Here is a 168,913-nt window from a genome sequence, read left to right on the forward strand (position 1 = left end):
TATCATTCAAATCAGCGCGAAAGTCCCCACTCTGGCCCAAATCAAAAAAATCAAAGAATTGCACCAAAAATACCAAAAGAAATTGGTCAGCTCTTCAGAATACGCTAAAAAACTCAATGCGATTGACAAGATTAAAAAAACTGAAGAAAAGCAAAAAGTTTTAGATGAAGAATTAGAAGATGGCTATGACTTTTTGAAAGAAAAGGATTTTTTAGAGTGGAGCAGAAGCGATAGCCCGGTGCGCATGTATTTGCGAGAAATGGGGGATATAAAACTTTTAAGCAAAGATGAAGAGATTGAATTGAGCAAGCAGATCCGCTTGGGCGAAGACATTATTTTAGATGCGATTTGCTCGGTGCCGTATTTGATTGATTTTATCTATGCGTATAAAGACGCTTTAATCAATCGTGAAAGAAGGGTTAAAGAGCTTTTCAGGAGCTTTGATGATGACGATGAAAATAGCGTGAGCGATTCTAAAAAAGACGATAACAGCGAAGAAGACGAAGAAAACGAAGAAAGGAAAAAAGTCGTTTCCGAAAAAGACAAGAAGCGCGTAGAAAAGGTTCAAGAAAGCTTTAAAGCCCTAGACAAGGCTAAAAAAGAATGGCTTAAAGCCCTTGAAGCCCCCATAGATGAAAAAGAAGACGAATTGGTGCGTTTATTGACTCTGGCCTACAAACGCCAAACGCTCAAAGACAGACTCTATGATTTAGAGCCTACCAGCAAACTGATTAATGAATTAGTCAAAACGATGGAGACCACTTTAAAAAGCGGCGATGGGTTTGAAAAAGAGTTGAAACGCTTGGAATACAAATTGCCCTTATTCAATGACACTCTCATCGCTAACCATAAAAAGATCCTTGCCAATATCACTAACATGACTAAAGAAGATATTATCGCTCAAGTGCCAGAAGCGACTATGGTGAGCGTGTATATGGATCTCAAAAAACTCTTTTTGACTAAAGAAGCGAGCGAAGAAGGCTTTGATTTAGCCCCTAACAAGCTAAAAGAAATTTTAGAGCAAATCAAAAGAGGGAAATTGATTTCCGATCGCGCTAAAAACAAAATGGCTAAATCCAATTTAAGGTTGGTGGTGAGCATCGCTAAACGATTCACGAGCAGAGGCTTGCCATTCTTGGATTTGATTCAAGAGGGCAATATTGGCTTGATGAAAGCGGTAGATAAGTTTGAGCATGAAAAGGGCTTCAAGTTTTCTACCTATGCGACTTGGTGGATCAAACAAGCTATCAGCAGAGCCATAGCCGATCAAGCCCGCACTATCCGCATCCCCATTCACATGATTGACACGATTAATCGCATCAATAAAGTCATGCGCAAACACATTCAAGAAAACGGCAAAGAGCCTGATTTAGAAGTGGTGGCTGAAGAAGTGGGGCTTTCGTTAGATAGAGTGAAGAATGTGATTAAGGTTACTAAAGAGCCTATCAGTTTGGAAACCCCAGTCGGCAATGATGATGACGGCAAATTTGGGGATTTCGTGGAAGATAAGAATATCGTTAGCTCCATTGATCACATCATGCGCGAAGATTTAAAAGCGCAAATTGAAAGCGTTTTGGATCAGTTGAATGAGCGAGAAAAAGCGGTGATCCGCATGCGTTTTGGGCTTTTAGACGATGAAAGCGATCGAACTTTAGAAGAAATCGGCAAGGAATTGAATGTTACTAGAGAAAGGGTGCGCCAGATTGAAAGCTCTGCGATCAAAAAATTGAGAAGCCCGCAATACGGGCGCATTTTAAGAAACTATTTGCGTATTTGACATTAAGGTTCTCTAAAGCATGCGTTATTTTCTTGTAGTTTTCTTGTTTTTGTTTGTGGGTTGCATGAAAAAGGATTTCACGCTCAAAGATTTATCCTTGCCCCAAGAGGCTTCAAGCTATCTTGCAAGCTCTCAAAATGGCAGTCATAATAACCAAAGCATTGACCCCCAAGCGTTAAGAGAAAAATTAAAAGAGAGCTATCTCAAAGCGTGGTATTCCCCATGGCTAGACATGAAAGTCAAAAGCAATAAAAAAGAAGTGTTTTGGATCCTTAAGGAGATGAATAAATCCACCGGTTATGGCGAAGATCTAAAACCCAACGCAAAAGCTTTCAATGATGAGCTCATTAAAAGCATGGATATTGAGCATTATCCGAGCGCTAAGATTAAGGCTGTTGTAACGCGAGATAGCGATGTTAGGGCTGTGCCTACTAACAAACCTTTTTATCTTTCTCCAAAAGGCTATCCTTTTGACAGGTATCAAAATTCGCTGATTTTTCAAGGCACGCCGGTTTTAATCACGCATTTCAATACGGATAAAACTTACGCCCACATTCAAAGCAGTTTTGTTTATGGTTGGATCAAAGTCAGCGATTTAGCCTACATGCATGATAAAGACATAGAGCTTTTAACTCATCTTAAAGATTATGTCATGCCTATAAAAGATAAAATCCCCCTTTATACAGACTATGGGGATTTTTACACCAGTGCCAGGGTGGGCGAATTGTTCGCTCTCATCCCCCAAAGCCAAAAAACACCTCAAAAACCCCAAAAAAAGGAATTAAAAGCCTATGGTTTTTTGAGGGACGCTAAGGGCTATGCGATCTTACAAAGCGTGATCTTAGAAGAAAAGGATTTTTTTGTTTTCCCTAAGGCTTTTAACAGCGAGAACATGGCGTATTTTATAGACACCATGCTAGGGCAAAAATACGGCTGGGGCGGGCTATTGGGTAACAGGGATTGCTCGGCTTTCACTAGGGATAGTTTCGCTAATTTTGGTATTTTGCTCCCCAGAAATTCCTACACGCAAAGCCGTTACGCGAACAATTATGTGGATTTAAGCTCTATGAAAGCCAAAGAAAAAGAAGACTACATCCTTAAAAACGCCACGCCTTTTGGAACGCTCATCTATTTAAAAGGGCATATCATGCTCTATTTAGGCGCACACAACCATCAAGCGATAGTCGCTCACAGCATTTGGTCGGTGCAAACCCAAAAGCATTTTAAAACCTTGAGCCATAAAATAGGAGGCGTGGTGATCACTTCATTATGGTTAGCGGAAGAACATAACGGGGCGTTTTCTAAAAAGAAATTATTGATTGACAGGGTGCTTGGAATGAGCGATTTGAAAGATTTCGTCAATAAAACTTCAAGCCCTTTGAATGCGAATTGATTTTCTTATACTATGATTACGATTTATCAATTTAAAACATTTGGAGAAAGACAATGAGTATGGAATTTGATGCCGTTATTATTGGAGGTGGGGTTTCAGGGTGCGCGACCTTTTATACTTTGAGCGAATACAGCTCTTTAAAACGCGTGGCTATCGTGGAAAAATGCTCTAAATTAGCTCAAATCAGCTCCAGCGCTAAGGCTAATTCACAAACTATTCATGATGGCTCTATTGAAACGAATTACACTCCCGAAAAAGCTAAAAAAGTGCGCTTGAGCGCTTATAAAACCAGGCAATACGCTTTGAATAAAAGCTTGCAAAATGAAGTGATTTTTGAAACCCAGAAAATGGCTATAGGCGTGGGCGATGAAGAATGCGAGTTCATGAAAAAACGCTATGAATCCTTTAAAGAAATCTTTGTGGGGCTAGAGGAATTTGACAAGCAAAAGATTAAAGAATTAGAGCCTAATGTGATTTTAGGGGCTAATGGCATAGACAGGCATGAAAATATTGTCGGGCATGGGTATCAAAAAGATTGGAGCACCATGAATTTTGCGAAGTTGAGTGAAAACTTCGTTGAAGAAGCCCTAAAATTAAAGCCTAACAACCAGGTGTTTTTGAATTTCAAAGTGAAAAAGATTGAAAAACGCAACGACACTTACGCGCTCATTTCTGAAGACGCTGAAGAAGTGTATGCTAAATTCGTGCTGGTCAATGCCGGCTCTTACGCTTTGCCTTTGGCTCAGAGCATGGGTTATGGCTTGGATTTAGGGTGCTTGCCTGTGGCGGGCAGCTTTTATTTTGTGCCGGATTTATTAAGAGGTAAGGTTTATACCGTTCAAAACCCCAAGCTCCCTTTTGCAGCCGTGCATGGCGACCCTGATGCTGTCATTAAAGGAAAAACACGAATTGGGCCTACGGCTTTAACGATGCCTAAATTAGAGCGCAACAAATGTTGGCTCAAGGGCATTAGCTTGGAATTGTTGAAAATGGATTTGAATAAAGATGTGTTTAAAATTGCGTTTGATTTGATGAGCGATAAAGAAATCCGTAATTATGTGTTTAAAAACATGGTTTTTGAATTGCCCATTATCGGTAAAAGGAAGTTTTTAAAAGACGCTCAAAAAATCATCCCCTCTCTTAGCCTAGAAGATTTAGAATACGCTCATGGTTTTGGCGAAGTGCGCCCGCAAGTTCTAGACAGAACCAAGCAAAAGTTAGAATTAGGCGAAAAAAAGATTTGCACCCATAAAGGCATCACTTTTAACATGACCCCTTCTCCAGGTGCGACGAGTTGCTTGCAAAACGCCCTTGTGGATTCTCAAGAAATCGCTGCGTATTTGGGCGAGAGCTTTGAATTAGAACGCTTTTACAAAGATTTATCCCCAGAAGAATTGGAAAATTAAAAACGCATGCAAAAAGAACAAGAAGCCCGAGAAATCGCTAAAAAAGCCGTTAAAATCGTGTTTTTTTTAGGGATTGTGGTGGTGCTTTTGATGATGATAAACCTTTACATGCTCATCAATCAAATCAATGCGAGCACTAAAATGAGCCAACAAATCAAAAAGATAGAAGAAAGGCTTAATCAAGGGCAAAAATAAAGGCTTTTTCTCCATTTCAATATTTTTTTAAAACATTTGTTTTTTTAAAGCTCTGTTCTGCAGTAAAGCTCATTTTCTTAAAGGGATAAGGGGTGTTTTGAAATCACCCTCCCCTAAGATCACACCACAAAAAACTACCGCTTGATTAAGATCAAGTTCTCTATTATTTATCTTTAAACTTTCCTTAAATTCAGCAATATTTAAGCTTATTTCCTTATAATGGGTGCTTTAATTTTATCAAAGGATTCTCATGACAAAGACTGCTAAAGTCAATGACATCGTTCGTGATTGGGTCGTTTTAGACGCTAAAGACAAAGTTTTTGGCCGCTTAATCACTGAAATCGCTGTGCTTTTAAGAGGCAAACACCGCCCTTTTTACACCCCTAATGTGGATTGTGGGGATTTTGTGGTGGTTATCAACGCTAATAAGGTTAAATTTTCAGGCATGAAATTAGAGGATAAAGAGTATTTTACCCATTCAGGCTATTTTGGCAGTACTAAGAGCAAGACTCTCCAAGAGATGCTAGAAAAAACCCCCGAAAAGCTCTACCACTTAGCCGTTAGGGGCATGCTCCCTAAAACGAAATTAGGGAAAGCGATGATTAAAAAACTCAAAGTTTATCGTGATGATAAGCACCCTCACACCGCACAAACTAGCAAAAAGGACGCTAAATGAGAAAAATCTATGCTACCGGTAAAAGAAAAACCGCTATCGCTAAAGTGTGGCTCACTCCGGGTAAAGGCGAATTGAGTATCAACGAACAGAGCCTGAATCAATGGTTAGGTGGGCATGAAGCCATTAAAATGAAAGTCATGCAGCCCTTACTTTTAACCAAGCAAGAGCAATCTGTGGATATTAAAGCGGTGGTTTTTGGTGGAGGCTACTCAGCGCAAGCGGAAGCCTTAAGGCATGGCATTTCTAAAGCTTTGAACGCTTATGATATTGCTTTTAGGGCCATTTTAAAACCTAAAGGCTTGCTCACTAGGGATTCAAGAGTGGTTGAACGCAAAAAATATGGTAAAAGAAAGGCCAGAAGAAGCCCGCAATTCTCCAAAAGGTAATTTTTATTTCTTTTTGCCTCTCCTTTATTTCTTTTTGCCTCTTCTTTGGGGGAGCTTTATAGGGCTTTGGCTCTCTTTTATTTTCTGCTTTTTTTTCTCTCTTGTTTTATTAAAATTTTCAAAATAATAATGTATAATAATCGCTCTCTATCAATTCGTTTTAAAAGGGCAAAGGGAATGAAATCTACAAGAATTGGTTCTAAAATCGTCATGATGGTGTGTGCGGTCGTTATTGTCATTAGCGCTGTTATGGGCGTTATTATCAGCTACAAGGTTGAAAGCGTGTTGCAAAGCCAAGCCACAGAATTGCTGCAAAAAAAGGCTCAGTTAGTCAGTTTTAAAATTCAAGGCATCATTAAGCACATTTTTATTGGTGCCAATACCCTTGAAAAATTTTTAAGCGATGAAAATAGTGCTATCAACGACACCCTAAAAAGGCGCATGCTCTCTGAGTTTTTGCTCGCAAACCCTCATGTGTTATTGATTAGCGCGATTTATACGAATAATAACGAACGAGTTATCACTGCCATGAGCATGGATTCAAAAATCGCTTACCCTAATACCACGCTCAATGAAAACATGGCCAATCAAATCCGTTCGCTCAAAAGTATAACCCGTTCAGATCCCTATTATAAAGAGGTTAATGGCGCTAAAATCTATGGCATGGATATTACCCTCCCCCTAATGGGTAAGAATCAAAAGATTATAGGTGCGCTGAATCTCTTTTTAAACATTGACGCTTTTTATACGGATGTGGTAGGCGAGAAAAAGAGTAACACCTTTTTAATGGGGAAAGATGGCAGGCTTTTAATCAATCCTAATCATAAGATCCAAGATAAGATTTTAAGCGCTATCAATCCGGATAAAAGAGTCGCTAAAGCTGTGGAGTATTACAATCAAAACGAAGCGGGCACTTTGAGCTGCCATTCATTGAGCGGGAATACAGAAACTTTTTTAGCCATACAGCCCTTTGATTTTTTTGAAGGAAAAGGGAATAACGGCACTCATTGGCGTTGGGCAATCGGAAAATATGTCAATAAATCTTTAGTCTTTAAAGAAGCCACAAACACCAAATACATCATTATCACCACTTTGATTTTAGGCGTGCTGGTGTTAGCCCTTTTAGTCTTTATCATCATTTCTAATCTCATAACTAAACGCATCAGTAGGGTCAATAACACCCTAAATGATTTTTTCAACTTGCTCAATAACCCCAAAAATAACCATGCCATAAGCCTAACGCCCCCAAGCGCTTATGATGAAATCGGGCAGATGCAAGCTTCCATTAATGAAAATATCCTTAAAACCCAAGAAAACATTCAAGCCGATAACAAAGCCATTCAAAACAGCATTGAAGTAACAAATTATGTGGAAAATGGGGATTTCACGCAAGAAATCGCATGCGTGCCTAAAAATAAAGATTTGCAAGCTCTAAGAAACACGATTAACAGCATTATCCAGTATTTTCGTAACCAAATTGGCGCCAATATTGAAACCCTAAATAACGCTCTAGAGCATTATAAAAACCTGGATTTCACCCACCACATCCAAAATCCTAAAGCCAACATGGAAAAAACGCTCAACACTTTAGGGCAAGAAATTTCTAGCATGCTTAAAGCTTCTTTAGGGTTTGCGAACGCGCTCAATCATGAATCCAAAGATTTAAAAACTTGCGTGGATAATTTAACCAAGACCGCTCATAAACAAGAAAGAAGCTTAAAAAACACCACCCAATCCTTAGAAGAAATCACGAATATTATCACAACCATTGATTCTAAAAGCCAAGAGATGATCTCTCAAGGCGAAGACATTAAAAGTGTGGTGGATATGATTAGAGATATTGCTGATCAAACGAATTTATTAGCCCTAAACGCCGCTATTGAAGCCGCAAGGGCCGGCGAGCATGGCAGAGGCTTTGCGGTGGTGGCTGATGAAGTGAGGAAGCTCGCTGAAAGGACGCAAAAATCCCTCAGCGAGATTGAAGCCAATATTAATATTTTAGTTCAAAGCATCGCCGATAACGCTGAGTCTATTAAAATGCAAAATAAGGGCGTAGAAAACATCCACAACTCCATTAACGCCTTGCAACAAGATGTGCAGGATAATTTAACTATCGCTAATTATTCTTTACAAGTCAGCACCAAAATTGATGGGATCTCCCAAGATATTTTAGAAGATGTTAGCAAGAAGAAATTTTAATTTCTGCCTTTAATTTTGAGCGTCTAAAATGTGGAACCGCCCCCTTTTTCTAAAGCAAGGAGCTTCCTAACTAAAGCATTCCATTGAATGCTAACACGAAAGGCTTTGTTCTTTAAAGCCTGCATGGGCATTTCTTACCCTAAAAAGACTAGAGGTATTTTGTTAGCTTGAATATAGCCTAAGCGCTTACATCTTGCACCCTAAAGGACGGAGTTTTTTGCACTAGTTTGATGATAAAAAGCTTTGGTTGGATTTTTAAAAGCGTTCTTAAAGGGAGTTAGTTGGGGGTTAAAGGGGTATTCATCGCCAAAGTATCCCCCTTAAAAGAATTATAAATAAAAATATTAAGTTTTGGCTATCACTCTTTGATGTTGGGGTTTAATCTCAATTCCCCATATCGCCACCCATATCCCCCATGTCTCCCATATCGCCACCCATGTCGTCGTTCATGTCCCCCATATCGCCCATGTCATCGTTGCCATTACCCATGTCGTCGTTCATGTCGTTCGCATTGTTCATGTCATCACCCATGTCGTTGCCGTTGCTCATGTCGTCATTAGTGTTACCCATATCATCGTTGCCGTTGTTCATGTTGCTCATATCATCAGTGTTACCGGTATCAGTATTGCCGGTGTCCGTATTGCCGGTATCAGTATTATTCATATCGCCGGTATTGTTGCCGCTAGCATCTTTATCGTCAGTGGGGGTGTCGTTTGCGTTGCCGGTGTCAGTGGTGTTAGTGTCCATGTGATCATCATTGTGATCATCGTTAGTGGCGCTGTTAGGGTTTATGAGCACGTTACTCCCTTGATCCTTGCTGTCATTTGCATGGGTGTTGGCCATGTTGTTGGTAGGCGTTTGTTGCGTAGGTTGTTGCATGGGGTTATTCATCGCATCATTCAAATCATCTCTATCATCGCCATCAATTTTCAAACTCCCGTCTAAATAATTCCCCACTACATCGCTGCTATGGCTCAATTGTTGCACGCTGTCTAAGGCTTTATCCACTTGAGCTTGTTGCTCGCTTGAAAGCCCTTTTTGATCTTTTAAGTCATTGTCTAGTTGGTTCAAGTTATTGTCTAATTTGTCCCTCACTTCCATAGCCTTATTCACAACCGAATCAATCTTACTAGGGCTCGCCCCATCTTGCTTCATTTCTTTGATTTGCCCCACTAAATGGTTAAGCTCTTTGGCTTGAGAAGTTATCGCATCCACGCTTTTAGTGGGCATGGCTTTAGTGTGGAAAAGCGAATTGTCTTTGAGCATGCGGCTGTTGTCTAAATTGACTAAAGCGCTATTCAAGCGGTTGGTTTGAATGCCTTTGCTGAATTTGGGATCACGATAAAAGCTCATAAGATTTGCCTGCTGTAAGGATTTATCGTCCTTGTCGTCTCTGTCATCATCAGTAGGCGTATCAAGTTGGTTAATGGAAGCGTCATGGTCTAAAATCTCTTCTTGATCGAGTGCATACATGTAATTTTCTAACATCAAGTAATCTTGAACTTGCATCATGAAAAACATGTTAGGGTAGAAACCATACATGCCATCATAAAAGTCATAAAAATCATACATGCCCATTCCATACATGCCATACATACCATAATAAGGGCTATAGTAAGAGTTGTAATAGTTGTTGCTCCTGTAATAAGGGCTTTGAGCCTTTTCATTCTCTTGTTGTTTTTTAAGATACGCCCCTACCACACTCAAATCAGCGAGCATCTTTTGAGCCGTTTTTTGATCTTTTAAAGAAATACCTAAGGGGATATAAATACCGGTGCGGTAACTATAAAAAGAATCCCTAGCGATGATTTTAAGGCAATATTTCAAATTCTTTTGCAATTTTAGGGCTTGCCTCAAACGTGCATGCGCTCTAAAATTCCCCAAGATGCCGGAGTTAAAACGCATTTTTTCCACTAACGCACTGAATTTTTTCGCATCGCCATTAGCCGCATTGATATAGTTTAAAGCCGTAGCTCCCCACTCTTTGGTGCTGCTTTTATAACCCCCAAAATTCACTATTTTTGGCGTTAATTCCCCTTTTAATTGCGAATCTTTTAAATCAAACAACGCCCTATTCACGCTGATAGCGTTTAAACTGAGTGTCATTATAAAAAGTATTTTTATAGCTTTCATTCATAACCTTAAAAAATATCTCTTGCGAGCATTATAGACTATTTTTAGAAATCAAAATGACTTTTGAAAACAAGCCAAAGTAAAAAATAAAATCTAAAAAACAAAAGGTTCTGTTTTAAACGCTTCTTTAGTTTTAAAAAACTTTCTTAAACAAAAACCTAACCCCCAACAAAACAAACACCACAAAAAAAGAAAAAAGAAACCAACAGAGAGAAAACCCTCTATTGAAAAGAAGAGAAAGGCTTAGAAGTTGATCATGTAGTTGAAATAGATAGAGAAGTTCCTTTTATAGAACACATCTACCGATCTATCTACGCCCCTTTCCTTATAGAATTGGTTGGTGAATAAAGGCAATTTAAAGCCCACTTCAATCCCGCTGTGTTTAGAAAAATTGCTCCTAAAACCAAATTCAACAGGCATTTGAAAGTAGCTTGTGTTCATGCTCGCTGAACAGCCGGCGGTGTTGTTGCAAATTTGCATTTGAGATTTCAAGTAGCTCTCTCCTTGAACGATAAACGAATCCCCTCCCAATCCAAAGCCTAAGAACAACCCTGCTGTGTTATAGCCCTCTTTACTTTCATAGAAGTTATAGAGCGCATCAAAGCCCACGCCATAAGTGAAGTTATTCACTTGAGACGCTCCCTCCATGATTCCAAGCTGACTCCCCACAAAGCTTAAATTCGCATGGTTATAGCTGTAGTATCCATAAGACCTAAAGCCAAAGCGTTTGGTTTTACCAAAGAACCACTTATACCCTGCCATCGCATCTACCCCATACATTTGCCCGTAATTATTGGTGTTAACCACGCTTGGCGTGTAGGTTGCTTGGGCTTGAGCGACAGCGGTTTGGATGTTTTTATGCACATTCATGAAAGCGTCCTTTTGAGCCGTTAGATTGGTTTTTAGCGCGTTTAAGAAATTGATGGCATCTGTCGTTGTGCTGTTACCGGTAGCCGCAAGCGTAACGGCTTGCGTTTTTTGCGTATCAGTTGCATTAAGATCGGCTAGAGCCATATCCACTTGATTGATAGCTTTATCTAACGCGCCCACAACCGCATTAGATCCGTTTGTCAATTGCCCGATCGTCGTGCTAGAAGAATCTAAATAGCCTTTTAAAGTGTTTTGAGCGCTTTCTAATGCGCTAAACGTGCTGCTTAGCCCTTGAGCGTTGGGAATCACACTGCTTAAATCGGTGCTGCTATTCAAAAGGTTGCCAATCGTTGCGGTTTGCTGATACATGGTTTCTACCCCACTTAAAGTGGTGTTCATGCCGCTCACGCTCACGCTCTTAAGATTATTAACCGTAGTGGTGTCTTTAACCAGCTGACTTTCCACACCGCTACCGCTTGAACTTGGTGTGTTACTAACGGTGTGTTTTGGTTCCTCTTTAGTTGGTGGGGTTGATGGGGTTGGTGTGCTAGCGGTGTGTTGGTCTTTATCGCCACTGCCGCTTGTGTCATCTTTTTTAGTTGGTGGGGTTGATGGGGTTGGTGTGCCGCTTGAAGCGGTGGTTTGGGCTTGATCTTGTTGGGTTAATGTGCCACCGCTATTACCTTTGTCTTTGTCGCTATTTGTATCTTTACTATCCTTATCCTTTTTAGTTTCAGCATAATTACCAAAAACATGCGATGGTTTTTGCAATGCCGCGTAGGTTTCTAAATCGGTAGCGTTCATGCTCCCTAAAAGCACGCCACTAGCCGCTAAAGAGACAAAGCCTAATTTTTTGAATGACTTTTTCATAACTTCTTTCTTATTTTTTCATCCAGCTTGTGCTTGGATTGACTTTAGTGTCCGGTTTGGAAGCGCTTTGCGTTTCTTGGGCTGGAGCTGTTTGATTGCTGCCAAACATTGAAGTGTCTATCGGGGTGTTATTGTTAGCACCTGAGGTGCGGGTGGTGTTTTGGTTTTCTAAATTAGAATATTGAAACCCCCCTCCTAAAAACGCACCGCTTTTTTCTGCCATAGACACACTAAAGGCTAATGCCATACCTAAAAAAACTTTTTTCATTTAAAACTCCTTAATGTGAGAAATCCTAAGGATTTCTTTTTTTATTGCATTCATGCTATGGCGCAAAAATATAGGGGATCATCAAAATTTGAGAGTTGTCCTTGAATACATTTGCTTCTACAGAATACAATTCGCTCTTACAAATATTGAGCTTTGGATTTATATCACAAAAAAGTGAATTTTTCGTTAAGAATGTGTTAAATAAATCGTTTTATGTTTTAAAAGTGTATTTATATATAAAAATATATATATAGAATTTAAAATTATATTTAACTAGATTTTATGGAAGCTCTTACGCTGTTTTTGTGGGGCGAAAATTTGGAGCATGTTAGGGTTTTTGGTAGTGGTGGATGGCTATCTTAAAAAAGGCTGTTTTATCGTTTTTGTCGTATCGTGTGGAAATCTCATTCAAACTGGCTTTGAAAATGAGCGATTAGAGGGTTAATCACTTCATCTAAATTCCCTGAAAGCATGATTTCTTCCAAACTATACAGAGTTAAATTGATTCGGTGTTCGCTCAAGCGGTTTTGCGGGTAATTGTAAGTGCGGATCCTTTCGCTCCTGTCCCCACTACCCACCTGCTCCTTTCGGTCTTTGGCGTTAGCGAGTTGTTGCTCTTCAATTTGTTTTTCATAAAGGCGCGCTTTTAGGATTTTTAGGGCTTTATCCTTGTTTTTATGTTGGGATTTTTCATCTTGCATGCTCACGCTGATATTGGTGGGGAGGTGCGTGATGCGCACCGCAGAGTCTGTGGTATTGACGCATTGCCCCCCATGCCCGCCAGCGCGAAACACTTCAATCTTTAAATCGCTAGGGTTGATAGAAACTTCCACATCATCTACTTCAGGCATGATCGCTACTGTGATAGCGGAAGTGTGGATACGCCCTTGAGATTCTGTTTCAGGGACTCTTTGGACTCGATGCGTGCCTGCTTCAAATTTGAGCCTTGAATACACGCCCTTACCCTTAATCAAAGCGATGATTTCTTTATAGCCCCCTACGCTGTTTTCGCTAGAGCTTACTATCTCCACTTTCCATTTTTTCAAATCCGCATAACGGCAATACGCCTTAAACAAATCCCCTACAAAAATGCCCGCTTCATCGCCCCCCGTGCCGGCTCTTAACTCTAAATAAATGTTTTTATCATCGTTAGGATCTTTGGGGATAAGGAGTTGCTTAATGGCGGTTTCTAGATCGCTTTTTTGGATTTCTAAAATTTTCAACTCTTCTTTAGCCAGTTCACTCAATTCCTTGTCTTCTAAAAGCTCTTTATTTTCCTTGATACCCTCTAAAACGCTCAAATACTCTTTACTCGCTGTAGAGATTTCTTCAATGGAGCTTTGCTCTTTGCTCAATTCGGTGAGTTTTTTAATATCGCTAATGACTTCAGCGCTAGAAAGCAACGCTGTGAGTTCGTCGTATCGCTTGAGAATGGAAGAAAGCTTTTCAGCTAGAATAGACATGCAAGACTACCTATAAAAAGATGTGGATAAAAAGACGCAACAATCTACAAAACGCAAAACTTAAAAAGAAGCCCAATAATAAAAACCCATCACTGAGCTTAAAGAAGTCAAAAACGCCCTAAAACTAAGCGAGAGCGATTTTTTTCACTGAAGCGTTAAGTCTTGAGACTTTCCTAGAAGCGGTGTTTTTCTTTAAAATCCCCTTGCTGACAAATTTGTGCAACTCTTTATTAGCGATTTTCAAACGCTCTTGAGCTTTTGCTACATCATTAATAGCGACCGCTTCACGCACGGCCTTAATGATATTTTTAACTTTAGTTTTATAGAACCTGTTGCGTTCGGTTCTTTTAATGGTCTGTCTGATTCGCTTTTCTGCGGACTTATGATTTGCCATAGCCTTGTTTTAATCCCTTTGTAATGTAAAATTTGGCATAATTCTATCTAAAAATTGATTAAAAATAGTTTAAAAGGTATTTTATAACGATGAAAATTTTTGGGACTGATGGCGTGAGGGGTAAAGCAGGGGTGAAACTCACCCCCATGTTTGTGATGCGTTTGGGCATTGCCGCCGGATTGTATTTTAAAAAACATTCTAAAACGAATAAAATTTTAATTGGTAAAGACACCAGAAAAAGTGGCTATATGGTAGAAAACGCTTTAGTGAGCGCTTTAACTTCCATAGGCTATAATGTGATTCAAATAGGGCCTATGCCTACCCCTGCGATTGCGTTTTTAACCGAAGACATGCGCTGCGATGCGGGCATTATGATAAGCGCAAGCCACAACCCTTTTGAAGATAATGGCATTAAGTTTTTCAATTCTTATGGTTATAAGCTTAAAGAAGAAGAAGAAAGAGCGATTGAAGAAATCTTTCATGATGAAAGATTATTGCATTCCAGCTATAAAGTGGGTGAGAGCATCGGTAGCGCTAAAAGGATAGACGATGTCATAGGGCGCTATATTGCACATTTAAAACACTCTTTCCCCAAACATTTGAATTTACAGAGTTTAAGGATCGTGCTAGATACGGCTAATGGCGCGGCTTATAAGGTAGCTCCGGTCGTTTTTAGCGAGCTTGGGGCTGATGTTTTAGTGATTAATGATGAGCCTAATGGGTGTAATATTAATGAGCAATGCGGGGCTTTACACCCCAACCAATTGAGCCAGGAAGTGAAAAAATACCGCGCGGATCTGGGCTTTGCTTTTGATGGCGATGCTGACAGGCTAGTGGTGGTGGATAATTTAGGGAATATCGTGCATGGGGACAAGCTTTTAGGGGTGTTAGGGGTTTATCAAAAGTCTAAAAACGCCCTTTCTTCTCAAGCGGTTGTCGCCACGAGCATGAGCAATTTAGCCCTTAAAGAATACCTAAAATCCCAAGATTTAGAATTGAAGCATTGCGCGATTGGGGATAAGTTTGTGAGCGAATGCATGCGATTGAATAAAGCCAATTTTGGAGGCGAACAAAGCGGGCATATCATTTTTAGCGATTACGCTAAAACCGGCGATGGTTTGGTGTGTGCGTTGCAAGTGAGTGCACTTGTGTTAGAAAGCAAGCAGGTAAGCTCTGTTGCGTTAAACCCCTTTGAATTATACCCCCAAAACCTAGTGAATTTGAATGTCCAAAAAAAGCCTCCTTTAGAAAGCTTGAAAGGTTATAGCGCTCTTTTAAAAGAATTAGACAAGCTAGAAATCCGCTATTTGATCCGTTATAGCGGCACTGAAAACAAATTACGAATCCTTTTAGAAGCTAAAGATGAAAAACTTTTAGAATCCAAAATGCAAGAATTGAAAGAGTTTTTTGAAGGGCATTTGTGCTAAACACCACCCAACAAAGCCTGTTAGTTTTTATAGGGGTTTTTTCCCTTATTTTTGGCGTGGATCAAGCGATTAAATACGCTATTTTAGAGGGGTTTCGCTATGAAAGTTTGATGATAGATATTGTTTTAGTGTTCAATAAAGGCGTGGCGTTTTCCTTGCTCAGTTTTTTAGAGGGGGGTTTGAAATACTTGCAAATCCTTTTGATTTTAGGGCTTTTTATCTTTTTAATGCGCCAAAAGGAGCTTTTTAAAAGCCATGCGATAGAGTTTGGCATGGTGTTTGGCGCTGGGGTTTCTAATGTCTTAGACCGGTTTGTGCATGGGGGTGTGGTGGATTATGTGTATTACCATTACGGCTTTGATTTTGCAATTTTTAATTTCGCTGATGTCATGATAGATGTAGGCGTGGGCGTTTTATTGTTAAGACAATTCTTTTTTAAGCAAAAACAAAACAAAATTAAGGCATAATTGCCCCTTATAATAAAAGGTCGCGTAGCTCAGTTGGTAGAGCACTACCTTGACATGGTAGTGGCCGCTGGTTCAAGTCCAGTCGTGGCCACCATTATCACTCCAATTTTAATTCTCATTTTTTCGTGGGTTTTTGATTTTATGAAGTGATTCTAAAGGGTATTAAACGCGCTTCCAATAACGCTTTTATAGCGCTTCAAAAGTATAACACTAATTTATTTTAAATAATAATTAGTTAATGAACGCTTCTGTTAATCTTAGTAAATCAAAACATTGCTACAATTACTCCAACCTTGATTTCGTTATGTATTCAAGGAAAAACACTTTAAGAATAGGAGAATGAGATGAAACTCACCCCAAAAGAGTTAGACAAGTTGATGCTCCACTACGCTGGAGAATTGGCTAAAAAACGCAAAGAAAAAGGCATTAAGCTTAACTATGTGGAAGCGGTAGCTTTGATTAGTGCCCATATTATGGAAGAAGCGAGAGCTGGTAAAAAGACTGCGGCTGAATTGATGCAAGAAGGGCGCACTCTTTTAAAACCTGATGATGTGATGGATGGTGTGGCAAGCATGATCCATGAAGTGGGTATTGAAGCGATGTTTCCTGATGGAACTAAACTCGTAACCGTGCATACCCCTATTGAGGCCAATGGTAAATTAGTTCCTGGTGAGTTGTTCTTAAAAAATGAAGACATCACTATCAACGAAGGCAAAAAAGCCGTTAGCGTGAAAGTTAAAAATGTTGGCGACAGACCGGTTCAAATCGGCTCACACTTCCATTTCTTTGAAGTGAATAGATGCTTAGACTTTGACAGAGAAAAAACTTTCGGTAAACGCTTAGACATTGCGAGCGGGACAGCGGTAAGGTTTGAACCTGGCGAAGAAAAATCCGTAGAATTGATTGACATTGGCGGTAACAGAAGAATCTTTGGATTTAACGCATTGGTTGATAGGCAAGCAGACAACGAAAGCAAAAAAATTGCTTTACACAGAGCTAAAGAGCGTGGTTTTCATGGCGCTAAAAGCGATGACCACTATGTAAAAACAATTAAGGAGTAAGAAATGAAAAAGATTAGCAGAAAAGAATATGTTTCTATGTATGGCCCTACTACAGGCGATAAAGTGAGATTGGGCGATACAGACTTGATCGCTGAAGTAGAACATGACTACACTATTTATGGCGAAGAGCTTAAATTCGGTGGCGGTAAAACCCTAAGAGAAGGCATGAGCCAATCTAACAACCCTAGCAAAGAAGAACTGGATTTAATCATCACTAACGCTTTAATCGTGGATTATACCGGTATTTATAAAGCGGATATTGGTATTAAAGATGGCAAAATCGCTGGCATTGGCAAAGGCGGCAACAAAGACATGCAAGATGGCGTTAAAAACAATCTTAGCGTGGGTCCTGCTACTGAAGCGCTAGCCGGTGAAGGTTTGATCGTAACTGCTGGTGGTATTGACACACACATCCACTTCATCTCCCCCCAACAAATCCCTACAGCTTTTGCAAGCGGTGTAACAACTATGATTGGTGGCGGAACTGGCCCTGCTGATGGCACTAACGCAACCACTATCACTCCAGGCAGAAGAAACTTAAAATGGATGCTCAGAGCGGCTGAAGAATATTCTATGAACTTAGGTTTCTTGGCTAAAGGTAACACTTCTAACGATGCGAGCTTAGCCGATCAAATTGAAGCCGGTGCGATTGGTTTTAAAATCCACGAAGACTGGGGAACAACTCCTTCTGCAATCAATCATGCGTTAGATGTTGCGGACAAATACGATGTGCAAGTCGCTATCCACACAGACACTTTGAATGAAGCCGGTTGTGTAGAAGACACTATGGCAGCCATTGCCGGACGCACTATGCACACTTTCCACACTGAAGGCGCTGGTGGCGGACACGCTCCTGATATTATTAAAGTGGCCGGTGAACACAACATTCTGCCCGCTTCCACTAACCCCACTATCCCTTTCACCGTGAATACAGAAGCAGAACACATGGACATGCTTATGGTGTGCCACCACTTGGATAAAAGCATTAAAGAAGATGTTCAGTTCGCTGATTCAAGGATCCGCCCTCAAACCATTGCGGCTGAAGACACTTTGCATGACATGGGGATTTTCTCAATCACTAGTTCTGACTCTCAAGCTATGGGTCGTGTGGGTGAAGTTATCACTAGAACTTGGCAAACAGCTGACAAAAACAAAAAAGAATTTGGCCGCTTGAAAGAAGAAAAAGGTGATAACGACAACTTCAGGATCAAACGCTACTTGTCTAAATACACCATTAACCCAGCGATCGCTCATGGGATTAGCGAGTATGTAGGTTCTGTAGAAGTGGGCAAAGTGGCTGACTTGGTATTGTGGAGTCCAGCATTCTTTGGCGTGAAACCCAACATGATCATCAAAGGCGGGTTCATTGCGTTAAGCCAAATGGGTGATGCGAACGCTTCTATCCCTACCCCACAACCAGTTTATTACAGAGAAATGTTCGCTCATCATGGTAAAGCTAAATACGATGCAAACATCACTTTTGTGTCTCAAGCGGCTTATGACAAAGGCATTAAAGAAGAATTAGGGCTTGAAAGACAAGTGTTGCCGGTAAAAAATTGCAGAAATATCACTAAAAAAGACATGCAATTCAACGACACTACCGCTCACATTGAAGTCAATCCTGAAACTTACCATGTGTTCGTGGATGGCAAAGAAGTAACTTCTAAACCAGCCAATAAAGTGAGCTTGGCACAACTCTTTAGCATTTTCTAGGATTTTTTAGGAGCGATTCTCCTTAAATCCTTATTTTTTAGCTCTCTGATTTTTTGTTTATCAAAAAATTGGGGGCTTTTTTTGTTTTTATTTTTTGTCAATTTACTATTTTTCTTTATGATTAGCTCAAGCAACAAAAGTTATTCGTGAGGTGCGTTTGTTGTAAAAATTTTTGTTTGGAAGGAAAAGGCAATGCTAGGACTTGTATTGTTATATGTTGGGATTGTTTTAATCAGCAATGGGATTTGCGGATTAACCAAAGTCGATCCTAAAAGCACTGCGGTGATGAACTTTTTTGTGGGCGGACTCTCCATTATTTGTAATGTGGTCGTCATCACTTATTCCGCGCTCAACCCTACAGCCCCTGTAGAAGGCGCAGAAGATATTGCTCAAGTATCGCACCATTTGACTAATTTCTATGGGCCAGCAACTGGGTTATTGTTCGGTTTTACCTACTTGTATGCGGCTATCAACCACACTTTTGGTTTGGATTGGAGGCCCTACTCTTGGTATAGCTTATTCGTAGCAATCAACACTGTTCCTGCTGCGATTTTATCCCACTATAGCGATATGCTTGATGACCACAAAGTGTTAGGCATCACTGAAGGCGATTGGTGGGCGATCATTTGGTTGGCTTGGGGTGTTTTGTGGCTTACCGCTTTCATTGAAAACATCTTGAAAATCCCTTTAGGGAAATTCACTCCATGGCTTGCTATCATTGAGGGTATTTTAACCGCTTGGATCCCTGCTTGGTTGCTCTTTATCCAACACTGGGTGTGAGATGATCATAGAGCGTTTAATAGGCAATCTAAGGGATTTAAACCCCTTGGATTTCGGCGTGGATTATGTGGATTTGGAATGGTTTGAAACGAGGAAAAAAATCGCTCGCTTTAAAACCAGGCAAGGCAAAGACATAGCCATACGCCTTAAAGACGCTCCCAAGTTGGGTTTCTCTCAAGGAGACATTTTATTGAAAGAAGAGAAGGAAATTATCGCCGTTAATATCTTGGATTCTGAAGTCATTCACATCCAAGCTAAGAGCGTGACAGAAGTAGCGAAAATATGCTATGAAATAGGAAACCGCCATGCGGCTTTATACTATGGCGAGTCTCAATTTGAATTTAAAACACCATTTGAAAAGCCCACGCTAGCGTTACTAGAAAAGCTAGGGGTTCAAAATCGTGTTTTAAGTTCAAAATTGGATTCCAAAGATCGCTTAACCGTGAGCATGCCCCATAGTGAGCCTAATTTTAAGGTTTCACTGGCGAGTGATTTTAAAGTGGTCATGAAATAGAAAAATAAAAATAGAAAAGTAACAAATGGATAAAGGAAAGAGCGTGAAAAGCACTGAAAAAAGCGTGGGTATGCCCCCAAAAACTCCAAAGACAACCAACAATGCTCATGTGGATAATGAATTTCTGATCTTACAAGTCAATGATGCGGTGTTTCCTATTGGATCTTACACGCATTCTTTTGGGCTAGAAACTTACATCCAGCAAAAAAAAGTTACTCATAAAGAAAGCGCTTTAGAGTATTTAAAAGCCAATCTCTCTAGCCAGTTCCTTTACACGGAAATGCTGAGCTTGAAATTAACCTATGAAAGCGCCCTCCAACAAGATTTAAAAAAAATCTTAGGGGTTGAAGAAATCATTACGCTATCCACAAGCCCCATGGAATTACGATTAGCCAATCAAAAGCTAGGCAATCGCTTCATTAAAACCTTACAAGCCATGGATGAATTAAACATGGGCGCATTTTTTAACGCTTACGCTCAAAAAACCAAAGATCCCACCCATGCCACTAGCTATGGCGTTTTTGCGGCAAGTTTGAATATTGAATTGAAAAAGGCTTTAAGGCATTATCTTTATGCGCAAACTTCTAACATGGTGATCAACTGCGTTAAAAGCGTCCCACTATCTCAAAATGACGGGCAAAAAATCTTATTGAGCTTGCAAAGCCCTTTTAACCAGCTTATAGAAAAAACCCTAGAACTAGACGAAAGCCACTTGTGTGCAGCAAGCGTTCAAAACGACATTAAGGCGATGCAACATGAGAGTTTATACTCGCGCCTTTATATGTCTTGAATTTTAATCTCAAATTGAAAGGAATTTTATGGTAAAAATTGGAGTTTGTGGTCCTGTAGGAAGCGGTAAAACCGCCTTGATTGAAGCTTTAACGCGCCACATGTCAAAAGATTACGACATGGCGGTCATCACTAATGATATTTACACTAAAGAAGACGCAGAGTTTATGTGTAAAAATTCGGTGATGCCACGAGATAGGATTATTGGCGTAGAAACAGGAGGCTGTCCGCACACAGCTATTAGAGAAGACGCTTCTATGAATTTAGAAGCGGTAGAAGAAATGCATGGCCGTTTCCCTAATTTGGAATTGCTTTTGATTGAAAGCGGAGGCGATAACCTTTCGGCGACTTTTAATCCGGAGCTAGCGGACTTTACAATTTTTGTGATTGATGTGGCTGAGGGCGATAAAATCCCCAGGAAAGGCGGGCCAGGAATCACGCGCTCAGACTTGCTTGTCATCAATAAGATTGACTTAGCCCCCTATGTGGGAGCGGACTTGAAAGTCATGGAAAGGGATTCTAAAAAAATGCGCGGCGAAAAGCCCTTTATTTTTACGAATATCCGCGCTAAAGAAGGTTTAGATGATGTGATCGCTTGGATCAAACACAACGCTTTATTGGAAGATTGATGAACACTTACGCTCAAGAATCCAAGCTCAGGTTAAAAACCAAAATAGGGGCTGACGGGCGGTGCGTGATTGAAGACAATTTTTTCACGCCCCCCTTTAAGCTCATGGCGCCCTTTTACCCTAAAGACGATTTAGCTGAAATCATGCTTTTAGCGGTAAGCCCTGGCATGATGAGGGGCGATGTGCAAGATATGCAATTAAACATCGGTCCAAATTGCAAGCTAAGGATCACTTCGCAATCCTTTGAAAAAATCCATAACACTGAAGATGGGTTTGCTAGCAGAGATATGCATATTGTTGTGGGGGAAAACGCTTTTTTAGACTTTGCGCCTTTCCCGTTAATCCCCTTTGAAAACGCGCATTTTAAGGGCAACACCACGATTTCTTTGCGTTCTAGCTCTCAATTGCTCTATAGTGAAATCATTGTCGCAGGGCGAGTGGCACGCAATGAGTTGTTTAAATTCAACCGCTTGCACACCAAAATCTCTATTTTACAAGATGAGAAACCCATCTATTATGACAACACGATTTTAGATCCCAAAACCACCGACTTAAATAACATGTGCATGTTTGATGGCTATACGCATTATTTGAATCTGGTGCTTGTCAATTGCCCTATAGAGCTCTTTGGTGTGCGAGAATGGATTGAAGAAAGCCAAGGAGTGGATGGGGCAGTGAGTGAAATCGCTAGTTCTCATTTATGCGTGAAAGCTTTAGCGAAAGGATCAGAACCCTTATTGCATTTAAGAGAAAAGATCGCTCGTTCCATCACACAAACCATCACGCAAAAGATTTAAAAGCGCTTCAAAAAGATTAAATTCCTTTAGTCTTTTTAACCCTCCTCCTTTTTTTAACACCCCTTTTTTGACTCTATAAGCTGAAAGGCCTGAATTCAATATGGCTGTCTTTAGAGGTGTTTATCAGGCGCGCGTTGATTTCGTGCAGCTTTTGTTCGCTTTTGAGAACGCTCAAGTTTTCATTATTACATATAAAGGTCAGGCGTTGTTTGAAATGGTTGTTTAGCAGTTCTTTTAACTTGTCAAGATTGTAATTAGCATTAATTTGTTTGAAGTCATGCGCAAAGACAACGCAATACTGCTCGTTGTCTGTGGCTTTTTCTAAAAACGATCTTAATTTTTCCACCCCTATTTTATCGTGCAACTCTTTGGCTTCGTTTAAATTGTCTATCATCAGCACGCTGTTAGGGCTCATGGCGGTGTCTAAAACGCTCCCTAGAGAGCTTTGCATGGGTGTGATGTGGTGTTTTTTCAATTCATCAAGTTCCCTCACAAGGCGTTTTTCGGCGTTATAGAAGAGCAACTCTTTGTTGGCGGTCTTGAAATTTTGAGCGAAAAGCTTCATTAAGGCGATGCGAGCGCTTAAATCCTGGCTCACCACCAACAAATGCGATTCGTTACTTTCAAACCCAACTATCAAGTCCTTTTGCTCATAATCCGCTTCTTTGCCCAGATGCAAACGCATTTCATTGGCCTTAAGGATGCTAGGCATTTCTAAAGCCGTCTCGCCATTATAGATTTTATGCTCTATGGGCGCGAGATTTCTTTGGTTAAATTCTGCATGGATTTTTTTGATAAACGCTGTGAAATCATCAGGGGCTTTAGGGATACTCATCTTGGTGTGGTCTTTTTGATGCCCCCCGTTGTTGTTGAAAATGCCTTCTGGCCTGACAAGCTCACAAGCCGCATCGTCATTATTCAAAATACTATTGCTGTCTTCTGCGTCCATAGGCAAAGCGATGCGGTTGGCGATTTGAGCCATAAGGCTTTTATTGATGTCAGTGCCGCGCATGGTTTGAGTGGCTAAAATTAAATGCACCCCATAGCTACGCCCTTTTTTAAGCAGAGTGTTTAAAGACTGATCCACGCTCTCTTTCCCTTTAGCGGAGTTATCGCTAAAAAGCACCTGAAATTCATCAATCACCACAATCAGTCTGGGCATTTCGCCATGCTTTCGGTAATCATTTAAATCTTTCACATTAAACCGCTTGAACAACTCGGCTCTTTTTTGCATTTCTTTACAAAGCCAGCTTAAAAAACCCACGCCATAACCTACCGAACTCGCCACGCTCACCAGCCTCGCATGCTCTAAAATATTCGGTTCTGTGTGTGCGTTAAATTCCACCCCCTCTTTATAGTCTAGTAAAAAGAGTTGGACCTCATTAGGCGCATAGTAGAAAGCCAGGTTTTGAATCAACACATGCAAGAAATTGGATTTCCCGCTCCCGCTGTGCCCGCAAATGAGCGTGTGGTTTTGTGCTCCGCCGATCTCAAAACGCACCTCTTTGTGGTTAATATCCCACCACATTGGCACAGACACTTCAGACTGAGAGCTTTTAGTCCAAAATTTTTCGTCTTTTTGTAAGTCTTTCAACTCCCTCTTGACTGCTTTTTTTTGCTTGTAATACGCTTTAATTTTATCAGCGAAGTCTTGCATGTGTTGGGATTGGATCCCATGATCATTGATTATTTCTACATTAAGATATTTTAAGTGCTCAAAACTGGTCCTGTCTTTAAAAAACTCCGCATAGCGTTTCAAATATTCTGCGGGTTTATTGTTTTTTTCGCTCTCCAAATTGACAAAGCTCAAAACCCCATTTTTAGAGCCAAAACGCATGATTTTCTCCAAATAATAGAGCGCGTCTTTACTCAAGGCATCTACCCCGCTTAAAAAAAAGCGCTTTTAAAGGTGCAAGGGGTCTTTTTCTTTTTCGTTATAATCGGCGAAATCTTTATAACCGGCTAATTTTTCTTGCAAATTAACCTTTAAACACTCATACAAATGCTTTAGGGCTTCTTCTATTTCCTTGCTCTCGGTTAAAATCCTTTGCTGGTAAATAAAATCATTGTTTTTATCTAAAAGCCGCCACGCCAGATTGAAAATACCCCCCAAACTCAACGCATCAACTAAGATCACTTCTAATTGCACCAAAGGCACGCTGGAGAGTAAGCGCATGAGCATTTCTCTTAAAAACTACCCGTCTTTTTCATGCTCTATATACAAGCTTTTAGGGGGGAAAGGATAAACTTTAGGCAAGCAAAAATCCACATTAGTGCCATTCTTGCCTTTAATTTCCAATAAACCACAGCTTAAAAATTGTGGGTAAGCGCCCTCTTCATTGAATTGTGGCGCGTCTGTGAATTGCGCTTGAATCTGCTGACACTCTTTTGATATTCCTCTATTGGTGAGACGATCGGCTTAAGAAAACTCTCTGGCTCTTTTTTAGGGACAATTTTATCTAAGGCGTCGTCTAGTTTTTGCAACAATGCATTGATTTCAATCATTCTTTATCCTTAGATTTTAAATATTCATCATAGCGTTTATTAGCTTCTTTTTCATGCTCTTTGGCTTCACGCACAAGCTTTTCAATCTCGCTTGGTGAATGGAAATTCATATCAATTCGCTTCATCAAAGACTTGGCTTCTTCAATTTGCTCGTTGATTTTTCTTCTTTGGTATTGAGCGTCATCCTCTAAATTTTCTAAATCATGTGCGATTTTTAGCATGCCCTCTAGCACCTCACTCCTAAGTTTCTGCCCTAAATCATCTTGCATGGCATTTTCTGCAAAATCATCGTAAATCTTTTTTAATTCAAGGGTGCAACCCTCCAAATAAACTTTATGAGAAAACATTTTAACCCCTTGATTCCAGTTTTTTTAAAAACATTTTAAGGTGTAATAGCGCATGTTTTGAGCCATCATCAGTGTCTAAAAACAGCACCACATCGCTAGTCGTATTCAAAAGATAATACCCCCCATACCCGTCATTAGCGAAGATGATTTCTTCAGGCTCTAACCATTCTTTTAAGCTCTGCATAAAATCAATAAATAAGCCCTTGCCCTCTAAATTGAAATTCAAAACATGTTTGAATGTGTAAGACTTATTGCCCACCATAAAAGATCGCCACTGGCTAAAACCATAATTTGATCGTTTGATAAAGTCCTTAAACGCACCGCTCAACCCCATTTTTAGTTGATCTTCTAACCCACTCAACGCTTTGTCATTGAGCGGCTCTACAAATTCCCAATTCAATTCTGAGTTTGTAGGAATTGTTTCCATAGTGAATATCCTTTCGTGTGTTTCACGCTTAATAATAGCTCTTCTTTTACCAACGCCAAGTTCCCTAAAACATTCGCGTCAAAATGCCACAAATACCCCTTAGGAATGAATCCTTTTGCGATCTGTTCTAATTCTGTCGCATCAAAGCCCAAATCCCTATTTTTAAGCACGGCTTCTAAAGCCTTTAGGGCATGATGAGCGCATGCGGTTTTGTCTAAATCCTCTAAAGGCACAATGACGCTAAAAACGCTATCAAATTCCGCTAAACGCAACTCGTTAAAGCGGACTTCTTCCGGATAGGGGTTTTGCTCATCTACCATAAAGCCCTCTTTTTCTTTTTCTAAAAACTCGCCATAACCCAACGCTTGTTGCTTATAATTTTCATACCGCTCTAAGATAGGCGCTATTTTTTGGCTCAAATTTTCTGTAGCGCGCTATAACTCTGTTTCCAAGTTGTTAAAAGCTTCGTTTATAGCGTTCAAATCGTTGGGGAATTCTTTGATTTTTTCCGTAAAATCTTGTAAAGCTTTCTTGCAATTTTTAACGCAATGCTTTTTGGCTAATAAAAAGCTTTCGTCAAAAGAATACGCACTGCTCATCAAATCCAATTCATGCTCTTTAGAGGTTGTGGTGCGATCTGACTTAAAAGAAGCATTAACTCTGTCTTTCAAATCAGCGTATAAAGAAAAGCTAAAATCTTCCCTTAAATCTTTCAAGCGCTCATCAAAAACGCTTTTTTTAGGGTTATAAACAATCGTAGGGCTTTCAAAATCGCTCTCTTTTAAAATTTCTGGGGGCGCGATATTGTATTCGTTATCTATCGCTTCACTCGCTCTATTCAAGCGCTTGATAAATTCCTGGTGCTTATCGGTATAAAAGTTCAACGACTTTTTAACGCTCTCCCAAGCTCCCCTAACAAGTTCCACGCTCGCTTTGGCTTGAATGGAGTAGATTTCAAGCGCTTGAACTAACAACTCCACATTCCTTTTGCATTTTTCTGTGTCTTCTTCCATAATTTTTAAAGCCATTTCAGCGGCTGCAACGGCTAACGCAGTAACAGCTCTAGCAGGAGGCCAAATCAATGAGATACCAGAGGCAAGTTGCAAGCCTCTTAAAACAAGTCTAGCGCCCTTTTCATTGCTTTCGGCTTTTTTTAATCCTTCTATAGCGCCTTGTAATTGGAGTTCAATTTTTTTGCACTCTAACAGGATTTCTCGCGCGTATCCATCAAGGTTTTTGATGAATGGAGCGTATCTTTCTTCTTGCAAGGATCCCTTAAAATCCCTGCATTTTTTAACGATTTCTTTGACTTCTTCTGTGTCCGTTTTCCATTCAGCCATAAATCATCCTTAATAATATTCTTCTAAAACCCTAATCCTCTCTTTAAGCCATGCGATTTGCTCTTGCACGGCTTCATTAAACTCGTTGAAAGTGCTTCTCAAGTTGTCTAACACCTCGCTGAATTTGTCTCTTCTAGCGTCTTGCCATGAATCCAAACTATGGAAATGGCTGCTCAAGCCATTCACTTCATCATTCAGCAACTCTTTAAAGCGTTCTAAATGATCCACAAACTCCCTGACCTCTTCGGTATCCATTTGCACTCGGCTCATCTGTTGTCCTTTCTTTTAAAAATTTTCTTCATCAGAATCGGGCTTTTTATCGCCGCTGATTCTAATGCTTCCACCCCCATAGCTAGGGGGTGTTTCTACTTCTTTTGCTTGACCTCTTTCTCTTTTATACTTTTCTTGCTGGCTTTGGTGGTATGTTTTCATGCTGTCTATCACGATTATTTTATGACTACTCCCTAAATCAGCGTTGGTGAGCAATTTTTTGGCGCCATTACCCAAGCTGTTAGAACTCTTGTCTTCTATTTGGAGCGACAAATTCCAATCCTTAAACCCCTCTAAAGCCTCCACTAGCGCTACCACAAGCTTCCTGTCCCAGATGGAATTTTTCAGCTCCTTACACAAGGAAAAAACCTCGCTTGAACATTGATAATCATACAAAAACAAAAGGTCTAAATTTTCTAAAAATTCCAAATTGCAACGCTCTTTAAAATTTTTCAAAAAGCCCTCTTTTAAAGGCAAAGAGCCTTCAGTGATAGGGATTAGCCCCTTGTCTTTGGCGTGTTTGAACACCATAACGCTTTACTCAATCACGACAAACGCATACGCGTTCTTAGTCATCATAATTTTTCTGTCTCGCTTTCATAGATTAATTGGCCGTCTTTAAACAGCCCCACTTTAATGCTTTGTGAATCTATACAGCACACCTTCACTTCCACTTCTTCATGCTCTTCTAGTGGTATAAAAATCAGTTGCGTGTCATGAATGTCTAAAGTGTTGGTGTTGGCTAGAGTTTTATCGCTGTAGCGTATCTCTAACCCATCAAAGCCTACCCATTCCTCTTTAGTTTGGAAAATCTGGTATTCATCAGGCTTTAAAGAATCCCGACTGATTCTAGTGTGGAATTTCCCTTCTCTCTCAATACCTAAATCGTATTTAAACACAGGATTAGAATCTATAGAGGGCCTTTCAATCCCGCCTGCTTTGGGTCTGCTTTCTAAAAGCCCGAAAGCCACACCGGTTTTGCAAGTGGGCTTTAAATAAGGCGGGATCTTAGAAACGTCTTCTCCTGTCAGCTCTAAAATCTGTTTGTCTAATTCTTCTGTGCCTAGCGGATCATAAAGAATGAATGTGAAATCCTCTTTAGAAGTCTTTTGCTTGCAATCTTTGAGCTGCTTTTCTTTGGCGTTTTCAAACGCTTGTTTGACCAGCACCGATTTGCTCGCATTCCCGCCTAAGAAAATATGAAACGCCCGACACTCACCGTCAATATTTTCAGCCATCACTTTAGAAAACCCTGCAAAGAAGTTTTTAACGCCGTCATCTATCTTTTATTTTAAGATGTTTAAAAGCTCTTTGCAATCCACTTTGAATTCTTCGATGCTTACTTCTCCCCCATTCCTATCAAACAGGCTGATTTTAAAATCCTTTTCAAATTTGTCTATCTCAAACTCTTCATTTTCTTCTATCTTTTCTACAATGTCAGCGTTTAAATTTTCTAAAAAGGGGCGCAAACTAGAAGCAATCGTTTGCAAATTCAAGCGCGCTTCTCTAGAGTTTTGTATAAAAGATCCAAAGCGTTGCGTATCGATTCGGTCATAGTTGGGCTTAGCGATGGCAATGTCTTTTTCTTTTAGCGTTTGAAAATTTTGGCCATACGCTTCAAAAGCCAATAATTCCAATAAATTTTCACCGCCTAAATACTTATCCCCCCGCTGCTGAAATGCGTCATTTTGTAAAAGAATTTGGGGTTAGCGCTTTTTTCCCATTTGCCAAAGCCAAAATCCGTCGTCCCGCCCCCAAAATCAAACACCCCGTAATAAACGGGCTTGTCTAATTTGTCTGATTTAAAAAACCCGTAGCTTTTTAAAGCGCTAAGGGCATACGCGCAAGGCTCGCTCGCTCTTAATTCCACTTTGAACATCTTGGCCGTTTTTTCATCGTCAAAAACATGCCTGGGTAAGGATTTTTTCAAGCCTTTTTCAAAACTCTCTCTGATTTTTTCCGCTTGATGCTTTTCATACTTGATAGGATAGGATAAAAAGTATTTCAAAAACACGCCATTTTGCATGTTGTTGATGCAGCGGCCAATGTAGTAAGCATAGATTTCTATGGGGTTAAAATCCGTGCAGTGAGCGAAGCTTTCTAAAGAAAAATCCTCCTTGAAATCCCTAAAATTCTGTTTTTCATCCGCTCCAGCCCATTGCTTCAATTTGGAAAAAAACCGATACAAATCATTACCTTTAGCGCCTGAAAGATTCTTTTGGGCTTCATGCGCCACTCACATATCGTTCTTTTCTGTGAAAGGGCGGTGGCTTAAAGCGTTGTAATCTTTAAGAAACTTTTCTTTATTTCTGAACTCCACTATTGTGGGGTTTTCATACTTTTCCAAACTCTCTATATCTACATCCCCACCAATAGAGAGCAAGCGGTATTTTCCGTTGTTATCCATGTAGGCTGCAGTCGTGCTTTTAGTCCCAAAGTCAATAGCGACAACACCCTGCTTGTTTATAAGTCTTTCAAACTTGAACGGGCATAGAAATTCATTTCTTTGTCGTTATGATCTTTGCGTAAATTATCAAACCTAAAGGTTACGCTTTCTTTAGACAAGCTAGGTGTCTCTAAATCCCAAAGCCCCCCATCTAAATCAAACAATTGGCTTTGGCTATAACTCTTAAGGCCTACCGCTTCGCTATCCACCTTGAGCATCTTTTCTTTAAACGCTTCAAAATCCACAGCCACATCGCTATAAGAAACGATTTCTAAGGCTTTTTCTACGATCTCATGAGTGATCTTTTCAGCTTTTGCTAAATCCTCTATGAATTTTTGATTCTCATCAGAAAGATACCTTAAAGAAGCCTCATTATTAACAATCGCATGAAGCACCCTTAACGCTTGCTTGAACTTGATTTTCTCTTCTTCTGACACTTCTTTTTTGAAATTAATCGGGGCTTCTTCATTGAATGCGGCTTTATTTTTTAAAGACAGATCGCACAAAATCTTTACTAATGGGTGGCCAATAGGCAGTCTTAAACTTTGTAAGGGTGTTACCATGATATTTCTCCTTTATTTATGGTTTTGGTTGTTTTGAGGGTTGCTCTTTCAAGCCATCAACTCTCTCTTTGAGTGCTATGTTCTCTTCTTCTAATTTTCTGTTTTGGCGTTTTAAATCCTCTATCGCGCTTTTAAAACGCCAATTTTGCAAGTCCAGATCGCTTTTGTCTGTGTGCGATGCGATAAGCTCATCTCTTTCTGTGGATAGCGCTTTAATTTTTTCAATCAGTTCAGCGTTTGCTTTAGTTAGATTTTGTTTTTCTTTTGATAACTCGGCGTTTTCATTTTTTAAAACTTACTGATGTTCTAACTCTTTCACTTGCTTTTGTGATGTATTAAGCTGATTGTTTAGATTTTCTTTTTCTGTGGTTAGAGCTTTATTTTTGTCGGTCAGATCGGTGTTTGCTTTAGCTAGCTTATCTTTTTCTCTAGCCAGATCATTTCTTTTCCTATTCAGTTGGGTGTTTGCTTCTTGGACTTTTTTAAGCGTTTCTTTTCTGTCTTGAGCGTCTTTTGAGTTTTCTTGGGTGTCGTTAGAGGATTTTCTAAAAAAAGCGGCCTATGCAACGAGAGATTTTTACAAAGGGTTCAAAGTCTTCTAATTTGTCTTCTAATTTTTTAAGGCGATCTGCAAGATCTCTAATAGATTTTAAAAGCTCTTCATTATTGGGGGGGGTGGAAGCAGTCGTATTTGAAATATTTGTATTTTCTGTATTCGTATTTTCTACAATATGAGCACCACTCATAAGAATATCTCCCTTTATCTTATATCAATATTAAAAATGTGGTTATTGTAATTTGAGAAAACTTAAAATGAGCTTTATTATCCCCCCCTTTCGCCCCCTCTTTATAAACCCCTAGAATGTAGAATCCCAGTGGTTTAAATTAGAAGAATAAGGGTCAAAAAAGCCCTTAGGCGTGTATTGCACTTCTTTTTTTGTAGAAGCGTCTTTTGAAGAATGGTCTTTAGGAAGACAAGCGAAACGCTGAGTATCAAAGCTAGAGCAACCGCTCAATAACAACGCACCGAGCGTGCCAATCATAATACCATTTTTAATTGTTTTCATTTTATATCCTTTGTTTTGTAAAATTTGTTGTAAATCCGTTTAATTTAAAATCGTTTAATTGAATAAGCTAAACTTTAAATTACACGGCGAGAATGGTAAAATTCATTTTTAAACGAAAAGTAAATGAACTTTTAAAACGATAAAAAATTCCTCTAATTTTTGTCTTAAGCGGTAAATAATTACCACTTTTAAACAAATCAATTTTAATAATTAAATTCATTTATTATGAAAACAATCATAAATTAAAAATCATTATTAAAAATGACCGCCTAAAAACCCGCTTAAAACATGCTACAATCAAGCCAAATTCTTCAATAAAAGGTAAGCTCATGCAAAAAATCATTGACGATTCACTAGAATTAGCCAAAAAACTGCAAGATAGTATCAGTAACCATTTGAGCGAGCAAGAAAAAGCGTTCCACTCTAAAATGCAAAAGCTTTTAAATAACCCTGAAAACAAAGTCATGCTCATAGAGCTTATGGATCGGAGTTTTAGATGCCTGGACAATAAAGCCCGCTTTGAAATGATTGAGCATGTTTTAGACAAATACAAAAGCCGTGAGATTTTTTCTTCCTTTGAAAAATTGCTTTTAATGGGGTTTTTGAGCTTTGGGAAAATGCTCCCTGATATGAGCGTGCCTTTCTTTGTCAATAAAATCAGAAGCGACACGAAAGCAATGGTCTTGGATCAAGAAGAGAGCCAATTAAAAGAGCGGATTTTAAAAAGAAAGAATGAAAAAATCATTTTGAATGTGAATTTTATTGGCGAAGAGGTTTTAGGCGAAGAAGAAGCGGCTACGCGTTTTGAAAAATACTCTCAAGCTTTAAAATCCAACTACATCCAATACATTTCCATTAAAATCACAACGATTTTTTCCCAAATCAATATCCTTGATTTTGAATACTCTAAAAAAGAGATTGTCAAACGCCTAGACGCTCTTTATGCCCTGGCTTTAGAAGAAGAAAAAAAGCAAGGCATGCCGAAATTCATCAATTTGGATATGGAGGAGTTTAGAGATTTAGAGCTCACGGTGGAGTCTTTTATGGAGTCTATCGCTAAATTTGATTTGAACGCTGGTATTGTGCTGCAAGCCTATATCCCTGATTCTTATGAATATTTGAAAAAACTGCACGCTTTTTCTAAAGAAAGGGTTTTAAAAGGGTTAAAGCCCATTAAAATCCGCTTTGTTAAGGGAGCGAACATGGAGAGCGAAGAGACTATCGCTTCCGTGAAAGACTGGGCGTTACCCACATTCTCCAATAAGCAAGACACCGATTCTAATTACAATAAAATGTTGGATTTTGTTTTAGAGGGCGATAATTATAAATACATTCATATTGGCGCAGCGAGCCACAATATTTTTGAAATCGCTTATGTCTATACGCGCATCCATGCCATTAACGACCCTGTTGTGTTAGAGCATTTCAGCTTTGAAATGCTAGAGGGCATGAGCTTGCAAGCGAGCCAGGAATTAAAAGAGATGCACCAACTCATTCTTTATGCGCCGGTGTGCGATGAAGCGCATTTTAATAATGCGATCGCTTACTTGGTGAGGAGGCTAGATGAAAACACCTCAAGCGATAATTTCATGAAAGCTTTCTTCAACCTCAAAGTGGGCACGAGCGAATGGAAAGACCAAGAGCAACGCTTTTTAAACAGCCTTAAAGGAATCGCTGCTTTAGACAACGCCACCCACAGGACTCAAGACAGGAACGCCAAACAAAGCGGGCATACCACTTACCCAAACCACTCCTTTAAAAACGAAAGCGATACCGATTTTATTTTAAAAGCCAACCGAGAATGGGCTAAAAAAGTGCGCGAGAAAATGCATAACGCTCCTATTTTAGAGCTTTACCCAGAAATAGATGGGAGGTTTGAAGATCCTAATTTAACCCCTTTAGAAGTCTTTGATAAAATCCATCATAAAAAAATCGCTAGCGTGCATTTAGCGGATAAGGAAGCGATTTTAAAAGCCCTAGAAGTGGCTAAAAGCGATAAGAGTCATTTCAGTCAAAAAAGCTTCACAGAAATCCATGCTTTATTGAGTCAAACCGCCCAGCTTTTTAGAGAAAGGAGAGGCGATTTAATAGGGATTTCGGCTTTAGAAGTGGGTAAAACTTTCGCTGAAACGGACGCTGAAGTGAGCGAAGCCATTGACTTTTTAGAGTTTTACCCTTACAGCTTAAGGGTGTTACAAGAGCAGAACCCAAAAACCCAATTCACCCCTAAAGGCGTGGGCGTGGTCATTGCCCCATGGAATTTCCCTGTGGGCATTTCTGTAGGCACTATCGCTGCCCCCCTAGCCGCTGGCAATCGGGTGATTTACAAGCCCTCAAGTTTGTCTAGCGTAACGGGTTATAAGCTTTGTGAGTGCTTTTGGGATGCGGGCGTGCCTAGAGATGCGCTCATTTACTTGCCCTCTAAAGGGAGCGATATTAGCGAACATCTCTTAAAAGATAAAAACATCAAGTTTGCCATTTTAACAGGGGGCGAAGACACCGCTTATAAAATGCTAGAGGCTAACCCCACTTTAGCCTTGAGCGCTGAAACAGGCGGTAAAAACGCCACCATTGTGAGCAAAATGGCAGACAGAGACCAAGCGATTAAGAATGTTATCCATTCAGCTTTTAGCAATTCGGGGCAAAAATGCTCTGCCACTTCGCTTTTAGTGTTAGAAAAAGAAGTCTATGAAGATGAGAACTTTAAAAAGACTCTAATAGATGCGACTCTAAGCCTTAGCGTGGGCGATCCTTTTGATTTCAAAAACAAAATCGGCGCTCTAGCGGACAAGCCTAATGAAAAGGTCATCAAAGCCATAGAGGAATTGAAAAGCTATGAAAATTACACAATCCCGGTAAGCTTTGTTAATGACAACCCCTATTTGATGAAGCCAAGCATCAAATACGGCACTAAAAAAGGCGATTTCACGCACCAAACTGAGCTTTTTACGCCCATTTTATCCGTGATGAAAGCACAAGATTTAAACGAAGCGATAGAAATAGTCAATTCTACCGGTTACGGGCTGACTAGCGCATTAGAATCTTTGGACGAAAGGGAGTGGGAATATTATTTAGAACGCATTGAAGCCGGTAATATCTATATCAACAAACCCACCACAGGAGCGGTTGTTTTGCGCCAGCCTTTTGGAGGGGTTAAAAAATCCGCTGTGGGGTTTGGGAGGAAGGTGGGCATTTTTAACTATATCACGCAATTTGTGAATACCCACCAAGAAGAAGAAGATGAAAACGCCTTAAAAAACCCCTTAAGCGAAACTTTAGAGGGTTTGACTCAAAAAGGCTATGATGAGCATACGCATGAGTTGAAGCGCGCGATTTTTATGGCGAAGAGCTACGCTTATCATTATAAGCATGAATTCAGCCAAGCTAAAGACTATGTCAAAATCAGAGGCGAAGACAACCTTTTTTCCTACACTAAAGTTAAAAGCGTGGGCTATCGCATCACCGAAAAGGACACTTTAAGCGACATGTTAGGCGTTGCTTTAGCATGTTTAATTTCTCAAATCCCTTTAACGATCAGCATAGAAAACGAACGAGCGAACAAAGATTTAACCTTTTTTTTAGAATGCTTAAAAACGCTCCGAGCAAACGCCCCTATCGTTTATGAAAGCTTGCAAAAATTTAGCGAGAAATTGCATGCTTTCAATCGTGTCCGTTATCTAAAAAGCGATTTGGATTTATTGCACGAACAAGCGAGCGCTTTAGGGATGGTTTTAGCCACGGCTAAACCCTGCTTGAACGGGCGTTTTGAATTGCTGTATTACCACTTAGAGCGATCGGTTAGCATTTCTTATCATCGTTACGGGAATTTAGGCTCAAGGGTTTTAAGGCAACCAACTTGCCACAAATCATGCTGTGCTGAAAAATAAATATTGTATTAAATAAGGAGATCAAAATGGGACATGTTGTTTTAAGCACCCCTATTGTTACGATGTTTATCGCTTATTCGCTGTTAATGCTCTATATTGGTTTTTATTTTTACAAACAAAATGAAACGACTGAAGATTATTTCTTAGGCGATCGTTCTATGGGCCCTATAATTAGCGCTTTGAGTGCGGGGGCGAGCGATATGAGCGGGTGGCTTTTAATGGGATTACCTGGAGCTTTATATGTGGGGGGCTTAATCAACTCACACATCGCCATAGGCTTGAGTTTGGGCGCCTTGATTAACTGGGTTTTTGTGGCCAAACGCTTACGCATTTATACGAGCGTGATCGCTAATTCCATCACCATTTCAGATTATTTTGAAACGCGCTTTAGCGATGACAAACACATCTTGCGCTTGATTTCAGCTTTTGTGATTTTAATCTTTTTTATTTTTTACATTTCTTCAGGGCTAGTGAGTGGGGCTAAGCTCTTTGAAGCGACCTTTGGTATTCAATACAACTACGCTTTAAGCATTGGTACGCTGATCATTGTCTCTTACACCTTTTTAGGGGGGTATAAGGCGGTGTGTTGGACGGATTTGATTCAAGGGCTTTTGATGATGAGCGCTTTAATCGTGGTGCCAATCGTTATGATAATCCATCTTGGAGGGATTGGAGAGGGGATTAAAATCATTAGAGAAATCAAGCCTGAAAACCTTTCTTTCTTGCAAGGCTCTAGCGTAGTCGCTATTATTTCAAGCCTCGCTTGGGGGTTAGGCTATTTTGGGCAACCCCATATTTTAGTGCGTTTCATGTCTATCCGCTCCATTAGAGATGTGCCTAAAGCGACCACTATTGGGATTTCTTGGATGGCTATTTCTTTGATTGGGGCATGCGTTATGGGGCTTTTAGGCGTTGCGTATGCACATAAATTTGATTTGAGCTTAGAAGACCCTGAAAAGATTTTCATTGTGATGAGTCAATTACTCTTTAACCCTTGGATCACAGGCATTTTATTGAGCGCGATTTTAGCGGCGGTGATGAGCACGGCCAGTTCGCAACTGCTTGTAAGCTCTTCTACCATTGCTGAAGATTTCTATGCGACGATTTTCAATAAAGACGCCCCGCAAAAATTAGTGATGGTTATTTCTAGGCTTTCGGTTTTAGGGGTGGCTTGCATCGCTTTTTTCATTTCAACGGATAGAAACGCTAGCATCCTTAGCATCGTGAGTTACGCATGGGCTGGCTTTGGCGCGAGTTTTGGCTCTGTGATTTTGTTCTCGCTTTTTTGGTCAAGAATGACGCGCATCGGTGCAATTGCTGGCATGCTCTCTGGGGCTAGCACGGTGATTTTATACGATAAATTTGGCAAAAGCTTTTTGGATATTTATGAAATCGTTCCGGGCTTTATTGTAGCGAGCATCGCTATTGTGGTGTTTAGTTTGTTTTCTAGCGTGCGAGCAGGCACTAAAGAGGCTTTTGAAACCATGCTTAAAGAAATTGAGAGCTTGAAACGTTAATGCTTCAAATGAGTTAATTTAATCCTTAATCCCCCTATGCTCTTTAATCAAACCTTAACCCATATTTCTTTATTTTCTGGGGCAGGAGTGGGGTGCTATGGGCTTTTAGAAGAGGGGTTTGAATGCGTTGCTACCAATGAAATTTTAGAAAAACGCTTGAATATCCAATTAAACCCTATCCAATCAAGCTATCAAGCCTTGATGCGAAAAGATAGCCCTAAATTATACAACCATCAAGCCACCAACCACTCGCAAGCCGCTTTAGAGAAATTAAAACTCATTAACAAAGAGCAAGGCAAAGAATGCTTGCCTAAAAACTTGCATGGCAAACAGCAATTCAAAAGCACATGGGGGCGCCTGAATTGGAATAAAATCAGCCCCATCATAGACACACGATTTGACACTCCAAGCAATGGCACCAACTCCCACCCTGAATTGCACCGCTCTATCACGCCCAGAGAAGCCGCTAGGATACAAAGTTTTAGCGATAACTATATCTTTTATGGCAATAAAACGAGCGTTTGTAAGCAGATCGGCAACGCTGTGCCTCCTCTTCTGGCCCTAGCCTTAGGCAAAGCGATTTTAAAAAGCTTAAGAAAATGATACAAATCCATCACGCTGACGCTTTTGAAATCATCAAAGATTTTTACCAACAAAATTTAAAAGTGGATGCCATCATCACAGACCCTCCTTATAACATTTCGGTTAAAAACCATTTTTCCACCCTAAAGAGCGCTAAAAGGCAAGGCATAGATTTTGGGGAATGGGATAAAAATTTCAGGCTTTTAGAATGGATCAAGCGCTACGCCCCCTTAGTCAATCCAAACGGCTGCATGGTTATTTTTTGCTCTTACAGGTTTATAAGCTATATCGCTGATTTTTTAGAAGAAAACGGCTTTGTGGTCAAAGACTTTATCCAATGGGTTAAAAATAATCCCATGCCAAGAAACATTAGCCGGCGCTATGTCCAGGACACGGAATTTGCCCTGTGGGCGGTTAAAAAGAAAGCTAAATGGGTGTTTAACAAACCAAAAAATGAAAAATATTTACGGTCCTTGATTTTAAAAAGCCCTGTGGTGAGCGGGCTTGAAAAAGTTAAACACCCCACGCAAAAAAGCCTGGCTTTAATGGAAAAAATCATTTCCATCCACACAAACCCTAATGACATCGTGCTAGATCCTTTCATGGGGAGCGGCACCACCGGTTTAGCGTGCAAGCGTTTAGAACGAAATTTTATCGGTATAGAATCAGAAAAAGAATATTTTCAAATCGCTAAAAAGCGTTTGAATTTGTTTTAAAAACGCTATTTGAATGAGATTGTGTTATAGTTATTTAAAAGGATATTTTGAATGAAAAGAATGTTAGCGGAGTTTGAAAAAATCCAAGCGATTTTAATGGCGTTCCCCCATGAGTTTGGCGACTGGGCGTATTGCATCAAAGAGGCTAGGGAAAGTTTTTTAAACATCATTCAAACCATAGCCAAACACGCTCAGGTGTTAGTGTGCGTCCATACTAGCGATACTATCGGCTATGAGATGCTTAAAAACTTATCTGGTGTAGAGATCGCAAAGGTTGACACTAACGACACATGGGCTAGGGATTTTGGAGCGATCAGTATTGAAAATCAGGGCGTTTTAGAGTGCTTGGATTTTGGTTTTAACGGCTGGGGGTTAAAATACCCGTCCAATTTAGACAATCAAGTGAATTTCAAACTCAAAAGTTTAGGGTTTTTAAAACACCCTTTAAAAACGATGCCCTATGTTTTAGAGGGCGGGAGCATAGAAAGCGATGGGGCTGGGAGTGTTTTAACCAACACCCAATGCCTGCTAGAAAAAAATCGTAACCCCCATTTGAATCAAAATGGAATAGAAAACATGCTTAAAAAGGAATTAGGGGCTAAACAAGTGCTGTGGTATTCTTATGGCTATCTCAAAGGCGATGACACGGATAGCCATACCGACACGCTCGCTCGCTTTTTGGATAAAGACACCATTGTTTATAGCGCATGCGAAGATGAAAACGATGAGCATTATACAGCCTTAAAAAAAATGCAAGAAGAATTAAAAACCTTTAAAAAACCAGACAAAACGCCCTATAAACTCATCCCCCTAGAAATCCCCAAAGCCATTTTTGATGAAAACCAACAACGCTTGCCGGCGACTTATGTGAATTTTTTATTGTGCAATGACGCTCTCATCGTGCCTACTTACAACGACCCTAAAGACGCACTCATTTTAGAAACCTTAAAACAACACACGCCCCTAGAAGTGGTAGGGGTTGATTGCAACACCTTAATCAAACAGCATGGAAGCTTGCATTGTGTAACGATGCAACTTTATTGAATAAAATCACGCTTTTTGGCGTGGTTCAAGGCGTGGGCATGCGCCCTTTTATTTATACCCTAGCTCAAAAATTAGAGCTTGTAGGCTTTGCGCGTAACACCCAAGCGGCTTTAGAAATCGTCTTACCCGCTCACAAAACTGAGTCTTTTTTAAACGCTCTGAAAAAAGGATTGCCCCCTTTAGCGTTGGTTGAAAAAATCATTATTAGCCCTTATGATAAGGCGCTCAAATTCAATGATTTTAGGATTTTAGAAAGCAAGAACCACCCTTTAAATTTGCTCAGTCAAATCCCTAAAGATTTGGGCGTGTGTGAGGATTGCTTGCGCGAAATTAGAGATAAAAACTCCCCCTATTTTCATTACGCTTTCAATTCTTGCGCGAAATGCGGGGCGAGATACAGCCTTTTAAACGCCATGCCCTATGACAGAGAAAATTCCGCCCTAAAGCCTTTCAAGCTCTGCAAATTTTGCGCTTCTGTCTATCAAGACCCTACCAATAAGCGCTTCCACATTCAAGGCATCAGCTGCAAAAAGTGCGGTATCGCACTCAATTACAAGCGGTTCAAAAATGATGACGCTCTTTTAGAATGCGCTAAAGACATTCAAAAAGGTAAAATCATCGCTCTTAAAGGTTTGGGAGGCTTTGCTTTTTTGTGCGATGCGAGGAATTTTCAAACCATAGAAAGATTACGGCTTTTAAAAAACCGCCCCCTAAAGCCTTTTGCACTCATGTTTAAAGACTTAAAATCAGCCAAACAGCATGCGTTTTTGAACGCATTAGAATGCGAGAGCTTAATTTCTGCAAGCGCCCCCATTCTTTTAGCGCGTAAAAAACCTGACACCCAATTAGCCCCCAATATCGCTAAAAACTCCCCCTTTTATGGCGTGATTTTGCCCTATACCCCTTTGCATGCTTTATTACTGGATTTATTGGATTTCCCTATTGTGTTCACGAGCGCGAATTTCAACTCCCTCCCTTTAGCGAGCGATGAAAAAGAGATCAATTCGCTTCATTTTATTTTTGATTTTAAGCTCACGCACAATCGCGCCATTATTCATAGGATTGATGATAGTATCGTGCAGCGCGTGGATAATATTATTCGCCCCATGCGTTTGGCTAGAGGGTTTGCCCCCCTTTACCTCACTTTGCCTAAACGCTCTAATTATCCGCCACAAAAGATTTTAGCGCTTGGAGCGGAGCAAAAAGGGCATTTTAGCTTATTGGATGGCGAAACTTCCATTCTTTTGCTTTCGCCTTTTTGTGGGGATTTGAGCGTTTTAGAAAATGAAAAACACTTTAAAGAAACCCTGAATTTTTTCTTAAAAACCTATGATTTTAAACCCACGCTCTTAGTTTGCGATAAGCATAAAAACTACACCACCACTCAAATGGCTTTTGAATTTAATACGCCCTTATTGCAAGTCCAGCACCACCATGCCCACTTTTTAGCGAGCGTCTTAGACGCATTGTTACAAGACCCGCATTTAAATCACCCTTTTATAGGAATCATTTGGGATGGGAGTGGGGCTTATGAAAATAAGATTTATGGGGCGGAGTGTTTTGTGGGGGATTTTGAACGCATTGAAGAAACCGCCAGGTTTGAAGAATTTCTGCTTTTAGGGGGGCAAAAAGCGATCAAAGAGCCTAAACGCCTGGTTTTAGAAATTGCTTTAAAACACCAACTCAACAAGCTTTTAAAGCGCGTTCAAAAACATTTTAAAGAAGACGAATTAGAAATTTTCCAGCAAATGCATGACAGAGAAGTTCAAAGCATAGCCACCAATTCCATAGGACGTTTGTTTGATATAGTAGCGTTTAGTTTGGATTTAACAGGAACGATTAGCTTTGAAGCAGAGAGCGGGCAGGTTTTAGAAAATCTAGCCTTACAAAGCGATGAGATCGCCTTTTACCCTTTTAAAATCAAAAACAGCGTGGTGTGTTTAAAAGATTTTTATCAAGCGTTTGAAAAGGATTTGGGCGTTTTAGAGCCCAAACGCATCGCTAAGAAATTTTTTAACAGCCTAGTAGAAATCATTACCGCTTTAATCGCGCCTTTTAAAGAGCATGTGGTGGTGTGCAGTGGGGGCGTGTTTTGCAACCAATTATTATGCGAACAATTAGCCAAACGATTCAAAAACCTTCAAAGGAAGTATTTTTTCCACAAGCATTTCCCTCCTAACGACAGCAGTATCCCTGTCGGTCAAGCCTTAATGGCGTATTTCAACCCTACAATCATTAAAAAAGGATAAAAATGGATAGCGTAACTCTAGCATGCGGGAACGGAGGGAAAGAAACAAACGCTTTAATTGAGCGAGTTTTTATGCCCTATTTAAAAGAATTTATCGTTGCGTTTGGTGAAGACGCCCCTAAATTTAAAGCTAGTGGGGAATATTGCGTGAGCACGGATAGTTTTGTCATCACGCCCTTAATTTTTAATGGGGGCGATATAGGCAAGCTTTGCGTTTGCGGGAGCGCGAATGATGTGAGCGTGCAAGGGGGCGAACCTTTGTATTTGAATATGGGTTTTATTTTAGAAGAAGGCTTAGAAATCCCTCTTTTAAAACAAATCTTACAATCCATACAAAAAGAATTGTTTAAAGCCAACCTAAAACTCCTCTCCCTAGACACTAAAGTCGTGCCAAAGGGGAGCGTGGATAAGCTTTTTATCAACACAACCTGTATTGGTAAAACCATCAAGCCAGGGATTTCTTCGCGCCATTTAAAACAAGGCCAAGCCATTATCCTAAGCGACACTATCGCCAATCATGGGGCAAGCCTGTTTGCAATGCGTCATGAAATCAAGCTCAAAACCAATCTAGAAAGCGATTGCCAGCTGCTCTATCCCTTATTAAAACCCCTATTTTTAAGCGATCTCAAAATTCATGCTTTAAGAGATGCGACTAGGGGCGGGTTAGCGAGCGTGCTGAATGAATGGGCGAACAGCTCTAGAGTGAAAATCGTTATAGAAGAAGAAAAAATCCCCTTAAAAGAAGAAACGAAAGGGATTTGTGAGATTTTAGGGCTAGAACCCTACGCACTAGCCAATGAGGGGGTGTTTGTTTTAGCGCTCAATCAAAAAGACGCCCCTAAAGCCTTAGAAATTTTAAAAAATAACAAAAAAGCTAAAAACGCTTGCGTGATTGGCGGAGTGTTTGAAAACCCTTATCCTAGCGTGGTTTTAAAGAACGCATGGGGTTTTGAAAGGATTTTAGAGATGCCAGAAGGCGAATTGTTGCCTAGGATTTGCTAAAACTAAGACGCTTTTTAAAACCCCTCTACCCTCTAAAAATTTTTCACCTAAGCTAAGTCTACTACACTCAAGGGATTTGAGAAAACTTACAACAAAAGGGTTTTATGAGGGTTTTATGGTGGGTGTTACAAAAAAAGCGGTGAGAACGACAGCGTCCCCATTGAGATCAGACTCCATAAAAACCCAATCACCTCTAAAACAGACAGCATAAAAATCTAGGACATTCAGTTCAATAGAGGGAATTGCCCACTCATCTAAAAGATAGATCTCATGCCAATCAAAACTCTCTCTTGTAAAATACGAGTTTATTTTTAATGCAAAGAAGTTGGTAATTAGCCTAACAAAAAAGCCCCCTTACATTCCTTACCCCCTAGATCTTTATGAAAGATTAGAATAGTAACACACCTTGCTTTTTGAAAGCACTTGAGATTGAGAGCGAAGCGCACACCAAACCCCTTTTAATGGCTCAAAGTTTGTTTGAAGCTAAATAACCACAATATCGTAACTAGCACTTAATAGCGGAGCGTTTTTATTAACCCTATAAGGATTTTATTTCAAACCTCTAAAAGCTTCAAATAATACTCATAAGCTTCTTTAATGCCCTGCTCTAAAGGGATTTCTAATTCCCATTTTAAAGCCTTTTGTTTGGAAATATCCATAAGCTTTTGCTGCATGCCCACTGGTTTGGATAAATCCTTAACAAACACGCCCTTATAGTCTAAAACCTGAGCGACTTTTTCGTAATACTCTTCAATGCTGTAATCCACGCCAGAGCCGACATTCATCACGCTAGGGATTGAAGCGATATTCTCATAAGCTAGAGAAATGAACCTGGCTAAATCTTTAGCGTTTAGATATTCCCTCCTGGCCGTGCCATCGCCCCACATCGCAAACTCTTTTTCATTTTTTAATTTAGCGGTGTGCATCCTGGCGATAAGCCCTGGTATCATGTGCGCTATTTTTTCTTCAAACTTGTCAAACTCGCCATAAAGGTTGCAAGGCACTAGGGTTTTATAAAAAACGCCCTTTTCAGTGCTCACGTATTCGCAATATTTCATCACAGAGAGTTTGGCTAAAGCGTAGCCTTCATTCGTTGGCTCTAAAGAGCCGTTCAATAAATCGCTTTCTTTTAAAGGGTTAGGGGCGAATTTAGGATAAGCGCAAGAGCTCGCTAGATTAATGGCCTTTTTCACGCCCAAATCCAAAGCGCTAGAAAAGAGGTACAAGCCCATGAGTAAATTCTCAACCATGTAAGTTGAGAGATCGTTCATGTTAGCGACAATGCCCCCCACTCTCCCGGCGCAATGGATAATGCCTGTAGGCTTGTATTCTTTCAAATAAGCTTGAACATTGTCTTTATCCAACAAATACAATTCGCTTTTTTTAGGGGTGAGTAGAGTAACATCAGGCTTATTTTTTTTAAAATACAACGCCGTGTTCTGCCCCACCATGCCATAGGCGCCGGTGATTAAAATAATCTCATTCATAAAAATTCCTTAAAATATAACCCCCATCTTGCAAGTAAAGGTTTTTCTGGCATTCTTTTAAATCGTATTCTAACATGTCCTTAACCAACTCTTTTAAATCGTATTCCCTAACCCAGCCTAGCTCTTTTTCTGCCTTAGTGGGATCGCCTAAAAGCAAATCCACTTCAGTAGGCCTGAAATAGCGCTCGTCTATGCGCACCACGATTTGACCCGTTTTTAAATGGTTTAAGTTTAATTTTAAAACGCCCGCCCTTTTTTCATCAACGCTTTTAATCAAACCGATTTCTTTAATCCCTGTATTTTGAAATTCTAAACCAATACCGATAAATTCAAAGCTCATTTTCACAAAATCGCGCACGCTTGTGGTCTTTCCTGTAGCGATCACATAATCTTGTGGGATGGGTGCTTGGAGCATCAAATGCATCATTCTTACATAATCTTTGGCATGCCCCCAGTCTCTTTTAGCGTCTAAATTCCCTAAATACAAGCAATCCGTTAAGTTATACGCTATCGCGCTAGCGGCTCGTGTGATTTTACGAGTGACAAAAGTTTCGCCCCTTACCCTACTTTCATGATTAAAAAGAATGCCATTAACCGCAAACAAATTATAAGCCTCTCTGTAATTTTTGGTGATGTAAAAGGCATACATTTTAGCGACCGCATAGGGGCTTCGTGGGTTAAAGGGGGTGTTTTCATTTTGTGGGGTTTCTAAAACTTCGCCATACAATTCGCTCGTGCTGGCTTGATAGAAGCGTGTTTTCCTTTCTAATCCTAAAATCCGCATGGCTTCTAAAATCCTTAGCGTGCCAATACCATCAGCGTTAGCGGTGTATTCTGGGGTTTCAAAAGAGACTTTCACATGGCTTTGAGCGGCTAAATTATAAATCTCTGTAGGCTTAGTGGTAGCGATTAAATGGATAAGATTAGAGCTATCGGTCATATCCCCATAGTGCAGAAAAAAACGCCTTTTGTGTTCGCTGTGCAAATCTTCATACAGATGATCGATCCTAGAAGTGTTGATGCTAGAAGAGCGCCTTTTTAACCCATGCACTTCATAACCCAAATTCAGCAAGTATTCAGCCAGATAGCTCCCATCTTGCCCGGTAACCCCAGTGATTAAAGCGATTTTTTCTTTCATTATTTTTCCTTTATTGAATTTTATTTATTAGGCGTTTTGATTCTGCCTGTTAAAATCGTCATCAACCCTTACAATATCGTCTTCACCGACATACTCACCCACTTGAACTTCTATGATGATTAAAGGGATTTTGCCGTAATTAGCCAGGCGGTGTAAGGTGTTTTTAGGGATATAAGTGGATTCATTAGCTTGCAATTCAAACATTTTATGATCCAACTCCACGCTCGCCATCCCGCTAATCACCACCCAGTGTTCGCTCCTGTGGAAATGCTTTTGTAACGAAAGCCTTGCGTTAGGTTTGACTTCTAAAATCTTAACCTTGTAACACCCGCTCTCATGCAAGACTTCATAGCTCCCCCAAGGGCGATACACTTTAGTGTGCGTTTGCAACAATTCTTGGTTGTTTGTTTCCACCTCGCTCACTAAAGCTTTTAAATCTTTAGCCTTGTCTTTATGAGTGATTAAAAGAGCGTCTTTAGTGTCAATAATGGCTAAATTCTCAACGCCTAAAAGAGCGCTCACTTTATGGGAAAACACTAAATTATTCTCGCTCTCTTTGGCAAAAATGGGCGTTTGATTCAGGCTGACATTTTCTTTAGGCTCGTTAGCCACTTCTTCAAAAAGAGCGTTAAAATTCCCTAAATCGCTCCATTTGGCGTTTAATCCTACCATTTTGATGTTGTGGCTTTGTTGCATTAAAGCTATATCCACGCTCACATCTTCTAAATCTTGCATGCTCTTTTCACTCAAACGAGCGATCTTTTTTTCAAAAAAATACGCGTTTTCTAAAGATTCAAACGCTCTTTCGCACCCCTTTAAAATAGTGGGGGCATGCTTTTTTAGTTCGTCTAAAAAAACGCCCGCTTGGAAAACAAACATGCCGCTATTGAAATAAAAACCCCCGCTTTTTTGAAACTCTATCGCTTTTTCTAGGCTTGGCTTTTCAATGAACCGCTTCACATCTAAACCATTAGGGCTTTCAATATACCCAAATTCCGTGTTGGGCTTTTCAATACTCACCCCAAAAGTGACTAAAAAACCTTTTTGGGCTAAACCAACCGCTTTTTTGATTGCATTTTCATACGCTTGAAGGTCTTTAATCAGATGATCGCTTGGCGTAACGATGAGTAAATCTTCTTTATCGCTCATTAAAGCGCTCAAAGCAATGGCGTTAGCGGTGTTTTTACTCAAGCTCTCTAATAAAAAACCCACGCTTTTGTTTTTGATTTCGCTCTCTATTTCTTCTAGGGCTAAAAAATAATGCTTTTCGTTGCACACAATGAGCGTTTCATCTACTAAGGAAGCGTTTCTTTTAAAACTCAATTTAAACAAGCTTTCATTGCCAAAAAGCTTTAAAAATTGCTTAGGGTATAGGCTACGGCTTAAAGGCCATAGGCGTTTGCCACTCCCCCCACTCAGTAAGATATTTTTAATTTTCATGCGTTTTCTTGTCAAGCTCTCTTTTGTTTTTTAGGGTTATTATAGCGTTTTTAATCGGGTGTTTTTGAGTCACTTCAAAAACTCAGCGATGACTTCATTCTCTCTGGGTATAGGGAAGAAGATGTCAGTATTGGGCGAAATGAAGACCCTGCTCCCCTCTCTAACCACCACAATAGGAGCGATTTTGCTCTTGTCTCTTAAAATTTGATTGACCACTTGATTGATCCCCATGCCGCTTTGTCTCATCAATTGCAATAAAAGATAATCCCCAAAGAAATTGGTCACCTCTTCTTTATTGCCCCTGTTGTTTAAAGCCGAAGTGATCCCAATCAATAAGCCGTTGGTGAGCGTAGAAAGCAGTAACGGCACGCCATAACGCTGGAAATTCCTTTCAATCAATTCCCCCACCAAGCCGTTATAGCCTTTAATGTCCGCCCCTTTAGCGTTAGTGAGCATGATATTGATGCCATGGGGAGTGATGATGCGGCTCCACACAATATCCAAGCGGTATTCGCCCATTTTGTTGTTGTTGCTGTAATAGCCTATGACTTTAGAGCCTTTGGGGATTAAGACGGCCTTGCCCATGCTTGCAAAAATATCGCTCTCCACTTGTGCGATGACTTTACCAGCGATCTGGCTAGAAATAGGCGTGATGAGAAAGGCGGGTATCATTTTATCGGCTGTAATGGTGCGTAAAAGCTTGTTTTCATTAGTAGCGATGTCTTTTTCTTTAAGGTTAGTAAAACCATCAATGCCCTTAGGGTTATCCATGGGGAAAATCAGGTTTTCTTCGTAATTTTTAGGGCTTTGTTTGAAAGGGGTAATGCGAGAGGCTAGTAAATCTAATTGCTTTAGAGAAAAGTCTTTTTTAGGGGGGGTTGTGTTTGGATCTATGGGAGGGTTCTTAAAAGTTTCTTCTTTAGAAGAGTTCATTTCTTTGGAGTTTAGGGCTTTTAAAGCGGCTTTTAGCTGTTCTTGTAAGGCTTTGATGGTAGCGTCTTTGGAGCTTTCTGTGGGAGTTGGCTGTGTGTTTTGAGTGAAGGTGTAGTCTTGTAAGGGGTATTTCACCTCATCGTCATTCAAAAGGTTTTGTTGGTTATTTAAGGGGGCTTTTGGCTTTTGATGATAGACTAAAGAAATGGTTGTAATCGTTGCAAAACCCCCCACAAAAACAAGCGCCCCCTTAAGCCACTTATTCATCTTTACCCTTTTTGACAAAACGGATACACAAATAGTCCTTGCCCAGCCTTAAAGTCCATTTAGCCGAAACGTCTTCAGCGATAATGTAATCGCCCACAATCCTAGTATTCACCGGGTTATCATAGCCATCAACGACTTTATAAATCACCGGGAATTTAGAGAGCGCTAATTTTTTGTCAAATTTGAAATAAGTGAATTGCTTGTCGTTAAAAATTTCTTCAGGCATCAAAGAGAGTTTGGATTTTTTAGAACAAATCCCTAAACAATACCATTTCCTTTGAGAGCTTTTTAAAGCCCTATAACCTTTTTGAATGTCTTTTTTAACGATTTTCATGGCGTTAGTGTTATCGCCAATAGTTATAGTCTCTTCTTCTTTTTCTTTGGTTTCTTCTTTTTCTTCTTTTAAGGGCTTGTTGTTTGTGGGGGCATTTTCAAAGGTATTTTCTTTATTTTCTTTATTTTGCGGCTTCATAAAAGCGTTGGAGTAATAGTTTTTATCGTCTATGAAAACCTGTAAATTAGGGTGTTTGGAGCTAGTGAAAGTGGTAGAAAACACATAGAAAGAAAAAATCTTACCCTCATTGTCAATCACGCTGATATTAGAATCCACGCCAATTTGTAGGGGCTTGATGAGTAAAATGCGATCGTTACTTTCTAAGATTTTCGCGTCAAAGCCCACATTATCCCCTAAAACAAAATCGCTAATGGGTTTTGAAAAAAACAATAAGGTCGCCATCGCATAACGCAAGCGGATTTTATAGGTTTGCCCTTGAAAGTAATCAATGTTCAAAGTGTTGGACATTTTTGAGCGGTTTTTGTCAAAAAAGCTCCCTTGAGTGGCGTTTAAATCCTGCATAGGGTGGTTTAAATTCGCTGGGGCTGTTTCGTTAGCTTCTTCTAAAAAATCATCGGCTTTTAAAGCGCTAAAAGCCAACAAAAATCCCATGAGAGCGTATAAAACCTTACGCATCAATCGCCCCTATTAGTCGGCACGATTTCAGTGATGCTGTAGCGAGTGATTTTAAAGCCGGTAGGGTTTTTAGGCATGGAAGCGTAATCAAAATCCGGGGTGTCAAACAAATAACTCAGCACGATTTTATAACGCTTTTCATACACCAGCTTGTTTTCGTTCATGAGTTTAGCTACAATGGAGACGCTCGCAATGGGGTTATTGTCTTGCTGATAGATCGCAATATTGACAATATGGACTTCTCTTTCCAAATGGCTTTGCGCATAAATGCTGTTTTGGGTTTTAATCAAATCTTCAAAGCGTTGCCACACTTTAGAACTGCTTTGCAAGCGCACCAATTCATAGCGCGATTTATCGTCAATGCGGTTAATGCTCTCTCGGTTTAACACATACGCCCCAATGAGCGAACGAGCCAACGCTTCATTACCAGAAATGCTTTTATCCGCTCTTTGGATAATGGCGTAATGCTTGTCTTGGTTTAAAAAATCCACGAAATGGTGTTCGGTTTTTTGTAAGGGTAGAATGCTGATTAACACGATCGCTAAGATAAGAGCGATAAAACTCATCAAGCCTAAGAGCTTGTAAGCGATTTTCAAGCGGTTCCTTTCCAACCGAAACACGCTTTGCATGTCCAAATCATTCACCGAAAAACCAGAAAGCTTGTTTTCTAAATGCTTTTCTTGGTGGCTTAAAAGCTCTTCTAAAAAGACTAATTGCTCGCTATTGAAAGGCTTTTCTCTCATGCGAGATTTAACCTGTTTTCATACAAAGTACAAGGGCTTTTTTTCATCTCATGCACCTTGCTCGTGCAACCAAAAAACACAAGTCCCATAATAACAAAAAAAATTCTCATTAAATTCCTATTTATTTAAATTTCATTTTTTGTATTTATTGTATCCTTTTTAACCTTTTTTTGCTTGAAATTTGGGATTTTTACATCTAATTGAGTGGTTTCTACCTTAAATGTGGGGGAATGCGTTTCTTTTTCTTTAGAAACGCTACCGCTTGTAGAAGTAGAAACGCTAGAGGGAGCGGGCGAGGTCGTGATATATTGTAAGGAATTAAGGGCGTTTTGGCTGAGGTTAGCGCTCAAATTGGTGGCGAGTTTGTAAGTTTCTTTAAGGCTGTTTTGCACCCTAAACAAAGCGTTGATGAAAAAAGGCACGCCTATGATAAAAACGCAACACAAAAATAACGCTACCACCAATAAAAGGCTTAAGTCTTGTTTTTCTTGCATGTGAGCGTCTATTAAAGCCTTAGTAACCGAAACATTCAAAAACCCCACCAACAACAAAAAAGGCTTGTAAAACCCAAGAGCGAAGCATTTTTTTAAGCATGCCATCACAACGCTCCTCCAGGTTTTAAAAAACCCAAACGCTAAAAACAGCACCCCTAAAGAGCACCACACATGCACTTCTAAATACACTAAAATGATGATTGCAAACAGCACGCTCAAAAAAAGCCCTTGTAAAATGCTTAAAAAAAGCCACACAGACATTTCATTATGGCTCAAATCGCTGATAAAGCTAATGGCATAAAAACCATGGTTAAAGATAAAATCTAAAGAAAGCGCGTGGTTAGAAAAGTTACCCAAGCTTTGAGAGAGGCTTTGTGCGATCATGTTAGGCGCAATAAAAATAGTGTTTTGGAAAAATTCATAAAAATGCATGGGATTTTTTAAAGCGTAGTTAAAGAGCGCAAAAAACCCCACAAATAATAACGCCTCTAAAAGCACGCTAGCGCTGAAGAAATTCTGTTCTTTCAAACTCCTATAAGCAAAGAGCATGAACGCCAAAGCGACCACGCTATTAAACACCAATTGCGCATGCAAGGTGTAGAGGAAAAATTCAGCGAAACGCCCTAAAATCGCCGTGAGAGGCGTGATAAACCAAGAAAGAATGATTTTATAAGCGTCATTTTTCATCAGTGTTTCAACGGACTTTAATGTAAAATTCAAAGCCTTTACGCCAGACTAATAATTCAATTTTTGGCACGCTTAACGCTTCTCTTAAAGCCTTTGGGTTGAATGAAACGCTTTTATGATTCACCCATAAAATCCTATCCCCAAGCTTTAAAAAATCCAAGCCTTTGGGCAAATGATTGCCTATTTTAGTGATGATAAAACGCTCGTCTAAAGCGATGCCATAGCGCTCTAAAAAAGTGTCTTTGAGTAAAAACCCCCCATAACGCTTATTGACTTTGAGCGTTACTTCTTTGATTTGATGGTTTCGTTTGATTTTCACTTTGGCAAGGCTTTGGTATGAAAGATTGCTCACCACCCATTCAAACTCCGCTAACGAATGGATCTTGTAATCATTGATCGCTAGGATTTCATCGTTTTTTAAAAAAGGGTTTTTAGGGAAAAAGGGATCAAATTGCGCTACCACTAAACGCTTATGATGTTCTTCTAAACGCACCCCAATATCCCCATAATAAGGCTCTTGTTGGTTTAAAAAGCGCTTGATAAATTTCGTTTCTATAAAGCCGTTCCCCCCTACCCCTAGCCCTAACATTTGATAGCAAATATTGCTGATAACGCCATTTTTTTGAGTCTTTTGCGAAATTTGAGCGTAGCGATCATAGCCTTTTTGCCCCACCAATAATCGCACTTCTGTGGCTTCTTTATCCCCTATACTAGCCATTGGCCTTATAAGGGCGTCTTTGTCCAAATCCCTTAATGTATAAACATACTCGCTTGGCGCGCTTTGTAACAAATACAGCCCTACAAAAGGATCGGATTTGATGACTTTGGCGTGTTTAGGGTAGGTTTTGGAATAATATAAATACACGCCCTTAGGCAGTTCTTTTAAAGCCACGCCCCCTTTTTGAAGGCTCGCTTTTTTAAAAAAAGCCTGACAATACTTGAAATCATAAGCCCCTAAGCCATTCAAAAAACCCAACAGAGCGATAAAAACGATAAGGGCTTTATAAAGCATCACAATTTAGCGAAATTCCCCAACATGTTAAAGGCTAAATTTTTTCGGTTTTCTTCTACGGCTTTATACCCGTCATTCAAAGCGCTCATCAAATAGATTTGCATCGCTTCTTTATCTTCTAACAGGCTGTCATCAATTTGCAAATCCACTAATTCCCCCAACCCATTAAAACTCACGCTCACCATTCCCCCACCGCTTTTGGAAGTGTGGATCGTGTCTTTATTTTTTTCTTCTAGTTGGGAAAACTCTTTTTTCATGCCGTCTAACAACCCGCTTAACCCACCCAATTGACTAAAATCCATCTCTAACCCTTTTTTAAAATTTCGTTTTTTTCATCCACTAGCACGATGTTTGGCTTGTGCGCGTTGATTTCATCTTCGTTCATGCTCGCATAAGCTAAAATGATCACCACATCGCCTATGGCCACTTTTCTGGCTGCTGCACCATTGACGCAAATTTCGCCCCTTTTTTTCCCTAAAATCACATAGGTACTGAAGCGTTCGCCGTTATTGACATCCACGATTTCCACTTTCATGCCCTCTCTGAGCTTAGCGAACTTGGCTAAATCCTCATCTATGGTGATCGAGCCTACGTAATTGAGATTAGCGTCTGTGATAGTAGCCCTATGGATTTTACTATAAAGCATTTCAAAAGTCATTTTTTTTCACCTTTTGCAAGCACTTGATTTCTTTTAAAACCAATTGGTTTTTTTCTAGCAAGCAAGCGATCTTACAAGGTTTTTTAAGCGATTGCAAGAGCAGTATATCGCTTAATCTAGTTTTGATTTCATTATGAATGATTTTTTTAATTTCCCTCGCTCCTAAAGTCGTTTGGTAGCTTTTTTGTGCGATGAATTTCAAAACTTCTTTATGGAATTTTAAGGTTATGTCTTGCTCTAGCGCTAGGGCTTTTAATTTGTCTAATTCCACAGAAACAATGCGTTCAAAATCCTCCAAACTGAGCGCATTAAACGGCACGATCGCATCAATCCTGGAGCGTAATTCAGGGGTCAAAAGCTCTTTAACGGCTTTATCATACTTGGTATTTTTAGCGCTAAAAAACCCTAGCGTGTCCTTATCCTTACTCCCCACATTTGAAGTCATAATCAAAATCACATGCTTAAAACTCGCCTGATTGCCTAAATTATCGCTCAAAGTGGCGTTATCCATCACTTGCAACAACAAATCATACACATTAGAATGGGCTTTTTCTATTTCATCTAAAAGCAGCAAACAATGCGGGTGTTTTTTAATCGCATTCACCAATAACCCCCCTTGCTCAAACCCCACATAACCGCTAGGACTCCCGATGAGCTTTGCCACGCTATGGGCCTCTTTGTATTCGCTCATGTCAAAGCGTTCAAAATGCAAATTCAAATTCAAGGCCAGCTCTTTAGCCAATTCTGTTTTCCCCACCCCACTAGGCCCCACGAATAAAAAGCTCCCCACAGGCTTATTTTTTGCAGAAAGCCCGCAATACTGGATTTTAATCGCATTGCTGACGATACTAATCGCTTCTGCTTGGGCAAAAATCTTATTTTTAAGCGATTTTTCCAAGTTCCTTAAAAGGGCTTTTTTATCGTTGCTCAAACGCATTTTAGGGATTTTAAGCTTCAGAGCGAGTGCTTCTTTCACGTCATCAACGCCGATTTTTTTGCCCTTTTTAGGACTGATTTTTTTCCTCGATCCCACCTCATCTAGCAATTCAATCGCTTTATCCGGCAAGAATTTATCATGCATGTAATCGCTCGTTAAATCCACGCATGCCTTAAACACGCTCTCATCATAACGCACCTGGTGGTGTTCTTCATAAAGAGGAGCGATCTTTTTCAAAATCAAGTAACACGCTTCTTTAGAAGGCTCTTCAACTTTTATGACTGAAAAGCGCCTATTAAAAGCCTTGTCTTTTTCAAACACGCTGCGGTATTCTTCAAAAGTGGTCGCTCCTAAACATTTCAAGCTCCCATCTGTTAGAACCGGTTTTAATATATTCGCCGCATCCAAGCTCCCAGCGTTACTGCTCCCTGCGCCTAAAAGGGTGTGGATTTCGTCAATGAATAAAATAATACGGCCGTTTTGTTGGATTTCTTTGAGCGTTTTTTTCAAGCGTTTTTCAAAATCCCCTCTGTATTTCGCCCCAGCCACCATTAAAGCTAAATCCAAAGAATAGACTTCATATTCTTGCAAAAACTCCGGCACTTCTTTTTGAGCGATTTTTAAAGCCAAAGCTTCAGCGATGGAGGTTTTCCCTACGCCCGCTTCACCAATTAAAAGCGGGTTATTCTTTTTTCTGCGCCCTAAAATTTCTATCACTCTTAAAATCTCTTCTTCTCTGCCAATGACTGGATCTAAAGCGTTATCTTGGGCTAAAGCGCTCAAGTTTTTAGCGTATTTTTTTAGGGGAGTGTTTTTGGGCGCTTCTTCATTATCATTAATGTCATTAGGAATACCATGGTTATCCAAATCCAATAAAGCAGGATTAGAATACAAACGAGCGATGCCAAAACTATCCATGAGTTTTGAAGCGTAACAATCGGGGTGATCCAGCATTAAAATAAGCAGTTCTTCCACGCCCACGCTCTCAAAACAACTCGCATACATTCTTTTAAGCATTCTTAATAGCACAAAACTCCTAGCAGGCATTTTGGCTGGATCGCTCTTTAAAGGCACGTATTGCAACAAATAGTCTTTAAGGATTTGTTTTAATTTATCATAGTTATCTCTTTCTAAAGCGCCAATAATCTTTTCCCCGCTCTCATGTTCTAAGATGACTAACAGCACATGCTCTGTGGTGCAAAGGGCGTGGTTAAGATCTAGGGCTAAATTTAAAGCTCGGTTTAGGACTTCATTGAGATCTTGATTGAATTTAGCCATTATCTTATCTCTTCTACCAATAATTTTAAAGGGAGATCTAGCTCTCTGGCTTTGTCCCTAACCCATGCTGCCCTATGCCTGGCAATATCATAAGGATAGACGCCACAAACCCCCTCGCCATCACGATGGATGCTTGATGTGAGAGCTTGAGCCTCTTCTAAAGACTTGTCAAAAAAATCCCTCAAAGCAGAGATCACAAATTCCGCTGTCGTAATGGGGTCATCAACCATGATCACTTGCACCATGGTGGGGGTGGGTATGTTATACATTTTCATGCTTTCATGCCGCTTATTCATGCTATTTGGCGATCACAACAGGGATACTGGATTGTTCAACAAGGCTATTTTGGTGCGAAATGAACAAACGATACAACAAATTGGATTCGCTCGCTCCGATCAATAACAAATCATAATCCTTAGCCATTTCTAAAACCACATCAATCAAATCACCGCTTTTTAGAACGCTCTCGCACTCTATATTTTCTTTTTTGAAAGCGTCTTCAAATTGCTTTAACAAAGCCTTAGCTTTTTCTTCTTCCAAGGCTTCTGTCTGGCCATAATCCATCATCCCGCTTTCGCTATAAATAAACACCTCCATGCTCACATGCAATAAGGTGAAACGGACCTCTTTAAGCGAATGGGCTAATTTGACAGCGAATTTAATAGCGTTATAACATTCTTGCGTGTCGCTAATCCCAAATAAAATATTCATAAGAACCAACCTTAAATGAAGTTTTGGTATTATACCAAATAAACCCTAATGACCCGCTGAAAGCTCAAAGATAAAGCGCTACAATCTCGCTTAGAAAAAGGACACAAAATGCTATTGAATTACGACTTTTTAGAATTTGAAAATGGCAAGACAGAGAACAGAACAAGAGACTATTCTTTGACAAAGGCTATTGATAAAGAATTAGAAGCTAAAAGACTAGCTAAATCAACTAGACCTAGAGTAAAGGTAAAAGAGGGACTATCTTTAAGAGCGACATTAGATGCGTTTGGTGATGAACTCTCACGACTTAAAAGAGAACAAAACACAGAGACTATTAAAGGCTCTACTATTGAAGCCACTAGACTTGGACAAATACTTAAAAAAATCAAAAGCGGACTACCTTTTGGAACTATCTCTGCGACTAGGCATTTTAAAGACGCTTTTATTAAAGACTTTAATGCTGACCAAAGAGCTTTGTTGATGAGTGCTTACAAAAGTGGATTGACACCTAGTAAAAATGACAAGATAACAAAGCTTTATTTAGCTCAAGCGAAAGGAAACGCTACACACCCTATTAAAGTTAAAGACTTCTTTATGCCACAAGGTAAAGTTCTCCCTGAATATGCGACTTTAGTTGGAGAGATTTATGAAATTTTGGTTAGTGTGTTAGGCGAGGGCTATGTTGATAAATTTATAGACAGCAAAGCCACAATGAGGGACTTTATGTCTAGTGAGAAATTTGTCAAAAGATACCGCTACACTCAAAAAGACAATATTAAAAGAACACAAGAGCTAAAATCTTTATTAGACAAAAAGAGACACTTTTTAGGTTATCTACAAGTAACAGGGTATTGGAAAGAAAACACTGATGACGCTCTATTCCCAGACAAAGAAGTTAGTTTCTTTGTATTCTCACACCAACCTATGAGTTTATCGTTTGATTTGGCGAGCGAATTACTACTATTGGGGAGACATTTTAATCAAGAGGCGATTTGCTATTGTGAGAACGCTATTGTGCTTGAAAACGACAGGTATCAAGTGGAATTGGTAAGCACCCTACCAAATGATATTGGCAAGGTATGGGCTACATTTGATAACATCACATTCTCCGCCCCTAGTGATTTACCAAACGCTCTCACAAGATTACAAGACCAAGTTTATACTTTCTTTAAGAAACACCCTGAAAAAGACAAATATGGCGTATCCTTTGAGGAGTTGGTTGTTAAGACTAAAATAACCGCTATGAAACTCCCCATAGACTTTGATGAAAGACTAGAGGTCGCAGACTTGGTTAAAGCTAGTATTAGAGATAGACAGACTTGTTCTAGGGCTAATGGTTATCAAAAGTTATTCTTTGCTGATGAGATAGAAAGTTGGGAACGAGACGCTGTCTTTAGGAGAGAAAAACTAAAATGTATCACAAGCAAAAGTTATAGAGCAAGCTATAACCACAATATTAAAGTGCGTAAGGTTGTCAATGCTATGCTAAAAGGTAAAAAAGTGAGTAGGACATTGATTGCTAAAGTGCTTGCTAACACCATAGACACCGATGCGGGCTATTGCTTTATCTCACCGACAGATTTAGCGACACAGCTTAACAACATCAGCCCTAGACTATCTAAAAGCATCGTTACCGCCATAGAGCAAGCAGAGGGCGTTAGACTAACTTATGCGTTGATTGACAAGGTTACCTATAACTCTTTACACAATATCTTAAGTTTCATCTTTGATATTGATAACCCTTTAAGCGACCAAGCTTTAAACCAATTAGTGGTTGAAGTCCCAAGAGAAGCACTTAAAAATGTGAAGTTACCACAAATCAAAAATGTATTGACAGCTCAAATCTTTGAGGGGGCTTACCAGTTTAAAAGTTAAACCATGCTCTTTATCAGCGCGACTAACACCAATGCCGGAAAAACCACATGTGCTAGGCTATTAGCCCAATATTGCAACGCTTGTGGCGTTAGAACGATTCTATTAAAGCCCATTGAAACAGGCGTTAATGATGCGACCAACCACTTTAGCGACGCGCATCTATTCTTGCAAGATAACCGCCTTTTAGATCGCTCTTTAACCTTAAAAGACATTTCATTCTATCGTTACGCTAAAGCTTCAGCCCCCCTCATCGCCCAACAAGAAGAAAGCCAAAACGCCCCCATTGACACGGATCATTTAATCCAACGCCTCCAAAATTTCACCAAAACTTACGATTTAGTCATCGTTGAAGGGGCTGGGGGGCTATGCGTGCCTATCACTTTAGAAGAAAACATGCTGGACTTTGCCCTACAATTAAAAGCCAAAATGCTTTTGATTAGCCATGACAATTTGGGCTTGATTAATGATTGTTTGCTGAATGATTTTTTATTGAAATCCCACCAACTAGACTATAAAATCGCTATCAATTTGAGGGAAAACAACGCCGCTTTTCACAGCATCAGCTTGCCCTATATTGAGCTTTTTAACAAACGCTCCAATAACCCCATTATGATTTTCCAACAAAGCCTAAAAGAATTAATGAGCTTTGCTCTTAAATAAAGCGCAGACAGAGCGCGCGCTGATAAAAAAGCCCATTAACAGCAAAGCGTATAAAATCCAGCTAAAAATGGGCTTGGAAATGTCAGCGCTCTCTTTTAAGGGCTTTAAAAAAATCACATTAGGGAACATGTTAAACAAATTGATCCGCCAGCCATAGTATTGCACTTCCACTTGCTGATTGACTAAACTTTGAGCGAGGGCTGAAATATCAGCCGAATTAAACTTAAAATAAAAAGGGAAGCCAAAGCGCGTGTCTTCGTTACGATAAACGGTTACGCTTTTTTTATCCTTAGGGTCGTAAGTTTGCACAAAATAGACATCTCTAGCAAGGGTTTTTACTTCCTTATTATTGGGCGTGTTTTCATTTTCATTCATTCTTTTGACTTCCACCCCGCTAATGACAGCCACGCTATAATGGGGCATGCAATAGCTCACCAAAAGCATGAACGCTAAAAAGATCGCCGTTAAAATGAACAAAACCACATTACGCACAAATTTTATCAACTTCATTCCTTATGATAGTATTAGCCTTTTTTTTTCGCATTCAAACACCAGAGCTTAAAAACGCTCTTTCACATGTTTTCAATCATCACGCTAGCAAATTCAGAGCATTTCACTTCTTTAGCCCCATCCATCAAACGAGCGAAATCGTAAGTGACTTTCTTGCTTTTAATCGCTTTTTCCATAGCAGAGACGATCAAATCAGCCGCTTCCACCCAGCCCATATGCCTTAACATCATTTCCGCGCTCAAAATAATAGACCCCGGATTGACTTTATCTAGCCCGGCGTATTTAGGAGCGGTGCCATGGGTGGCTTCAAACATGCCCACTGTGTCGTTGAGATTAGCCCCAGGAGCGATACCAATGCCCCCCACCATCGCCGCTAACGCATCAGAGATATAATCCCCGTTCAAATTCATGGTCGCAATGACGCTGTATTCGCTAGGGCGTAATAAGATTTGTTGCAAGAACGCGTCAGCGATCATGTCTTTAATGATGATTTCTTTACCGGTTTTAGGGTTTTTCAAAGAACACCATGGGCCTTTATCAATGACTTGAGCGTTGAATTCTTTTTGAGCGAGCGCATAGCCCCATTTCATGAACGCCCCTTCGGTGTATTTCATGATGTTACCTTTATGCACAAAAGTTACGCTTGGCTTGTCGTTATCAATGGCGTATTCAATCGCTTTTCTCACCAACCTCTCTGTGCCTTCCTTACTAATGGGTTTTACCCCTATGCCACTGCTTTCAGGGAAGCGGATTTTTTTAACCTTTAGTTCATTTTGTAAAAAATGAATGAGTTTTTTCGCTTCCGTGCTGCCTTCTTGCCATTCAATGCCCGCATAAATGTCTTCAGAATTTTCTCTAAAAATCACCATATCCACTTTTTGTGGTTCTTTAACCGGACTCGGACTCCCATACCACCTAACCGGTCTCAAGCACACATACAGATCCATTTTTTGGCGTAACGCTACATTTAAAGATCTAAACCCCTCACCAATAGGCGTGGTCAAAGGCCCTTTAATGGAGACTTTATAATGGTTGATCGCTTCAATAGTATCCGGTAACAGCCATTGCTCTTCTGGGCTTAATTCTTTGTGATCTTTAAATTTTTGATAGCATTTTTCGCCCACAAACACCTCATACCATGCGATTTTTTTCTCGCCTTTATACGCTTTTTGAACCGCGCTATCCACGACTTTAATCATCGCCGGGGTAATATCTGATCCAATGCCATCGCCCTCAATGAAAGGGATAATGGGGTGGTTTGGCACATGCAATTTGTTGTCTTTAATCGTAATTTCTTCGCCCTCTTTAGGTTTTTGTAAAATTTTAGGGTTGTAAGCCATCTCTTTGTCCTTTTTATAAAATTTGAGTAACTATACTAGCGCAAAAATACTATATAACCTCTAAAAATCTTTTTTGAATGCGTGTTTAAAAGTAGCGATCGGGAATAACTTGAAAAAACGCAATGTTTTTAAAAAAATATTTAATTTTTTGGCTTATAATGGAGTGCTATCATTACTAAAAATTTAAGGAAGCCAAATGTCTGTCACTTTAATCAATAATGAAAATAATGAACGCTATGAATTTGAAACGATTGAATGCACTCGTGGGCCTAAAGCGGTGGATTTTTCCAAGCTTTTTGGAACGACTGGGTTTTTTTCTTACGATCCAGGGTATTCTTCCACCGCCGGGTGCAAATCCACGATAAGCTATGTCAATGGCAAAAAAGGCGAATTGTATTACAGAGGGCATAGAATAGAAGATTTAGTCGCCAAATACAAATATGTGGATGTGTGCAAATTGCTCCTCACAGGGGAATTACCCCAAAATCAAGAAGAAAGCTTGGAGTTTGAACTAGAATTGCGCCACAGAAGCTTTGTGCATGAGAGCTTGTTAAACATGTTTTCAGCTTTCCCTAGTAACGCCCACCCTATGGCGAAACTCTCTAGTGGCGTGTCTATTTTATCCACCCTTTATTCCGCACACCAAAACATGCACACTGAAGAAGATTACCAGACTATGGCTAGAAGGATTGTCGCTAAAATCCCCACGCTTGCAGCTATTTGCTATCGTAATGAAGTGGGAGCACCCATTATTTATCCGGATATCGCACGCTCTTATGTGGAAAATATCCTTTTCATGTTAAGAGGGTATCCTTATAGCCGATTGAAACACACCACTCAAGGCGAAGCGGAAATCACGCCCCTAGAAGTGGAAGCCTTTGATAAAATCCTAACCTTGCACGCTGATCACAGCCAAAACGCCTCTTCTACCACAGTAAGGAATGTCGCTAGCACCGGCGTGCATCCTTATGCAGCCATTAGTGCTGGCATTAGCGCTTTATGGGGGCATTTGCATGGCGGAGCGAATGAAAAAGTGCTTTTGCAATTAGAAGAAATTGGCGATGTGAAAAATGTGGATAAATATATTGCGCGCGTGAAAGACAAAAACGATAGTTTCAAACTCATGGGCTTTGGGCATAGGGTGTATAAAAGCTACGATCCGCGCGCAAAAATCTTAAAAGGCCTAAAAGACGAACTGCACCAAAAAGGCGTTAAAATGGACGAGAGATTGAGCGAAATCGCTGCGAAAGTGGAAGAAATCGCGCTAAAAGACGAGTATTTCATTGAAAGGAATCTCTACCCTAATGTGGATTTCTACTCCGGCACGATTTTAAGGGCTTTAAAAATCCCGGTGCGTTTTTTCACGCCGGTGTTTGTCATTGGTCGAACCGTAGGCTGGTGCGCTCAGCTTTTAGAGCATGTCAAAAACCCGCAAGCCAGGATCACACGCCCAAGACAAGTCTATGTGGGGGATTAGGCTTTGTCCTAATTTTGCCCTAACAGAGCGTTGATGATAGTTTTAAAAAACGCTCAAAGCCTTTTTAAAGAGTAAGCGTCTCCCACCAAGCGAGCGGTAATTTTTAAATAACCGCATGCAAACGCCCCAAAACTCAAGGATAACTCTACTTTTTAAAAAACCCTTGAGTTTTTAGGCTTAGGGAACGCTCTTATAAATTAGCGTTTTATTGAAACCACCGCTTTTTAAAAACCCTTGAGTTTTTGGAAAAAATGATTGCAAAACGCTCCTCTTAAGAAAATTTAAGGAAATCCTTTTTACAATTTAAGAAATCATTCTTGCAACAAACTAAAAACAACCAAAGTTAAAAACCCTTTTTTTATCACTACCTCCATTCAAACAACCTCATTTCTTTTAAAATGACCTTTATTGGTTTAATATTTGTTTAGAAACGCTACAAAAACCTTTTTTTGAAAGGACAAAAACGCCTAATTAATATCAAAATCCCATTAATTTATACTATATTAACGAAAGCTTGCGCTATGTTCTTACTTAAAGACACACTTCCGCAAGATTTACGGACAAGATCAATCTTATTTCAAGCAATAAAAGGAGAAAACATGAAGAAAAAATTTCTGTCATTAACCTTAGGTTCGCTTTTAGTTTCCGCTTTAAGCGCTGAAGACAACGGCTTTTTTGTGAGTGCGGGTTATCAAATCGGCGAATCCGCTCAAATGGTGAAAAACACCAAAGGCATTCAAGATCTCTCAGATAGTTATGAAAGATTGAACAATCTTTTAACGAATTATAGCGCCCTAAACACCCTCATCAGGCAGTCCGCCGACCCCAACGCTATCAATAACGCAAGGAGCAATTTGAACGCGAGCGCGAAGAATTTAATCGATGATAAAAAGAATTCCCCAGCGTATCAAGCGGTGCTTTTAGCCTTAAACACAGTGGTAGGGTTTTGGAATAGTATCGCTTGGAATGTGCAATGCGGAGGTTATACTGAAGCAAATGGAATAAAAAAACAGGCAGTGAAACCTTTAACAACCAACCGGGACACAGTTCAGATCACATTACTTGTGGTGGTAGTGGTCTAGATCCGTATAAAGCCGGAATCAGTGGTCCTCTATCCATTGAAAACTTTAAAAAACTCAATGAAGCTTATCAAATCATTCAAACGGCTTTTAAGGGCAATCCTAAAGAAGGGCTTCCCGTTTTGAGTAACACAAATACAACAATGGAAGTCAAAATAATCACAAAAAGTAATAGTCAAAATCAAAATACTAATGAGACTAAGAATGTTACTAATAATGCCCACAATCTTTTAACTCAAGCTCAAACGATAATGAATGTTCTCACGCAAAATTGCCCATGGGTCAATAACAGAGAGGGTGAATTAGGCGGTGCGTCGTGGAACATTAAAAAAGGTGGGAATGCGTGTGAAATCTTTGACACTGAAATCAGTGCGATTCAAGACGTGATCAAAAACGCTACAATAGTCGTAGAGCAATCCAAAATCGTTGCTGCAAACTCACAAAACCAGCACAACCTAGACACCGGGAAAGCATTCAACCCCTATAAAGACGCCAACTTCGCCCAAAGCATGTTCGCTAACGCCAAAGCACAAGCGGAGATTTTAAACCGCGCCCAACAAGTGGTGAAGGACCTTGAAACTATTTCTCAAACCTTTAGAGATGAATTTTTGGCATCATGCTATAAGCCCTATAATGGTGGCACATACGGCACACCGCTAGGCACAGTAACTAAAGACACCTTCGCTACAGGCTGCGCGTATGTGGGAGAGACCTTAACGAGTCTAAAAGACAGCATCGCTCATTTTGGTAATCAAGAGGAGCGAATCCATAACGCGCGAAACATCGCCTACACTTTAGCGAATTTCAGCGGCCAGTATAAAAAGCTAGGCGAACACTATGACAGCATCACAGCGGCCGTTTCAAGCTTGCCTGACGCTCAATCTTTACAAAATGTGGTGAGCAAAAAAACTAACCCTAACAGCCCGCAAGGTATACAGGATAACTACTACATTGACTCCAACATCCATTCTCAAGTGCAATCTAGGACTCAAGAATTAGGCAGTAACCCTTTCAGACGCGCCGGGCTCATCGCTGCTTCTACCACCAATAACGGCGCGATGAATGGGATCGGCTTTCAAGTGGGCTATAAGCAATTCTTTGGGAAAAACAAACGATGGGGCGCGAGATACTACGGCTTTGTGGATTACAACCACACCTATAACAAATCCCAATTTTTCAACGCCTCTTCTGATGTTTGGACTTATGGCGTGGGGAGCGATTTGTTAGTGAACTTCATCAACGATAAAGCCACTAAACACAATAAGATTTCTTTTGGCGCATTTGGTGGGATCGCCTTAGCTGGGACTTCATGGCTTAATTCTCAATTCGTGAATTTGGCGAATGTGAATAATTACTATAAGGCCAAAATCAACACCTCTAACTTCCAATTCTTATTCAATCTGGGCTTAAGGACCAATCTCGCTAGAAATAAGAGAAGAGGCGCTGATCATTCCGTGCAACATGGCATGGAATTAGGCGTGAAGATCCCCACAATCAACACGAATTACTATTCTTTGCTAGGCACTACCTTGCAATACAGAAGGCTTTATAGCGTGTATCTCAATTATGTGTTTGCTTACTAAAGCATTAAACCCCTTTTTAAACCCTCTTTTTAGGGGGGTTTAACCCACTTCTTTAACTGGCTTTTCTTTTAACTCTTTTTAATCTTTTCACAAATTAGCGTTTTATCAAAAACACTACCTTAAACCAAGAAAAAGAAATTTCAAGGCATAATCGTTTGAAAGAGCGTTTGCTATTTTTACGCTTCCCACTTTTAGCTTCATGGCATGCTTTCTTATTTGCCCCACACCCTAACTATGGGGCGTGGTGAAATCCTACAACAAACACGCTTTAAAACTCTTAAATGCAAGCCACCCTAAAAAATGCACTTTCCACCCTTAAAATAAACCATAAAATCCCCATACCTACGATATAATCCTAAGATTGATTGATTTTAAGGGGCGTGTTTGGCATCATTATTCCATCTGAAGTTTTTAAAACCCCTGAGTTGTCTGCAAGCCGGTTTGCTTTATAGCCTTATTTTTGGCGTTTTATACCATTTCCCTTTGTTCGCTTATGTTTATAAAGAAAGCAACCAAGTCAGTTTTATAGCCATGATGGTTGTGGTGCTTTTTTGCGTTAATGGCGCTCTTTTTTTGGGATTAGGTTTGATCTCTATTAATTTGATGCGCCTAAGCGCGATGGTTTTTAGTTGGCTCAATTCCATCGCTTTCTATTTCATTAGCGCTTATAAGGTGTTTTTAAATAAGAGCATGATGGATAATGTCTTAAACACCAATACGCATGAGATTTTAGGCTTTTTGAGCGTTAAGTTATTCATTTTTATCGTTGTTTTTGGGGTGTTGCCTGGCTATGTCATCTATAAAATCCCCCTTAAAAATTCTTCTAAAAAAGCGCCCTTTTTAGCGATCTTAGCGTTAGTGTTTATCTTTATCGCTAGCGCTTTAGCTAACGCTAAAAATTGGCTGTGGTTTGACAAGCATGCGAAATTCATAGGGGGCTTAATCTTGCCCTTCGCTTATAGCGTGAACGCTTTTAGAGTGAGCGCTCTTAAATTTTTCGCCCCCACTATCAAACCGCTCCCTCTTTTTTCGCCCAATCATTCTCATTCGTTTGTGGTGCTAGTCATTGGCGAAAGCGCCAGGAAACACAATTACGCCCTTTATGGCTATCAAAAACCCACCACCCCAAGACTAAGCAAACGCTTAGAAAATCATGAACTCACCCTTTTTAACGCCACTTCTTGCGCCACTTACACGACAGCGAGTTTGGAATGCATTTTAGATTCTTCTTTTAAAAACAACGCTTATGAAAATTTGCCCACTTACTTGACTAAAGCCGGTATCAAAGTCTTTTGGTATAGTGCGAACGATGGCGAAAAGAATGTTAAGGTTACAAGCTATCTTAAAAACTATGAATTGATTCAAAAATGCCCCAATTGTGAAGCGATCGCTCCTTATGATGAATCCTTACTCTATAATTTGCCTAACCTTTTAAAAGAACACTCTAATGAAAATGTCTTACTCATTTTACACCTTGCAGGCTCGCATGGCCCCAACTACGACAATAAAGTGCCTTTAAATTTTAGGGTGTTTAAGCCCTATTGCTCAAGCGCTGATTTATCTTCTTGCTCCAAAGAAAGCGTGATTAACGCCTATGACAACACCATTTTTTACAACGACTACCTGCTAGACAAAATCATTAGCATGCTCAAAAACGCCAAGCAGCCCGCCTTAATGATCTATTTGAGCGATCATGGCGAAAGTTTGGGCGAAGAAGCGTTCTATTTGCATGGCATTCCTAAAAGCATCGCTCCCAAAGAACAATACGAGATCCCCTTTATCGTTTATGCTAATGAGTCTTTCAAAGAGAAGCATTCCATCATTCAAACCCAAACCCCAATCAATCAAAATGTGATTTTCCATAGCGTTTTAGGGGTGTTTTTGGATTTTAAAAACCCAAGCGTTGTTTATCGCCCTTCTTTAGATCTGCTTAAACACAAAAAAGAGTAAAATAACACGCATGAAAAGATTCTTATTTAAACAAAAATTTTGTGAAAGCCTGCCCAAAAGCTTTTCTAAAACTTTATTAGTGCTCAGTTTGGGTTTGATTTTACTAGGCGTTTTTGCGCCTTTCCCAAAAGTCCCTAAACAGCATAGCGTGCCTTTGGTGTTTCATTTCACCGAGCATTACGCGCGCTTTATCCCCACGATTTTATCTGTGGCGATTCCCTTGATTCAAAGAGATGCGATAGGGCTTTTTCAAGTCGCTAACGCCTCTATCGCTACAACTATTCTCACGCACACCACCAAAAGAGCCTTAAACCATGTAACGATTAATGATCAGCGTTTGGGCGAACGCCCTTATGGGGGTAATTTCAACATGCCAAGCGGGCATTCGTCTATGGTGGGTTTGGCGGTGGCGTTTTTAATGCGCCGCTATTCTTTTAAAAAATACTGGTGGCTCTTGCCCCTAGTCCCTTTAACCATGCTCGCTCGCATTTATTTAGACATGCACACCATTGGCGCGGTGTTGGCCGGGCTTGGTATCGGGATGTTGTGCGTGAGCCTTTTTACAAGCCCCAAAAAGCCTTAATCAAAAGCCTTAATTCCTGTTTTTATAATCTTCATAAGAAAAGTTTTTAAGGATTTTAAAACCTTGTTGATCCAATCTAGCCAGGCTTGGGAGCGGCACGCCATTAAACGAATTGTTTTTGACAATCGTATAATGGAGCATGTCTTGAAACACGATTTTATCGCCCCTTTTTAAAGGCGCATCAAAGCTAAAACTCCCCATAAAATCCCCCGCTAAACAAGTAGGGCCGCCTAAAAAGTAAGAAAACGCCCCTTGATTTTCGCCCCTTTCAACTTCAACAAGCTCTTCATCATTTTCTACGGAAATTTTAAGGATACTAGGGCGATAAGGCATTTCTAAGCAATCGGGCATGTGAGCGCTAAAAGAAGCGTCTAAAAGCGCAATTTCCTGATCGTTTTTAACGATGTCTATCACGCTTGCGATTAAAAACCCGCATTGCCACCCTATGGCTTCCCCAGGCTCTAAGATCACTTCTATATTATGATAACGCTCTTTAAAATCCTTAATCGTTTGGATGAGCAAATTCACATCATAATCGCTCCTAGTGATATGATGCCCCCCACCAAAATTCACCCACGCCATATTTTCTAAATAGGGCCTGAAATGCTTTTCCACATGCTCTAAAGTCCGGCACAAAGCGTCAGCGTTTTGCTCGCAATGCGTATGGAAATGCAACCCGCTCACCCCCTCTAACCCATGCTCTTTGACTCCCTTTTCAAATCCGCTAGGCGTAATCCCTAACCGGCTCACTTTAGAGCATGGGTTATAGATCGCTGGGGTTACTTCGCTGTAGAGAGGGTTGATCCTCAAACCCATTTTAATGGGGCTTAAGCCCAAGTTTTCTAATTGCTTGTTTTTATCTAAAATCCTGTCTTTATAGGCAGCGTATTGGTAAAAAGAGTTAAAAATAATGCTTGTCGCTAGGGGTAAAATCGTGCTCATTTCAGCCTCTTTAAAAGCCGGGCTATAAACGCAAATTTCTTTCTGGCTCTCTCGCCCCCCAAATTCTTCAAAAGCGAGCTTAGCTTCATAAAGACCGCTCGCGCAACACCCGTTCAATTTTTGCCTCAAAATCCCAAACTCACGCCAAAACGCATACCCTTTTAAAGCGAGCAAAACCTTTGCCCCGCTTTGCTGGCACACGATTTCTAAAATCTTGGCGTTTTTTTCTAAGCGTTCGCTCTCTAGCACATAGCAAGGGGTGGGGATAGTGCTGTATTTTTTCATGCTGATTCCAAAAATTGCTTAACCACCCGCTGTATGTCTTTAGGGTTAGACTTGGAGATGAAATCATCGGCCTTCAAACTCCTGGCCATGTCTTCATTAGAACTACCGCTCATAGAAGAATTGACTACGATGGGGATTTTTGAAGTCAAAGGATTGTTTTTAACCTGTTTGATCACTTCAAAACCGCTCGCTTCTGGCATTTCTAAATCGGTGATGATAAGACCAATATTACCCACATCGGTTGTTGGGTTGAATAAATGCTCTAATAAGGTTTTACCATTGATAAAATCTATATGCTTGACGCCTAGCTTGTCTAAAATCATTTGCATGGTTTTTAAAACGCTTGGGGAGTCATCAGCGAGTAAAACGCATTGGTTAGAATGGATTTTAGAAAGCGTCTCTAAATCGTTGTGTTTTTCATCTTCAATCCAAGGGAACACATCTATAAGCATTTTTTCAATATCCACCACTTGCACCAAGCGCCCGTCAAAATAGCGCGTGCGGCTCACGAGTTTGTTATTGCCTGCAGATCCCCCTAGCCCAGCGCTTTGCTCCATTTCAGTCCATTTCTTGCTCAAAATCCTATCCGCTTCATAGATCCTAACCCCTATGGTCCAGCGAGAAAACTCACAAATCATAACAATATCATCTTCGCCCTTGTCTTTTTCTATCCTATAAGGGCGTAAATCCTTGTTTTTGTTTTGGCTGTCATAATAAAACCATTTTTTCATATCAATCAAGGGAATGGTGAGCTCTCTTATAATGATTAGCCCCTCAACGAGCGAATTGTTTTCGTGGCTGATGATAGTGAGATTGCCATGGTATTTCACCACTTCACGGATCTTAAAGACATTGACCGCATACAAATCCTTGTTTTTACCCAGCCTGAAACACAACAATTGCAACTCGTTATTTTTATGCAAACTCGTAACTTGATCAATGCCCGCTAAACTATCAGCCATGACTTCCCCTTAATTTAGGTTTTCGTATCGTTTTATAATTATATCGTGTTTGTGTTTAATGCCAATGACACTTAAAAACTATCTTTGGGGGTTTTTTAAATCATTTTAAACGATTCAAAACAAACCCGTTTTTAAAACTGCGCACATATAAAATATTATGGCGGTTAGAGCAAAAGATTTGTGGGGCTGTTACAAACCCAGAAAGCAATTCCCTAGCGTCAATGACTTTGGGGTTTTCAAGCGATCTTTTACAAGGCTTTAATGAAAACGAAAAAGCGTCAATAGAATCAGCTTGAACTTCATAATTTTCAAAGGCTTTATTTTTGATGCGCATAAGATAGATTTTATGGGCAAAAATGCTCGTGTTTCTGGTGTCTGCAAAGGTGCTAACACCTGAATACAACGAAGTTACTAGCCCTCCAACAAACCCCAAATAATAATTCGCCACCGCTTGCATGCCCACCTTAAAAGTAGCCGATAAAATGGCTCTGGTGATAATGTAGGGCAATTGCTTCCTAAACTCGCTGGCGACCACCGCATCTATTGAGGCTAAAGTGTCAAAGGGCATTACTTTTTCTCCATCTTTAAGAGTGAAATTTTGATAAAACGCTTCCCCTTTTTCTAGCTTGGGCAAGGCTATACTCACGTTATAAACCGAATCAATCATAAAAATAGGCACATCAATTTTAAATTCGCTTTTTTGCGGCTCTTTGCCATCTTCAATGATGATCCAAGTGAAATGGCTCCTATTAGGGTTTTTGAAAAAAACCAAGTCTTTAGCCACGAAAGGGCTTTGACTGATCCCATAGGCTTCATTAAGATAGCCTAACCCCTTATTTTTATCCCCATTTAAAGCGTAAAACAACCCTGAAAGATACGAAACCGCCGGATTAAGTAAGCCCTGATAAGCTTCGTATTTGTCTAAATTAGAATAGGTGTTGTTTAAAATCTCGCTCACTTCTGCCCTAGAGCGTTCCATATTAATGTTGTGTTTTTTGCTAGAATCGATCTCTTTAATGGCTTTTTGAACTTCCTCATAATAAAATTCTTTAGCCCTGCGCTGGCGTTCATTCGCGCGGTTGAATTGCACCCTAGCGTTCGCGCTATCGTTTAAAAGCATGTAGTCTATCGCTTTGTAATAATTGATTAAAACGCCCTCATAAATATTCCCCCCATAAGCGCGCACGTTATCATTAATCATGGTAGCGCCCACATAACCAGCCCCTCTTGTAAAAGCACTTTGGGTTTTATCAAAGCGTTGCTCGGCTTGATCTAATACCCCTAAAGAAGTCTCGTAATCTCTTGCGTATAAAGCGCTCAAGCCGTTTTGCAAGTCCCATAAAAGAGCGTTCTTTTTTTTCTTAGTGAATTGTTTGGAATATTCATAAGCTTTTTTAGGGCTTTCTTCATAATAGAGCGTGTTAAAATGTTCTAAGTCCATACGATAGCCTATGCAACCTGTTAATGATATTCCTAAAATTACCGACATCAACAGAACGAATCTTTTCAATCTAACCCTTTTAATTGACATTTTTTTGCTTGACTAGTTTGAGCGTATCATAACATTTTTAATGAAAACATAAGCTTTTTATGGCTAAAATGATCCCTAAGCTCTTATTTAGACCTATGCAATAGGAATTTAGGGTAACGCTTCAGGGTAGGAATACAGCAGAGTCCCCTAATTTCTTGTGTGCCTTAGCCATCTGAATAGGAGTGCTTCAAAATGATATTGACTTTTTTAAACTAACTCTTCAAAAGTTTCTCACGCCACTCTGTAGGGTAGTCTTTTTGTAACGCTTTCACTTTATTCACATGACTAGAATCCGAATTAAAGATTTTCAAATAACGCCCCAAGCTTTCCAAACTCACATCAATCATGTTAGAATTCCCGTTACCCAGATTTTTGACTAAAACCTGCCTGGCATATAAAGGGGTGTTTTCTAAAAAAGAAATTTCAGTCTCGCTCAAAGGCACATTGAAATTGTGTTTCAACTCCCTAGCGTTTTTTTGCGGATACAAAATGAGAGTCCCCATGTTGCTTAAAAAACTATGGGCGTTTTTAACCCCGCTTAATTGGTAAATGTCTTGCAAAGCCAACACCACCACGCCATTAGCTTTTCTGGCTTGCGTGATTAAAGCGTTGATTTTAGTGTTCAGCAAATCGTTTTCCACATAGGATTTAAACTCGTCTAAAAAAACCAAAAAGCCGCTGTCGTTTTTCCTGGATTCTTCTAAGATTTTATAAAACAAGTAATAGGCTAAAAGCCCTAAGTCTTTAGGGTTTTGGGTGATGGTATCTAGGTTTATCACATTTAAAAAAGCGTTGGAATTGAGTGCGTCATTCAAAGCGTTAAAAAGGGGGTTATTCAAATACGGCTCTAAACTCAAGCCCAATTGGTTAGATGAGGTTCTTTTAAGCGTTTCTTTAAAGTCTAGCAAACTAAAAGCTTTAGGGTATAAGGTCTCATAAAGGCTCTTAATCGTGCTAAAAATCGCATTCATGTCTTCCAAGGCTTCTTTATCTCTTGAAGGGGCAAGATCAAACATGCTCAAAAAGAAGGATTGCAAAAATTCTAAATTCTGCAAATTAGGCTCTAAACAAAAGGGGTTGATGCTAAAAGATTGGCCGTCATGGTAATGCCCTTTAAAAAATTTTGTGAAAGAATACAGCCCTTGCATCCTGTCAAAAGCTAAAAGGCGCATGTTTTGGTATTTCAAAGCGCTCATCATTAAAAAGCTAATCAGCGTGCTTTTACCGCTTCCAGTAGCCCCTATGACTAAAGTATGCCCGTTCACTCTAGCGGTTTCTTTAGCGTTGTTGTGGTCCACTTCTTGGTTGTGGAAATTGAATAAAAAAGGGGAATAATCCAAATTTTTAAACACGCTCAAAGGGCTATTCCCCCATGAATTAGCCTTAAAACCTAAATTTTGCCTTTCAAACACCATTAAACACGCTAATGCTTTAGAAGTTAAAAAACGCAAGCGGTGGTTTAAATGGATGCGTTCAGGGAAAAAGGAAAAATACCCCCCTTTCAAGCCAAAAGTTTCTATAACGCCCACTAAATTTTCTTTAAATAAAAGCCCTAAAACTAAGCTTGTTTGAGCGTCTAAATTCTCTAAACTAGGGGCTTTGATAAGAATGTTTAGGGCGAATTTTTGCATGGATAGGCGTTTGGTTTTGACTAGTTCTTGGTATTCTAGCAGCTCGTTTTTAACGAGATTGGACATGCTGAATTTGGCCCGTTCTTTTAAAAAACTCAGCGTTTTATTGACGCTCATAGGCTCTATAGAAAAGATAATATCTAGTGGCGTCTCTTGGTATAAAAGTGCTCCGATCGCTATAGAAGTGATGCGCTCGCTCTCATAAGCTTTAATGCCAATCAAGCGGTTATAGGTTTTTTGATTAAAGCTTTCTTGAATGAAATAATCTTTTTCAAAAGTGATAGAACTAGCGATATAGCTATCGCTCAAATACCCCCCTACTAGAGGCTTTAAAGGGAGGTCAAACCCGTTAATGTATTCCGCATAAAAATTCAAAACCTCTTTAGAGCTTAAGAGTTTGGGGGCATAGTTTTTGAGCTGGATTTCTAAACTTTTTAAAGTTTCTTGTAAAAAATGCGCTTTATAAGAGAGAATGTCCTTAAAATTTTCCCTATTGGCATGCATTATGGATTTTTTCTTATGCTCTAAAACGCCCTGCAAAGAATGCGTGCTTTCTAAAACTAAAAAATACTGATTTTCATACACTTCTTTGTTTTCAAATTGATTCAAAATCGCTTGCAAGTATTTAGAGTCAGCTTGAATGTTTTGTTGGTGATCCATTTTACGCCTTTTAACCACAAGGCGTGCCACGACTTTTTCTAAAGAATCCAACGCCATCTGGCGCTCGGTGAAGAGATCTTGCAATTGCTCTGTGCTTAAATGGGTGTAACTCACCCCTTCTAAACGGAGAATTCCCACTAAGTTTTCGTTTTTAGTGAGCAAGAAATGCTCATCATACAAGCCTAAAAGGTTGTTTTCTTCGCTCATAGAATAGCTTTTAGGCAAAACCCCTAAAAAATAATTTGAAACTTTTTGTTTGATAGCGCTCAAAAGCTTTTCTAACATCCTACGCTCTATAACATTTGGTTTTAGTCTTTATTTTGCTTTTAGCTACGATAATATCTGCAATGTCTTCATCAAAAAATTCCAGCACGCTAAAGAGCGCTAAAAACCCTAAATACAATAAAAAAGCGCTCAATAAATCAATCCAAGGGAGCAAGATAAAAGGCGCAAAAACAGAAATCAAATAAGATTTAGCGTTCAGCCATAAAAATTTTTCTTTAACCGAAATTTCACGCAAATTCTTCACGCTCGCTGAGAGGATAATCATTAAAAAATTCCCATAAACCAATTCGCTAAGCTCGGGGCTTTAAAGAATAAAAAAATCCCAAACACCACGCCAAGGATCGTGAATAAAATCTCTTTCCACCGGTCTAAATTCCTCCACACATAAATAGCGATCCCTATGAAAATCACCATTAAAATCCCCTTAGCGATGGGGCTTTTGAGCTGGGCTTCTAGGGCGTTAAAAAACCCCTCTAAACCTTCAGCGAACAAACTTGAAACGCACATGCCTACTAAAAAAATGATTTTTAAAAAATGAGCGGACATCAAAACCCTTTTGTTTAATTTTAATTAACTTTATAAGGCTTTATTATCTCAAAAAAACCATAAAAATCCTCTAAAAGGGGGTCAAAAGGGGTGCATTTAATCTTTAAAAGGGTAAAAAAGCAAAGCTGAAGAGGTAAAAGCCTTACTATTCTACGATTTGATAGACATAAGAAAGATTAGTGTGTTCTTTGGTTTGTAGGGTGTCTTCTTCTAAGAGGCTTTGAATCTTTTCAAAACTATATTGTAAATGGTTGTAAGCAACAATCACCACCTCATCGCCTTTTTGTAAAAAATGCTCTTGCGCAAAAGGCATATAAGGGGTAGCCCCAATCGCAAAAATCATTTTGGTAGGGAAATTATGGCGCTCTAAAAAAGGTCTTAGAGCCTCTAAAGAATCGCCATCTTGTTGGTGGTTTAGTTGGTCTTTGATCCAGTCTAAAAGCTTTTGATAAAAAAACTCGTATTTGAGCAATTTGCTGTTTTCCCCATAAATGTGCCAAACATGATTATATTTCAAAAAAGACGCGATAGAGAAATTGTTACACACCCCCCCATAAACAAACCTATCAATAGGCAATTTCTGCCCTATGCCTTTAGAAGCTGGTGAAAAATTCTTTTTTTGGGAGAGTTTTGTGGCTTCTAGATTGCGCACAGAAGCGTCATTAAACGCCATGAAAAAATTAGGCACAAGCTTGGTTACCAAATGTTTTTCATCGTATTTAACATCGCATTCTAAAGCGATTTCTGGCTCTGCTTGCACCCTTAAATTGGGATCATTAGGCAAAATAATTTTATGGTTATCAATGCAACAACGCCCCAAATAGCAACTCTCATACGGGATATAAAAAGGGAATAACCCCTTAGGAGCGTCCTTTTCTTCGCTTTTCATGTTGATAAAACTATGACTCTCTCCCGCTTGCTCCAAATGCCCTGCAAAATTCCCCACCACACCAAAACCTAAAAACTCTTGCATGCAAACCTCCTAGCAAATAGCTTAATGAATAGAGCTTTTTTCATTATAGCATAAAAGAAAACCCCTAAAATTCTCAAAAACTCCCTTTCAAGCGAACAAATACTCTCTGGCGCTCTCTTTATCCAAAGGGTAAAGCTCGCGCTTTTCGTTCCCTATTTGAATGAGATAAGCTTGATTTTTTAAAGTCTTAGCATAGCCTAAAGCGATACGGCCGGCCAATTCTTTATCTTCTTTGCTGGCGTTTTTATCCACTAAACTCAAAGGGCCTTTACAGCCTAGCAATTCAATCTTGTCCATTAAGGGGTGCTCAATGTCTAGCTTGTGGTTTTCTTCTTCATTCCTTGCCACCACTAAACGAGCGTTATTGGGTAAGACAAAATAACGCCCGTTTTTGACAATCACGCTGTCTTCAAACACCATTTCTCTGTATTCTTTCAAATTCTTAATCTTATTACTCACCTGAATGTCCGTAAGCAAGCACCCCCCACCTGGCTTTTCATAATATTTCAAGCCGTAATCTTTAATCATTTGCAATTGCCTGCTTCGCCCCCTACCGCTCACATCTAAAAGTTTTTCTCTATCAACCCAGCCCTTTTTTTCCATGAAAGTAGGCTCTAAGAGTTTCGCGCTCATGGGCCTTAAGAGCAGTTCGTCCAAAAATTGCGGTTTCTCACCGCTTGCTTGCGTTCGGTCTAAAATGGGATCAAAACGCGCCTCTTCGCCCACTTCTCTGACTAATTTCCTCACCTGATTTAGCGCTTCTTTCCTTTGGGATTTAGGGCGTTGCCCTAGCACTTCCCCACTCAAAACAAAATCCGCGTTCAATTCAAGCATTTTATAAAAAGCGTTCCTAAACATGTTGGCATGGCAATCAATGCAAGGGTTGAAATATTTCCCATAGCCGTATTTGGGCTTGAACAACACATCGTTAAAAAATTGCTCTCTAATATCGCACACTAGGAGCTTAGCCCCGATTTGCGCGGTGGCGTTTTCAAAATACTCTCTTTTATCTTTATTCCCCCCAAACCCTATATTGAAGTGTAAAGCGGTTACTTCAATGCTTTGATCAATGAGTAATTTCATAGACAACAAACTATCCAACCCCCCACTGAATAAGGCTAAAGCTTTTATTTTTTTCATATGGCGACTAATTCTCCTTGTTTTAATTTCATAATGGCCTGGCGAGCCTTTTTCAAACAGATCATTTTTTCGCTAAACGGGAGCGAGCTTTTAGGGATTTCCTTGAGTTGCCGCTCAAAATAGCGCAAAATCAACAAACGCAATTCCTTTTCAAAACCCCCTTTTTTTAGGGGTAAATTCGCATCTAATAATAACGCAACTAATTTAGGGTCGTCTAATTTTTCTTGACACAAAGCGTCAAATTCTTGTTTTTTATGCAAGAATACCCCACTATGGATATAGCCCACCGCCAAATCCAACAAGCTTCTGTCTTCTAAAAGATAGCGGATCACTAATTTTTCTAAAAATTCCAAACTGAGCGCGTTAGAAACATGCACAAACTTTTGAGAGCGATTAGGTTTTTCTGTTTTGGGGTAAAAAGGCTGAAAAGAAATTGGCTCTCTAATCCCTAAAACATGCAAAGGCGCTTGTAAAAGCATAGCGATTAAGGGCTTGTATTCATTTTGTAAAAGCAAGGAAAAGTTTTTCAAAAACCCTAACATTTCTTTAAGGGCCTTATCTTTTTCTAAAGGATCGTCTAAAAGATAAGAACCCGCCATGCGCCTTAAAACAAATTCAATAAAAGCCATGGGGCGCGATAACAAGTCTTTTAAGGTTTCAATCTGGTTATTAGCGATCATCTCCGCAGGGTCTAGGTTGTTTTCAAACAAAATCACACCCCCCCCCCTTTGCTCTTTAGCCAACATCAAGCTCGCTTTATAGGCTGCGTTTCGCCCTGCCTTATCCCCATCATAGCTTAAGAGGATTTCTGGATCGCCTTTTTTAAGCAAGGGCAAATGCGATGGCGTTAAAGCTGTCCCAAGCGTGGCTATGGCGTTTTTAAAACCCGCCTGGTGCAATAAAATCACATCCAAATACCCCTCTGTTACAATGACTTGCTTTTGTTTGTAGATGTGTTCTTTAGCCAAATGATAGCCATAGAGTAAACTGGATTTATCAAAAAGCTTATTTTGGGGCGAATTGATATACTTGGCCGCTTTTTCTTTTAAGGTGCGCCCTCCAAAGCCCACCACTTGAGCGTTAGGGCTATAAATAGGGAACATGATGCGATCCAAAAAACGCAAATAGGTTTTATCTTTTTTATCGCTTTTGCCCAGCACGCCTAATTCAATGAGTTTGTCCTTATCCAAGCCTTTATTTTCAATGCCGTAATCAATTCTATTCGTGCATAAGCCTAATTTAAACGCTCTTATGCTCTCTAAGCTAAGCCCTCTTTTTTGCAAATAATTCAAAAAAAACGGGGCGTTAAAAAGCTCTTCTTGATACAACGAGCTCACCATTTCTAAAAGGTGGTAGTCTTCTTTATAATCATAATAAACGCCTTTGTCATACTCTAAAGCCACATTGAATCGGTGGGCTAATTTCTCTAATGCTTCCACAAACGAAAGCTTTTCAAACTCCATCACAAATTTAATGCTATCCCCGCTCGCCCCACACCCAAAGCAATGGTAAAACCCTTTAATTGGATTGACGCTAAAACTCGCGCTCCTTTCTTCATGAAAAGGGCAACAAGCCATGTAACTAGAACCTGACTTCCTCAAATCCACATAAGAGCTAATGACTTCTACAATATCTATCGTTTGCAAAAGGCGATCAATGGAACTTTTAAGAATCATTTTTCATGCTTTCTTTATCGTGCTTCTTGTTTTAAGCTGTTTGAATGAATTATACTCAATTAAAAAATCTTTATTAATAACGCCCCTTTTATCTAATCCTTATATTTTTAAACTAATGAAACTTTATACAAATAGACTTAATAATTCTTATAGTTATATTGTTAGCTTTGTTTTTATGGCTTGACTTATCCCTAAAAATGCGCTATAGTTATGTCGCTTAAGAATACTAAGCGCTAATTTTCTATTTTATTTATCAAAACTTAGGAGAGCTGAAATGAAGTTTCAACCATTAGGAGAAAGGGTCTTAGTAGAAAGACTTGAAGAAGAGAACAAAACCAGTTCAGGCATCATCATCCCTGATAACGCTAAAGAAAAGCCTTTAATGGGCGTAGTCAAAGCGGTTAGCCATAAAATCAGCGAGGGTTGCAAATGCGTTAAAGAAGGCGATGTGATCGCTTTTGGCAAATACAAAGGCGCAGAAATCGTTTTAGACGGCGTTGAATACATGGTGCTAGAACTAGAAGACATTCTAGGTATTGTGGGCTCAGGCTCTTGCTGTCATACAGATAATCATGACCATAAACATGCTAAAGAGCATGAAGCTTGCTGTCATGATCACAAAAAACACTAAAAAACATTATTATTAAGGATACAAAATGGCAAAAGAAATCAAATTTTCAGATAGCGCAAGAAACCTTTTATTTGAAGGCGTGAGACAACTCCATGACGCTGTCAAAGTAACCATGGGGCCAAGAGGCAGGAATGTGTTGATCCAAAAAAGCTATGGCGCTCCAAGCATCACCAAAGACGGCGTGAGCGTGGCTAAAGAGATTGAATTAAGTTGCCCGGTGGCTAACATGGGCGCTCAACTCGTTAAAGAAGTAGCGAGCAAAACCGCTGATGCTGCCGGCGATGGCACGACCACAGCGACCGTGCTTGCTTATAGCATTTTTAAAGAAGGTTTGAGGAATATCACGGCTGGGGCTAACCCTATTGAAGTGAAACGAGGCATGGATAAAGCCGCTGAAGCGATTATTAATGAGCTTAAAAAAGCGAGCAAAAAAGTAGGCGGTAAAGAAGAAATCACCCAAGTAGCGACCATTTCTGCAAACTCCGATCACAATATCGGGAAACTCATCGCTGACGCTATGGAAAAAGTGGGTAAAGACGGCGTGATCACCGTTGAAGAAGCTAAGGGCATTGAAGATGAATTGGATGTCGTAGAGGGCATGCAATTTGATAGAGGCTACCTCTCCCCTTATTTTGTAACAAACGCTGAGAAAATGACCGCTCAATTGGATAACGCTTACATCCTTTTAACGGATAAAAAAATCTCTAGCATGAAAGACATTCTCCCGCTACTAGAAAAAACCATGAAAGAAGGCAAACCGCTTTTAATCATCGCTGAAGACATTGAGGGCGAAGCTTTAACGACTCTAGTGGTGAATAAATTAAGAGGCGTGTTGAATATCGCAGCGGTTAAAGCTCCAGGCTTTGGGGACAGAAGAAAAGAAATGCTCAAAGACATCGCTATTTTAACCGGCGGTCAAGTCATTAGCGAAGAATTAGGCTTGACTTTAGAAAACGCTGAAGTGGAGTTTTTAGGCAAAGCCGGAAGGATTGTGATTGACAAAGACAACACCACGATCGTAGATGGCAAAGGCCATAGCCATGATGTCAAAGACAGAGTCGCGCAAATCAAAACCCAAATTGCAAGCACGACAAGCGATTATGACAAAGAAAAATTGCAAGAAAGATTGGCTAAACTCTCTGGCGGTGTGGCTGTGATTAAAGTGGGCGCTGCGAGTGAAGTGGAAATGAAAGAGAAAAAAGACCGGGTTGATGACGCGTTGAGCGCGACTAAAGCGGCTGTTGAAGAAGGCATTGTGATTGGCGGCGGTGCGGCCCTCATTCGCGCGGCTCAAAAAGTGCATTTGAATTTACACGATGATGAAAAAGTGGGCTATGAAATCATCATGCGCGCCATTAAAGCCCCATTAGCTCAAATCGCTATCAATGCCGGTTATGATGGCGGTGTGGTCGTGAATGAAGTGCAAAAACACGAAGGGCATTTTGGTTTTAACGCTAGCAACGGCAAGTATGTGGATATGTTTAAAGAAGGCATTATTGACCCCTTAAAAGTAGAAAGGATCGCTTTGCAAAATGCGGTTTCGGTTTCAAGCCTGCTTTTAACCACAGAAGCCACCGTGCATGAAATCAAAGAAGAAAAAGCAACCCCTGCAATGCCTGATATGGGTGGCATGGGCGGCATGGGAGGCATGGGCGGCATGATGTAAGCCCCCTTGCTTTTCTTGATAAAAGCCCTCTTTTTGGGGGCTTTTATTTGACAAAACCGCTCGCTTTTGAAAACATGCAACAAAAAATCTCTGTTAAGCTTTTATCATTAGCGCTCCATTAAAACAAAATCTAAAAACTCTTTCCAATACCACCCAAACAAAAGCGCAAAAAATGCAAAAATTCTAAAATTTTCTCCAAATGACAAAAAAAAACGATTTTATGCTACAATGCCCTAAATACATTCTTAATGTATAAAATCTCAATCACTCAAATTTAATTTCAAAGGATATTTATGAAAAAAACCCTTTTACTCTCTCTCTCTCTCTCGCTTCATCGCTTTTAAACGCTGAAGACAACGGCTTTTTTATAAGCGCCGGCTATCAAATCGGTGAAGCCGCTCAAATGGTGAAAAACACCGGCGAATTGAAAAGACTTTCAGACACTTATGAAAATTTGAGCAATCTTTTAAACAATTTCAACAACCTCAATCAGGCGGTAACGAACGCGAGCAGCCCTTCAGAAATCAATAATGCGATCGATAATTTAAAAGCGAACACGCAGGGTTTGATTGGCGAAAAAACCAACTCCCCGGCGTATCAAGCGGTGTATTTGGCGTTGAATGCGGCGGTGGGGCTGTGGAATGTCATCGCCTATAATGTCCAATGCGGTCCTGGTAGGAGTAGTCAACAAAGCGTAACTTTTGATGGCCAACCAGGACACAATTCAAATTCCATTAATTGCAATTTAACCGGTTATAACAATGGGGTTAGCGGCCCTTTATCCATTGAGAATTTTAAAATGCTTAATCAGGCTTATCAGGTTCTCCAACAAGCGTTAAAGCAAGGGGTGCCTGTCTTGAATAACACGAGTCAAAAGATAGAAGTCAAAGTAACAATGCAAATTAATGGATCTAGTAAAAGTGAAACTACTATTCCTACTACTAATGACGCTCAAACCCTTTTGCAAGAAGCCAATAAAATGATAAGCGTCCTCACTACAAACTGCCCATGGGTCAATCACAGTCCAGGACAAAATGGAGGTGCGCCGTGGGGTTTAGATACGTCCGGGAATGTGTGTCAGGTTTTTGCCACGGAATTTAGCGCCGTTACCAACATGATCAAAAACGCCCAAGAAATCGTCGCGCAAGCTCAAAGCCTTAACACTAACCAGCAAAGCAATCAAAACGCGCCACAAGATTTCAATCCTTACACCTCTTCTGATAGGGCTTTCGCTCAAAACATGCTCAATCACGCGCAAGCGCAAGCCAAGATGCTTGAACTAGCCGCTCAAATGAAAAAAGACCTTGACACTATCCCAAGCCAATTTATCACAAATTACTTGGCAAGCTGTAAAACAGATGGCACAACACCTAATCAAGGGGTTACTTCTAACACTTGGGGAGCGGGTTGCGCCTATGTAGAAGAGACGATAACGGCTTTAAATAACAGCCTTGCGCATTTTGGCACTCAAGTCGAGCAAATCAAGCAATCTGAGTTGCTTGCACGCACTATACTTGATTTTAGAGGCAGCCTTAGCAATTTAAACAGCACTTATAACAGCATCACCACGACCGCTTCAAACACGCCTAATTCCCCATTCCTTAAAAATTTGATAAGCCAATCCACTAACCCTAATAACCCCAGGGGCTTACAGGCCGTTTATCAAGTCAACCAAAGCGCTTATTCGCAATTATTAAACGCCACGCAAGAATTAGGGCATAACCCTTTCAGACGCGTTGGATTAATCAGCTCTCAAACCAACAATGGCGCGATGAATGGGATCGGCGTGCAAATAGGGTATAAACAATTTTTTGGTGAAAAGAAACGATGGGGGGCTAGATATTACGGCTTTTTTGATTACAACCATGCTTATATTAAATCCAGCTTTTTCAATTCAGCCTCTGATGTGTTCACTTATGGGGTAGGAACAGATGTCCTCTATAACTTTATCAATGATAAAGCCACCAAAAACAGCAAGATTTCTTTTGGGGTGTTTGGGGGTATCGCCTTAGCCGGCACTTCGTGGCTTAATTCTCAATATGTGAATTTAGCGACATTCAATAATTTCTATAGTGCTAAAATGAATGTGGCGAATTTCCAATTCTTATTCAACTTGGGCTTGAGAATGAATCTCGCTAAGAATAAGAAAAAAGCGAGCGATCATGCGGCTCAGCATGGCGTGGAACTAGGCGTGAAGATCCCCACGATCAACACCAATTACTATTCTTTGCTAGGCACTCAACTCCAATACCGCAGGCTTTATAGCGTGTATTTGAATTATGTGTTTGCTTACTAATGTTTGACTCTTTGTGAAACTCACTTTTTAAGGGATTTCTTTTAAAGCCTTTCTTTTTTAAAGCCTTTCTTTTTTAAAGCCTTTCTTTTTTAAAGCCTTTCTTTTTTAAAGCCTCTTTTTTGGGGGGGTTTGATCTTTTTCTTTTTGCTGATCCCCACTACTTTCACTTTTTAATCTTTAAGTTTTTATTTTTGTGGAGGTTTTGATGCAAAATCCTTTTTAGCATTTTTTATATTAGTTAGTGAGAAGCTTGACACTAAGTTAAGCGATAATCTTTTAAAAAAAGCACTTTTTTGGGGTGATTTTAGTTGTGAGTGTAGGGGAGAGAATGGTTTCAAAGCACTTCCTATCCCTTTAAGAAAATAAAATAAAAGAAAATGCGTTTTACAACAAAATAAGATCTAAAACAATAAAACAAAACCCCATTTTTTAACAATGAAATTTTTTAAACAAAAAAGCATTAAATTCCAATAAGATTTGTTAGATCTTGATAAAAACAAAGCTTTTTAAAACCCCTAAAAACAAGACTAACCAATAACAAAAACGCCTGGCGTCTATTGTGATCCTTATAGCATTAAATGCAACCAAGTTTTTTATTTAAGCAAAAAGCTGTTATGCCGTTTTAAGAGCGCATCATTTCTATGAAAATATTTTTCAGTTATCCTTGACAAGCGTTAAAAAAAATTGTATCATTATATTTTTGTGAGACCCGTTAGCTCAGCTGGTAGAGCAATTCCCTTTTAAGGAATGGGTCGTTGGTTCAAATCCAACACGGGTCACCATGAGCATCGTGGCTCCTTCATCTAGTGGTTAGGATACCACCCTTTCACGGTGGTTACAGGGGTTCAAATCCCCTAGGAGTCACCACTCTTTTATACGGGTTTAGTTGGATTTATCTCAATATTTTGGTCGCTTAGCTCAGTTGGTAGAGCGCTACCCTTACAAGGTAGATGTCATAAGTTCGAGTCTTATAGCGACCACCATGACTAAAGCATGCATTTTAGGCTATGGAGTTTGGATAGGGAGCGGTAGTTCAGCTGGTTAGAATATCTGCCTGTCACGCAGGGGGTCGCGGGTTCGAGTCCCGTCCGCTCCGCCACCAAGAACTTTTTAAATCATTTTCTACGCTTTATTTCCAATATAATAGTCAATCGTTAAAAATGACCCTTTCATCTAGTGGTCAAGGATACCACCCTTTCACGGTGGAAACGGAAGTTCAAATCTTTCAAGGGTCGCCACAAAAATTCCAAACTACACCCACAAATTATCTAAAAGCCTGGTTTTGCCCACACGAGCCGCCACTAAAACCAGCGTGTTAGTTGGCTCTATGGTTGTTAAAGGCTCTAGCTTGTGGTTACAAAATTCCAAATAATCCACTTCCAAGGTTTCTAAAATTTCAAGCCCTAGTTTTTTAAGCTTTTCGCACGCTTTTTCGCCCTTATCTATGGCTTGCTTGATGTTTTCTAGAGCTTTTGGAATGGCTAGGGCTTGTTTTCTTTGCGTTGCATCCAAATACACATTCCTAGAGCTTAAAGCCAAATTATCATCATCGCGCACGATCTCGCATGGCGCTATTTCAATGTCTAAAAGCAAATCTTTGACTAAATGCTGGATGATTAAAAGCTGTTGGGCGTCCTTTTTGCCAAAATACGCTCTAGTAGGATTAACAAGATGGAACAATTTTAACACGACCTGAACAACCCCATCAAAGTGCCTCTCACGCATTGCTCCCTCTAAAGATTGGGATAAAAATGTAGGGGCGTAGAGTTTTAAGCGTTGCTCTATTTCATAGGGATACATTTCGCTCGTTTTAGGCACAAACACCGCATTAACGCCCAATCCTTCACACAAAGCCAAATCCTTTTCTAAAGGGCGCGGGTAAGCGTTAAAATCTTCGTTAGCTCCAAATTGCGTGGGATTGACAAAAACACTCACTATCGTGTGGGAATTTTCTTTCAAACTCCTTTCTATCAAGCTTTGATGCCCTTTGTGTAAAGCCCCCATAGTCGGCACAAACCCCACGCTTTCTTTCAAACTTTTACGACACTCTCTTAAAGCAGCAATCGTTTCTAACACGTGCATTTAACAATCCTTTAAAAGCTCTAAAACCACTTCTCTAGGCTCTTTAGCCTGATAAATGGGGCGGCCCACCACGATAAAATCGCTTAAATTTTGTTTAGCTTCTTTAGCGTTCGCCACCCTTTCTTGATCTTCTTTATCGTTTTTATTCAGCCTTATGCCAGGGGTTAAAGTCAAAAAGTCCTTACCCAAAGCTTCTTTAACCGCCAAACTTTCAAACACCGAACACACCACCCCATCAATCCCGCTCTCTTTACCCATAGCGCTTAATTTGATCGCTTGAGTTTTTAAAGGAGCGTTATACACGCTCAAAAATTCCTCTTCGCTAAAGCTGGTTAAAGCGCTCACGCCCATGATTAAGGGGCGTTTTTTAAGAGCGTTTAAGCGTTGCATTAAAATGGTTAGCGCGCTTTTAGCGCTGCTTAAATGCACGGTGAGCATATCAATTTCTAATTTCGCGCATTCTAGCGCGGCATTTGCCATAGTATAAGGAATATCATAGAGCTTCAAATCCAAAAAAATCTTAAAATTCCCATCAATCTTTCTGATTTCATCTAAAAAAACAGCCCCATCTCTTATAAAAGATCTAAGCCCCACCTTAGCCCATAAATCTAATCCCTTTAATTCTTGCAATAAAGAAAGATTGTCCTCTTTTTTTTCTAAGTCCAATGCGACACATAATTGCATGAAAGCCCTTTAAAGTGTAAAATAACGCCATTATAACAAAAAGAAATGCAAGATTTTTAGCTATGATAAGCGTTTTAAAATGAAAACCAAGTTTAAGAAAATGAGATTTTAAGGGTTAAAGAGTGGAAGCGTTTTTAGGGGCGTTAGAGTTTCAAGAGAATGAATACGAAGAGTTTAAAGAGCTTTATGAGAGCTTAAAAACCAAGCAAAAGCCCCACACTTTGTTCATTTCTTACGTGGATTCACGAGTCGTGCCTAATCTAATCACTGGCACCAAACCGGGCGAATTGTATGTGATCCGCAACATGGGCAATGTGATCCCCACTAAAACAAGCTATAGAGAGTCCCTTTCTACTATTGCGAGCATTGAATACGCTATTGTGCATGTGGGCATTCAAAACTTAATCATTTGCGGGCATAGCGATTGCGGGGCTTGCGGGAGCATTCATTTAATCCATGATGAAACCACCAAAGCTAAAACCCCCTACATTGCAAACTGGATACAATTCTTAAAGCCTGTTAAAGAAGAATTAAAAAAACCACCCGCAATTCAGCAACCATTTTGCCAAGCGTTCATGGCTTACAGAGCGTTTGAATGTGCGCTTGCAACTCAACAACCTCTTAAGCTATGATTTCATTCAAGAAAGAGTGATGAATAACGAATTAAAAATTTTTGGTTGGCACTATATCATAGAAACAGGCAGGATTTATAATTATAATTTTGAAAGCCATTTTTTTGAGCCGATTGAAGAAACCATTAAACAAAGGAAAAGTCATGAAAACTTCTAACACAAAAACCCCCAAACCCGTTTTAATCGCTGGGCCATGCGTCATTGAGAGCTTAGAAAATTTAAGAAGTATCGCTACTAAATTGCAACCCCTAGCCAACAACGAGCGGTTGGATTTTTATTTTAAAGCGAGTTTTGATAAGGCGAACCGCACGAGTTTAGAGAGTTACAGAGGGCCTGGTTTAGAAAAAGGCCTAGAAATGTTACAAAACATCAAAGAGGAATTTGGCTATAAAATTTTAACCGATGTGCATGAGAGCTATCAAGCAAGCACAGCGGCCAAAGTGGCGGATATTTTACAGATCCCAGCGTTTTTGTGCCGCCAAACGGATCTGATTGTAGGAGTGAGCCAAACTAACGCCATTGTCAATATCAAAAAAGGGCAATTCATGAACCCAAAAGACATGCAATATTCCGTTCTAAAAGCCCTTAAAACGAGAGATAAAAGCATTCAAAGCCCCACTTATGAAACAGCGTTAAAAAATGGCGTGTGGCTGTGTGAAAGGGGGAGCAGCTTTGGGTATGGGAATTTAGTGGTAGATATGCGCTCTTTAAAAATCATGCGAGAGTTTGCCCCTGTGATTTTTGACGCTACTCATAGCGTGCAAATGCCAGGGGGAGCGAACGGGAAAAGTTCAGGAGACAGCTCTTTTGCCCCTATTTTAGCTAGAGCTGCGGCTGCGGTGGGGATTGATGGGCTGTTCGCTGAAACGCATGTTGATCCTAAAAACGCCCTAAGCGATGGGGCAAACATGTTAAAACCTAACGAGTTAGAACATTTAGTAGCTGACATGTTAAAAATCCAAAATTTATTTTAAAGGAATTTCATGAAAATCATAGAAGGGAAATTGCAATTACAAGGGAATGAAAAAGTCGCTATTTTAACATCGCGCTTCAATCATATCATCACAGACAGGTTGCAAGAAGGGGCGATTGACTGCTTTAAAAGGCATGGGGGCGATGAAGAGCTTTTAGACATCGTGCTGGTACCTGGGGCTTATGAATTGCCTTTCATTTTAGAGAGATTGTTAGGAAGCGAAAAATACGATGGCGTGTGCGTTTTAGGAGCGATTATTAGAGGGGGGACTCCGCATTTTGACTATGTGAGCGCGGAAGCGACTAAGGGCATTGCCAGCACGATGCTCAAATACAGCATGCCTGTAAGCTTTGGCGTGCTGACCACGGACAATGTGGAGCAAGCGATTGAAAGAGCGGGCAGTAAAGCCGGCAATAAGGGCTTTGAAGCGATGAGCACCCTCATTGAATTATTGAGCTTGTGCCAAACTCTCAAGGGTTAAAATGGCGACACGAACTCAAGCCAGGGGGGCGGTGGTTGAATTATTGTATGCGTTTGAGAGCGGTAATGAAGAAATTAAAAAAATCGCTTCTAGCATGTTAGAAGAAAAAAAGATTAAAAACAACCAGCTTGCTTTTGCTTTAAGCCTTTTTAATGGCGTGTTAGAAAAAATGGCTGAAATTGACGCCCTCATTGAACCGCATTTAAAAGACTGGGATTTCAAACGACTAGGGAGCATGGAAAAGGCGATTTTACGCTTAGGAGCGTATGAAATTGGCTTCACGCCCACGCAAAACCCTATCATCATCAATGAATGCATAGAGCTTGGCAAACTCTACGCTGAGCCTAACACCCCTAAATTTTTAAACGCTATCTTGGATTCTTTGAGCAAGAAACTCGCTCAAAAACCCTTAAATTGAGAGCGTTTTATATTTAATGATTTTAAAAAATAAAGAATTGATGCTTTAAAGCTTAAGTGTAGTTTTAGACAAATGATATTAAAATCAGTAACCACTTTAGAAAAACAGCGATGGAGTGCGAAAAGTCGTTTGTTTTTAACAAGTGATAAAACAATATAAAGGAATAATATGGCATACAAATATGATAGAGATTTGGAATTTTTAAAGCAATTGGAATCTAGTGATTTATTGGATTTGTTTGAGGTGCTTGTTTTTGGTAAAGACGGCGAAAAAAGGCACAATGAAAAACTGGCAAGCTCCATAGAATACAAAAGGCATGGCGATGATTACGCTAAATACGCAGAAAGAATCGCTGAAGAGTTGCAATACTACGGGAGCAATAGTTTTGCGAGCTTCATTAAAGGCGAAGGAGTCTTATACAAGGAGATCCTATGCGATGTGTGCGATAAATTAAAGGTCAATTACAACAAGAAAACCGAAACGACTTTAATTGAACAAAACATGCTTTCTAAAATCTTAGAAAGAAGTTTGGAAGAAATGGACGATGAAGAAGTGAAAGAAATGTGCGATGAATTGTCCATAAAAAACACGGACAATTTAAACAGACAAGCCTTAAGCGCGGCGACTTTAACGCTGTTTAAAATGGGAGGCTTTAAATCTTATCAATTGGCTGTCATTGTTGCGAATGCGGTCGCAAAAACCATTCTAGGGCGTGGTTTATCGCTTGCGGGCAATCAAGCGCTTACAAGAACTCTGAGCTTTTTAACAGGCCCTGTTAGCTGGATCATTACAGGCGTATGGACAGCGATTGATTTTGCGGGGCCGGCTTATAGGGTAACCATACCGGCATGCATTGTGGTCGCCACTTTACGCCTAAAAACACAGCAAGCCAATGAAGATAAGAAGTCGTTGCAAATAGAATCCATTTAAGCTTTTTCTTAGGGAAAAAGGTATAAAATGGAAACCTAGATGCGAAAATGCATCTAGTTTTTATTTTAATTTAAGGGAGACAAAATGAGTAACAGTTGCAGTAATCAACACCACAATCAAAAAGGTGATGCTAAAAATCAAAACAACGAAAGTTGCCAAAAAAATAGCCAAAACCAAGCCAATCAATGCAACGCTAACCACGAGCATAAAAACGATAAAAAGTAAGGGTTAGAGGGTTAAAGGAGGGGGTTTCTGTGCCAAAAATCAAAGTAGCGTTTCATTAAATTAGCCCTAAAGAAAAATCAATAGTTTCCTACTTTCAAATCAGATTTATCTTATCCAAAATAATAAGCGTATCAAAATATTTTAATCATTACCATCATTCTCTGGTTGTAAAATCAATAAAGCCCATTAGCGTCTGTAGCGCTATCTTTATGCGCAGTTAGCGGGTGTGCTTGAGCTTTTTAGGGCGTTAAACATGATTTTAAAAAATGATGTTATAATCACTAATCACTAATCACTAATCACTAATCACTAATCACTAATCACTAATCACTAATCACTAATCACTAATCACTAATCACTAATCACTAATCACTAATCACTAATCACTAATCACTAATCACTAATCACTAATCACTAATCACTAATCACTAAAAAGGGGGTTGGTGGGATTTGAGCGAGCGGTAGAAATAAAATTAAAGGAGTAAGTTGTGATTTATATATTAGCTGTATTTTTTCCATGGTTAGCTTTTTTCTTAAGAGGTAGAATTTTTTCGGCTATATTCAGCTTTATTCTTTGGGTCATTCTTTGTTTTCCAATGATTGTTGGAATTGTTGTTCCAATGATTGATCCAACATTTGTATCTGATCGTAGTTCTATTTTGAGTGCTGTTCTTTTGGGGGGACTTGCAGGAGGACTTATCCAGATTGGTTGGTTTGCCTCTTCTTTTTTTTTATGGGTAATATTGACTGTTTGGTGCTGTTTGGTCATACATGGGGATCAAAGACGAGAGGAAATGGAACGACTTATTAATACTATTAAAACTATTAAAGTAGATTCCGGTGAATCTTTACACCAAGAAACACAGCAAGCGAATGAAGCTAATAAAACATGGCTGGCTATCATCTTTCTCATTGGTCTAGCTGTTCTAGCTGTTTTTTTCATCAAAAGAGAACACCAATCAAGCAATAACCCAAACAATAGCCCAAAAAGCGGTGTTAAAAAACTCAAAAACCCTAGCCACAAGAAGCCACAAGAATTAAAGAATAGCAACAACCGCTCTAATTAGCGTTTGAGAGAATTGACGGTTTGGAGCATGGCATCAGCGGTTTGAATGCTTTTAGAATTGGCTTCATAAGCCCTTTGAGCGGTGATGAGATCGGTCATTTCTTCTACCAGTCTCACATTGCTCAATTCCAAAAAGCCTTGCCTTAACTTGCCCAATCCTTGAGAATCCGGGTTGCCCACAATCGCATCGCCACTAGCGTTGGTGATGGAAAACAAATTATCCCCCATAGAATGAAGCCCCGCTGGATTGACAAAATTAGCCAGCGTGATTTGCCCGATCACATTAGAAGTCGTTTGCAAGCCTTGAGTCACGCTCACCGTGCCATCCACACCGATGTTTACTTGCGTGGTGTCCTCAGGTAAAGTGATTTGAGGGATGAGGAGATAGCCTTCGCTTGTTACAAGATTGCCCTGTTCGTCTAGCTTAAAATTCCCGCTTCTTGTATAAGCGGTGGTGCCATCAGGCAACTGGACTTGAAAAAAGCCTTTACCCGTAATGGCGACATCTAAATTGTTTTCCGTTTCTTTAGGGCTGCCTTGCGAAAACATTTTAGTGATCGCGCTAGGACGCACGCCTAAGCCCACTTCCATGCCATCTGGCGATAAAGTCGTGTTGCTTGTGTTGGTGCCGGCGTATTGCATCGCTTGGTAAAACAAGTCATTAAAATCCGCACGAGATTTTTTAAACCCAGTGGTATTGACATTGGCGATATTGTTTGAAGTGGTGTCAATATGCGTTTGTTGGGCGAGCATCCCTGAAGTGGCGCTATAGAGAGAACGGAGCATGATTTTCCCTTTAAACTAAAACTTAATCACCCAAAATTCTAACCAAAATAAGATTAAATTTGACTAAAAATGCGCTTTTTTAACACCCTCTTTTTTAAGTTCTTGGATTCAAAATAACCGATACTTGACGCTATTGATAAATTTTAAGGCGTTTTATGTTGCGCTTTCTTTTTGTATCCATTCACTCAAAACTTTTTAACAGCGTTCTTGGCGAAATGTTAGCGTTTTCTAAAGGGACAAAGCGCTTTTTTTGATAAGCTTCTAGGCTTGATCGCCCTATCATGGCGGCATTGTCGCTGCAAAATTCTAAAGGGGCTAAAACAAGCTTGCAATCAAACTCAGCGCACAAGTTTTCAAACGCCTTTCTTAAAGCCAAATTTTGGCTCGCTCCCCCCACAATGCCAAAAATTTTAGGGTGTTTGATTTTAAAATAGCGTTTAGTCTGCTGGATTAGATGCTCAATGGCTGTGCTTTGAAAATGATAGCTAATCTTTTGTTTTACCTCATCGTTCAAATCATGGGCGTTTTTTTCAACTTCCAAACGCACCGCATTTTTTAAACCTGAAAAACTAAAAGCCAGATTCGGGCTGTTTTTTAAAGGGATAGGGAACATTAAAGGCTCGTTTTGATGCGCATAATCAAGGGCTAATTTTTCCACTATGGGGCCTCCTGGATAGCCTAAATCAAGCATTTTGGAAACCTTATCAAAACTCTCCCCGAAGCTATCGTCTAAACTCGTGGCAACGATTTTAATGTCCTCATAATCTCTAGCCTCTAAAATCAAAGAATGCCCCCCAGAGACTAACAGCACGCTTAAAGGCATGCAGGTTTGTTTTTCATTGATAAAGAGCGAATACACATGCCCTCTCAAATGGTCTTCTAAAATTAAAGGTAAATTCAAAGACAGGCTCAAGGCTTTTGCCATCATCAAACCTTCTATTAAAGTAACGCTCAAACCTGGCTGATTCGTGATAGCGATGGCTTTAATTTTGGAAAAATCCTTATTCAAGCTGATTTTAATGCGTTCTAATAAGAGCGGCAAATTCTCAGCATGCAAGCGCGATGCAAGCTCAGGCACAACGCCCCCATAAGAGCTGTGGTGCTTTTCTTGAGAGATTTTAAAATGAGCGATGAGTTGAGCGTCCTTTATTCTTGTAAGGGCTAAGGAGCTGTCATCGCAAGAACTTTCAACGCTTAAAATCATGCCTTTATCTTTGGGTGGTGTTTTTGCTTGAATGATACTTTGTTGGCTTGTATTTTAAAATCTTTAAACCAAATATTGGATCGCATTCAAATAGCTTTTGTTGTCCGCTTTGTTTTGATAAGCGATATCAAACGCTGTGCCGTGGTCAGTGGAAGCACGTAAAATGGGGGCGTTCAAGCTCACATTGATGCTTTCATCAAAATAGAGCGCTTTTAAAGGGGCTAGCCCCACATCATGGCTCATGCTCACATAAAAGGGGGTTATTTTGCGCTTATTGGGGGCAAAAGCGCTATCAGCAGGCAGTGGCCCTAAAAAACATTCAAAGCCCAGCGTTTGGTTGCTCTTTTGAATGGCTTTTAAAATCTTTTCATCTTCTTTCCCGAACAAACCCTCTTCGCCCGCATGGGGGTTAAAACCACACACTTGAACGATTTTGGCTTGAGTGCTTTTTTGAAACGCTAATAAAAACTTAACTAACGCTTTAACTTGAATGAGCTGAGAAACCGCACTTAAAGGCACATGGTCGCTAAATAGCCCCACAAAGAGTTTTGAACACCCAAGCATCATAATGATTTGATGATCTTTATAGCGTTGTTTTAAAAAATCGGTATGCCCCACAAAAGGGATTTGAGCTTGTTGCCATGCGAGTTTGTTGATAGGCAAAGTGCAAATGCCATCCACTTCTTTATCATCCGCTAACTCGCAAGCCTTTTTAAAACTCTCAAAACTATACGCCCCGCTTTGAGCGCTGACTTTGCCTATCGTGCTAGAGTTTAATAAGGGTAAGGGGGAATTGATAGCGATCGCATTGAGCGTTTTAGTTTCATAAGCGTTATGAAGCAATTGATTGGCCCGATCTAAAAGTTCGCCATCAATGAGATACAACGGATCACACAGCGCGCTCACTTCCTTATGGCTTTTTAAAATCAATTCTAATCCTACGCCTTGAATGTCCCCACAACTGATCGCAATTTTCTTTTTAGCCATTTTATCGCTTAATGAGTTGTGCCATTTCTAAAATCGCTTTTTCTAATCCCACAAAAACCGCTTTTGAAATCACGCTATGACCGATATTAAGCTCTCTTAAAGAGGGGATTTTTAACAATTCTTTCACATTAGAATAATTCAACCCATGCCCCGCGCACGCCGTGATACCCATAAAAAACGCTTCTTTACTCATTTTTCTTAATTGCAAAAAGGCGTTGTGCAATTCTTCTTTCAATTCTTTAGGGCTTTTGTCTTTGAGTGCGCTAATGGCATGGATTTGATTGTTAGCGTTAGAATACAGAGCGTTGTGCAAGTTCGCATACACCCCAGTGTGGAACTCCACTTGCTTGACTTGATGCTCCCTTGCAAAATGCAGAGAGTCTTTTAAAGGATCAATGAACAAAGACACTTCAATGCCTTTATTGTGATACGCTCTAATGACCTCTCCTAAACCCTTTAATGAGCAATCCAACCCCCCCTCTGTCGTAACCTCATCTCTGTTTTCAGGCACGATCGTAACCTTACTGGGCTTATTTTTCAAAGAGCATAAAAAATCAGTGATTTCAGCATTAATAGAGCATTCAATGTTGATAGGCAAAGGGCTTATTTCAAGCAACCTCAAAACGTCTTCATTTTGAATGTGTCGTTTGTCTTCTCTCAAATGAATGGTGATTAAATCCACTTTATGGGTGTTTTTAGCGATGAATAGGGCTTCTAAAATCTCAGGCTCATAAGTCTTTCTTATCTCTCTTAAAGTCACAATGTGATCAATATTCAATCCAAAACGCATGACTATCCTTTATTTTATAATAATGATTTTTGGAATTGTAACATAAAACCCGCCTCTTACACCTATAAGATTTTATCATCAAGTTATCTTTTGCTATAATACCCAAAACAAAATGCCAATTAAATCCAATAAAAAGTGTTGTGGGTGCTATATTTTTTAACCAGTTTATTTATTTGCTCTTTGATTGTTCTGTGGTCTAAAAAATCCATGCTCTTTGTGGATAACGCTAACAAGATACAAGGCTTTCATCATGCAAGAACCCCACGAGCTGGGGGGCTTGGGATCTTTCTTTCTTTTGTGTTAGCTTATCTTTTTGAGCCTTTTGAAGTGCCTTTTAAGGGGTTTTTTGTTTTTTTGGGTTTGTTATTGGTATTTTTAAGCGGTTTTTTAGAAGACATTAACCTTTTATTAAGCCCCAAAATACGCCTTATTTTGCAAGCTGTAGGGGTCGTTTGCATCATCTCATCAACGCCTTTAGTGGTGAGCGATTTTTCGCCCCTTTTTAGCTTGCCTTATTTTATCGCTTTTTTATTCGCTATTTTTATGCTGGTGGGCATCAGTAACGCTATCAATATTATTGATGGGTTTAACGGGCTGGCATCAGGGATTTGTGCGATTACTCTTTTAGTCATCCATTATATAGAGCCTAGCAGTTTGGCGTGCCTCTTAGCTTACATGGTGCTTGGGTTTATGGTGTTAAATTTCCCTTTAGGAAAGATTTTTTTAGGCGATGGGGGGGCGTATTTTTTGGGTTTGGTGTGCGGGATTTCCCTTTTGAATTTGAGTTTAGAGCAAAAAATCAGCGTGTTTTTTGGGCTCAATTTAATGCTTTATCCGGTCATAGAGGTGCTTTTTAGTATCCTAAGGCGCAAAATAAAACGCCAGAAAGCCACCATGCCGGACAATTTGCATTTGCACACCCTTTTATTTAAATTCTTGCAACAACGCTCTTTTAATTACCCTAACCCTTTATGCGCGTTTATCCTTATTCTGTGCAACCTGCCTTTTATTTTAATCAGCGTCTTATTCCGCTTAAATTCTTATGCGCTCATTGTCATTGGCCTGGTCTTTATCGCATGCTATTTAATAGGCTATGCTTATTTGAACAGGCAAGTTTGTGCCTTAGAAAAGCGAGCGTTTCAATGAAAAAGCTCAAAAGTCTTTTTTTGATCCTGCTCTTATGGGTCTATCCTTTAAGGAGTGAGCCAATCAATGAGGGGGCATACATTTTAGAAGAGATTGGCGATGTACTTAGGTTTTTGCCTATTTTTGTCGGCACGGTCAGTTTGGCGATGCGCGATTATAGAGGGTTAGGGGAATTAGCGGTCGGCACATTAGTCACTCAAGGAGTGATTTATGGCCTTAAAGGAGCTTTTAGCACCGCCCATAAAGATGGGGCTAGAGTGGAATTTGCCAAACGCCCATGCTGTAATTCCTGGAGAGGCATGCCAAGCGGGCATGCTGGGGGGGCGTTTAGCGCGGCTGGGTTTGTGTATTACCGCTACGGGTGGAAGCCGGCTATTCCTGTGATCGCTCTTGCAATCCTCACTGACGCTAGCAGAGTGGTGGCAGGACAACACACGATCTTGCAAGTTACGATCGGCAGCCTTATCGCATGGGGGTTTGCTTATTTATTCACTTCACGCTACAAACCTAAACAATGGATGCTCTATCCTGAAATTTCTAGCGATTTTAAGGGCAGTAGCCGCTATGGGGTGAGCTTTTCTTATCAATGGTAAAGGGATAAAGTGCTAAAAAAATTATTACTCATTTCGCTCTTTTTAGGGTTTTTAAGAGCGGAAGGCGAACATTATGAAATCATCGTTGAGCTTTCAAAGGCTTTTTTGAAAGCCAAAGACGCTTTTATTGCGATCGATAAAACCTATAAAACTTGTGTAGAAACCGGGCATGATCGCACCCAAATACGCCTTCAAAGCGCTTTTTTAGAGAACTTGTCTCAAACAGAACGGCAATTTGATGACTATTTTGAGAAAGATTTTAAAAGCGTAGAAGTTTTAAAAACCTTGCTTAAAGGCATCCAATCGTTAGAAAAAACTTCCAACAAGCTTGCATGCATTACCCCAAAAAACGCTAAAAATTTTGAAATTTTAGAGGGAGCGATAACGCAAATCATAGACTTAGAAAAACAGATGGATAAATTTATCAACGGCACAAAATAAAGCCAATTTTTGCATGAGGATTTAATTGGATATTCATCGTAAAAAGCTCTAATTCAGTTTGAGTAATAACCTTTTAAAAGCGTTCTTAGAGGATTGAGTTCCGCCACAAACAAAGCTTAGAAACCCCATTTAAAAAACCAGAGCGTATTAAAGTTGGCTTTGAACATTCGTATTTGATTGATGAGCCAAATCTCTAATACTTATGCTTTCTTAGGCGTTTCACCACATAATCCCCCACGCTTTGAATGATTTGCACTAAAACAATAATCACGACCACCGCATAAAAAAGCACATCGCCCCTATAACTTTGATAGCCAATCCTAATGGCTAAATCCCCCAAACCCCCAGCCCCTAACGCTCCTGCCATAGCCGAATAGCCTATTAAAGAAATTAAGGTGATGGTGATGTTATTCGCTAAAGAGGGCAGGCTTTCTAAAAGCATCATTTTAACGACTTCCAAATTAGACGCTCCCAAACTTAAAGTGGTTTCAATCTTGCCATGCTCTACTTCCATTAAAGAATTTTCAAAAAGCTTTGCGACAAAAGGAATGGCTGAAATGGCTAGCGGGATAATGCTCGCGCTAGAGCCAATACTTGTGCCAATCAAAAAGCGCGATAAAGGCAGGAGCAAAATAATGAGAATGATAAAAGGGAAAGAGCGAGTCATATTGATTGAAGTGTCTAAAATTTTATGCAAAAGGGGCTTGTTTAACAAATGCCCTTTTTTACTCACTAACAATAAAACCCCCAAAGGCAAGCCAAAAACAACCGCCAAAAAGCTCGCCACAAACACCATATAAAGCGTTTCTAGCGTGGCTTGAATGAGCATTTGAGAAATCATTTTAATCCTTTAATTTTTCCACTTGTAAGCCTAAAGCGTTTAAATACTCTAAAGCCCTTTGAGTCTCTGCAGTATTGCCTAAAAACCGCACCACTAAATACCCTATATCTTTGGTCGTAAGCTCTTCAATATTGCCTGAAATGATGCTCACGTCTATTTTAAAACGCCTGATCAAATTAGAAATGATCGGCTCGTCTAAATGTTCCCCTAAAAACACGATGCGATAAACATCTTGCGATTTCTTATCTGCATGCTCGTTTTTGATGCCAAGCAATTCTTTAGTAACGGCATGTTTAGGGTTAGCAAAAATTTCTTCCACCGAGCCTCTTTCCACGATTTCGCCGCTGCTAATCACACACATTTGATTGCACAATTCTTTAACCACTTCAATCTGGTGTGTGATGAAAACGATACTCAAATCAAGCTTTTTTTGAATGCCGCTTAAAAGCGTTAAAATAGAATGCGTGGTTTTAGAATCCAGCGCGGATGTGGCTTCATCGCAAAGCAACAAATCAGGGCAATTCGCTAAACTCCTAGCGATCGCTACTCGTTGTTTTTGCCCACCGCTTAGCTGTTTAGGGTAAAAATGCATTTTATCTTCTAACCCCACTAATTCCAACAATTCATGCACCCTGGATTTAATCTTAGTTTTTTCCCATCGGGCGATTTCTAAAGCGAAAGCGATGTTTTCAAACACGTTTTTAGCGCTCAATAAATTGAAATGCTGGAAAATCATGCCTATTTTTTGGCGCGCTTTTTGCAATTCTTTAGGCTTTAAATTTAACAGATTGACCCCATTGACTAAAACTTCGCCAGAACTAGGGCGCTCTAAACAATTGATTAGGCGAATGAGCGTGGATTTCCCCGCCCCTGAATAGCCTATCACGCCTAAAATATCGCCTTTTTTCAATTCCAAATTCACGCCTTTTAGAGCATGAAACCCATTTTCATAAATCTTTTCAATATTTTTTAATTCTACTACCATCGTTTTAACTTTATATCCCGATCACTTGGACATTTGCGCATTATTTTCCACGCTATTGAGCCATAAAAACACTTGCACCACGCTTTCATACAATTCTTCAGGTATCGCGCAGTCTAATTCCACCTTTAAAAGCGAATCCACCAGCATGGGGTTAGAAAAGAGCGCTATATCGTATTCTTTAGCTTTTTGAATGATCCTTTTAGCCACTTCGCCCACCCCGCTTGCGATCACTTTTGGGGCATGATCCTGCCCCATGTTATAGGCTAGAGCGGCGGCTTTTATGGTTTTATTCATCTAATACCCTAAAGTCAAAGAATCGGCGTCATTCCAAGAGAAATTTTTTTCAAACCCTTTTGTTTTTTTCAAAATAGACGCAACGCTACGAACCAACATGTCCGTTTCAATATTCACGCGCCGTTTGAGTTTATAAGTCTTAAAAAGGGTGTTCTCTAAAGTGTAAGGGATAATCGTTAGCCAAAACCCCCTTTCTTCTACCTTGCTTAAAGTCAGACTCACCCCATCAATGGCGATAGAGCCTTGCTCAACGCACAATAAAAGCGTTTCTTTAGAAGCGCTGATGAAAAAATCCACTTGATTAGCGTTGTGAATGATTTTTTCAATGACCCCGATAGCGTCAATATGCCCTTGCACAAAATGCCCGTCCAAACTCGCATCGGCTTTTAGAGCTGGCTCAATATGGACTAAATCCTTGTAATTTTCTAACGCTACGCTGTTTTGGGTTTTTTGGCTCAATTCCACGCTAAAATGCGTTTTTGAACTTTCTATGGCAGTCAAACACGCCCCATTAATCGCAATGCTATCGCCAAGCTTGGGATTGAGATCGCTCTCTATGCTTAAAATATTGTTTTGGAAACTTTTCACTTTAGCTATTTGATGGATTAAACCGCTGAACATCGTTAATGATTATTTTCCTTGTGTTAGAATGTTTGATTATTGTAACATATTAAATAAAACCACAGGATAAAAGCATGTTTATTGATACGCATTGCCATTTGGATCACAAGGATTATGAAAACGATTTAGAAGAAGTGTTAAAAGAAAGCCTAGAAAAAGGCGTTACGCAATGCGTGATTCCGGGCGCAGACATGAAGGATTTGAATAGAGCGGTAGAAATTAGCGAAAAATTTGAAGGCGTGTTTTTTGCCATAGGCGCTCACCCTTATGATGTGGAAAGCTTTGATGAAAGCTTGTTTGAAAAATTTGTCAGTCATCAAAAATGCGTGGCGATAGGCGAATGCGGGCTGGATTACTACCGCTTGCCTGAATTGAATGAAAGAGAGGATTATAAAAGCAAGCAAAAAGAAATTTTTACCAAACAGATTGAATTTTCTATCCAACACAACAAGCCCTTGATTATCCACATCAGAGAGGCGAGTTTTGATAGTTTGAATATTTTAAAAAGCTATCCTAAGGCTTTTGGGGTGTTGCATTGCTTTAACGCTGATGGCATGCTTTTGGAATTAAGCGATCGTTTTTATTATGGGATAGGAGGGGTTAGCACTTTTAAAAACGCTAAAAGACTGGTAGAAATCCTCCCTAAAATCCCTAAAAACAGGCTTCTTTTAGAAACGGATTCGCCTTATTTGACCCCACACCCTTTTAGAGGCACCAGAAATAGCCCTACTTATATCCCTTTAATCGCTCAAAAAATTGCCGAAATCATCAACATAGAGACTGAAGAGCTCGCCTCTTTAAGCACGCATAACGCTCAAACGCTCTTTAGTTTCCCCTGAAAATGGGGCTGTATTAGAAAGCGTTATTCAAGTTTGGTTATAATTAGAGCCATTATTGAACTTATCAAATGATCAGGATTTTAAAAAGGAATGAAATATTTTAATACCAAATGGTTGTTTTTTTTAATGACTCATTGGTTCTTACTGACTTCTTTAGGCCATGCAAAAATGGCTTTTGAATCTAATATTGACACCAAAGCGTTAGAGGCTTTTGGGGTTAGTGCGGGCTTTTTATCCCAAATGCCAAACGCTTTAAAAAAAATGAATAAAGAAGAAGAATGGAAAAAGTTAGTCAAACGATTTGATGTGAATTACCAGTTCATCCCCATCATTAAAAACATGCTAATAGAAGCGAGCGTGCCGCAAGAATTTTTATTTTTAGCGATGGCAGAGTCTAAATTTTCATCAAGGGCTTATAGCAGGAAAAAAGCGGTAGGGATTTGGCAATTCATGCCAAGCACGGCTAAAGAATTAGGGCTTAAGGTCAATCATTACATTGATGAAAGAAGAGATCCCATTAAAAGCACTCAAGCAGCGATCACTTATTTGAAACGGCTCTACAAACAAACCGGGGAGTGGTATTTGGTCGCTATAGCGTATAATTACGGCTTACGCAAGGCTCAAAACGCTATTAAAGCCGCCGGCACTTCGGACATTAAGATTTTGCTGGATGAAGATAAAAAATACCTCCCTAAAGAGACACGAGAGTATATCCGCTCCATTCTAAGCCTGGCGTTAAAATTCAACAGCCTAGACAACCTCAAAGATAAAGAATACTTGCTCAATCGTGGGGCGAGGGTGAGTTTGGTGGGCGTCCCGTTTAAAAGGCACACTTCTTTAGTCCAAGTGGCCAAAAATTTAAACTTGAGTTTAGAAACCTTAAAATCCTACAACCACCAATTCCGCTATAACATTTTGCCTTCTAAAGACCCCACCTACACCGTTTATATCCCTTATGAAAAACTCGCTCTTTTCAAACAACGCCAACTCAAACAAAATAAAAGCATTCAAACCAGTTCAAAAAGCCCTTTCATCACCCATGTGGTCTTGCCTAAAGAAACCCTATCTTCTATCGCTAAACGCTATCAAGTCAGTATTTCCAGTATCCAATTAGCCAATAACCTCAAAGATTCTAATATCTTTATCCACCAGCACTTAATCATCCCTACCAATAAAAAATTACTCGCTACAAGGGAATTTTAATGGGTTTGGCGTTAAAAAAAGTTTGTTTTTTAGGCGTTATTTTTTTGATTAGCGCTTGTGCGGTTAAAAAAGAGGGGGTCAAGAATTTGTCTTATAAGCATGAAAGCTTGCGCGCTTATGAAAACGCTAAAGACTATGATCCGACAACCAAAAAAGCCACCTATAAACGCAATTTTTTTGAACGCCATTTCAAACACCACTCCGATTCGCAAGATAGCAATACAAAACAACCCCTAGATAACGGCATGCGCGATTCTAGCACGATCCAAAGAGCCACCATGCGCCCTTATCAAGTGGGGGGCAAGTGGTATTACCCCACTAAAGTGGATTTAGGCGAAAAATTTGATGGCGTTGCGAGCTGGTATGGCCCTAACTTCCATGCCAAAAAAACCAGTAATGGGGAAATTTATAACATGTATGCCCACACCGCCGCGCACAAGACTTTACCCATGAACACCGTGGTGAAAGTCATCAATGTTGATAATAATTTAAGCACCATTGTGCGCATTAATGATAGAGGGCCTTTTGTGAGCGATCGCATCATTGATTTGTCTAATGCAGCCGCTAGGGATATTGACATGGTTAAAAAAGGCACGGCCAGCGTGCGTCTCATTGTTTTGGGCTTTGGTGGGGTTATCTCTAATCAATACGAGCAATCCTTTAACGCTAACTCTTCAAAGATCTTACACAAGGAATTTAAAGTCGGCGAGAGCGAAAACAGCGTGAGCGGAGGGAAATTTTCTTTGCAAATGGGGGCTTTTAGAAACCAAATAGGCGCTCAAACTTTAGCGGATAAATTGCAAGCAGAGAATCCAAATTACAGCGTCAAGGTTGCTTTTAAAGACGATTTGTATAAAGTTTTAGTTCAAGGGTTTCAAAGCGAAGAAGAGGCTAGGGATTTTATGAAAAAATACAACCAAAATGCGGTTTTAACGAGAGAATGATTAAGTTGTTGCTTTTAGATGTGGATGGCACGCTCACAGACGGATCGTTGTATTTTGATGAAAATTTTCACGAATTCAAGGTTTTTAATGTCAAAGACGGGCTTGGCATGACGCTGTGGCAAAAATTAGGCAAAAAAATCGCTATCATTACAGGAAGAACTTCAACAATGGTGAAAAAACGCATGGAGAGTTTAGGCGTTCAGTTTGTTTTTATGGGCGTTGAAAATAAAAGCGTGGTTGTGGAGCGGCTCAAAAAAGACTTGCAATTAAACGCGCAAGAAATCGCATGCGTAGGCGATGATTACAACGATTTAGGCATGTTTAAGGCATGCGCTTGGAGTTTCGCTCCTTTTGATGCGCACCCCTTGCTTAAAAATAAGGCCTATAAAGTGTTGCAAAACTCAGGGGGCAAGGGGGCCGTTAGGGAAGCGATTGATTATCTTTTAACATTAGAAGGCTTGCAAGATGAAGCGCTCAAGCTTTACCTCTAATAGCGTTTTAAACTTTTTTGTGGTTTTATCTTTCATCATGATAGGGCTAGTCTTTTTCTTTTTGCGTTCCCAACCCACTAGCGTGGTCTCTAAAGAAAATATCCCTAAAATTGAATTGGAAAATTTTAAAGCGTTTCAAATCAACGATAAAATCCTTGATCTGTCCATAGAGGGCAAAAAAGCTCTACAATACGATGATCATGAGATCTTTTTTGATTCTAAAATCAAGCGCTATGATGAAGACACGATAGAAAGCGTTGAATCCCCCAAAGCCAAACGGCAGCAGGATTTGTATTTCTTCCCTAATGGGGTAACTTATAAAAGAAGCGACGATTCTAGTTTTTGGAGTGAAACAGGGATTTACAACCATAAGGAGCAAAATTTTAAAGGCAAGGGTCGTTTCATTCTCACTTCAAAGGACAGCAAGATTGAAGGGCTTGACATTTCTTATTCGCATGCTTTAGCCATTATTGAAGCTCAAAGCATTCAAGCTAATTTATTCTTAGATGAAATCAAACAAAGCCAGAAAGAAAAGAAAAAACTCCCTACTTTCAAAGGAGGGTTTTAATGCGTTGGTGGTGTGTTCTTGTGTGTTGTTTTGGTCTTTTAAGCGTGATGAGCGCTCAAAAAACAGAGAATAAAGGTTTGAAAAAAGAAAGAGAACTTTTAGAAATTACTGGCAACCAATTTGTAGCGAACGACAAAACCAAAACCGCCGTTATTCAAGGCAATGTGCAGATCAAAAAAGGTAAAGATCGGTTGTTTGCGGATAAGGTGAGCGTGTTTTTAAACGATAAACGAAAGCCAGAGCGCTATGAAGCCACAGGGAACACGCATTTTAACATCTTTACAGAGGACAATCGTGAAATCAGCGGGAGCGCTGACAAGCTCATTTATAATGCGTTGAATGGGGAATACAAATTGTTGCAAAATGCGGTGGTTAGAGAAGTGGGGAAATCTAATGTCATCACCGGCGATGAAATCATTTTAAACAAAGCTAAGGGTTATGCTGACGTGTTGGGGAGCGCGAAACGGCCCGCTAAATTCGTGTTTGATATGGAAGATATTAATGAAGAAAATCGTAAGGCTAAATTGAAGAAGAAAGGCGCTAAGGAAAAACCATGATCGCTATTAAAGACGCTCATTTTCTCACTTCTTCTAGCCAACTTTCGCAATGCCCTGCGAGCTTGACTTCTGAGATGGTCATTTTAGGGCGCAGCAATGTAGGTAAAAGCTCGTTTATTAATACTTTGTTAGGAAAAAATCTCGCCAAAAGTTCAGCAACGCCTGGAAAAACCCGTTTAGCGAATTTTTTTTCCACCACTTGGGAAGATAAAGAAAACGCCTTAACGACCACTTTTAATGTGATTGATTTGCCCGGGTTTGGCTACGCTAAAGTTTCTAAAAGCTTGAAAAAAGAATGGGAGGGGTTTTTATGGGAATTGTTGAGCGTTAGGGTTTCTATCAAACTTTTTATCCATTTAGTGGATGCACGCCATTTGGATTTAGAAATTGATAAAAACGCTAAAGAAAACATTCAAGCCCTTTTAAGGCCCGATCAAGCCTACCTTTCTCTTTTTACGAAATTTGACAAATTGAATAAAAACGAGCAGCACCGCCTTTTTTTAAACGCTCCTAAACCTTTTTTAATCAATACTATCCATTTTAACGCTCTTTCTTCAAAATACCCCACCCTTGAAACAGTGCGCCAAACCCTTTTGAAACACTTGCTCACTAACCCTTTATAAGCCGCAAAAACCATGCTCTCTTTAAAACAAGATTCCTTTTTTTTCTTATGTTTAGGGATCTTTCTTTTTTATTTTTATAGCCTTTTGAGGGATTTAATGCCTTTTTTACCCCCTATGATTGGGTTTTTATTCTTGTTTTATGCGAAAAAATACGATCACTTTTTGCCCAGTTTGAGCGTGTTTGGTTGTTTGTTTTGGTTTGAAAGCATGCATTTAAAGACTTTAGGCGTTTTAGCTTTATTGTTTTTAATCTACCACCAAATCGTCTATAAAAACTCTTTAAAGCTTTTTAATGACGGCTTTTTATTCAAAACTTTGCATGTCTTTTTGGTTTATTACCTCTATTTATCGCGCTTTTTTTCGGTGTCTTTGGGTTTGAAAATACTCGGCTTTCTCGCTCTTTTTGCTTTAATAGAGAGCGCTTTGTGGGGTTTGTATGAAAAATCTTCGCTATAAGCTTTTACTCTTTGTTTTTATAGGGTTTTGGGGGTTATTGGTTTTAAATTTATTTATTTTAAGCGTTAAAAATCAAGAATACTATGAAAAACTGGCTGAACGAAACATGACTAAAAAGGAATTTCTAATCCCTACAAGGGGCAATATTACAGACAGAAACCATGAGTTTTTAGCCACTAATGAATTGGTGTTTGGCGTGTTTTTACCCAGCGGATTGAAACAAAAAGAACTTTTAGAAAAAATTGAAATAATCCAAAAGTTTTTCCCTAACTTTTCTAAAGAAACGCTTTTAAACACTTACCAAAAAGAAAATTCGCTTTATAACCATAACCTCATTAAAGTGGTTGGCTTCATTCCTTATGCCACCATGCAACCTCTTTATACCAAACTCATCCAAACTCAAGGCATTTTTGCACTTCCCTTAGACAAGCGCTACTACCCTAATAACGCTTTAGCTTCGCATGTTTTAGGCTATGTGGGGGTGGCAAGCTTGCAAGACTTGAAAGACGATGAAGAAAATCAATACAGCCAGATTGTGGGCAAAACCGGCATTGAAAAAGAATATAACAAGCTTTTACAAGGCAAGGTGGGCTATAAAATCATGCGTGTCAATGCACTCAATCAAGAATTAGCCACCTTAGAAGTCGTGCCGCCAAGCACCAACAACCACTTGCAATTGAGTTTAGACAAACGCTTGCAAAAAGAAGCGGACAAGCTCTTTGAAAATAAAAGGGGGGCTATTTTAGTGATGGATGCAGAAAATGGGGAATTGCTCGTTGCAGGAAGTTACCCTGAATACAATTTGAACGATTTTGTAGGCGGGATCAGTCAAGACAAATGGCAAAAACTTCAAGATGATATTTATAACCCCTTATTAAACCGCTTCGCTAACGCCTTGTATCCGCCGGGATCTGTGGTTAAAATGGGCGTGGGGTTGAGCTTTTTAGAAAACCTTCATATCACAGAAAACACCACCATACCCACCCCCCCCTTTATTGAAGTGGGTAAGCGCAAATTTAGGGATTGGAAAAAAACCGGGCATGGCAATTCTAATTTGTATAAAGCGATTAGAGAGTCCGTGGATGTGTATTTTTATAAGTTTGGGCTTGAAATCTCTATAGAAAAACTCTCTAAAACCTTAAGGGAAGTGGGCTTTGGGGAAAAAACGGGCGTTGATTTGCCGAATGAATTTGTGGGGATTGTGCCGGATAATTTGTGGAAACTCAAACGCTTCAATCAAGCTTGGCGCGTTGGGGACACGCTCATTACCGCTATTGGGCAAGGCTCTTTTTTAGCTACGCCCTTGCAGGTTCTAGCCTACACGGGGCTCATTGCTACGGGCAAACTGGCAACGCCTCATTTCGCTATCAACAACCAACAACCGCTCAAAGATCCCCTGAATAGCTTTCAAAAAAAGAAGCTCCAAGCCTTGAGAGTGGGCATGTATGAAGTGTGTAACCATAAAGACGGCACCGCTTATCATTCCACAAGGGGTTCTAAGGTTACTTTAGCGTGTAAAACCGGCACCGCGCAAGTCGTGGAAATCGCTCAAAACATCGTCAACCGCATGAAAGAAAAGGATATGGAATATTTCCATCGATCCCATGCGTGGATTACCGCATTCTTGCCTTATGAAAAACCCAAATACGCTATCACTATTTTAGTAGAACATGGGGAAGGGGGGTCAAAACTAGGGGGATTGTTAGTGAAAATGAGTAATAAACTCTATGAACTTGGCTATCTTTAATAAAATTCTAAATCTTTTCAAAAACGCAACCTTTTAAACGCTAAAGACCATTGGCCAACTTGTTTCCAACTCATTCTACCGCTCTATAACTCAGTCTAACGGGTGGCTTAAAACTGGCCTTTATTAAAGGAAATTCTAAAAGCGTAACTTTAATTGGATTTAGGCTTGCTGTATTTTTGGCCTTTTCTAACCGCATATTGACAGCTAAAGTCTTGCTTAATATTTTTAAAAAATGGGGTTTTAGTTATTTTTCGTTTTAGATTTTATCATTATTTTCTTAAAGGGATAGAGAGGGTTATTTTGCGCCATTTCCCCCCTTAAGAAATAACGCTTTTTAAGAAATTGTCGCTTGATTAGCGCAAGCTCTTTTCGTTTTGTTTTAAAAATACTTTTAGCGTTTTTAATGCTCAATGAGAAAAGAGCTTTTTATTAACGCCTAAAAGCACCCCCTCCATTCATCTTAAAGATGAATGTTATCCAAATGGCTTAAAAAGCCGGGATAATCGCTCCCTTATAGGTATCCAAAATAAATTTCCTGGTCTTTTCACTCTGCAAAGCTTCAATCAGCGCTTTTATGGCTTCATCTTGCGCGTTATCCTCACGAGCGGCTATTAGATTGGCATAAGGCGAGTCCTTGTCTTCTGAAAATAAGGCTCCGGTGAGTTTTGCTTGCAAGGCATAATTCCCTGTTACAATAGCCCCATCCACATCCCCTAAAACTTTAGGCAATAGTGCGGCTTCTAAAGGCTTGATTTTGATGTTGTAAGGATTTTTGACAATATCAAACTCCGTAGCGTATAGATTGCTTGGGTCTTTGAGAGCGATAAGGCCTTGCTTATGCAGTAAAATCAACGCCCTGCCTTGATTGGCCGGATCGTTTGGCACAGCAATCACTGATCCTTTTTTAAGGTTTTTAATGTCCGTGATTTTTTGAGAATAAAATCTTAAAGGCTCCACATGGATATTGGCCAAACCAACAAGGTGCATTTTTCTGTCCAAATTAAACCGATCCAAATAAGGGCGGTGTTGGAAGTAATTCGCGTCTAAAGAGCCGTCATTGAGCGCTAAATTAGGCAACACATAATCCGTAAAAGACACGATCACTAATTTGATCCCTTTCTCTTTCAAATCATCCACGACTGATTGCAAGATCTGCGCATGCGGCACAGGGTTAGCGCCCACTTTAAGCTCACGAGTGATTTTGTGGTTTTCTTTTTTTTCTTTGTGGTGTTTGGCGTCTAAAAGGTTAAAAAAACCTAAAGCAATTACCCCTACACTAATAATACGCTTGAATATATTCATAAAAACCCCTTTATTAAAAAAAAATTAATTCAAAAATGATAAAAAGATAAAACGATACGAAAATTCTAGAAACTGGCAAAGAATAAAAAGAAAAGGATTCAACCAAGAAAAACGAAGTTTCTCTTGATCAAACGGCGAATTAAACCATTAAAGCTTAATGGAATTTTCTTTAAGATACTCTGCAACGCCTTGGTGAGTCGCTTTCATGCCTTTATCGCCTTTTCTCCAGCCTGCTGGGCACACTTCACCATGTTCTTCAAAGTGTAAGAGAGCGTCTACCATGCGAAGCATCTCGTCTGCATTCCTACCTAATGGCAAGTCATTGATCACTGCGTGTCTTACTTTCATGTTTTTGTCAATCAAAAAAGCACCTCTCAAAGCGATCGCTTCTTCAAACAGCACATCATAATCTCTAGAAATGCTCTTAGTAATATCAGCCACCATAGGAAAAGACACTTGACCGATACCGCCTTTTTCCACAGGGGTGTTCTTCCATGCAAAATGCACTTGTTCGCTGTCAATAGACACGCCAATCACATTAAAGCCTTTTTCGTGGAAGTCTTTCACTCTTTTGTCAAACGCAATGATTTCTGTAGGGCATACAAAAGTAAAATCTTTTGGCCAAAAGAAAAGGATCGCACCATTTTTGCCTAAATTTTTAGAAAGCTCAAAGTGTTCATCAACCTCATTGTTTCCTAAAACGGCAGGCGCTTTAAAATCGGGGGCAAGTTTTGTAACTAACATATACAACTCCTTAAGTGTTTTAAAATTTTGTTGAATCAAAATTAAACCTAAATAGATTTAATTTATTATGCTTTCCACTCAATCAGCGGAAACATGGTGGAGTATATTCTTAAAAAGTTAATGAAAGGATATTTCCTTTTAAATTTTAAGATTTTGTGAAAAATAGTTTCATTTTTACTGCTTGTATTTCCTTAAATAGTGTTATAATTGCTTCATAAATCATGCAAAAGGAATTGTCATGCTAATCGCTCGCTTTAAAAAAGCTTTAATCTCTTATTCTTTAGGTGCGCTTATTGTTTCATCTTTATTGGGCGTGGCTAACGCTTCAGTGCAAGAAGTTAAAGTCAAGGATTATTTCGGGGAGCAAACTATAAAGCTTCCTGTTTCTAAAATAATCTACTTGGGTAGCTTTGCAGAAGTGCCTGCAATGTTCAATACTTGGGATAAGGTTGTAGGCGTTTCGGATTACGCTTTTAAATCTGATATTGTTAAAGCCACTCTCAAAGATCCTAAACGCATTAAATCCATGAGCAGTGATCATGTGGCGGCGTTGAATGTGGAGCTTTTAAAAAAGCTTAGCCCCGATCTTGTTGTAACCTTTGTGGGCAACCCCAAAGCGGTAGAGCATGCGAAAAAATTTGGGATTTCATTCCTTTCTTTCCAAGAAAAAACCATTGCGGAAGTCATGGAAGATATTGACGCTCAAGCTAAAGCCTTAGAAATTGACGCTTCTAAAAAACTGGCCAAAATGCAAGAAACTTTGGATTTTATTAAAGAGCGTTTGAAAGATGTCAAAAAGAAAAAAGGGGTGGAACTTTTCCACAAAGCCAATAAGATTAGCGGCCATCAAGCCCTTGATTCAGATATTTTAGAAAAAGGGGGCATAGACAATTTTGGCTTGAAATACGTTAAGTTTGGGCGTGCTGACATTAGCGTGGAAAAAATCGTTAAAGAAAACCCTGAAATCATTTTCATTTGGTGGGTAAGCCCACTCATACCTGAAGACGTGTTAAACAACCCCAAGTTTTCCACCATCAAAGCCATTAAAAACAAGCAAGTCTATAAACTCCCCACAATGGATATTGGCGGGCCTAGAGCCCCACTCATAAGCTTGTATATTGCTTTAAAAGCCCACCCTGAAGCCTTTAAGGGTGTGGATATTAATGCGATGGTTAAAGACTATTATAAAGTGGTTTTTGATTTGAACGATGCAGAAATTGAACCCTTTTTATGGCACTGAATTTTAAAAAGGGCTGATATTTTTTAGCCCTTCGTGTATCGTGCTAGGCTTAAAACAAGCCCTATAGCGATGCAATTCGCTAAAAGCGAACTCCCTCCATAGCTCAAAAACGGCACCGCTAGACCTTTAACCGGAAGAATCCCGCCCACTCCAAAGGCGTTGATCACCAAAGAAAAACTAATAAGCAGCACCACGCCCACACAAAATAGCGAGTACTTTGGCTCTTTCAAGCGGTTAGCGATCCTAAAAATCAAAACAATCAAAACAGAAAACAAAATAAAACAAACGCATAGCCCCAAAAAACCCCATTCTTCGGCGATCCCAGCTAAAACCATGTCCGTATGCACTTCGCTCAAAAACCCAAGCTTGATCTGCCCAAGCCCAAGCCCTTGCCCAAACAAGCCCCCATTATGCATGGCATTGCCTGCATGAAAGACTTGATAGGATTCGGGCAAGTCGCTTATTCTAAGAGCGTTCGCTAATTTATCCGGCAAAAGCGTGAAAAGCGAATTTTGCAAATTAGACCACCACAATTTTAGGCGTAAAATCCTATGAGCGCTTGTAACAACCGCTAAAACGCTGATCGCAAACGCCCCTGAAACAATCAAGCCAAACAAATGCACGCTCCCCCCAGAAAAAACCAATAACACCGCTAAAACCGCTCCCAAAAGAACGATCTGCCCCAAATCGTTTTGCAAAACCCCCACCCCAATCGCTAATACCACAAACACTACTGAATAAGGCACAAAAGTGATGAGTTCTTCTTTCACATTAGCCTTTTCTTGTGCCACAAAGGTGCGAGACAAACTCCACGCAAGAAAAAAGGTGAAACCAATCTTTAAAAACTCCAAAGGCGCTAGAGAAAAAAACCCCAAACGAATCCAACGCTTCGCCCCCCCAGCGCTGCTGGAAAGGCTTTCTGGCAAAAAAAACATGCCAATAATGAGTAATGGCGGGATAAAAAGAAGAAAAAACCCCAAACAGCTAAACCACTTGCCAGGATCCACCCGAGACAACCCCCACATGATAACAATCCCCATGACCGCGCTTAAAAGCTGGCGTATGAAAAAATGGAATTCCCCATAATGATACAGCACCACTGTGGTGTAAGTTGAGAGCGAATAGCTCATCAATACCCCCAAAAAAATCAATAGCGAAGCGCAAAAAAACAGGTTTCTGTCTGTAGTCATTAGGATTTCCTTATTTTGGTTTTTGAATAGGCGTTCTCTTAAGGTATTTTAGGGGTATTTTACACTATAATGGCTCTGAATTGGCTTAGCGCTCAAGCTTAAACATGCTTTGAAATTGATCGCATTCTTTAAGTGAGGAAGCGAACCGATTTTGGAATGTTTTTTGCATACTATGAATTTGCAAGGGTTTAAAAAAGGGGTTTTGATGGATTTTTCTAAAGCGTTTGGGTTGGTTTATAAAGCGCTAGATTATAGGGCTTTAAGGCAGGATATGATCGCTTCTAACATCGCTAATGTGGATACCCCCTTTTACAGGCCAAAGGATTTGGATTTTGAAAGCGTTTTAGCGGAGAAAAAAGCAGAAATTTTTGAAAACCAAACCAGTAAAGTTTTGCCTTTAGCCCACACTAACCCTAGGCATTTAGACTTTGAAAATAGCGCTAAAAATGGGGCAAGCCTTTTTTTTAGAGATGGGCATTTGGCTAAAAATGATGGCAACAGCGTGGATTTAGACATAGAAACGAGTGAAATGGGCAAGAACTCTACCATGTATTTAGCCTTGAGTTCGGCCTTAAAAAAGTATCGAGGCGTGATCAATTACGCCATTGATTCCAGTAAGAATTTATAGTTAAGGGAAAGCATGTTTTTATCTTCTTTTGATATTAGCGGTTATGGTTTGTCCGCCCAACGCTTAAGGGCTAATTTGATTTCTTCTAATATCGCTAACGCTAACACCACGCACACGAGCGAAGGAGGCCCTTATAGGAGGCAAGAAGCGGTGTTTAAGGCTTTTGATTTCAATGAGATTTTAAACCAAAAAATCGCTCAAAACCATCAAATTACCCCCTATGAAGATCCCTTAGATGAGGGCGATGACAACCCCTTAATCCCTATCACAAGCGTAGTGGTGGATAAGATCGTGCGCGATGATAGCGAGCCTTTGATGAAATACGATCCCAGCCACCCTGACGCTAACGCTCAAGGCTATGTGGCTTACCCCAATGTGAATGCGGTGGTTGAAATGGCGGATTTAGTGGAAGCGACTAGAGCCTATCAGGCCAATGTTGCAGCCTTTCAAAGCGCTAAAAACATGGCGCAAAATGCGATTGGCATGTTACAAACATGAACGATTTTCAACAATTTATGGTAGTATAAGAAAATTTAGGTAGTATTAGCCAAAGATCAGTAGAATACAGAAATGAATAAAATATTTGATAGAGTTAAATTTTTAAAAAAGAGCTTAAGGAGGTTCTATGCAAGCCATACACAATGATAAAAGCTTATTGAGTCCTTTCTCTGAGCTTAACACGGACAACAGGACTAAAAGAGAAGAATCAGGTAGCACCTTTAAAGAACAAAAGGGTGGGGAGTTTTCCAAACTCTTAAAACAATCTATCAATGAGCTTAACAACACTCAAGAGCAATCTGACAAAGCCTTAGCCGACATGGCGACAGGGCAAATCAAAGATTTGCACCAAGCGGCTATCGCTATAGGGAAGGCTGAAACGAGCATGAAACTCATGCTTGAAGTGCGCAACAAAGCGATCAGTGCTTATAAAGAGCTTTTAAGAACGCAGATCTAGTCTCTTAAGTGGCGTCTCTTTAAATGATCGCTTGGTCCTTTTTAAAGAGAGGGTTCGTTGTTGCTACGCCCTATTTTAACAGATTCTATCATCAAAAATTCATGTTCTCATGCGTTGTGAAAATCCAGTGCTACGCCATTTTCAAGTGAGCGTTCATGGATAATAAAAACATTGATCCCAGTTTCAACCCAGAGCGGTTTTTAGAAACCCAAAAATACAAGGGTTCTGTTACGGCATTAATCTTTTTATTGCTTTTTTTTATTTTTTTAATGGTGGCTTTTAAAAAAGCTTTTTTTGCCCAAGCCAACATGCCCAATCTAGTGATGAGCAAACAAGACACTGCGACTAGGGGGACTATCTATAGTCAAGACAACTACAGCCTGGCCGCTTCGCAAACCCTTTTCAAACTGGGCTTTGATACAAGGTTTTTAAACCCGGATAAAGAAGATTTTTTCATTGATTTTCTCTCTATTTATAGCAATATCCCTAAAAAGTCCTTAAAAGACGCCATCAATACGAAGGGCTATATTATTCTAGCCTATGATCTCACGCCCAATATGGCCGCTAATATTAGAGACTTGAATAAGAAATTTTTAGCCTTTGGGGTTTTTCAAAATTTCAAAGACGCGCACGATAAAGTGTGGCAAAAACAAGGGCTAAACATTGAAGTGAGCGGCGTTTCTAGGCATTACCCTTATCAAAATAGCCTAGAGCCAATCATTGGTTATGTGCAAAAACAAGAAGAAGACAGGCTCACTTTAACTACCGGTAAAAAAGGCGTTGAAAAATCTCAAGATCACTTGCTTAAAGCCCAACAAAATGGCATAAGAACAGGCAAAAGAGACGTGAGCTTTAACTTCATTCAAAACCACTCTTACACAGAGATTGAGCGCCTTGATGGCTATGAGGTGTATTTGAGCGTTCCTTTAAAGCTCCAAAGAGAAATTGAAACCCTATTGGATAAAACCAAAGACAAACTCAAGGCTAAAGAAATCCTAGTGGGTATCATTAACCCTAAAAGCGGGGAAATCTTATCGCTGGCTTCAAGCAAGCGCTTCAATCCTAACGCCATTAAAACCAGCGATTATGAAAGCTTGAATTTGAGCGTTGCCGAAAAGGTTTTTGAGCCAGGCAGCACGATTAAACCCATTGTTTATTCCTTGCTGTTAGACAAGAATTTAATCAACCCTAAAGAACGCATTGATTTAAACCATGGCTATTACCAATTAGGAAAATACACCATTAAAGATGACTTTATCCCTAGTAAAAAAGCCGTTGTGGAAGACGTTTTGATCCAATCTAGCAATGTGGGCATGATAAAAATCAGCAAAAATCTCAACCCAGAGGATTTCTATAACGGGCTTTTAGGCTATGGATTTTCTCAAAAAACGGGCATTGACTTATCCTTAGAAGCCACAGGGAAGATCCCTCCTTTATCCGCTTTCAAGCGTGAAGTGTTAAAGGGCAGCGTCTCTTATGGCTATGGGTTGAACGCGACTTTTTTGCAACTTTTAAGGGCTTATGCGGTGTTTTCTAATGAAGGCAAATTGACTACCCCCTATTTAGTGCAACGAGAAACCGCCCCTAATGGCGATATTTACATCCCTAGCCCCAAACCCACTTTTCAAGTCATTAGCCCCAAAAGCGCTAGGAAAATGAAAGAAACCTTAATCAAAGTGGTGCGTTATGGCACAGGCAAAAACGCTCAATTTGAAGGGCTATACATAGGGGGCAAAACCGGCACGGCTAGGGTTGCCAAAAACGGGAGTTATAGTGCGGAGTCCTACAACAGCTCTTTTTTTGGGTTCGCTGAAGATGAAAGGCAGGTTTTTACTATCGGCGTGGTTATCTTAGGCTCGCACGGCAAGGAAGAATATTACGCTAGCAAGATTGCAGCCCCTATTTTTAAAGAAATCACCGAAATTTTAGTGCGTTACAGTTATCTATCGCCCTCTATTACGATTCAAAATGCGTTGGAGAAAAACCGCTTTAAGATAAAATAAAAGGCTCTTTTCAACCCAAACTCCAAAAAAGGAGTCTTAAGTTGCCGGCTCTGTGGCATTAAGGCCAAATTTAGAGGACAGATTAGAAAAATCTGTTTAAGTTAGATTGAACCCAATTAAATAAAATGAGACTTGCATGATCCCTAGAAAGACAATCAAAACTAACCCTTAAATCAAAAAAAAATGCGGATTAACTTGTTATTGCAATTTAAACGCAAGGTTTACAATAGGCGAGTGTTCAAAATTTAATCAAAATAATGTAAAATTAGAGCGAATATAAAAAATTGGCAGTATCAACTTAGGCTCATTAAAAGGCGAAATTCAAATGATTAAAAGCATAGAGATTGAAAATTACAAAAATTTCAAGCACTTTAAAATGGAAAATTTTAAACTTATCAACTTTTTTACCGGTCAAAACGATACGGGTAAAACCAACCTTTTAGAAGCCATTTATATCAACACGGGTCTTTGTGATCCTGCTGTTCAAGTCAATCTTCCTCCTGAACATGCCGTGAATATTAGTGAATTTAGGAAAATCAAACTCAATGCCGACAATCTAAAGACCTTTTTTTATCAAGAAAACACCGCTAATCCCATTAGTATTCGCACTGAATTTGAACACACTACTATCCCTCTTATTATCCAATACCCCACACAAACCAGTTACAGCAAAGACATCAATTTGAATGGCGATGATATTCATATGACAAACCTTATAAACAAAACAATAACGAAGCCACAGCTTCAATTTTCCTACAATCCATCTCTCTCCCCCATGACAATGACTTATGAATTTGAAAGGCAAAACCTAGGTTTAATCCATTCTAATTTAGACAAAATCGCTCAAATCTATAAGGAAAATGCGATGTTTATTCCCATAGAATTGTCTATTGTTAATTCTCTTCAAGTATTGGAAAATTTACAATTAGCAAGTAAAGAAAAAGAATTAATTGAAGTCCTAAAATATTTCAATCCTGATATTTTAAATGCTGTTACAATAAGAAAGTCTGTCTATATCCAAATCAAAGATGAAAACACACCCCTAGAAGAAAGCCCTAAAAGGCTTTTAAGTTCGTTTGGTTGGGGTTTTATCAAATTCTTTATCATGGCGAGCATTCTTATTGATAATCGTGTTAAGTATCTTTTCATTGATGAAATAGAAAGCGGTTTGCACCATACAAAAATGCAAGAGTTTTTAAAAACTCTGTTTAAGTTAGCTCAAAAATTACAGATTCAAATTTTTGCCACCACGCACAATAAGGAGTTTTTATTGAACGCTATCAACACCATGCCCAATAATGAAACGGGAGTTTTTAAAGACATAGCCTTGTTTGAGTTTGAAAAAGAAAGTTCTTCTGGCTTTATCAGACACAGCTATTCTATGCTAGAAAAAGCGCTCCATAGGGGCATGGAGGTTAGAGGCTGATGAGAAAAAAATCGTTTATGTGGAGGGCGAATCAGATAAAATCTTTCTAACGCTTTTAAACAAAGTAAAAAATTTATGCATTGATGATATTTTTAGTTGTAAGGGCAATACCAAGCTTTTTAAAGAAGCAGAGAGTATTAAAGAACACCTAAAAGCTAAGGGTATTTGCATCGTTTTTGATTCAGACAACCAAACAAAAGAGACTAAAATTCAAGAAATAAAGGAACAACTCCAAAAAAACCCAAAAGAAGAACACCGCTTAAATAATGAAGAGTTTAACCAGATTAAGATTTTTTTATTACCAGAAAATGATGAAAGCGAACACAACCCCAGATACTGCGAGCTGGAACATTTGCTAGAAAAAATGGCAAAAGAAAGTGAAAATGAAGCGTTTTACACAAGTTTCCGCCAACATTACAATGTGCTTTTTAATGAAGCCAAACAAATCAAACCTATCCAATCAGAACAAAAAAAACGCACTAAATGCTGGCTACACCCCTATATCACGCTTTCTATTCGTTTAGAGAGAGGTTTTGTGTTCCTTGTGAGTTAAACGATCTAGATCCTGTTACTACAACCACTAAAATGCTAGATGAGCCAAAAGATACAGAAATTCTTAAAAAATTTTTTAATTTTAACTTAAAGGAACTTCAAGCATTGATTGATTTTTTAAAATAAACCCAATAAAAACCCTTGATTTTACAAGCATTAGAATCTTTCTCAAATTGGGTTTAAACCGCTTAAAAAGCTTTGTAGCCATAAAATCCTAAAATAAAGGTTGTTTTGAAAACGCCATTCAAACACCCCACTAGATTAAAAATCATAAAACCATTCCCTCCCCCTTTTTTCACTTCAATGCACTTCGCTCCAAACTTTTCTTTTCCACGCATAAGCCAAGAACGACAGCACCGCAAAGAAAATCATGATTTTTATCCCTAAGGTATTCCTTTCATGTTTTTTCCTATCGCCTGCTTTTTCCAAATATGCGATGACTTGTTTTTGAGCTTGCTCACTCAACCCCACTCTAGGCATAGCCGTGCCAGGCAAAAGCTTTTGCGGATCGTTGATGAAAATATTCAAGCCATGTTCACCTTTAGCTCTAATCATCATGGACAAATCAGGCGCATGAGAGCCTAAATAATTGGCTAAATCTTTAGGATCGCTAAAGGCCTTATCTTTAGCATAATCCAGTCTATGACACCTTTGACAGCTTTGCGCGAACACTTCCTTATCGCTCAAATTTTTAGGCAAAATAGAAGTGAGATACGCCACAATATCGCTCAAATCTTGATCGCTAAATTGAGAAAACGCCGGCATGGGATATGGCCTTTCATCGTTGAACTTATGGCTCAATTTCGCCGTTTTCACAGGGTCTTTGATGAAGTGGGCTAAGAAATTCGCGTTCAAAACCCCCGCCACATGGCTTAAATCCGGTGGCACGACCCCAAACGAATTGCTCGCGCTAAGGCTGTCCATAGGGGCTGGAATGTTTTGAGATTTAATGCCATGACAAGCGGTGCAATTTTCAGCTACAAGCTGTTTGCCTTTATTAGCGTCGCCATTTTTTAAATCCATCGGCTCTAAATCCTTGAAAGCAAAATCTGCCGGAGCGACTTTAGGGTGCATCACCGAATGTGCATAAGGCTCAACCCCATAATAAATCACGCCTACCACCACAATAAGGATGATTAGAATCTTAAATTCTTTCATCTAACACCCCCTTGTTTCTTGCTCTCAGCGATAGTGATGATGGGCAACACCACAAAGAAAAGGGCCAAAAAAGTGATTGAACCTGCTAAGCCAATGTATTTACCGATCCCAAGCGGAGGTAATTTACCATAGATCGTTAAAACAATCATGTCAATGATTAAAAGCCAAAACCATACCATAAAAGCCGGCCGTTTGTGCGCGGGAGCGACCACTGGGCTTCTGTCCAAAAAGGGCAGTAAGAAAAAGATCACTTGCGCCACGCCAAAGGCCATTAGCCCTAAATCAGCGCTAAAGAAAAAACCCCTTAAGACTTCATAGCTCCACAAGAAATACCATTCAGGGTAAATGTGAGGCGGCGTTTTAAGGCTGTTAGCCCTTTCAAAGTTGATAGGATCCATCGCAAAATCATAGTGGTAACACACCAAGTAAAAGAAAAAGACCATGAACGCGCAAACCACAAAAATATCTTTAGACAAGAATACCGGCCAAAAAGGAATGACTTTGGATTCTTTTTTCTTGCCTTCAATGAATTTCTTTTCTTCTGATTCAAAGTCAATTTCTTCGCCTTCTTGGTTATTGACATGCGGGATGCGTAAAGAATAAAAATGCACCCCAATGAGTAAAATGATCGCAATGGGCAGTAAAAACACATGGAGCATGAAAAAACGCGTTAAAGTGGAATCCGCCACAACATAATTGCCCCTAATCCACTCCACCACATCAGCCCCAATGAAAGGAATGCCCCCAAATAAATTCGTGATAACCGCTGCAGCCCAATAGCTCATCTGCCCCCAAGGCAGCATATACCCGCTAAAGGCTTCCGCGCTAAAGACCACAAACAAAATCATCCCGCTAATCCAAATCATCTCACGACCCTTTTTGTAAGAGCCATAATAGATGCCAACAAACATGTGGATATAAATGATGACAAAAATCATGCTCGCTGCCGTGGCATGCATGTGGCGCCAAAGCCAGCCATAAGCCACTTCTTGCATGATGGTGAAATTCACGCTATCAAACGCCATTTTCGCATCAGGCTTGTAATACATGAGCAAGAAAATCCCTGAGATCACAAGCACGCCAAAAAGGGTCAATAAAATCACCCCCATAGCCCATAAAAAATTGATGTTTTTAGGGATCCAATATTCTGTCATTAGCACTTTAACAAGCTTGTTAGTGCCAAGACGCATGTCCAACCATTCGCCTAAATTCTTCGCTTTTTTTATCTCTGCCATGGAATTCTCCTTACGCTTTAGCCATCATTTTCTTGTATTCAGCCCCGGCTTCACCAAAAGTGATCTTAGTGCCTTCAATTTTAAAAGGCGGAATATCAAAAGGGCGTGGAGGGGGAGTGCCGGCAATATTCACGCCATCAGAAGTGAAACGCCCTCCATGGCATGGGCATAAAAAGCCTTTTTCTTCATCTTGATAAGTGGGGATACACCCTAAATGCGTGCAAATTTGAATGGCTGTGGTAAAAACGCTCCCGCCAATTTTAAAATCGCGCTTTTCATTAAAGCCCTCTTTTTTGGAACGCTTGAGGATATAGACCGGTTTCCCACGCCATTCCACGGTGGAAAACTGCCCTTCTTGCATATTCGCCACATCTATGGTCGTAAAACCGGCTGAAACAACGCTTGGAAGCGGATCCCAAGTCTTTTTCATCGCTACTAGACTCGCTATAGCCCCTATAGCTGTAACACTAGCAAGGCTCATTCCTAAAAAATCACGCCTTTGAATATCTGCCATGATTAAAAAACTCCTTAATGATAATTACCTTTTAACGACTAAAGGCATAGCAAATCCCTATTTTACAACAAACTCTCTTAATAATCTTTTTAAAATAACAAAATTAACGCTAGAATCAAACGCTTTTAGTGCCGCTTTAAAGAAATTTGAGCGCGCAAATGTTTCAAAAGGGTTTCTAAAATATCGTTATCGTCTTTGCTTGGGGCTTTCAGGCTTTCTTTCTTCTCACCGCTATAAGTGATGGTGATGTTTTGACTGAGATTAGAAAGTTTGATGATGCCAAGCTGGTTGGCTAGAATTTTAAGCGTAATGATTTGCAAAAATTGAGCACTCAAATCGTCTATTTTGCCAAACCTGTCTTCTATCTCTTCATGGATTTGCCCCACCTCATCTGTATTTTCACACAAACTCAAACGGCGGTACAAATCCAACCTCAAACTATCGCTTGCAATGAGTTCAGGGTTTAAAAAAGCGCTCACGCCAAGTTGGATTTCTACGCTCTTTTCAAGCCTTTTTTTTCCCCCACTCAATTCATAAATCGCATCCTCAAGCATGCGCGTATAGAGCGCATAACCGATATTTTTAATATGCCCGCTCTGATCTTGCCCAAGCAAATTCCCGCCCCCCCTGATTTCTAAATCATGATAAGCGACACTCTCCCCACTGCCTAAATACGAATTTTTTTCCAAAGCGAGCAAGCGTTTTAGGGCCTGTTCGTTCAAACTTTTTTGATCTTCTATGAGGAAATAGCAAAAGCCTTCTTTTTTGCCCCTCCCCACACGCCCTCTCAATTGGTGCAAATCAGCCAGCCCAAAATTTTGCACATTATCTATAATAATCGTGTTAGCGTTAGGCAAATGAATCCCTGATTCCACAATAGAAGTGCATAATAAAACCTGATAGTTCCCCTTAGCAAACTCTAACATGATTTCTTCGCTCTCATTGGCGCTAATTTGGGAATGCAAAATGGCGATTTTGAGTTTAGGGATTAAATCTTCTAGCTTGGTTTTGACTTTTGAAATGCTAGCGATGTGGTTATGGATGTAAAAAATTTGCCCGTTACGGCGTAATTCTCTATGAATAATCTCTTTTAAGAGTTCGTCATTCTTTTCTTTCAAAAAAGTGCGACTGGGCTTTCTGTCTGTGGGCGGGGTTTTTAAAGAGCTAATGCCTTTAATTTGAGAGAGCGCCATGTTTAAAGTGCGCGGGATAGGCGTAGCGGACATGCTTAAAAAATGCACGCTTTTGCTCAATTCTTTTAAAGCTTCTTTTTGTTTCACGCCAAATTTATGCTCTTCATCCACCACCACTAAGCCCAAGTTTTTAAATTTCGCGCCTAAAACCGCATGCGTGCCTACAAGAACATCAATTAGCCCTGATTCCACCGCCTTTAAAAGCTTGTTTTTTCCGCTCGCATACCTGTCCAAACGAGCCACTTTAACGCCAAAATTTTCAAAACGCACCCTTAAAGTCTCAAAATGCTGGTGCGCTAATAAAGTAGTAGGCACGACTAAAGCACTTTGAAAGCCGTTCAAAAACGCGCAAAAAATCGCATGCATCGCCACTTCTGTTTTCCCAAAACCCACATCCCCACTCAATAATCTGTCCATCACTCTCTTAGAGCTTAAATCCTTTGAAATTTCAGCGATAGCCTTTTCTTGATCGCTTGTGTATTCAAACCCCGCATGCGATTTAAAAATTTCCAACTCCGCTAAATGCGTGTCCATCTTTTTACCCAAGATCAGATTGCGTTCAGCCGCTAATTCAATGATCTTGCCTGCAATCTCTAAAAGCTTAGTCCTAACTTTAGCTTTCAGTTTGAGAAAACTCCCTTTCCCTAGCCGGTCTTTAATAGGAACGCTATCGCTTTGCGCCACATAGCGAGCGATTAGATGCAAATTTTCCACCGGTAATAGCAGTTTGTCTTCGCCCCAATAAGCGATTTCTAAAAAATCCCTCTTGCTCCCCAAAACGCTGTGTTGGACTAATTGGGAAAACACGCCCACCCCATAATCATCATGCACCACCCATTCGCCCGGATTTAGTTCATTCAAAGCGAGCTTGGATTTTTGGCGTTTTTTCTTCCTTTCAAAAGAATTGAGCGAAATAAAAATCCCATCAGGAGTTTTAAAGTTTAACACAAAGGGGGCGATGACGCATTCAATGCTGCTTTTTTCAAGCGCACTTACCGCATTGTCTAAAATCGTTTTGTTAGGGGCTAGGAGCGTGATTTTACGATTTGAATGCAAAGCGATAAAGCTTTCTAGGGCATGCGCATGGATTTCTAAATCTTCATAGCCTTGCGGGTTTTCTAAAACCTTTAAAGATTTGAAACGCTCACAATCCAATTCGTTTAAGCTCGCTAATTCTTGAATTTCTTCTAAAGCTCTAGGGCTTATAACGCTTTTATAAACGCTTAGCAAGTCTTGTGCTTTTTCCCCTAAAAACCACAAACCAAAACTGGTTAAATCTTTAGAAAAGCTATTGAATGGGCTTTGCTCCACTTTGGTTTTCAGATCCTTATAAGATGGTTCGTCCAAACTAAAAAGCGTGGGGGGGATTTCAATTTCTAACCAATCTTCTTTAAGGCTCATTTGAGTGGTGGGGTCAAATTCCTTAATGCTCTCACACTCCGTATCAAAAAAACTCAAGCGATACGCTTTAGAATTGGGCGCATAAATATCCACAATATCCCCCCTAAAGCTCGCTTCGCCTTCCACTTCCACTAAGTCTACAATTTCATAGCCATAATAAAAGAGCTTGTCTTTCAAGTCCTTAAGGTTATATTTTTCTAAAAGAGTGATTTTAAAGCTCTCTAAAAGTTCTTTTTTGGGTAAAGGGTGCAATAACGCGCTAATCGGGGCAATGATGATAGTTTCTTGCTTGTTTTCTAAGGCTTGATAAAACTCCCTTAAACCCCCTAAAAGCTGTAAAAATTCTTCAAAAAACGAACGCAAATCGTCATTTTTTTTAGCCCTAAACTCTGGGAAAAGAATGGCTTTGGTATTTGGCTTAAAATAGCTTATGACTTCTTTAGCGAGCTTGGATTCTTTAAAATCCTTACAAGCGAGTATTTGATAATCAAAGCCTTTGTTTAAGGCTCTATAAAGGCTAGATTGGATCATTCCCTATTTATTTTCAATTTTCTTTTCTTGCTCATTGATTAACAACGCCCCCCCTTGAATATTCTTAGGGCGAGTTTCCCCAATCAAAATCCCCTTCCTTTCCACCACAAGCTCTTGGCTAGAGATCTTACCATCAAGGCGTCCTAAAGGCATGATTTCTACCACTTCCGCCTCCACCGTGCCAGTGAACTTGCCATTGACCACTAATTTATTAGCAAAAATCTCACCCACTACCGAGCCGGTTTGCCCGATCACCACCGTACTTTTAGAATGCACCACCCCTTCTAATTCACCATCTATGTGCAAATGGTAATCCAAATGAAACTCACCCTTTATTTTTGTGCCTTGAGCGATGATAGTCGCTGGTCCTGTTTTTGCATTAGCTGATTTATTATTGTTATCAAAGATTGCCATCTGATGCTCCTTTCTTTATTGAAAACTTCTTCAAAATTTTTCATGTTCCATTTGGTGAAACTCATGGGGTTTATGGGCTGATCTAAAAAACGCACTTCATAATGCAAATGCGGCCCTGTGCTCATCCCTGTATTACCACTGTACCCAATTAACTGCCCTTTTTTGACAAATTCGCCCGTTTTTACGATGATTTTATTCAAATGGGCGTAGTAGGTTTTAAAACCAAAAGGGTGGAAAACTTTAATCAAATTCCCATACCCCCCATTCCACCCTTTGCCCGCTAATCCCACTACCCCGCTCGCGCTCGCATACACAGGGGTGTTAATAGCGGTGCTTAAATCAAGCCCGGTATGGTTGTGCAACACATGCAAAATAGGATGGATCCTTTTATTAAAGGCGGCTGAAACGCGCCGATAGGATTCTAGCGGGTAGTCATTAGGGATAAGGCGCATGATAAAGCTTTTTTGAAGCCCGGTAATCCCAGCGACATCTAAGCGGCTGGAAAAATTGCCCTCTTCTTTTTCTTCTTCAGGCCTATTCACTCCCACCACTTCTTCTAAATCGTTGACGCGTTCCCCTGAAAGTTGCAAATCGTCTAAAAATTCATCCATTTGCAAAGAAAGTTTTTCATTCGTCTCTTTTTTTTTCTCAAATTCCTTAGTGATTAAAGCATGCTGCTTGTCAATGTTTTTGATCTCTTGATTTAAAACCAGTAACGAAATGCCTAAAAACAATAAAGATCCCACAACGCTCAACAGCGCATACAAGCCAATTTGACGGAATAAGATATGAACATTAATATAACGACTCCCTTTAGAGTCCGTAACCATCACAATCAAACGCCTGTCTAAAAACACCAAAATCCTTACTGGCTTATTAGCGCGTCTTTATCCACATGCTCTTGGAGCTGAACAATGTCTTCTAAAACCCAAAACAAATTCTTCCATTCAATAAATTTATTTTCTTCTAGAGCGCTTTGAAAATGATCCAAATCCCATGCCAGAAATTTTTCTGCGTCTAAAATTTTACCCAAAAAGCGCACTTCATAATGCAATTTTTCGCCGCCGCTATTACCGCTCTTCCCGCTATAGCCAATCAACTGCCCTTTTTGGATAAAGCTTTTAGGCTGCACATTGACATGATCTAAATGCGTGTAAATGGAGCTAAAACCAAACGCATGTTCAATGCGCACCAAGTTCCCATACCCCACATTAGAATTAGTCTTCACAAAATCCACAATCCCATCAGCGCTCGCATACACAGGCGTGTTTAATGGCGCAATAAAATCAATCCCGGATTCAACGCCCTTAATCTTTTTAATAGGGTGGTTCCTTTCTTTGGTGGATTTGATCGCGCTATAAGTTTTTAGGGGCATGCCATTAGGAATGAGCATGAGCGCTAAATGTTTTTGAGCCAAATTCAAATTTTCTAAATCCACTCCATCATAGAGATGCACGCCCCCATTAGCCCCTCTTTTGATTTCAATCAAGGATTCTAATCCGCGAATCTTTTGCCCCACAATAAAGAGCTCTTCTCGCTTGTTTTTAATCTCTTTTGTCAAAGTGTAATTTTTTTGATACAAATCCCTAAAATCCCTTAAAACCGCGTTCCTCTCGCTTGTCATCGTATCCATTTTAGCGATTAAAAATTTTAAAAACCCTACGCCAAGCCCCACGATCAACAAAAAAATAACAACAGAAATGATGAGGTTGCGTTTTAAATTTTTAGAAAATTTGAGCTGTTTAGAGCCTGATTCATCAATGATGGTGATCACAAGCTGGTTTTGTGGCATCAATCCCTCTTCTTTTGATAGCGCTTATAAAAAGCGTTGGCTACTAGAAATGAGCCATACACCAAATAATTTTCATTTTCTTTTACATCTTCAAACAAAGCGTGTTCTAACCCTAAGGTTTCTAAAATCCCTTTAAGCTTTTCTAATTGGATAATCCTTTCATTATGCAATTCTAAAATCAAAACCTTTTTAACCACAGGCTTTAAAATTTCTAACACCCCACAAGCGTCTTTATCTTGATAGCAATTATAAATTAAAATAATTTTAGCGTTAAAAACGCGCTTGATTTCTTCTTTTAAGGCTTTGGCGCTATGGGGGTTATGCCCCACATCTATTAAGATATTAGGGCTTAAAAGCTCGCAACGGCCGATTAAATTTAGGGGCTTTAGGTTTTTTAAAACTTCTTGTTTATTGCATGGCAATAGCGTTTCAAACGCCTTTAGAGCCACTTCTAAATTCATCGCTAAAAAACGGGCTAAATGGTAGCGTTCAATATAGGCTTTCACTTCTTGTGAAATCTCGTTTTGAACCACAATCAATTTTGCGTGTTTGTCTTTGGCGATTTTTTGAGCGATATTCAAAACCAGTTCTTGTTGGGGAGCGATGATACTAAGAGAACCCATCGCTTTTAATTTGGTTTGTGCAATGCTTTCTAAACTATCCCCTAAAAATTCCTTATGATCATAATCAATGGGAGTGAAAATGCTTAGGGTTTTTTCTAAAGCGTTCGTGCTGTCAAACTCCCCCCCAAGCCCTGCTTCTAAAACCAAATAATCGCAATCTTTAGCGAGCATGACAGCTAGTAAGGTAGCGTATTCAAAATACGAGCAAGCGCTGCTGAAAGCGTGCGATTGCAATTGCTGGTGGGCGTTTTCTAAAACGCTTTCTTCAACAACAGAGCCATTCAAAAAAAAGCGCTCCCTAAATTCAAAAACATGAGGGGAGGTGAAATGCAACACCTTAAAATTTTGATCGGCCAATAAAAGGGTTAAAAACCGCCCCGTGCTACCCTTGCCATTAGTCCCTACCACATGAATGACTTTGGCTTGGATCTCAAAAAAAGCGTTTTTAAAATCTTTATAAATTTGAATGAAACGGCTAGGATCAAATTTATGGTATTCCTTAGGCTTTGTTTCTAAAAACGCCCTTAATCCATTCAAAGGACTATTTTTCATTATTGAATTTTCCTTCATAAGCGATTTGTGCGACAAATTTAGTCAAAGTTTGCTCCACAGCCTGATTGATAGCGTAATAGCGGTTCTGGTAGGTATTAAGGGGGTCTTGCAAATTCACAGCGTAATTATAATACCCGCTATCTTGAAAAGTCTTTTGTGTGCCTCTTTTATTGTCGTAGGTGTAATTCACAGACACGGTCGCACGATAGAAAGTCGTAAAGCCTTCTTTATTTTGCGTGATACTCGTATCGGTTACATTCGTGATTTCTATAATAATGATAGAATCCGCATCCTTTTCACTCGCTAAGCGGCTTTGGAAGCGTTGCACGACTAGACGATTCATCAAATCCTTAAACTCTACAGAGTTTTCAGGGTTAGGCAAATTCACAATGAGTTTCACATAGATGCTATCGCCTAAAGCGTTTTGAGCGTAAGCGGCGATGGGCTTATACCCACAGCCCTTGAACAAAAGCAACACAATAAAAAAAAGTAAAGCCCTCATGCGACAACAAAATTAACAAGCTTATTAGGCACATAAATTTCTTTTTTAACGCTTGCATTTTCTAAATATTTTTCTAATGCTTTTTTAGCCAAAATAATGATTTCTTCTTTACTGGCGTTAATATTGACCTTCAATTCCGCGCGCCTTTTGCCATTAATGGTAAGCCCTAAAGTCATAAAGTCTTCTATTAAAGCGTTTTCATCGATCGCTATAGGCTTAAAATTCTCTCTTTTAAAAAGCCTCTCGCTCAACTCCCATGCCGTGTGCGGGATAATAGGCTCTAAAATTTGCAACAACACAAAATAACCCTCGCATAAAATTTGCTCATTATTTTGTGCACTCAAAGCGTTTAAAGCCTCCATGCAGCTTGCGATCAAAGTGTTAAACGCGTAAGCGCTTTCAGCCTTATTGAAAATTTCATGCGATTTTTTTAACGCTTCATAGACTTTTTTACGGGCTAGTTTTTGCACTTCATTCAGGCTGACTTCTTTAAATTCAGGCTTAGAAGTGGTAGGGGTAATGGCACTCGCTTTATCGTATAAGCGCTTGATAAACCGGTGCGCCCCCTCTAAAGCGCTGTCATTCCATTCTAACTCTTTAGCCGGTGGGGCAGCAAAAAGGATAAAGAGCCTTGCAGCATCAGCCCCGTATTTTTTAAGTATCTCTTTAGGGCTAACGACATTGCCTTTAGACTTGCTCATCTTAGCACCATCTTTTAAGACCATGCCTTGAGTGATAAGCTGTTTAAAAGGCTCATCTAAATCAAGATAGCCCAAATCCCTTAAAGCCTTAGTGAAAAAACGCGCGTATAACAAGTGCAAAATCGCATGTTCAATGCCTCCAATGTAAGTATCCACCGGCATGAAATACTTCAAGTAATTTTGATCAAACGCTTGATTTTCACGCTCATCTTTGGGGGTGGTGTAGCGCAAGAAATACCAGCTGGATTGGATGAAAGTATCCATGGTGTCTGTTTCTCTTAAAGCGTCTTTATGGCATTTGGGGCATTGAGCGAATTTCCAACTCGCATGCTTTTCTAACGGATTGCCCTCCCCATCAATCACAATATCTTCAGGTAAAGTTACCGGCAGTTGGGTTTCAGGCACAATCCCACAATGTTTGCAATGAATCATTGGAATGGGTGCCCCCCAATACCTTTGACGGCTCACCCCCCAATCTTGCAAGCGGTAGTTGATCACCCTTTTACCGAGATTTTCTTTTTCAAAATAAGCGATGATTTGCTCTCTGGCCACTGAGCTAGAAAGATCGCTCCACTCCCCGCTATTTTTTAAAACCTCTTCTTTGGTGTGGGGCAAATTTTGAGGGCTTTGAGTGATCACTTTAATAGGGATATGATACAGATTAGCGAATTCAAAATCCCTTTCATCGCAGGCTGGCACGCCCATTAACGCCCCAGAGCCATAATTAGCTAGGGCGAAATTAGCCACCCAAACCGGGATTTTTTGCTTTGTTAAAGGGTGGATAGCGTAAATGCCTAAAAACACCCCTTTTTTCTCTAAAGCTCTTTCTCTTTGAGTCGTGTTTAAAATCGCTTTAATCATCTTTGAATCTTCTTGGCTCACTTGCTTAATGGCATGCTCTACTAAAGGGTGTTCTGGGGCGATAGCGATGTAAGTTACGCCATAAATGGTGTCCGCTCTTGTGGTAAAAACTTCAATTTCTTGAATGCCATTGCAAGCTTTCAAGCACTCATCAGCGATTTTAAAACCAAATTGCAACCCGCTAGATTTTCCTATCCAGTTTTTTTGCATGATTAGGACTTGAGAAGGCCAATGATTTTCTAAAGTTTCTAAGTCTTTTAGTAATTCTTCAGCGTAGTTTGTGATCTTCAAATAATATTGATAGAGTTCTTTTTGAATCACTTCTGTATCGCAACGCCAGCACCTCCCATCAATGACTTGCTCATTAGCTAAAACGGTTTTGTCGTTAGGGCACCAATTGAGCATGGCTTTTTTGCGATAGACTAGCCCTTTTTCCCACAAATCAATGAAAAATTGCTGTTCGAATTTCGTGTAATCCGGATCTGAAGTGGCAAATTCCCTGTTTTTAGAAAAAGAAAATCCTAAAGCTTCAAACTCTTTTTGCATGTTTTCAATGTTTTCATAAGTCCAGGTTTTAGGGTGGATACCATGCTTAATGGCCGCATTTTCTGCAGGCATCCCAAAAGAATCAAACCCCATAGGGTGTAACACATTGTAAGAATGCAAACGATAATAACGCGCCAACGCATCGCCAATGGTGTAATTGCGCACATGCCCCATGTGGATTTCCCCACTAGGATAAGGCAGCATGCTTAGAATGTATTTTTTAGGGAGATTAAAATCGTCTTTAGGCTCAAAACTCTTATTTTTCCACCAAAATTCTTGCCATTTTTTTTCTATATTGATAAAATCCATCATTACCCCTTAATCTGTTTCGCTCGTTACAACGCTTTCAATCAACAAAAAGATGAGACTGAAAGCGTTACTAATCAACGCCCCGATCATGAGCATGTAAGCTGTAACCAAATTATTTAAAATCTGTAAAAACACAAATGCCGGTATGAGATGCAACACGGTAGCTAAAGAGCTCGCCAACAGCTCTGAAGCGAAACGCTTACACACCCCAATTTTGAGCGTAACAGAAATAAGATTTAAAGCTAACGCTACAAACAACACCACCGTGTTAGGCTCATACAAAAACCCTGCAATGGTGGTTAAAGAAATAAGGCTAAACAGCACATGAACGACCCGACCCCAATCCATAGAAACTCCTTAAACTTGACCGCCCTCATACAAACGGCGCATTTTTTCTTTCTCTTGAGCTTTTTTGATTTTTCTAGCCTCATTCTCATAATATTTATCCATATCAAAGCCCAACAATAACGCTACTTTAGGGGCGATGAAAATAGAGCTATAAGTCCCTACAATCGTGCCTATTAGCATGGGCAATGAAAAGCCAATAATGATCTTACTCCCAAACACGCACAAAATCAACACCACAAAAAACACGGTTAAAGAAGTTAAAAGCGTGCGCGTGAGCGTGCTGGAAATGGCTTCATCAATGGCTTGAATGGCGTTTTTGGTTTTTTGAGAGAGCATCTCTTCTCTGATCCGATCAAAAATAATGATCGTATCATTAATAGAATACCCAATCAAAGTGAGCAAAGCCGCAATCACTTCCAAATTCATATCAATCTTAAAAACAATCACTGAGCTTGCCACTAAAATCACATCATGCACAAGCGCAATAACGCTCGCTAAAGCAAAACGCCATTCATAGCGGAAACTCACATAAACCATGATCGCCATTAACGCTAAAATCAGCGATAAAACGCCCTTTTCTTTCAATTCGCTCCCCACTCTAGGGCCAACGGTGTCAAATTTACGGATTTCAAAATCGCCACTGGGTTTTAGAATGTTAGCCACGATAGCGTTCAAATCTTCGTTTTCAGCCGTTTCTACAAAAGGGAATTTGATTAAAATTTCTTCTTTAGAGCCAAATTCGCTCACTTGCACGCCCTTAAAGCGAGCTTCTTTTTCAAAAAGATCGCGCACTTCTTTAACGGGAGCGTTTTGAGTGTAACGCACTTGCACCAAACTCCCCCCCGCAAAATCAATCCCTAAAGAAAACCCTTTAAAAAACAAAAGCCCCAACGCTAAAAGCGCTAAGATCGCTGAAACAACCACCCCATAATTGGAATAACGCATGAAGCTTAAGATTCTAGTTTGTTTGAATAATTCCATAAAACCTCCTAAGCTCTTTTATTCACGCCAAACCAAAAGTAAAGGCTTTTTGTTTGTGTGAGTTTAGGCAAAAGGGCTTGATAAATCCCTTGCGTGCCTACAATAGCGGTGATAATAGAGGCTAAAATCCCAATGCCTGTGGTTAGGGCAAAGCCTTTAATCGCTCCTGTGCCATAAGCGTATAACAACACTGAAGCGATCAAGGAAGTGATATTAGAATCAAAGATCGCCCGGCTCGCATTGATATAGCCTAAATGGATCGCTTTAGCGATGCTTTCATTCTCTCTTAAGACCTCTCTAATGCGCTCATTGATAATGATATTAGCATCCACGGCAATCCCCACGGTTAAAACAATTCCCGCCATTCCAGGTAAAGTCAGCGTCGCTCCAAAAACCGCCATGACCGCCACAATCAAAAAAAGATTGACCACTAACGCCAAACAAGCGATCACCCCCGCCATAGAGTAATAAAGCACCATAAAGCCCATCACTAAAATAAAGCCCCCAACCAGAGCGATAATGGAAGTTTTAACGCTGTCTTTCCCCAAACTCGGGCCAATAATTCTTTTTTCTAAAACCTGAATGGGAGCGCTCATCGCCCCACTCCTTAAAGCGATCGCTAAATCGCTCGCTTGAGCCACGCTAAAATTCCCGCTAATTTGCCCACTCCCTCCGCCAATACGCTCCCTAATCACTGGGGCTGAATAAACCTTATTGTCTAAAACAATCGCCATGCGTTTGCCCACATTCGCGCCTGAGAAATCCCCAAAAATCTTAGCCCCTTGCGCATCTAGCGTGAAGCTCACCACCGGCTGGTTGTTTTGATCATACACCACTTTCGCATCTGTAAGCATTTCGCCATCTAAAATGGGGATCGCTTTGAGCAAGATTTTACCACCCATTTCCACATCCGATAACAACACGCTGCCTAATTTTTGAGCCTCTAAATCCGTCATTTTCATCGCATCTTTATTGTGCTCTTCATCCACCGCCATCATCTGCAAATGAGCGGACCTTGAAATCAACTCTTTAGCGCGCCGTTCTTCTTCTAAAGTCTTAATACCGGGCAATTGCACCGAAATTTCTTCTCGGCCTTGCTGAATGACTATAGGCTCTGCCAAACCAAATTGATCCAAGCGGTTACGAATGATCCCTATCACTTGCAAAATCGTGTTTTTACGCAATTCCTCTTGCTCTAAAGGGGTGAGCTTCACGCTATAAAACCCCGCTTCTTTGTTGATTTCAAACTGGCTATGGCCTTGCAATTCCAATAAAAGCGCGTCTAATTTTTTCGCTTCATCTTCATCTAAAAGCTCAAAACTGATCCCCTCTAGGCTGGATTTAATGTCTTTAAGCAAGATATTTTGCTTTTTAGCGTTGTATTCTAAAGCGGACGCCAAGCTTAAATACTTGTTTTTTAAGGCTTCATCGGTTTGCACCCCTAAAAGCATGTTTAACCCTCCCCTTAAATCCAAACCTAAAGTGATTTTAGGGCCTTTAGTCTCTAGCAAAGAAGGCACAGAAAACCCTACCCCTAAAAGAAGCGCACAAATAAAAACGATTAAACGAGGGTTAAAAAGTTTCATTTAGTTGTTATTTGGCGTTGTTTCAAAGTTTTAGTACCAGATAATTTTGCCGAGATTTCTTCTCTGCCTTGTTGGATAACTATAGGCTCTGCCAAACCAAATTGATCCAATTCGTCTAATTTGAACGCTATATAGTTTTTAGAAAGTTTAGCGGTGGTGTCATCATTGAGCTTCACGCTAAAAAAATTCGCTTCCGCTTTAAGCACCTCAACGATCAACCCGCCTTGAGTGACAACTTTATCGCCCTTAGTCAAGCCCTCTATCATTTCTTTGTGCTTTTTTTGTTGCTGGCGTTGCGGTCGAACAATCAAAAAATAAAAAATAAGAAACAACACCACAAAGGGTAAAAGCGTCGTTAGAATTTCTTTAGTTTGTCCCATTTAATTCCCTTAAAAGATGTTTTAATCTCAAATTATAGCATTTTTAACTATTTCTTTAAAGCCGCTCTTTGGTTTAATAAAAATAAATACAAAGCCCCTATGATCCCAGAAATCAAAGATCCCAGTAAAATCGCAATTTTTGCCACTTCCATAGCGTCCTTATGCTCGCTTATGAAAGCCAAATTAGAAATAAACATAGACATGGTAAAGCCAATCCCTGCTAAAAGCCCAGCCCCCAAAATATGCCACCAGCTGATGCCTTTAGGGCGCGCGGTGATTTTAAGCTTTTCGCTTATAAAAGTGACGAGAAAAATCCCTAAAGGCTTGCCCAAACAAAGCCCTAAAATAACCCCTAAAAGCACCTTATCCACTTCTAAATTGATGCTAGAATCAACGCTCACCCCAGCGTTTGCAAACGCAAATAAGGGCATGATGAAATACCCGCTAATGGGGGCTAAAAAATGCTCCAATCTTTCTAAGGGGCTTTGTAAAGCGCTCGCTTTTTCTTCAATGGAATGCAAGATCTCTTGCTGTTCTTTGGTCAAAAGCGCTCCTGAACTCGTTTCTGCGTATCGCTTGCCCAGCTCTAAAAGCTCTACATTTTTAGAATCTTTAGGGATCTTCACCGGTATCATAAAAGCTAGAATCACTGCAGCAATCGTCGCATGGATACCGCTCTCATGCACGCAAAACCAAAGCAACACCCCTAAAAGCAAGTAAGGGATAAGCGAGCGGGTATTCAAGTGGTTTAATACAGCTAGAATGAGAACCACCCCTAAAGCCCCTAAAAGCCATGCGAATTTTAAATTCGTGGTATAAAAAAGCGCGATCACCACAATAGCCCCCAAGTCATCAGCCACCGCTAGAGTGATTAAAAAAACCTTTAAAGCGGTTGGCACCCTCTTGCCTAAAAGCATGATCACGCCCAAAGCGAACGCAATATCTGTCGCCATAGGGATCCCAAAACCATGCTGAGAAGGCGTGTTAGCGTTAAGAAAAAAATAAATCAATCCTGGGGCTATCATGCCCCCTATAGCCGCAATCACAGGAAAAGAAGCTTTTTTGAAACTGGATAGCTCCCCAAACAACAATTCTCGCTTGATCTCTAATCCTATCATTAAAAAAAATAACGCCATTAAAACATCATCAATCCAGTGATGCAAACTAAAGCCGATGAAAAAATCCCCTATTTGAAACCCAAAAGGGGTGTGCCATAGCGCAAAATAACTTTCTTTTAAAAACGAATTAGCCACCACCATCGCTAAAACAGCGTTTAAAAAGAGGAAAATCCCTCCAAAAGACTCGCTTTTAATGAAGTTTTTAAGCGTCACACTGAGCGCGTTTTCTGTTTTTTTGATATTCATAGACAACCTTAAAATTTTTAATTTCAAACCCATAATTTTTCAAGCAGTCTTTTATGAGCGTAAATAATGCCCGCTTGTATCTTAAAATGGGGGGCTTGAGTTTGCAAAAACGTAGCGTAATGAGACACTTGAGCCTTGTGGCTTTGCTGGTAATTTTGAGAGCTTTTATAATCTAAAACATACAAATTTTGCCCCTTATCCCACAATAAAACATCAATCCTAGATACAACTCCTTCAAATAAAAAAGCCGCTTCACCCTTTAGGGCCAAATTTTTAAAAAGAGCTTGTATCTCTGCATCGTTTTCAAAAAGCTCTAAACTTTCTTCTAACGCTTGGTGATCCAAACCATAAAAACCATGATGGTAGTTTAAATATTCTAAAACGCTTTTTTTAGGAATATTATAAGCGTATTGGTATTCTAACCCCTTGTGCAAGGCGATACCAAAGTTGATCGCTTCCTGGTCGTTATTCTTTTCATAATCGCTATCTGGCTCTTCTTCTATCTCTTGGACTTGCTCGCCATAGGCATGGGGTTTGATTACAACGCTTGCGATTAAAGGCTCTTTTTGAGGAGAAATAACCGGTGCGATTTCCCCCTCTTCTAAAGGCGCAAGATCCAATTTTTCGCGCATTCCTTTGTTTTCGCTTTCTTTTTGGTCTTTTTTTTGGCCTTTGTCTTTAGCCACGACAACCAGCCCTAACTCAGCCCTAGTGAATGCGACATAATACTTATTGGTTTCTTCACTCTCTTTAGCCGCTTCTTCTTTGTCTAAAGCCCTAGCGTAATCTTTATCCACCATCTCACGATTTTTCATCCTGTAATAAAGGCGAAGAAGCTCTGTGCCATTATATTCTTCAAGGAATTGATTGGAGTTATTGGATTTAGGCTTGCCCAAGCGTTCGCACACGATCACATAAGGGAATTGCATGCCTTTAGATTTATGGATGGTCATGATTTGAGCGCCTTTTAAATTGAAAGAAGCAATCTTTTTAGCCTCTAATTTTTCTAAAAATCCATCAGCGTCTTCGCACCCAACCGCCAACTCCAAGCAGATTTGTGCGCACTCTCCATAAAGCTCAAACAATTCCATCACCTTCCACACAAAGCCCGCCACGCTCTCTTTTTTGGGGTTGAAACCAGCTAAAGCGATCGCATCATCATGCAAATATCCAGCGAGTTTTAAAACGCTGTGCTTATAAAAGGGCTTGTAAGGTTCTTCAGCTAGAGCGTATTTTAAAGCGTTCTTAATGATTTTAGATTCTACAAATTGAGACAATTTAGCGCTAGATTCCGTGCTTGGGCGAATGGCGCTCAAATGCTCTTGCAAATAATTTTTGATTTCTAAAGCGTCATCATTAGTGGCACATAAAATGGTAATGTCTTTAGGCTCAATACGATGCTCTAAAAGGTTTTTAGCTTCTTGCAAGATTTGTTCTAACAACAATTCTCTTCCATCAGCCACTAAAGAAACTTTCACATAGCCGTCTGTAGCATGTTTATTACTGGAAGCTTTAGGGTATTTTTGATCCAAATAAGCGGTGGGGGAATCTTGATAAGCCTTTTTAAAAATGGTATTCACATAATTAATAATCAAAGGCGAACTGCGGTGGTTGAATTGTAAATTATCGTGGTAAAAATCCTTAGAAACGCTTTCAAACAAGGAGCTAAAACTCCCCCTAAAGGCATAAATGCTCTGTTTGACATCGCCCACAAAAAACACGCTCCTATTCCATTTAGCTTGCCCTATCCCGGCTTTAATCTCATCAATAAAAGGGGCTAAAATCTTATAATCGTTCAAGCTCGTGTCTTGAAATTCATCAATCAAAATGTGCACGATCTTGCTGTCCAATCTGAAATAAAAAAACTCCGCTGGCATTTCTTCATAACCATTCAATAAGGCATGGACTTTATCTTTAATCGCATCAAAATCCAGGGCTTGGATTTTAGAAGTGGCTTTATCATAAAGCTGGATGAATTTAGGGAATTTTTTAAACAATGCACTTTCTCTGGCTTCATAATAGCGTTTTAGATCGTTTTCAATTTCTTCGCATTCGCTCTCTAAAGTGGGGATTTCATCTTTGAATTTTTTGAAATAGCGGTATTCGCCCTTTTTTTTAAGCCAGGTTAAAGAGCTGTTTAAAAATCCCCTAAAATCATCGCATTTAATGGCTGTTTTAGCCTCATTTGATGCTGTTTCTATGTTTTGAATTTGTTGGTTTAAGCTTCTTAGTTTTTCTAAAAACCTCTCTTCATCAAATACAGGATCTTTCTTATTGGGATCAAATAAATAGAGCTTGTTTTTTAAAAAACGCAACCGCTCTAAAATAGAATCGCTTGTGTAACTATCATGGCTTAAGCATTGAGCGATAAAAACGCTCAATTCCTCAAGCTGTTCATTATTTAAAGCGCTCAAAAAACTCTCATTGAGCTGTTGCTGGTGCGCTTTTGTGTCTTCATTGACTTCAAAATTCGCGCTCAACCCCACAAACCAGCAAAATTTCCTTAAAATGCTTTGGAAAAACGCATCAATGGTGCTGATTCTAATTTCGGCGTTTAAAAAGCGTTGGTAGATTTCTTGAGCCCTATTTTGCACAAAACTAGGGTCTAAATGGTATTTTTCTTCTAATTCTTTTAGGATATTTTGGGATTTTTCTTTTTCTTTTTCATCTTCAAGATTTTCTTTTTGCAAGATTTTTAAATAGTCTAAAATGCGCTCTTTCATTTCGGCGGTGGCTTTTTTGGTGAAAGTGAGCGTTAAAATCTCGCTAGGATTAGCCCCCTTAAACAATAGGGCCAAAAACCGCACGCTCAAAGCGAAAGTCTTCCCGCTTCCTGCTGAAGCTTTTAAAGCCATGCATTGTCTTTTTGTATCCATTAGATCTATCCTAAAATTCTGTTTTGTCTTTATTATAACCTAAAAGCCTTTTTTACTTAAGCTAAAAAACCCTAATCTTTTGCTATAATCATAGGGTTTTGTCGTTTTTCTATCATTTTATAGGGATCAAAGGCAAAGACAGCGTCAAATTCACACATGCTAATCCTTGTATTTAGGTGTTCTTAAGAAACTTAAGAATCAAATGAGCATGGAGGAAGAGAACCAAAATAACTTTAAGGAGAATATTCTCATGGTAACCATGAAAGATTTATTAGAATGCGGTGTGCATTTTGGACACCAAACAAGGCGTTGGAACCCTAAAACCAAGAAATTCATTTTTGGCGTTAGGAAAAATATCCATATTATTGATTTGCAAAAAACTTTGCGCTATTTTAGATACACTTATAATATCGTGTGCGATGCGAGCGCTCAAGGCAAGAGCATCATGTTTGTAGGCACTAAAAAACAAGCCAATGAGACTTTGAAAGAATTTGCTGAAAGCATTCAAGTCCCTTATGTCAATTACCGCTGGCTTGGTGGCATGCTGACTAATTTTAGCACCATTAGAAAATCGGTGAGGAAATTAGAAATCATTGAAGAAATGGAAAATAGCGGTCAAATTGATTTATTGACTAAAAAAGAAAAACTCATGATTTTAAGGAAAAAAGAAAAGCTGGATAAATATCTTGGTGGGGTGCGCCACATGAAAAAAATCCCTGATATGATTTTTGTGATTGATGTGGCTAAAGAAAAAATCGCTGTCGCTGAAGCAAGAAAACTCCATATCCCTATCGTGGCTCCCTTAGACACTAACTGCGATCCTGATTTAGTGGATTACCCCATTCCTGGAAATGACGATGCGATCCGCTCTATTAGGCTATTTTGTAAAGAAATGAGCGAAGCGATTTTAGAGGGGCGAGAACTCATGCAAGAAGAAATCGTCCATGCGGATGAAAATAGCGAAGAGATAGAGTATGTGAGCAATGAAGAAAAAGAAGAAATGCTCGCTGAAATCCAAAAAGAAATCACTCAAGGAGCCGAATAATGTCAGGAATTAGCGCTCAATTAGTCAAAAAATTAAGAGACTTAACCGATGCGGGCATGATGGATTGCAAAAAAGCCCTTGTAGAAGTGGCTGGGGATTTGCAAAAGGCTATTGATTTCTTGCGCGAAAAAGGCTTGAGTAAAGCCGCTAAAAAGGCCGATAGGATCGCTGCTGAGGGCGTTATCGCTTTAGAAGTAGCGCCTGATTTTAAAAGTGCGATGATGGTAGAAATCAATAGCGAAACGGATTTTGTGGCTAAAAATGAGGGCTTTAAGGAATTGGTTAAAAAAACTTTAGAAACGATCAAAGCCCACAATATTCATACCACAGAAGAACTGCTTAAAAGCCCGTTAGACAACAAGCCTTTTGAAGAATATTTGCACTCTCAAATCGCTGTGATTGGTGAAAACATTCTAGTGAGAAAAATCGCTCATTTAAAAGCCCCTAGCTCTCATATCATCAACGGCTATGCGCATTCGAACGCCAGAGTGGGCGTGTTAATCGGTATAAAATACGATAATGAAAAAAACGCTCCAAAAGTAATTGAACTGGCCCGAAACATCGCTATGCATGCCGCAGCGATGAAACCTCAAGTATTAGACAGCAAAGACTTTAGCCTTGATTTTGTCAAAAAAGAAACTTTAGCCTTGATCGCTGAAATTGAAAAAGACAATGAAGAAGCTAAACGCTTGGGCAAACCTTTAAAAAACATTCCTACTTTTGGGAGCCGCATTGAATTGAGCGATGAAGTTTTAGCACACCAAAAGAAAGCCTTTGAAGACGAATTAAAAGCGCAAGGCAAGCCTGAAAAAATCTGGGATAAAATCGTTCCTGGAAAAATGGAAAGATTCATCGCTGACAACACCCTTATTGATCAACGCCTGACCCTTTTAGGGCAATTCTATGTCATGGACGATAAAAAGACTATCGCTCAAGTGGTTGCTGATTGCTCCAAAGAGTGGGATGACAATTTAGAAATCACTGAGTATACGCGTTTTGAATTGGGCGAAGGCATTGAGAAAAAGGCAGAAAATTTCGCTGAAGAAGTAGCTTTACAAATGAAATAGGGTTTTAAAGCGCGTTTTTCGTGCTTAAAAACTAACTTTAACCATCAATAAACTACATGCCTTACAGACTAGAAAAAGACTTCCAAGACTTAATCGCTAGTAACAACAACATTCAAAAAGACATTTGCTCTGTTTTAGAAATGGATTATAAGGATTTTAAGTTGTTAAGAGAGAACGCTTACATCAATGGCATTACAGCAGACTTCACGCTTTTTGAAAAAAATAAAGTTAGGGCTATCATAGAGTGTAAGGGTGGAGCTATCGGGGTGAGCGAATATGCGCGTGGTATCGGTCAAATTTTTCAATACGAATATTTTTTTGAAAACCATCTAAGCCTTAAAAATTATGCATTTTGCCAAAATTTTAATAGCGTGTTGGTTTTTCCTGAAAGCGTGTTGAAAAACAACGATTTTAATGTGGGGCTTTTCAAGTACCCTAAAAGCAAGAAAATTTTAGAAATCAATTCGCACAATTTAGCCGTTAGATGCATTAATGATAGCGAATGAAAAATTAAGGGAGATAAAACACAGGGATTTTAAAGTGATCTCGCCCTATTATGCGCATGATATTAGATTTTTTGAAGCGTGTTTCTTGCTCCAAGTTTTAGCCATTTTTAAATTTAAACCACCCAAGCAGAAATCCCAAACATCTTTAGTGTTTGGGATGAATGCCGCTAACTTGTAGTATAATACCCCCATACATTTGTATCTAGCACAGGAAGTGCGCGAAGTTACGCCTTTGGAGATATGATGTGTGAGACCTGTAGGGAATGCGTTGGAGCTCAAACTCTGTAAAATCCCTATGATTAGGGACACAGAGTGAGAACCAAACTTTCCCTATGGGCAACATCAGCCTAGGAAGCCCAATCGCTTTAGCGTTTGGGTGCTTCACAAACAAATTAGTGCATCGTAAAAACATAGAAGAAACGATTTTAAAAAAGACCAATTCGCTTAATAATGGTAATTGGCGCAATGTCTTTATCACGCTATCCACATTGGGTTTCATTGATAGCCAAAATTATCCTACAAGCATAGGTTTAAACTTTGTGAATATGAGTTATAGCGAATTTCTTGTGATGGTTTTTGAAAGCTATATCAAACCTTACTGCATTGAAATTTTTAAACTTGTAGAAAATGATACGCTTAATTTAAAAAATAACGAAATAGCAGAACGCATTAGAGCGAATTTTAACAACCATGAAGTCTTGTTTTTGACTGAGTCCAATTTAAGATACATTTCATCATGGCTTAATATCGCAAAAGATGATTTTGCTTTTTTTGATTCCACTAAAAGACTAGTGCAAAGGCAATTGATTTTTAACCCTTTTATCAGCAATAAAGAAAGTTTTATTAAACATATTGAAAAACATTCACTTTTTAATAAGTATAAAGAAAGATATAAGGAAATTTTAAATGGTATATAATGTTTGTGAATTTTTTGTGGGAGCGGGCGGTTCGCATTTAGGTTTTATCCAACAAGGTTTTAAAACGCTCTATGTTAATGATATAGATAAAGACGCCCTAAAAACTTTACTCCATAACAATAAAGAACTAAAAGATGCCATCATCGATCAAACAAGCATTACAGAAATTGACCCTAAACATTTGCAAACACAGATAAAACAAGAGATTGATGTGATTTTTGCTGGCATTGTGTGCAAGAGTTTTTCCTTAGCTGGGGAGCGCTCACCCAATGACAAACGCAATTATTTTTACCGCTACTATTTAGAAATAATCAAAGCCCTAAGACCAAAAATCAGCATTACAGAAAATGTCAAAGGCATGCTAAACGCTAAAATTTTGCCACAAAATTCAGACCCTAAAATTTTACAAGAAGTGGATATTTTATACCAAGAGTTAGAAAACTATAAGGGCAAAAAAGCAGAGTTAAGAAAAAAGAATTCTATCACTAAGGAATTTGAAAATTACGGCTTAAATTTACGCCAAAAGAAACAAAACTTGCAAAAGAAACTCAATGATTTAATGCATGGCGTCGTAGATGACATTTTAAAAATTTATGAAGAATTAGGCTATCGTGTAGAGCTTAAAGTCTTAATATGCTAATGAGTGAGCGTTTTCAAAAATTCCAAGACATTCCGCTCTCTTAAAATGTGGTTGGGTGAAAAGAAGCTTTCAATCTGGTGGTGGTTAGAAAATTCCTTTTTATGCTCATAAGCTTTTCTGATGTAGGGGGCAAACCCAAAAGGGTTTTCTAAATCCTTTAAGGCGTTTTTCAAACTTTCTTCATCTTTATCTAAAGTATCAAAATACTTGAGTAAGACCTCTCTGGTTTCATAACTCAAAATATCTGAGCCTTTAAAAAAAGTGATGTCTGCATTAGCGACTCCATATAGATAAATCGCATTGGGTTTAGGCAGGTTTGAATTCCACATGGGGCGAGATGTTTGAAGGTTTTTTTCACCCTTATCGTTTTTAGAAAACTTGATTTCAATTCCTACCACATGATCAAAAATAAAAACCAAAAAATCAGGGTAATTTTGTGAGCCAAAAGGCTGGTATAAAAAATGGCTTGTAAGGTTTGAAAAAGGGTTTTTAAGGGTGTGTGGGTGGTTTTTTTCTAAAACTTGCTTTTTGAGTTGGTTAAAAGTGGTTTTGATTTCTTTATTAGGCTTTTCTTCAATATGGCTTAATCTTTCTGTTAAATCGCCGTTGATTTCGCTAAAGTGTTTTTTTAATTCATTCCTAAATTGGTTTTCAAACTGCTCCCCTGTGCTAGAACTTGCAAAAAACTTTCTTTTATTGGTAATTTCTTGGAACACTTTTTCAAGCATGCATTTCCTTTAATTTGCAATATTCTTCCACAAAATCATAAGTAGAAAACCCTAAAACTTGCGTGTTTTTATGAGCGAGTTTGTTGAAATCAATTTTATGGATAATCATTAAAGCTTCTTTAGAATGGGCTTTGATGAAAAAATATTGTCGGTTTTTAATCAGTAAATTTGCATTAGTGATCTTTTCGTTGTAGTCATAAAAGCCTTGTCTCACCACCGCAAAATCCCATTGGTATTTTTCTTTGTTGAAATATTTAAGGGTGTGTGGCGTGTTGTTATGAATGTAAGTGATAAAATCATTATGGCGGATTTTGGGGGGTGCAATGATGCGCTCGTCTTTAAGATTTAGGGCGATATTTTTATGCATATAGATTTGAAAAACGCATTTCACATCATAGGGCCGTTCATTAAAAATAAAAGCGTTTTTTTCTAAATCAGCGTTTAAAACCAATTTTGCACGCTTATCAATGTGTTTTTGAATGGAATAGCGTTTGAATAAATTAGGCAAAATAAACGCTACAATAGGTGCTTCGTTTAAAGATTTGTTTAAAAAATCTAGAGCTAATTTCCCTCTATGCCCAAAAGGAGGGTTGCCAATAATAATACGCTTTTTGTTAAACTCAATCAATTCCAACAGATAATCTTTTTTTTGAATGCCTTGAGCTTTAGGGGCAATATCAAGGGCGTCCCAATCAGCAATCCCTAATCCTTTTAATGCATCAACAAAGCTCCCACTCCCTGCACTTGGCTCTAAAAAATGGAATGCGTTTAAGTCTAGCCCTAGATTTTGATTGATGAGATCTTTTAATAAATCCAAACAAAATCGTGCGATTTTGGGGTGGGTGTAAAAAGCGTCTAAATTCTTTTGCAAGATAGTATTACTAACCATTTTAATCCCATTTTAATTGAAATCAAACCCGCCCGCTTCGCCTAAACTCATGCTCTCATAAGCCGCATTTACATAGCTGTTGCGGATCTCGCAATTCAAAACCTTCTCGCATTTCAAGCAACTCGCTACTTGCTTTTCTTCTTGGCATGCTTGCAATTTCAAAAGAGCGTCATTAAAACGCTCTTCGTATTCTAATTTTTTAGCGCTATTTGGCATCATTCTCCCTTTAAATGTTTTTCTAAAATTTGAGCTTCATGCGGACTAGCTAAATAGCATTCGCTTTTTTCATGGTAATTTTCTACGCTTTGCTCTAGCAAACGCTTTTTAACCCCCTTATCAAAATAAAACGCTTCCCCTTTAGCTTTTTCAATGATCAAGGCTAAAGGAAAGACTTCAAAAAGCTTTCGTAATTTCTTTTGCGGGTAGGAAAACATTCCGCCTTTTTTAATGAGCACATGATGGACATCAGCCACCATAGATCCTGAGTATCGTAAGCGGTAATTTTCTGCAAAAAATCCTTCCAAAGCCTTTTTCAAGCCCGAAGAAAAATCCTTTTGATTGCCTCCGCTAGCGACGATTTTACCCTTATTTTCTAAAACGATGGTTTCTATAAAATGGAACTTGTTTTGATAAAAAGCGTAACGATAAACTTCTTCTAAAGCCACCACTAATTCAATTTTATGCCCAAAAACCACATAAAGGCTTGCGACTAGATTTTGCGCCTTATAATCCTTTTCATAAACCCCTATAATCGTGCCTACTAAGAAATTCGCCTCCATCACTGAACTCCCGTCTAAGGGATCATAAGCGATCAAATAAGAGCCGTTTTCTTTAGTAACGGGCGTTTCTTTTTCTTCGCTAAAAACGCTTTTGATGTTTTCTAAACTCAAAAAATTTTCTTCTAAAAATTTGTCTAGGGCTAAATCCGCTTTAATGGGCGTATCCCCGCTGCTGTTTTCTAACTTAGTGTAACTCCCAGCGTCTGGCTTTTCTAAAATTTCTTGGGCTTTTTTAACCCCTTTTTCTAAAAGACTGATGATTTCTATAACGATGTTTGCATGCTTGCCTTTAAAATGTTTGTAATCCATAAAAACCCTTTTATGATTTGATTAAAGATGCTAATATTTTACTTTAAAACATTAAAAATAGGGAAGTATTTTGAAAGTAGCTCCGAGCCTTTTGAGCGCTGATTTTATGCATTTAGCCAAAGAGATAGAGAGCGTGAGTAACGCTGATTTTTTGCATGTGGATGTGATGGATGGGCATTATGTGCCTAATTTAACCATGGGGCCTGTAATTTTAGAGAATGTTACTCAAATGAGCAAAGTGCCTTTAGATGTGCATTTAATGGTAGAAAATGCGAGCTTTTTTGTAGAATTGTTCGCTCCTTTAAAACCGCAAATCATCAGCATTCATGCAGAAAATGAAAAGCACCCCCACAGGGTGTTGCAACTCATTAGAAATTCAGGCATCACACCAGGCATTGTCCTAAACCCCCACACGCATGAAGAAAGTATTAAATACTTGCTAGAAAGCGTGGAGTTAGTGCTTTTAATGAGCGTGAATCCGGGCTTTGGTGGGCAGAAGTTTTTAGATCTGGTGCTAGAAAAGTGTTTGAAAGTTAAAGAATTGATCAAACGCTACAACCCTAGCTGTCTTTTAGAAGTGGATGGGGGCGTGAATGATACAAATATCTTTAAACTCCAACAAGCGGGCGTGGATGTGGTGGTTTCAGGGAGTTATATTTTTAAATCCAAAGATCGTAAGCTGGCTATTGAAGGCTTACAGAATGTCAGACAGCCTCTTGCATAAAGACATTCAAGCCCTAATCGCTCGCTTAAAGCACCAGGATTTAAGCTTGGGCATGCTAGAAAAATCGCTCTCTCGCCTTATTTATGATGAAATCAATTTGGAATATTTAAAAGCGTGCGGGCTTAATTTCATAGAAACGAGTGAAAATTTAATCACGCTCAAAAACCTTAAAACCCCCCTTAAAGATGAGGTTTTTTCCTTCATTGATTTAGAAACCACCGGCTCTTGCCCCCTAAAACATGAGATTTTAGAAATTGGAGCCGTGCAAGTGAAGGGAGGGGAAATCATCAATCGTTTTGAAACCCTTGTGAAAGTCAAAAGCGTGCCTGATTATATCGCTGAACTTACAGGCATCGCTTATGAAGACACCCTAAACGCCCCAAGCGTGCATGAAGCTTTGCAAGAATTGCGGCTTTTTTTAGGCAGTAGCGTGTTTGTAGCCCATAACGCTAATTTTGATTACAACTTTTTAGGGCGTTATTTTGTGGAAAAATTGCATTGCCCCTTATTGAATTTAAAGCTTTGCACTTTGGATTTATCCAAACGAGCCATTTTGTCCATGCGTTATTCTTTGAGCTTTTTAAAAGAGCTTTTAGGGTTTGGCATAGAAGTCAGCCATAGAGCCTATGCGGACGCTTTAGCGAGCTATAAGCTCTTTGAAATATGCTTATTAAACCTGCCCAGTTACATCAAAACGACGATGGATTTGATTGATTTTTCCCAATGTGCTAACACCTTGATCAAAAGACCCCCAAGAGCCAGATACCAAGAGGCTCCACCGCCATTTTCTCTTTTTGAGAGGACAAAGGGCTTGTTCAATATCATAAAAGCAACCAGTTAAACGAACGCTGTTTAAGTGGGTTTGATTAGGGGTGAAATTTTAACATATCCATTTGATACTTTTGAATGTTGCCTAGTATTTTAATCTTATCTGCTACTTCGCACTCATCGTATATCTTTTTGTATTCTTGTATGATATTGACTTCATCGTTGTTTTTATTATCCATGCTCATAGTATGATTATACTAAAATAATTAGGTTGTGGTATAGTTCGGTATCGTTTGTTTTTTAAAGCAAGGAAGCCCCTTATAAAATAGGGGTTTTTTTGTGGATTATTTTTTAGCTTGTTTTAGCTTGGTTACTTCTTGCTGTAGCTTTTTAATACGGTTTTCTAACAATACCACTTTTGCGACTATGGAATACATATCCGCATTGGCTTGCTGTAGTTGTTCGTGGTTCTTTTTAATCTCATTGGTCATCATTACCATAGCATTCATTACCCCTTTTATTCTTTTATCTGTATTGATAATGGCCTCAATAATTGTTTTTTTGTAAATGGGCTCACCCTCTGTTGTATAACCAAAAATATAATCGCTAGCAAACGCTAACGCCCCCATTACTACTAAACCTAAACAAATCGCTTTAATTTTATTTCGTTCTCCTCCACTGTTGTTTTGCTCTCTTTTGCTACACAAGCTAAATTAGTGCCTAAATAGTCTTTCCATATTAACATGCGGTGTTGCTCGTAATAAATTAGCCATTGTGTTTTCCTTTGCTTATAATTTAACTTTAATCACATAGCAGTCTTTAAAGATTGTCTGCGTTGGATTATTCGTATCAAATACGATCTGCCTACCCTCCACTACATTGCTTCGTAACGATACTTTTTGTGAGCCAAAACTTTCCACGCCAGTCGTTTCTAAAGTGTAGCATTGATTGGTTTTATTCCAACTAATAAATTGCCTACTCCCTTGATTTATAAAACTTAAATCGCATGGTAAGAACACTTCCACGCCACTGCCAATTTCGGCTACATAGGTTGTCTGTGTTGGGCGTAAAGCTTTATTTTCATTTGTAGCAAGATTACCAATAAAAATACCATTTAGAATCTCATTTGTTTCTGTAGGCGTTTCACTAATCTCTAATATGTTTTGATCTATTCTTGCCAAACTGCTTTTTAGTGTGGCACTGATTTTAAGTGTTATTGGTTGCCCTACTAGCAAAGTTTCACTAGTATTATTGACTGCAGTGAGTAAATTATCTAAATATTTTTGATGCGTTAAGAAACCTGCGATTGGTTTATTAGTTATCTCTGAATTAAAATGCCAATTATAGTTAGTTGTCGCATTAAAATTAAATCCCATATTTTACTCCTTTTAAATTTTTTTCAAGGCTTATGCTATCTCTAAATCTTACCCATCCATTTACATTAGCATAGCGTTTGCTTTGTATCTTTTTTTCGTAGCCTTTTTCGCTCTCGTCTGCTTCCACTCGTGCGAGGTTTTCTTTGTCTTTTTCAATATCTTTTTTAATTGCTTCACTCATGGCTTGCTTGTCTTTGCCTAGTGTTTCTAATGGTTCGCTCATTGGTGTTTCCTTTGTGTCAATTTCGCTATGTTTTAACTCAACGCTGTCTTGTTTGTCTTTTTCAATTTCGGCTTTTAGATTTTCTTTTTCATCTTGTCTTTCCTTTGCTTCATTTTTGTCTTTGATATTATAATCAAAAAAGTTCGGTATGCCTTTGTTTAGATAACGATAATCATCAACTAAACATGGGCTGATGTGTTTTCTTGTAATGCTTGTTTCATTTTGCTATCCTTTAAGTCTAGTATGTTTATCTTGCTATTGTCAATTGATTTGCTGTCTTTTTTATCCCTAAAGAGCGTTTTATAGTCAACTTTAGAGAGTCTTTGCTATATGCTTTTAAAGTTAGTTATAGCTTCCATTAATATAGGTTCTATAATATCATAAATATAATAGTAAGTCAACATAAAAAACATTTTTATTGTTTAAATTATTTTAATAGCAGAAAAAAAGTATAAATATAATAATTAAGTAAAACCTACATCAAGTTCTACTTAAACCAAATTAAAAAAATCCATTTAAGTTATCTTAACCCTTTAGTTTAACCCTACCCCACAATATCCAACAAATGCTCTTCATGCCACAATTCAATTTCTTCTTCTTCCAAGCCAAACGCCTTAGCCCTTTGGCTGTTTGGATAGCGGTTTTTAGAGCCTTCTTTAGGGTCTTTATCGCTAATGGATTGCATGTTTTCTAATGCTCTTGTCTCTTGGGCTAATTCAAGCTTACTTTGAAAGCTTTGCGCTAAATCCAGCATATCACTTCTTGCACCCTGTTGGATAGCAGAATTTAAAGGAGCGTTTTGGTTGATATAAGTTACATTGCCTAAAGCTGAAACACCCATGCTAATCTCCTTAGAATGTTTAAGTGTCCTTTAGACTAATAGTTCGGTATTTTGAGTAAATGACATTAGCTCCTTTGATGATTTTGACAAATTTTCGTTGCGTGTAGTCAATTTCGTAACTATTAAACGCATCTTTTTGCATTTTAATCAACATTTTGGCTAATTCCATAATGACCTCATCTTTGGGCACGTTCTTTTGGCAAAAAACGATCAAATGCGATCCGGGAATATTTCTTACATGCATCCACAAATCATTCGCTCTTGCGTCTTGTAAGAGTTTGATATTTTCTTTTTGGTTTTTCCCTAAACCGATTTTAAAATCCTTATAATACAGCACTTCATACCCACTCATCGGGCGTTTGATTTTAGAATTTTTAAGGGGCATAAACATTTCTAAAACGCTTTCTTCTTGCGCTCCTTTAACATAATTAATTTGGTTTTCTTTAAAAGCGATTTTTTCTTTTAGATTCTCTTCTTCTAAATACAAGAATTGCGATTTTTGTTTCTTTTTCTTGCTGAGAGTGAATTTTTTATTGATAAAAGCGTTTAAGGGCATGCTCTTATCAATTTCAATCGCGCATTCTTTATCTTCAAAATCCTTTAAAACCACGCGGCTTTCATGCTTATGGATTAAATGTTGGTAAGTGAGTAATAAAGAGGCTTGAGTTTGCAATTCTTTCGCTTCTAATTGTAAGTTTTTAGGATCTTCTAGTTTTTCTAATTTTTCTTTCAAACGTTCTTTTTGGGCGTTTAATCGCTTGATGATTTGATTTTTTTTGTGTTCTAATTCTTTATGCTGATAGGATAAAAAATCTTTTTCTAAAATTTCTAACAATCCTTTAAAATCCAAATCCTCTTCTTGATGCTCGTAAATATTAGGAGGCAATGCCCCTAAAATATCGTTTTTAGCGACCCTGTCATTAAAACGAAAGGCTTCTATCACGCATTTTTCTTGATCTAAAATCATGAGATTGGCTTTTTTAGGGATCATCTCTAAACGCAAAATAAAAGTTTCACTCTTATAAGCTAAATCTTTAGCGCCCTTGATTTCTAAAATCCGATCGTTATCAATGATGTTTGCTTGTAAAATTTTGGCGTTTTTAGTGAATTTATTCAAACAAAAATCTAACGCTAGGGTGTTTTTTAAAACGCTCTCTGGGGGTTTTTTGGACAAACCGATATAAGGCGCGTTCAAATCCACAACAAAGGCGTGTTTTTCTTTAGAAAAAGTCTCTAATAAAAAACTAGATGCATTCAAGCGTTTGAGGTTAAAATGCGTTTGAGCGTTTAAAAATTCGCTGAATTTCTTTAAAAGAAAAAATTTCATTCTTGCACCTTTAATTTTTCCTTAGCGAAAGAAATCGCGCTCTCTATATTCTCGCTCCCTCCTATCATGCGCGCGATTTCTAAAACCCTTTCTTCATTATTGAGAGTTTTTGCAAGGCTTTTGTGGTTTTCTTTGAAAACTAAAATATGGTTTTTAGCGAGCGCTGGGATATGGACTTGGTGCGAAATGGCAAAGATTTGCGAATGGCTGCTTAAGGTTTCAAGGGCTTTAGAGACCGCCAAACTCTCTTCACCGCTCAAATTGGAATCCATTTCATCTAACACCAACACGCCTTTAAAATCCTTTAAAAACTCCATTTCTAAAAGCATGAACGCCAGCCTCAAACGGCTGTATTCTCCAGAGCTTAAGGTTTCTAATTGGGAATTTTGTAAATTCAAAACGAGTTTTTGAGCGCCTTTTTCGCTCATGGGGGCTTCTTCTAAAACCAAGCTAGGGCTTTTTAGGAGCAAATCTTTCGCTTTAGCGCTTAAAAGAGCGTTAAAACCGGCTAAATATTCTTTTCTAAAGCCGCTTATTTCTTCGCACAATTTCAAGCATTCGGTTTTTAATTGTTCTATTTCTTTGTGGTAAGTTTCGCAATGATGATCAATTTCTTTCAGGTTATGCAATTCGTTTTTAACATGCCCTAATCGTTCTTTAGCATGCGCAATACTCCCGTAATCCTTAATGATCCCGCTTAGCATGCCAAGCCTTTCTAGCACTTTTTCAATATCCAAACGCTCGCACTCTTCTAATTTAGCCTGCTCTTTTTCCAACAGAGCGCTCGCTTCTAATAAAGCGCTTTTTAAAAACTCCGCGCTATGGCCCACGCTCTCTAAAGCATGCGTGATTTTGTGGGTATTTTCTAGCACCTCTAACGCCAGAGCGATTTTATCGTTCAGTTTTTCCTTACTAGAGAGCAATTTTTTTTGCTCTAAAAGGCGTTCGTATTCATCTTCTTTTAAATCCAGCCTCTCTAATTTCATTTTTTCAAAATTCAATCGTTCTTCTAAATCCTTTTGGAAACGCTTTTTATCCTCTAATAACCGCCTTTCTTTTTCTAGCTTCTCTAAGCGGGTGAATTTTTCTTCAAGCGCGCCTAAAAGGGGGCTAAACGCCTGGTTTTTGTTTTGGATATAGCCATCTAATAAGGAGAGCATTAAAATATCGTTGAGTTCATTCTGGCTGAATCTGTCGTTAGATAAGCGTTTGATCAAACCTTTTAATAACGCTTTGAGCGTGTTTTTAGACAGGCTCGTTTGGTTTAAAAAATAGCGCGTTTTTTCTTTTTTGATCACGCTGATGACTAAGGGTTCATGTTCATCTTCTCTAAAAATGCCGTATTCTTCCGTGTCTAAAAAAGGCGCGATCAATTCCACTTCAATGTTTGAAGCGTTGCTCTCTTTAAGTCCAAACGCCCCTAAAAGGCTCGCAATCAGAACACTTTTCCCCACCCCACTAGCCCCACTAATTGCGCTCAAGCCGTCTTTAAACTCTAGATCCAATTTTTCAAAAACAGCGTTTTGACGCACTTTTAAGCGTGTGATTTGAGCGTTATTGAAATCTCGCATGTTTTTTACCCTTTTTTTATCTTTTTTTGCTAGGGCTTTCCCCCCATAATAGCTTTTCTTTAAGCACTTTAAAATAATCCCTTGAATTTTTTTGTAAGAGCTTGGTAGTGGTGGGGCTTTTTTGAATATATAGGGGTTGGTTGGCTTCTAAATCATAGGTGGCTTGCCCATCAATGACCACAAGAGCGTCTTCATGAGCGCAAAAATTCAAGCAAAATTCCGCTCCTAACACTAAAGGGCGTTGCGTTAAAGAAAAATCGCACAAGGGCGTTAAAATATAGCTCTGGCTTAAAGCATGCACAATCGGCCCATGAGCGCTCAAATTATAAGCGGTCGAGCCTAGGGGCGTGGCAATGATAAGCCCATCGCCTTTATAGGTGTTAAAGGGCGTATGGCCTGCGTAAGCTTTGATGTCTAAAACCCCTAAAGCTTTTTTTTTGGCGATCACGATTTCATTGATCGCATAAAAAGAGGTTTTCCCAATACGGCCCTCTAAAGCCAAATGCTCTTCTAGTTTGATAGCGCCTTGCTTGAGATCTTGTAAGAAACCTTTCAAACCATTCAATTCAACTGCGCTCAAAAACCCTAAATTCCCTATTCTAACCCCAAAACATGGCTTATTGTAAGAATGCGTCATTCTTAAAGCCCCTAAAATCGTGCCATCGCCCCCTAAACATAAAAACGCATAAGCTTTTTCTATCAATCGTTCATCTTTTGATCCATCAAGGCTATCAATCATAAAGCTTTCAAACCCCTCATCTTCTAAAAGCTTTAAAACCCATTCTTTAGCTCGCTCTAACTTTTCAAAAAGAGGGTTTTGATAATGAGTGGGTCGCACAAACACGCCGATAGTTTGAAGTGAATCTTTCATGCGTATATTGTAGCTTAAAGCTTGAAACAAAATTTTAAAAAAAGGGGTTTTAGCCGCTTTTTATTAATCTTATGTGAAATTCATAAGGAGTTTTTATTTTTATTAATGTTTCATTCTTTAATCGTTTTTAATTGTTTTTTGGGTATTCTTTTTAAGAATGTAAGCATTATGTTAAGGAATCATGCATGAAAAAATTTTTTTCTCAATCGTTGTTGGCTTTGATTGTGTCTATAAACACATTATTAGCTATGGATGGTAATGGCGTTTTTTTAGGGGCGGGTTATTTGCAAGGGCAAGCGCAAATGCATGCGGATATTAATTCTCAAAAACAAGCCGCTAACGCTACTATCAAGGGCTTTGATGTGCTTTTAGGGTATCAATTTTTCTTTGAAAAACACTTTGGCTTGCGCCTTTATGGGTTTTTTGACTACGCCCATGCCAATTCTATTAGGCTTAAAAACCCTAACTATAACAGCGAAGCGGTGCAAGTGGCGGGTCAAATTCTTGGGAAACAAGAAATCAATCGTTTAACAAACATCGCCGATCCCAAAACCTTTGAGCCAAACATGCTCACTTATGGGGGGGCTATGGATGTGATGGTTAATGCCATCAATAACGGCATCATGAGTTTGGGGGCTTTTGGTGGGGTGCAATTAGCCGGCAATTCATGGCTTATGGCGACACCGAGCTTTGAGGGTATTTTAGTGGAGCAAGCCCTTGTGAGCAAAAAAGCCACTTCTTTCCAATTTTTATTCAATGTGGGGGCTCGCTTAAGGATCTTAAAGCATTCTAGCATTGAAGCGGGCGTGAAATTCCCCATGCTGAAGAAAAATCCCTATATCACTGCAAAAAATTTGGATATAGGGTTTAGGCGCGTGTATTCATGGTATGTGAATTATGTATTCACTTTCTAGGGTGTGGCCCTAGAGAGTCAGCACGCTCTCAATGATTTTAATCAGCTCTTTTTCTCTTTTTTCTAGGCTTTTGGGCGTCCATTCGGTGTAATGGTGTGCAATGTCTATGGTCATCTTATAGCAGGTCATCACTCTAAAAGTTTTCTTTTTGTTTAACCTGATTTCTTCTCCCATGTAGATTTTCTTTTTATCTTTGAAATCCAAATTTGAAGCTTTAGTGTTTTTCTTGCCCCCTAAAAGCGTGAGATTGGCTAAAGAATGCGTGTAGCACTCCCTTTCTTCTTCGCTAAAGTCCTTCGCCCATTGGCTTGAGAGATTGGGTTTTTTGGGCAAGATGTGTTCAATATGCAGATCTTTATCCATCTGAATGCGCTTGGGGCAATCGTCATCGCTCATGAAATATTCCACTAAAATGAGAATGGGTTTGAGCCATGAATTGTTTGAACTCCTTTTGTGTTTTTCATACAAATGGTCATCTTTTAGTTTCTCTCTAAAATTTTGTGTTATTTTATTTTTATCTAAATATTCTTTTACAATAGAGATAATATCATCAATGTTTTTCTTTTCCTTTAGGGCTTTAATAATGTTGCAATTAGTTTGTTTTTTAGGCTCTTTTTGTTCTGCAACCCAATTTTGGTAATAAAACTTGACTAGCAATTCTTTTAAAGCCTCTATCTCGCTTTGGCTATAGTTGTGCAATATGCTGGTGCACAAAATAATGTGCCAAAAATCAGAGGCTAGATAAGAAAGCAAATGAGCATGTCGGTCTTGCATTTCTAACACCTCACAATAAGCGTTGTAAAAATCTTCTACGCCCTTAAGGTATCCTAATGGGGTTTTATTAAGCCTTTCAAACTGATCGGCAAGTCTTTCTTCCATGTTTTTCCCACTAGTTACCGGATGGAGATAGGTTAAATACCAGCTAAACAATATTTCTGCGGCGTTCTTCTCTCGCTTGTTCTCTTTTCTCTTTGGAAATTTTGACTCATTATCCAAGCATTTTTGACGCAAGGCATTCCACCGAGACACAAACTCTTCTTGATCCTTTTCTTTAGCGAGTATTTTTAGCAACTCCACCTTAAAAACATCTATCGCATGCAAGGGCAGACCCCTAGCGTTTAAAACACTAAAAATCCTTAACGCCATACTTATATTGGAGCAAGTGGTTTTGATAAATATGACCTTAAGATACAGCCATCTAATGAAATCGTTAATGTCTGCAATCTCTTTTTTTTCAAGATAGTTTTTCAAACAAACCGCATTTTTCAAGTAGTTGTTCTTGTCGTTCTTATCATTGCTTGCATCAAGATCGTCAAAAAATTTCAAGGCATCTTGAAAATCTTTTTTAGCATTAGACTCTATTGGATCAAAATCCAATCGTTTTCTTTTTTTTCCATCAGTATCGCCCAAACTATTTTCTAAAAAATCTCTGCTAGTTTTGTCTAAATGTTCATTATAGAGAGTGGCCAAGACTTTTGCAAGCAGAATGAAAGTGCTTAAGCGTTGCTAGCCATCTACAATGTCATAGGTTGTAGCGTTGGTTTCGGAATCTTTGCTGATTGCAATTAAGACTAATGAGCCGCAAAAATAATCGCTTTCTTTATAACATTCATAGCTAGAAAGCAAATCGTCTAAAAGCTTTTCGCAGTTTTCTTCTGTCCATTGGTAAGGGCGTTGGTAGGTAGGGATTTGGTAATAAGCACTAAGTTCTGTAGCTAAAATATCTTTTAATTGATAAGCCTCGCCTTCAATGCTTTCGTTTGCCATAAAAACCCCTTTGTGTGTTTTGAATGGATTATAACATTAAAAAGTGTTTTTTTTTTTTTTTGAAATATTTCCACGCATTAAGACGCATGGTTTATCGCCATGCCCTTTTTTACAACCTATTTTTAAAGCTCTTTTAAAACCTCTAAAGGCGACTTGAACGCTAGATTGAAAGTTTTAGCGATGCCTTCTTGGGTGATATAGCCGTTATAAGCGCTCAAGCCTCCAAGGGTGTTTGCTACGATTTTAGTGTTGGCTTTTAAAAAGCCCTTCAAGCCATGCTCTAAATAATACAACAAATACGGTGCGCTCGCATGGCTATAAGCTACAGAGCTTGTTTTAGCGGCAATCCCTGGCATGTTAGGCACGCCATAATGCAACAAATCCTCTTCCACATACACCGGGTTAGAATGGCTTGTCTGGTGTATGGTCTCTATACACCCCCCTAAATCGCAAGCCACATCTATTACTACCCCTTGTTTTTGCATGCGTTTTAAATGCCTTCTTAAGATCACTTTAGGGGTTTGGCTCGCTGTAACTAGCACCGCTCCCACTAGCCCCACCGCCCCATTTAAAGCCTGAATGATATTGGCTTCATTCACGCTTAAAACTTCTAAATCATACAAATGGTAATAGGGGTGGTTTTGCAATTTAGCGTAGTCCAATTCTAAAATCGTTACTTTAGCCCCCATTTGGCTTAAGACTTTCGCGCTCTCCATGCCAACCACACCGCCCCCAACCACGACGATTTTAGCCCTTTGCGCGCCCGATAACCCCCCAAGCATGACCCCCTTACCCATAAAGCCCTTAACATGCTCTAAAGCCAGCAAATAATGCTGGATTAAATGCGCAGCCAACCTCCCAGCCACCACGCTCATAGGCGCTAAAATAGGGTAGTCGTTTTTAGGCCCGGCAATGGTTTCAGTGCAAATGGAAGTGATTTTTTTATCTATAAACATTTCGCACAAGCTTTTTTGATACGCTAGATCCAAATAACTAAACAGCATGGCTTTTTCTTTCAACAAAGGGTATTCATGCTCTAAAGGCTCTTTGCATTTGACCACCAAATCCTGCCCCCACGCTGTTTTAGAATCCACGATTTTAGCCCCCACGCTCTCATACGCTTCGTTACTATAACCGCTATTAGCGCCGGCTTGATTTTCCACTAAAACCCCCACGCCCTTTTGAGTGATTAGCGCCACATCATCAGGCACCAAAGCCACTCGTGATTCTAAATCCATGCTTTCTTTGACTAGCCCAATAGTCATGTTAATCCTTTAAATAGTAGTGTCAGTTATGATTATATTCGCTCAATAAGACTATTTGAGTGTTTTTCTGTCAAAAACTTGAATGGTTTTACTCTTTTACACAATGAAATTACTCTATTTATTATCTATTTGCTTATTAGTAATTGGTTGTTAATTTTGGTTTAGAATAGGGATCATTAGAGGGGGTTTGAAGGAGTTATAAAATGATTTTAGTAGGATTGGAAGCGGAATTAGGAGCGTCAAAAAGAGGCACCGATAAAGGGGTTAGGCGTTTGAGAGAAGCCTTAAGCGCAACGCATGGCGATGTGATTAAAGGCATGCAAACGATCACTCAAGAGCGGTGCGTGCTTTATAAGGAGTTTAGATACGCTAAGAATTTTGAAGATTACTACCTTTTTTGTAAAGAAAATCTGATCCCTTGCATGAAAGAAGTGTTTGAGAAAAAAGAATTCCCTTTGATCTTAAGCTCAGAGCATGCGAACATGTTTGGGATTTTCCAAGCGTTTAGGAGCGTTCATAAGGACAAAAAAATAGGGATTTTGTATTTAGACGCGCATGCGGATATTCATACGGCTTATGACAGCGATTCAAAGCATATCCACGGCATGCCTTTAGGCATGGTTTTAAATCGTGTCCGTAGTGGGTTTAATCGCATGAGCGAGAGCGAAGAAAAGGCATGGCAAAAGCTCTGCTCTTTGGGGTTAGAAAAGGGAGGGTTAGAAATTGATCCTAAATGTTTGGTGTATTTTGGGGTAAGAAGCACCGAACAGAGTGAAAGAGATGTGATTAAGGAATTAGAAATCCCTTTATTCAGCGTGGAAGCGATAAGAGAAAACATGCAAGAAGTGGTTCAAAAAACCAAAGAATCATTAAAAGCGGTGGATATTATTTATCTCAGTTTGGATTTAGACATTATGGATGGCAAGCTTTTCACTTCTACCGGCGTGCGTGAAAATAACGGGCTGAGTTTTGATGAATTAAAGCGATTACTCAGCTTGCTTTTAGAAGGTTTTAAAGACAGATTGGGAGCCATTGAAGTAACCGAATACAACCCCACGGTGAGCGTAAAACACACCAACGAAGAAGAAAAGCAGGTTTTAGAGATCTTGGATCTCATCATCAATAGCTGTAAAATTAAAGATAAGAAGCCGTCTTTTGCAATGAGTCGCTGATTATTTTTCAAACAAAACGATAAAAAGTTGGAAAATGAAACCAACAATGGTGCAGTGTTTAGATGAAAAATTAACCCGCTTTTAGCGTCAAAATGTCTTGTGTGTTTTGAGAACGCACGCAAGCTTATTGTGTGTCAAAAATGGGGATTTTTCACTAGAGATTGAGCAAAATCAGCAAAATCAAAAAAAAAAAAAAAGATTTTCATGGGATTAATGTAAAATTCTTATTAAGTTTTTTTTGTTTTTATTACCTAATACTTGCATTCTTATTAGCGTGATTTTACTTGAAAAATTTAAACCATTTTTAATCTCAAAACATAAGGAGTTTGCGTTGCATAAAAAAGTTCTGTTGGCTTTAACTGCCAGCTTGATTTGCCAAGAGTCTTTGTTCGCTAAAGATAAAGACTACACTTTGGGTAAGGTTTCTACTGCCGGGAAAAAGGACAAATCTGATTATTCTGGGCAGGTCAATTTGGGTTATAGCGGGATCACCGCGCCTAAGAGTTGGCAAGATGAAGAAGTGAAAAAATACACAGGAAGCCGCACGGTGATCTCTAATAAAGCGCTCACCCAACAAGCTAACCAAAGCATTGAAGAAGCTTTACAGAATGTCCCAGGTCTGCAAATTAGGAATGCGACAGGTGTAGGGGCTATGCCTACTATCCAAATCCGTGGCTTTGGAGCGGGGGGTTCAGGGCATAGCGATGCGACGCTTATGTTAGTTAATGGTATTCCTGTTTATATGGCCCCCTACGCTCACATTGAGCTAGACATTTTCCCTGTTACCTTTCAAGCCATTGATCGCATTGATGTGATTAAGGGTGGAGGCAGCGTGCAATATGGGCCTAACACTTATGGGGGTATTGTCAATATCATCACTAAGCCTATCCCCAATCAATGGGAAAACCAAGCGGCTGAAAGGATCACTTATTGGGCTAAGGCTAGAAACGCTGGGTTTGCCGCTCCCCCTGATAAAACCGGTGATCCTTCTTTCATCAAGTCTTTAGGCAATAACCTCCTCTATAACACTTATGTGCGAAGTGGTGGGATGATCAATAAGCATGTGGGTATCCAAGCGCAAGCTAACTGGGTTAGAGGGCAAGGCTTTAGGGACAATAGCCCCTCTAGTATTTCAAACTATTGGCTAGATGGGGTCTATGACATCAACGAAAACAACGGGATTAAAGCCTATTACCAATACTACGATTTTGCTATCGCTCAACCGGGATCACTCAGCGAGCAAGATTACAAAATAAACCGCTTCGCTAATTTACGCCCTATCAACCAAAAAGGCGGGCGCTCACAACGCTTTGGGGCTGTGTATGAAAACCGCTTTGGGGATTTAGACAGAGTGGGCGGGACTTTCAGCTTCACTTACTATGGGCAGTTGATGACTAGGGACTTTCAAGTAAGCTCCAGCTACAATAGCGCTAACACGGTTACTTGTTTTAGCGAAGCGGCATGTAGGGCGGCAGGACTCCCGGCGGGGTATAACTTGGCTGTGCCTTATTATGCCACCAACTACAATGGTTGGGCAGAAGTAGAAAACCCTGTGCGCTCCATTAACAACGCTTTTGAGCCTAAAGTGAATTTGATCGTCAATACCGGGAAGGTCAGGCAAACCTTTATCATGGGCTTGCGTTTCATGACCACCACTTTTTTACAACGCCAATACTTAAACACCAACGAATGCGCCACCAAAACGAGCGGTGAGGGGGCAGGATTCTTGTGTGAGGGCGCTAATGTGATGAGCGGTTGGAAACCCCACATCAAGCATGGCGTTTATAGAAACTGGAATAACTGGCGTAACAATTACACAGCGGTTTATTTGAGCGATCGCATTGAAGCTTGGGACGGGCGCTTTTTCATCGTGCCTGGTTTGCGCTATGCTTTTGTGCAATACAACAACGAAAATGCGGCTAACTGGGTGCAAATCCCTGAGAAGGATTTAAGAAAAATCAAGCACATGAACAATTGGATGCCCTCAACCAACATTGGCTTTATCCCTGTGCAAGGCGATCACAATGTGCTGACCTACTTCAACTACCAACGCTCTTTCGTCCCGCCTCAATTAGACGTTTTGAGCTATGGAGGAGCGGAGTATTTTACCCAACACTTTGACACGGTGGAAGCAGGAGCGCGCTACACCTATAAAGATAAATTCAGCTTCAATGCGGACTACTTCAGGATTTGGGCGCGCGATTTTGCCACCGGGCAGTATTCAGTCTATACAAGCGGCCCTATGAAAGGGAATGTGCGCCCCATTAATGGCTATTCTCAAGGCGTGGAGCTAGAATTGTATTACAGGCCTATTAGAGGGTTGCAATTCCATGCCGCTTTCAACTACATTGACACTCGTGTAACCAGCCATGGCCCTTTAACAGACTTGAACGGGGATGTGCTAAAAGGGACTAGCTATAACAAGCATTTCCCTTTTGTAAGCCCTTTCCAGTTCATTTTTGACGCTCGTTACAATTGGCGTAAAACCACCATTGGTATTTCTAGCTATTTTTATAGCCGTGCTTATAGCGGGATTAGCAACAGCACAGCAGGAGGCTATTATGGGATGCAATATTATAGTGGGGGGAACAACTATGAAAGCGTTCTTAATAGCGGTTATCAATGCGAAGCTTGGTGTATGACCCAACATGAAGGGCTATTGCCTTGGTATTGGGTGTGGAATATCCAAGTGAGCCAAATTTTTTGGGAAAACGGGAGACACAGAGTTACAGGAAGCTTGCAAATTAATAATATTTTCAACATGAAGTATTATTTTACAGGGATTGGCTCTAGCCCTGCAGGCTTGCAACCTGCACCTGGAAGATCGGTTACAGCGTATTTGAACTACACTTTCTAAAGGCTTTAAAAAGGAGGGGGATTATTGCGCAATGATAAGCCGCTCAAGTTAGCCGCTTAGCAATTTTATTGAAATGATGAAATCTTTATTTAAGAATATTCCAAATAAGTTTCTTTGAGACTGGCCTTAGCCCTTTGCCAATTAGGCAAATACAAACTCAGCAAATCCCTAAAATATTCGTTATGGTGGCGCGCTTTTAAATGCAATAATTCATGCACAACCACATATTCAATGCCCTTTCTAGGCGCTTTAGCCAATTCCAAATTAAAAAGTAGGGTGCGTTTAGCAATATTACAACTCCCCCATATCCGTTTCATTTTTTGGATTCTAAAGCCTTGTATGCTTTCGTTTAAAATCTTTTCGTATTGGTTGATATAGGTTTGTATTTTTTCTCTTAAAACTTGTCTGTAATAGTTTTCTAACACTTTTAAGCGGTTTTCTAAGCTTGTTTTTTGATGGACATGCAAGATTAAATATTTAGGGCTTTGGAGAACGAAGTGTTTTTTTATAGTGTGTTCAATCTTTAACAAATAGCGTTTCCCAAAAAGATAATGGCTTTCTCTCTCTAGCATTCCTCTTTGGCTCTGTCTGTTTTGGTTTAAAAAATTTTGTTGCTGTTCTTTTATCCAAGGGAGTCTTTTAATCAAAGAAAGCCTAAGGCTCTCATCGTTTAAAGCTAGAGGGCAAGACACATGCACAGAGCCATCGGGCGGGCAAACGCTAATGTGTAAATGTTTAATATCCTTTTTTTCTATGGCGATGTTGGTATTATTTAAAGTCAAACAATAAGCGTTCATTAATGATACTCCTCTATGTGTTTGGCTAAATTAAAGACATTTTCTAACAAACCCTCATCGTTTATGATTTTTCTTAAAGCGATTTTAAGGTTTTTTTCTTTTTGATTATGCCCCACCCAACCATCTTTTTTATTACCCCTTATGCATGCGTCTATTTCTAGGGATAAGGCTTCATTTTCATCTAAATTATCATAGAGGGTTTTTAAAGCGTTAGTGTTGATCTTTTTAGGGTAATTTCTATCTTCTTTATCAATAACTTTTTTGGCTAAGTCGTGGATTTGTTGCAAGTATTCTAAATAGGTTAATTTCTTTTCTCTAAACTGGAGAATCAAATCGTTTAAAAGCGAAGATAATTTTTCGTAATACTTAGGATCGCTCGCTTCTTTTTCTATAATGCGTTTTTTGGTGTTGTTAGCGATGCTTTCTGCCATAGAGCTTTCATTTTTAAACGCTTGAGACAGCGCCTTATTAAAATCATCAATATCCATTTGGGCTAAAACTTCGCACAGCCCTTGATCTTCTATTTGGAATAACACCTCGCTATCCGTGGTTTTAATGTAAGCGTCTAAAATCCGGCGCATCTCTTCGCTATAGCTTTTTAAATCCACGCTATCCCCACTACTCAAGCCAACCGCTTTTTGTAAATGCCTGTAAAATTCCGCTTCTTGTTTGATTTGTTGCGTTTCTTCTTTAGAATAAATGGGCTTTTCTAAGTTGTTCAATTCCACAAACATTCTTAAAAATGCGCCAACAAGCTGGTAAAACAACCACCTTTTTTGAGCGTTTTTTTCTAAATCGTTCCCACAAAAATAAGCGATATAATCCTCTTCATCTTTTGGCTCTTTCACGCTTTCACAAAGCGATTTTAACTGATCTCTGGCTTCTTCTAATTTTTTCTTAATCTTTTGGGCTTTGTCAGAGATAAGCCCTTGAATGTCTTCTCTTTCATAGTTTTCAAACGCTTTATTAGTGTAATCGCTGTGCGCTTCTTGTAAGCTATCAAACAAATCCTTATAGTCTATGATACAGCCAAAATCCTTATCTTCGCTATCTAATCTATTCACCCTGCACACCGCTTGAAAAAGCCCATGATCTTGCATTTTCTTATCCATGTATAAATAAGTGAGGCTTGGCGCATCAAAACCGGTCAATAGCTTATCCACCACGATCAATAGTTTCATTCTAGAAGGCTCATTAATAAAACGCTCTTTAACTTTTTCTTCAAACTCTTTGATTTTATTAAGGGCTTTTTTCTCATCTTTTTCATCAAAAAAGTTTTGCAGCATTTTGCAATAAGTGCGGTATTTGTAACTCTCTTCGCTCTCATCGCTCCCGCAATCTTTCAGATCAGCGATATTGGGTTCATAGCTTGTGATCACAGCCACCTTATCCTTTAATTCTGTTTCTAAAAAGAGTTCAAAATACCGGCATGCGTTATACACGCTTTCAGCCACCAGCATGGCATTCCCCTTTCCATTCTTTAATCTTGGGAGTTTTGCCATATCCAATACAATATCTTGCACAATACGAGCTAATCTGTCTTTAGTGGAAAAAACTTTTTGCAAATTAACCCATTTCTTTTTAAGCTCTGTTTTAGCCGCATCATTCAAGTTTTGGGTCTTTAATTCAAAATATTCGTCTAGCTTTTCAGGGCTACTGACATATTGATCCACGCTCCTGGCTTCATAATTTAAATCTAACACCACTTTATCGCTAACGGCTTCATTAAATTTATAGCAATGGATATAATCCCCAAACACTTCCTGGCTTGTCTTTTTATCTTGTTTCAACAAAGGCGTGCCGCTAAAGGCGATAAAAATCGCATTAGGGAGCAGGCTTTTCATGGCGTTGTGCAATTTGCCGCTTTGGGTTCTGTGGCATTCATCCACTAAAACAATCCATTCCTTTAAAACAGGTTGCTTTTTTAAATCTTCTAAATCGTTGTCATCAAATTTATGCACAAGCGATCCGACCAAAGATTCCTTATTTTCAAACAGCACGCTCAATAAATCCTTCTTGCTGTCGGCGCGATAAATGGTCTCGCCTATTCCTTCAAACACGCCTTGAATTTGAGCGTCTAATTCCCTCCTGTCTGTAACGATTAAAATCCTTGCTTGTTTTCTATTCCTTATTAGCCATCGAGCAAGCCACACCATAGTAAGACTCTTACCGCTGCCTTGCGTGTGCCAGATAATCCCCCCTTCTTTTCTTTTGATAAATTCTTGCGTTTTTTTAATTGCAAAATATTGGTGGAACCTGGCGCATTTCTTTTGCCCCTTATCAAAAATCAAAAAATCATGGATAAATTCTAAAAACCTTTCTTTTTTTAAAAAGCGTTCAATCGTCTCAAACAAATTTTTTAAAACGCCCTCTTCTTTCCAAGAAAGGTAGTATTTTTCTTCAGTCTCTATGACGCCATATTTTAGCCCTTGACTTTCATTGCCCGCCATAACCAATTGGATCGTTTTAAAAAAATCTCTAATAAACTCTTTCTTTTGGTTGTCTAAATTTTGCCTGATACCGCTTTCTACGCTCACGCTGGATTTTTTCAATTCTAGCACCCCTAAAGCGATCCCATTAACATAAAGCACTATGTCCGGTCGCTTCATGTTTGGCCCTTTAACGCTCACTTCTTCAGCCACGCTAAATTCATTCTTAGAAATGTCTTTCCAATCAATGAGATAAGTCGTTTGAGTGTTTTCATTCTGGCTTATTTTAGTTTTCACGCCATAAATTAAAAGCTCGTAAAATTCTTGATTCGCTTCGTATAAATCGTTTTTTAAAGCTTTATGGATTTTCTGCTCAATTTTATGCCACCTTTCATCATTGATTTTTTGATTTTTAATTAACCATGCTTTCAAGCTTTCTTTATTGATGTTTTCATTATCGCTCTTTATTAAATCCCCTAAATACACATAGCCCATGCTTTTAAAAGTTTCTATGACTTGTTTTTGAACTTCTTTTTCTGTTTTCATTATTATAAACCCTTAAGAACGCTTTTTACCGCTTTATATTATAATCCTAAAAACAAAATAGGGCGGTTAAAATGGCGATCAAAAAAAGCGAATTGTATAGCTCTTTATGGGCTGGAGCGGATAGTTTAAGGGGCGGAATGGATGCGAGCGAGTATAAAAACTATGTTTTGAACCTGCTTTTTTTAAAATACATCAGCGATAAAGCCAGAAATGATGCTAAAAACCATATTGAGAGCGCCATAGAAGTGCCACAAGGGTGCTTTTATGAAGACATTCTCGCTTTAGAGGGCGATAAGGAAATAGGCGACAAACTCAATAAAATCATCGCAGAGATCGCAAAGAAAAACCAATTAGAAGGCGCGATTGACAGCGTGGATTTTAACGATAACACTAAGCTTGGAGATGGTAAAGCGATGATAGACACCCTTTCTAATCTGGTTAAAATCTTTGCTGATTTGAGTTTGGGCGCGCATGGGGCTTTAGACGATGATTTACTGGGCGATGCATACGAATATTTAATGCGCCACTTTGCCAGCGAGTCCGGTAAATCCAAAGGGCAGTTTTACACCCCTAGCGAAGTTTCGCTTTTATTATCCCTTTTGCTTGGCATTGATGAAAACACCAAACAGGATAAAAGCATCTATGACCCCACTTGCGGGAGCGGTTCGTTATTGTTAAAAGCTTCTAGCTTGGCTGGCGAAAAAGGCTTAACTATCTATGGCCAAGAAAAAGACATTTCCACCACAGCCCTTTGTAAAATGAATATGATTTTACATAATAGTGCTGATGCTGAGATTGCTAAAGGGGGTTCTAGCACCCTTTCTAACCCCCTTTTTATTAATGAAAAAAATGGCATGCTGAAAACCTTTGATTATGTCGTGGCTAACCCTCCCTTTAGCTTGAAAACTGGACTGACGGGCTAAGCATAGACTATAAAAGCAAGCAAGTTATTAATGATCGTTTCAATCGTTTTGAAGACGGCACGCCCCCTGAAAAAAATGGCGATTTTGCTTTTTTGCTCCACATCATCAAATCCTTAAAAGACACAGGCAAAGGGGCGGTGATTTTACCCCATGGGGTGCTATTTAGGGGGAATGCTGAGGGCGCAATCAGAAAAAATCTTTTACTAAAAGGCTATATTAAAGGCGTGATAGGCCTAGCCCCTAACCTTTTTTATGGCACTTCCATTCCTGCATGCGTGGTTGTTTTAGACAAAGAAAACGCGCACGCCAGAAAGGGCGTTTTTATGATTGATGCGAGCAAGGATTTTAAAAAAGACGGCAATAAAAACCGCTTGAGAGAGCAAGATGTCCAAAAAATGATAGACACTTTTAACGCTTTAAAAGAAATCCCTTATTATTCCAAAATGGTGAGCCTAGAAGAAATTAGCGCTAACGGCTATAACTTGAATATCGCGCGCTACATCGCCGCCCAACAAGAAACAGAAAAAGACTTGTTCGCTTTAATCAACAGCCACAAAGCGAGTTATTTGCCCAAAAACGAAATAAAAGCCTACGCCCCTTATTTTCAAGTGTTTAAAGATCTTAAAAACACGCTTTTTAAAAAGAGCGATAAAGAGGGTTATTACGCTTTAAAAACAGAATGCGAAAACATTAAAGATTACATCACTCAAAGCTCAGAATACCAAACCTTCCACGCTTCTGTTTTAAGCGCTTTTGACCGGTTGGAACTATTGACAACTTTTAATGATTTAGAGCCAGGTTTTAACCCAAAAACCCTCATAGAGAGCGTTTGTTCAAAAGTTTTAAAAGAATTTGAAAAAGTGGAAATTTTAGACAAATACGGCGTGTATCAGCTCTTCAAAGATTACTACAACGAAGTCTTGCAAGACGATTGGTTCCTTCTTTCATTCAATGGCTTTATAAGCGCTAAAGAATTAAGGAAATTAACCCCCCTAAAAGACAAAAACAAAAAAGCCAATTATTTGGAGGAGCCGGATTTTATCATTCAAAAAACCTACTATAAAAGCGATCTGATCCCTAAAAACCTGATCAAACAACGCTTTTTTGAAAAAGAAGCGAAAGAATTAGAAGAATTAGAAAACGCCCTCAATGAAAAAGAGGCCCTTTTAGATGAATTTATAGAAGAGCATTCTAACGAAGAGGGGCTTTTTTATGAGTTGAAAATCAATGAAAGCGTTTTGAAAAGAGAGCTAAAAAACGCCACCGATTTAGAAGATAAAAAAACCCTAAAAACCGCTTTAGAATTGCTAGAAGCCAAAAACATGGTGCTAAAAACGAAAAATAAAGCCTATGAGGAGCTGGAATTAAAAGCGTTCCACCAATATAAAAACTTGAAATTAAATGAAATTAAGGATCTCATCATCAAAGACAAATGGCTTAACAGCTTGAAAACCGCCCTAGAAAACAAAATTGTTAAACGCACCAACGCTTTCACTAGCGCCCTTGATGAAATCGTTTCAAACTACTCTAACAGCTTGTTAGAATTAGACAAAGAAGTCAAAGAGAGCGAGTCAAAAGTTTTAGAACATTTGAAAGATTTGGGGTTAATGGGGTGATAAACGCATGGACGCATTAATGCTGCCCTTACCAAAGGATTGGGAAGCGGTAAAAGTAGAAGATATTTTTGAAATCATCACGGATTTTTCAGCTGCTGGATCCTTTGCACAACAAAGTCAAATGGTTCAATACACAAACGATAGAACAAATTATGCACAACTAATACGAACAACCGAATTAAAAAATGGTTTTAACAATACAAATGCTATTTATATCAACAAAGAGGCGTTTGAATTTCTGTGGCGTGTTAATCTTAACAGCGATGCAATTATATTGCCAAATATAGGAATAAATTGTGGAGAAATTTATTATGTGGATATTAAAAAATTAATTCATAAACATAACGCATTGGCACCAAATGCCATTTTGATAAGAACAAAGAAAGCCAACCTAAAATTTTTATTTTATGCTTTTTTAGATACATGGTTTCAAAAACAATTAATAAACATTATAACCTCATCAGTACAACCAAAATTCACTAAAACTGACTTAAGAGACTTACTAATCCCCCTACCCCCTCTAAACGAACAAATCGCTATCGCTAACATTTTAAGCGATGTGGATCGTTATCTTTATAATTTAGACGCCCTCATTCTTAAAAAAGAGAGCGTTAAAAAAGCTTTAAGCTTTGAACTATTGAGCCAAAGAAAACGCTTGAAAGGCTTCAATCAAGCTTGGCAACGAGTGAGACTTGGGGATATATGTGAATTTGGCAACGGAGGAGCTTATGAAACCCTAATAGTAGAAAATGGAGATTTTAAACTAATAAGCTTAAATAGTGTTGATATTGATGGCAATTTAAAAAATACAATGAAACGAGTTAATTTTTATGATAATTCATTAAAACAAGGTGATATAGTCATGGTTTTAAGCGATGTTGCTCATGGGGATTTTTTAGGACTTTGTGCAGTTATTCCTAGTAATGATTATGTGTTAAATCAACGCATGGGAAGACTTAGAATAAGGAATGATTGCATCAACATTTTATTTTTAAGATTGTATATTAATGCAAATCAAAAATATTTCAAAATGCAAGGTCAAGGTAGTTCGCAATTGAATTTATCCAAAAAAGCCATTGAAGATTTTGAAATCCTTTTACCCCCTCTAAACGAACAAATCGCTATCGCTAACATTTTAAGCGGTTTGGATAATGAGATCACAAGCCTTAAAAACAAAAAACGCCAATTTGACAACATCAAAAAAGCTTTAAACCACGATTTAATGAGCGCTAAAATCAGGGTTTTAAAAAAATAAGTTTTATAACAAAATGACCAACGCCCCAAAAGTCAAGGACAAACCCGCTTATAAAGGAAACCCCTAAGCTTTTAAACTTAGGGGAACGCTCTTGAAAAAATCAGCGTTTCACAGAAACGATCACTTTAAGCCCCAAAAAAGCAAACTCAAAGTATAATGTTTTCCAAGAGCGTTTGTTATGTGGCTTTGACATAACATGCTCCTTTTAAGGTGATTTGCCCCATAAGGCCACTTATGGGGCGTGATGAGATTTTACAACAAACCCCCTTAAAACTTTTAATTTTACAAACGCTAAAAACAAGATTAAAAAATTGAAAAGATAAAAAATAAAACGCCCCAAAAGTCAAGGACAAACCCACTTTACAAGGAAACTCCCTAAGCTTAAAAGCTTAAGGGAACGCTCTTAGAAAATCAGCGTTTCACAGAAACGATCACTTTAAGCCCCAAAAAAGCAAACTCAAAGTATAATGTTTTCCAAGAGCGTTTGCCACTTTTGCGTTTCATGGCATGCTCCTTACAATGTTGGTCTGCCCCATAATGCAACTATGGGGCGTGATGAAATCCTACAACAAACCCCCTTAAAATCTCATCTAATCAAAAACAAGGCGTTTTTAAAACATTAAAGAACTAACGTTATTGAGTGGTATTTTTTAAATCTAGTGCTTCAAGCAATCTTCAAACAAATATTGATGCTCGCAAGGTAAAGCGTCAAATAAGGCTTTGGCTAAATCTTGCATTTCTTTTAAGGCTTTATTACTGCTTCTTAAGGTCAATAAATTTTGCAAGCTCCTAGCGTTAATGCTATACGCTAAATGCGTTTTATAGCTCTCCGGCATGGCGTATTTGGCTAAATCGTTTTTAATGTTATGCTCGCTCAATAAAACCCTGAGATTTTCCAAAGCTAAAACGCTCATTGCATTCACTTTTTCATTATCCACAAACACTAAAAACTCTTTGGCTCTCGCTAAATTCGTTTCATTAAGGGGTAAAAAGCTCTCCACTTCTTTCAATTCCCTTAAAGTGTAGCGGCTTGATTTCACGCTCAAGCTCGCTATTCTATGCCGGCTCAATTCTTGCAACGCTCCCCTGCTCAAACCCTTGATTTCAAAATTGTAATAAAGATGCTCTAAAGTGGAAGAATGCCTGAAAATATTCCCCACCCTATGGATCAAATCCTTATCCTTACAGCCTCCGCCATCGCTGTATTCAAAGCTCTGCCAGCAAGTGCGGATCGCTTGGCTCGCAATGTCTAAAGGGGTATAGTGCTTACAAATCACTTCCATTATTTGACTCCTAATCGCTTTTTATTCCACGGTAACGCTTTTAGCTAAGTTTCTTGGGTGATCCACATCATGATTTAGGCGCATAGCGATTTCTAAGGCTAAAAGCTGCACCGCTAAATTCATGCGGAAAAATTCTTCCATGTAGCTTTCGCTCTCTTCTAATTGGATAAAATCATCAGCGATCTCTAAAATTTCAGAGCTTAACACGCAAATCGTAGAATCCCTAGCGCTCAATTCTTCAATATTGCTTTTGGTTTTATCAAATAACAAGTGCTTAGACAATAGAGCAATGGTAAAAAGATTAGAATCCACTAACGCAATAGGCCCATGTTTCATCTCCGCGCTTGCATACCCCTCAGCGTGCAAGTAGCTGATTTCTTTAAGTTTTAACGCTCCTTCTAAAGCGAGCGGGTAAAACACATCGCGCCCGATATAAAAAAAGCCATGCCCATGCAAGTAGCGTTTGGATAGGCGCTTGATTTTTTCATGCAATTTAGGCTCTACTTTCATCGCATTCACGCTATTGAGCATGTTTTTAGCCTGGATTCTTTCTTCTTCTTTAGAGATGGTCCCTAGCTGTTTGCCTATATACACGCTCAAAAGCCATAAAAGCATCACTTGCGAAGAAAACGCCTTAGTGGATGCCACGCTCCGCTCCACCCCGGCTCTAATCAAAAGCGTGTGATCGCTGATGCGGCTCATCATGCTAAAGGGAGCGTTACACAAGCTAATGGTTTTAAGCCCTTGGGCTTTGGCTAATTTTAACGCCTCTAAAGTGTCAGCGGTTTCGCCGCTTTGAGAAATCGCTATAAAAAGCTCGTTAGGGTTGCTTTTAAAATGGGCGTAGCGGTATTCGCTCGCTAAAATGGCCCTCGCTCTTATTTTGGCTAATCTTTCAAACAGATACACGCTCGCCAAGCTCGCATGGTAACTGCTCCCGCAAGAACACAGCGTGATTTCATTCACATTCTCTAAAAATTTAGGATCGATCTCGCAATACACATTCAAGGCTTCCAAGCGCCCCTCTAAACACTCTAACAAACTGCTGTGCTGCTCATAAATCTCTTTTTCTAAATAATTCCTAAAATCCCCTTTAGAATAATCTTTATTCTCAAAAGCGTAATCTTTCATGTTTTCAATATTGTTTAAATCTTTAAAATTTTCTAAAGAAATCCGCCCCACGCTGTTTTCTTCTAAAATGACAAATTGATCCACTTTAGGGGCTAGCACGCTCAAACTGGACGCAAAAAACACCCCCTCTTTGCCCTTACCCACGATTAAAGGCGAAGAAGATTTAGCGTAAAAGAGGCTCTCTTTAGCCCTTTTATGGAGCATTAAAATCGCATAACTCCCTTTTAAAAGGCTGATGCTCTTTTCAAAAGCTTTCAACAAATCGCTCTCGCTTTTAAGCGTTTCTTCTAATAAATGCGCAATGACTTCCGTGTCCGTTTGGCTCAAAAACGCATGCCCTTTATTTTCCAATTCTTTTTTCAAGCTCGCGTAATTTTCAATGATGCCATTATGCACTAAGGCTAAATTTTCTGTAAAATGCGGGTGGGCATTCGCGCTGCTTGGCTTGCCATGCGTGGCCCATCTGGTGTGAGCGATACTCACGCCAAAATCCAAAAACTCTTTATTTTTAAGCTCTGATTTAAGGTTTTCTAATTTCCCTTGAGTTTTAAACACTTCCAAACAATCATTACTCAATACGGCTAAACCCGCGCTGTCATAGCCTCTGTATTCTAATTCCTTTAAGCCCTCTAAAAGAACGGATTTTTTCTCGCTATCCCCTATATAACCTACAATCCCGCACATTTAAAACACCAATAACCCTTTTTTGATCTTATTTAAAGCGTTAATAAGCTCCTTCAATCGCTCCACTTCTTCGCTTAGTTGCGTAAAAAACGCTTCATTCACGCCCTTTGGCATGTCCATGCTCCCTCTTTTGATCTCAATAAAATCCCCCAAACTCAAATCCGCTAATTTTAAAAGCATTTCAATTTCATTTTGCGAATCTTCAATCTCCGCTAAAATCTTGCGTATTTTTTCAAACATAATAACCGCCTTTAATTTTAGAATGCTCCATGATAGCTAAAGTATTCTTATAAGCTTTTGAGCGTGTCTTCTAAAATTTGTTTGACTTTGGCGTGGTTGTCTTTAAATTCCTTATGCGCATTAAGCCCTACATAGTTACTCACGCAAAAAATCCCTTTAGCCTTCAAAGAAAAAATTTTAGCCACGCTTAAGACGCTAAAAAACTCCATGTTTTCTAATAAAACGCCCTTTTGAGCCATTTTTTTAGCGAACATTTCGCTGGTGTGGATGTAGTTACTGCTATTCACACACACCCTTTCAAAAAGAGCTTCCTCTTTGGTTTCTATTTGAATGAAATTATCCAAAGGCGTGTAGCTGTTTAAATGGCTAAAACTCTCTTCAACTTGATAGCCACAAACGCTTTCAAACACGCTTAAAAGCTCAATTTCTGGGCTATAACTCCCAGCGCTCCCTATAAAAATAAGGCTTTTTGTATCAGGGTTTTTTAAACACATTCTCGTTAAATTAATCGCGCTCTCTATCAAACCCACGCCAATAGGCGTCGCTCCCTTTAAAGTTTCATTCCTTCCAGCACAAAGCAGCATGAAGATCCTTTTTTCGCATCTATTAGATTATTATGAGTAAGCATTATAGACAAACCCTTAAAAGAAACACCTTAATTTTAAGGCTTCATTCACATTTCATTCACATGTTATTCCTTTTTCATTCACAACTTATTCACGCTATAATAACGCC

At 39.4% G+C, this 168,913-nt stretch carries 150 protein-coding genes, 6 tRNA genes, 1 other RNA gene and 13 pseudogenes (1 of these 170 cut by a window edge); 79 read left to right on the forward strand and 91 right to left on the reverse strand.

From position 1 onward, the window contains the following. From rpoD to tlpC, 7 genes are all read left to right on the forward strand, one after another. Positions 1-1,777, forward strand: the 3' portion of a protein-coding gene (rpoD, locus tag QAP06_RS06890; RefSeq protein ID WP_286465586.1) for an RNA polymerase sigma factor RpoD. The gene continues 242 nt to the left of window position 1, outside the view; the window shows 1,777 of its 2,019 coding nt (coding positions 243-2,019); its start codon lies beyond the left edge, outside the window; it ends in the stop codon at positions 1,775-1,777. A gap of 19 nt (positions 1,778-1,796) precedes the next feature. Next, positions 1,797-3,170: an SH3 domain-containing C40 family peptidase gene (locus tag QAP06_RS06895; RefSeq protein WP_286465587.1), complete on the forward strand. Its 1,374-nt coding sequence runs from the start codon at positions 1,797-1,799 to the stop codon at positions 3,168-3,170. 53 nt (positions 3,171-3,223) lie between these two features. Next, a complete protein-coding gene (locus QAP06_RS06900; RefSeq protein WP_286465588.1) occupies positions 3,224-4,576 on the forward strand; it encodes an FAD-dependent oxidoreductase in 1,353 nt (450 codons plus the stop codon). Between the two features lie 6 nt (positions 4,577-4,582). Beyond that, positions 4,583-4,771: a DUF5408 family protein gene (locus tag QAP06_RS06905; protein WP_286465589.1), complete on the forward strand. Its 189-nt coding sequence runs from the start codon at positions 4,583-4,585 to the stop codon at positions 4,769-4,771. Between the two features lie 250 nt (positions 4,772-5,021). Then, a complete protein-coding gene (gene rplM, locus QAP06_RS06910) occupies positions 5,022-5,447 on the forward strand; it encodes a 50S ribosomal protein L13 (RefSeq protein WP_000167675.1) in 426 nt (141 codons plus the stop codon). Then, positions 5,444-5,833 (forward strand): 30S ribosomal protein S9, encoded by a 390-nt coding sequence (rpsI, locus tag QAP06_RS06915; RefSeq protein ID WP_001227269.1) that lies wholly within the window; start codon positions 5,444-5,446, stop codon positions 5,831-5,833. Before rplM ends, rpsI begins: the two co-directional genes overlap by 4 nt. Before the next feature lie 177 nt (positions 5,834-6,010). Next, the gene (gene tlpC, locus QAP06_RS06920) at positions 6,011-8,032 is read left to right on the forward strand and encodes a methyl-accepting chemotaxis protein TlpC (protein WP_286465591.1); all 2,022 of its coding nucleotides are present in this window, start codon (positions 6,011-6,013) and stop codon (positions 8,030-8,032) included. Positions 8,033-8,416: 384 nt separating this feature from the next. Here the strand turns inward: tlpC and QAP06_RS06925 are convergent, their stop codons facing one another. The 5 genes from QAP06_RS06925 to rpsT form a co-directional block, all read right to left on the reverse strand. Further along, positions 8,417-10,165 carry a dentin sialophosphopreproprotein gene (locus QAP06_RS06925; RefSeq protein WP_286465592.1) on the reverse strand — a complete coding sequence of 583 codons (1,749 nt, stop codon included), beginning with the start codon at positions 10,163-10,165 and terminating at the stop codon, positions 8,417-8,419. A gap of 243 nt (positions 10,166-10,408) precedes the next feature. After that, entirely contained in the window at positions 10,409-11,905 is a 1,497-nt protein-coding gene (locus tag QAP06_RS06930; protein ID WP_286465593.1) for an outer membrane beta-barrel protein, read from the reverse strand. A gap of 10 nt (positions 11,906-11,915) precedes the next feature. Continuing rightward, positions 11,916-12,173 (reverse strand): hypothetical protein, encoded by a 258-nt coding sequence (locus QAP06_RS06935; RefSeq protein ID WP_023591765.1) that lies wholly within the window; start codon positions 12,171-12,173, stop codon positions 11,916-11,918. A gap of 404 nt (positions 12,174-12,577) precedes the next feature. Continuing rightward, positions 12,578-13,636 (reverse strand): peptide chain release factor 1, encoded by a 1,059-nt coding sequence (gene prfA / locus QAP06_RS06940; protein ID WP_286465594.1) that lies wholly within the window; start codon positions 13,634-13,636, stop codon positions 12,578-12,580. A 124-nt stretch (positions 13,637-13,760) separates the two neighbouring features. Beyond that, the gene (rpsT, locus tag QAP06_RS06945; protein ID WP_001273627.1) at positions 13,761-14,030 is read right to left on the reverse strand and encodes a 30S ribosomal protein S20; all 270 of its coding nucleotides are present in this window, start codon (positions 14,028-14,030) and stop codon (positions 13,761-13,763) included. Between the two features lie 89 nt (positions 14,031-14,119). On the opposite strand from rpsT, the gene glmM reads away from it, so the two are divergent. The 10 genes from glmM (at position 14,120) to QAP06_RS06995 (ending at position 22,207) form a co-directional block, all read left to right on the forward strand. Beyond that, complete coding sequence (gene glmM / locus QAP06_RS06950) at positions 14,120-15,457, forward strand: phosphoglucosamine mutase (RefSeq protein WP_286465595.1); 1,338 nt, start codon at positions 14,120-14,122, stop codon at positions 15,455-15,457. After that, positions 15,451-15,924: a signal peptidase II gene (gene lspA / locus QAP06_RS06955; protein ID WP_286465596.1), complete on the forward strand. Its 474-nt coding sequence runs from the start codon at positions 15,451-15,453 to the stop codon at positions 15,922-15,924. Before glmM ends, lspA begins: the two co-directional genes overlap by 7 nt. 18 nt (positions 15,925-15,942) lie before the next feature. After that, positions 15,943-16,018 (forward strand) — tRNA-Val (locus QAP06_RS06960). Positions 16,019-16,268: 250 nt separating this feature from the next. Beyond that, complete coding sequence (gene ureA / locus QAP06_RS06965) at positions 16,269-16,985, forward strand: urease subunit alpha (RefSeq protein ID WP_000779222.1); 717 nt, start codon at positions 16,269-16,271, stop codon at positions 16,983-16,985. 3 nt (positions 16,986-16,988) lie between these two features. Then, the gene (gene ureB, locus QAP06_RS06970) at positions 16,989-18,698 is read left to right on the forward strand and encodes an urease subunit beta (RefSeq protein ID WP_000724308.1); all 1,710 of its coding nucleotides are present in this window, start codon (positions 16,989-16,991) and stop codon (positions 18,696-18,698) included. A gap of 192 nt (positions 18,699-18,890) precedes the next feature. Then, entirely contained in the window at positions 18,891-19,478 is a 588-nt protein-coding gene (ureI, locus tag QAP06_RS06975) for an acid-activated urea channel protein UreI (RefSeq protein ID WP_000901257.1), read from the forward strand. A 1-nt stretch (position 19,479) separates the two neighbouring features. Further along, on the forward strand, positions 19,480-19,992 hold the full coding sequence (gene ureE / locus QAP06_RS06980; RefSeq protein WP_286465597.1) for an urease accessory protein UreE: 513 nt from the start codon (positions 19,480-19,482) through the stop codon (positions 19,990-19,992). Positions 19,993-20,017: 25 nt separating this feature from the next. Then, positions 20,018-20,782 (forward strand): urease accessory protein UreF, encoded by a 765-nt coding sequence (locus QAP06_RS06985; protein ID WP_286465598.1) that lies wholly within the window; start codon positions 20,018-20,020, stop codon positions 20,780-20,782. 28 nt (positions 20,783-20,810) lie between these two features. After that, the gene (gene ureG, locus QAP06_RS06990) at positions 20,811-21,410 is read left to right on the forward strand and encodes an urease accessory protein UreG (protein ID WP_000238746.1); all 600 of its coding nucleotides are present in this window, start codon (positions 20,811-20,813) and stop codon (positions 21,408-21,410) included. Continuing rightward, complete coding sequence (locus QAP06_RS06995) at positions 21,410-22,207, forward strand: urease accessory protein UreD (RefSeq protein ID WP_286465599.1); 798 nt, start codon at positions 21,410-21,412, stop codon at positions 22,205-22,207. Before ureG ends, QAP06_RS06995 begins: the two co-directional genes overlap by 1 nt. Positions 22,208-22,280: 73 nt before the next feature. Here the strand turns inward: QAP06_RS06995 and QAP06_RS07000 are convergent. The 10 genes and pseudogenes from QAP06_RS07000 to QAP06_RS07045 all read right to left on the reverse strand — a co-directional run bounded on the left by QAP06_RS07000 (position 22,281) and on the right by QAP06_RS07045 (position 31,172). Then, positions 22,281-24,712, reverse strand: a pseudogene (locus QAP06_RS07000) (FtsK/SpoIIIE domain-containing protein). Beyond that, positions 24,709-25,059: a hypothetical protein gene (locus tag QAP06_RS07005; RefSeq protein WP_286465600.1), complete on the reverse strand. Its 351-nt coding sequence runs from the start codon at positions 25,057-25,059 to the stop codon at positions 24,709-24,711. The pseudogene QAP06_RS07000 and the gene QAP06_RS07005 overlap by 4 nt, the downstream one beginning before the upstream one ends. Before the next feature lies 1 nt (position 25,060). Further along, a complete protein-coding gene (locus QAP06_RS07010; protein WP_286465601.1) occupies positions 25,061-25,486 on the reverse strand; it encodes an SMI1/KNR4 family protein in 426 nt (141 codons plus the stop codon). Then, positions 25,456-26,826: pseudogene (locus tag QAP06_RS07015) on the reverse strand (HNH endonuclease signature motif containing protein). Before QAP06_RS07015 ends, QAP06_RS07010 begins: the two are co-directional and overlap by 31 nt. Before the next feature lie 9 nt (positions 26,827-26,835). Further along, a complete protein-coding gene (locus tag QAP06_RS07020) occupies positions 26,836-27,096 on the reverse strand; it encodes a WXG100 family type VII secretion target (protein WP_286465602.1) in 261 nt (86 codons plus the stop codon). 15 nt (positions 27,097-27,111) lie between these two features. After that, positions 27,112-27,627 (reverse strand): hypothetical protein, encoded by a 516-nt coding sequence (locus QAP06_RS07025; protein ID WP_286465603.1) that lies wholly within the window; start codon positions 27,625-27,627, stop codon positions 27,112-27,114. 44 nt (positions 27,628-27,671) lie between these two features. Continuing rightward, positions 27,672-30,105: pseudogene (locus QAP06_RS07030) on the reverse strand (hypothetical protein). A 16-nt stretch (positions 30,106-30,121) separates the two neighbouring features. After that, a complete protein-coding gene (locus tag QAP06_RS07035; RefSeq protein ID WP_286465604.1) occupies positions 30,122-30,256 on the reverse strand; it encodes a hypothetical protein in 135 nt (44 codons plus the stop codon). 394 nt (positions 30,257-30,650) lie between these two features. Next, positions 30,651-30,851 carry a hypothetical protein gene (locus QAP06_RS07040; protein WP_286465605.1) on the reverse strand — a complete coding sequence of 67 codons (201 nt, stop codon included), beginning with the start codon at positions 30,849-30,851 and terminating at the stop codon, positions 30,651-30,653. Between the two features lie 111 nt (positions 30,852-30,962). Further along, on the reverse strand, positions 30,963-31,172 hold the full coding sequence (locus tag QAP06_RS07045) for a hypothetical protein (RefSeq protein WP_000849022.1): 210 nt from the start codon (positions 31,170-31,172) through the stop codon (positions 30,963-30,965). 329 nt (positions 31,173-31,501) lie between these two features. Between QAP06_RS07045 and QAP06_RS07050 the strand changes: the two genes are divergently transcribed. The 8 genes and pseudogenes from QAP06_RS07050 to QAP06_RS07085 all read left to right on the forward strand — a co-directional run. Then, complete coding sequence (locus tag QAP06_RS07050; protein WP_286465606.1) at positions 31,502-35,059, forward strand: bifunctional proline dehydrogenase/L-glutamate gamma-semialdehyde dehydrogenase; 3,558 nt, start codon at positions 31,502-31,504, stop codon at positions 35,057-35,059. Positions 35,060-35,085: 26 nt separating this feature from the next. Further along, positions 35,086-36,576 carry a sodium/proline symporter PutP gene (gene putP, locus QAP06_RS07055; protein ID WP_286465607.1) on the forward strand — a complete coding sequence of 497 codons (1,491 nt, stop codon included), beginning with the start codon at positions 35,086-35,088 and terminating at the stop codon, positions 36,574-36,576. Between the two features lie 168 nt (positions 36,577-36,744). Further along, positions 36,745-37,179, forward strand: a pseudogene (locus QAP06_RS07060) (DNA cytosine methyltransferase); the annotation flags it as partial. Next, positions 37,176-37,874, forward strand: coding sequence for a DNA-methyltransferase (locus QAP06_RS07065; RefSeq protein WP_286465609.1), 699 nt, complete (start codon positions 37,176-37,178; stop codon positions 37,872-37,874). The pseudogene QAP06_RS07060 and the gene QAP06_RS07065, both read left to right, overlap by 4 nt. A gap of 51 nt (positions 37,875-37,925) precedes the next feature. After that, positions 37,926-38,918 carry an agmatine deiminase family protein gene (locus tag QAP06_RS07070; RefSeq protein WP_286465610.1) on the forward strand — a complete coding sequence of 331 codons (993 nt, stop codon included), beginning with the start codon at positions 37,926-37,928 and terminating at the stop codon, positions 38,916-38,918. Beyond that, positions 38,915-41,167 carry a carbamoyltransferase HypF gene (gene hypF / locus QAP06_RS07075; RefSeq protein ID WP_286467621.1) on the forward strand — a complete coding sequence of 751 codons (2,253 nt, stop codon included), beginning with the start codon at positions 38,915-38,917 and terminating at the stop codon, positions 41,165-41,167. The genes QAP06_RS07070 and hypF overlap by 4 nt, the downstream gene beginning before the upstream one ends. A 2-nt stretch (positions 41,168-41,169) precedes the next feature. Continuing rightward, complete coding sequence (gene hypE / locus QAP06_RS07080) at positions 41,170-42,168, forward strand: hydrogenase expression/formation protein HypE (RefSeq protein WP_286465611.1); 999 nt, start codon at positions 41,170-41,172, stop codon at positions 42,166-42,168. Positions 42,169-42,493: 325 nt separating this feature from the next. Then, positions 42,494-42,681 (forward strand): annotated as a pseudogene (locus tag QAP06_RS07085) (anthranilate synthase component I); the annotation flags it as partial. Between the two features lie 41 nt (positions 42,682-42,722). On the opposite strand, the gene QAP06_RS07090 reads toward QAP06_RS07085, so the two are convergent. The 14 genes from QAP06_RS07090 to QAP06_RS07155 all read right to left on the reverse strand — a co-directional run bounded on the left by QAP06_RS07090 (position 42,723) and on the right by QAP06_RS07155 (position 54,923). Continuing rightward, on the reverse strand, positions 42,723-43,655 hold the full coding sequence (locus QAP06_RS07090) for a GDP-L-fucose synthase family protein (RefSeq protein WP_286465612.1): 933 nt from the start codon (positions 43,653-43,655) through the stop codon (positions 42,723-42,725). Continuing rightward, positions 43,648-44,793, reverse strand: coding sequence for a GDP-mannose 4,6-dehydratase (gmd, locus tag QAP06_RS07095; RefSeq protein WP_286465613.1), 1,146 nt, complete (start codon positions 44,791-44,793; stop codon positions 43,648-43,650). The genes QAP06_RS07090 and gmd overlap by 8 nt, the downstream gene beginning before the upstream one ends. 27 nt (positions 44,794-44,820) lie before the next feature. After that, complete coding sequence (locus QAP06_RS07100; RefSeq protein ID WP_286465614.1) at positions 44,821-46,233, reverse strand: mannose-1-phosphate guanylyltransferase/mannose-6-phosphate isomerase; 1,413 nt, start codon at positions 46,231-46,233, stop codon at positions 44,821-44,823. A gap of 69 nt (positions 46,234-46,302) precedes the next feature. Next, positions 46,303-47,433, reverse strand: a complete 1,131-nt coding sequence (locus QAP06_RS07105; protein ID WP_286465615.1) for a DNA type IV secretion system protein ComB10 — start codon at positions 47,431-47,433, stop codon at positions 46,303-46,305. Further along, positions 47,426-48,403, reverse strand: a complete 978-nt coding sequence (locus QAP06_RS07110; RefSeq protein WP_286465617.1) for a TrbG/VirB9 family P-type conjugative transfer protein — start codon at positions 48,401-48,403, stop codon at positions 47,426-47,428. Before QAP06_RS07110 ends, QAP06_RS07105 begins: the two co-directional genes overlap by 8 nt. Further along, the gene (locus QAP06_RS07115) at positions 48,403-49,146 is read right to left on the reverse strand and encodes a VirB8 family type IV secretion system protein (RefSeq protein ID WP_286465618.1); all 744 of its coding nucleotides are present in this window, start codon (positions 49,144-49,146) and stop codon (positions 48,403-48,405) included. Before QAP06_RS07115 ends, QAP06_RS07110 begins: the two co-directional genes overlap by 1 nt. Next, the gene (locus tag QAP06_RS07120) at positions 49,143-49,256 is read right to left on the reverse strand and encodes a hypothetical protein (RefSeq protein WP_001217873.1); all 114 of its coding nucleotides are present in this window, start codon (positions 49,254-49,256) and stop codon (positions 49,143-49,145) included. The genes QAP06_RS07115 and QAP06_RS07120 overlap by 4 nt, the downstream gene beginning before the upstream one ends. Before the next feature lie 15 nt (positions 49,257-49,271). Continuing rightward, positions 49,272-50,327, reverse strand: a complete 1,056-nt coding sequence (locus QAP06_RS07125; protein ID WP_286467626.1) for a type IV secretion system protein — start codon at positions 50,325-50,327, stop codon at positions 49,272-49,274. Positions 50,328-50,334: 7 nt separating this feature from the next. After that, a complete protein-coding gene (locus tag QAP06_RS07130; protein WP_140547967.1) occupies positions 50,335-51,339 on the reverse strand; it encodes a PDZ domain-containing protein in 1,005 nt (334 codons plus the stop codon). Next, a complete protein-coding gene (locus tag QAP06_RS07135) occupies positions 51,339-51,641 on the reverse strand; it encodes a YbaB/EbfC family nucleoid-associated protein (protein ID WP_000347926.1) in 303 nt (100 codons plus the stop codon). Before QAP06_RS07135 ends, QAP06_RS07130 begins: the two co-directional genes overlap by 1 nt. 2 nt (positions 51,642-51,643) lie before the next feature. Beyond that, complete coding sequence (gene panD / locus QAP06_RS07140; protein ID WP_140478563.1) at positions 51,644-51,997, reverse strand: aspartate 1-decarboxylase; 354 nt, start codon at positions 51,995-51,997, stop codon at positions 51,644-51,646. After that, positions 51,987-54,212 (reverse strand): AAA family ATPase, encoded by a 2,226-nt coding sequence (locus QAP06_RS07145; RefSeq protein ID WP_286465621.1) that lies wholly within the window; start codon positions 54,210-54,212, stop codon positions 51,987-51,989. The genes panD and QAP06_RS07145 overlap by 11 nt, the downstream gene beginning before the upstream one ends. Next, the gene (locus QAP06_RS07150) at positions 54,212-54,487 is read right to left on the reverse strand and encodes an ATP-dependent Clp protease adaptor ClpS (protein WP_000784933.1); all 276 of its coding nucleotides are present in this window, start codon (positions 54,485-54,487) and stop codon (positions 54,212-54,214) included. The genes QAP06_RS07145 and QAP06_RS07150 overlap by 1 nt, the downstream gene beginning before the upstream one ends. Positions 54,488-54,509: 22 nt before the next feature. After that, entirely contained in the window at positions 54,510-54,923 is a 414-nt protein-coding gene (locus QAP06_RS07155) for a universal stress protein (RefSeq protein WP_001023008.1), read from the reverse strand. Between the two features lie 108 nt (positions 54,924-55,031). On the opposite strand from QAP06_RS07155, the gene QAP06_RS07160 reads away from it, so the two are divergent. Continuing rightward, on the forward strand, positions 55,032-56,798 hold the full coding sequence (locus QAP06_RS07160) for a hypothetical protein (RefSeq protein ID WP_286465622.1): 1,767 nt from the start codon (positions 55,032-55,034) through the stop codon (positions 56,796-56,798). Positions 56,799-56,801: 3 nt separating this feature from the next. Next, entirely contained in the window at positions 56,802-57,458 is a 657-nt protein-coding gene (gene bioD, locus QAP06_RS07165; RefSeq protein WP_286465624.1) for a dethiobiotin synthase, read from the forward strand. Here bioD and QAP06_RS07170 read toward each other — a convergent pair. Both QAP06_RS07170 and icd read right to left on the reverse strand, forming a co-directional pair. After that, positions 57,435-57,962, reverse strand: coding sequence for a DUF1523 family protein (locus tag QAP06_RS07170; RefSeq protein ID WP_286465625.1), 528 nt, complete (start codon positions 57,960-57,962; stop codon positions 57,435-57,437). The genes bioD and QAP06_RS07170 overlap by 24 nt on opposite strands. A gap of 68 nt (positions 57,963-58,030) precedes the next feature. Continuing rightward, positions 58,031-59,308: an isocitrate dehydrogenase (NADP(+)) gene (gene icd, locus QAP06_RS07175; protein ID WP_000323979.1), complete on the reverse strand. Its 1,278-nt coding sequence runs from the start codon at positions 59,306-59,308 to the stop codon at positions 58,031-58,033. A gap of 196 nt (positions 59,309-59,504) precedes the next feature. Between icd and QAP06_RS07180 the strand changes: the two genes are divergently transcribed. The 4 genes and pseudogenes from QAP06_RS07180 (at position 59,505) to lpxE (ending at position 65,980) form a co-directional block, all read left to right on the forward strand. Next, a complete protein-coding gene (locus QAP06_RS07180) occupies positions 59,505-60,785 on the forward strand; it encodes a citrate synthase (protein ID WP_286465626.1) in 1,281 nt (426 codons plus the stop codon). 599 nt (positions 60,786-61,384) lie between these two features. Next, a pseudogene (sabA, locus tag QAP06_RS07185) lies at positions 61,385-63,447 on the forward strand (Hop family adhesin SabA/HopD). 384 nt (positions 63,448-63,831) lie between these two features. Beyond that, positions 63,832-65,397: a phosphoethanolamine--lipid A transferase EptA gene (gene eptA, locus QAP06_RS07190; RefSeq protein ID WP_286465627.1), complete on the forward strand. Its 1,566-nt coding sequence runs from the start codon at positions 63,832-63,834 to the stop codon at positions 65,395-65,397. A gap of 49 nt (positions 65,398-65,446) precedes the next feature. Next, positions 65,447-65,980: a lipid A 1-phosphatase LpxE gene (lpxE, locus tag QAP06_RS07195; RefSeq protein ID WP_286467633.1), complete on the forward strand. Its 534-nt coding sequence runs from the start codon at positions 65,447-65,449 to the stop codon at positions 65,978-65,980. 9 nt (positions 65,981-65,989) lie between these two features. Here lpxE and nspC read toward each other — a convergent pair whose 3' ends face one another. From nspC to QAP06_RS07210, 3 genes are all read right to left on the reverse strand, one after another. After that, a complete protein-coding gene (gene nspC / locus QAP06_RS07200; protein WP_286465628.1) occupies positions 65,990-67,207 on the reverse strand; it encodes a carboxynorspermidine decarboxylase in 1,218 nt (405 codons plus the stop codon). Further along, positions 67,204-68,169 carry a chemotaxis protein CheV1 gene (cheV1, locus tag QAP06_RS07205; protein ID WP_000785445.1) on the reverse strand — a complete coding sequence of 322 codons (966 nt, stop codon included), beginning with the start codon at positions 68,167-68,169 and terminating at the stop codon, positions 67,204-67,206. Before cheV1 ends, nspC begins: the two co-directional genes overlap by 4 nt. Positions 68,170-68,269: 100 nt before the next feature. Beyond that, entirely contained in the window at positions 68,270-69,610 is a 1,341-nt protein-coding gene (locus QAP06_RS07210; protein ID WP_286467638.1) for a COG3014 family protein, read from the reverse strand. A 174-nt stretch (positions 69,611-69,784) separates the two neighbouring features. Between QAP06_RS07210 and ffs the strand changes: the two genes are divergently transcribed. Continuing rightward, positions 69,785-69,882: signal recognition particle sRNA small type (gene ffs / locus QAP06_RS07215), an RNA gene on the forward strand. Between the two features lie 30 nt (positions 69,883-69,912). Here ffs and QAP06_RS07220 read toward each other — a convergent pair. The 6 genes from QAP06_RS07220 to dnaG all read right to left on the reverse strand — a co-directional run bounded on the left by QAP06_RS07220 (position 69,913) and on the right by dnaG (position 76,611). After that, on the reverse strand, positions 69,913-72,276 hold the full coding sequence (locus QAP06_RS07220) for a VirB4 family type IV secretion/conjugal transfer ATPase (RefSeq protein ID WP_286465630.1): 2,364 nt from the start codon (positions 72,274-72,276) through the stop codon (positions 69,913-69,915). 1 nt (position 72,277) lies between these two features. Continuing rightward, entirely contained in the window at positions 72,278-72,541 is a 264-nt protein-coding gene (locus QAP06_RS07225) for a hypothetical protein (protein ID WP_000584956.1), read from the reverse strand. Next, entirely contained in the window at positions 72,541-72,822 is a 282-nt protein-coding gene (locus QAP06_RS07230) for a TrbC/VirB2 family protein (RefSeq protein ID WP_001272686.1), read from the reverse strand. The genes QAP06_RS07225 and QAP06_RS07230 overlap by 1 nt, the downstream gene beginning before the upstream one ends. A 145-nt stretch (positions 72,823-72,967) precedes the next feature. Beyond that, the gene (locus QAP06_RS07235) at positions 72,968-73,795 is read right to left on the reverse strand and encodes a DUF5718 family protein (protein ID WP_286465631.1); all 828 of its coding nucleotides are present in this window, start codon (positions 73,793-73,795) and stop codon (positions 72,968-72,970) included. Between the two features lie 87 nt (positions 73,796-73,882). Next, positions 73,883-74,935: an MnmA/TRMU family protein gene (locus tag QAP06_RS07240; protein ID WP_286465633.1), complete on the reverse strand. Its 1,053-nt coding sequence runs from the start codon at positions 74,933-74,935 to the stop codon at positions 73,883-73,885. Then, positions 74,932-76,611 carry a DNA primase gene (gene dnaG / locus QAP06_RS07245; protein WP_286465634.1) on the reverse strand — a complete coding sequence of 560 codons (1,680 nt, stop codon included), beginning with the start codon at positions 76,609-76,611 and terminating at the stop codon, positions 74,932-74,934. The genes QAP06_RS07240 and dnaG overlap by 4 nt, the downstream gene beginning before the upstream one ends. 274 nt (positions 76,612-76,885) lie before the next feature. On the opposite strand from dnaG, the gene groES reads away from it, so the two are divergent. The 8 genes from groES (at position 76,886) to QAP06_RS07285 (ending at position 82,442) form a co-directional block, all read left to right on the forward strand. Next, positions 76,886-77,242, forward strand: coding sequence for a co-chaperone GroES (gene groES / locus QAP06_RS07250; protein ID WP_000671945.1), 357 nt, complete (start codon positions 76,886-76,888; stop codon positions 77,240-77,242). A gap of 25 nt (positions 77,243-77,267) precedes the next feature. Next, positions 77,268-78,908 (forward strand): chaperonin GroEL, encoded by a 1,641-nt coding sequence (gene groL, locus QAP06_RS07255; protein WP_001040301.1) that lies wholly within the window; start codon positions 77,268-77,270, stop codon positions 78,906-78,908. A 289-nt stretch (positions 78,909-79,197) separates the two neighbouring features. Next, the gene (gene hopZ, locus QAP06_RS07260; protein ID WP_286467657.1) at positions 79,198-81,204 is read left to right on the forward strand and encodes a Hop family adhesin HopZ; all 2,007 of its coding nucleotides are present in this window, start codon (positions 79,198-79,200) and stop codon (positions 81,202-81,204) included. Positions 81,205-81,910: 706 nt separating this feature from the next. After that, positions 81,911-81,986 (forward strand) — tRNA-Lys (locus QAP06_RS07265). A gap of 10 nt (positions 81,987-81,996) precedes the next feature. Further along, positions 81,997-82,071: transfer RNA gene (locus QAP06_RS07270), tRNA-Glu, on the forward strand. Between the two features lie 40 nt (positions 82,072-82,111). Then, a tRNA-Val gene (locus QAP06_RS07275) sits at positions 82,112-82,187 on the forward strand. Between the two features lie 39 nt (positions 82,188-82,226). Beyond that, positions 82,227-82,303: transfer RNA gene (locus QAP06_RS07280), tRNA-Asp, on the forward strand. Positions 82,304-82,366: 63 nt separating this feature from the next. Further along, positions 82,367-82,442 (forward strand) — tRNA-Glu (locus QAP06_RS07285). Between the two features lie 13 nt (positions 82,443-82,455). Here the strand turns inward: QAP06_RS07285 and panC are convergent. Both panC and pyrF read right to left on the reverse strand, forming a co-directional pair. Continuing rightward, a complete protein-coding gene (gene panC / locus QAP06_RS07290) occupies positions 82,456-83,286 on the reverse strand; it encodes a pantoate--beta-alanine ligase (RefSeq protein WP_286465635.1) in 831 nt (276 codons plus the stop codon). Continuing rightward, positions 83,287-83,970 (reverse strand): orotidine-5'-phosphate decarboxylase, encoded by a 684-nt coding sequence (pyrF, locus tag QAP06_RS07295; RefSeq protein ID WP_001175337.1) that lies wholly within the window; start codon positions 83,968-83,970, stop codon positions 83,287-83,289. It lies immediately after the preceding gene. A gap of 122 nt (positions 83,971-84,092) precedes the next feature. Here pyrF and QAP06_RS07300 point away from each other — a divergent pair. From QAP06_RS07300 to QAP06_RS07330, 7 genes and pseudogenes are all read left to right on the forward strand, one after another. Then, positions 84,093-84,759 (forward strand): annotated as a pseudogene (locus QAP06_RS07300) (carbonic anhydrase). Further along, entirely contained in the window at positions 84,746-85,576 is an 831-nt protein-coding gene (gene kdsA / locus QAP06_RS07305; protein WP_286465636.1) for a 3-deoxy-8-phosphooctulonate synthase, read from the forward strand. The pseudogene QAP06_RS07300 and the gene kdsA overlap by 14 nt, the downstream one beginning before the upstream one ends. A 9-nt stretch (positions 85,577-85,585) precedes the next feature. Further along, a complete protein-coding gene (ribH, locus tag QAP06_RS07310; RefSeq protein WP_286465637.1) occupies positions 85,586-86,056 on the forward strand; it encodes a 6,7-dimethyl-8-ribityllumazine synthase in 471 nt (156 codons plus the stop codon). Between the two features lies 1 nt (position 86,057). Continuing rightward, positions 86,058-86,474, forward strand: a complete 417-nt coding sequence (nusB, locus tag QAP06_RS07315) for a transcription antitermination factor NusB (protein ID WP_000235745.1) — start codon at positions 86,058-86,060, stop codon at positions 86,472-86,474. 168 nt (positions 86,475-86,642) lie between these two features. After that, entirely contained in the window at positions 86,643-87,404 is a 762-nt protein-coding gene (locus tag QAP06_RS07320; protein ID WP_286465638.1) for a YaaW family protein, read from the forward strand. Positions 87,405-87,488: 84 nt separating this feature from the next. Further along, positions 87,489-87,629, forward strand: coding sequence for a hypothetical protein (locus QAP06_RS07325; protein ID WP_000071314.1), 141 nt, complete (start codon positions 87,489-87,491; stop codon positions 87,627-87,629). Positions 87,630-88,117: 488 nt separating this feature from the next. After that, the gene (locus QAP06_RS07330; protein ID WP_286465639.1) at positions 88,118-88,696 is read left to right on the forward strand and encodes a flagellar biosynthesis protein FlgG; all 579 of its coding nucleotides are present in this window, start codon (positions 88,118-88,120) and stop codon (positions 88,694-88,696) included. Here QAP06_RS07330 and flgG read toward each other — a convergent pair. The 4 genes from flgG to pdxJ all read right to left on the reverse strand — a co-directional run bounded on the left by flgG (position 88,693) and on the right by pdxJ (position 92,462). Next, the gene (gene flgG / locus QAP06_RS07335; protein ID WP_000946437.1) at positions 88,693-89,481 is read right to left on the reverse strand and encodes a flagellar basal-body rod protein FlgG; all 789 of its coding nucleotides are present in this window, start codon (positions 89,479-89,481) and stop codon (positions 88,693-88,695) included. The two genes, QAP06_RS07330 and flgG, sit on opposite strands and share 4 nt — an antisense overlap. A gap of 181 nt (positions 89,482-89,662) precedes the next feature. Then, complete coding sequence (tsaD, locus tag QAP06_RS07340; protein WP_286465640.1) at positions 89,663-90,685, reverse strand: tRNA (adenosine(37)-N6)-threonylcarbamoyltransferase complex transferase subunit TsaD; 1,023 nt, start codon at positions 90,683-90,685, stop codon at positions 89,663-89,665. Between the two features lie 63 nt (positions 90,686-90,748). Continuing rightward, positions 90,749-91,672, reverse strand: coding sequence for a 4-hydroxythreonine-4-phosphate dehydrogenase (pdxA, locus tag QAP06_RS07345; protein WP_286465642.1), 924 nt, complete (start codon positions 91,670-91,672; stop codon positions 90,749-90,751). A 1-nt stretch (position 91,673) separates the two neighbouring features. Continuing rightward, positions 91,674-92,462: a pyridoxine 5'-phosphate synthase gene (pdxJ, locus tag QAP06_RS07350; protein ID WP_286465643.1), complete on the reverse strand. Its 789-nt coding sequence runs from the start codon at positions 92,460-92,462 to the stop codon at positions 91,674-91,676. A 135-nt stretch (positions 92,463-92,597) separates the two neighbouring features. On the opposite strand from pdxJ, the gene wecA reads away from it, so the two are divergent. The 3 genes from wecA to QAP06_RS07365 are packed head-to-tail and all read left to right on the forward strand — an operon-like array spanning position 92,598 to position 94,642. Beyond that, positions 92,598-93,608 (forward strand): undecaprenylphosphate N-acetylglucosaminyl transferase WecA, encoded by a 1,011-nt coding sequence (gene wecA, locus QAP06_RS07355; protein ID WP_286465644.1) that lies wholly within the window; start codon positions 92,598-92,600, stop codon positions 93,606-93,608. Continuing rightward, positions 93,605-94,201, forward strand: a complete 597-nt coding sequence (lpxF, locus tag QAP06_RS07360; RefSeq protein WP_194147515.1) for a lipid A 4'-phosphatase — start codon at positions 93,605-93,607, stop codon at positions 94,199-94,201. The genes wecA and lpxF overlap by 4 nt, the downstream gene beginning before the upstream one ends. Positions 94,202-94,210: 9 nt before the next feature. After that, complete coding sequence (locus QAP06_RS07365) at positions 94,211-94,642, forward strand: hypothetical protein (RefSeq protein WP_286465645.1); 432 nt, start codon at positions 94,211-94,213, stop codon at positions 94,640-94,642. A 193-nt stretch (positions 94,643-94,835) separates the two neighbouring features. Here the strand turns inward: QAP06_RS07365 and QAP06_RS07370 are convergent, their stop codons facing one another. The 4 genes from QAP06_RS07370 to ribE are packed head-to-tail and all read right to left on the reverse strand — an operon-like array spanning position 94,836 to position 97,383. Further along, entirely contained in the window at positions 94,836-95,483 is a 648-nt protein-coding gene (locus QAP06_RS07370) for a methionine ABC transporter permease (protein ID WP_000625477.1), read from the reverse strand. Position 95,484: 1 nt separating this feature from the next. Then, the gene (locus QAP06_RS07375; protein WP_286465646.1) at positions 95,485-96,468 is read right to left on the reverse strand and encodes a methionine ABC transporter ATP-binding protein; all 984 of its coding nucleotides are present in this window, start codon (positions 96,466-96,468) and stop codon (positions 95,485-95,487) included. Positions 96,469-96,489: 21 nt separating this feature from the next. Beyond that, a complete protein-coding gene (locus QAP06_RS07380) occupies positions 96,490-96,762 on the reverse strand; it encodes a FlhB-like flagellar biosynthesis protein (protein ID WP_001044047.1) in 273 nt (90 codons plus the stop codon). After that, positions 96,763-97,383, reverse strand: coding sequence for a riboflavin synthase (gene ribE, locus QAP06_RS07385; RefSeq protein WP_140491149.1), 621 nt, complete (start codon positions 97,381-97,383; stop codon positions 96,763-96,765). A gap of 74 nt (positions 97,384-97,457) precedes the next feature. Between ribE and QAP06_RS07390 the strand changes: the two genes are divergently transcribed. The 9 genes from QAP06_RS07390 to mrdA all read left to right on the forward strand — a co-directional run bounded on the left by QAP06_RS07390 (position 97,458) and on the right by mrdA (position 104,811). Beyond that, positions 97,458-98,222, forward strand: coding sequence for a TatD family hydrolase (locus QAP06_RS07390; RefSeq protein WP_286465647.1), 765 nt, complete (start codon positions 97,458-97,460; stop codon positions 98,220-98,222). Positions 98,223-98,312: 90 nt separating this feature from the next. Next, positions 98,313-99,425, forward strand: coding sequence for a lytic transglycosylase domain-containing protein (locus QAP06_RS07395; protein ID WP_286465648.1), 1,113 nt, complete (start codon positions 98,313-98,315; stop codon positions 99,423-99,425). Further along, positions 99,425-100,369, forward strand: coding sequence for a septal ring lytic transglycosylase RlpA family protein (locus QAP06_RS07400; protein WP_286465650.1), 945 nt, complete (start codon positions 99,425-99,427; stop codon positions 100,367-100,369). The genes QAP06_RS07395 and QAP06_RS07400 overlap by 1 nt, the downstream gene beginning before the upstream one ends. Further along, a complete protein-coding gene (locus QAP06_RS07405) occupies positions 100,366-100,860 on the forward strand; it encodes a KdsC family phosphatase (RefSeq protein ID WP_286465651.1) in 495 nt (164 codons plus the stop codon). Before QAP06_RS07400 ends, QAP06_RS07405 begins: the two co-directional genes overlap by 4 nt. Then, complete coding sequence (locus QAP06_RS07410) at positions 100,835-101,428, forward strand: hypothetical protein (protein WP_000830980.1); 594 nt, start codon at positions 100,835-100,837, stop codon at positions 101,426-101,428. Before QAP06_RS07405 ends, QAP06_RS07410 begins: the two co-directional genes overlap by 26 nt. Beyond that, entirely contained in the window at positions 101,428-101,985 is a 558-nt protein-coding gene (gene lptA, locus QAP06_RS07415; RefSeq protein WP_100968187.1) for a lipopolysaccharide transport periplasmic protein LptA, read from the forward strand. Before QAP06_RS07410 ends, lptA begins: the two co-directional genes overlap by 1 nt. Continuing rightward, positions 101,982-102,608 (forward strand): ribosome biogenesis GTP-binding protein YihA/YsxC, encoded by a 627-nt coding sequence (gene yihA / locus QAP06_RS07420; RefSeq protein ID WP_286465652.1) that lies wholly within the window; start codon positions 101,982-101,984, stop codon positions 102,606-102,608. Before lptA ends, yihA begins: the two co-directional genes overlap by 4 nt. 12 nt (positions 102,609-102,620) lie before the next feature. Continuing rightward, positions 102,621-103,064 (forward strand): hypothetical protein, encoded by a 444-nt coding sequence (locus tag QAP06_RS07425; protein WP_286465653.1) that lies wholly within the window; start codon positions 102,621-102,623, stop codon positions 103,062-103,064. After that, positions 103,045-104,811, forward strand: a complete 1,767-nt coding sequence (mrdA, locus tag QAP06_RS07430; RefSeq protein WP_286465654.1) for a penicillin-binding protein 2 — start codon at positions 103,045-103,047, stop codon at positions 104,809-104,811. The genes QAP06_RS07425 and mrdA overlap by 20 nt, the downstream gene beginning before the upstream one ends. Before the next feature lie 486 nt (positions 104,812-105,297). Here mrdA and QAP06_RS07435 read toward each other — a convergent pair whose 3' ends face one another. Continuing rightward, positions 105,298-106,113 carry a MetQ/NlpA family ABC transporter substrate-binding protein gene (locus tag QAP06_RS07435; RefSeq protein WP_286465655.1) on the reverse strand — a complete coding sequence of 272 codons (816 nt, stop codon included), beginning with the start codon at positions 106,111-106,113 and terminating at the stop codon, positions 105,298-105,300. Positions 106,114-106,260: 147 nt separating this feature from the next. Continuing rightward, positions 106,261-106,857 carry a peroxiredoxin gene (locus tag QAP06_RS07440; protein ID WP_000961631.1) on the reverse strand — a complete coding sequence of 199 codons (597 nt, stop codon included), beginning with the start codon at positions 106,855-106,857 and terminating at the stop codon, positions 106,261-106,263. Between the two features lie 238 nt (positions 106,858-107,095). Between QAP06_RS07440 and QAP06_RS07445 the strand changes: the two genes are divergently transcribed. Beyond that, positions 107,096-108,097, forward strand: a complete 1,002-nt coding sequence (locus tag QAP06_RS07445; protein ID WP_286465657.1) for an ABC transporter substrate-binding protein — start codon at positions 107,096-107,098, stop codon at positions 108,095-108,097. Positions 108,098-108,120: 23 nt separating this feature from the next. Here the strand turns inward: QAP06_RS07445 and QAP06_RS07450 are convergent, their stop codons facing one another. Next, entirely contained in the window at positions 108,121-109,287 is a 1,167-nt protein-coding gene (locus QAP06_RS07450) for an FtsW/RodA/SpoVE family cell cycle protein (protein WP_286465658.1), read from the reverse strand. A 172-nt stretch (positions 109,288-109,459) separates the two neighbouring features. On the opposite strand from QAP06_RS07450, the gene flgB reads away from it, so the two are divergent. From flgB to QAP06_RS07485, 7 genes and pseudogenes are all read left to right on the forward strand, one after another. Continuing rightward, positions 109,460-109,915 (forward strand): flagellar basal body rod protein FlgB, encoded by a 456-nt coding sequence (gene flgB, locus QAP06_RS07455; RefSeq protein WP_286467661.1) that lies wholly within the window; start codon positions 109,460-109,462, stop codon positions 109,913-109,915. Positions 109,916-109,927: 12 nt separating this feature from the next. Then, positions 109,928-110,413 carry a flagellar basal body rod protein FlgC gene (flgC, locus tag QAP06_RS07460; RefSeq protein WP_128075396.1) on the forward strand — a complete coding sequence of 162 codons (486 nt, stop codon included), beginning with the start codon at positions 109,928-109,930 and terminating at the stop codon, positions 110,411-110,413. A 127-nt stretch (positions 110,414-110,540) separates the two neighbouring features. Then, positions 110,541-110,870 carry a flagellar hook-basal body complex protein FliE gene (fliE, locus tag QAP06_RS07465; RefSeq protein WP_001147918.1) on the forward strand — a complete coding sequence of 110 codons (330 nt, stop codon included), beginning with the start codon at positions 110,541-110,543 and terminating at the stop codon, positions 110,868-110,870. A gap of 23 nt (positions 110,871-110,893) precedes the next feature. After that, positions 110,894-111,019 (forward strand): transcriptional regulator, encoded by a 126-nt coding sequence (locus QAP06_RS07470; protein ID WP_286465661.1) that lies wholly within the window; start codon positions 110,894-110,896, stop codon positions 111,017-111,019. Between the two features lie 6 nt (positions 111,020-111,025). Further along, entirely contained in the window at positions 111,026-112,873 is a 1,848-nt protein-coding gene (locus QAP06_RS07475) for a peptidoglycan D,D-transpeptidase FtsI family protein (protein ID WP_286465662.1), read from the forward strand. Positions 112,874-113,198: 325 nt separating this feature from the next. Beyond that, a complete protein-coding gene (locus QAP06_RS07480; protein ID WP_286465663.1) occupies positions 113,199-114,299 on the forward strand; it encodes an AAA family ATPase in 1,101 nt (366 codons plus the stop codon). A gap of 19 nt (positions 114,300-114,318) precedes the next feature. Then, a pseudogene (locus QAP06_RS07485) lies at positions 114,319-114,977 on the forward strand (hypothetical protein). Between the two features lie 174 nt (positions 114,978-115,151). On the opposite strand, the gene QAP06_RS07490 reads toward QAP06_RS07485, so the two are convergent. The 16 genes from QAP06_RS07490 to QAP06_RS07565 form a co-directional block, all read right to left on the reverse strand. Then, positions 115,152-116,009 carry a cytochrome c1 gene (locus QAP06_RS07490; protein ID WP_286465664.1) on the reverse strand — a complete coding sequence of 286 codons (858 nt, stop codon included), beginning with the start codon at positions 116,007-116,009 and terminating at the stop codon, positions 115,152-115,154. Continuing rightward, entirely contained in the window at positions 116,006-117,244 is a 1,239-nt protein-coding gene (locus tag QAP06_RS07495) for a cytochrome b (protein WP_000807850.1), read from the reverse strand. The genes QAP06_RS07490 and QAP06_RS07495 overlap by 4 nt, the downstream gene beginning before the upstream one ends. 10 nt (positions 117,245-117,254) lie before the next feature. Then, positions 117,255-117,758, reverse strand: a complete 504-nt coding sequence (locus tag QAP06_RS07500) for a ubiquinol-cytochrome c reductase iron-sulfur subunit (protein WP_000763650.1) — start codon at positions 117,756-117,758, stop codon at positions 117,255-117,257. A 125-nt stretch (positions 117,759-117,883) separates the two neighbouring features. Beyond that, entirely contained in the window at positions 117,884-120,883 is a 3,000-nt protein-coding gene (gene mfd, locus QAP06_RS07505) for a transcription-repair coupling factor (RefSeq protein ID WP_286465666.1), read from the reverse strand. A gap of 3 nt (positions 120,884-120,886) precedes the next feature. Continuing rightward, positions 120,887-121,297, reverse strand: a complete 411-nt coding sequence (locus QAP06_RS07510) for a bactofilin family protein (protein WP_033590932.1) — start codon at positions 121,295-121,297, stop codon at positions 120,887-120,889. Continuing rightward, on the reverse strand, positions 121,216-122,154 hold the full coding sequence (gene csd1 / locus QAP06_RS07515) for a peptidoglycan DD-metalloendopeptidase Csd1 (protein ID WP_286465667.1): 939 nt from the start codon (positions 122,152-122,154) through the stop codon (positions 121,216-121,218). The genes QAP06_RS07510 and csd1 overlap by 82 nt, the downstream gene beginning before the upstream one ends. Before the next feature lie 8 nt (positions 122,155-122,162). Beyond that, the gene (gene csd2 / locus QAP06_RS07520) at positions 122,163-123,089 is read right to left on the reverse strand and encodes a M23B family cell shape-determining DD-metalloendopeptidase Csd2 (protein WP_286465669.1); all 927 of its coding nucleotides are present in this window, start codon (positions 123,087-123,089) and stop codon (positions 122,163-122,165) included. After that, positions 123,089-124,264 (reverse strand): bifunctional folylpolyglutamate synthase/dihydrofolate synthase, encoded by a 1,176-nt coding sequence (locus QAP06_RS07525; RefSeq protein WP_286465670.1) that lies wholly within the window; start codon positions 124,262-124,264, stop codon positions 123,089-123,091. Before QAP06_RS07525 ends, csd2 begins: the two co-directional genes overlap by 1 nt. Continuing rightward, positions 124,254-124,766 carry an LPS assembly lipoprotein LptE gene (lptE, locus tag QAP06_RS07530; RefSeq protein ID WP_286465671.1) on the reverse strand — a complete coding sequence of 171 codons (513 nt, stop codon included), beginning with the start codon at positions 124,764-124,766 and terminating at the stop codon, positions 124,254-124,256. The genes QAP06_RS07525 and lptE overlap by 11 nt, the downstream gene beginning before the upstream one ends. Beyond that, positions 124,763-127,183 (reverse strand): leucine--tRNA ligase, encoded by a 2,421-nt coding sequence (leuS, locus tag QAP06_RS07535; protein ID WP_286467665.1) that lies wholly within the window; start codon positions 127,181-127,183, stop codon positions 124,763-124,765. Before leuS ends, lptE begins: the two co-directional genes overlap by 4 nt. A gap of 9 nt (positions 127,184-127,192) precedes the next feature. Next, entirely contained in the window at positions 127,193-127,531 is a 339-nt protein-coding gene (locus tag QAP06_RS07540) for a DUF6394 family protein (protein WP_000383774.1), read from the reverse strand. 9 nt (positions 127,532-127,540) lie between these two features. After that, complete coding sequence (secF, locus tag QAP06_RS07545) at positions 127,541-128,512, reverse strand: protein translocase subunit SecF (RefSeq protein ID WP_286465672.1); 972 nt, start codon at positions 128,510-128,512, stop codon at positions 127,541-127,543. An 8-nt stretch (positions 128,513-128,520) separates the two neighbouring features. Then, positions 128,521-130,098, reverse strand: coding sequence for a protein translocase subunit SecD (secD, locus tag QAP06_RS07550; RefSeq protein ID WP_286465673.1), 1,578 nt, complete (start codon positions 130,096-130,098; stop codon positions 128,521-128,523). After that, positions 130,095-130,478 carry a preprotein translocase subunit YajC gene (gene yajC, locus QAP06_RS07555; protein WP_154447871.1) on the reverse strand — a complete coding sequence of 128 codons (384 nt, stop codon included), beginning with the start codon at positions 130,476-130,478 and terminating at the stop codon, positions 130,095-130,097. Before yajC ends, secD begins: the two co-directional genes overlap by 4 nt. 47 nt (positions 130,479-130,525) lie before the next feature. Next, positions 130,526-131,842, reverse strand: a complete 1,317-nt coding sequence (gene nhaA / locus QAP06_RS07560) for a sodium/proton antiporter NhaA (protein WP_286465675.1) — start codon at positions 131,840-131,842, stop codon at positions 130,526-130,528. 23 nt (positions 131,843-131,865) lie between these two features. Next, a complete protein-coding gene (locus QAP06_RS07565) occupies positions 131,866-134,718 on the reverse strand; it encodes a RecB-like helicase (protein WP_286465677.1) in 2,853 nt (950 codons plus the stop codon). A gap of 250 nt (positions 134,719-134,968) precedes the next feature. Between QAP06_RS07565 and rpsB the strand changes: the two genes are divergently transcribed. From rpsB to QAP06_RS07590, 5 genes and pseudogenes are all read left to right on the forward strand, one after another. Further along, positions 134,969-135,763: a 30S ribosomal protein S2 gene (gene rpsB / locus QAP06_RS07570; protein ID WP_050843289.1), complete on the forward strand. Its 795-nt coding sequence runs from the start codon at positions 134,969-134,971 to the stop codon at positions 135,761-135,763. Next, positions 135,763-136,830, forward strand: coding sequence for a translation elongation factor Ts (gene tsf / locus QAP06_RS07575; RefSeq protein WP_286465684.1), 1,068 nt, complete (start codon positions 135,763-135,765; stop codon positions 136,828-136,830). Before rpsB ends, tsf begins: the two co-directional genes overlap by 1 nt. A gap of 56 nt (positions 136,831-136,886) precedes the next feature. Then, on the forward strand, positions 136,887-137,336 hold the full coding sequence (locus QAP06_RS07580) for a hypothetical protein (RefSeq protein ID WP_286465685.1): 450 nt from the start codon (positions 136,887-136,889) through the stop codon (positions 137,334-137,336). Positions 137,337-137,722: 386 nt separating this feature from the next. Beyond that, positions 137,723-138,253 (forward strand): annotated as a pseudogene (locus QAP06_RS07585) (hypothetical protein); the annotation flags it as partial. Further along, positions 138,243-138,884, forward strand: a pseudogene (locus tag QAP06_RS07590) (DNA cytosine methyltransferase); the annotation flags it as partial. The pseudogenes QAP06_RS07585 and QAP06_RS07590, both read left to right, overlap by 11 nt. Before the next feature lie 5 nt (positions 138,885-138,889). Here the strand turns inward: QAP06_RS07590 and QAP06_RS07595 are convergent. From QAP06_RS07595 to QAP06_RS07610, 4 genes are read right to left on the reverse strand one after another with little or no spacing between them, the layout of a single operon-like run. Beyond that, entirely contained in the window at positions 138,890-139,621 is a 732-nt protein-coding gene (locus tag QAP06_RS07595; RefSeq protein ID WP_286465686.1) for a type II restriction endonuclease, read from the reverse strand. Then, positions 139,614-140,510, reverse strand: coding sequence for an SAM-dependent methyltransferase (locus tag QAP06_RS07600; protein ID WP_286465688.1), 897 nt, complete (start codon positions 140,508-140,510; stop codon positions 139,614-139,616). Before QAP06_RS07600 ends, QAP06_RS07595 begins: the two co-directional genes overlap by 8 nt. Before the next feature lie 12 nt (positions 140,511-140,522). Then, positions 140,523-140,726, reverse strand: coding sequence for a hypothetical protein (locus tag QAP06_RS07605; RefSeq protein WP_001864762.1), 204 nt, complete (start codon positions 140,724-140,726; stop codon positions 140,523-140,525). Further along, positions 140,726-141,598 carry a class 1 fructose-bisphosphatase gene (locus QAP06_RS07610; RefSeq protein WP_286465689.1) on the reverse strand — a complete coding sequence of 291 codons (873 nt, stop codon included), beginning with the start codon at positions 141,596-141,598 and terminating at the stop codon, positions 140,726-140,728. Before QAP06_RS07610 ends, QAP06_RS07605 begins: the two co-directional genes overlap by 1 nt. A 70-nt stretch (positions 141,599-141,668) precedes the next feature. Here QAP06_RS07610 and rpe point away from each other — a divergent pair, with 70 nt between their 5' ends. Further along, positions 141,669-142,322, forward strand: a complete 654-nt coding sequence (gene rpe, locus QAP06_RS07615) for a ribulose-phosphate 3-epimerase (RefSeq protein WP_286465690.1) — start codon at positions 141,669-141,671, stop codon at positions 142,320-142,322. Beyond that, positions 142,300-143,163 carry a 3'-5' exonuclease gene (locus tag QAP06_RS07620; protein WP_286465691.1) on the forward strand — a complete coding sequence of 288 codons (864 nt, stop codon included), beginning with the start codon at positions 142,300-142,302 and terminating at the stop codon, positions 143,161-143,163. Before rpe ends, QAP06_RS07620 begins: the two co-directional genes overlap by 23 nt. A 25-nt stretch (positions 143,164-143,188) precedes the next feature. On the opposite strand, the gene QAP06_RS07625 is transcribed toward QAP06_RS07620, so the two are convergent. The 8 genes and pseudogenes from QAP06_RS07625 to QAP06_RS07660 form a co-directional block, all read right to left on the reverse strand. Continuing rightward, positions 143,189-143,329 carry a hypothetical protein gene (locus QAP06_RS07625; protein ID WP_180393089.1) on the reverse strand — a complete coding sequence of 47 codons (141 nt, stop codon included), beginning with the start codon at positions 143,327-143,329 and terminating at the stop codon, positions 143,189-143,191. Between the two features lie 105 nt (positions 143,330-143,434). Then, a complete protein-coding gene (locus tag QAP06_RS07630; RefSeq protein WP_286465692.1) occupies positions 143,435-143,797 on the reverse strand; it encodes a hypothetical protein in 363 nt (120 codons plus the stop codon). 81 nt (positions 143,798-143,878) lie between these two features. Further along, complete coding sequence (locus QAP06_RS07635; protein WP_286465693.1) at positions 143,879-144,466, reverse strand: hypothetical protein; 588 nt, start codon at positions 144,464-144,466, stop codon at positions 143,879-143,881. Continuing rightward, a pseudogene (locus QAP06_RS07765) lies at positions 144,456-144,910 on the reverse strand (hypothetical protein). The gene QAP06_RS07635 and the pseudogene QAP06_RS07765 overlap by 11 nt, the downstream one beginning before the upstream one ends. 323 nt (positions 144,911-145,233) lie before the next feature. Next, the gene (locus QAP06_RS07645; protein WP_000539111.1) at positions 145,234-145,530 is read right to left on the reverse strand and encodes a hypothetical protein; all 297 of its coding nucleotides are present in this window, start codon (positions 145,528-145,530) and stop codon (positions 145,234-145,236) included. 19 nt (positions 145,531-145,549) lie between these two features. Continuing rightward, entirely contained in the window at positions 145,550-146,857 is a 1,308-nt protein-coding gene (locus tag QAP06_RS07650; RefSeq protein ID WP_286465695.1) for an NFACT family protein, read from the reverse strand. Continuing rightward, positions 146,854-148,428, reverse strand: a complete 1,575-nt coding sequence (locus QAP06_RS07655) for a DNA repair protein RecN (RefSeq protein WP_286465696.1) — start codon at positions 148,426-148,428, stop codon at positions 146,854-146,856. Before QAP06_RS07655 ends, QAP06_RS07650 begins: the two co-directional genes overlap by 4 nt. Positions 148,429-148,444: 16 nt before the next feature. After that, positions 148,445-149,299: an NAD(+)/NADH kinase gene (locus QAP06_RS07660; RefSeq protein ID WP_286465698.1), complete on the reverse strand. Its 855-nt coding sequence runs from the start codon at positions 149,297-149,299 to the stop codon at positions 148,445-148,447. Positions 149,300-149,484: 185 nt separating this feature from the next. Between QAP06_RS07660 and QAP06_RS07665 the strand changes: the two genes are divergently transcribed. Beyond that, positions 149,485-150,213 (forward strand): outer membrane protein, encoded by a 729-nt coding sequence (locus QAP06_RS07665; protein WP_286465699.1) that lies wholly within the window; start codon positions 149,485-149,487, stop codon positions 150,211-150,213. Positions 150,214-150,222: 9 nt separating this feature from the next. Here the strand turns inward: QAP06_RS07665 and QAP06_RS07670 are convergent. Further along, a pseudogene (locus tag QAP06_RS07670) lies at positions 150,223-151,980 on the reverse strand (DUF262 domain-containing protein). 122 nt (positions 151,981-152,102) lie between these two features. Then, a complete protein-coding gene (locus tag QAP06_RS07675; protein ID WP_286465700.1) occupies positions 152,103-153,245 on the reverse strand; it encodes an alanine dehydrogenase in 1,143 nt (380 codons plus the stop codon). A 203-nt stretch (positions 153,246-153,448) separates the two neighbouring features. Here QAP06_RS07675 and rocF point away from each other — a divergent pair, with 203 nt between their 5' ends. Together rocF and QAP06_RS07685 are read left to right on the forward strand one after the other, a co-directional pair. Further along, complete coding sequence (rocF, locus tag QAP06_RS07680; RefSeq protein ID WP_286465701.1) at positions 153,449-154,417, forward strand: arginase; 969 nt, start codon at positions 153,449-153,451, stop codon at positions 154,415-154,417. Between the two features lie 331 nt (positions 154,418-154,748). After that, positions 154,749-157,274: a TonB-dependent receptor family protein gene (locus tag QAP06_RS07685; protein ID WP_286465703.1), complete on the forward strand. Its 2,526-nt coding sequence runs from the start codon at positions 154,749-154,751 to the stop codon at positions 157,272-157,274. A gap of 89 nt (positions 157,275-157,363) precedes the next feature. On the opposite strand, the gene QAP06_RS07690 is transcribed toward QAP06_RS07685, so the two are convergent. Together QAP06_RS07690 and QAP06_RS07695 are read right to left on the reverse strand one after the other, a co-directional pair. Continuing rightward, positions 157,364-158,071: a YgjP family zinc-dependent metalloprotease gene (locus QAP06_RS07690; RefSeq protein WP_180459035.1), complete on the reverse strand. Its 708-nt coding sequence runs from the start codon at positions 158,069-158,071 to the stop codon at positions 157,364-157,366. Then, positions 158,071-161,046, reverse strand: coding sequence for a type I restriction endonuclease subunit R (locus QAP06_RS07695; protein ID WP_286465704.1), 2,976 nt, complete (start codon positions 161,044-161,046; stop codon positions 158,071-158,073). The genes QAP06_RS07690 and QAP06_RS07695 overlap by 1 nt, the downstream gene beginning before the upstream one ends. A 71-nt stretch (positions 161,047-161,117) precedes the next feature. On the opposite strand from QAP06_RS07695, the pseudogene QAP06_RS07700 reads away from it, so the two are divergent. Beyond that, positions 161,118-163,585, forward strand: a pseudogene (locus tag QAP06_RS07700) (type I restriction-modification system subunit M). Positions 163,586-163,592: 7 nt separating this feature from the next. Then, on the forward strand, positions 163,593-164,840 hold the full coding sequence (locus QAP06_RS07705; RefSeq protein WP_286465705.1) for a restriction endonuclease subunit S: 1,248 nt from the start codon (positions 163,593-163,595) through the stop codon (positions 164,838-164,840). A gap of 100 nt (positions 164,841-164,940) precedes the next feature. Here QAP06_RS07705 and aapA3 (QAP06_RS07825) read toward each other — a convergent pair whose 3' ends face one another. The 6 genes from aapA3 (QAP06_RS07825) to QAP06_RS07725 all read right to left on the reverse strand — a co-directional run bounded on the left by aapA3 (QAP06_RS07825) (position 164,941) and on the right by QAP06_RS07725 (position 168,762). Continuing rightward, positions 164,941-165,033 (reverse strand): type I toxin-antitoxin system toxin AapA3, encoded by a 93-nt coding sequence (gene aapA3, locus QAP06_RS07825; RefSeq protein WP_488578093.1) that lies wholly within the window; start codon positions 165,031-165,033, stop codon positions 164,941-164,943. 218 nt (positions 165,034-165,251) lie between these two features. Next, positions 165,252-165,344 (reverse strand): type I toxin-antitoxin system toxin AapA3, encoded by a 93-nt coding sequence (aapA3, locus tag QAP06_RS07830; protein ID WP_000824148.1) that lies wholly within the window; start codon positions 165,342-165,344, stop codon positions 165,252-165,254. 152 nt (positions 165,345-165,496) lie between these two features. Next, positions 165,497-166,123 (reverse strand): FAD-dependent thymidylate synthase, encoded by a 627-nt coding sequence (gene thyX, locus QAP06_RS07710; RefSeq protein WP_286465706.1) that lies wholly within the window; start codon positions 166,121-166,123, stop codon positions 165,497-165,499. A gap of 21 nt (positions 166,124-166,144) precedes the next feature. Continuing rightward, the gene (gene glmS, locus QAP06_RS07715; protein WP_286465708.1) at positions 166,145-167,938 is read right to left on the reverse strand and encodes a glutamine--fructose-6-phosphate transaminase (isomerizing); all 1,794 of its coding nucleotides are present in this window, start codon (positions 167,936-167,938) and stop codon (positions 166,145-166,147) included. Beyond that, complete coding sequence (locus QAP06_RS07720) at positions 167,939-168,178, reverse strand: DUF2443 family protein (protein ID WP_000461841.1); 240 nt, start codon at positions 168,176-168,178, stop codon at positions 167,939-167,941. A gap of 47 nt (positions 168,179-168,225) precedes the next feature. Continuing rightward, positions 168,226-168,762 carry a nucleoside phosphorylase-I family protein gene (locus tag QAP06_RS07725; RefSeq protein WP_286465710.1) on the reverse strand — a complete coding sequence of 179 codons (537 nt, stop codon included), beginning with the start codon at positions 168,760-168,762 and terminating at the stop codon, positions 168,226-168,228. Positions 168,763-168,913: the final 151 nt, after the last annotated feature.

The sequence above is a fragment of the Helicobacter pylori genome, from assembly GCF_030323545.1.
In the GTDB taxonomy this organism is placed as follows: domain Bacteria; phylum Campylobacterota; class Campylobacteria; order Campylobacterales; family Helicobacteraceae; genus Helicobacter; species Helicobacter pylori_CO.

Bases quoted from the DNA above. Each gene is read 5' to 3' on its own strand.
- QAP06_RS06895 (WP_286465587.1), top strand. From the start codon at position 1,797: ATGCGTTATTTTCTTGTAGTTTTCTTGTTTTTGTTTGTGGGTTGCATG.
- QAP06_RS06900 (WP_286465588.1), top strand. From the start codon at position 3,224: ATGAGTATGGAATTTGATGCCGTTATTATTGGAGGTGGGGTTTCAGGG.
- QAP06_RS06905 (WP_286465589.1), top strand. From the start codon at position 4,583: ATGCAAAAAGAACAAGAAGCCCGAGAAATCGCTAAAAAAGCCGTTAAA.
- rplM (WP_000167675.1), top strand. From the start codon at position 5,022: ATGACAAAGACTGCTAAAGTCAATGACATCGTTCGTGATTGGGTCGTT.
- rpsI (WP_001227269.1), top strand. From the start codon at position 5,444: ATGAGAAAAATCTATGCTACCGGTAAAAGAAAAACCGCTATCGCTAAA.
- tlpC (WP_286465591.1), top strand. From the start codon at position 6,011: ATGAAATCTACAAGAATTGGTTCTAAAATCGTCATGATGGTGTGTGCG.
- QAP06_RS06925 (WP_286465592.1), bottom strand. From the start codon at position 10,165: ATGAAAGCTATAAAAATACTTTTTATAATGACACTCAGTTTAAACGCT.
- QAP06_RS06930 (WP_286465593.1), bottom strand. From the start codon at position 11,905: ATGAAAAAGTCATTCAAAAAATTAGGCTTTGTCTCTTTAGCGGCTAGT.
- QAP06_RS06935 (WP_023591765.1), bottom strand. From the start codon at position 12,173: ATGAAAAAAGTTTTTTTAGGTATGGCATTAGCCTTTAGTGTGTCTATG.
- prfA (WP_286465594.1), bottom strand. From the start codon at position 13,636: ATGTCTATTCTAGCTGAAAAGCTTTCTTCCATTCTCAAGCGATACGAC.
- rpsT (WP_001273627.1), bottom strand. From the start codon at position 14,030: ATGGCAAATCATAAGTCCGCAGAAAAGCGAATCAGACAGACCATTAAA.
- glmM (WP_286465595.1), top strand. From the start codon at position 14,120: ATGAAAATTTTTGGGACTGATGGCGTGAGGGGTAAAGCAGGGGTGAAA.
- ureA (WP_000779222.1), top strand. From the start codon at position 16,269: ATGAAACTCACCCCAAAAGAGTTAGACAAGTTGATGCTCCACTACGCT.
- ureB (WP_000724308.1), top strand. From the start codon at position 16,989: ATGAAAAAGATTAGCAGAAAAGAATATGTTTCTATGTATGGCCCTACT.
- ureI (WP_000901257.1), top strand. From the start codon at position 18,891: ATGCTAGGACTTGTATTGTTATATGTTGGGATTGTTTTAATCAGCAAT.
- ureE (WP_286465597.1), top strand. From the start codon at position 19,480: ATGATCATAGAGCGTTTAATAGGCAATCTAAGGGATTTAAACCCCTTG.
- QAP06_RS06985 (WP_286465598.1), top strand. From the start codon at position 20,018: ATGGATAAAGGAAAGAGCGTGAAAAGCACTGAAAAAAGCGTGGGTATG.
- ureG (WP_000238746.1), top strand. From the start codon at position 20,811: ATGGTAAAAATTGGAGTTTGTGGTCCTGTAGGAAGCGGTAAAACCGCC.
- QAP06_RS06995 (WP_286465599.1), top strand. From the start codon at position 21,410: ATGAACACTTACGCTCAAGAATCCAAGCTCAGGTTAAAAACCAAAATA.
- QAP06_RS07005 (WP_286465600.1), bottom strand. From the start codon at position 25,059: ATGTTTTCTCATAAAGTTTATTTGGAGGGTTGCACCCTTGAATTAAAA.
- QAP06_RS07010 (WP_286465601.1), bottom strand. From the start codon at position 25,486: ATGGAAACAATTCCTACAAACTCAGAATTGAATTGGGAATTTGTAGAG.
- QAP06_RS07020 (WP_286465602.1), bottom strand. From the start codon at position 27,096: ATGAGCCGAGTGCAAATGGATACCGAAGAGGTCAGGGAGTTTGTGGAT.
- QAP06_RS07025 (WP_286465603.1), bottom strand. From the start codon at position 27,627: ATGGTGTTCAAACACGCCAAAGACAAGGGGCTAATCCCTATCACTGAA.
- QAP06_RS07040 (WP_286465605.1), bottom strand. From the start codon at position 30,851: ATGAGTGGTGCTCATATTGTAGAAAATACGAATACAGAAAATACAAAT.
- QAP06_RS07045 (WP_000849022.1), bottom strand. From the start codon at position 31,172: ATGAAAACAATTAAAAATGGTATTATGATTGGCACGCTCGGTGCGTTG.
- QAP06_RS07050 (WP_286465606.1), top strand. From the start codon at position 31,502: ATGCAAAAAATCATTGACGATTCACTAGAATTAGCCAAAAAACTGCAA.
- putP (WP_286465607.1), top strand. From the start codon at position 35,086: ATGGGACATGTTGTTTTAAGCACCCCTATTGTTACGATGTTTATCGCT.
- QAP06_RS07065 (WP_286465609.1), top strand. From the start codon at position 37,176: ATGATACAAATCCATCACGCTGACGCTTTTGAAATCATCAAAGATTTT.
- QAP06_RS07070 (WP_286465610.1), top strand. From the start codon at position 37,926: ATGAAAAGAATGTTAGCGGAGTTTGAAAAAATCCAAGCGATTTTAATG.
- hypE (WP_286465611.1), top strand. From the start codon at position 41,170: ATGGATAGCGTAACTCTAGCATGCGGGAACGGAGGGAAAGAAACAAAC.
- QAP06_RS07090 (WP_286465612.1), bottom strand. From the start codon at position 43,655: ATGAATGAGATTATTTTAATCACCGGCGCCTATGGCATGGTGGGGCAG.
- gmd (WP_286465613.1), bottom strand. From the start codon at position 44,793: ATGAAAGAAAAAATCGCTTTAATCACTGGGGTTACCGGGCAAGATGGG.
- QAP06_RS07100 (WP_286465614.1), bottom strand. From the start codon at position 46,233: ATGAAAATTAAAAATATCTTACTGAGTGGGGGGAGTGGCAAACGCCTA.
- QAP06_RS07105 (WP_286465615.1), bottom strand. From the start codon at position 47,433: ATGAATAAGTGGCTTAAGGGGGCGCTTGTTTTTGTGGGGGGTTTTGCA.
- QAP06_RS07110 (WP_286465617.1), bottom strand. From the start codon at position 48,403: ATGCGTAAGGTTTTATACGCTCTCATGGGATTTTTGTTGGCTTTTAGC.
- QAP06_RS07115 (WP_286465618.1), bottom strand. From the start codon at position 49,146: ATGAGAGAAAAGCCTTTCAATAGCGAGCAATTAGTCTTTTTAGAAGAG.
- QAP06_RS07120 (WP_001217873.1), bottom strand. From the start codon at position 49,256: ATGAGAATTTTTTTTGTTATTATGGGACTTGTGTTTTTTGGTTGCACG.
- QAP06_RS07125 (WP_286467626.1), bottom strand. From the start codon at position 50,327: ATGAAAAATGACGCTTATAAAATCATTCTTTCTTGGTTTATCACGCCT.
- QAP06_RS07130 (WP_140547967.1), bottom strand. From the start codon at position 51,339: ATGCTTTATAAAGCCCTTATCGTTTTTATCGCTCTGTTGGGTTTTTTG.
- QAP06_RS07135 (WP_000347926.1), bottom strand. From the start codon at position 51,641: ATGGATTTTAGTCAATTGGGTGGGTTAAGCGGGTTGTTAGACGGCATG.
- panD (WP_140478563.1), bottom strand. From the start codon at position 51,997: ATGACTTTTGAAATGCTTTATAGTAAAATCCATAGGGCTACTATCACA.
- QAP06_RS07145 (WP_286465621.1), bottom strand. From the start codon at position 54,212: ATGGCTAAATTCAATCAAGATCTCAATGAAGTCCTAAACCGAGCTTTA.
- QAP06_RS07150 (WP_000784933.1), bottom strand. From the start codon at position 54,487: ATGAAAATGTATAACATACCCACCCCCACCATGGTGCAAGTGATCATG.
- QAP06_RS07155 (WP_001023008.1), bottom strand. From the start codon at position 54,923: ATGAATATTTTATTTGGGATTAGCGACACGCAAGAATGTTATAACGCT.
- QAP06_RS07160 (WP_286465622.1), top strand. From the start codon at position 55,032: ATGCTATTGAATTACGACTTTTTAGAATTTGAAAATGGCAAGACAGAG.
- bioD (WP_286465624.1), top strand. From the start codon at position 56,802: ATGCTCTTTATCAGCGCGACTAACACCAATGCCGGAAAAACCACATGT.
- icd (WP_000323979.1), bottom strand. From the start codon at position 59,308: ATGGCTTACAACCCTAAAATTTTACAAAAACCTAAAGAGGGCGAAGAA.
- QAP06_RS07180 (WP_286465626.1), top strand. From the start codon at position 59,505: ATGTCTGTCACTTTAATCAATAATGAAAATAATGAACGCTATGAATTT.
- nspC (WP_286465628.1), bottom strand. From the start codon at position 67,207: ATGAAAAAATACAGCACTATCCCCACCCCTTGCTATGTGCTAGAGAGC.
- cheV1 (WP_000785445.1), bottom strand. From the start codon at position 68,169: ATGGCTGATAGTTTAGCGGGCATTGATCAAGTTACGAGTTTGCATAAA.
- QAP06_RS07210 (WP_286467638.1), bottom strand. From the start codon at position 69,610: ATGGACTTAGAACATTTTAACACGCTCTATTATGAAGAAAGCCCTAAA.
- QAP06_RS07220 (WP_286465630.1), bottom strand. From the start codon at position 72,276: ATGTTAGAAAAGCTTTTGAGCGCTATCAAACAAAAAGTTTCAAATTAT.
- QAP06_RS07225 (WP_000584956.1), bottom strand. From the start codon at position 72,541: ATGATTATCCTCTCAGCGAGCGTGAAGAATTTGCGTGAAATTTCGGTT.
- QAP06_RS07230 (WP_001272686.1), bottom strand. From the start codon at position 72,822: ATGTCCGCTCATTTTTTAAAAATCATTTTTTTAGTAGGCATGTGCGTT.
- QAP06_RS07235 (WP_286465631.1), bottom strand. From the start codon at position 73,795: ATGCAAGAGTTTTTAGGTTTTGGTGTGGTGGGGAATTTTGCAGGGCAT.
- QAP06_RS07240 (WP_286465633.1), bottom strand. From the start codon at position 74,935: ATGAAAAAAATAAAAGCTTTAGCCTTATTCAGTGGGGGGTTGGATAGT.
- dnaG (WP_286465634.1), bottom strand. From the start codon at position 76,611: ATGATTCTTAAAAGTTCCATTGATCGCCTTTTGCAAACGATAGATATT.
- groES (WP_000671945.1), top strand. From the start codon at position 76,886: ATGAAGTTTCAACCATTAGGAGAAAGGGTCTTAGTAGAAAGACTTGAA.
- groL (WP_001040301.1), top strand. From the start codon at position 77,268: ATGGCAAAAGAAATCAAATTTTCAGATAGCGCAAGAAACCTTTTATTT.
- panC (WP_286465635.1), bottom strand. From the start codon at position 83,286: ATGCACGTGTTAGAAACGATTGCTGCTTTAAGAGAGTGTCGTAAAAGT.
- pyrF (WP_001175337.1), bottom strand. From the start codon at position 83,970: ATGCAATTATGTGTCGCATTGGACTTAGAAAAAAAAGAGGACAATCTT.
- kdsA (WP_286465636.1), top strand. From the start codon at position 84,746: ATGAAAACTTCTAACACAAAAACCCCCAAACCCGTTTTAATCGCTGGG.
- ribH (WP_286465637.1), top strand. From the start codon at position 85,586: ATGAAAATCATAGAAGGGAAATTGCAATTACAAGGGAATGAAAAAGTC.
- nusB (WP_000235745.1), top strand. From the start codon at position 86,058: ATGGCGACACGAACTCAAGCCAGGGGGGCGGTGGTTGAATTATTGTAT.
- QAP06_RS07320 (WP_286465638.1), top strand. From the start codon at position 86,643: ATGGCATACAAATATGATAGAGATTTGGAATTTTTAAAGCAATTGGAA.
- QAP06_RS07325 (WP_000071314.1), top strand. From the start codon at position 87,489: ATGAGTAACAGTTGCAGTAATCAACACCACAATCAAAAAGGTGATGCT.
- flgG (WP_000946437.1), bottom strand. From the start codon at position 89,481: ATGCTCCGTTCTCTCTATAGCGCCACTTCAGGGATGCTCGCCCAACAA.
- tsaD (WP_286465640.1), bottom strand. From the start codon at position 90,685: ATGATTTTAAGCGTTGAAAGTTCTTGCGATGACAGCTCCTTAGCCCTT.
- pdxA (WP_286465642.1), bottom strand. From the start codon at position 91,672: ATGGCTAAAAAGAAAATTGCGATCAGTTGTGGGGACATTCAAGGCGTA.
- pdxJ (WP_286465643.1), bottom strand. From the start codon at position 92,462: ATGCGTTTTGGATTGAATATTGATCACATTGTGACTTTAAGAGAGATA.
- lpxF (WP_194147515.1), top strand. From the start codon at position 93,605: ATGAAAAAGCTCAAAAGTCTTTTTTTGATCCTGCTCTTATGGGTCTAT.
- QAP06_RS07370 (WP_000625477.1), bottom strand. From the start codon at position 95,483: ATGATTTCTCAAATGCTCATTCAAGCCACGCTAGAAACGCTTTATATG.
- QAP06_RS07375 (WP_286465646.1), bottom strand. From the start codon at position 96,468: ATGGTAGTAGAATTAAAAAATATTGAAAAGATTTATGAAAATGGGTTT.
- QAP06_RS07380 (WP_001044047.1), bottom strand. From the start codon at position 96,762: ATGAATAAAACCATAAAAGCCGCCGCTCTAGCCTATAACATGGGGCAG.
- ribE (WP_140491149.1), bottom strand. From the start codon at position 97,383: ATGTTCAGCGGTTTAATCCATCAAATAGCTAAAGTGAAAAGTTTCCAA.
- QAP06_RS07390 (WP_286465647.1), top strand. From the start codon at position 97,458: ATGTTTATTGATACGCATTGCCATTTGGATCACAAGGATTATGAAAAC.
- QAP06_RS07395 (WP_286465648.1), top strand. From the start codon at position 98,313: ATGAAATATTTTAATACCAAATGGTTGTTTTTTTTAATGACTCATTGG.
- QAP06_RS07400 (WP_286465650.1), top strand. From the start codon at position 99,425: ATGGGTTTGGCGTTAAAAAAAGTTTGTTTTTTAGGCGTTATTTTTTTG.
- QAP06_RS07405 (WP_286465651.1), top strand. From the start codon at position 100,366: ATGATTAAGTTGTTGCTTTTAGATGTGGATGGCACGCTCACAGACGGA.
- QAP06_RS07410 (WP_000830980.1), top strand. From the start codon at position 100,835: ATGAAGCGCTCAAGCTTTACCTCTAATAGCGTTTTAAACTTTTTTGTG.
- lptA (WP_100968187.1), top strand. From the start codon at position 101,428: ATGCGTTGGTGGTGTGTTCTTGTGTGTTGTTTTGGTCTTTTAAGCGTG.
- yihA (WP_286465652.1), top strand. From the start codon at position 101,982: ATGATCGCTATTAAAGACGCTCATTTTCTCACTTCTTCTAGCCAACTT.
- QAP06_RS07425 (WP_286465653.1), top strand. From the start codon at position 102,621: ATGCTCTCTTTAAAACAAGATTCCTTTTTTTTCTTATGTTTAGGGATC.
- mrdA (WP_286465654.1), top strand. From the start codon at position 103,045: ATGAAAAATCTTCGCTATAAGCTTTTACTCTTTGTTTTTATAGGGTTT.
- QAP06_RS07435 (WP_286465655.1), bottom strand. From the start codon at position 106,113: ATGAATATATTCAAGCGTATTATTAGTGTAGGGGTAATTGCTTTAGGT.
- QAP06_RS07440 (WP_000961631.1), bottom strand. From the start codon at position 106,857: ATGTTAGTTACAAAACTTGCCCCCGATTTTAAAGCGCCTGCCGTTTTA.
- QAP06_RS07445 (WP_286465657.1), top strand. From the start codon at position 107,096: ATGCTAATCGCTCGCTTTAAAAAAGCTTTAATCTCTTATTCTTTAGGT.
- QAP06_RS07450 (WP_286465658.1), bottom strand. From the start codon at position 109,287: ATGACTACAGACAGAAACCTGTTTTTTTGCGCTTCGCTATTGATTTTT.
- flgB (WP_286467661.1), top strand. From the start codon at position 109,460: ATGAATTTGCAAGGGTTTAAAAAAGGGGTTTTGATGGATTTTTCTAAA.
- flgC (WP_128075396.1), top strand. From the start codon at position 109,928: ATGTTTTTATCTTCTTTTGATATTAGCGGTTATGGTTTGTCCGCCCAA.
- fliE (WP_001147918.1), top strand. From the start codon at position 110,541: ATGCAAGCCATACACAATGATAAAAGCTTATTGAGTCCTTTCTCTGAG.
- QAP06_RS07470 (WP_286465661.1), top strand. From the start codon at position 110,894: ATGATCGCTTGGTCCTTTTTAAAGAGAGGGTTCGTTGTTGCTACGCCC.
- QAP06_RS07475 (WP_286465662.1), top strand. From the start codon at position 111,026: ATGGATAATAAAAACATTGATCCCAGTTTCAACCCAGAGCGGTTTTTA.
- QAP06_RS07480 (WP_286465663.1), top strand. From the start codon at position 113,199: ATGATTAAAAGCATAGAGATTGAAAATTACAAAAATTTCAAGCACTTT.
- QAP06_RS07490 (WP_286465664.1), bottom strand. From the start codon at position 116,009: ATGAAAGAATTTAAGATTCTAATCATCCTTATTGTGGTGGTAGGCGTG.
- QAP06_RS07495 (WP_000807850.1), bottom strand. From the start codon at position 117,244: ATGGCAGAGATAAAAAAAGCGAAGAATTTAGGCGAATGGTTGGACATG.
- QAP06_RS07500 (WP_000763650.1), bottom strand. From the start codon at position 117,758: ATGGCAGATATTCAAAGGCGTGATTTTTTAGGAATGAGCCTTGCTAGT.
- mfd (WP_286465666.1), bottom strand. From the start codon at position 120,883: ATGATCCAATCTAGCCTTTATAGAGCCTTAAACAAAGGCTTTGATTAT.
- QAP06_RS07510 (WP_033590932.1), bottom strand. From the start codon at position 121,297: ATGGCAATCTTTGATAACAATAATAAATCAGCTAATGCAAAAACAGGA.
- csd2 (WP_286465669.1), bottom strand. From the start codon at position 123,089: ATGCCACAAAACCAGCTTGTGATCACCATCATTGATGAATCAGGCTCT.
- QAP06_RS07525 (WP_286465670.1), bottom strand. From the start codon at position 124,264: ATGAAAAATAGTCCTTTGAATGGATTAAGGGCGTTTTTAGAAACAAAG.
- lptE (WP_286465671.1), bottom strand. From the start codon at position 124,766: ATGAGGGCTTTACTTTTTTTTATTGTGTTGCTTTTGTTCAAGGGCTGT.
- leuS (WP_286467665.1), bottom strand. From the start codon at position 127,183: ATGGATTTTATCAATATAGAAAAAAAATGGCAAGAATTTTGGTGGAAA.
- QAP06_RS07540 (WP_000383774.1), bottom strand. From the start codon at position 127,531: ATGGATTGGGGTCGGGTCGTTCATGTGCTGTTTAGCCTTATTTCTTTA.
- secF (WP_286465672.1), bottom strand. From the start codon at position 128,512: ATGGAATTATTCAAACAAACTAGAATCTTAAGCTTCATGCGTTATTCC.
- secD (WP_286465673.1), bottom strand. From the start codon at position 130,098: ATGAAACTTTTTAACCCTCGTTTAATCGTTTTTATTTGTGCGCTTCTT.
- yajC (WP_154447871.1), bottom strand. From the start codon at position 130,478: ATGGGACAAACTAAAGAAATTCTAACGACGCTTTTACCCTTTGTGGTG.
- nhaA (WP_286465675.1), bottom strand. From the start codon at position 131,842: ATGAATATCAAAAAAACAGAAAACGCGCTCAGTGTGACGCTTAAAAAC.
- QAP06_RS07565 (WP_286465677.1), bottom strand. From the start codon at position 134,718: ATGGATACAAAAAGACAATGCATGGCTTTAAAAGCTTCAGCAGGAAGC.
- rpsB (WP_050843289.1), top strand. From the start codon at position 134,969: ATGGTAACCATGAAAGATTTATTAGAATGCGGTGTGCATTTTGGACAC.
- tsf (WP_286465684.1), top strand. From the start codon at position 135,763: ATGTCAGGAATTAGCGCTCAATTAGTCAAAAAATTAAGAGACTTAACC.
- QAP06_RS07580 (WP_286465685.1), top strand. From the start codon at position 136,887: ATGCCTTACAGACTAGAAAAAGACTTCCAAGACTTAATCGCTAGTAAC.
- QAP06_RS07595 (WP_286465686.1), bottom strand. From the start codon at position 139,621: ATGCTTGAAAAAGTGTTCCAAGAAATTACCAATAAAAGAAAGTTTTTT.
- QAP06_RS07600 (WP_286465688.1), bottom strand. From the start codon at position 140,510: ATGGTTAGTAATACTATCTTGCAAAAGAATTTAGACGCTTTTTACACC.
- QAP06_RS07605 (WP_001864762.1), bottom strand. From the start codon at position 140,726: ATGCCAAATAGCGCTAAAAAATTAGAATACGAAGAGCGTTTTAATGAC.
- QAP06_RS07610 (WP_286465689.1), bottom strand. From the start codon at position 141,598: ATGGATTACAAACATTTTAAAGGCAAGCATGCAAACATCGTTATAGAA.
- QAP06_RS07620 (WP_286465691.1), top strand. From the start codon at position 142,300: ATGTCAGACAGCCTCTTGCATAAAGACATTCAAGCCCTAATCGCTCGC.
- QAP06_RS07625 (WP_180393089.1), bottom strand. From the start codon at position 143,329: ATGGATAATAAAAACAACGATGAAGTCAATATCATACAAGAATACAAA.
- QAP06_RS07635 (WP_286465693.1), bottom strand. From the start codon at position 144,466: ATGGGATTTAATTTTAATGCGACAACTAACTATAATTGGCATTTTAAT.
- QAP06_RS07645 (WP_000539111.1), bottom strand. From the start codon at position 145,530: ATGGGTGTTTCAGCTTTAGGCAATGTAACTTATATCAACCAAAACGCT.
- QAP06_RS07650 (WP_286465695.1), bottom strand. From the start codon at position 146,857: ATGAAATTTTTTCTTTTAAAGAAATTCAGCGAATTTTTAAACGCTCAA.
- QAP06_RS07655 (WP_286465696.1), bottom strand. From the start codon at position 148,428: ATGCGAGATTTCAATAACGCTCAAATCACACGCTTAAAAGTGCGTCAA.
- QAP06_RS07660 (WP_286465698.1), bottom strand. From the start codon at position 149,299: ATGAAAGATTCACTTCAAACTATCGGCGTGTTTGTGCGACCCACTCAT.
- QAP06_RS07665 (WP_286465699.1), top strand. From the start codon at position 149,485: ATGAAAAAATTTTTTTCTCAATCGTTGTTGGCTTTGATTGTGTCTATA.
- QAP06_RS07675 (WP_286465700.1), bottom strand. From the start codon at position 153,245: ATGACTATTGGGCTAGTCAAAGAAAGCATGGATTTAGAATCACGAGTG.
- rocF (WP_286465701.1), top strand. From the start codon at position 153,449: ATGATTTTAGTAGGATTGGAAGCGGAATTAGGAGCGTCAAAAAGAGGC.
- QAP06_RS07690 (WP_180459035.1), bottom strand. From the start codon at position 158,071: ATGAACGCTTATTGTTTGACTTTAAATAATACCAACATCGCCATAGAA.
- QAP06_RS07695 (WP_286465704.1), bottom strand. From the start codon at position 161,046: ATGAAAACAGAAAAAGAAGTTCAAAAACAAGTCATAGAAACTTTTAAA.
- QAP06_RS07705 (WP_286465705.1), top strand. From the start codon at position 163,593: ATGGACGCATTAATGCTGCCCTTACCAAAGGATTGGGAAGCGGTAAAA.
- aapA3 (WP_488578093.1), bottom strand. From the start codon at position 165,033: ATGTCAAAGCCACATAACAAACGCTCTTGGAAAACATTATACTTTGAG.
- aapA3 (WP_000824148.1), bottom strand. From the start codon at position 165,344: ATGAAACGCAAAAGTGGCAAACGCTCTTGGAAAACATTATACTTTGAG.
- thyX (WP_286465706.1), bottom strand. From the start codon at position 166,123: ATGGAAGTGATTTGTAAGCACTATACCCCTTTAGACATTGCGAGCCAA.
- glmS (WP_286465708.1), bottom strand. From the start codon at position 167,938: ATGTGCGGGATTGTAGGTTATATAGGGGATAGCGAGAAAAAATCCGTT.
- QAP06_RS07720 (WP_000461841.1), bottom strand. From the start codon at position 168,178: ATGTTTGAAAAAATACGCAAGATTTTAGCGGAGATTGAAGATTCGCAA.
- QAP06_RS07725 (WP_286465710.1), bottom strand. From the start codon at position 168,762: ATGCTGCTTTGTGCTGGAAGGAATGAAACTTTAAAGGGAGCGACGCCT.